This is a genomic window from Methylophilales bacterium (assembly GCA_019823025.1).
Classification (GTDB): domain Bacteria; phylum Pseudomonadota; class Gammaproteobacteria; order Burkholderiales; family Methylophilaceae; genus BACL14.
In genome coordinates this window covers 1038087-1268772 of sequence record CP081940.1, presented here as the reverse complement: position 1 = coordinate 1268772, position 230686 = coordinate 1038087, and the positions used below count along the sequence as shown (strand labels likewise).

230 protein-coding genes, 10 tRNA genes, 3 rRNA genes and 1 other RNA gene (2 of these 244 only partly in view) are annotated in these 230686 nt (G+C 34.7%); 122 read left to right on the top strand and 122 right to left on the bottom strand.

The annotated features are described in order from the left end of the window. The 7 genes from K6112_06745 to K6112_06715 all read right to left on the bottom strand — a co-directional run. Positions 1 to 227 carry the 5' end (the start) of a hypothetical protein gene (locus tag K6112_06745; protein QZP17707.1) on the bottom strand. 622 nt of this gene lie to the left of the window's left edge, so 227 of the gene's 849 nt are visible here — the first part of the coding sequence; its start codon is at positions 225 to 227; its stop codon lies off the left edge, out of view. Positions 228 to 459: 232 nt separating this feature from the next. Next, complete coding sequence (locus tag K6112_06740) at positions 460 to 1173, bottom strand: hypothetical protein (protein QZP17706.1); 714 nt, start codon at positions 1171 to 1173, stop codon at positions 460 to 462. Between the two features lie 88 nt (positions 1174 to 1261). Next, positions 1262 to 1405: a hypothetical protein gene (locus tag K6112_06735; GenBank protein ID QZP17705.1), complete on the bottom strand. Its 144-nt coding sequence runs from the start codon at positions 1403 to 1405 to the stop codon at positions 1262 to 1264. 10 nt (positions 1406 to 1415) lie between these two features. After that, a complete protein-coding gene (locus K6112_06730) occupies positions 1416 to 1883 on the bottom strand; it encodes a hypothetical protein (protein ID QZP17704.1) in 468 nt (155 codons plus the stop codon). 71 nt (positions 1884 to 1954) lie between these two features. After that, entirely contained in the window at positions 1955 to 2434 is a 480-nt protein-coding gene (locus K6112_06725) for a hypothetical protein (protein QZP17703.1), read from the bottom strand. 236 nt (positions 2435 to 2670) lie between these two features. Continuing rightward, a complete protein-coding gene (locus K6112_06720) occupies positions 2671 to 3669 on the bottom strand; it encodes a site-specific integrase (protein QZP17702.1) in 999 nt (332 codons plus the stop codon). A 125-nt stretch (positions 3670 to 3794) separates the two neighbouring features. Next, a tRNA-Arg gene (locus K6112_06715) sits at positions 3795 to 3870 on the bottom strand. 78 nt (positions 3871 to 3948) lie between these two features. On the opposite strand from K6112_06715, the gene K6112_06710 reads away from it, so the two are divergent. Continuing rightward, positions 3949 to 4488 (top strand): peroxiredoxin, encoded by a 540-nt coding sequence (locus K6112_06710; protein ID QZP17701.1) that lies wholly within the window; start codon positions 3949 to 3951, stop codon positions 4486 to 4488. 31 nt (positions 4489 to 4519) lie between these two features. Here K6112_06710 and K6112_06705 read toward each other — a convergent pair whose 3' ends face one another. The 3 genes from K6112_06705 to K6112_06695 are packed head-to-tail and all read right to left on the bottom strand — an operon-like array spanning position 4520 to position 6488. Further along, positions 4520 to 5725, bottom strand: a complete 1206-nt coding sequence (locus K6112_06705; protein QZP17700.1) for a SpoIIE family protein phosphatase — start codon at positions 5723 to 5725, stop codon at positions 4520 to 4522. Between the two features lie 5 nt (positions 5726 to 5730). After that, positions 5731 to 6144, bottom strand: coding sequence for an ATP-binding protein (locus K6112_06700; protein QZP17699.1), 414 nt, complete (start codon positions 6142 to 6144; stop codon positions 5731 to 5733). An 8-nt stretch (positions 6145 to 6152) separates the two neighbouring features. After that, positions 6153 to 6488: an STAS domain-containing protein gene (locus K6112_06695; GenBank protein ID QZP17698.1), complete on the bottom strand. Its 336-nt coding sequence runs from the start codon at positions 6486 to 6488 to the stop codon at positions 6153 to 6155. A gap of 125 nt (positions 6489 to 6613) precedes the next feature. Here K6112_06695 and K6112_06690 point away from each other — a divergent pair, with 125 nt between their 5' ends. From K6112_06690 to K6112_06675, 4 genes are read left to right on the top strand one after another with little or no spacing between them, the layout of a single operon-like run. After that, the gene (locus K6112_06690) at positions 6614 to 8344 is read left to right on the top strand and encodes a purine/pyrimidine permease (protein ID QZP17697.1); all 1731 of its coding nucleotides are present in this window, start codon (positions 6614 to 6616) and stop codon (positions 8342 to 8344) included. Positions 8345 to 8363: 19 nt separating this feature from the next. Beyond that, a complete protein-coding gene (budA, locus tag K6112_06685; GenBank protein QZP17696.1) occupies positions 8364 to 9080 on the top strand; it encodes an acetolactate decarboxylase in 717 nt (238 codons plus the stop codon). A gap of 16 nt (positions 9081 to 9096) precedes the next feature. Further along, positions 9097 to 9789 carry a hypothetical protein gene (locus K6112_06680; protein QZP17695.1) on the top strand — a complete coding sequence of 231 codons (693 nt, stop codon included), beginning with the start codon at positions 9097 to 9099 and terminating at the stop codon, positions 9787 to 9789. After that, positions 9790 to 11343: a Na/Pi symporter gene (locus K6112_06675; protein ID QZP17694.1), complete on the top strand. Its 1554-nt coding sequence runs from the start codon at positions 9790 to 9792 to the stop codon at positions 11341 to 11343. A gap of 4 nt (positions 11344 to 11347) precedes the next feature. Here the strand turns inward: K6112_06675 and K6112_06670 are convergent, their stop codons facing one another. Next, a complete protein-coding gene (locus K6112_06670) occupies positions 11348 to 12805 on the bottom strand; it encodes a leucyl aminopeptidase family protein (protein QZP17693.1) in 1458 nt (485 codons plus the stop codon). Positions 12806 to 13022: 217 nt separating this feature from the next. On the opposite strand from K6112_06670, the gene aceE reads away from it, so the two are divergent. Genes aceE through lpdA form a run of 3 tightly spaced genes read left to right on the top strand, consistent with a single transcriptional unit; the run spans position 13023 to position 18750 of the window. Then, positions 13023 to 15677 (top strand): pyruvate dehydrogenase (acetyl-transferring), homodimeric type, encoded by a 2655-nt coding sequence (gene aceE, locus K6112_06665; GenBank protein ID QZP17692.1) that lies wholly within the window; start codon positions 13023 to 13025, stop codon positions 15675 to 15677. A gap of 2 nt (positions 15678 to 15679) precedes the next feature. After that, a complete protein-coding gene (aceF, locus tag K6112_06660; GenBank protein QZP17691.1) occupies positions 15680 to 17002 on the top strand; it encodes a dihydrolipoyllysine-residue acetyltransferase in 1323 nt (440 codons plus the stop codon). Positions 17003 to 17007: 5 nt separating this feature from the next. After that, a complete protein-coding gene (gene lpdA, locus K6112_06655) occupies positions 17008 to 18750 on the top strand; it encodes a dihydrolipoyl dehydrogenase (GenBank protein QZP17690.1) in 1743 nt (580 codons plus the stop codon). 4 nt (positions 18751 to 18754) lie between these two features. Here lpdA and K6112_06650 read toward each other — a convergent pair whose 3' ends face one another. Continuing rightward, the gene (locus K6112_06650) at positions 18755 to 19474 is read right to left on the bottom strand and encodes a type III pantothenate kinase (protein ID QZP17689.1); all 720 of its coding nucleotides are present in this window, start codon (positions 19472 to 19474) and stop codon (positions 18755 to 18757) included. Then, positions 19474 to 20463 (bottom strand): biotin--[acetyl-CoA-carboxylase] ligase, encoded by a 990-nt coding sequence (locus K6112_06645; GenBank protein ID QZP17688.1) that lies wholly within the window; start codon positions 20461 to 20463, stop codon positions 19474 to 19476. Before K6112_06645 ends, K6112_06650 begins: the two co-directional genes overlap by 1 nt. A gap of 95 nt (positions 20464 to 20558) precedes the next feature. Between K6112_06645 and K6112_06640 the strand changes: the two genes are divergently transcribed. Beyond that, positions 20559 to 22319, top strand: a complete 1761-nt coding sequence (locus tag K6112_06640) for a glutamine--tRNA ligase/YqeY domain fusion protein (GenBank protein QZP17687.1) — start codon at positions 20559 to 20561, stop codon at positions 22317 to 22319. On the opposite strand, the gene K6112_06635 is transcribed toward K6112_06640, so the two are convergent. The 21 genes from K6112_06635 to rpoE all read right to left on the bottom strand — a co-directional run bounded on the left by K6112_06635 (position 22320) and on the right by rpoE (position 42217). Continuing rightward, positions 22320 to 23051, bottom strand: coding sequence for an energy transducer TonB (locus K6112_06635; GenBank protein QZP17686.1), 732 nt, complete (start codon positions 23049 to 23051; stop codon positions 22320 to 22322). A gap of 149 nt (positions 23052 to 23200) precedes the next feature. After that, positions 23201 to 24193 carry a glutaminase A gene (gene glsA / locus K6112_06630; protein ID QZP17685.1) on the bottom strand — a complete coding sequence of 331 codons (993 nt, stop codon included), beginning with the start codon at positions 24191 to 24193 and terminating at the stop codon, positions 23201 to 23203. Positions 24194 to 24317: 124 nt separating this feature from the next. Then, positions 24318 to 24432 (bottom strand): 5S ribosomal RNA (gene rrf / locus K6112_06625). A gap of 119 nt (positions 24433 to 24551) precedes the next feature. Next, positions 24552 to 27434: ribosomal RNA gene (locus tag K6112_06620) — 23S ribosomal RNA — on the bottom strand. 299 nt (positions 27435 to 27733) lie between these two features. Then, positions 27734 to 27809 (bottom strand) — tRNA-Ala (locus K6112_06615). A 25-nt stretch (positions 27810 to 27834) separates the two neighbouring features. After that, positions 27835 to 27911 (bottom strand) — tRNA-Ile (locus K6112_06610). 82 nt (positions 27912 to 27993) lie between these two features. Continuing rightward, a 16S ribosomal RNA gene (locus K6112_06605) occupies positions 27994 to 29535 on the bottom strand. Together the 16S, 23S and 5S rRNA genes with 3 tRNA genes alongside form the textbook arrangement of a ribosomal RNA operon. 252 nt (positions 29536 to 29787) lie before the next feature. After that, positions 29788 to 29864, bottom strand: a tRNA-Met gene (locus tag K6112_06600). Between the two features lie 112 nt (positions 29865 to 29976). After that, entirely contained in the window at positions 29977 to 31857 is a 1881-nt protein-coding gene (htpG, locus tag K6112_06595) for a molecular chaperone HtpG (GenBank protein QZP17684.1), read from the bottom strand. A gap of 90 nt (positions 31858 to 31947) precedes the next feature. After that, positions 31948 to 32694, bottom strand: a complete 747-nt coding sequence (locus K6112_06590) for a tRNA threonylcarbamoyladenosine dehydratase (GenBank protein QZP17683.1) — start codon at positions 32692 to 32694, stop codon at positions 31948 to 31950. Then, complete coding sequence (gene acpS, locus K6112_06585) at positions 32691 to 33071, bottom strand: holo-ACP synthase (GenBank protein ID QZP17682.1); 381 nt, start codon at positions 33069 to 33071, stop codon at positions 32691 to 32693. The genes K6112_06590 and acpS overlap by 4 nt, the downstream gene beginning before the upstream one ends. Next, a complete protein-coding gene (locus tag K6112_06580) occupies positions 33068 to 33790 on the bottom strand; it encodes a pyridoxine 5'-phosphate synthase (protein ID QZP17681.1) in 723 nt (240 codons plus the stop codon). The genes acpS and K6112_06580 overlap by 4 nt, the downstream gene beginning before the upstream one ends. A 10-nt stretch (positions 33791 to 33800) precedes the next feature. After that, the gene (gene recO / locus K6112_06575; protein ID QZP17680.1) at positions 33801 to 34511 is read right to left on the bottom strand and encodes a DNA repair protein RecO; all 711 of its coding nucleotides are present in this window, start codon (positions 34509 to 34511) and stop codon (positions 33801 to 33803) included. A 4-nt stretch (positions 34512 to 34515) separates the two neighbouring features. Then, the gene (era, locus tag K6112_06570) at positions 34516 to 35409 is read right to left on the bottom strand and encodes a GTPase Era (protein ID QZP17679.1); all 894 of its coding nucleotides are present in this window, start codon (positions 35407 to 35409) and stop codon (positions 34516 to 34518) included. Further along, a complete protein-coding gene (rnc, locus tag K6112_06565) occupies positions 35396 to 36091 on the bottom strand; it encodes a ribonuclease III (GenBank protein QZP17678.1) in 696 nt (231 codons plus the stop codon). The genes era and rnc overlap by 14 nt, the downstream gene beginning before the upstream one ends. Beyond that, a complete protein-coding gene (gene lepB, locus K6112_06560) occupies positions 36092 to 36835 on the bottom strand; it encodes a signal peptidase I (protein QZP17677.1) in 744 nt (247 codons plus the stop codon). Next, positions 36836 to 38629 (bottom strand): translation elongation factor 4, encoded by a 1794-nt coding sequence (gene lepA / locus K6112_06555; GenBank protein QZP18503.1) that lies wholly within the window; start codon positions 38627 to 38629, stop codon positions 36836 to 36838. A gap of 91 nt (positions 38630 to 38720) precedes the next feature. After that, complete coding sequence (locus K6112_06550; GenBank protein QZP17676.1) at positions 38721 to 40073, bottom strand: DegQ family serine endoprotease; 1353 nt, start codon at positions 40071 to 40073, stop codon at positions 38721 to 38723. 108 nt (positions 40074 to 40181) lie between these two features. Beyond that, a complete protein-coding gene (locus K6112_06545; GenBank protein ID QZP17675.1) occupies positions 40182 to 41126 on the bottom strand; it encodes a MucB/RseB C-terminal domain-containing protein in 945 nt (314 codons plus the stop codon). Continuing rightward, positions 41127 to 41585, bottom strand: coding sequence for a sigma-E factor negative regulatory protein (locus K6112_06540; GenBank protein QZP17674.1), 459 nt, complete (start codon positions 41583 to 41585; stop codon positions 41127 to 41129). It abuts the gene before it with no gap. 17 nt (positions 41586 to 41602) lie between these two features. Then, entirely contained in the window at positions 41603 to 42217 is a 615-nt protein-coding gene (rpoE, locus tag K6112_06535; GenBank protein ID QZP18502.1) for an RNA polymerase sigma factor RpoE, read from the bottom strand. Positions 42218 to 42371: 154 nt separating this feature from the next. Between rpoE and nadB the strand changes: the two genes are divergently transcribed. Continuing rightward, positions 42372 to 43970, top strand: a complete 1599-nt coding sequence (gene nadB, locus K6112_06530; GenBank protein ID QZP17673.1) for an L-aspartate oxidase — start codon at positions 42372 to 42374, stop codon at positions 43968 to 43970. 76 nt (positions 43971 to 44046) lie between these two features. Next, positions 44047 to 44526 (top strand): peptidylprolyl isomerase, encoded by a 480-nt coding sequence (locus tag K6112_06525; GenBank protein ID QZP17672.1) that lies wholly within the window; start codon positions 44047 to 44049, stop codon positions 44524 to 44526. Positions 44527 to 44542: 16 nt separating this feature from the next. Here the strand turns inward: K6112_06525 and K6112_06520 are convergent, their stop codons facing one another. Then, positions 44543 to 45349 carry an inositol monophosphatase gene (locus K6112_06520; protein QZP17671.1) on the bottom strand — a complete coding sequence of 269 codons (807 nt, stop codon included), beginning with the start codon at positions 45347 to 45349 and terminating at the stop codon, positions 44543 to 44545. Between the two features lie 68 nt (positions 45350 to 45417). Between K6112_06520 and K6112_06515 the strand changes: the two genes are divergently transcribed. The 10 genes from K6112_06515 to fdx all read left to right on the top strand — a co-directional run bounded on the left by K6112_06515 (position 45418) and on the right by fdx (position 53245). Beyond that, the gene (locus K6112_06515) at positions 45418 to 46161 is read left to right on the top strand and encodes an RNA methyltransferase (GenBank protein ID QZP17670.1); all 744 of its coding nucleotides are present in this window, start codon (positions 45418 to 45420) and stop codon (positions 46159 to 46161) included. A 55-nt stretch (positions 46162 to 46216) separates the two neighbouring features. After that, the gene (gene cysE / locus K6112_06510) at positions 46217 to 46897 is read left to right on the top strand and encodes a serine O-acetyltransferase (GenBank protein ID QZP17669.1); all 681 of its coding nucleotides are present in this window, start codon (positions 46217 to 46219) and stop codon (positions 46895 to 46897) included. A gap of 71 nt (positions 46898 to 46968) precedes the next feature. After that, entirely contained in the window at positions 46969 to 47448 is a 480-nt protein-coding gene (locus tag K6112_06505; protein QZP17668.1) for an Rrf2 family transcriptional regulator, read from the top strand. A 7-nt stretch (positions 47449 to 47455) separates the two neighbouring features. Next, positions 47456 to 48595, top strand: coding sequence for a cysteine desulfurase (locus K6112_06500; protein QZP17667.1), 1140 nt, complete (start codon positions 47456 to 47458; stop codon positions 48593 to 48595). 40 nt (positions 48596 to 48635) lie between these two features. Further along, on the top strand, positions 48636 to 49838 hold the full coding sequence (locus K6112_06495) for an IscS subfamily cysteine desulfurase (protein ID QZP18501.1): 1203 nt from the start codon (positions 48636 to 48638) through the stop codon (positions 49836 to 49838). Between the two features lie 24 nt (positions 49839 to 49862). Next, positions 49863 to 50243, top strand: coding sequence for a Fe-S cluster assembly scaffold IscU (gene iscU / locus K6112_06490; protein ID QZP17666.1), 381 nt, complete (start codon positions 49863 to 49865; stop codon positions 50241 to 50243). A gap of 1 nt (position 50244) precedes the next feature. Continuing rightward, positions 50245 to 50568 (top strand): iron-sulfur cluster assembly protein IscA, encoded by a 324-nt coding sequence (iscA, locus tag K6112_06485; protein QZP17665.1) that lies wholly within the window; start codon positions 50245 to 50247, stop codon positions 50566 to 50568. Beyond that, the gene (gene hscB / locus K6112_06480) at positions 50565 to 51056 is read left to right on the top strand and encodes a Fe-S protein assembly co-chaperone HscB (GenBank protein QZP17664.1); all 492 of its coding nucleotides are present in this window, start codon (positions 50565 to 50567) and stop codon (positions 51054 to 51056) included. The genes iscA and hscB overlap by 4 nt, the downstream gene beginning before the upstream one ends. A gap of 4 nt (positions 51057 to 51060) precedes the next feature. After that, the gene (gene hscA, locus K6112_06475; GenBank protein QZP17663.1) at positions 51061 to 52914 is read left to right on the top strand and encodes a Fe-S protein assembly chaperone HscA; all 1854 of its coding nucleotides are present in this window, start codon (positions 51061 to 51063) and stop codon (positions 52912 to 52914) included. 1 nt (position 52915) lies between these two features. Continuing rightward, positions 52916 to 53245, top strand: coding sequence for an ISC system 2Fe-2S type ferredoxin (gene fdx, locus K6112_06470; protein QZP17662.1), 330 nt, complete (start codon positions 52916 to 52918; stop codon positions 53243 to 53245). 55 nt (positions 53246 to 53300) lie between these two features. On the opposite strand, the gene K6112_06465 is transcribed toward fdx, so the two are convergent. From K6112_06465 to prfB, 4 genes are all read right to left on the bottom strand, one after another. Then, positions 53301 to 54692, bottom strand: coding sequence for a putative porin (locus tag K6112_06465; GenBank protein QZP17661.1), 1392 nt, complete (start codon positions 54690 to 54692; stop codon positions 53301 to 53303). Between the two features lie 161 nt (positions 54693 to 54853). Beyond that, the gene (locus K6112_06460) at positions 54854 to 55495 is read right to left on the bottom strand and encodes a carbonic anhydrase (protein QZP17660.1); all 642 of its coding nucleotides are present in this window, start codon (positions 55493 to 55495) and stop codon (positions 54854 to 54856) included. 4 nt (positions 55496 to 55499) lie between these two features. After that, a complete protein-coding gene (gene lysS / locus K6112_06455; GenBank protein ID QZP17659.1) occupies positions 55500 to 57023 on the bottom strand; it encodes a lysine--tRNA ligase in 1524 nt (507 codons plus the stop codon). Position 57024: 1 nt separating this feature from the next. Further along, positions 57025 to 58129, bottom strand: a protein-coding gene (prfB, locus tag K6112_06450) for a peptide chain release factor 2 (protein ID QZP17658.1) whose coding sequence is annotated in 2 segments (ribosomal slippage) — positions 57025 to 58047 and positions 58049 to 58129 — 1104 coding nt in all. Because the reading frame shifts where the segments join, the coding sequence is not laid out codon by codon here. Positions 58130 to 58286: 157 nt separating this feature from the next. Between prfB and K6112_06445 the strand changes: the two genes are divergently transcribed. The 4 genes from K6112_06445 (at position 58287) to pstB (ending at position 62101) form a co-directional block, all read left to right on the top strand. Further along, a complete protein-coding gene (locus K6112_06445) occupies positions 58287 to 59291 on the top strand; it encodes a PstS family phosphate ABC transporter substrate-binding protein (protein QZP17657.1) in 1005 nt (334 codons plus the stop codon). 149 nt (positions 59292 to 59440) lie between these two features. Then, complete coding sequence (pstC, locus tag K6112_06440; protein ID QZP17656.1) at positions 59441 to 60367, top strand: phosphate ABC transporter permease subunit PstC; 927 nt, start codon at positions 59441 to 59443, stop codon at positions 60365 to 60367. A 4-nt stretch (positions 60368 to 60371) separates the two neighbouring features. Beyond that, entirely contained in the window at positions 60372 to 61313 is a 942-nt protein-coding gene (pstA, locus tag K6112_06435) for a phosphate ABC transporter permease PstA (GenBank protein ID QZP17655.1), read from the top strand. Next, complete coding sequence (pstB, locus tag K6112_06430; protein ID QZP17654.1) at positions 61307 to 62101, top strand: phosphate ABC transporter ATP-binding protein PstB; 795 nt, start codon at positions 61307 to 61309, stop codon at positions 62099 to 62101. Before pstA ends, pstB begins: the two co-directional genes overlap by 7 nt. 3 nt (positions 62102 to 62104) lie before the next feature. On the opposite strand, the gene glmM is transcribed toward pstB, so the two are convergent. The 4 genes from glmM to K6112_06410 all read right to left on the bottom strand — a co-directional run bounded on the left by glmM (position 62105) and on the right by K6112_06410 (position 66894). Further along, entirely contained in the window at positions 62105 to 63448 is a 1344-nt protein-coding gene (glmM, locus tag K6112_06425) for a phosphoglucosamine mutase (protein QZP17653.1), read from the bottom strand. Between the two features lie 9 nt (positions 63449 to 63457). Beyond that, positions 63458 to 64273: a dihydropteroate synthase gene (gene folP, locus K6112_06420; GenBank protein ID QZP17652.1), complete on the bottom strand. Its 816-nt coding sequence runs from the start codon at positions 64271 to 64273 to the stop codon at positions 63458 to 63460. Positions 64274 to 64305: 32 nt separating this feature from the next. Continuing rightward, a complete protein-coding gene (gene ftsH, locus K6112_06415; protein ID QZP17651.1) occupies positions 64306 to 66198 on the bottom strand; it encodes an ATP-dependent zinc metalloprotease FtsH in 1893 nt (630 codons plus the stop codon). A 72-nt stretch (positions 66199 to 66270) separates the two neighbouring features. Beyond that, positions 66271 to 66894 (bottom strand): RlmE family RNA methyltransferase, encoded by a 624-nt coding sequence (locus K6112_06410; protein ID QZP17650.1) that lies wholly within the window; start codon positions 66892 to 66894, stop codon positions 66271 to 66273. Positions 66895 to 66937: 43 nt separating this feature from the next. Here K6112_06410 and K6112_06405 point away from each other — a divergent pair, with 43 nt between their 5' ends. Beyond that, positions 66938 to 67225: a YhbY family RNA-binding protein gene (locus K6112_06405; GenBank protein ID QZP17649.1), complete on the top strand. Its 288-nt coding sequence runs from the start codon at positions 66938 to 66940 to the stop codon at positions 67223 to 67225. Position 67226: 1 nt separating this feature from the next. Here K6112_06405 and K6112_06400 read toward each other — a convergent pair whose 3' ends face one another. The 6 genes from K6112_06400 to K6112_06375 all read right to left on the bottom strand — a co-directional run bounded on the left by K6112_06400 (position 67227) and on the right by K6112_06375 (position 74268). Continuing rightward, positions 67227 to 67673 (bottom strand): DUF4149 domain-containing protein, encoded by a 447-nt coding sequence (locus K6112_06400; protein QZP17648.1) that lies wholly within the window; start codon positions 67671 to 67673, stop codon positions 67227 to 67229. Between the two features lie 5 nt (positions 67674 to 67678). Continuing rightward, a complete protein-coding gene (gene greA, locus K6112_06395; protein QZP17647.1) occupies positions 67679 to 68155 on the bottom strand; it encodes a transcription elongation factor GreA in 477 nt (158 codons plus the stop codon). 56 nt (positions 68156 to 68211) lie between these two features. Further along, the gene (carB, locus tag K6112_06390; GenBank protein ID QZP17646.1) at positions 68212 to 71415 is read right to left on the bottom strand and encodes a carbamoyl-phosphate synthase large subunit; all 3204 of its coding nucleotides are present in this window, start codon (positions 71413 to 71415) and stop codon (positions 68212 to 68214) included. Next, positions 71408 to 72556, bottom strand: a complete 1149-nt coding sequence (gene carA / locus K6112_06385) for a glutamine-hydrolyzing carbamoyl-phosphate synthase small subunit (GenBank protein QZP17645.1) — start codon at positions 72554 to 72556, stop codon at positions 71408 to 71410. Before carA ends, carB begins: the two co-directional genes overlap by 8 nt. A 129-nt stretch (positions 72557 to 72685) precedes the next feature. Further along, positions 72686 to 73495, bottom strand: coding sequence for a 4-hydroxy-tetrahydrodipicolinate reductase (gene dapB, locus K6112_06380; protein ID QZP17644.1), 810 nt, complete (start codon positions 73493 to 73495; stop codon positions 72686 to 72688). Between the two features lie 5 nt (positions 73496 to 73500). Continuing rightward, entirely contained in the window at positions 73501 to 74268 is a 768-nt protein-coding gene (locus tag K6112_06375; GenBank protein QZP17643.1) for an outer membrane protein assembly factor BamE, read from the bottom strand. Between the two features lie 83 nt (positions 74269 to 74351). Between K6112_06375 and fur the strand changes: the two genes are divergently transcribed. Further along, complete coding sequence (fur, locus tag K6112_06370) at positions 74352 to 74777, top strand: ferric iron uptake transcriptional regulator (GenBank protein ID QZP17642.1); 426 nt, start codon at positions 74352 to 74354, stop codon at positions 74775 to 74777. Between the two features lies 1 nt (position 74778). On the opposite strand, the gene recN is transcribed toward fur, so the two are convergent. Beyond that, positions 74779 to 76434 (bottom strand): DNA repair protein RecN, encoded by a 1656-nt coding sequence (gene recN / locus K6112_06365; protein QZP17641.1) that lies wholly within the window; start codon positions 76432 to 76434, stop codon positions 74779 to 74781. A 7-nt stretch (positions 76435 to 76441) separates the two neighbouring features. Beyond that, positions 76442 to 77305, bottom strand: a complete 864-nt coding sequence (locus K6112_06360; GenBank protein ID QZP17640.1) for an NAD(+) kinase — start codon at positions 77303 to 77305, stop codon at positions 76442 to 76444. 104 nt (positions 77306 to 77409) lie between these two features. On the opposite strand from K6112_06360, the gene hrcA reads away from it, so the two are divergent. Genes hrcA through rfaE2 form a run of 4 tightly spaced genes read left to right on the top strand, consistent with a single transcriptional unit; the run spans position 77410 to position 81973 of the window. Beyond that, positions 77410 to 78420 (top strand): heat-inducible transcriptional repressor HrcA, encoded by a 1011-nt coding sequence (gene hrcA, locus K6112_06355; protein ID QZP17639.1) that lies wholly within the window; start codon positions 77410 to 77412, stop codon positions 78418 to 78420. A gap of 9 nt (positions 78421 to 78429) precedes the next feature. Beyond that, complete coding sequence (hemH, locus tag K6112_06350) at positions 78430 to 79539, top strand: ferrochelatase (GenBank protein QZP17638.1); 1110 nt, start codon at positions 78430 to 78432, stop codon at positions 79537 to 79539. Next, the gene (rfaD, locus tag K6112_06345; GenBank protein ID QZP17637.1) at positions 79536 to 80519 is read left to right on the top strand and encodes an ADP-glyceromanno-heptose 6-epimerase; all 984 of its coding nucleotides are present in this window, start codon (positions 79536 to 79538) and stop codon (positions 80517 to 80519) included. The genes hemH and rfaD overlap by 4 nt, the downstream gene beginning before the upstream one ends. Positions 80520 to 80521: 2 nt before the next feature. Then, entirely contained in the window at positions 80522 to 81973 is a 1452-nt protein-coding gene (rfaE2, locus tag K6112_06340; protein QZP17636.1) for a D-glycero-beta-D-manno-heptose 1-phosphate adenylyltransferase, read from the top strand. A gap of 6 nt (positions 81974 to 81979) precedes the next feature. Here the strand turns inward: rfaE2 and K6112_06335 are convergent, their stop codons facing one another. Genes K6112_06335 through edd form a run of 3 tightly spaced genes read right to left on the bottom strand, consistent with a single transcriptional unit; the run spans position 81980 to position 85102 of the window. Continuing rightward, positions 81980 to 82633 (bottom strand): HAD-IA family hydrolase, encoded by a 654-nt coding sequence (locus tag K6112_06335; protein ID QZP17635.1) that lies wholly within the window; start codon positions 82631 to 82633, stop codon positions 81980 to 81982. A gap of 11 nt (positions 82634 to 82644) precedes the next feature. Then, positions 82645 to 83262, bottom strand: coding sequence for a bifunctional 4-hydroxy-2-oxoglutarate aldolase/2-dehydro-3-deoxy-phosphogluconate aldolase (gene eda, locus K6112_06330; GenBank protein ID QZP17634.1), 618 nt, complete (start codon positions 83260 to 83262; stop codon positions 82645 to 82647). Positions 83263 to 83287: 25 nt separating this feature from the next. Next, the gene (gene edd, locus K6112_06325; GenBank protein QZP17633.1) at positions 83288 to 85102 is read right to left on the bottom strand and encodes a phosphogluconate dehydratase; all 1815 of its coding nucleotides are present in this window, start codon (positions 85100 to 85102) and stop codon (positions 83288 to 83290) included. A 167-nt stretch (positions 85103 to 85269) separates the two neighbouring features. Here edd and grpE point away from each other — a divergent pair, with 167 nt between their 5' ends. The 3 genes from grpE (at position 85270) to dnaJ (ending at position 89029) form a co-directional block, all read left to right on the top strand. Beyond that, complete coding sequence (grpE, locus tag K6112_06320; GenBank protein ID QZP17632.1) at positions 85270 to 85815, top strand: nucleotide exchange factor GrpE; 546 nt, start codon at positions 85270 to 85272, stop codon at positions 85813 to 85815. A 90-nt stretch (positions 85816 to 85905) separates the two neighbouring features. Continuing rightward, complete coding sequence (gene dnaK, locus K6112_06315; protein QZP17631.1) at positions 85906 to 87864, top strand: molecular chaperone DnaK; 1959 nt, start codon at positions 85906 to 85908, stop codon at positions 87862 to 87864. Positions 87865 to 87916: 52 nt separating this feature from the next. Further along, positions 87917 to 89029, top strand: a complete 1113-nt coding sequence (dnaJ, locus tag K6112_06310; protein QZP17630.1) for a molecular chaperone DnaJ — start codon at positions 87917 to 87919, stop codon at positions 89027 to 89029. A 4-nt stretch (positions 89030 to 89033) separates the two neighbouring features. On the opposite strand, the gene gloA is transcribed toward dnaJ, so the two are convergent. From gloA to K6112_06280, 6 genes are read right to left on the bottom strand one after another with little or no spacing between them, the layout of a single operon-like run. Next, positions 89034 to 89423, bottom strand: a complete 390-nt coding sequence (gene gloA, locus K6112_06305; GenBank protein ID QZP17629.1) for a lactoylglutathione lyase — start codon at positions 89421 to 89423, stop codon at positions 89034 to 89036. Between the two features lie 24 nt (positions 89424 to 89447). After that, positions 89448 to 89705: a YfhL family 4Fe-4S dicluster ferredoxin gene (locus K6112_06300; protein ID QZP17628.1), complete on the bottom strand. Its 258-nt coding sequence runs from the start codon at positions 89703 to 89705 to the stop codon at positions 89448 to 89450. Between the two features lie 3 nt (positions 89706 to 89708). Beyond that, positions 89709 to 90182, bottom strand: coding sequence for a pantetheine-phosphate adenylyltransferase (gene coaD / locus K6112_06295; protein QZP17627.1), 474 nt, complete (start codon positions 90180 to 90182; stop codon positions 89709 to 89711). A 15-nt stretch (positions 90183 to 90197) separates the two neighbouring features. Then, positions 90198 to 90728, bottom strand: coding sequence for a 16S rRNA (guanine(966)-N(2))-methyltransferase RsmD (gene rsmD / locus K6112_06290; GenBank protein ID QZP17626.1), 531 nt, complete (start codon positions 90726 to 90728; stop codon positions 90198 to 90200). After that, positions 90718 to 92013 (bottom strand): insulinase family protein, encoded by a 1296-nt coding sequence (locus K6112_06285; protein QZP17625.1) that lies wholly within the window; start codon positions 92011 to 92013, stop codon positions 90718 to 90720. Before K6112_06285 ends, rsmD begins: the two co-directional genes overlap by 11 nt. Continuing rightward, positions 92003 to 93364, bottom strand: a complete 1362-nt coding sequence (locus K6112_06280) for an insulinase family protein (protein ID QZP17624.1) — start codon at positions 93362 to 93364, stop codon at positions 92003 to 92005. The genes K6112_06285 and K6112_06280 overlap by 11 nt, the downstream gene beginning before the upstream one ends. Before the next feature lie 97 nt (positions 93365 to 93461). Here K6112_06280 and ftsY point away from each other — a divergent pair, with 97 nt between their 5' ends. From ftsY to ubiB, 8 genes are all read left to right on the top strand, one after another. Beyond that, positions 93462 to 94610, top strand: coding sequence for a signal recognition particle-docking protein FtsY (gene ftsY / locus K6112_06275; protein QZP17623.1), 1149 nt, complete (start codon positions 93462 to 93464; stop codon positions 94608 to 94610). Beyond that, positions 94607 to 95284 (top strand): cell division ATP-binding protein FtsE, encoded by a 678-nt coding sequence (gene ftsE, locus K6112_06270; protein ID QZP17622.1) that lies wholly within the window; start codon positions 94607 to 94609, stop codon positions 95282 to 95284. The genes ftsY and ftsE overlap by 4 nt, the downstream gene beginning before the upstream one ends. Then, positions 95265 to 96173, top strand: coding sequence for a permease-like cell division protein FtsX (locus K6112_06265; protein QZP17621.1), 909 nt, complete (start codon positions 95265 to 95267; stop codon positions 96171 to 96173). Before ftsE ends, K6112_06265 begins: the two co-directional genes overlap by 20 nt. Positions 96174 to 96241: 68 nt before the next feature. Then, positions 96242 to 97105, top strand: coding sequence for an RNA polymerase sigma factor RpoH (gene rpoH, locus K6112_06260; protein ID QZP17620.1), 864 nt, complete (start codon positions 96242 to 96244; stop codon positions 97103 to 97105). Positions 97106 to 97143: 38 nt separating this feature from the next. Next, on the top strand, positions 97144 to 97521 hold the full coding sequence (locus K6112_06255; GenBank protein QZP17619.1) for a DUF971 domain-containing protein: 378 nt from the start codon (positions 97144 to 97146) through the stop codon (positions 97519 to 97521). After that, positions 97505 to 98242: a class I SAM-dependent methyltransferase gene (locus K6112_06250; protein QZP17618.1), complete on the top strand. Its 738-nt coding sequence runs from the start codon at positions 97505 to 97507 to the stop codon at positions 98240 to 98242. Before K6112_06255 ends, K6112_06250 begins: the two co-directional genes overlap by 17 nt. Further along, positions 98242 to 98814: an SCP2 sterol-binding domain-containing protein gene (locus K6112_06245; GenBank protein QZP17617.1), complete on the top strand. Its 573-nt coding sequence runs from the start codon at positions 98242 to 98244 to the stop codon at positions 98812 to 98814. Before K6112_06250 ends, K6112_06245 begins: the two co-directional genes overlap by 1 nt. Then, positions 98811 to 100337, top strand: a complete 1527-nt coding sequence (gene ubiB, locus K6112_06240; GenBank protein ID QZP17616.1) for a ubiquinone biosynthesis regulatory protein kinase UbiB — start codon at positions 98811 to 98813, stop codon at positions 100335 to 100337. Before K6112_06245 ends, ubiB begins: the two co-directional genes overlap by 4 nt. Before the next feature lie 13 nt (positions 100338 to 100350). Here ubiB and mutM read toward each other — a convergent pair whose 3' ends face one another. Genes mutM through K6112_06215 form a run of 5 tightly spaced genes read right to left on the bottom strand, consistent with a single transcriptional unit; the run spans position 100351 to position 105146 of the window. After that, entirely contained in the window at positions 100351 to 101172 is an 822-nt protein-coding gene (mutM, locus tag K6112_06235) for a bifunctional DNA-formamidopyrimidine glycosylase/DNA-(apurinic or apyrimidinic site) lyase (protein ID QZP17615.1), read from the bottom strand. Next, positions 101172 to 102074, bottom strand: coding sequence for a DUF4340 domain-containing protein (locus K6112_06230; GenBank protein QZP17614.1), 903 nt, complete (start codon positions 102072 to 102074; stop codon positions 101172 to 101174). Before K6112_06230 ends, mutM begins: the two co-directional genes overlap by 1 nt. Before the next feature lies 1 nt (position 102075). Beyond that, the gene (locus K6112_06225; GenBank protein QZP17613.1) at positions 102076 to 103455 is read right to left on the bottom strand and encodes a GldG family protein; all 1380 of its coding nucleotides are present in this window, start codon (positions 103453 to 103455) and stop codon (positions 102076 to 102078) included. 5 nt (positions 103456 to 103460) lie between these two features. Continuing rightward, a complete protein-coding gene (locus K6112_06220) occupies positions 103461 to 104207 on the bottom strand; it encodes an ABC transporter permease (protein QZP17612.1) in 747 nt (248 codons plus the stop codon). 9 nt (positions 104208 to 104216) lie between these two features. Then, positions 104217 to 105146 (bottom strand): ABC transporter ATP-binding protein, encoded by a 930-nt coding sequence (locus K6112_06215; protein ID QZP17611.1) that lies wholly within the window; start codon positions 105144 to 105146, stop codon positions 104217 to 104219. Positions 105147 to 105358: 212 nt separating this feature from the next. Between K6112_06215 and K6112_06210 the strand changes: the two genes are divergently transcribed. From K6112_06210 to K6112_06150, 13 genes are all read left to right on the top strand, one after another. Further along, a complete protein-coding gene (locus K6112_06210; GenBank protein QZP18500.1) occupies positions 105359 to 107032 on the top strand; it encodes a hypothetical protein in 1674 nt (557 codons plus the stop codon). A 23-nt stretch (positions 107033 to 107055) separates the two neighbouring features. Beyond that, the gene (locus K6112_06205) at positions 107056 to 107613 is read left to right on the top strand and encodes a hypothetical protein (GenBank protein QZP17610.1); all 558 of its coding nucleotides are present in this window, start codon (positions 107056 to 107058) and stop codon (positions 107611 to 107613) included. Then, a complete protein-coding gene (gene ispE, locus K6112_06200; GenBank protein ID QZP17609.1) occupies positions 107614 to 108477 on the top strand; it encodes a 4-(cytidine 5'-diphospho)-2-C-methyl-D-erythritol kinase in 864 nt (287 codons plus the stop codon). A 1-nt stretch (position 108478) separates the two neighbouring features. After that, positions 108479 to 108555: transfer RNA gene (locus K6112_06195), tRNA-Gln, on the top strand. Continuing rightward, positions 108520 to 109530, top strand: coding sequence for a ribose-phosphate pyrophosphokinase (locus tag K6112_06190; GenBank protein ID QZP17608.1), 1011 nt, complete (start codon positions 108520 to 108522; stop codon positions 109528 to 109530). The genes K6112_06195 and K6112_06190 overlap by 36 nt, the downstream gene beginning before the upstream one ends. A gap of 87 nt (positions 109531 to 109617) precedes the next feature. Further along, the gene (locus K6112_06185) at positions 109618 to 110337 is read left to right on the top strand and encodes a 50S ribosomal protein L25/general stress protein Ctc (protein ID QZP17607.1); all 720 of its coding nucleotides are present in this window, start codon (positions 109618 to 109620) and stop codon (positions 110335 to 110337) included. Between the two features lie 47 nt (positions 110338 to 110384). After that, positions 110385 to 110957 (top strand): aminoacyl-tRNA hydrolase, encoded by a 573-nt coding sequence (pth, locus tag K6112_06180; GenBank protein ID QZP17606.1) that lies wholly within the window; start codon positions 110385 to 110387, stop codon positions 110955 to 110957. A gap of 19 nt (positions 110958 to 110976) precedes the next feature. After that, entirely contained in the window at positions 110977 to 112062 is a 1086-nt protein-coding gene (gene ychF, locus K6112_06175) for a redox-regulated ATPase YchF (GenBank protein ID QZP17605.1), read from the top strand. Positions 112063 to 112117: 55 nt separating this feature from the next. Beyond that, positions 112118 to 112194, top strand: a tRNA-Met gene (locus K6112_06170). A gap of 54 nt (positions 112195 to 112248) precedes the next feature. After that, positions 112249 to 112938, top strand: a complete 690-nt coding sequence (locus K6112_06165) for a class I SAM-dependent methyltransferase (GenBank protein ID QZP17604.1) — start codon at positions 112249 to 112251, stop codon at positions 112936 to 112938. A gap of 16 nt (positions 112939 to 112954) precedes the next feature. Continuing rightward, complete coding sequence (locus K6112_06160) at positions 112955 to 113608, top strand: FkbM family methyltransferase (GenBank protein ID QZP17603.1); 654 nt, start codon at positions 112955 to 112957, stop codon at positions 113606 to 113608. 9 nt (positions 113609 to 113617) lie between these two features. After that, positions 113618 to 114589, top strand: a complete 972-nt coding sequence (locus K6112_06155; protein QZP17602.1) for a hypothetical protein — start codon at positions 113618 to 113620, stop codon at positions 114587 to 114589. Continuing rightward, positions 114586 to 114777 (top strand): DUF2970 domain-containing protein, encoded by a 192-nt coding sequence (locus K6112_06150; protein ID QZP17601.1) that lies wholly within the window; start codon positions 114586 to 114588, stop codon positions 114775 to 114777. Before K6112_06155 ends, K6112_06150 begins: the two co-directional genes overlap by 4 nt. A gap of 6 nt (positions 114778 to 114783) precedes the next feature. Here the strand turns inward: K6112_06150 and K6112_06145 are convergent, their stop codons facing one another. Further along, positions 114784 to 115902: a GNAT family N-acetyltransferase gene (locus tag K6112_06145; protein ID QZP17600.1), complete on the bottom strand. Its 1119-nt coding sequence runs from the start codon at positions 115900 to 115902 to the stop codon at positions 114784 to 114786. A gap of 41 nt (positions 115903 to 115943) precedes the next feature. Further along, entirely contained in the window at positions 115944 to 116423 is a 480-nt protein-coding gene (locus tag K6112_06140; protein QZP17599.1) for a hypothetical protein, read from the bottom strand. A 166-nt stretch (positions 116424 to 116589) separates the two neighbouring features. Here K6112_06140 and K6112_06135 point away from each other — a divergent pair, with 166 nt between their 5' ends. Both K6112_06135 and K6112_06130 read left to right on the top strand, forming a co-directional pair. Then, positions 116590 to 117303 carry a response regulator gene (locus K6112_06135; protein QZP17598.1) on the top strand — a complete coding sequence of 238 codons (714 nt, stop codon included), beginning with the start codon at positions 116590 to 116592 and terminating at the stop codon, positions 117301 to 117303. After that, the gene (locus tag K6112_06130) at positions 117304 to 118635 is read left to right on the top strand and encodes a HAMP domain-containing protein (GenBank protein QZP17597.1); all 1332 of its coding nucleotides are present in this window, start codon (positions 117304 to 117306) and stop codon (positions 118633 to 118635) included. It begins immediately after the preceding gene. A 1-nt stretch (position 118636) separates the two neighbouring features. Here the strand turns inward: K6112_06130 and cysG are convergent, their stop codons facing one another. Then, complete coding sequence (gene cysG / locus K6112_06125) at positions 118637 to 120007, bottom strand: siroheme synthase CysG (GenBank protein ID QZP17596.1); 1371 nt, start codon at positions 120005 to 120007, stop codon at positions 118637 to 118639. Between the two features lie 95 nt (positions 120008 to 120102). On the opposite strand from cysG, the gene miaB reads away from it, so the two are divergent. The 11 genes from miaB to K6112_06070 are packed head-to-tail and all read left to right on the top strand — an operon-like array spanning position 120103 to position 130663. Beyond that, on the top strand, positions 120103 to 121425 hold the full coding sequence (gene miaB / locus K6112_06120) for a tRNA (N6-isopentenyl adenosine(37)-C2)-methylthiotransferase MiaB (protein ID QZP17595.1): 1323 nt from the start codon (positions 120103 to 120105) through the stop codon (positions 121423 to 121425). A 4-nt stretch (positions 121426 to 121429) separates the two neighbouring features. After that, positions 121430 to 122365, top strand: coding sequence for a PhoH family protein (locus K6112_06115; protein ID QZP17594.1), 936 nt, complete (start codon positions 121430 to 121432; stop codon positions 122363 to 122365). Positions 122366 to 122374: 9 nt separating this feature from the next. Continuing rightward, positions 122375 to 122818 carry an rRNA maturation RNase YbeY gene (gene ybeY / locus K6112_06110; protein QZP17593.1) on the top strand — a complete coding sequence of 148 codons (444 nt, stop codon included), beginning with the start codon at positions 122375 to 122377 and terminating at the stop codon, positions 122816 to 122818. 11 nt (positions 122819 to 122829) lie between these two features. Further along, the gene (locus K6112_06105; GenBank protein ID QZP17592.1) at positions 122830 to 123666 is read left to right on the top strand and encodes a CBS domain-containing protein; all 837 of its coding nucleotides are present in this window, start codon (positions 122830 to 122832) and stop codon (positions 123664 to 123666) included. Between the two features lie 40 nt (positions 123667 to 123706). Next, the gene (locus K6112_06100) at positions 123707 to 124108 is read left to right on the top strand and encodes a hypothetical protein (GenBank protein QZP17591.1); all 402 of its coding nucleotides are present in this window, start codon (positions 123707 to 123709) and stop codon (positions 124106 to 124108) included. A 58-nt stretch (positions 124109 to 124166) separates the two neighbouring features. Beyond that, positions 124167 to 125669 (top strand): apolipoprotein N-acyltransferase, encoded by a 1503-nt coding sequence (gene lnt, locus K6112_06095; protein ID QZP17590.1) that lies wholly within the window; start codon positions 124167 to 124169, stop codon positions 125667 to 125669. A gap of 21 nt (positions 125670 to 125690) precedes the next feature. Then, positions 125691 to 126617, top strand: coding sequence for a glycine--tRNA ligase subunit alpha (gene glyQ / locus K6112_06090; protein QZP17589.1), 927 nt, complete (start codon positions 125691 to 125693; stop codon positions 126615 to 126617). Continuing rightward, positions 126583 to 128697 (top strand): glycine--tRNA ligase subunit beta, encoded by a 2115-nt coding sequence (gene glyS / locus K6112_06085; protein ID QZP17588.1) that lies wholly within the window; start codon positions 126583 to 126585, stop codon positions 128695 to 128697. Before glyQ ends, glyS begins: the two co-directional genes overlap by 35 nt. A 1-nt stretch (position 128698) precedes the next feature. Next, the gene (gene gmhB / locus K6112_06080) at positions 128699 to 129238 is read left to right on the top strand and encodes a D-glycero-beta-D-manno-heptose 1,7-bisphosphate 7-phosphatase (protein QZP17587.1); all 540 of its coding nucleotides are present in this window, start codon (positions 128699 to 128701) and stop codon (positions 129236 to 129238) included. Between the two features lie 2 nt (positions 129239 to 129240). Beyond that, a complete protein-coding gene (locus K6112_06075) occupies positions 129241 to 129945 on the top strand; it encodes a 1-acyl-sn-glycerol-3-phosphate acyltransferase (GenBank protein QZP17586.1) in 705 nt (234 codons plus the stop codon). After that, positions 129938 to 130663, top strand: coding sequence for a M48 family metallopeptidase (locus K6112_06070; protein QZP17585.1), 726 nt, complete (start codon positions 129938 to 129940; stop codon positions 130661 to 130663). The genes K6112_06075 and K6112_06070 overlap by 8 nt, the downstream gene beginning before the upstream one ends. Here K6112_06070 and K6112_06065 read toward each other — a convergent pair. After that, entirely contained in the window at positions 130652 to 131218 is a 567-nt protein-coding gene (locus K6112_06065; GenBank protein ID QZP17584.1) for an SCO family protein, read from the bottom strand. The two genes, K6112_06070 and K6112_06065, sit on opposite strands and share 12 nt — an antisense overlap. A gap of 96 nt (positions 131219 to 131314) precedes the next feature. Between K6112_06065 and K6112_06060 the strand changes: the two genes are divergently transcribed. Both K6112_06060 and K6112_06055 read left to right on the top strand, forming a co-directional pair. Continuing rightward, positions 131315 to 132250, top strand: a complete 936-nt coding sequence (locus K6112_06060) for a branched-chain amino acid transaminase (GenBank protein QZP17583.1) — start codon at positions 131315 to 131317, stop codon at positions 132248 to 132250. Continuing rightward, complete coding sequence (locus K6112_06055) at positions 132240 to 132416, top strand: zinc-finger domain-containing protein (protein QZP17582.1); 177 nt, start codon at positions 132240 to 132242, stop codon at positions 132414 to 132416. Before K6112_06060 ends, K6112_06055 begins: the two co-directional genes overlap by 11 nt. Here K6112_06055 and murI read toward each other — a convergent pair. After that, on the bottom strand, positions 132413 to 133219 hold the full coding sequence (gene murI, locus K6112_06050) for a glutamate racemase (GenBank protein QZP17581.1): 807 nt from the start codon (positions 133217 to 133219) through the stop codon (positions 132413 to 132415). The genes K6112_06055 and murI overlap by 4 nt on opposite strands. A gap of 71 nt (positions 133220 to 133290) precedes the next feature. On the opposite strand from murI, the gene K6112_06045 reads away from it, so the two are divergent. The 11 genes from K6112_06045 to K6112_05995 all read left to right on the top strand — a co-directional run bounded on the left by K6112_06045 (position 133291) and on the right by K6112_05995 (position 141405). Beyond that, positions 133291 to 133830, top strand: a complete 540-nt coding sequence (locus K6112_06045) for a cob(I)yrinic acid a,c-diamide adenosyltransferase (protein ID QZP17580.1) — start codon at positions 133291 to 133293, stop codon at positions 133828 to 133830. Between the two features lie 10 nt (positions 133831 to 133840). Continuing rightward, positions 133841 to 135076 (top strand): polynucleotide adenylyltransferase PcnB, encoded by a 1236-nt coding sequence (pcnB, locus tag K6112_06040; GenBank protein ID QZP17579.1) that lies wholly within the window; start codon positions 133841 to 133843, stop codon positions 135074 to 135076. Continuing rightward, positions 135069 to 135545, top strand: a complete 477-nt coding sequence (gene folK, locus K6112_06035) for a 2-amino-4-hydroxy-6-hydroxymethyldihydropteridine diphosphokinase (GenBank protein ID QZP17578.1) — start codon at positions 135069 to 135071, stop codon at positions 135543 to 135545. Before pcnB ends, folK begins: the two co-directional genes overlap by 8 nt. 1 nt (position 135546) lies before the next feature. Continuing rightward, a complete protein-coding gene (locus K6112_06030) occupies positions 135547 to 136194 on the top strand; it encodes a deoxynucleoside kinase (protein QZP17577.1) in 648 nt (215 codons plus the stop codon). A 5-nt stretch (positions 136195 to 136199) separates the two neighbouring features. Beyond that, positions 136200 to 136928, top strand: a complete 729-nt coding sequence (locus tag K6112_06025; protein ID QZP17576.1) for a 3-methyl-2-oxobutanoate hydroxymethyltransferase — start codon at positions 136200 to 136202, stop codon at positions 136926 to 136928. Then, on the top strand, positions 136928 to 137767 hold the full coding sequence (gene panC, locus K6112_06020; protein ID QZP17575.1) for a pantoate--beta-alanine ligase: 840 nt from the start codon (positions 136928 to 136930) through the stop codon (positions 137765 to 137767). Before K6112_06025 ends, panC begins: the two co-directional genes overlap by 1 nt. Before the next feature lie 45 nt (positions 137768 to 137812). Then, a complete protein-coding gene (locus K6112_06015) occupies positions 137813 to 138193 on the top strand; it encodes an aspartate 1-decarboxylase (protein QZP17574.1) in 381 nt (126 codons plus the stop codon). 2 nt (positions 138194 to 138195) lie between these two features. After that, positions 138196 to 138519 carry a ribosome silencing factor gene (gene rsfS / locus K6112_06010; protein QZP17573.1) on the top strand — a complete coding sequence of 108 codons (324 nt, stop codon included), beginning with the start codon at positions 138196 to 138198 and terminating at the stop codon, positions 138517 to 138519. A gap of 21 nt (positions 138520 to 138540) precedes the next feature. Further along, positions 138541 to 139002 carry a 23S rRNA (pseudouridine(1915)-N(3))-methyltransferase RlmH gene (gene rlmH, locus K6112_06005; GenBank protein ID QZP17572.1) on the top strand — a complete coding sequence of 154 codons (462 nt, stop codon included), beginning with the start codon at positions 138541 to 138543 and terminating at the stop codon, positions 139000 to 139002. Position 139003: 1 nt separating this feature from the next. After that, complete coding sequence (locus K6112_06000; GenBank protein ID QZP17571.1) at positions 139004 to 140422, top strand: DNA photolyase family protein; 1419 nt, start codon at positions 139004 to 139006, stop codon at positions 140420 to 140422. A gap of 92 nt (positions 140423 to 140514) precedes the next feature. Next, positions 140515 to 141405 carry a VacJ family lipoprotein gene (locus K6112_05995; protein ID QZP17570.1) on the top strand — a complete coding sequence of 297 codons (891 nt, stop codon included), beginning with the start codon at positions 140515 to 140517 and terminating at the stop codon, positions 141403 to 141405. A gap of 2 nt (positions 141406 to 141407) precedes the next feature. Here K6112_05995 and pmbA read toward each other — a convergent pair whose 3' ends face one another. Further along, on the bottom strand, positions 141408 to 142748 hold the full coding sequence (gene pmbA, locus K6112_05990) for a metalloprotease PmbA (GenBank protein ID QZP17569.1): 1341 nt from the start codon (positions 142746 to 142748) through the stop codon (positions 141408 to 141410). 67 nt (positions 142749 to 142815) lie between these two features. On the opposite strand from pmbA, the gene K6112_05985 reads away from it, so the two are divergent. Next, positions 142816 to 143301: a DUF615 domain-containing protein gene (locus K6112_05985; GenBank protein ID QZP17568.1), complete on the top strand. Its 486-nt coding sequence runs from the start codon at positions 142816 to 142818 to the stop codon at positions 143299 to 143301. A 5-nt stretch (positions 143302 to 143306) separates the two neighbouring features. On the opposite strand, the gene K6112_05980 is transcribed toward K6112_05985, so the two are convergent. After that, the gene (locus tag K6112_05980) at positions 143307 to 144056 is read right to left on the bottom strand and encodes a PDZ domain-containing protein (GenBank protein QZP17567.1); all 750 of its coding nucleotides are present in this window, start codon (positions 144054 to 144056) and stop codon (positions 143307 to 143309) included. Between the two features lie 55 nt (positions 144057 to 144111). Here K6112_05980 and mog point away from each other — a divergent pair, with 55 nt between their 5' ends. The 12 genes from mog to K6112_05920 all read left to right on the top strand — a co-directional run bounded on the left by mog (position 144112) and on the right by K6112_05920 (position 155061). Continuing rightward, positions 144112 to 144687, top strand: coding sequence for a molybdopterin adenylyltransferase (gene mog / locus K6112_05975; GenBank protein ID QZP17566.1), 576 nt, complete (start codon positions 144112 to 144114; stop codon positions 144685 to 144687). 2 nt (positions 144688 to 144689) lie between these two features. Continuing rightward, the gene (thiL, locus tag K6112_05970) at positions 144690 to 145634 is read left to right on the top strand and encodes a thiamine-phosphate kinase (GenBank protein QZP17565.1); all 945 of its coding nucleotides are present in this window, start codon (positions 144690 to 144692) and stop codon (positions 145632 to 145634) included. Then, positions 145621 to 146094: a phosphatidylglycerophosphatase A gene (locus K6112_05965; protein QZP17564.1), complete on the top strand. Its 474-nt coding sequence runs from the start codon at positions 145621 to 145623 to the stop codon at positions 146092 to 146094. The genes thiL and K6112_05965 overlap by 14 nt, the downstream gene beginning before the upstream one ends. Next, positions 146084 to 146572, top strand: a complete 489-nt coding sequence (locus tag K6112_05960; GenBank protein ID QZP17563.1) for a CinA family protein — start codon at positions 146084 to 146086, stop codon at positions 146570 to 146572. Before K6112_05965 ends, K6112_05960 begins: the two co-directional genes overlap by 11 nt. 59 nt (positions 146573 to 146631) lie before the next feature. After that, a complete protein-coding gene (gene recA / locus K6112_05955; GenBank protein ID QZP17562.1) occupies positions 146632 to 147678 on the top strand; it encodes a recombinase RecA in 1047 nt (348 codons plus the stop codon). Further along, entirely contained in the window at positions 147656 to 148141 is a 486-nt protein-coding gene (locus tag K6112_05950; protein ID QZP17561.1) for a RecX family transcriptional regulator, read from the top strand. Before recA ends, K6112_05950 begins: the two co-directional genes overlap by 23 nt. Positions 148142 to 148148: 7 nt before the next feature. Then, positions 148149 to 150767, top strand: coding sequence for an alanine--tRNA ligase (gene alaS / locus K6112_05945; GenBank protein QZP18499.1), 2619 nt, complete (start codon positions 148149 to 148151; stop codon positions 150765 to 150767). Between the two features lie 13 nt (positions 150768 to 150780). Continuing rightward, positions 150781 to 152007, top strand: coding sequence for an aspartate kinase (locus K6112_05940; GenBank protein ID QZP17560.1), 1227 nt, complete (start codon positions 150781 to 150783; stop codon positions 152005 to 152007). A gap of 20 nt (positions 152008 to 152027) precedes the next feature. After that, positions 152028 to 152120 (top strand) — tRNA-Ser (locus tag K6112_05935). A 30-nt stretch (positions 152121 to 152150) separates the two neighbouring features. Further along, positions 152151 to 152765 (top strand): heme-binding protein, encoded by a 615-nt coding sequence (locus K6112_05930; GenBank protein QZP17559.1) that lies wholly within the window; start codon positions 152151 to 152153, stop codon positions 152763 to 152765. An 80-nt stretch (positions 152766 to 152845) separates the two neighbouring features. Beyond that, positions 152846 to 154360, top strand: coding sequence for a SulP family inorganic anion transporter (locus K6112_05925; GenBank protein ID QZP17558.1), 1515 nt, complete (start codon positions 152846 to 152848; stop codon positions 154358 to 154360). A 74-nt stretch (positions 154361 to 154434) separates the two neighbouring features. Next, on the top strand, positions 154435 to 155061 hold the full coding sequence (locus K6112_05920; GenBank protein ID QZP17557.1) for a hypothetical protein: 627 nt from the start codon (positions 154435 to 154437) through the stop codon (positions 155059 to 155061). Here K6112_05920 and K6112_05915 read toward each other — a convergent pair. Further along, on the bottom strand, positions 155058 to 155465 hold the full coding sequence (locus K6112_05915; GenBank protein QZP17556.1) for a DoxX family protein: 408 nt from the start codon (positions 155463 to 155465) through the stop codon (positions 155058 to 155060). The genes K6112_05920 and K6112_05915 overlap by 4 nt on opposite strands. Before the next feature lie 16 nt (positions 155466 to 155481). After that, positions 155482 to 155988 carry a DUF1993 domain-containing protein gene (locus K6112_05910; protein QZP17555.1) on the bottom strand — a complete coding sequence of 169 codons (507 nt, stop codon included), beginning with the start codon at positions 155986 to 155988 and terminating at the stop codon, positions 155482 to 155484. Positions 155989 to 156092: 104 nt separating this feature from the next. Between K6112_05910 and msrA the strand changes: the two genes are divergently transcribed. The 4 genes from msrA to K6112_05890 all read left to right on the top strand — a co-directional run bounded on the left by msrA (position 156093) and on the right by K6112_05890 (position 157966). Further along, complete coding sequence (gene msrA, locus K6112_05905) at positions 156093 to 156590, top strand: peptide-methionine (S)-S-oxide reductase MsrA (GenBank protein QZP17554.1); 498 nt, start codon at positions 156093 to 156095, stop codon at positions 156588 to 156590. A gap of 46 nt (positions 156591 to 156636) precedes the next feature. Beyond that, positions 156637 to 157746, top strand: a complete 1110-nt coding sequence (locus K6112_05900; GenBank protein QZP17553.1) for a hypothetical protein — start codon at positions 156637 to 156639, stop codon at positions 157744 to 157746. A gap of 37 nt (positions 157747 to 157783) precedes the next feature. Next, positions 157784 to 157860: transfer RNA gene (locus K6112_05895), tRNA-Arg, on the top strand. 29 nt (positions 157861 to 157889) lie between these two features. Next, positions 157890 to 157966, top strand: a tRNA-Arg gene (locus tag K6112_05890). A gap of 8 nt (positions 157967 to 157974) precedes the next feature. Here the strand turns inward: K6112_05890 and K6112_05885 are convergent. The 3 genes from K6112_05885 to ffh all read right to left on the bottom strand — a co-directional run bounded on the left by K6112_05885 (position 157975) and on the right by ffh (position 160625). Then, positions 157975 to 158979: a trypsin-like peptidase domain-containing protein gene (locus tag K6112_05885; protein QZP17552.1), complete on the bottom strand. Its 1005-nt coding sequence runs from the start codon at positions 158977 to 158979 to the stop codon at positions 157975 to 157977. 91 nt (positions 158980 to 159070) lie between these two features. Continuing rightward, positions 159071 to 159146 (bottom strand) — tRNA-Lys (locus K6112_05880). Positions 159147 to 159272: 126 nt separating this feature from the next. Beyond that, positions 159273 to 160625, bottom strand: a complete 1353-nt coding sequence (ffh, locus tag K6112_05875; GenBank protein ID QZP17551.1) for a signal recognition particle protein — start codon at positions 160623 to 160625, stop codon at positions 159273 to 159275. Between the two features lie 79 nt (positions 160626 to 160704). Between ffh and ccsA the strand changes: the two genes are divergently transcribed. Beyond that, a complete protein-coding gene (gene ccsA / locus K6112_05870) occupies positions 160705 to 161490 on the top strand; it encodes a cytochrome c biogenesis protein CcsA (protein QZP17550.1) in 786 nt (261 codons plus the stop codon). A gap of 3 nt (positions 161491 to 161493) precedes the next feature. Here the strand turns inward: ccsA and K6112_05865 are convergent, their stop codons facing one another. From K6112_05865 to pssA, 3 genes are read right to left on the bottom strand one after another with little or no spacing between them, the layout of a single operon-like run. After that, positions 161494 to 162156, bottom strand: coding sequence for an HAD-IB family hydrolase (locus K6112_05865; GenBank protein QZP17549.1), 663 nt, complete (start codon positions 162154 to 162156; stop codon positions 161494 to 161496). Positions 162157 to 162169: 13 nt separating this feature from the next. Further along, entirely contained in the window at positions 162170 to 163702 is a 1533-nt protein-coding gene (locus K6112_05860) for a 2-isopropylmalate synthase (protein ID QZP17548.1), read from the bottom strand. Positions 163703 to 163711: 9 nt separating this feature from the next. Beyond that, positions 163712 to 164485: a CDP-diacylglycerol--serine O-phosphatidyltransferase gene (gene pssA, locus K6112_05855; GenBank protein QZP17547.1), complete on the bottom strand. Its 774-nt coding sequence runs from the start codon at positions 164483 to 164485 to the stop codon at positions 163712 to 163714. 100 nt (positions 164486 to 164585) lie between these two features. On the opposite strand from pssA, the gene tgt reads away from it, so the two are divergent. From tgt to clpA, 7 genes are read left to right on the top strand one after another with little or no spacing between them, the layout of a single operon-like run. After that, positions 164586 to 165689, top strand: coding sequence for a tRNA guanosine(34) transglycosylase Tgt (gene tgt / locus K6112_05850; GenBank protein ID QZP17546.1), 1104 nt, complete (start codon positions 164586 to 164588; stop codon positions 165687 to 165689). A gap of 46 nt (positions 165690 to 165735) precedes the next feature. Beyond that, the gene (yajC, locus tag K6112_05845; GenBank protein ID QZP17545.1) at positions 165736 to 166017 is read left to right on the top strand and encodes a preprotein translocase subunit YajC; all 282 of its coding nucleotides are present in this window, start codon (positions 165736 to 165738) and stop codon (positions 166015 to 166017) included. 20 nt (positions 166018 to 166037) lie between these two features. Then, a complete protein-coding gene (secD, locus tag K6112_05840) occupies positions 166038 to 167936 on the top strand; it encodes a protein translocase subunit SecD (protein QZP17544.1) in 1899 nt (632 codons plus the stop codon). A 3-nt stretch (positions 167937 to 167939) separates the two neighbouring features. Continuing rightward, complete coding sequence (gene secF, locus K6112_05835; protein QZP17543.1) at positions 167940 to 168860, top strand: protein translocase subunit SecF; 921 nt, start codon at positions 167940 to 167942, stop codon at positions 168858 to 168860. Between the two features lie 12 nt (positions 168861 to 168872). Then, a complete protein-coding gene (locus tag K6112_05830; GenBank protein QZP17542.1) occupies positions 168873 to 170126 on the top strand; it encodes a CNNM domain-containing protein in 1254 nt (417 codons plus the stop codon). A 24-nt stretch (positions 170127 to 170150) separates the two neighbouring features. Continuing rightward, positions 170151 to 170459, top strand: coding sequence for an ATP-dependent Clp protease adapter ClpS (gene clpS / locus K6112_05825; protein QZP18498.1), 309 nt, complete (start codon positions 170151 to 170153; stop codon positions 170457 to 170459). A gap of 7 nt (positions 170460 to 170466) precedes the next feature. Continuing rightward, positions 170467 to 172722, top strand: a complete 2256-nt coding sequence (clpA, locus tag K6112_05820; protein QZP17541.1) for an ATP-dependent Clp protease ATP-binding subunit ClpA — start codon at positions 170467 to 170469, stop codon at positions 172720 to 172722. Here the strand turns inward: clpA and K6112_05815 are convergent. The 8 genes from K6112_05815 to K6112_05780 form a co-directional block, all read right to left on the bottom strand. After that, positions 172719 to 173357, bottom strand: a complete 639-nt coding sequence (locus K6112_05815) for a glutathione S-transferase (GenBank protein QZP17540.1) — start codon at positions 173355 to 173357, stop codon at positions 172719 to 172721. The two genes, clpA and K6112_05815, sit on opposite strands and share 4 nt — an antisense overlap. Further along, positions 173332 to 174336 (bottom strand): quinone-dependent dihydroorotate dehydrogenase, encoded by a 1005-nt coding sequence (locus tag K6112_05810; GenBank protein QZP17539.1) that lies wholly within the window; start codon positions 174334 to 174336, stop codon positions 173332 to 173334. The genes K6112_05815 and K6112_05810 overlap by 26 nt, the downstream gene beginning before the upstream one ends. A 14-nt stretch (positions 174337 to 174350) precedes the next feature. Continuing rightward, a complete protein-coding gene (locus tag K6112_05805; GenBank protein ID QZP17538.1) occupies positions 174351 to 175121 on the bottom strand; it encodes an MBL fold metallo-hydrolase in 771 nt (256 codons plus the stop codon). Continuing rightward, positions 175122 to 176540 carry an outer membrane protein assembly factor BamC gene (bamC, locus tag K6112_05800; GenBank protein ID QZP17537.1) on the bottom strand — a complete coding sequence of 473 codons (1419 nt, stop codon included), beginning with the start codon at positions 176538 to 176540 and terminating at the stop codon, positions 175122 to 175124. Then, complete coding sequence (gene dapA, locus K6112_05795) at positions 176537 to 177406, bottom strand: 4-hydroxy-tetrahydrodipicolinate synthase (protein QZP17536.1); 870 nt, start codon at positions 177404 to 177406, stop codon at positions 176537 to 176539. Before dapA ends, bamC begins: the two co-directional genes overlap by 4 nt. 122 nt (positions 177407 to 177528) lie before the next feature. Next, positions 177529 to 178314, bottom strand: a complete 786-nt coding sequence (locus tag K6112_05790; GenBank protein QZP17535.1) for a ferredoxin--NADP reductase — start codon at positions 178312 to 178314, stop codon at positions 177529 to 177531. 38 nt (positions 178315 to 178352) lie between these two features. Next, positions 178353 to 179291, bottom strand: a complete 939-nt coding sequence (locus K6112_05785; GenBank protein QZP18497.1) for an FAD-binding protein — start codon at positions 179289 to 179291, stop codon at positions 178353 to 178355. A gap of 8 nt (positions 179292 to 179299) precedes the next feature. Further along, positions 179300 to 180052, bottom strand: coding sequence for an electron transfer flavoprotein subunit beta/FixA family protein (locus K6112_05780; protein ID QZP17534.1), 753 nt, complete (start codon positions 180050 to 180052; stop codon positions 179300 to 179302). Positions 180053 to 180272: 220 nt separating this feature from the next. Between K6112_05780 and K6112_05775 the strand changes: the two genes are divergently transcribed. Next, positions 180273 to 181931, top strand: coding sequence for an electron transfer flavoprotein-ubiquinone oxidoreductase (locus tag K6112_05775; GenBank protein ID QZP17533.1), 1659 nt, complete (start codon positions 180273 to 180275; stop codon positions 181929 to 181931). An 8-nt stretch (positions 181932 to 181939) separates the two neighbouring features. Here the strand turns inward: K6112_05775 and K6112_05770 are convergent, their stop codons facing one another. After that, the gene (locus K6112_05770) at positions 181940 to 182683 is read right to left on the bottom strand and encodes a ferredoxin--NADP reductase (GenBank protein QZP17532.1); all 744 of its coding nucleotides are present in this window, start codon (positions 182681 to 182683) and stop codon (positions 181940 to 181942) included. Positions 182684 to 182796: 113 nt separating this feature from the next. Between K6112_05770 and rsxB the strand changes: the two genes are divergently transcribed. Further along, positions 182797 to 183378 (top strand): electron transport complex subunit RsxB, encoded by a 582-nt coding sequence (gene rsxB, locus K6112_05765; protein QZP17531.1) that lies wholly within the window; start codon positions 182797 to 182799, stop codon positions 183376 to 183378. A 34-nt stretch (positions 183379 to 183412) separates the two neighbouring features. After that, the gene (nth, locus tag K6112_05760; protein QZP17530.1) at positions 183413 to 184045 is read left to right on the top strand and encodes an endonuclease III; all 633 of its coding nucleotides are present in this window, start codon (positions 183413 to 183415) and stop codon (positions 184043 to 184045) included. On the opposite strand, the gene K6112_05755 is transcribed toward nth, so the two are convergent. From K6112_05755 to K6112_05745, 3 genes are read right to left on the bottom strand one after another with little or no spacing between them, the layout of a single operon-like run. Further along, complete coding sequence (locus tag K6112_05755) at positions 184042 to 184221, bottom strand: DUF1289 domain-containing protein (protein ID QZP17529.1); 180 nt, start codon at positions 184219 to 184221, stop codon at positions 184042 to 184044. The genes nth and K6112_05755 overlap by 4 nt on opposite strands. After that, on the bottom strand, positions 184221 to 186890 hold the full coding sequence (secA, locus tag K6112_05750) for a preprotein translocase subunit SecA (GenBank protein QZP17528.1): 2670 nt from the start codon (positions 186888 to 186890) through the stop codon (positions 184221 to 184223). Before secA ends, K6112_05755 begins: the two co-directional genes overlap by 1 nt. A 12-nt stretch (positions 186891 to 186902) precedes the next feature. Then, positions 186903 to 187784 carry a M23 family metallopeptidase gene (locus tag K6112_05745; GenBank protein QZP17527.1) on the bottom strand — a complete coding sequence of 294 codons (882 nt, stop codon included), beginning with the start codon at positions 187782 to 187784 and terminating at the stop codon, positions 186903 to 186905. Positions 187785 to 187831: 47 nt separating this feature from the next. Here K6112_05745 and K6112_05740 point away from each other — a divergent pair, with 47 nt between their 5' ends. The 4 genes from K6112_05740 to K6112_05725 all read left to right on the top strand — a co-directional run bounded on the left by K6112_05740 (position 187832) and on the right by K6112_05725 (position 193501). After that, the gene (locus K6112_05740) at positions 187832 to 188254 is read left to right on the top strand and encodes a DUF721 domain-containing protein (GenBank protein ID QZP17526.1); all 423 of its coding nucleotides are present in this window, start codon (positions 187832 to 187834) and stop codon (positions 188252 to 188254) included. 10 nt (positions 188255 to 188264) lie between these two features. Then, positions 188265 to 189056: a sulfite exporter TauE/SafE family protein gene (locus K6112_05735; GenBank protein QZP17525.1), complete on the top strand. Its 792-nt coding sequence runs from the start codon at positions 188265 to 188267 to the stop codon at positions 189054 to 189056. 135 nt (positions 189057 to 189191) lie between these two features. Continuing rightward, a complete protein-coding gene (locus tag K6112_05730) occupies positions 189192 to 191234 on the top strand; it encodes a sodium-translocating pyrophosphatase (protein ID QZP17524.1) in 2043 nt (680 codons plus the stop codon). 59 nt (positions 191235 to 191293) lie between these two features. Continuing rightward, positions 191294 to 193501: a hypothetical protein gene (locus tag K6112_05725; protein ID QZP17523.1), complete on the top strand. Its 2208-nt coding sequence runs from the start codon at positions 191294 to 191296 to the stop codon at positions 193499 to 193501. Here the strand turns inward: K6112_05725 and K6112_05720 are convergent. The 7 genes from K6112_05720 to K6112_05690 form a co-directional block, all read right to left on the bottom strand. After that, positions 193498 to 193962, bottom strand: a complete 465-nt coding sequence (locus K6112_05720) for a hypothetical protein (protein ID QZP17522.1) — start codon at positions 193960 to 193962, stop codon at positions 193498 to 193500. The two genes, K6112_05725 and K6112_05720, sit on opposite strands and share 4 nt — an antisense overlap. 3 nt (positions 193963 to 193965) lie before the next feature. Further along, positions 193966 to 194700: a glucosaminidase domain-containing protein gene (locus K6112_05715; GenBank protein ID QZP17521.1), complete on the bottom strand. Its 735-nt coding sequence runs from the start codon at positions 194698 to 194700 to the stop codon at positions 193966 to 193968. 14 nt (positions 194701 to 194714) lie between these two features. Further along, positions 194715 to 195605, bottom strand: coding sequence for a phosphoribosylaminoimidazolesuccinocarboxamide synthase (locus K6112_05710; protein ID QZP17520.1), 891 nt, complete (start codon positions 195603 to 195605; stop codon positions 194715 to 194717). Further along, positions 195598 to 196776, bottom strand: coding sequence for a phosphoglycerate kinase (locus K6112_05705; protein ID QZP17519.1), 1179 nt, complete (start codon positions 196774 to 196776; stop codon positions 195598 to 195600). The genes K6112_05710 and K6112_05705 overlap by 8 nt, the downstream gene beginning before the upstream one ends. Positions 196777 to 196786: 10 nt before the next feature. Further along, positions 196787 to 197803: a type I glyceraldehyde-3-phosphate dehydrogenase gene (gene gap, locus K6112_05700; protein ID QZP17518.1), complete on the bottom strand. Its 1017-nt coding sequence runs from the start codon at positions 197801 to 197803 to the stop codon at positions 196787 to 196789. A gap of 67 nt (positions 197804 to 197870) precedes the next feature. After that, positions 197871 to 199859 carry a transketolase gene (tkt, locus tag K6112_05695; protein QZP17517.1) on the bottom strand — a complete coding sequence of 663 codons (1989 nt, stop codon included), beginning with the start codon at positions 199857 to 199859 and terminating at the stop codon, positions 197871 to 197873. A gap of 126 nt (positions 199860 to 199985) precedes the next feature. Next, positions 199986 to 200549 (bottom strand): thioredoxin family protein, encoded by a 564-nt coding sequence (locus K6112_05690; GenBank protein QZP17516.1) that lies wholly within the window; start codon positions 200547 to 200549, stop codon positions 199986 to 199988. Between the two features lie 33 nt (positions 200550 to 200582). Here K6112_05690 and K6112_05685 point away from each other — a divergent pair, with 33 nt between their 5' ends. The 4 genes from K6112_05685 to K6112_05670 are packed head-to-tail and all read left to right on the top strand — an operon-like array spanning position 200583 to position 204443. After that, complete coding sequence (locus tag K6112_05685) at positions 200583 to 201317, top strand: 16S rRNA (uracil(1498)-N(3))-methyltransferase (protein ID QZP17515.1); 735 nt, start codon at positions 200583 to 200585, stop codon at positions 201315 to 201317. A gap of 54 nt (positions 201318 to 201371) precedes the next feature. Next, positions 201372 to 202913, top strand: a complete 1542-nt coding sequence (gene argA, locus K6112_05680) for an amino-acid N-acetyltransferase (GenBank protein QZP17514.1) — start codon at positions 201372 to 201374, stop codon at positions 202911 to 202913. A 39-nt stretch (positions 202914 to 202952) separates the two neighbouring features. Then, positions 202953 to 203825, top strand: a complete 873-nt coding sequence (gene argB, locus K6112_05675) for an acetylglutamate kinase (protein QZP17513.1) — start codon at positions 202953 to 202955, stop codon at positions 203823 to 203825. Continuing rightward, entirely contained in the window at positions 203826 to 204443 is a 618-nt protein-coding gene (locus K6112_05670; protein ID QZP17512.1) for a pyrimidine 5'-nucleotidase, read from the top strand. It abuts the gene before it with no gap. On the opposite strand, the gene cca is transcribed toward K6112_05670, so the two are convergent. From cca to rsmI, 23 genes are all read right to left on the bottom strand, one after another. After that, entirely contained in the window at positions 204432 to 205652 is a 1221-nt protein-coding gene (cca, locus tag K6112_05665; protein ID QZP17511.1) for a multifunctional CCA tRNA nucleotidyl transferase/2'3'-cyclic phosphodiesterase/2'nucleotidase/phosphatase, read from the bottom strand. The two genes, K6112_05670 and cca, sit on opposite strands and share 12 nt — an antisense overlap. 3 nt (positions 205653 to 205655) lie before the next feature. Further along, the gene (locus tag K6112_05660; protein ID QZP17510.1) at positions 205656 to 206540 is read right to left on the bottom strand and encodes a complex I NDUFA9 subunit family protein; all 885 of its coding nucleotides are present in this window, start codon (positions 206538 to 206540) and stop codon (positions 205656 to 205658) included. A 188-nt stretch (positions 206541 to 206728) separates the two neighbouring features. Then, a complete protein-coding gene (gene lpxC, locus K6112_05655) occupies positions 206729 to 207673 on the bottom strand; it encodes a UDP-3-O-acyl-N-acetylglucosamine deacetylase (GenBank protein ID QZP17509.1) in 945 nt (314 codons plus the stop codon). Continuing rightward, a complete protein-coding gene (gene ftsZ / locus K6112_05650) occupies positions 207651 to 208847 on the bottom strand; it encodes a cell division protein FtsZ (GenBank protein QZP17508.1) in 1197 nt (398 codons plus the stop codon). The genes lpxC and ftsZ overlap by 23 nt, the downstream gene beginning before the upstream one ends. Positions 208848 to 208874: 27 nt before the next feature. Continuing rightward, positions 208875 to 210113 (bottom strand): cell division protein FtsA, encoded by a 1239-nt coding sequence (ftsA, locus tag K6112_05645; GenBank protein QZP17507.1) that lies wholly within the window; start codon positions 210111 to 210113, stop codon positions 208875 to 208877. Continuing rightward, positions 210113 to 210763, bottom strand: a complete 651-nt coding sequence (locus K6112_05640) for an FtsQ-type POTRA domain-containing protein (protein QZP17506.1) — start codon at positions 210761 to 210763, stop codon at positions 210113 to 210115. The genes ftsA and K6112_05640 overlap by 1 nt, the downstream gene beginning before the upstream one ends. A gap of 70 nt (positions 210764 to 210833) precedes the next feature. Next, positions 210834 to 211742 carry a D-alanine--D-alanine ligase gene (locus K6112_05635; protein QZP17505.1) on the bottom strand — a complete coding sequence of 303 codons (909 nt, stop codon included), beginning with the start codon at positions 211740 to 211742 and terminating at the stop codon, positions 210834 to 210836. Beyond that, positions 211742 to 212614 (bottom strand): UDP-N-acetylmuramate dehydrogenase, encoded by an 873-nt coding sequence (gene murB / locus K6112_05630; protein QZP17504.1) that lies wholly within the window; start codon positions 212612 to 212614, stop codon positions 211742 to 211744. The genes K6112_05635 and murB overlap by 1 nt, the downstream gene beginning before the upstream one ends. A gap of 1 nt (position 212615) precedes the next feature. Continuing rightward, positions 212616 to 213992 (bottom strand): UDP-N-acetylmuramate--L-alanine ligase, encoded by a 1377-nt coding sequence (gene murC / locus K6112_05625; protein ID QZP17503.1) that lies wholly within the window; start codon positions 213990 to 213992, stop codon positions 212616 to 212618. Further along, entirely contained in the window at positions 213989 to 215089 is a 1101-nt protein-coding gene (gene murG, locus K6112_05620; GenBank protein QZP17502.1) for an undecaprenyldiphospho-muramoylpentapeptide beta-N-acetylglucosaminyltransferase, read from the bottom strand. The genes murC and murG overlap by 4 nt, the downstream gene beginning before the upstream one ends. Continuing rightward, the gene (gene ftsW, locus K6112_05615; GenBank protein QZP17501.1) at positions 215046 to 216206 is read right to left on the bottom strand and encodes a putative lipid II flippase FtsW; all 1161 of its coding nucleotides are present in this window, start codon (positions 216204 to 216206) and stop codon (positions 215046 to 215048) included. Before ftsW ends, murG begins: the two co-directional genes overlap by 44 nt. Next, a complete protein-coding gene (gene murD, locus K6112_05610) occupies positions 216203 to 217645 on the bottom strand; it encodes a UDP-N-acetylmuramoyl-L-alanine--D-glutamate ligase (protein ID QZP17500.1) in 1443 nt (480 codons plus the stop codon). Before murD ends, ftsW begins: the two co-directional genes overlap by 4 nt. After that, complete coding sequence (mraY, locus tag K6112_05605) at positions 217645 to 218748, bottom strand: phospho-N-acetylmuramoyl-pentapeptide-transferase (GenBank protein QZP17499.1); 1104 nt, start codon at positions 218746 to 218748, stop codon at positions 217645 to 217647. The genes murD and mraY overlap by 1 nt, the downstream gene beginning before the upstream one ends. Before the next feature lie 15 nt (positions 218749 to 218763). Beyond that, positions 218764 to 220107, bottom strand: coding sequence for a UDP-N-acetylmuramoyl-tripeptide--D-alanyl-D-alanine ligase (locus K6112_05600; GenBank protein ID QZP18496.1), 1344 nt, complete (start codon positions 220105 to 220107; stop codon positions 218764 to 218766). Continuing rightward, positions 220103 to 221545, bottom strand: a complete 1443-nt coding sequence (locus K6112_05595; GenBank protein ID QZP17498.1) for a UDP-N-acetylmuramoyl-L-alanyl-D-glutamate--2,6-diaminopimelate ligase — start codon at positions 221543 to 221545, stop codon at positions 220103 to 220105. The genes K6112_05600 and K6112_05595 overlap by 5 nt, the downstream gene beginning before the upstream one ends. Then, the gene (locus tag K6112_05590; GenBank protein QZP17497.1) at positions 221542 to 223272 is read right to left on the bottom strand and encodes a penicillin-binding protein 2; all 1731 of its coding nucleotides are present in this window, start codon (positions 223270 to 223272) and stop codon (positions 221542 to 221544) included. The genes K6112_05595 and K6112_05590 overlap by 4 nt, the downstream gene beginning before the upstream one ends. After that, the gene (gene ftsL / locus K6112_05585) at positions 223269 to 223523 is read right to left on the bottom strand and encodes a cell division protein FtsL (protein ID QZP17496.1); all 255 of its coding nucleotides are present in this window, start codon (positions 223521 to 223523) and stop codon (positions 223269 to 223271) included. Before ftsL ends, K6112_05590 begins: the two co-directional genes overlap by 4 nt. Next, positions 223520 to 224167, bottom strand: a complete 648-nt coding sequence (gene rsmH / locus K6112_05580) for a 16S rRNA (cytosine(1402)-N(4))-methyltransferase RsmH (GenBank protein QZP17495.1) — start codon at positions 224165 to 224167, stop codon at positions 223520 to 223522. Before rsmH ends, ftsL begins: the two co-directional genes overlap by 4 nt. Continuing rightward, positions 224158 to 224451: a 16S rRNA (cytosine(1402)-N(4))-methyltransferase gene (gene mraW / locus K6112_05575; protein QZP17494.1), complete on the bottom strand. Its 294-nt coding sequence runs from the start codon at positions 224449 to 224451 to the stop codon at positions 224158 to 224160. The genes rsmH and mraW overlap by 10 nt, the downstream gene beginning before the upstream one ends. Further along, positions 224448 to 224894, bottom strand: a complete 447-nt coding sequence (mraZ, locus tag K6112_05570; GenBank protein QZP17493.1) for a division/cell wall cluster transcriptional repressor MraZ — start codon at positions 224892 to 224894, stop codon at positions 224448 to 224450. Before mraZ ends, mraW begins: the two co-directional genes overlap by 4 nt. A 177-nt stretch (positions 224895 to 225071) precedes the next feature. After that, positions 225072 to 225357, bottom strand: an RNA gene (rnpB, locus tag K6112_05565) — RNase P RNA component class A. A gap of 24 nt (positions 225358 to 225381) precedes the next feature. Next, complete coding sequence (gene pyrC / locus K6112_05560; protein ID QZP17492.1) at positions 225382 to 226419, bottom strand: dihydroorotase; 1038 nt, start codon at positions 226417 to 226419, stop codon at positions 225382 to 225384. After that, complete coding sequence (gene rsmI, locus K6112_05555; GenBank protein QZP17491.1) at positions 226409 to 227254, bottom strand: 16S rRNA (cytidine(1402)-2'-O)-methyltransferase; 846 nt, start codon at positions 227252 to 227254, stop codon at positions 226409 to 226411. Before rsmI ends, pyrC begins: the two co-directional genes overlap by 11 nt. A 70-nt stretch (positions 227255 to 227324) precedes the next feature. On the opposite strand from rsmI, the gene K6112_05550 reads away from it, so the two are divergent. The 5 genes from K6112_05550 to K6112_05530 all read left to right on the top strand — a co-directional run. Further along, positions 227325 to 227954 carry a BON domain-containing protein gene (locus K6112_05550; protein QZP17490.1) on the top strand — a complete coding sequence of 210 codons (630 nt, stop codon included), beginning with the start codon at positions 227325 to 227327 and terminating at the stop codon, positions 227952 to 227954. 96 nt (positions 227955 to 228050) lie between these two features. After that, positions 228051 to 228374 carry a thioredoxin TrxA gene (gene trxA / locus K6112_05545; GenBank protein ID QZP17489.1) on the top strand — a complete coding sequence of 108 codons (324 nt, stop codon included), beginning with the start codon at positions 228051 to 228053 and terminating at the stop codon, positions 228372 to 228374. A gap of 6 nt (positions 228375 to 228380) precedes the next feature. Continuing rightward, positions 228381 to 229640, top strand: coding sequence for a transcription termination factor Rho (gene rho, locus K6112_05540; GenBank protein QZP17488.1), 1260 nt, complete (start codon positions 228381 to 228383; stop codon positions 229638 to 229640). A gap of 81 nt (positions 229641 to 229721) precedes the next feature. Next, positions 229722 to 229922, top strand: a complete 201-nt coding sequence (gene rpmE, locus K6112_05535; GenBank protein QZP17487.1) for a 50S ribosomal protein L31 — start codon at positions 229722 to 229724, stop codon at positions 229920 to 229922. Between the two features lie 66 nt (positions 229923 to 229988). Then, positions 229989 to 230686: the start of a hypothetical protein gene (locus K6112_05530; GenBank protein ID QZP17486.1), read on the top strand. 937 nt of this gene lie beyond the right edge of the window; the window shows 698 of its 1635 coding nt (coding positions 1–698); it begins with the start codon at positions 229989 to 229991; its stop codon lies off the right edge, out of view.

Below are 230686 nucleotides of genomic sequence, written 5' to 3'. Positions count from 1 at the left end.
TATTTTACTAAAGACCTTTTTTTTGACTTCCCTGAATTATCCTGGCTTACTAATCTTATTTTTGCATCATATACTTTATTTTTTATCTGGAGTTTTATAGGTTTTGTTCTATCAGAAACAGATAAGCCAAAATGCTTAATATATTCTTGATAAAAGGCTTTTTGAAGCGTGAAGCCATAATAAAAGAATGTATAACCAGGAACTACATACAAAGAGCTTAATGCCATGTCTCTGCCATCACCAAATTTGGTATTAACGACAAGATCAGTATTAGTTTTTTCATAATTTCCTTAAGTTCTATTAGTGGGAAAGCATTAAATTCATAAAATATTATAAATAATATAAACAAGTATAACTCCAGAAGTAAACCCAGATAAAGCAGCTAATTTAAGCTCATCATTATTTTTTAGTTCTCGAGATTTTTTATATATATGGTTAAGAAATTTTTTCATTTTTTTATTAATCTGAAAACCTATTACCTTTAGCAATATTTTCACCGCCCCACATTGGTTTCAAGTTTTCTAAGCCCCAACATTTTTTAAATTCTAAATTGCCTGTTGTTTTAAAATTAAACCAAGACTTAGGTGTTCTATGGTCAATATGCCATTTTCCATAATTATCCCAAGTCATACCTTCCTCAAATAAAGCCTCAAGATGCTTCATTAATTCATCAACTGTGAAACCCACTAAAATTTCCCAGTGTTGACCTTTTTTTCCATTTTTTAAAGATTGACGTATTTGAGAAGAGATATTGGTATGCACTCTAGTTTTTGGGTCATCATGATACTTAATGAGAAAATTTTTTGCCCTTTGCTTATTTAATTTTTCTTTAAATTTGGGATCTGAATGATACTGCTTCAGCTGATTTGCAGCCCTTTGCTTATTTAATTTTTCTTTAAATTTGGGATCTGAATGATACTGCTTCAGCTTATTTGCAGCCCTTTGTTTATTTAATTTTTCTTTATATTCAGGATCTGAGTGGTATTTTTCTCTTTTATTTTTTTTTGCTCTTTCACGGTAAGCAGCATCATTCTCATAACGTTTTTTAGCAGTAAATCTTCTTTTTTCAGCACATTCTTTACAGCAAAATTGGAGGCCATCATTTGTTCGATTACTTGGTTTAAACCATGAAAAATCAAGGTACCTATTACACCTGTTACAATTTTTTTTCATAATTATCCTTAAATAGAGATGAGATAGCTTTTCTTCTATTACTAAAGTGCCTTACCTGATCCTATTAGCCAATGAATCAACTCCTCAATTAAAAAATATATGACAACAAAAGAATAAAAGGGGAAGCCACTAAAAGCCAAAACATACCCCAAAAAATCAACCAAGAAAGTCCGGCAAACAAGACCCATGCTAAACCTACTATCATTCCAATAACTGATTTAATAGTTTCCATAATTACTCCCCTACTTTCTTGCTGAATTTTTTAACATTGATTTGTAAAAACTAAAGTTTTGCTTATCTCCACAAATCATAAAATCATCACCAAGCATTCCGTGAAAAAAATCATTGTATTTAATTGCATTTTCCTCTGCCATCAACTTGTAAGTATCCATCCAGTACTTATATAGTTTTGTATAGCCATCAGTTGAATAATCTATTTTTTGAGCCAGAGGGGCAGTAGAATACAAATACACATCACCAAAACCTTTATATTGGTCTGCTAGTGATTTAATATCACTCCTATTATCTGCTGATAGCCTCCAGACAGCTGCGTCCATGACAGCTGCACACCTTGTACCCACATGAACAATATTTGATGAATCTTGTTTCCAATCATAATTTTTTACCATAAATTCATGTAACGATTGATTCTCGCCAGCATGAACGCTCATTGAAGTAAATGCAGCTAGTGCTATTAGAAATTTTTTCATAATATAAACTCCTTTATTCTTAAGAATTATTGCTCCCTAACCCAAAAGTAGATTAATTACTAAAAAGGTTACTATTTAATATTGTCGTAAACAGTTTTTTTCCTAGGTTTAGAGCTTTTATAATCTTTCCTATCAGATTTTGATCCGATAGGATTATTTCTATGCCAGCCATAAGATCGAGATTCAATAAATTCACTATGATTCACTTGATTAATAAATCTTTGTTCCTCTAAAAATTTAAGATTATTTTTTAACTCATCTTCATCCAAAAGACCTCTAAATTGAAAGATCAATTCTTCAAAAAGAAGGTAGCCATCATCCTGTGATGCATGACACATTAGCAACATTAAAAATTTAAATATGTCTGGCTCTAGCATCACAAATCGTCGTTGTTGTAAAAGCTCTCTTGCATAGAATTTAAACCAAGGCATTTGCCTTACATACCGAAAAGATGTTTTATCATATTGTTGATATTTATCCCATTCAGTAACTCGATAGATTGGATGATTTGTATTCGTTATACTTAAATCAACGGTCAAATTTTTTTTCATAATCGTCTCCATATAATTAAAATAATCTGCTACATTTAAAAAGTAGATTTAAAATTTAGAAGGTTACTAACGCGTACATAATGCATGCATAATGCTTGCGTCATGTCAGAACAGAAATAGAAATAGAAAGAGAAAAAGAAAGAGAAAGAAGGAAAAAATACTTATTAGAACTAAAAACATTCGTTAGGAAGTATATATATAAAAAACAGTTACTTATAGTTATAAACAAAAGTAATTTATAGGTTTATATTTTCTAATTTACGAGCTAAATGACTAACTTTGATGTGTGTATAAGCCTTTAAAACCTGTAGTGTCTGGTGTCCTGAAATGGCTGCCACTTCCATCGGATTGAGTCCCTTTTCAAACAATCTAGAGATAGCTTCATGACGTAAATCATGGAACCTTAAATCTTGAATTTGTGTGCTTTTGATCATTCTTTGCCAAGTACTTTTAAAACTCGATGGTGAATTCCAACTCCAAAATATTTGGTTTTTTGAGATATGTTTAGGCAGATTTTCAATAGATTTTATTGCGATTTTAGATAGAGGAATTTGTCTTGATATTCCATTTTTTGTCTGTCTAATTGTGGCCACATTTTTATCAATATCGATCCAACTTAAATTAATAATTTCACCTAATCTGAGCCCTGTTTCAATCGCAAAAATAATGATATTTTTTAACATTACACTCTGACTTTTTTCAGCAGAATCTAGAAGAATCTTTTCCTCACATTCACTCAATCTTCGAATACGATTTCGATTCACTTTCGGTTTTCTAATAAATTTTGTGGGGTTCTCAATCGCGCCATATCCCCATTCTTTTTTTGCTATCTCACAGAGATGAGAAAGTGTATTGATGTCTTTGACGACAGTGGCACCTGATTTTCCTTCACTCAATCTTTTATCCCGATATTGAGAGACCACCTGAGGCGTTAAATTAATTAATGCATATTCGCCTAATGAGGTATTGATGATACTTAACCGACTCAATTCTCGGGTATAGGACCTTTTTTGAGGGCTAATTTCCTTGCCATAACGTTCAATCAGGTCAGATAACAAGGTTTTACTCACCAATGAATAGTTGAATTGATAACCTTGGTCAAAACTCACCTCCACTGACCTCACCCACTTCAAGGTATCTGATTTGAGCTTGAATACCCGTGACTGATGCGGAAATCCTTTCCTGCGGATAATGCCCTGCCAAGATTTGTTTTTGCGCTGCCTGATGGTTGCCATAGTCGTCCTTGTGAGACCAAAATGTGACCAAAAAATGAGTTAAGCTAGCCTTCGTAGGATACCGCGTTGTAGGTGAAAACCTTCTGAAACCCTTACAGCTACAACCGGTAGCCAGTCAGAGAGAATGGTGCCCTCGGCACGATTCGAACGTGCGACCCTCCCCTTAGGAGGGGGATGCTCTATCCCCTGAGCTACGAAGGCAAATGATTTATGAAATTATAGAACTTCGTTGATAAGATTACATCATATAATTTAATAAAATTAATATGGTCATCAATTATGTTAAAAGTTTTTCTCGTTTTAGCTATTGTTCTTTCTCTCGTTTTTATTTTTAAAAAATCAGCTTTTGGATCTGAAGATAAATTACTAGGAAAATCTGCTCCTGAATTTAAGCTTAAAAATTCTTATGGAGAATTAGTATCTCTTAAAGAATTCAAAGGTGAATGGTTACTAGTTTTTTTCTACCCTAAAGATGACACACCTGGATGTACGAAAGAGGCTTGTTCACTGAGGGACAACTTTACAGAAATTAAGAAATTAAATGCCAATGTTGTAGGAATAAGTATTGACTCAAGTGAGTCGCATAAAGAATTTAAAGAAAAGTATAACCTCCCCTTTATGTTGCTTTCTGACCCTGATGGAGAAACTGCAAAAAAATATGGTGCTTTAAATAATTTCTTTATTTTTAAATTAGCAAAAAGACAGAGCTTTATAATTGATCCTGATGGGGTTGTAAGAAGAGTTTATAGGGATGTATCTCCATCGAATCATGCACAAGAAATTAAAAATGACTTAGAGGCTTTTGAGAGAAATTCATAGAATTGAACGCTCTAATAGGAAATTTTCGATGTTAGCTATGATTAATTATAAGTTCAACAATTGAAAAGTCATCATCAAGAGGTCCATCATCTTTCTTTAAATTTTTTATTTCCTCATAAATTAAATCTGATTGAAGTTCATCAGTGTTGTTAAATTGTTTTTTAACAAGATTCGTGAAGTCTTCCAACGTCATTTCATTATTATTTTTATCAGTTATTTCGTAAACTCCATCACTAAATACATATAGTTTATTTTCTTTAGTTAATATAACTTTGCTCTCCTCATAATCTATATCTTCAAAACATCCAACTGCAACACCTTTAGTTGCCAGTTTTTTAATATTTGTTTGGTTTTTTGAGCTTTCATTATGAATCAAAATAGCATGAGGATGGCCGGCTGATGCATACTTTAATGTCTGTGTTGATGGGGAATACACTCCATACCATACTGTAAAAAATTTTAAATTTTGTTGCTCCATTGGGAAGGCTGCATTAAGCCCATTTAGAACTGAGGCAGGACTACGAAAATCAGTATCAACAAGAGATTGAGAGCGAATAGAATTAATTGCAGAAATACAGAGCATTGCCGATCCCACACCATGACCACAAACATCAATCAAAAAAATTGCCAAGTGATCATCGTCAATCCAATGATAACCAAATGCATCTCCCCCAAGAGCCGATGAAGGAATATGTTTCCATGAGGATTTAACTAAATTATCATCTAACGGTTTTGGTAAAAGGCTATGAATATAATTTGCCGCCTCGTTAATTTCATCGGATAAAGCTTTTTGACTTTTAATCACACTTTGGGCAGCTTCCTCTGCAATTTCTTTAGCTCGATGAGCTGCAGTAATATCATAAAACCATGCTAATACAACATCTTGATCTAGATAACGAAGGTGATGAAATGAACCCATCACTTGCAATGGTATGTCTGAGAGTGTTTTCATAGCTAGAACTTCATCAATAATATTTTCTTGTTTTTCTAATCTTTTACTTAATACTTCAAAGTCTTTTGTATGTCGATAAACCCTCATCGGAGTCAGGGTTTGAAGATCTTTATCTTTAACTTCAAACATATCCATGTAGCGTGGATTAGCAAATATAATATGTTTATCCGTTGTCCTCATTATCCTCAAAGCTACCGGACTATTTTTAAGAATATTTAAAGTGTCATCCTCAAAATCTTTAAGGATTTCAAAAATTATTTTTTGTGCTTGTTCGATACTAGGCATATAAGTTAGTTAATTTCTTTTTCTAAGATTAGTTGATTGATTTCATTAATACGTTGATAGCTCTGGTTGTCAGTCATATTTTTTATAAAATGAACACCCAGACCGCCAATAGCATGAACCTCTAAATCACTTTCAAGATCAGGTTGCTTTGCTTCGGTAAGAGGATTAAAGGCAATACCATTATCTTCATACTTTATCTTAAGTGTGTGCTCTTTCATTTCTAAAGTTACTTTAACCTCTAAATTTTTAGCCTTACCATAGTTAATAGAATTAGAATAAAGCTCTTCAATTATTAAATTGATCGGATTAACCAAAGCCATATGGCCTTTAAAGAAATCATTTAATTGTTCAGTGAGATAAGTTAAATCTTCAATTTTTTTGGAAAGTAAAATAACACTTACTTGATTTTCATTATCCATAACTAAAATCACATACTTTCTATGGCCTGAGCTTCGGTTTCGTAAACTCCTAGCATCTGGCCGAACCCACTAATATCTAAAACCTCCTTCACACCATCTCTTGGAGCACATAAAACTAACTTACCTCCAAGTGATTTAGTTTTTTTAGCGATAGTTAATATAGATCTAAGTCCTTCTGAGCTTATATAATCAAGTTTTTCAAGATTAAGTATAGCTTGATTGCTATCCTTTAAAATTTGCTTTTCGATATCCTCTAGAAACTGTTTTGATGACAAACCATCAAGGCGACCTATGGGTTCAATGACTAAAATTCCAGATTTATTTTCAATTTTTACTTCAAGCATATAATCGTCTCTCTTTTATTCAATTAAAATTTAAGTAATATCTTTATTATTACCGTTTAGTCTAAACTAAAGGTTTAATTCAATAAATACCTTTATATATTAAATTTTTTTAGGATTACATTGTTATGAGTAATGAAGAAATTGTTCGATTCGAACCTGACGACAAACCATCCCATATTTTATCTGCGGGTCTTGGTTTGCAAGTTACTGTAATGATTATTACCGGTATTATGCTTACTCCTCTGATTGTTGGCCGGGAGGCAGGTCTTCCTTTAGGTCAGATTAATTGGCTAGTATTTGCAGCATTATTGGCGTGTGGTATTTCTACTTGGTTACAAATTAATCGCATTGGAATTATTGGGGGTCGGTATTTATTATTTGTTGGCTCTAATGTTGCCTTTATAACAGTTGCTATTGCTGCCCTTGACAAAGGTGGACCTTCTTTATTGCTTACCTTGGTGTGTGCAGGTTCGCTAGCAACATTTATATTTACCTCAAGAATGGGTGCCTTACGTAAAATTCTCACTCCCGCAATCGGTGGAGTTGTGTTAATGCTAATGGCACTTAATGTTGCCCCGGTAATATGGTCAATGCTAAAGGATGTGCCTGAGAACTTTAAAAACCAACCCAGCATAGCCTTTGTTTTTTTATCTACCCTCTTACCAATTATTTTAACTACGATTTATGGGAAAAAAGTTCATCGACTTTGGGCACCATTAATAGGAATTTTTTGTGGATATTCTTACGCCTATTATATTGGTCTAGTCGATACTTCCCAATTTCAAAATAGCCCTTTACTTGGATTTCCAGAAATATATTGGCCTGGATTAAACTTCACAATAAATGCGGATTTTTGGGCTTTACTACCAGCATTTATTTTAATCACCTTTGTCGGTTGTATTGAAACATATGCAGATGGTATTGCTGTGCAAAAAAAATCATATAAAAAATCACGTTCCATCAATTTTAAATCTATACAAGGAGCCATAAATGCAGATGGAGTTGGTAGCTTCGTGGCGGGAATTTTGGGATCTGTCCCCAACACAGTTTATTCAATGAGTATTGGCGTAATGGAGATTACTCGAGTTGCTGCACTAAGGGTAGGTATTTGGGGAGGTCTATTTATAATTCTTTTTGGTTTATCTCCCAAATTAATTGCCTTGGTTTCGAGTATTCCTAATCCAGTTGCAGCTGCATATATATTAGTCATTATTGTAATGCTTTTTGGTCATGGACTTGAAATGGTTAATGAAACAAAGCTAGCATCGGAAGCAATGCTGGCTGTTTGTCTTGGTTTTTTTGCTGGGGTTGGGTTTCAGGGAGGTTTTTTATTTAATGATTTATTTCCTGAAAGTGTTCAGGTTTTCTTATCGAATGGAACAACTTCTGGGGGGCTGACAGCAGTACTAGTTATGCTATTGTTAATGATAAAAAAACGATCTAAATTTAATTTATCAATTCCATTGAGCATTGAAAGCTTAAAAAAAATTAATCAGTCTATTGAAAATTTTTCAAAGAAAAATAAGCTAAATGTTTCGACTCAAAATCGAGTTGTATTGGTAGCAGAGGAGGCTTTGACCTTTCTAATTGAACATCAAAGTAAAAGTAATAAAAAAAGTAAAAAAAATATTGTTTTTAAACTTTATCATCAAGCAGATATTACTGAGTTAGAATTTATTTCTAAGCCTATTGATGTAAATGCAGAGTCGGCAGCGATAGCACTCAAGGGCATAGGTGAAGTTGATTTTGAAAAGAAGCTTTCTCTAAAATTATTATATGGATTAACGCAAGAATTAAAACATTTGCAATACCAAGGCATTGATTATCTATATTTAAAAGTAGGCATGATCAAATAAAAAAATGAAAGATTAGGATATGAAAAATAAGTCAACAGAAAAAGTTTTATATATTACAGCTCCTGTTAATGCATTAGTTGAGGGGCTTTATAGAGAAAATACCTCTATTTCAGAAATCATTAAAAAAGGAAATTTTGGTTTAGGCACCTTTGATGATCTAGATGGCGAAATGGTAATTTTGGAAGGGAAGGCATATCAATTAAAATCTGATGGGCAAGCATATAAGGTTAGTCCATCTCAAATGACTCCTTTCGCTTGCATAACACAGTTTGAGCCCTACAGTTTTGAAGAAGTAGATACATCAATAAATTTAAAAGAATTATATGGATTTTTGGATAAAACTTTACCATCAAAAAATATGATTTATGCAATAAAAATTGAAGGCGAATTTAGTTACATTAAAACTCGATCAGTACCCAAACAAGAATCCTACAAACCCTTAGTTGAAGTTGCCCGGAATCAACCAGAATTTTCATATAAAAATATATCTGGCTCTATGGTGGGTTTTTGGACGCCCGATTTTATGGATAAAATAACAGTGCCCGGCTATCACCTACATTTTTTATCAAAAAATTTAGAACTTGGTGGGCATCTGCTAGATTGTCAAACTAAAAAAATAAAAATTAGTATCCAGCATGTTGCAAGAGTTGAACTTTCGCTCCCAATTACACTTGATTTTATGACAACTGACTTGAGTAGAGATATAACAAAAGATCTCAATGAAGCTGAAAATTAGATAAAGAAAATTAAATATGACCGTTCCAAAAAATCAAACTGCAAAAAAAGCAATTACTACCTTTGCTCTAAGATGGATATTCTTATTAATATTTATTGAAATTTTTTCATTGTTCTCCCTATGGTCAATAAACAAAATTGTAACTATAGAGAATCAAAAAACACAACAACTATCCTATCTATCTGAATCAATATGGAATGCAAACTCTTCCTTTAAGTCTCAAATTCAGTCATGGAAAAATATTTTAATTCGAGGAAAAAATAAAGATGATTTTAAAAAATATAATTTAGCTTTCAATAAAAACTACAAAGATGTGCAATCTATATTACAAACTGCAATTACAAATTGTAACTATGAGAAAGATTTATTTGATTGCTCCACTTTAGTTAACTTAAAAGATGAGCACTTTAAACTAAAGGATAAGTATTTAAATGCTTTAGCGACTGTCAAAAATTATAAAATAAATAATTTCATTGAGTTAGATAGGAAAGTTCGTGGTATTGACCGAGTGCTGCAAGAAAATTTTTTAAATACGGCTACAGAATTAAGAACTATTTTCCAAACTCAACAAAGTGTCTTCAATCTTTCAGTGTCTGAAAGATATTCAAATATAAAATTTTTTTTACTAACTTTATTACTTATAGCTTTATCTTATATTTTAATTAGTTTATATAAAATTTTAAAAATAGATTTAAACCCTCAAAAATAAATGAAAGAAATTATTTTTTCATTAGCTGGGCTTGGTTTATTTTTGTCTGGCCTTAATCTTCTTTCTAGTTCAATTAAGATTTTTACTGGGAAAAGATTTCATAAGCTTATAACATCGATTACCAATTCTACTGTTATGAAGGGTGCTGTTGGGTCATTAATTGGCTTGATTACACAAAGCACCAATGCAGGGACTTTTCTTATAATAGGTCTTGTTCAAGCAAATTTAATTCCTTTAAAGACTGCCTTAATTTTAATTGCTTGGACTGGAGTAGGTACTTCCTTTTTAGTTTTTGTAGCATCGATTGATATTCAATTTTTGGGCTACATTTTACTTAGTATCGTTAGTATTTTTTATCTTTTTAATTTAAAAAATAATGAAAATTTATTTAATGTATCTCCATTAATTTTTGCAATCGGACTAATTTTTTTAGGGTTAGGTATCATTAAATTAGGCACTAATAATATGCAAAGCTTTTTTTGGATAAATGAATTTTTTGTTTTTGCTTCAGAAACTATAGTAATCTCCATAATATTAGGATTGTTTTTTACACTAATTTCTCAATCTGCCTCTGTCATTACAATTTTAGTAATCACACTTGTTTCCAGTCAAGTAATTCCAATGGATTCAGCAATTTTTATGATAATTGGTAGCAACATTGGCTCAGGTTTAAGCCTTTTACTTTTTCACCCTCACCTTGAAGGTCAGCAAAAAAAAATAATTTTGTTCCAATTGAGTACAAAAATATTAGGCTCTTTTTTTATATTAGTAATTATATTAATTACGCCTCATATTTTCTTTGATTTCACACTATATAAGAATATAAATTTTTTAACCATCCAGTTGTCACTTTTATATTTATATCTTCAATTATCAGGTGCGCTGATAGCAACTATTTTAAATGGCAAAATTAATGCTTTATTAAATTATCGCATCCCAGATCAAGAGATAGATTTGATTTCTAAACCTAAATTTATCTATCAGGAAATACTTAATGATGAAGGAATTGCAATTAATTTAATAAATCAAGAACAACAACGTTTGCTTAGTTTTCTACCACAATATATGGATTATGTTCGACATGATAATAAAAGTGATTTATTGCTTCAGGAAAGGCATAAAGGCTATTCGTTACTTTATTTAGCAATTAAGGATTTTACTGATCAGGTAATTTCTAATAACCCCCAAAAAGGTATATCCGAATTGTTAATTTTGCAAAGTAAAAATGAATCGATCAAGTCACTTATGAACTCACTCAAAAGTTTTGCTTCGATAGCAAAAGAAAATAATTTAAAAAAATCAGACTTAAGCATTTCAATGGCTGAAAGTCTTCACATGCTTTTGACATTATTAAGCGAATGTGAAAAATCACAAGAGGACATTGGAATATTAATTAATTTAACTGCTGAACAAGGTAGCCTCATGGATGAAATACGCACCAAAGTTTCAAAATCAAATGGCACATCAGGTCATGAACAAAAGGCTTTATTCTTATTAACTAGATTGTTTGAAAGACTTGTTTGGCAAATACGTAAACACAATTCAATACAATAAAAAATTAAAGGGTATTTTTTTTCATCAACTTCTCAATCATGTTAATACCAAAACTCACGCCAAAACCGTTAACTTCACTTGCCACTGCACCTAAACCCCCTTTGCGATTGCTTGATGATAAGTCTACATGAAGCCATGGAACTTTATTTTCAACAAATCTACCCAAGAAGCGAGTCGCATGGATATGGTCTGGCCCACCCTCAAGAGTGCACTGCTTAATATCTGCAATTTGGCTCTTTAAATCTTCTTCATAATCTTCATCAGATGGAAAAGCCGTAACTCTCTCCCCTACATCAGAGCCTACGCCCACCGCCATGCAGCCTAGAGCTGAATGATTACTTAACACACCACTATATCGATCTCCCATAGCAACATGCATACAACCTGTTAGTGTGGCAAAATCTATAATTGCTTTTGGTTTCTTTCTAGAAGCCATAGTTAGCGTGTCAGCTAATACCATTCTTCCTTCTGCGTCAGTGTGAACAATTTCAATTGTCATTCCATTAAGCGCTTTAACTACATCATTTTGTTTATAAGCTTTTGGTCCAATATGATTTTGTGCGATTGCTAACCAACAATCTAATTTAACCTTAGTTTTCGCATCACTTATAGCTTTTAATATACCTAAAACAACTGCCGAGCCATTCATATCCTCGTGCATACCACTCATAAATTTTGCTGGCTTTAGATTGTGTCCACCTGTATCAAAACAAATACCTTTTCCAACCAAACTAATAGTCTCTTTTGCACCCTTTGGTGAGTAAGTAAGATGAACAATCGCCGCATCTTGTGGCTCAGAACCTTGTGCCACTGCATAAAAAGCGCCTGCACCTAATTTTTTTAATTTTGGCATAGCAAATTCTTCTAACTTCCAACCATTTTCTTTTGACAACTTCTTAATTTTTTGACGATAAATTGTTGGTGTTAATTGGTTGGGTGGTGTGATTGTCAACTCTCTTGTAAGGGTGTTTCCAGCAACTAAAGCCTCAATATCTTTAAAGTTAGTTTTTACCGAACCTCCAAAAGTATTAATTGATTTAAGATTTTTTTTCTTTGCACCTGATTTTAAATTTGGAAGGTCTTGAGAATTTACTGAAGCAACATAGACTGCTTGATTTAGCCACTTGTCATTATTTTTTGATTCATTGACAATTGCCAAAATTTTTGGATTTTCCGAGAGTATTTTATCAAGGGCTTTTCTCAATAATGTTTGTATTTGGAATGTATTTTTTTTCTCGGAAACCATTAACCAGGTCACTAAACTCCCATTATCTAATTCAGCTGATAAAGCTGTTTTTTTTAAGTCCGTAATTTTAATGCCTTGTCTTTTAATATTTGCATTAAGAGCACCGGCAAACAAAGGATTAGAATGTTTTTCATCGAATAAAATAAACGTATGCAAATTTTTCTTTAAATTTGATTCAGTAGGTAACTTATTATTATTTGTAACTTTAATATTCATTCAAAAATCCTTAAAATAATTAAAAATCAATCACTTAGAAAAAAAATACTATCTTAGTGAGGTCAAAAAAAGCTTGACCATTTAACCCAAAACCTTGAAAATCACATTAACAACATGCCACTAGACACTTATAATTTTATTTAATTCTATCTTATTAAATAATTTATTACGGTCAAAATATTAAAATTGAACAAATTTCATAGGATAAGTTAAGTATATGGATCTGAGTCTTGATAACGATGAATTAGAAACGCAAGAATGGAGACAAGCGCTCAACTCTGTAATTGATGCAGAAGGTTCTGAACGTGCCCATTTTTTAATTGAAATGATGATTGATCAAGCGCGTCGCTCAGGCTCGAACCTTCCCTATAACGCGACAACAGCCTATGTAAATACAATTCCCACACATCTTCAACAGAGGCACCCAGGTGATCCTGGTATGGAGAGAAGAATTCGTGCATTGATCCGATGGAATGCGATCATGGCCGTATTGAGAGCGAATACTAAATCGCCAGGTATTGGTGGACATATTGCAAGCTTTCAATCCGCAGCCACGCTTTATGACGTTGGATTTAATCACTTCTTTAGAGCTGAAAATGAATCATTTGGTGGAGACTTAGTTTATTTCCAAGGTCACTCCTCGCCTGGTATTTATGCACGCGCCTTCCTTGAAGGAAGGATGACTGAGGAACAATTAGATAATTTCAGGATGGAAACCAAGGGTAATGGCTTATCCAGCTATCCTCACCCATGGTTAATGCCAGAATTTTGGCAATTCCCAACAGTATCTATGGGCTTAGGTCCATTAATGGGAATTTATCAAGCGCGTTATTTAAAATACTTACATGATAGAGGTATTGCTGATACTTCAGATAGAAAGGTTTGGGTATTTTGTGGTGATGGAGAAATGGATGAGCCTGAATCACAAGGTGCCATTTCTCTTGCAGCTAGAGAAAAATTAGATAATTTAGTCTTTGTAGTGAACTGTAATTTGCAGCGATTGGATGGTCCCGTTAGAGGTAATGGTAAAATTATTCAGGAGTTAGAATCAAACTTTAGAGGCTCTGGATGGAATGTCCTTAAAGTTATTTGGGGTTCTTATTGGGATCCACTATTTGCCATGGACAAAGATGGCCTAATGAAAAAAAGAATGGAAGAGTGTGTTGACGGTGAATTTCAAAACTTCAAAGCCAAAGGTGGGGCCTTTACTCGTGAAGAATTCTTCGGCAAGTATCCAGAATTAAAAGAAAGAGTGGCCGCAATGTCCGATCAGGATATATGGAGGTTAAATAGAGGGGGTCATGATCCTCACAAAGTTTACGCTGCTTATGCAGCTGCCGTTGCTCATAAAGGTCAACCTTCTATCGTCCTTGCTAAAACAGTCAAAGGTTATGGTATGGGTGATGCTGGTGAAGGGCAAAATATAACCCATCAACAAAAGAGTATGGATATAGAGTCACTTAAAACATTTAGAACAAGATTCGATTTACCTATAAGTGATGAGGAAGTTGAAAATCTTGCTTACTATAAACCAGGTAAAGATTCACCTGAATTGAAATATATGATGGAGAGAAGAAATGCTTTGGGAGGTTTTTTACCGATTAGAAAAAAACAAGGGAATAAACTAAATGTTCCATCTATTGATGCTTTTTCAAAACAATTAGAGAGCTCGGGTGATAGAGAAATTTCTACCACAATGGCTTTTGTTCGAATCTTAACAACCCTGGTCAAAGATAAAGATATTGGGAAATTTATCGTACCGATTGTTCCTGATGAAGCAAGAACTTTTGGAATGGAGGGAATGTTTAGACAGTTAGGTATTTACTCATCTGTAGGTCAGCTATACGAGCCACAAGATTCCGATCAAGTGATGTTTTATAAAGAAAAAAAGGATGGTCAAATTTTAGAGGAAGGTATTAACGAAGCTGGCTCTTTCTCATCGTGGATTGCCGCCGCAACTTCGTATAGTAATTCAGGAATTCAAACCATTCCGTTTTATATTTTCTATTCTATGTTTGGCTTTCAAAGAATAGGCGATCTAGCTTGGGCAGCGGGTGACTCTCGATCTAGAGGATTTTTATTGGGTGCGACAGCCGGTAGAACCACTCTGAATGGAGAAGGTCTTCAACATGAAGATGGTCATAGCCATTTACTTTCTGCAACTATCCCAAATTGTATATCTTACGACCCATGCTTTTCTTATGAATTAGCCATAATTATTCAGAATGGTTTAGAACGAATGATCAAAAATCAGGAAGATGTATTCTATTACATCACCATAATGAATGAAAATTACACTCATCCAGAAATGCCAAAAAATATTAATGAAAACATAATTAAGGGAATTTATAAATATTCAGAAAATAAAGCTAAGGGGCCAAAAGTTCAACTAATGGGAAGTGGCGTAATATTAAGAGAGGTTATTGAAGCTGCAAGTATTTTAGAAAAAGACTTTAATGTTAGTTCAACTATCTTCAGTGTCACCAGCTTTACAGAAGTAAGGAGAAATGCACTTGATATCCAAAGATGGAATATGCTAAACCCTGATAAAACTGAAAAAAAATCTACCTTAGATGAAATAATTATAGATTTAGAATCTCCTATTATTACTGCCACGGATTATATGAAATCATTTGCTGAACAAATTTCTACATTTTTACCTAATAAATTTATCTCTTTAGGTACCGATGGATTTGGACGATCTGACAGTCGTGAAGCGCTTAGAGACTTTTTCGAGGTTGACCGCAATCATATTGTTATTGCAGCCTTAAAAGCGTTAACTGAAAAACAAGTAATAGAAAAATCAGTTTTATTAAGTGCGATCAAAAAATATAAAATAATGAACGACAAACCTAATCCGGTATCTTTATAAATATGAGTTCAGAACAAATTCTTATTCCAGATATAGGTGATTTTGATAGCGTCGATGTGATCGAAGTATTAGTAAATATCGGCGATAATATTGAGTATGATATGCCTCTGATCACCGTAGAATCTGATAAAGCCTCTATGGACATCCCAGCGCCTAAAGATGGGATCATAAAAGACATTAAAATTAAGGTAGGTGACAAAGTTAAAGAAGGTAGTCTGATTGGTATGATTGAGGTTACAGAGACTAAATCCGAAGTTAAATCTGAAATAAAATCCCCTGCAAAAAATGATAAAAAAGAAGATATAAAAAAAGTTACAAACACCCCGTCACGCCCTGCTCCTGAGCCACCACAGAAAAAAGTAGCTAAAGAAACTCCTGTTCCTATTGGTGAAAGTGTACATAATGATGAAAATAAAAAAGCACATGCAAGCCCATCAGTTAGAAAATTCGCGCGTAATTTAGGTGTAAATCTCTCCTTTGTAAATGGGAGTGGCAATAAAAATAGAATACTCATCGAGGATGTTGAAAGATTTGTTAAAGATGAATTAACAAAACCGAGAAGTGAAAATATGGGTGCAAGCTTTGCCCCGATTCCAATGCCAAATATTGATTTTTCTGAGTTTGGTAAGGTTGAAACAAAAGCACTATCCAAAATTAAAAAATTATCAGGTGCAAATCTTCATAGAAATTGGGTGACAGCACCACATGTTACGCAGTTTGATAATGCCGATATTACCGATTTAGAAATTTTTAGAAAATCTATGCAAAAAGAAGCTGAGAAACGTGGAGCAAAATTAACACTACTCGCCTTTTTAATAAAAGCGAGTGTCAATGCATTAAAGGCTTATCCAATGTTTAATAGTTCACTATCCCCCGATGGAGACAATTTAATCATAAAAAGTTATTACAATGTTGGCTTTGCCTGCGATACGCCCGATGGACTTGTTGTACCTGTAGTTAAGGACGTTCAAAAAAAGGATGTGATCGATATTGCTGAAGACCTTGGTAACCTCTCAGAGAAAGCAAGAGCAAGAAAATTAAAAATGGATGAAATGCAAGGCGGTTGTTTTACCATTTCAAGTTTAGGTGGAATTGGTGGTACAAAATTTACACCCATCATTAATTGTCCTGAGGTTGCAATACTTGGTGTATCTCGTGCTTCTATGCAACCTGTCTATAATAAGAGTAGTGAAGATTTTGAAGCTAGGCTCATGTTGCCGTTATCACTTTCGTATGACCATAGGGTGGTAGACGGTGCAGATGGTGCCCGGTTTACGAGTCATCTTTGTATGATGCTATCTGATGTAAGGCGGCTCTTACTCTAGATCATATGGCAGAATTAAAAAAAATACACATCCCAAATATTGGTGACTTTGACAGCGTTGAAGTGATTGAGATTATGGTTAAAGTGGGTGATAAAATTAATATCGAGGATTCATTAATTACCGTAGAGTCTGACAAGGCTTCCATGGATATCCCTTCACCAGCATCTGGATTAATTAAATCCTTAAACATTAAGGTAGGTGATGAAGTCAAAGAAGGTTCATTGATTCTGTCTATTGATTCAGAAATTGAAGACTCTTCTGAGGAAAAAGCGCCAGCAGAAGAAAAACAGGCTTCACAAGAGAAAGAAACTCAGCCCTCACCTCAAAATGAAAAAAGTGATGAAGAATATGATGTTGCTGTTTTAGGCTCTGGGCCAGGGGGCTATACTGCTGCCTTTAGGGCTGCTGACCTTGGTTTGAAGGTTGTTCTAATTGAAAGGTACACGACCATAGGCGGGGTATGTCTTAATGTGGGCTGTATTCCTTCAAAAGCACTTCTTCATACCGCTAAAGTAATCACTGATGCAGAGGACACAGCCAGCCATGGCGTTTCTTTTAGTCAACCTAAGATTGATCTAGACCAACTTAGAAATTGGAAATCCAACAAAGTAGTTAAAAAATTAACTATGGGCCTATCTCAAATGGCGAAACAAAGAGACGTTAAGGTAATCGAAGGAGAAGGTAAATTTGCCTCCCCAAATCAAATTACCGTTAATCATAATGATGGTGCTAAGAAAATAATTGGATTTAAATCAGCTATTATTGCAGCTGGATCACAATCATCAAAGATTCCAAACACACCAGATGATGAAAGAATAATGGATTCAACAGGTGCATTAGAATTAAAAGATATCCCAAAAAAATTACTCATTATTGGCGGTGGGATCATTGGTCTTGAGATGGGAACAGTCTATGAAGCCCTTGGAAGTGAAGTGTCAGTTGTAGAATTAAGCGATGGATTAATTCAGGGCTGTGATAGAGACATCGTGAAGCCTCTTCACCGAAGAATGGAAAAACGTTTTAAAAATATTTGGTTAAAAACAAAAGTAACAAATATTGAGACAATAAAGGAAGGCGTTGTTGTTTATTTTGAAGGAGATGATGTACCTGAAAAATTAACCTTTGATCGAGTTCTTGTTGCCGTCGGAAGGAAGCCTAATGGACATAAAATTGACGCGGAAAAAGCAGGTGTTAAAGTTGATGAACATGGCTTTATTGATGTTGATAAACAAATGAAAACTAATGTTGATCATATTTATGCTATTGGAGATATTGTTGGCCAACCCATGCTCGCTCATAAAGCGACTCATGAAGGCAAGGTAGCGGCTGAAGTCATTGCAGGCGAGAAAGTAGAGTTCCAGGCAATGACAATCCCTTCGGTTGCCTACACTGACCCTGAAATAGCATGGGCAGGAATAACTGAGGATGAAGCCAAATTAAAAGAGATTGAAATTGAAAAAGCAGTTTTTCCATGGGCCGCTAGTGGTCGTGCTATCTCAACTAATAGAACAGAGGGTATGACCAAGCTTATATTTGATAAAAAAACAAATAGAATTATCGGTGCAGGTATTGTAGGAACGAATGCAGGGGAGCTTATTGCTGAGACTGTGTTATCAATTGAAATGGGTGCTGATGCTCATGATATTGGATTATCAATTCATCCACACCCAACGCTTTCTGAGTCAGTCGCAATGGCATCTGAAATAAAAGAAGGTTCAATAACAGACTTGTATATAAAAAAAAGATAATTCTTTATACGTAGGACATCAGTCCCTCAAAAATTAAATCACTTTCTATCTTAATTCTTGATTTCCAATCATCTTCTGATTGAGAAAAAATTAGATCAGCATCACCCCCGGATAATAATATAGGTAAGTCTGAAGGTAACTTTTTACAAACCAAATTGACAGCACCTTGAATACTCGTCAATATCCCTGTTGTCACAGCATCTTTTGTATTTAAGCTAGGATATTGGCTCTGCCCTATTTCTGTATCGATTAAGTTAGTGCTGTTATTTAATATGCCCAAGCTAATAGCAATGCCAGGCAAAATCATTCCTCCTCTAAAATGCGCTTTTCTTTTTTGATCAATTTGAATTAGATCAATAGTGATCGCTGTTCCAGCATTTATTACAATTATATCTTCACCATATATTTTCCAGGCACCCATGGCTGCCAACCATCGATCAACACCAAGGGTTGATTGATCAGTGTAATCGTTAATTAACTCTTCATTCGATTCTGAACTTACTTCGATAATTGGACAATGAAAATGTATTAAATTTTCTTTCAATTTATCAAGAACTATAGAGTGATTTACATTAGAAACTATGACTTTTTTTAAGGACTTAATTTGTATTAAATCAATATCCATAAAATTTTCAACCAATACAGAGTCTGATGAAATAATATTTTTTTCATCACGTTGTTGCCATTTAACACGAGTGTTTCCAATATCTATTAGAAGGTACATTACGCTGCACTCCGAATAGATACCTCGCCAGATGCGAATGACTTAGCACCTTCATCTGTTCTCACAATCAATGCACCCGTATCACTGATGTCGATTGCTTTTCCAGTAATAGTTTGTGAGTTCCCTAGCATAATATCGATTAACTTATCTTGGAAAGCATGATAGCTCAACCATTCATCTTTAAATGGCTTAAACTGATCCGACTCAAAAGAAGCGAGTACCTGTGCAAGCTCTTTAATGATAATCGCCATAAAAAAATTACTATCAATATTTTCTGATACTAAATTATTAATATCAGTTGCAGGTTGATCAATTTTTTCTAGTTGTGTTTTTGAAAGATTCAAATTTAAACCAATTCCAATTATGGCAGCACTTTGTCCATCAGTATCGCCTTGTAACTCTATTAAAATTCCTGCTAGTTTTTTATAAACACCCTCTTCAAAGATTAAAATATCATTTGGCCATTTCAAAAGCGCCGTTGAGATATTAATTTTTTTTAATGCCCTAATTAATGCAACACCGACAGCCAGACTCAAGCCAGATAAACCTGCCGCGCCCTGCGTAAAGCGCCATAGAAAGGAAAAAGTTAAACTCTCCCCAAGGGCAGATTGCCATTGACGCCCTCTTCTTCCCTTTCCTTGTGTTTGAATATTTGCAGCAACTACTGAAGCGTGAGGGTGGCCAATAGCCGCAATCTTTGATAAATAATTATTTGTTGAGTCAATAGAATCAAGTACTTTGATATCAAACCAACTGCCTTCCTCACCCATGGCATTTTTTATTATTTTTTCATTTAATAAACTGATGGGGTGTTGTAACTTATAACCCTTTCCTCTTACAGAAAAAATTTTAATCCCTACATCTTCAGCTTTAGCAATCGCATTCCAAATTGAAACACGAGAAACATTAAAATGTTTAGCCATCATCTCACCCGAATGGAATTTTCCATCTGCAAGAAATGCAATAATTTCAAATAAAAGGTTTGCCAAAAGAATTACCTTACTTAAATAATTTTAAAATCATAACACGCCTTGATACGCCAGAATTCAACTAAAATTAATCACATTCAGTGTAAAATATACTAATGGCAACAAACTCACAGAATAAAATAGCAAGCTCGTCAAACTTCATTAGAGCAAAGATTGAAAAAGATATTTCCAATAATCTCTATAAAAATAAATTGTGGAATAAATCACCTGGAAATAGCAATCATCAACTAAAAGGTGAGTTAGATAAGGCTAAAATCAGAACTCGTTTTCCACCTGAGCCCAATGGTTATCTTCATATAGGTCATGCAAAAAGTATCTTTTTGAATTTTGGGTTAGCTCAAGATTTCTCTGGTGCCTGTCATCTAAGGTTCGATGATACAAATCCTGAAAAAGAGGATCAAGAATATGTTGATAGTATTATTGAAAATGTAAAGTGGTTAGGATTTGATTGGAATTTTAATAATGACGCTAACCTCTATTACGCTAGTAATTATTTTGATTTTATGTATGAGGCGGCTAGTCTTCTAATAAAATCAGGATTTGCTTATGTCGACCAACAAAATGCTGATGAAATAAGAGAAAACAGAGGAACTCTCACTTCTCCTGGCAAAGATTCACCATGGCGAAATCATCCCATTGAAGAACATCTTAAATTGTTTGAAGAGATGCGTAATGGTAAGCATACAGATGGCTCTATGGTACTCAGGGCAAAAATCAATATGGCCTCGCCAAATATCAACCTTCGTGACCCAGCTATCTACCGAATTAAAAATGTCTCTCACCATAAAACTGGTGATAAGTGGTCTATTTATCCGATGTATACCTTTGCTCATCCTATCGAGGATGCGCTTGAAGGCATTACTCACTCTATATGTACGCTTGAGTTTGAAGACCAAAGACCTTTTTATGATTGGTTATTAAAACGCCTAAAAGAAAATAATTTCTTTTCAGATCCACTCCCAAAACAATATGAATTTGCCAGGCTGAATTTAACTTACGTTGTCTTATCCAAAAGAAGATTGATTGAGCTAGTAGAAAATGAATATGTATCGGGTTGGGATGATCCAAGAATGCCGACACTTGTTGGATCAAAAAGAAGGGGATACACACCCAGTGGATTTAAATTATTTACTGACAGGATTGGTGTCTCTAAGGCAGATTCATGGATTGACTACACTATTTTAGAGGATTGTATGCGCGAGGTATTAAATCAATCTGCACATCGTCGAGTAGCTGTATTAGACCCTGTTAAACTAATTATTAATAATTTCGCTGATGATCAAGAAGAAGATTGTTTAGCACCAAATCATCCAAAAAATAAAGACCTAGGTAAGCGGACAATCAAACTTACAAAAGAATTATGGATTGATAGAGATGATTTTATGGAGGTCCCAGTTGCAAAATACTTCAGATTATCACCTGGTGCACAAGTAAGACTCAGGTACGGTTTTGTGATTGAATGTACTGGTTTTGAAAAAGATATAAATGGTAATGTAACCAAAATATTTTGTGATTATTTACCTGATACCAAATCAGGGACACCTGGTGCAGATGCGATTAAGGTTAAAGGTAATATTCATTGGTTATCATGCAAATATGCAGTAAATGCAAAGGTTAATTTGTATGATAGATTGTTTAAAGAAGCTCATCCTGGTGAAAATAATAATTACTTGGACGACCTAAATCCAAATTCCTTAACTTCAAAAGAAATTAAAATTGAAGAAAATTTAAAGACAATTTCACCTGGCGATCAATATCAATTTGAACGCCACGGTTATTTTATTGCTGATGACCTATCAAAATCTGAGGACATTATTTTAAATCGAACTACGACACTACGTGATAATTGGCAATAATTAAATTAGATTAAACGCAATCGGAACAACTACATTCGTCACGCTATTTTTTAATGTATCAGGCGGTACAGGAAAAGGTTTGCTTTTTTCCATCATATTCATCCCCTCTTTATCCAAGACTTTATGACCGCTACTTTTTTGAATATTTTTAGAGATTAAAGAACCGTCGCCGCCAATTTGAATTGCAATTACAACCTCACCTTGCATTTTTCTGCGCTGAGCAATTCTAGGATACTTTTTATGTTTAGCAATATGTGCTCTTAAAAGATTACTATAATTATTTACTACTTGCGGGCTTGGTGATGTTGGAACTTGCTCACTTATTTGAGTTACTTCATTGGTCTCAACTGACTCCGATAAAGGTTCAATAATGGGTTCAATTATTGGTTCAACGATAGGTTCTAATACTTGCTCTTCGACAGGTTCAGATATCGGTTCTGCAATTGGTTCAGGTATAGGTTTGGGTGTTGGTTTAGGTTTTTCTATGAGCTTTGGCTTGATAATGGGTTTGGGTTTAATTATAGGTTTTGGTATTGGTATTGGTTCAGGGACGACTTTGGGAGCTACTTGTTTAACTATTTCAGTATTAAAAATTATATCCACAACAGGTTTTGGTGTTAAATTGAAATTTGATATTTGCAATTTCATAACAAAAAGTGCATGAATGATTAGAGACAATATAATCGCATGCGTTAAATTTAACTCGTTAAAAAAATTGTTGCCTTTAGTCATATTTAATATTTTTTTTTAGAGTCCAATAGTATAAAGAATAACTCTATATAATTTATATGAACTTAATTTTCAGGAATTTTTCCCAACAGATTAAGCGGGTTGATATAAGTTAGCAGTATCGAACGTTCGCCGATCCAGAAAGCTATAATTTATTTCAGCATAGTTGTTAAAAAACTTGATCCCGCATTCATGCAATCAAAAGCATGAAGCCCAAGTTCTTGAGATAGTTTTTTGTAGGTTGAAATGCCACGACAACTATTACCTTTTTTATCTAACATAGGTGAATATGAAGCAATTCCCATTTGACGATTTACAACACCGACAATACCTCCAGAGACACCACTTTTAGAAGGGATACCAATCTCATTCATCCAGCGGCCTGTATTATCGTACATACCACAAATATTCATTACTGACATAATACTTCTCACCGCTTCAATATTAAAAACTTCTTTTTTAGTAATTGGATTTTCTCCCAAATTCGCAATTGTTGCAGCAATACAAGCTAAATCATGGCAATTAACAAGAATGGCGCATTGCGCAAAATAAATCTCTAAAATTTGGTCAATATAATCACTTATCATATTAAAATTAAGTAATAAGTATGCAATCGCACGATTTCGATTACCCGTCTCCAACTCTGACCAATAAACTTCTTTATCAATTTCAAGGGTTCGTCCTGCTGCTAAGCTAAATTTCTCAAGAATAAAGTCAATTGCATCTTTGCCATACTTGTCAAATAGCATGCCAGTTGCAGAAATTGCACCAGCATTAACCATTGGGTTATATGGCCTACTTGTTTCGGGCTGTAATTCAATCGAATTAAATGCCTCACCACTTGGCTCAACATCAATTTTCTTTTCCACCTCTGAAGCACCATAAATCTCTAGCGACATACCATAAGTTAATGGTTTAGATATTGATTGGATAGTAAATAGCTTATCAGTATCACCATATTCAAAGAATTGCCCATTTGTGCTTAGTATTGAGATTCCAAAGTGATTTGGATTGGCCTTAGTTAATTGCGGGATATAACTTGCTATCTCACCGTCCTGTTGATTAGCAAACTCCTTATGAGTTTCTTCTACTAATCTCTGTATTTCATGTTTTTCTGCCATATAACCACTTTTTTTTAATTTCAATGAAATGCATTTGAAAATAATGCTTTCAAAATCAAAGATTATATTATCAAGACCACACTTTTTTACAAAGCCATTTTTTTATAAAAAAAAACCCCACCCTAAGGTGAGGTTTTTTAAATTAGAAGCCTGGCAGTGTCCTACGTTCGCGTAGAAAAGACTACACTATCATCGGCGCAGAATCGTTTCACTGTCCTGTTCGGAATGGAAAGGAGTGGGTCCAATTCGCTATGTCCGCCAAGCAAACTTTTTTGAGTTATAAATAACTCATGTCTTTTTCAATATGTTAAGAAGTAAATTAATGTGTTTTGATTGCGTTTTGCTTTAGTGTCAACATAACCTTAATAAGTTTTAAGGTTATAGGATCAAGCCTCACGAGCAATTAGTATCAGTTAGCTTCATGCATTACTGCACTTCCACACCTGACCTATCAACGTCCTGGTCTTGAACGACTCTTTAGTGCACTTAAAGTGCAAGGGAAGTCTCATCTTAGGGCAAGTTTCACGCTTAGATGCTTTCAGCGTTTATCTTTTCCAGATTTAGCTACCCGGCTATGCTACTGGCGTAACAACCGGTCCACCAGAGATCTGTCCATTCCGGTCCTCTCGTACTAGGAACAGCCCCCTTCAAACTTCCAACGCCCACGGCAGATAGGGACCAAACTGTCTCACGACGTTTTAAACCCAGCTCACGTACCACTTTAAATGGCGAACAGCCATACCCTTGGGACCGACTACAGCCCCAGGATGTGATGAGCCGACATCGAGGTGCCAAACTCCCCCGTCGATATGAACTCTTGGGAGGAATCAGCCTGTTATCCCCAGAGTACCTTTTATCCGTTGAGCGATGGCCCTTCCATACAGAACCACCGGATCACTATGACCTACTTTCGTACCTGCTTGACATGTCCGTCTCGCAGTCAAGCAACCTTATGCCATTGCACTAACAGCACGATTTCCGACCGTGCCTAGGTTACCTTCGCACTCCTCCGTTACTCTTTGGGAGGAGACCGCCCCAGTCAAACTACCCACCATACACGGTCCCCGATCCCGATAAGGGACCTGGGTTAGAACCTCAACAACATCAGGGTGGTATTTCAAGGGTGACTCCACAAGATCTAGCGATCCTGCTTCAAAGTCTCCCACCTATCCTACACAGATGTTATCAAAGTCCAATGTAAAGCTATAGTAAAGGTTCATGGGGTCTTTCCGTCTAACCGCGGGTAGATTGCATCTTCACAACCATTTCAACTTCGCTGAGTCTCTAGAGGAGACAGTGTGGCCATCGTTACTCCATTCGTGCAGGTCGGAACTTACCCGACAAGGAATTTCGCTACCTTAGGACCGTTATAGTTACGGCCGCCGTTTACCGGGGCTTCTATCAAGAGCTTGCACCCCATCAATTAACCTTCCGGCACCGGGCAGGAGTCACACCGTATACGTCCACTTTCGTGTTTGCACAGTGCTGTGTTTTTAATAAACAGTCGCAGCCACCATTTCACTGCAACCCCATCGGCCTTCGCATGTAAAATGCTACAACCTACTGGGGCGTACCTTATCCCGAAGTTACGGTACAAATTTGCCGAGTTCCTTCTCCAGAGTTCTCTCAAGCGCCTTAGAATTCTCATCCTGCCCACCTGTGTCGGTTTGCGGTACGGTCTCAATCTAACTGAAGCTTAGTGGCTTTTCTTGGAAGCGTGGTGTCAATCACTTCATGAACAAAAGTTCACTCGTTAACACATCTTGATATTAACTCCCCGGATTTACCTAAGGAATCTATCTACATGCTTGAACCAGGATATCCAACACCTGGCTGACCTAACCTTCTCCGTCCCCACATCGCATTAAATTGAGGTACAGGAATATTAACCTGTTTCCCATCGGCTACGCATTTCTGCCTCACCTTAGGGGCCGACTCACCCTGCGCCGATGAACGTTGCGCAGGAAACCTTGGGCTTTCGGCGAGGGAGCCTTTCACTCCCTTTATCGCTACTCATGTCAGCATTCGCACTTCTGATATCTCCAGCATTCCTCACAGAACACCTTCACAGACTTACAGAACGCTCTCCTACCATGCATATAAATATGCATCCGCAGCTTCGGTTATATGCTTAGCCCCGTTACATCTTCCGCGCGAGACGACTCGACCAGTGAGCTATTACGCTTTCTTTAAAGGGTGGCTGCTTCTAAGCCAACCTCCTGGCTGTCTGGGCCTTCTCACTTCGTTTACCACTTAGCATATATTTGGGACCTTAGCTGGCGGTCTGGGTTGTTTCCCTCTTGACAACGGACGTTAGCACCCGCTGTCTGTCTCCCGTAATTGTACTTCTCGGTATTCGGAGTTTGCAATGGTTTGGTAAGTCCTTAAGGACCCCCTAGCCATAACAGTGCTCTACCCCCGAGAGTAAGATACGAGGTACTACCTAAATAGTTTTCGGAGAGAACCAGCTATCTCCAAGTTTGTTTAGCCTTTCACCCCTATCCACAGCTCATCCCCAAATTTTTCAACATTTGTGGGTTCGGACCTCCAGTACCTGTTACGGCACCTTCATCCTGGCCATGGATAGATCACTTGGTTTCGGGTCTACACCCAGTAACTAAGACGCCCTATTAGGACTCGCTTTCGCTACGCCTTCCCTATCGGTTAAGCTTGCTACTGAATGTAAGTCGCTGACCCATTATACAAAAGGTACGCAGTCACCCCGAAGGGCTCCTACTGTTTGTATGCATACGGTTTCAGAATCTATTTCACTCCCCTCCCGGGGTTCTTTTCACCTTTCCCTCACGGTACTAGTTCACTATCGGTCGATTACGAGTATTTAGCCTTGGAGGATGGTCCCCCCATATTCAGACAAGATTTCACGTGTCCCGTCCTACTTATCGTTACCCTAGTTCCACACACGGGCTTTCATATACGGGACTATCACCCTCTACGGCCGGACTTTCCATTCCGTTCTATTAACGCGTGTGCTAAAAATAACAGGCTGCTCCGGTTTCGCTCGCCACTACTGCCGGAATCTCGGTTGATTTCTTTTCCTCGAGTTACTAAGATGTTTCAGTTCACTCGGTTTGCTTCACATCTCCTATGAATTCAGAGATGGATACCCTTGCGGGTGGGTTTCCCCATTCGGACACTTCCGGATCAAAGCTTGTTTGCCAGCTCCCCGAAAAATTTCGCAGACTACCACGTCCTTCATCGCCTGTAATCGCCAAGGCATTCACCATATGCACTTATTCACTTGATCCTATAACTTTAAAACCTAAGCCCTTTTTTACTTACGTTTTCCCGCATGAGACGGTCATTATAGTTTCTTCTAAAGCTTACTTTAAAAACTCTTTTTATCTAAATATAAAATTTAGATGCAAAGTGTTGATTTAGTATTTGATTTTGCAATCATTACCCATTTGAAATCATAATCTCATCACAATCTTATGATTTCTAATTTACTTCTTCCATATTGTTAAAGAACATACTAGCTAAAAAGCTAGCCTTAAACATTTAATTTAATAAACGCTTAAGGCTTACCTTTTTTATACAAAGAATTGGTGGAGGATAACGGGATCGAACCGATGACCCCCTGCTTGCAAAGCAGGTGCTCTCCCAGCTGAGCTAATCCCCCATTTTAAGTTGAATATCAATAAAACTGGTGGGTCTGGTTGGGCTCGAACCAACGACCCCCGCGTTATCAACACGGTGCTCTAACCAGCTGAGCTACAGACCCTAAAACAGGGCCAATTTCTAAAATTCTTTGTGCTACCAACAACTGATAAGTGTGAATGCTTATAGAGAGATTTATTCTCTAGAAAGGAGGTGATCCAGCCGCACCTTCCGATACGGCTACCTTGTTACGACTTCACCCCAGTTGTAAATCCTACCGTGGTAATCGTCCCCCTTGCGGATAGACTAACTACTTCTGGTAAAACCCACTCCCATGGTGTGACGGGCGGTGTGTACAAGGCCCGGGAACGTATTCACCGCGACATGCTGATCCGCGATTACTAGCGATTCCGACTTCATGCTGTCGAGTTGCAGACAACAATCCGGACTACGACCGGCTTTCTGAGATTGGCTCCCCCTCGCGGGTTGGCTTCCCTCTGTACCGACCATTGTATTACGTGTGAAGCCCTGGCCATAAGGGCCATGAGGACTTGACGTCATCCCCACCTTCCTCCGGTTTGTCACCGGCAGTCCCATTAAAGTGCCCAACTAAATGATGGCAATTAATGGCAAGGGTTGCGCTCGTTGCGGGACTTAACCCAACATCTCACGACACGAGCTGACGACAGCCATGCAGCACCTGTGTTACCGTTCTCTTTCGAGCACTAAAGCATCTCTGCTAAATTCGGTACATGTCAAGGCCAGGTAAGGTTTTTCGCGTTGCATCGAATTAATCCACATAATCCACCGCTTGTGCGGGCCCCCGTCAATTCATTTGAGTTTTAATCTTGCGACCGTACTCCCCAGGCGGTCTACTTCACGCGTTAGCTGCGTTACTCATGGATTTTACTCCACCAACAACTAGTAGACATCGTTTAGGGCGTGGACTACCAGGGTATCTAATCCTGTTTGCTCCCCACGCTTTCGTGCATGAGCGTCAGTGTTATCCCAGGGGGCTGCCTTCGCCATTGGTATTCCTCCAAATCTCTACGCATTTCACTGCTACACTTGGAATTCTACCCCCCTCTGACACACTCTAGTCTTACAGTTTCAAACGCAGTTCCCAAGTTGAGCTCGGGGATTTCACATCTGACTTATAAAACTGCCTGCGCACGCTTTACGCCCAGTAATTCCGATTAACGCTTGCACCCTACGTATTACCGCGGCTGCTGGCACGTAGTTAGCCGGTGCTTCTTGTCAAGATACCGTCATGCTTACTATTTATTAGATAGCAAGTTTTCTTCTCTTGCGAAAGAGCTTTACAACCCGAAGGCCTTCTTCACTCACGCGGAATGGCTGGATCAGGGTTGCCCCCATTGTCCAAAATTCCCCACTGCTGCCTCCCGTAGGAGTCTGGACCGTGTCTCAGTTCCAGTGTGGCTGATCGTCCTCTCAGACCAGCTACTGATCGTCGCCTTGGTAGGCCATTACCCCACCAACAAGCTAATCAGATATCGGCCGCTCTAATAACGCAAGGTCCGAAGATCCCCTGCTTTCACCCGTAGGTCGTATGCGGCATTAGCTAACCTTTCAGCTAGTTATTCCCCATTACTAGGCACGTTCCGATATATTACTCACCCGTTCGCCACTCGCCATCAGAGAGCAAGCTCTCTATGCTGCCGTTCGACTTGCATGTGTAAAGCATTCCGCCAGCGTTCAATCTGAGCCATGATCAAACTCTTCAGTTTAATCTTAACTTATTACTATTGCTTTTCAATAAATTGAAAAACAATTTGTATCGCTTATGCTTTTTTCTCAAATTCATTTTCAAGGTTGACTGGTTATTACTAACCAGTGTGGTCTTGTCACAAATTTAAAGTGTAAGCACTTAATATGAGAATTAAAATTGTTTCTGTAAACAGAAAAATTTTAATTTTAATCTCAACTATAAGCACCCACACTTATCAGTTGTCAAATTGTTAAAGAGCTATTATCGATGTTGGTTGCGGGAACAGGATTTGAACCTGTGACCTTCGGGTTATGAGCCCGACGAGCTGCCAGACTGCTCCACCCCGCGATCGATAAATCAACGAGTCTTTTGTTGAACCCTACGTATATAACGTTAGGGAGCGCGAATTATAGCAGTGTAATTAAATCAATGTCAAACACTATCTGCCCTAAATTCACATTTATTTTACGAGTAATTCATTAATCCTTTTTACGAACCCAACTGGGTCTTCTAATTGCCCACCTTCTGAGATTAAAGCCTGGTCAAATACCACTGATGAATACTCATCAAAGGCCTTACCATCTTTCTCAGCGCTGAGTTTTTTAATTAGGGCATGCTCAGGATTGATTTCCAATACAGGCTTAATATCCGGTGTGTTTTGTCCTGCCGCCTTCAAAATCCTCTCTAAATTGCCTGAGATGTCATTTTCACCAACAACTAAACAAGCCGGTGAATCTGTTAAGCGGTGCGTTACCTTTACTTCCTTAATTTTATCCCCAAGTGATTTAGCTATTTTTTCGACCAAGGTTTTAGATTTTTCCTCAATATCTTTCTTAGCTACCTTCTCTGATTCATCTTCAAGTTTTCCTAAATCAAGATCACCCTTTGCAATAGACTGAAATTTTTTACCACTTACTTCCGGTAAATTAGACATCAACCACTCATCAACCCTATCTCCAAGAAGTAAAACTTCAATTTTTTTCTTTTTAAATATTTCAAGATGAGGGCTATTTTTAGCTGCTAAGAAGGAATCAGCCGTTATATAGTAAATAACCTCTTGTTCAGGCTTCATTCTGCTTATGTAATCTGCCAAGCTAACACTTTGTGCGTCAGATTCGTCAAAAGTACTCGCAAATCTAAGTAATCCCGCAATTTTTTCTCTATTTGCAAAATCTTCAGCAGGTCCCTCTTTTAATACAAGGCCGAATTCTGACCAAAACTTTTTAAAATCATCTGGTTTTTTCTTAGCCATATCCTCAAGCGCGGTGAGTGTTTTTTTAACCGTTCCCGATCGAATACTTTCAAGGGCTTTACTGTCTTGCAGAATTTCTCTTGATACGTTGAGTGGTAAGTCACTGCTATCAATAACGCCCTTCATAAATCTTAAATATTGAGGAATGAGTTTCTCATTTGCTTCCATAATGAAAATACGCTTTGCATAAAGTTTTACGCCTTGCGCTTTATCTCTATCGTAAAGATCAAAAGGTGCTTTACTTGGAATAAATAATAGAGAAATATACTCTTGATTACCTTCAACTCGGTTATGAAATATTGATAATGGCGGTTCTTGGTCATAAGTTAAATTTTTATAAAACTCTTCGTACTCTTTTGGTTTTATATCTTTTTTATTACGCGCCCAAATAGCAGAAGCATCGTTTACAACTTCATCTTCCTCTGTTCGAATTGATTTTCCATCCTTAAACTCAAATTTTTTCATTACAATCGGCAATGTGATGTGATCTGAGTATTTTTTTATAATTTCTTTAAGTCTATATTCGTCTAGAAACTCTTCAGCGTCTTTCTTAAGACTTAAAATCACAGATGTGCCTCTTGATTTTTTATCAATAGATTCTAGGCTAAACTCACCATCTCCTTTTGAAACCCATCTCGATCCAGTTTTAGCACCCGCTTTTCTTGATTCTAAGGTGACTTCCTCAGAAATAATAAAGGCTGAATAAAAACCGACACCAAACTGACCAATCAGATTCGCATCCTTAGCTTGATCGCCTGATAGTTTTTTTAAAAATTCCTTTGTGCCTGATTTAGCAATAGTCCCGATATTTTTTACAATATCGTCACGAGTCATACCGATACCATTATCTGAAATAGTGATCGTTTTTTTATCTTTATCAAAATCTACCCAAATTTTAAGCTCAGAGTCTTTTTCATAAAGATCATTTTTTTCTAATGCTTCAAATCTAAGCTTATCTGCTGCATCACTCGCATTAGAAATTAATTCACGTATTGCAATCTCTTTATTGCTATAAAGAGAGTGAATCATCAGTTGTAAAAGTTGTTTTACCTCAGCCTGGAAACTTAAAGTCTCTTTCTGTTTTGTCATTTTCTTGAAATCCCTAATTGAATTAAATTTAATTTAAATATTGCTATTATTAATGGGGGCAGTTTTATTTATTTCAACTTTTTTAACTGATTATATTTTTGAAAAGATATAAGCGACGACGTAAAATGCCATTGTGGCAGTTATATTTAAGCTTGAGCCATATCCATCACAACTCAAACCCCCTCCTGATTGATCAATTTCACATGCATCAGACTTGATAATAGGCTCATCAGAAAATATGGTAGGTATCTCGTATTTACTTTTTGATAGCTTATTTTTTTTATTAAAATGCTTTCGAATATTGCTTAATAATGGATCTCCGAAGGTTTTAGAAAGATCAGCTATTTTTATTCTCGCAGGATCGACTCTGCCCCCTGCACCACCCACCATTATCAGGGATAAATTCTTTGATTGGCAGTATTCAGCTAAACTTGTTTTTACACTCGATTGATCAATTGCATCAATAATAAAATCAAATTTACTCGATATATGACTTTCAATATTTGATTCTTCTAAAAAATCATCAACACAATCCACCACGCAGGTTGGATTGATATCTATGATTCGATCCTTCATAGCCTTTATTTTTGATTCGCCATCCGTGCTATCGAGAGCATGAATTTGGCGATTAATATTTGATTCAACAATATGATCCATATCTATTAGCGTTATTTTGCCAACACCGTGTCTTACCAAAGACTCGGCTACCCATGAACCTACACCGCCAATGCCTACTACACAAATATGACAATTCTGAATCAATCGAAATTTTTTTTCTCCATAAAGTCGTATAATGCCGCTAAACCTTCTCTCCAAATCGACTTCTACTTCCATCATTCGCTCTCAAGAACAACAAATGCTACTGCTATATTTTTTTCATCTGATATTGATAAATGACAAGATTTGATTTTCTTCTCTTTGAGCAAGCGTGCCACATTTTCATTTAGCTTAATGTCTGGACGCCCAAGTTCATTGTTAATTACAATAATGGATTTAACATTAACATCCCCTCTAAAACCTGTGCCTAATGCTTTTGCAAAGGCTTCTTTGGCAGCAAACCTTTTAGCTAAAAAATTTTCTTTTAAATTATTTTTTTGAAAAACTAAAAACTCTTCAGGGCTTAATATTTTTTTGGCAAAATCATCTCCAAATCTTTCTAAAGCTTTTGCTATCCTTGAAACCTCTACGACATCGGTACCAACCCCATAAATCATGACTGTGCATTCTCTTTAATAATTTTTTTCATTTCAACAACAGCATTCTCCCAACCAATAAATAACGCCCTAGCTACTATGGCATGTCCAATATTTAATTCATGGATACCATCAATTTTTGCAATATTTTGTACATTCTCATAATGAAGGCCATGACCTGCATTAACTAAAAGCCCAGATTTTTTTGCGTATTCTACTGCTTGTTGTATTTTTTTTAGCTCTTTATTTTTTAATTCACCTTTAAAGTCTGCGTAATTACCTGTGTGTAACTCAATGATTGGGACTTTCATCTCAATCGCTTTATCAATTTGATCGATCTCAGGCGCAATGAAAAGAGAAACCCGAACACCCGCTTTTGTTAAGTCATCGCTTATTTCTTTAATGTCATGGAATTTTTTTATCAAATCCAAGCCTCCCTCAGTAGTCCTCTCCTCTCTTCTCTCAGGCACCAAACATACATCCTCTGGGTGAACATCCAACGCAATTTTTAGCATTTCTGGGACGGGTGCTAATTCTAAATTCATTTTAGTTTTTAATAAGGGTTTTAATTCATAGAGATCTTTGTCCTGCATATGACGCCGGTCCTCTCTTAGATGCAACGTAATACTATCTGCACCCGCCTGTTCGGCTAAGGTGGCCGCATCGAGGACTGATGGGTAATTTGTTCCTCTCGCTTGTCTTATCGTTGCTATATGATCAATATTAACGCCTAGATCCATCTCAGTTTTCCTAAATATTTAAAAATAGTTGTTTGGAGTTTAATGGTTTATCTCCCAAATAATAATTGATTAAAAAACGCATTAAATTTTTACTTTGTAGCTCAGTAGTTGCAGAGTCAAAATTGTCATTTCCCATATCAATTAATGTTTGCCCGATGACTTTAATACTTTTTTCTGTTCTAAATTTTTCTAGCGCACCTTGTTCAGCTTCATAATAATACGTTTTATCTGCTTTAATTTCATTAGAGTTTGCATCCGCTTTTAAGACCACTTCATAGCCTAATTCTAAGAGTAGTTTTAATTCAAACCTTCTCAAAGTAACCCCTATGTTTAAGCCTTGAGACAGATTTTCCATGGTGGTGTGATAAAAATTAAACAAAGACTCATAATTGTCTTCCTTAGGTAACAACCTAAGCAATAATTCGTTTAAATAAAAACCACATATTAAAGAATTCCCTTCCATAGGAAGATATTGATCGCACCAGTCGATTCCATGCAGCGTTTTTAATTCTCCAATACCAGACCAAGAAGCTTCCAAGGCTTGAAATGCCTGCAACATCCCTCTTAATGCTGACTTTGGTCGCCTTGCTCCTTTTGCAACTAGCGAGACCCTTCCAAATTCTTTAGAAAAAATTTCAACGATGAGACTGGTTTCTTTAAATGGGTATGTATGTAAAACATAGACCTGTTGATTTTCTTTCAGGGAGGTTACTTTAGCCATTCCATTAGAGCCCTAGTGATTTCAGGGCTCTTACATCATCTGCCCAACCCGTTTTAACCTTAACCCAAGTTTCTAACCAAACCTTTCCACCAAAAAGCTTCTCCATATCTAAGCGCGCACTTTTAGAAATTTCTTTTAATCGCTCACCTTTATTACCAATAATCATTGGCTTTAAAGACTCATGGTCAACGATAATGACAGCAAAAATTCTTCTTAAATTTCCCTCTTGCTCAAATTTTTCTATCTCGACAGCAACTGAATATGGGACCTCTTGACCCGTTAGGCGAAATAATTTTTCCCGAACAATCTCTCCTGCCAAAAATCGCTCGCCTTTATCTGTTAACTCATCTTGATCATAGATAAAAGGTTGCTGAGGAAGGTATTTTTTAACACTCTCTAATAACTCTAATAAATTATTTTTTTTCTTAACGCTTGTCGGAACAATTTCTTCAAATTTATCTAACTTATCTGCCTGACTCATTAAGGCTAATATTTTAGATTTGTCTTTAATTAAATCTATTTTATTAATAATTAATAAAATTGGTGTTGAATTGGGGATCATTTGCAATATTTTTTTATCAGTTACGTCAAGCTCATTAGGCTCAGACAAAAATAAAATTAAATCCACGTCTTTAAGTGCTTGATTCACTGATTTATTCAAGCTCTTATTCATTTGATTTAGATGCTTTAATTGATAACCGGGTGTGTCAACAAAAATATATTGAGTATCTTTGTCTGTAAAGATGCCTACCAGCTGATAACGAGTGGTTTGTGCCTTTCTGGAGGTAATGCTTAATTTCGAACCTACAAAATAATTTAGAAGCGTTGATTTACCGACATTAGGTTGACCAACAATAGCAATAGTACCGCAGCGAGTGTTTTTTTTAGACAATGCCATAAAGGCTCTTCTCTATGGTAGCCATTGCCTCTTTTGCTGCCTCTTGCTCTGCAATTTTTCTACTTCTTCCCCCACCCTCTACCTTGACATCAAATTTAGAAACTACACATGTGACAGTAAATAATTGATTATGGGCTTCGCCTTCTACATTAATGACTTCATAGTTTGGTAAAGGGACTTTTTGTGCTTGTAAAAACTCTTGGAGTATCGTCTTAGGGTCCTTATAAATTTCTTTTGGGTTAATTTTTTCAATTAGCTCGACATATGAATCTTCAATGAATTTATAGGCAGATTTCATTCCACCATCAATAAATATCGCGCCAATTAATGCTTCAAAGGCATCAGCTAGGATAGATGGCCTTCTCCAACCTGAGCTTTTAAGCTCTCCAACCCCTAAATTTAAAAAATCTCCAATCTTCAATTCGTTTCCTAATTTAGAAAGTGGTTCCTCTTTTACTAACTGCGATCTTAAGCGGCTCAAATCACCCTCATCCAAATCATTAAATTTTTTAAATAAAAGATCTGCCACAACAAAATTTAGAATACTGTCTCCCAAAAACTCTAATCGCTCATTATTCTTCCCCGAATGGCTTCTATGCGTCATCGCAAGCGTTAAGAGATTGTCATCTTTAAATTTATATTTAATAGATTTTTCAAGAATTTTAAGTTCTTTTGTTTCCATTTACTTAATCGTATCCCCAATCCTTGATGGTTCTGATAAATTCAACCAAATAATAAAGGCTTTTCCTACCAATAAATCTTCAGAAACAAATCCCCAAACTCGGCTATCAGAGGAGTTATCTCGATTATCACCCATCACAAAATAATTACCTTCAGGGACAACAAAACTTCCTGACTCTCCCTCAACATTATGAATAAGAATCGAATGTTTCACTTCACCTAATGTCTCCGAAAATTCTTTAGCTGGAACCCTATAATTATCATTCATCATATACTCATAATTTTTCTCAAAAATATGAGGAACGAGTTTATCGTTGATAAATAACTGCTTATTTTCATATTTAATATTATCTCCGGGAAGCCCAACTACCCGCTTAATATAATCAATGGAAGTATCTCGTGGGTAATGAAATACCACCACATCTCCTCTCTCAGGCATATCATTAGGAATCAGCACAGTATTAATAACGGGAAAACGAACGCCATAACTAAACTTATTGACCGCAATAAAATCACCAGCAACCAATGTCGGCATCATTGACCCTGAAGGAATTTTAAAGGGCTCTACAATAAAAGATCGAATTACAAATACAGCCAAGAGCACAGGGAAAAAGCTTTTGGAATACTCAATGATGATTGATTCTTTCTGTCCCTTTATTCTTTTTTTTGCAAAATAGAGGACATCTAGAAGATAAATAAGACCTGTAAAGCCTGTGACTGTCATTAATATAAGTGCAAAAATCATTTAATCATCTACCTGTAAAATTGCTAAAAAAGCTTCCTGTGGTATCTCAACATTACCCACCTGCTTCATTCTTTTCTTACCTGCTTTTTGCTTCTCTAAGAGTTTTCTTTTTCTAGAAACATCACCACCATAACATTTTGCAATCACATTTTTTCTTAAGGCTTTAATTGTCTCTCTTGCTATTATGTTCGCTCCAATTGCAGATTGAATAGCTACATCAAACATTTGCCTTGGTATCAAGCTTCTCATTTTACTCGCCAACTCGCGACCTTTAGAAATGCTGTTTGATCGATGTACAATTAATGACAAGGCATCAACCCTATCGCCATTAACCATAATATCTAATTTTATCAGGTCAGCTGCCCGAAATTCCATAAACTCATAGTCCATCGATGCATAACCTCTTGAAACTGACTTTAATCTGTCAAAAAAATCAAGCACCACTTCATTTAAGGGAATTTCATATGTAATCATGACCTGTCGCCCCATATACTGCATGTTTTTTTGAATCCCTCTTTTTTCATTAACTAACTTCATGACCGGTCCTACGTAATCATGAGGCAACAAAATGTTAAGGTTAATAATGGGTTCCCTAATCTCTTCAATTGTTGATAAATCAGGCAGTCTGGATGGATTTTCAACTGAAATAACTTCATCATTTTTTAACAACAACTCATATACCACTGTTGGTGCTGTGGTAATTAGCTCCATTTCATATTCACGCTCTAATCTCTCTTGAATTATATCCATATGCAGTAAACCGAGAAAGCCGCATCTAAAGCCAAAACCAAGTGCCGTTGAATTTTCAGGCTCAAAATTTAAAGAAGCATCATTCAGTTTTAATTTCTCTAGTGCGGTTCTCAAAGCATCAAATTGATTTGATTCAATGGGATATAAACCAGCAAAAACTTGAGGTTGAATTTCTTTAAAACCAGGTAATGCCTCATCGGCTTTATTTTTTGACAAAGTGATGGTATCACCAACTTTTGTGCTCTCTAAATCTTTTATTCCAGCAATTACAAACCCGACTTCACCTGCGCTCAGTGAATCCTGCACGATAGATTTAGGAGTAAAAATGCCCACACTTTCACATGCATATTCATCCTTAGTGGCCATCAAGTGAATTTTATCTTTAGCTTTTATTTCTCCATCAATAATACGAACTAGCATCACGACACCAACATAATTATCAAACCATGCATCAATGATCAACGCTTTCAAAGGTTTTTTGATATCCCCAATAGGGGCAGGAACTTTATGAACGACAGTCTCTAAAACATCCTCAATACCTTGGCCGGTTTTTGCTGAGCATAAAATAGCGTCATCTGCCTCTATGCCAATAACATCTTCAATTTCTTTTTTTACTCGATCAGGCTCAGCTGAAGCCAAATCAATCTTATTTAGAACAGGAAAAACCTCCACATTTTGATCAAGCGCCGTATAACAATTTGCCACGGTTTGTGCCTCAACGCCTTGAGAAGCATCAACAACTAATACACCCCCTTCACATGCTGATAGCGAGCGACTGACCTCATAGGTAAAATCAACATGACCCGGTGTATCAATTAAATTAAAAACGTAGAGTTCACCATCCTTGGCTTTATATGAAAGGGTCACTGTCTGTGCTTTTATAGTAATCCCGCGCTCTCTTTCTAAATCCATTGAATCAAGGACTTGAGCTTCCATTTCTCTATCTGCAAGACCGCCACAATATTGGATAATCCTATCTGCTAATGTAGATTTGCCATGGTCAATGTGAGCAATGATTGAAAAGTTTCTGATATTTTTCATAATTTTTACTTAAAGCATAAAAAAATTAAAGGCGCATAGCGCCTTTAATTTAAGTAATTTTACCTGATTGTAAAACGAATAATAAATTTATTATTTAGTTTAAGACCTTTACCGGAACAAACAATGTATCTCCATTTCGATAAATAAGTAACGCTATCGTTTTACCTTTAGGTGTTTTATTTATTTCTCTATTAAATGCTCTCACTGAAGTTACGGGTGTGTTATTGAGTGCCAAAATAATATCTCCTTCCCTTATCTGTAATGAAACAGCAGGGCCAGAAGCTTTCGTTACAACCAGGCCATTCCTTCCATCAAGCATTTTTTTATCTTTAGCAGAGGCTTCTTTTAACACTAATCCTATTCTATTAGCGCTTTCTTTGATTGTCTTTTTATTTGAGGCCTGCATTCTATCATCAGGCATTTCACCAATCTTAACTCTAAGCGTTTTAATATTTCCTTTTCTCCAAATTTCAACAGGCACAACATTGTTAGGTTTGGTGAGCCTTACATATTTTGGGAGATCAGAGGATGTCTCAATCACCTTATTATTAAATTTAAGAATCACATCACCTGCTTCAATACCTGCTTTTCCTGCAGGAGCCCCTTTATTAACTGCTGCAACAAGTGCACCACTTTTATCTTTTAAGCCTAATGCCTCTGTTAGTTCATCTGTGACTTCTTGAATAGCAATCCCCAACCAACCACGAACTACCTTACCATTATTTTTCAATTGATCTGCGACATCCATTGCCACATCGATGGGAATAGCGAACGATAATCCCATGTAGCCTCCGGTACGACTATAAATTTGTGAGTTTATCCCAATAACTTCACCATTTGTATTGAATAAAGGGCCACCAGAGTTTCCAGGATTGATAGCAACATCAGTTTGTATAAAAGGGACGTAGTTTTCTTGTTGCGGTAGCGCTCTTCCTTTCGCACTCACGACACCAACAGTCATCGTATTTTCTAAACCAAATGGAGACCCAATAGCTGCTACCCATTCACCAACTTTTATATTTTTGGGGTTACCAAGTTTGACCGCCGGTAAATCTTTTGCATCAATTTTAAGTAAAGCAACGTCTGTTCTTCTATCAATCCCTAATAATTTTGCTTGAAACTCTCTTTTGTCAGCTAACTTGACGATAATAGAATCAGCCTCACCTACGACGTGGGCATTGGTAATAATATATCCATCTGATTCTAAAATAAATCCTGAACCCGTAGCACTCATTTGTTTTTGTTGTTGGTCATTTGGACCCATACCTGGTGGCATTGGTATACCAAAACGATTGAAAAATTCTTGCATATGTTCTTCTTGAGGAGATAGCTGCTGGTTTCCTCTGTTTACCGCATTCTTGATCGAGCTGATATTAACTACTTTGCTGCCTTGTTGCTCTGCAAGTACCGTAAAATCAGGCAGAGATACAGCATATGAAAAACTCATAAAAAATAAAAAAGTAGTAACCAGTTTGCTAAAAAAATTTATTTTCAAAATAGAATCCTTTTAATAGTTAATTAAAATTATTGGGTGCCCTTTTTTTTGCAATCACCCTTAGAATTCTAGTGCTCCACTAAAGGTGTTGACTGTTTCGGGGGGGACCACGCCGACCGACATAATTTGGTAACCATCTTGATACCTTGCACTGATATTAGTAGGCCCAATTTCGACTGTACCTTCTTTAGGTTCTGTCCCTCTTGTTATAGGTCTTATGAACAAAGAAACATAAGCTAATCCATCTGAAAATATTATTTGATAGTCAAGCAAATTTAAACCGTTGACTCTTCTAGAAATTAAATCGACTTCTTTGAAGCCTGAAGGTAGCTCCTTTAAATTCCAAAATTTATTCGATACATAATTCTCGACAAATTTATTCTTAGCTACATAAATCTTTGATAGATTGATATTTTTTTCAAAAATATCTTTATCAATGACTTTCCTGAATGCAATGGTTGTGAACGTAGATTGCTCAATCGTTTTATTTTTATTATTAGTCACAATAAGCTTCAACGGCAATAGGTTTTTATCATCAATCCAAATGTGATAATTAAATCTTAAATTATCTTTCGCTTTTAGCTCAATATGTTGCGCCATTCTATCTGCAACTCTTTTCTTTTCTCCAAAAGATAACAGATAGTTCTTTTTGAGGTGTTTAATATCTGATGGTAATACCGAGGGAAAAAGAAATTGATTTTTTCTCTTTTTAATTAACAATCCATCTTGGCTAGTTACATAAACCATATCACCAGAACAAAAAACTTCATTTGGAGCGCCATCAAGCATTTTAAGTAAGCAATATTCTTTATTATCAATATTTGCATGAATCACATGAGTAGAATTTGAATCTGAAGATGATTGACTATGAAATACACCCTCGTAGTTTAATTGTTGTGATGCTTTAGCTGATTTTTCAAGAATCAACCAGGGGTCTTCCATCGCGAAGGACAGAAGAGGGAAAACAAAGAAGAGTAAAGTAAGAAGTTTTTTAAAAAATGTCATCTACTTAGCAGAGTCACCAACTTGAATAAAGTAATTCATGTTGTTAGCTGTTGCTGCATGATGAGCGTTAATAATTTCTTGTGGTATGTCTTCTTTTGCTAGGAATTGATTGGTAGAAGTACTATTTACTTCAATATTAAATGCTGTTGAAGCGATAACAACTAGTACAGCAAGTGATGCTAACACAGGGAAGATTTCAAAGGACATGACTGCCGTACTTGATGAGTTAGCCTTAACTTGACCACCCATCTGAGTAGGTTCTTTATCGATAGCTGTCATAATTTTGTCAGTTAAGTTATTTTTTGGAAGGATTGTTTTTTTCTTTAAAACATCACTGATTAATTGATAATCAGACATCGAAGATCTCACTCCTGCCATTTTACTTTTCTTAGAGAGTAGCGTGTCTACTTCTTTATTATTGATTTCACTGTCAAACAGTGATGAAATTTTTTCGTTCATTTCTATAATTCCTTAGTTTACCAACGCTTGTTGGTTGTTTCGATTAATGGTTTAAGTTTTTCTGCAATTGTCTCACGAGCTCTAAATATTCTTGAACGAACGGTTCCAATTGGGCAGTCCATAAGTTCAGATATTTCTTCATAACATAATCCGTCGATTTCTCTCAAAGATATTGCTTCTCTTAATTCATCAGGTAAATTTTGAATTGCACCATTCACTGTGTCAGCAATTTGGTTTGACATCATCGTAGACTCTGGAGTTTCAGAAACTCTTAACTCAGACATTGACTCATAATTTTCCATTTCTTCAATTTCATTAGCGTCCATCGCCTTAGGTCTTTTACCTAGTGATACTAAATGATTTTTCGCTGTGTTAATTCCAATTCTGTAAAGCCATGTGTAAAAGGCACTGTCACCTCTAAAATTTCCGATTGCTCGGTAGGCCTTGATGAATGAATCTTGGACAATGTCTTCTATCTCAGATTGGTCTCGAACCATTCTTGAAATTAGGCGATATAATTTTAGTTGGTATTTCTCTACCAACAGACTAAAAGCTTGTTTGTCACCTTTTTGAGCCTTTTCAACCAATTTTTGGTCTAATGCTCTATCGGGATTTACAGGTTTGATTTCCATCTTCGAATTATCTAGTTTATTATTCGAGTTATTGTACACTGTAGAATTTTCAGAAACGACTTTTAGTGGTTGCATAATGAACTTCTTTCTTTTTTTTAAGAGACAATAAAATGACTAATAATATTATTAAAAGTTCCTAAATAATCAATAAAAAATGAAGAAAAAGAATTTTGATGTACTTATCATTGGAAGTGGTCTAGCTGGCCTATCCACCGCCTTAAAGTTAGCTGATCATAAGCGCATTGGTATTATTTGTAAAACAGAATTAACTGAAAGTTCAAGTCACTGGGCACAAGGTGGAGTTGCTGCAGCAATATCGCCCGAAGATCCTATTTCGTCACATGTAAATGATACTAAGAATGCTGGTGCTGGGCTATGTGATGAGGTTATCACTGAATTCGTAGCTAACAATAGTGAGAAGGCACTAGATTGGCTGATGAATCTTGGAGTTAATTTTACAAAAAATAAACAAAATAACGATTTACACCTCACTCGCGAGGGGGGGCACTCCCAGATGAGAATTGCACATGTTGCTGACACCACAGGCAAAGCAATTCAGGAACACTTAATTAAAAGGATTTTATCTCATCCTAATATTACTGTTCTAGAGCACCATATCGCCGTCGATATCATCACATCAGAAAAAATGAAGATTGATATGGAGAAAAATACTTGTCTCGGCGCTTATATTCTAAATAATAAAAATAATCATGTTGAAACATTCACATCAAACCATATTGTTTTAGCAACCGGTGGTGCAAGTAAAGTTTATCTCTACACCACGAATCCAGATGTCAGCACAGGTGATGGCATTGCCATGGGTTGGCGGGCAGGATGCAAAGTAGCCAACATGGAATTTGTTCAATTTCATCCTACCTGCTTGTTTGATGAAAAAGATAGATCTTTTCTTATCTCTGAAACCTTGCGGGGGGAGGGAGCTAAACTAGTGCTTCCAAGTGGCGAAACATTCATGGAAAAATATGATGATAGAGGTGATTTAGCCCCTCGAGATATTGTGGCCCAAGCGATTGATTATGAAATGAAACAAAAAGGATTAGTATGTGTGTATCTAGATATTAGTCATAAACCTGCGGACTTTATCAAAAAAAGGTTTCCAATGATTTTTGAACGTTGTCTAGACCGTGGGATTGATATAACAAAAGACCCTATACCAGTGGTGCCGGCGGCTCATTACACGTGTGGTGGACTCATGACTGATCGTGCAAGTAAAACAAATGTTAATCAGCTTTATGCCATCGGAGAAGTCTCTTTTACCGGGCTGCACGGTGCAAATCGTCTAGCAAGTAATTCCTTATTAGAATGTTTGGTGTTTTCTTCGACTGCCGCATCATCTATTTTAAATGATGACTTTACACATGATCATCAACTCCCAAAATGGGATGAGAGTCGAGTGACGGATGCTGATGAAGAAGTTTTGATTACGCACACTTGGAACGAATTGAGAAGGTTTATGTGGAATTATGTTGGGATTGTAAGAACTAATAAACGATTATCTAGAGCACTTCATCGCATTAATATGTTGAGGGATGAAGTTGGTGAGTTTTACAAGAATTTTAAGATCTCCTCAAACCTCATCGAATTAAGAAACTTATTGCAAGTCGCTGAATTAATAGTCCTTTCGTCAATAGAAAGGAAGGAAAGCCGAGGCTTGCACTACAGTAAAGATTTTCCGAAACCTGCTAAAATTGCAAAAAACACCATTCTAAACCCAGAAGATTACAGAAAATCATAGGGCTTATATTAGAGCCTAATAGCTTAAGTTTAAGAACTTTTTGATAGTTTTAAATATAAAAGAAAAGGTACAAGTAATGAAAATTTCTATGAATACAGTTGTTACGATGAACTACGAAATTCGTGATGTTGAAAACAATATACTTGAATCAAGCAAGGAACCCATTACCTATCTTCATGGAGGATATGACCAGATCTTTCCAAAAGTAGAAGAAGCGATTCATAATAAAAGCAAAGGAGATAAAATTGAAATTGCACTCGAACCTGCAGAAGCATTTGGTGAGTATGATCCAGGTTTAGTTCAATTAGAACTAACGAGCGCATTCCCTGAGTCACAACTTAAAGAAGGTATGGCTTTTGAGGGGGAGGATGAGAAGGGAGAAGTGATTATCTACTACGTCAAAAATATTGCTGATGGCAAGGTTGAGGTAGATGGAAACCATCCATGGGCAGGTCAAAAAATTAGCTTTCTTGCCACAATTGAGGATGTAAGATCTGCTAAAGACGAAGAGATCTCCCACAAACATGTTCATGGGCCTGGCGGGCATCAACATTAGAAATATTTATGTACGTCTATGTACGTCTAATTTTTAGATCTTCTGGTATGTGTTGCTGAATTATTTTAATTAATGGATCATAGATTTTTGGATTCGTTGCAACAATATTGCCAGTGAACAACCAATTGTTTTTTTCATCAAAATCACTCACGATTCCACCAGCTTCAGATACGATTAAACCACCTGCAGCCACATCCCATGTTGATAAATCAATTTCCCAAAATCCATCAAACCAGCCTGCAGCGACATAAGCTAAATCTAGTGCAGCAGATCCAGGGCGTCTAATGCCTGCCGTTTTTTTAACAATTTCCTCAAGGATGACAAGATATTGGGGGAGGTAGGTAAAGTCTCTGAAAGGAATGCCAGTTCCAATAATTGAATCTTGCAGTTTTGGGCTCTTAGAAACCCGTATTCTTCTATCATTTAAGTAAGCACCCTGCCCCTTTGATGCTGTAAAAAGATGATTTCTATTGGGGTCATACACAACTGCATGCGTAATTTCTTCCTTTTGCTTTAATGCAATAGATACACAGTATTGGGGTATATTATGCAAGAAATTCGTTGTTCCATCGAGTGGATCAATGATCCACATATTCTCTTTTTTTTCTGATAAACCACTTTCCTCAGCAATGAATCCATGGTCAGGGTAAGCTTGAGAAAGTACCCGTATAATTTCTTTCTCAGATGCTAAATCTACCTCACTTACAAAGTCATTCATATTTTTACTGGTAATGGTTAGCGAGCTAATATCTTCTGACGCACGAGTAATAATAGAGCCAGCTCTTCTGGCAGCTTTGATTGCGGTATTGAGTAACGGGTGCATAAGGACCTTATAAATTAAATGGTAAAATCACGGTTGTATATTTCGCAATCATTTTACAGAGAAATTCGATGTCATCCAAAATAAATTATGATCAGTTTAAGATTGTGCTCTGTCGAACCAGCCACCCCGGCAACATTGGTTCATCTGCACGCGCAATCAAAACCATGGGCTTTAGTCATCTAACACTGGTAAATCCAAAGCAATTTCCACATACTGAGGCCAATGCATTGGCGGCGGGGGCTGAAGATATCATCGCCAATGCAACTATTGTGAGTACGATTGAGGACGCAATAAAAGATAGTCACTTAATCATTGGTTTTACCGCAAGGCAAAGAGAGCTTTCCCAGGACCATAAAAACATAAGGGAGATCGCTAAAAGCCTTAAAAGTGAATCTCACAACAAAAAAATAGCCCTCCTATTTGGCAATGAAACTAATGGGTTATCGAATGATGAGGTTAAACATTGTCATATGCTCGGTTACATCAATTCAAACACAAATTACTCATCCCTTAACCTTGCGCAGGCTGTTCAAATTATCTGCTATGAAATTCGTATGCAATTAAGTGAAGAAACTGAAATAATTCAGCCGCCTAAAGAAAATGAATTGGTCACGCATGAAGTGCAAAATGGCTTTTATCTCCATCTAGAAGAATTACTAACAGAGATAGGTTTTTTAAAAAAAATACAAGGAGAACGTTTGATGCAAAGGCTTCGGTTGCTATTTAATCGAACCACCATGGAAAAAGATGAAGTGAATATATTAAGAGGCATACTGACCGATATACAAAAAAAAATTAAAGATAAAACTTAAATTTTTATGAGACAATATTTGTACTAAATTTTAAATTGAATATCAAAAAACTATTATGTTTAAAAAATTTAAAGAAGACCTCTCTATTGTTTTTGAAAGAGATCCTGCAGCCCGTTCCTACTTAGAAATATTGACCACTTACCCCGGAGTACATGCCATTTTAATTCATCGGCTTTCACATAAATTATGGTCCATTAAGCTTTTTTGGTTAGGTAGATTTTTATCACATATTGGTCGGTTTCTAACAGGAATTGAAATTCATCCAGGTGCACAAATTGGAAGGAGATGTTTTATTGATCATGGTATGGGTGTTGTAGTTGGTGAAACCTCAATTATTGGCGATGATTGCACCCTCTATCATGGTGTCACATTAGGTGGAACCTCATGGAAACAAGGCAAAAGACATCCAACCCTAGAAAATAAAGTGGTGATTGGTGCAGGAGCAAAGGTTTTAGGGCCTATTACGATTAAAGCTGGGGCTAGAATTGGATCAAATGCGGTTGTTGTAAGTGATGTCACAAAAGATGCAACGGTCGTCGGGATCCCTGCTCGCGCTGTCAAGGAAACTAAAAAAGGGACAAGCTTTAGGCCTTATGCCGTGGGTAAAGATGAAGATGATCCAATGGTGAAATCAATCCAAGCGCTTATTAATAAAGTCGCAAAACAAGAAAGAGAGATTGAGGCGCTCACTAAGAAAAAAGATAAGCCCAAAAAGGCATCTCCAAAGAGCACATAAACGAAGCTTTAATCTTGATTAATTTAGTCAAGTATTATAAAATCTAATTTTATTTGATACTTTAGACAATCATGAAATTAACCACTAAAGGTCGTTTTGCTGTTACAGCTATGCTTGATCTGGCTTTAAATGAAAAAGATATGCCCATTAAATTGTCTGAAATCAGTCAGAGGCAATCAATTTCATTGTCATACCTTGAACAACTTTTTGGAAAATTAAGAAAACAGGGTTTAGTTAAAAGCGTTCGCGGACCAGGCGGTGGCTACCTTGTAGCCAAAAATCATGACAATATTAGCATTAAAAATATTATCTCTTCAGTTGATGAGCAAATTGATGCAACCCAATGTGGCGGCAAAGAAAATTGTAACGAGGGGTATCAGTGCATCACCCATAATTTATGGACTACTTTGAATAGTAAGATTCTTGATTATTTAGAGTCAACCACACTAGATGAATTAGTTAAAACACAAAGAAATAAATCTGAGAATCAGTCTATTGAGTTTGCAACTAATAAAAATAATAGTGAGTCAAATAAAATGGGGGCTTTTTAATTTATAAATGATTTACCTAGATAACAATGCAACGACTGCCCTTCATCCTGAGGTCTTAAAGGTGATGTTACCTTTTTTAACTGCTCAACAAGGTAATCCTGCATCTAATCATACGTTTGGCAGAAGTGCCCATACAGCCATAGAAGAAGCGAGGGAAAAAGTTGCCGCTTCGGTGAATGCACATCCATCTCAAGTAATCTTTACTTCAAGTGGAACCGAATCAAACAACACGATTATAAATGGCATTGCAAAAGCTTATCCTGAGTCTCACTTTGGATTTAGCTCTATTGAACATCCTTGTATATCAGAGCCTATTAAATCATTAGCTAATCAGGGCTTCAAGGTTTCAGAAATTCCAGTTGATTCTAATGGCATCTTTAATATCTCTGATATCTCTGATGAAATGAAACAATCTTTAACTTTTCTTTCAGTCATGATGGCCAATAACGAAACAGGCGTCATACAAAATATTGCAGAAATTGCAGATTGGGCAAGAGATAATAAAATTCAGTTTCATACCGATGCAGTTCAAGCGTTGGGGAAAATTAAAGTTGATTTTGAAGCGCTTGATATTGATGCTATGACTATCTCTAGTCATAAAATTTATGGTCCTCAAGGTATTGCTGCGCTCATTATAAATAAAAAAATTGATCTATTTCCATATATGCAAGGAGGCGGTCAAGAAAAAGGTTTACGAAGTGGGACAGAAAATATTGCGGCTATTATTGGATTTGGGAAAGCTTGTGAACGTTCGAGTCAAAATAGAGTCATATTTGAACAAAATATTGACTTATTAAGGTCTACTCTTGAGAAAGCTTTAATAGATTTAGGAGCAATTATTTTTTGTGAAAAAAGTCATAGGTTGAGTAATACGACATTTTTCTCTTTTAAGAATATTGATGGGTCAACATTATTGACAGCCCTCGATAGAAAAGGATTTGCCGTCGCTAGCGGGTCAGCTTGTTCAAGTAAAAGCGATGAACCTAGTCATGTTCTTTTGTCGATGGGTGTTGATTTAGATTTAGCCCAGGGTGCTCTCAGAATTAGCCTGGGTGTGGAAAGTAATGAGAATGAAATTAATGACTTCATAGATACACTTAAAGATGAAGTAAATAGATTAAAACAATTGACTGCTGTGGCAGCCTAACAAAAATGATAAGGATATTATGAAAAACAAGTTATACGACATGCCAATTTATATGGATTACTCTGCAACTACACCGGTAGACCCTCGTGTTGCAGAAAAAATGATTCCCTACATTACGGAAGATTTTGGAAATCCAGCCTCAAGAAGCCATCCATATGGATGGACAGCTGAAAAAGCTGTTGAGGATGCTAGGAAAGAGATTGCACTATTGGTGAATGCCGATCCTAGAGAGATTGTTTGGACATCTGGTGCAACAGAATCCAACAATTTAGCAATTAAAGGAGCGAGTAACTTCTATTCTAAAAAAGGAAAACATATTATTACTCTGGCCACTGAACACAAGGCGGTGATTGATGCTGTGAGAGAATGTGAGCGAATCGGGTATGAGGCAACTTATATGGAGCCAGAACCTAATGGTCTGTTAGATATTGAAAAATTTAAATCAACGATACGACCAGATACCGTTTTAGTTTCAGTGATGTTAGTTAATAATGAAATCGGAGTAATCCAAGACATCACAGCCATTGGAAATATCTGTCGTGAAAATAATATCATTTTTCATGTGGATGCAGCTCAAGCGACCGGTAAAGTTAAGATTGATTTAGAGACACTACCAGTAGATTTGATGAGTTTTTCTGCTCATAAAACCTATGGCCCAAAAGGCGTGGGTGCCCTCTATGTTAGGCGTAAACCACGAATTCGAATAGAGCCACAAATGCACGGTGGTGGTCATGAAAGAGGTATGCGCTCTGGTACGTTAGCAACTCATCAAATTGTAGGTATGGGTGAAGCATTCAAAATTGCCAGAGAAGAAATGGATGAGGAAAATAACCGTATCAAAAACTTACAAGTAAAACTTCTCAAAGGCCTCACTGAAATTGAAGAAACTTATATAAACGGTGACTTGGAAAAAAGAGTACCTCATAATTTAAATATTAGTTTTAATTATGTCGAAGGTGAATCTTTAATCATGGCTATTAAAGGAATTGCAGTATCCAGTGGTTCAGCATGTACTTCAGCAAGTTTGGAACCGAGTTATGTTCTCAGAGCATTAGGTCGTTCGGATGAGCTTGCTCATAGTTCCATCCGTTTTTCTATCGGAAGATTTACCACTGAGTCCGATGTTGAGTTTACAATAGCGTTATTGAAAGAAAAGATCGATAAATTAAGAGAATTATCACCCTTATGGGAAATGTTTAAAGATGGTGTTGATTTAGAAAAAGTAGAATGGGCAGAGCATTAATTAATATTTATTTGGAGAACTAGCATGGCATATAGCGATAAAGTTTTAGATCATTATGAGAACCCAAGAAATGTTGGATCATTTAACAAAGAAGATTCAAATGTAGGTACGGGTATGGTTGGTGCACCTGCGTGTGGTGACGTAATGAAATTACAAATCAAGATGGGCAATGATGGAATTATTGAAGATGCAAAATTTAAAACCTATGGTTGTGGTTCTGCAATCGCTTCGAGTTCGTTAGTAACAGAATGGCTAAAGGGCAAATCATTGGACCAAGCATCAGAGATTAAAAATTCTGCCATCGCAGAAGAATTAGCTCTACCCCCAGTTAAAATTCATTGTTCTGTTTTAGCTGAAGATGCAATTAAAGCTGCCGTTGAAGATTTAAAATCTAAACAAAAATAAGATGTCAATCTCAATGACAGAAAAAGCTGCTAACAGAGCAAAAAGTTACCTAGACTCAAGAGGTAAGGGTGTTGGCTTGAAGCTTGGTGTAAAAACAACAGGCTGCTCTGGTATGGCATATGTATTAGAGTTTGTTGATGAAGTTAGCTCTGAAGACCAAATTTTTGAAAGCCATGGAATAAAAATTTTAGTTGATCCAAAAAGTCTTATTTATATCGATGGTACTGAATTAGATTTTGTAAGAGAAGGATTGAATGAAGGATTTCAATTTAACAATCCAAATGTGAAAGATAGTTGTGGTTGTGGAGAAAGCTTTACAGTTTGACCCAAAATTACTTTGAATTATTTAATCTTCCTGAAAAATTTCAAATAGATTTAGAGATGTTGCAAGAGAATTATCGCGCGATACAAAAAGAAATTCATCCAGATAGGTTTGCAACTTCATCAGAAAATGAGAAGGTTCAGTCGATGATTAAGTCCACACAGGCTAATGATGGTTATCAAACTTTGAAGTCTCCAATTAAAAGGGCAAAATATATTTTGTCGCTACATAAATCTGTTGAAAAAATTACACTTCCTCCTGATTTTTTAATGCAACAGATGGAATGGGAGGAACATTTTGAAGCCATTGAAAAAAATAGTAGTGAACTAACTGAGTTTAAATCGACTATCAATAAAAAATATGAGGAATATTCTTTATTGATTTCAACGCAAATTGATCATGATCATAATTGGAGTGATGCTGCCATCTCAATCGATAAACTTTATTTTATTGAAAAGCTTCTTCATAAAATTAATAATGCTCTTAGTTAAATAAATGGCACTCCTACAAATATCTGAACCTGGGAAAAGCACAATGCCTCATGAGCATAGGAGGGTTATTGGTATTGATCTTGGGACGACTAATTCCCTTGTGGCTTCGGTTGTTAGTGGCAGTCCAACTATTTTAAATATAAATGATAATTCAAACCTTCTACCTTCGATTGTTCATTACTCTAAAGACTCTGTTCTCGTTGGAAATGATGCAAAGAACCTTTTAAGTAAAGATCCAAAAAATACAATTTCATCAGCTAAAAGACTTATTGGTAAAACCATTAGTGATATCAATCAAGATCATTTTTCTCTTAACCTAGCTGATGGTGAAGGCGTTATAAATATAAAAACTTCAATTGGAATGAAAAACCCTATTGAAGTCTCTGCAGAAATTTTAAAGACACTTAAATCTGTTGCTGAAAAGAACTTAGGTGGTGAACTTATGGGTGCCGTCGTTACTGTTCCTGCTTATTTTGATGATGCCCAAAGACAGGCCACAAAGGATGCTTGTGAATTGGCAGGACTAAATGTTTTACGTTTGATTAATGAACCAACTGCTGCTGCAGTTGCTTATGGCTTAGATAAAAAATCGATGGGTCACTTTGTTGTTTTTGACTTAGGTGGTGGTACATTTGATGTTTCTATTTTGAACTTATCTAAAGGTTTATTTGAGGTTTTAGCTACTCATGGAGATGCCAATTTGGGAGGTGACGATTTTGATCAAGCAATTGTCAATTTTTTAAATGATAAATATAAATTAAAAGTAAAAGATATTGAAGTGCAGGCTCTTGTATCAATCCTTGCAAAAGAAATTAAAGAATCACTATCAACTAAAAACGAAGTGGTGATAGAGAAAAAAATTAGTGACATAGAAATTAAAGAAACTTTCACACAAGAACAATTTAAAACCTTAGTTCAAGACTTAATCCAACAAACACTTAAAGCAACTAAAAGTGCTTTAAGTGATGCACAACTAAATAATGACCAAATTGATGGCATTATCATGGTTGGAGGCTCAACACGCATGCCTTGTATTCAAGAGGCTGTGAAAAACTTATTTAAAAAAGAACTCCTTAATGATTTAAATCCAGATGAAGTAGTCGCGTTAGGGGCTGCTACCCAGGCAAATATTTTAGCGGGCAATGGAGAAGAAGATCTTCTGTTGTTAGATGTAACTCCGCTTTCCCTTGGTATTGAGACAATGGGAAGTATTGTGGGAAGAATTATTCCAAGAAATACAACGCTGCCTGTTGCGATGGCGCAAGAATTTACCACCTATAAAGACGGTCAAACTGCCATGATTATTCATGTTGTTCAAGGAGAGAGAGAATTAGTCGATGATTGTCGTTCTTTAGCCAAATTTACCTTAAAAAAAATCCCCCCTATGGTTGCAGGTGCGGCAAAAATTAAAGTTACCTTTCAGGTGGATACCGATGGTTTGTTATCGGTTTCTGCTGAAGAAACAACTACAAATGCGAAAGCATCTATAGAAGTAAAGCCTAGTTATGGTTTATCGGAGGATAAAATCAAAACAATGCTCCAATCTTCATTTGATTTAGCAGAAGAGGATAAGAATTCCAGAGTGCTTGCTGAAACTAAAATAGAGGCAATTCAATTAATTGAGCTAACACAAAAAGCCTTAGATACTGACAATGATTTGCTTTCAGAATCAGAATTCAATTCAATAAAAAAGGATCTGAGTGCCTTAATTGATTCCATCAAGTCATCAAATAACGATAAAATTAAAGAGGCGAATAAAAAATTAAATGCGCAAAGCGAGTCCTTTGCTGCAAAAAGAATGGATCGATCTATTCAAAAAGCCTTAACTGGAAAATCTATTAACAAACTGGAATTTTAAAATGCCCAAAATTATTGTTCTTCCTCATGACCTTTGCCCAGATGGTGATGTTTTAGAAGCTAAAGCTGGTGAATCAATATGTAGTGTTTTGTTGAAAAATCATATTGATATTGAGCATGCTTGTGACCAAGTTTGTGCCTGCACTACTTGCCATGTTGTCATTAAGGAAGGGTTTTCTTCACTTGATGAATCTGAAGAAGAAGAAGATGATATGTTAGATAAAGCATGGGGATTAGAGCCTACTTCAAGACTGTCTTGCCAGGCAAAAGTCAAAGATCAAGACATTACGGTTGAAATACCCAAATATACAATCAATTTAGCTTCAGAATAAAAAAAACCCACCGAAGTGGGTTTTTCTTGCCAAGGAGACGGGTCGTACTAATGACCTACCATTTATAGGTCACATCTAGTTGGAGCAAATCCATAGAGTCTATACACATTTTTGTATCGCCAGCAACACCTGGAGTACAGCCTACAGATTTATCGTTAATTTCACCATGAGCGTAGGCAATATTAAATTTAACATTGTCTTCAATCATGTATTGCCCTTTAAATGCAATTCCTTTTAAGTTAACTTTTGAATCAAAGATATCGGAATCAACATGATTAGGGTCAACTGAATAGGTCCCTACTTCTTGGTACCATAAGTTACCTTTCCAATCACCTTTTTTCTGCTTGCCTTTATCTAAAGCTTTAAAGTCTTTGTAAGAGCCAAAACCGATACCTAGCATATATGCTGAGCTATCATCAGATCCACCATTAATCCCATAAGCATCAATCGCTGCTTTTCTTCGGTCATCGCCATCTATGTTATAAGCGTAGTCACCAAATATCGTCATGCCTAAACCAGGTTTAACCATCATCTTATAATCAGCAGGTATTTCGATTAATGAAAGATCGTTTATAGAAGTTTGTGCGTCATTACCTTCAGCAGATGGATTAAAAACTTGTGCTGTATTACCATCTTTATCATACACGCCACCATCACTATTCGTATACATTGTATAAGTTAGGCCTGTTTTAAATGAGGGACCAGATTTTGCATCAAATTTATGCTTACCAAATACTTGAGCTGAAAGCTGATATTGTGAATTTTTATCAGTACTTTCTCTACTCTGCGTATCATCACCCTGCATTGTATTAACACCACCAGTCGTTGAAATAGTTGTTTGCTTACTCATTTTATATTTAGTTTTCCATGAAACACCATCCCATGTCAGATCCTTATCCCAAATCATTGGTTTTGTATATAAAGGATTTTTAATTCGACCTGCTTGCAATGTCAGCCAATCAGTCGGGTTCCAACCAAGCATCGCACGTTTAACAAATATTTCTTCTTTAGCTTCTGCATAACCACCACCACCTAAAGTTGCATTATCAGATCTACCTTTTGAACCCATCGCAAGGGCAAGATCTGTAAACCAATTTTCAGAAATTTTAGTTTTAAAGCCCAGAGTAACTTTGTAACGTTGCCTACTTCGATCAACAGAATCATTGCCACCATACTCATCCGCACTTCTCCATTCCTGTCTTACCCTAATATCACCGTAAAGTTTTCCTTCATCGAGGTATTTACTAATCGACAACTTACTTTTCACTTTTTGATCACGTGCTTTACTTTCACTTGCATTTTGCTTTGTAAGTAGGGCTGCTTCGTCTTCAGTTAAAATACCCTTAGTGACAAGCGCATTAACCAAATCTTCAGTAGTATCTGAAAATACAGGCACTGAAAAAGCTAATGCTGACATCACTAAACCTTTAATTAAATTTGTCTTCATTTAAATAATTCTCCGTTTCCTTGTTTTTTAATATTTCACAAATAAATATAAATATTTGCGACAAGAGAATTATTAAATTTTTTTATGACACTTCTATGACAAAAATTAAAACACTTAGGACTTTAGAAATTTATTTTTATGAAGGATGATTGATAAGATTATTAAAGAGAAGCATTTTGAAGATCAAATTCAACCTGACCTGAAGCAAAATTATAAACAGCACCAATGATGCCAATTTGTTTTTTATCAAGCAGATCTCTAAGAATATCACTTTGATTAATAATATTTTGTATCTGTTTTTTCACATTCAAAAAACAAACATTAGAAACAAACTCACTATTTTTAGCATTTCTATCTGGATCAGGTGTCGTTGTTTCTTCAGAAACTGCAGGTTGTAACAGCTTAATAATTTCAGTAATGTTACCCTCTTCGAAATTATCACATGCTGCTTTTACCGCGCCACAATTAGAATGACCCATCACCAAAATAATTTTTGAACCCAGATATTTACAGGAATACTCTAAGCTGCCAATTGCTTTTCTACAGGCAACATTTCCAGCTAGGCGCACACTAAATAGATCACCTAAAGTTTGGTCAAAAATAAGTTCAGGTGCAACTCTTGAATCACTACAACCAAGAATAGCTGCAAACGGTTGCTGATTATTTTTAAGTGCTTCACGTATTTCAGATAAATTTTTATCTTGCTGTTCGTTTTTAATAAATCTTTGATTTCCTTGCACAAGAAGATCTAATGCATCTTTGGGCAATAAATTAGTACGATTAATATTCTTTGCAGTACTCATATTTTTATTCCGCTCTCATATGTGGGAACAAAATTACATCTCTTATGCTTGGGCTATCGGTTAATAACATAACTAAACGATCAATACCCACCCCACATCCACCTGTAGGGGGAAGGCCATATTCTAAAGCTCTAATGAAATCAGCGTCATAATACATTGCTTCCTCGTCCCCAGCATCTTTTGCAGCAACTTGCATTTGAAAACGCTTAGCCTGATCTTCCGCATCATTTAACTCTGAAAAACCATTAGCAATCTCTCTACCCGCAATAAATAACTCAAATCTTTCAGTAATAGCATTATTAGTATCTGAAGCTCTTGCAAGTGGCGAAACCTCCGTAGGATAATCAATGATATATGTAGGGTCCCATAATTTTACTTCTGCTTCTAATTCAAACAAAGCTAATTGATATGCACCTAAACCTGAGCTATCTGATAAATTTTCACCATTTTTTGAAAGATGTGATTTAATAAAGTCGATGTCGTTAAGTTGTGTCTCACTAAATTGCGATGAATATTTCATAATCGCTTCAACCAATGTCAGTCTTTCAAATGGTTTTTCAAAATCAATTATTTTATCTTGATATTTTACTTTTAGTGTCCCCAATATTCGCTTTGTCACATCTCGAATACAATCCTCTGTAAAATTCATCAACCATTTGTATTCAGTATAAGCCGCGTAAAATTCCATCATCGTAAATTCAGGGTTGTGTCTTACGCTTAAACCCTCATTCCTAAAATTACGGTTAATTTCAAATACACGATCAAAACCACCCACAACCAATCTCTTAAGATACAACTCTGGCGCTATTCTCAAATACATATCCATATCAAGTGCATTATGATGAGTCTCAAACGGTCTTGCCGTTGCGCCACCTGGTATAGGATGAAGCATAGGTGTTTCAACCTCTAAAAATTCATGCTCTTCCATAAAGGCCCTAATGTTAGAGATAATTTTCGAACGATTTAAGAAAGTTTTTTTTGTGTCATCATTAACAATAAGATCAACATATCTTTGCCTATACTTTGTTTCCTGATCTGATAAACCATGAAATTTTTCCGGTAAGGGACGAATTGACTTGGTAAGCAATACAATTTCAGTTACTTCAATGGTTAATTCATTGGTTCTAGTTTTAAACAATTTTCCTTTAGCACCAACAATATCTCCCAAATCCCATTTTTTAAATTGCGCATAAAGTTCTGGATTGTCATCTGAGTTAATAAAATCTCTCGCCACATAAAGCTGAATTCTTCCATTATTATCTTGGATAGTTGCGAAACTCGCCTTACCCATAACACGCTTGAGCATCATCCTGCCTGAAACAGATACTTCAATGCCTTTTTTTTCGAGTGTTTCTTTATCATCCTCATCAAAGTTTTTATGAAGTTCTGATGATAAATTTTCTGGTTTAAATTGATTTGGAAAAGCAATCCCTAATTTTCTCAATTCATCAAGCTTACTTCTCCTCTCAGAAATAATTGAATTTTCATCCACTACAGGCTCATTATTTTGATTAGGTTCTTTACTCAACTTATACCCCTTGCTTTAAACTTTCACTTATAAATGGGTCTAGATCTCCATCTAATACCCCTTGTGTATTTCCAACTTCCACACCCGTTCTTAAATCTTTAATTCTCGATTGATCAAGAACATAACTTCGAATTTGATGCCCCCATCCAATATCACTTTTAGCATCTTCTACCGCTTGTTTTTCTTCATTTCTTTTATTTAATTCTATTGCATAAAGCTGGGCTTTTAGCATATTCATTGCCTCAGCCTTATTTCTGTGTTGTGAACGATCATTTTGACATTGAACAACTGTATTAGTTGGCACATGTGTAATTCTAACAGCAGAATCTGTTTTGTTAATATGCTGACCTCCTGCACCAGAGGCACGATAAGTATCAATCCGAAGGTCGGCAGGGTTTACATCAATTTCAATTGAATCGTCTATTTCAGGAAAAACATTAACTCCAGCAAATGAGGTATGTCTACGACTTCCTGAATCAAATGGAGATTTTCTAACGAGACGATGAATGCCTGACTCTGTTCTAAAGTATCCGTAAGCAAAATCACCTGAAATTTTAATGGACGCGCCCTTAATACCCGCTACCTCTCCGTCAGATAATTCTAAAACCTCAACCTTGAATGATTTTTGTTCTGCATACCTTATATACATCCTAAGCAACATATTTGCCCAGTCTTGAGCTTCTGTTCCTCCACTTCCTGACTGAAAATCAATAAAGCAATTATTCGGATCCATAGGATTTGAAAACATTCTTTTAAATTCAACATCCTCAACAAGCTTTGAAATTTTTTCTGTATCACTCTGAATGGTCTTTAGAGTTTCTTTGTCGCCCTCTTCCTTTGCTAGGTCAAATAATTCTTGATTATCCTTTATCTGATGCGTGAGTTCATCTGCCTGATTAACAATATTTTCCAAGCTACGTTTCTCCTTACCAATCTTTTCATTTAACGAACGATCGGACCAGGTTTTTGGATCTTGTTGAAGTTCTTCTAACTCAGCAATTCTTTTAGATTTTGCTCCTAGGTCAAAGATACCCCCGTAAGGTTTGGAATTTTGTATCTATTGCTTGAATTTGTTGCGCCAGAATTTGTAACTCGTCTTGTTCCATTATTTTTTATCTTTCTCTTTTTATTGCCATTATAATGACAAGTATTATAACTCTTTTTAACAAAAGTAATTTTGTCATAAAAGTGTCACTTAACTGGTCTAATCTAATCAAAGTTTCAAACCCATTTTAAAATTTAAAAATTAGGAGCTAAATATAAATGAAATCACTTAATCTTAAAAAACTGAGTGCTGCTGCTTTATTGAGTGCAGGCATACTTTCTATGCCAGCAACAGCTGCCGTCGATATTGTAAAAGTTGACGGCTCCAGCACGGTTTATCCAATTACTGAAGCAGTTGCTGAAGAGTTTCAAATTGCGACACGTATCAAGGTTACTGTAGGTGTATCAGGAACGGGTGGTGGTTTTAAAAAGTTTTGTCGAGGAGAGACTGTCGTCTCAAATGCTTCAAGACCAATTAAGGCAAAAGAAATAGAGAAGTGTAAAGAAGCTGGAATTTCATTCATCGAAATACCCGTAGCATACGATGCCTTAAGTGTTGTTATCAACAAAAAAAATGACTGGGCTAAAGATATGACAACTCAAGAATTAAAAAAAATGTGGGAGCCTGCAGCCCAAGGAAAAATAACAAAATGGAGCCAGATAAGAGAGGGTTGGCCTGAAACTCCCTTGAGACTTTATGGTCCAGGCGCAGATTCAGGAACTTTTGATTATTTTACAGAAGCAGTTATCGAAGAATCAAAGGCGATTAGAGGCGACTTTACTGCTTCAGAAGATGATAACGTATTAGTGAAAGGGGTATCTGGAGATAAGGGCGGAATTGCTTACTTTGGCCTAGCTTATTATGAGGAAAATAAAAATTTGCTCAAAGCAGTTGCAATTGCGAATGCAACAGGTGAGTTTGTGCTGCCAAGCCTTAAAACAGTTATGAACGGCTCTTATAACCCCTTATCAAGACCTCTATTCATATACCTAAATGCAACCAAAGCTGCCTTTGATCCGAACGTGAAAAAGTTTGTTGAATTTTATTTAAAGCATGTTGCAGAACTTTCAAAAGAGGTAGGCTATGTACCATTTAATGAGCAAGAATATGCAGCTATTTCTAATCACTATAAAACTCTACAAACAGGAACAGCTTACAAAAAACCTGAGATTGGTTTGTCTGTAAAGCAGATACTAGAATTGTCAGCCGCGAATAATGACTAGTAAATTTTTTGTCATAAAAAGGCAGCATCATGCTGCCTTTTTTATTGTTTAAAAATAATTAAAATTTACGTTAAATTGTTTTCATTTATTTATCAAAATTGAGTATCATTTGAATAAGCAAAAAAATTAGCGTTATCAAATTTCCAACTATGACAAAATTAGAAAAATCAGTGGTTAGCCCTCGTCTAGCTAAAAATTTACGTCGTAATATACTCGAGAGATTTATTGAGTTTGGTCTTCTTTGTTCTGGGATCTTTGCTATCTTTATCACGCTTGCTATTATTTATGTCTTAGTATCTGAAGCCATTCCATTCTTCCAGCATGTGAGTCTTTATGACTTTCTAACCGATACCGTTTGGACACCCAATTACTCCATTAAGCATTACGGAATTATGGCGCTTGTTTCAGGAACGCTAACAACTACTTTTATTGCTTTATTTGTCGCAGTCCCATTAGGCACAATCACGGCCATTTATTTATCCGAGTTCGCAACGCATAAAGTCAGGGAAACGATAAAGCCTGTTTTGGAGTTATTAGTTGGCGTGCCAACCGTTGTATTTGGCTATTTTGCACTCATGTTAGTCACTCCCCTTTTACAAAAAATATACCCCGACCTCACCACATTCAATATGTTGGGACCTGGAATTGTCATGGGAATAATGATCGTGCCTTACATTGCATCGGTTGCAGAAGATGCTATGAGAGCGGTGCCTATGGCCATGAGAGAGGGTGCTTACGCGATGGGAGCAACTAGATTTCAAACGGCTGTTAAGGTCATTACGCCAGCTGCAATTTCAGGCATTATTGCAGCCTATATTCTTGCGATTAGTAGAGCTGTGGGTGAAACAATGATTGTTGCTATTGCGGCGGGTCAACAACCTAACTTTACTTTCAACCCAGTTGAAAGTGCTGCAACCATTACCTCCTACATTGTATCGGTTGCATTGGGAGATTTAGAGCATGGAGGGATTGGTTTTCAAAGCATTTTTGCCGCAGGCCTAACATTACTGATTATGACGTTAATGTTTAACATTATTGGGCACGCCGTTCGTAAGAAATTTGCTGAGAGGTATTAATTAAATGGCTAATAATAAAGTTGAGATAGAAAATAATTTAACCCTGATTAGGTCATTAATTACCAAGCACAAAAGGCATGATCATATTTTTGCCGGTGTGGGTATGTTTATCATTATTTCCTTAACTATCACTTTATTAGTTTTATTTTTAGATCTTGTTTTTGATGGTTACCCTCGATTTAATTTAGATTTTTTAACAAACTTCCCTTCCAGACGCGCAACGGCTGCGGGTATTTTATCTGCTTGGGTAGGTTCGTCACTTGTACTAATTGTTACTTTTTTTGCTGCAGTACCACTTGGTATTGCTGCTGGTGTTTATCTTGAAGAATATGCAAAGAAAAATTGGTTTTCAGATTTAATTGAAATTAATGTCACAAATTTAGCAGGCGTTCCTTCAATTATCTATGGCCTTCTAGCCCTTGGTCTATTTGTCTATAGTTTTGGGTTAGGCCAAACAATTTTAACTGCGGGATTAACGTTAGCATTATTAATGTTACCTATTGTGATCGTAGCAACTCGAGAGGCTATAAGAGCCATTCCAATTCATATCAGAGAAGCCGCTTATGCAGTCGGTGCCACAAAATGGCAAGTCTCACTTCATCATGTTATTCAATATTCTTATGGTGGAATCCTTACCGGTGTCATTATTGGAATGGCGAGAGCTATAGGTGAAACTGCGCCCGTTATAACCATTGGTGCTTTAACTTTTATCGCTTTTCTCCCTCCAAGTCCTGTTGGATTAGAGCCACCATTTATCAATTTTGAATGGCTAGAAGCAGGCTTTACTGTGCTCCCTATTCAAATGTTTAATTGGATCTCAAGACCACAAATGGCATTTCATGTAAATGCTGCTGCGACTGGAGCAATTATAATTTTATTAACATTGTTAATGAATGGATTAGCAATTAAAATTCGATACAACATCAGGAAGAAAATTAAATGGTAGATAAAAAAAGAAAGCATCCCAAGGAAATTATTAAAGCAGAAGCTAATTCTCTTAATTTTTCTTATGCGGATGGAACTCAGGCACTTAAAAAAATAAGTCTGCCCGTTTATGAGAATAAGATAACTGCCTTAATTGGTCCTTCTGGGTGTGGTAAATCAACTTTCTTAAGATGTTTTAATCGTATGCATGATTTATACCCTGGGAATAAATATGATGGTGAAATCATTCTTCATCCAGATAATACAAATATCTTAGATAAGCGCGTAGATCCTATTGAAGTTAGAATGCGAATCAGCATGGTGTTTCAAAAACCAAATCCATTTCCTAAATCAATATATGAAAACGTTGCATACGGATTACGTGTTCGTGGTGAAAAAAATAAACGAGTGCTTGATGATAAAGTTGAAGAGGCTCTTAAAGGCGCTTCTTTATGGGATGAGGTGAAAAAAAGGCTTCACGATCTTGCATTCAACCTTTCAGGAGGGCAACAACAAAGATTGTGTATTGCTAGAGCTTTAGCGACTGATCCTGAAATCATGTTGTTTGATGAGCCAACCTCAGCTCTTGATCCGATAGCAACGATGAATATTGAAGAATTAATGGCTGGTTTAAAAGAAAAATTATCTATTTTAATTGTGACACACAATATGCAACAAGCAGCTAGAATTTCTGACTATACTGCCTATATGTACCTCGGAGAATTAGTAGAACACGATGAAACAGATAAGGTGTTTACCAACCCCAGTAAAAAGGAAACTGAAGATTACATTACCGGTAAGTTTGGATAACGTTTAAATAATTTCTTTAATTTTTTCTGTCAAAAACTTTGCCGCTTTTAAAACTTCTTTACGCAAAGGGCCCTCGGTCATCACTCTCACTAAAGGTTGAGTACCAGATGCGCGAATTAATATTCGGCCCTTACCCTTCATAATAATTTCTGATTCTTTGATAGCATTTTTAACAGTCTTTGATTTTAAATTAACTTTATTTTCAGTAGGTATATTGATTAGTATTTGAGGATAAAGCTGTATTTCAGTAAGTGCACTTTTTAAGCTTTTTTTATTTTTTACTAAATAGGATAAGACTTGTAGGGCTGAAATTATTCCATCTCCAGTTGAATGTAAATTTTTAACTAAGATATGTCCAGAGTTCTCGCCTCCTAAAATCCACTTCCTTCTATCTAACTCCTCAGATACATATCGATCTCCAACATTTGCCCTAGCAAAAGGAATTGATTGCGATTTGCACTTTTCTTCGAAAGCTAAATTAGTCATATGAGTTCCAACAACTCCACCAAATTCATAACCTTCTTTAATATAAAATTGCATTATCAAATAAAGTAACTGATCGCCATCGACTAGCGTTCCCTTTTCATCAACCATAATCACACGGTCACCATCCCCATCAAATGCAATTCCTATATCTGCATTATGTAAAGATACTGCTGCCTGTAAATTTTTTGGATATACAGAACCTGCCTTTTTATTAATGTTCAAACCGTCCGGTTCATCATTAACAGTAATAATATTTGCACCGAGATTAGAAAAAATAACAGGGGCTATATGATAGGTTGCACCATTAGCACAATCTAAAACAATGGTTAGCCCTTTTAAAGATAATTTTTTTGAGAAAGTATTTTCACAGAATTCAATATATTGCTTTACATAATTTTCTGCTCTTTGTGCCTTACCCAATTTGCTAGGTAAAACTTGCTCTATTTTTTGATCAATTAAAGATTCAATTTCACATTCGATTTCATCAGACAACTTTAAACCTTTTGAGGAGAAAAATTTGACTCCATTATCATCATAAGGATTATGAGATGCTGAGATAACAACACCAAAATCAGCTGTACCTGAGCGTGTTAGATACGCTATTGCTGGTGTAGGAATTGGTCCAGTAAGGAGAACGTTGACTCCCGCACTTGAAAATCCAGCCTCAAGTGCAGATTCAAGCATGTAACCTGAAATCCGAGTATCTTTTCCTATGATTACCGTGGGTTTTTTGCTGCGTTTATTTATTCGTGATAATACAATCCCAGCGGCGTATCCTAACTTGACAAAAAACTCTGCCGTAATCGGTGAATTTCCTACTTTTCCCCTAATACCATCGGTACCAAAATATTTTTTTTTCACACAGCTCCCTTATACAGCTTGAAGAACAGATATAGCATTAAATGTTTCTTTTACGTCATGGACGCGCAAAATTTTAGCACCATTTTGAGCTGCCAAACAAGCAAGTAATACACTTGCTTGAATGATATCATTTTCTATATTACCTACCATTTTTTTTACCATCGATTTTCTTGAAACACCAACTAAAAGTGGAAAAGATAATTTTGTAAATTGATTAATTTTTTTAAATAAATCAATATTATGCTCAAAGGCTTTTCCAAAACCAAAGCCAGGGTCAAGCATTATTCTTTCGTTTTTAATACCTGCCTTATTAAGCACAGCCGTACGATCTTTAAAGAATGACTCAACCTCTAATATTATATTTTTATAATGAGGTGAGTTTTGCATATTTTTTGGAGAATTTTGCATGTGCATCAAACACACAAGAACATTTGAATTTGATATAACTTCAATTGTTCCAGATTTTTGTAAAGCATAGATATCATTAATCATATCAATACCATAATCAATTGTGAGCTTCATAATTTCTGGTTTATAAGTATCAATTGAAATTGGGACATCAAAAACTTTTTTAATTTCTTTTAAAGTGGGCTCTAATCTTTCTCTCTCATCATCAACAGAAATAATTTCAGCACCTGGGCGTGAGGACTCTGCCCCGATATCAATAATATCTGCGCCAGATTCAATCATATATTCAACACGTTTCAAAGCTAGATCTATCTCATTATATTTTCCTCCATCAGAAAAGGAGTCAGGAGTTAAATTTAACACCCCCATAATCAGTGGTCTTGTATTTGATTTAAGAAGTTGCGAGATTTTATTCATAAAAAAATAAGGAGGCTTTCGCCCCCTTTTTTTTATCTAGATTTAGTTGCGGGTTGTGGCTTGATGCTGCTTGTGGGTGCCTTACCAGAAGGAGGCATTTTTTTATCACTAGATGACTTAGAAGTCTTAGGGGCTCTCACTTTTTTCCCTGCCATCACGTCATCAATTTGATCACTATCAATGGTTTCATATTCAAGTAAAGCTTTTGTCATGGCCTCAATTTTCTTTTTATTTTTTTCAATCAGTTTTCTGGCAATTGAATACTGCTTATCTAAAATAGATTTGATTTCAGCATCGACTAACTGTTGTGTCGCTTGTGATATTGCCTTGGGTGCACCAAAGAATGACTCTTGATTTTCATCTGCATAAACCATCGTTCCGAGCTTATCTGACATGCCATATTTGGTCACCATATCTCTTGCAAGCTTTGTTGCTCTTTCAAAATCATTTCCAGCACCTGTAGACATCTGTTTCATGAATACCTCTTCAGCAATACGACCGCCAAATAGTATGGATATCTCTTCGAGCATCTTTGTTTTAAAGTTGCTAAACCTATCAAATTCTGGAAGCTGCCATGTTAAACCTAATGCATAACCTCTAGGCATAATCGTTACTTTATGAACTGGGTCAGCATTTGGCAATAATTTAGCAACTACCGCATGACCAGATTCATGGTAAGCAGTATTCATGCGCTCTTCTTCACGCATTACCAGTGACTTTCTTTCAGGGCCCATATAGATTTTATCTTTTGCTTGTTCGAAGTCTTCCATATCTACGATGGATTTATTACTTCTTGCTGCAAAAAGAGCCGCTTCGTTAACTAAATTAGCTAAATCAGCACCTGAAAATCCAGGAGTTCCCCTTGCCAAAATATCTGCTTTCACATCATTATCAGTTGGAATTTTTCTCATGTGTACATGAAGAATCTCTTCCCTGCCTTTAATGTCTGGTAATCCAACCATTATTTGTCGATCAAATCTGCCTGGTCTAAGTAAAGCTTTATCTAAAACGTCTGCACGGTTTGTCGCAGCAACTACAATCACACCTGAACTTGGCTCAAAACCATCAAGCTCAACAAGTAACTGGTTTAATGTTTGTTCTCTTTCGTCATTTCCACCACCCGTACCAGCTCCTCTACTTCTTCCCACTGCATCAATCTCATCGATAAAAATAATGCAAGGGGAGCTTTTCTTAGCTTGTTCAAACATATCTCTCACTCTCGCTGCACCTACACCTACAAACATTTCTACAAAATCTGACCCAGATATAGTAAAGAATGGGACTTTCGCTTCACCAGCAACTGCACGTGCAAGCAAAGTCTTACCAGTGCCTGGAGGGCCTACAAGCAGAACACCTCTAGGAATTCTACCGCCTAGTTTATGAAATTTAGCCGGATCTTTTAAGAAGTCGACCATTTCAGTTACCTCTTCCTTAGCTTCATCACAACCAGCAACATCTTTAAAAGTAGTTTTGTTTGAAGTTTGATCTAATTGCCTTGCTTTACTTTTGCCAAAGGAGAATGGACCTCCACCTTTTCCGCCACCCTGCATTTGTTTCATGAAGAAAATCCATACACCAATCAAAAGTATCATTGGGAACCAAGATATGAATATGCTTGCCAAGAATGATTGCTTTTCAGCAGGTTGAGCTTCAACCACCACACCGTTTTTTAATAAATCTGAAACAAGCCATGGGTCTGTAGGGGCGAAAGTTGAGAATTTTTTACCGTTGTTAGTTGTGCCTGTTATGTTTTGACCGTCGATTCTCACCTTTTCTATATTTCCAGATTTCACCTGATCCATGAATTGAGAATAAACAAGTTTGTTTTCAAGTCTTGATGAAGAGGAAAATTGGTTAAATATGGTCATCATTATGATGCCTATTGCAATCCAAATACCGATACTCTTGAGTAAATTTTTATTCAATGTTTAGTCCTTAAAAAATAGATAATTGCTTATTGTCTTAATTATAACTAATAAAAAATTAAAACAGTTAATTTAACTGCTACAAAACTCATAGCCTAATAAAAATATTTCTGCACTTCTGCTTCTCGATGAATCTGGCTTAATTTTATAAACTTTTTTAAAGCAAGATCTCAAATTTTTAACAAACTCTTCAAAATCTTTACCAACAAATGACTTGACCAGAAAATGACCATTTTGTTTCAAATGTTTTGTAGCAAAATCAAAGGCCAATTCATTCAAATAATTAGCTTTTTGTTGGTCAACCATCTTTACACCACTAATATTGGGGGCCATATCTGAAATTACAAGGTCTACGGGCTTATTTTCTAGCTTATCAACCATTTCATTCAATATCTCTTCTTGCATAAAATCACCTTGAATAAAATTTATGCCTTTAATGGGCGATACTTCTAACAAATCTATACCGACGACCTTTCCCTTAAAGCCTATTTTTTTTGATAAAACTTGAGACCACCCTCCGGGAGCAGCCCCTAAATCTACTGCGGTAATACCTGATTTAATAATTTTATACTTTTTATCAATTTCGATTAATTTATATGCGGCCCGCGAGCGATATCCATCTTTTTGTGCCTGAATGACAAACGGGTCTTTTACATGACCTTTTATCCAGTTTTTACTATTGTTGGCTTTACTCATCTGATACACTAGGCCTAAAATTTAAATAACTATCTTCTTATATATGTTAAGTTCAAAACAAGTGGCTCACCTCAAGGCTCTTTCTCATAAGCTTAATCCCGTGGTAAAGATTGGACACAAAGGACTGACTGATTCCGTAATTAATGAAATTATAGTCAGTTTGAAAGCCCACGAACTCATTAAAATAAAGCTCCAAGAAAAAGAAAAAGCTAAAAGAAAACTTTTACTTGATGAGGTTTGTAAAAAAACTAATGGGCAAGCAATCAATCAGATTGGCATGCAAATAGTAATTTTTAAAGCCAATGAGCCATCAAAAATAATACTACCCTAGACTACCTGCTCTTTAATAGTAAAAATATTCCTAAAATACACTGAATTAAATAGGCAATGCTTGCGATCCCATGCCATGCTGAAAACCTATCCGCAAAAACACTTTCCATGACTTCTTTTGGAAAGGCTTCTACTTTTAAAGCCTCTAAAATGGGATTGATTCCGAAAAAACTAATGCAAACGATTACTAAAATAAAAAGTACTAGCCACGCTTGAATTTTTTTAAAAAACCTAATAGATTCGATATGGAATCCATATATCAACGCTAAAACAAGGGTAACCATTCCAAAGATATTAATATAAGTAAATAAATTAGAAACAATCACACCAGCAATATAAGAGCTAGGAATAATGTTAAAAATTACATAAGTCACCATAAGCATTGCCCATAGACCTCCAACCCAAATGCTTGTAAAAATGAAACTTAATTTGTTTAAAAAAGGATTCATGGTTTTTATAAGTATTTTACTTTTAAAATTTCATAGGTCTTCAATCCACCGGGTGACTCAAATTCGACAATATCTTCGTTTTCTTTTCCAATAAGTGCTTTTGCCAATGGCGAGCTGATTGAGATCTTCTTTTCCTTAATATCTGCCTCGTCATCTCCAACAATTTGGTATTCAGCCTCATCCTCAGAATCTAGATCCTGAATAACAACAGTCGTTCCAAATACACATCGCCCATCTTTTTGAAGTTCTGCCGGGTCAATAATGATGCAGTTAGATAACTTTGCTTCAATATCAGCGATTCTTCCCTCAATAAACCCTTGCTTTTCTTTAGCAGCATCGTATTCAGCATTTTCAGAGAGATCTCCTTGAGCTCTGGCTTCAGCAATAGCAGCAATAACTTCAGGCCTTTCCACACTTTTTAAGATCTTTAACTCCTCTTTAAGCTTTTCTGAACCATTGATTGTAATGGGTGTTTTGTCCAAAATTTTTTCCTAATTATTTTATTTTATTGAAAGCGTTATATAGAAATGAGTGTATTTTAAGAGAGGTTTTTATGCAAGTTTTGAAGCGATGAAACCGTAATTTCATCTGAATAGTTCATGCCAACGCAGGCTGCTTTAGCCCCTGCAAAAGTAGTGTAGTAAGTCACCTTATTCTGTAAGGCATTTCTCCTAATTTCATAAGAATCTTTAATTGCCTGTTTATCTTCGGTAATATTCACAATAAAATCAATTTCATCATTTTTTATCATATCAACAATATGTGGTCTCCCCTCAGCAACTTTATTCACATACTGAACTTCGAGATTGTTTTCAGTTAAAACTTTTGCAGTACCTTTTGTTGCAGCTAGAGAAAACCCCAGTTTTTTTAGTGCATGTGCAACTTCAACTATTTTTTTATGATCCTCTTTTCTAACACTTATAAATGCTGTTCCCTTTGTCGGCAGATTCATTGATGCGCCCATTTGTGACTTGATAAATGCCTCAGCAAATGATGACCCCACTCCCATCACCTCTCCTGTAGATTTCATTTCGGGCCCAAGAATTACATCAACACCAGGAAATTTAATAAATGGAAATACAGCCTCTTTCACTGAAAAAAATTTTGGCTTAACTTCAGTGGTCAATTTCTGAGAAGCTAATGATTCACCCGCCATACATCTAGCAGCAATTTTTGCTAGCGGTTTCCCAATTGCTTTCGAAACAAATGGGACTGTTCTAGATGCTCTTGGGTTTACCTCTAATACATAGATGTCGTCTCCCTGAAGAGCAAATTGAACATTCATTAACCCTAAAACATTAAGTTTCGATGCCATTTTCTTCGTTTGAGATATCAATTCATTCTGTTTTTTTTCATCAATACTATACGGGGGAAGTGAGCATGCTGAATCTCCTGAATGTACCCCAGCTTGTTCTATATGCTCCATGATACCGCCGATTACTACAGACTTTCCGTCAGAAATAGCATCAATATCAATTTCAATTGCATCATTTAAAAAGCGATCCAAAAGCACCGGCGAATCATGGGATACTTTTACAGCTTCCCTCATATATCGCTCTAAGTCTTCTTGCTCATGAACAATTTCCATAGCCCTTCCTCCAAGAACATAACTTGGGCGAACGACTAAAGGATATCCAATTTCTTGAGCAAGCTTAATTGCCTCCTCCGGCGTTCTGGCAGTTCTATTGGGTGGTTGTTTTAAATTTAAATCTTTTAAGATTCTTTGGAATCTTTCTCTATCCTCAGCGGCATCGATATCATCAGGCAATGTTCCAATAATAGGTACCCCGGCGTCAGCTAATGCTTTGGAAAGTTTGAGCGGTGTTTGTCCTCCATACTGGACAATCACACCAAAGGGATTTTCCTTATACACAATTTCTAAAACATCTTCTAAGGTGACTGATTCAAAATACAACCTATCAGAAATATCATAATCTGTTGAAACTGTTTCAGGATTGCAATTAACCATGATAGTTTCAAAGCCAGCCTCTTTTAATGCTAGTGAGGCATGTACACAACAGTAATCAAATTCTATGCCTTGTCCAATTCTATTCGGGCCACCACCCAGTATCATTATTTTTTTATTTGATGTTGGGCGTGATTCACATTCTTGCTCATAAGTGGAGTATAAGTAAGCGGTATCTGTATGAAATTCAGCTGCACAAGTATCCACTCTTTTGTAAACTGGGTGAATATGGTTTTTAGCTCTTAAATCTCTTATACTTTTCTCTTTTGCACCCAAAAGATATCCAATACGATGATCTGAGAATCCCTTTTGCTTTAGTTCAAATAAATAAGTCTTATCAATATCATCAAGCTTATAAGCTTTTAGTTTTGTTTCGTTTTTTATTAGGTCTTCAATCTGATATAGAAACCAAGGGTCAATTTTAGTAAAATTAAATATTTCTTCTATCGACAAACCCAACCTCATTGCATCACCTAGATACCTTATTCTATCCGCACCGGGTTCTTTTAACTCCTTAATAATGCGGGTCTTATCTGATGAAATTTCATTTAAACCATCGTATCCAAGTTCAAGACCTCTTAATGCTTTTTGAAAAGATTCTTGGAAATTTCTACCAATTGCCATTACTTCTCCAACTGATTTCATTTGTGTCGTAAGAAGTGCATCTGCATTTGGGAATTTTTCAAAAGCAAAACGTGGAATTTTAGTCACAACGTAATCAATAGTAGGTTCAAATGATGCGGGAGTTAAGCCACCTGTAATCTCATTACTTAATTCATCAAGAGAATATCCAACTGCTAATTTAGCGGCAATCTTTGCAATTGGAAAGCCTGTAGCTTTAGAGGCAAGAGCTGATGATCTTGATACTCTCGGGTTCATTTCAATTACGACCATTCGTCCATCATCCGGGTTTATTGCAAACTGGACGTTTGAGCCACCAGTATCCACGCCTATTTCCCTTAAAACATCTATCGAGGCGTTCCTCATGATTTGATATTCTTTATCCGTTAGTGTTTGCGCTGGTGCGATAGTAATTGAATCTCCAGTATGAACACCCATAGGATCTAGATTTTCTATTGAACATATGATGATGCAATTATCGTTTGAGTCACGAACAACCTCCATCTCAAACTCTTTCCAACCCAATAAGGATTCCTCAATAAGTAACTCTTTCGTTGGAGAAGCATCTAATCCTCTTTCACATATTGTTATAAATTCCTCTTTGTTATAAGCAATTCCACCTCCACTCCCTCCCATGGTAAAAGATGGTCTGATGATTGCTGGATAACCAATACCCGCTTGCACTTGCATCGCCTCTTCAAGGCTATGGGCAATCGCTGATCTTGCTGATGCCAATCCTATCTTACTCATTGCCTGTTTAAATAACTGCCTATCCTCAGCTTTATCAATTGCTTCTTTTGAGGCACCTATTAACTCGACCTTAAAGGTTTTTAAAACACCATATTTATCAAGGTCAAGTGCACAATTAAGTGCGGTTTGACCACCCATAGTAGGAAGGAGTGCATCAGGCTTTTCAATCTCTATTATCTTTTTCACTACCTCCCATTTAATTGGTTCTATGTAGGTAGCATCCGCAATATTTGGATCGGTCATAATTGTTGCCGGATTTGAGTTGACCAATATAACGCGATAACCTTCTTCTTTCAAAGCTTTACATGCCTGGGCACCAGAGTAATCAAATTCACAGGCCTGTCCAATAATAATTGGTCCTGCACCTATAATTAGGATTGATTTAATGTCCGTTCTTTTACTCATTTTTTTGCCCTTGCATTTTTTTGATCATTGCAATAAATTTATCAAATAGATAGGACATTTCTGTCGGCCCTGGGCTAGCTTCTGGATGCCCTTGAAATCCAAATGCTGGAACATCTGATCTTTCAATACCTTGAATACTTTCATCAAATAATGATAGATGCGTAATTTTTAAACTTTTGGATAAAGATTTTGGATCTACGGAAAATCCATGATTTTGGCTTGTGATATAAACCTTTCCAGACTCTATGTCACGAACGGGATGGTTAGCGCCATGATGTCCGAATTTCATTTTCTCTGTTTCTGCCCCGCTTGCTAATGCTAAAAGTTGGTGTCCTAAACAAATACCAAAAATAGGTATCTTTCTTTTTAACAAAGCCTTGATGTTATTAATTGCATATTCACATGGCTCTGGATCGCCTGGACCATTTGATAAAAAAACACCATCTGGTTTAAGAGCTATTACATCATCTGAGGTTGTTTTTGCAGGTATCACGGTAACATTGCAGCCTCTAGATACAAGCATTCTCAATATATTTTTTTTAATTCCGAAATCATAAGCTACAACATTTATGTCTTTGTTGATTTTTTTCTCAAAACCCTTACCCAGAGACCATTCCCCCTCATTGAAATTATAGGAAGTTTTTGTAGTAACTTTTTGGGCCAGATCTAATCCTAACAAACCAGAAAATTCTTGAGCAAATTTAAGCGCTTGAGTTTCATCAATATCTTTGTCAGCAAAAATACATCCAGATTGAGCACCGTGCTCTCTTAAATGCCTTGTTAAACTTCTCGTATCAATGCCTGCAATACCAACAATATTTTTTTTAATTAGAAATTCTGAAAGTGAGCAATTAGATCTAAAGTTTGAATGCTGGAAAGGTAAGTCATGAATAATAATACCTTTTGAATATATTCGTTCTGATTCAAAATCCTCCTCATTGATACCGACATTACCAATATGAGGGTAAGTAAAAGAAATTATTTGTTCAGCATAAGATGGGTCTGAAATTATTTCTTGATAGCCGGTCATTGAAGTATTGAAAACAACTTCACCAACAGTGTGCCCTGAAGCACCAATTGAAAAACCTCGAAACTTTGTTCCGTCCGCAAGCACTAGTATGGCCGGCAACTTAGACGCCAAAAAAACTCCCAAGATTTATAATATTTTTGAAAAAATTGAGCGGCCAAACTTCATTGCTGCCGATCTAGAGTAGTATAATTTAAACTGTGACTTTCATCAATTAATTCTTATTTAAAAAACTTAAATTTCTTATTTTTTTAAATTTAAAACATCAAACATATCAAATAATCCATTAGTTTGATTGTTTATATATTTTGCCGCTTTTGTAGCTCCCTTGGAGAATGTTGTTCTGCTACTCGCTTTGTGGGTCAATTCAATCCTCTCCCCATCGCCTGCATACAAAACTGTATGATCTCCAACAATATCTCCTCCTCGTACAACTGAGAATCCTATCTCTTTCTTTTGACGTTCTTTTTGAATGCCTTCGCGACTAAAAACAGCATTTTCATTGAGACTTCTATTTGATGCCTTTGCTACTTCCTCACCTAGCCTAATAGCAGTCCCAGAAGGTGAATCCACCTTATACTTATGATGTGATTCCATAATTTCAATATCAAAATCATCATGAAGGGATTGGGTAGCTTTCTCTACAAGTGAAATCAGCACATTAACGCCAATACTCATATTTGGTGCAAAGCATATTGGTATTTTTTTAGCTGCTTGCGTTATTAATTTTTTTTCGTTATCTGAAAACCCTGTAGTTCCCAGAACATAACCTAAATTATTTTTTTCACAAAAATCTAAATAATTCATACTCGCTTCTGGTCTGGTAAAGTCTATTAAAATATCAGCCTGCACCTTATCCATAAGCAAGTCAGAACTTATTTTAATATTACTTTCAAACCCAAACAACTCTCCAGCATCCTTACCAATTCTTGGTGAGGTTTTTATATCTATTGCCTTCGCAAGATTTAATTCAGAATCATCAAGAGTCTCTTTAATAATAGCCTGACCCATTTTTCCTGAGGCACCTACAACAATTATATTAATTTTTTTCATTTTTTTTAAAACCCAATATTTTCCAAAAGAAGTTCAAAATACCCCGGATCTTCCTTATCAGGTAAAGAAGTATTTAAATCTTTCTTAACACTTTGAGAAACACTCCCTGATTCTTCAACTGCATTTTTTTTAACTGGTTCATTCGCACTTTGAGAAACACTCCCTGATTCTTCAACTGCTTTCCCTTTAGCAGGCTCTTCAACTGATTGTATTTGTTCATTATCAATAGAACCATTACTTTTTTCAAGTGTTTCTTTTTTATCCTCAATATCACCGAATTTTTTTTGTTCTTCTGCTAATGATTCCTCATCCCACTCTTTTACATTTTGAAATTCCATATTCTTAACATCTTTATTTCGATCAATAAGATCGCCCGTTAGGTTAACAAGTTTATCCTTTTTAAAAGTTAAGATGAGGTGTCTAGATTCAATGAATTTACCCTTCTGTCTGACTACGTAAATATAATCCCAACGATTCTTATGAAATGAGTCTTGAATTAAAGGGGTACCTAAAACAAACCTTACCTGTGATTTATTCATATCTGGCTTTATCTCTAATAACATCTCAGGAGTTATTTCATTACCTTGAGAAATATCTTGTCGATATGTTTCAGGAAGGTATTTGGTTATGATATTTATTAACGGGATGACAGATATATCAGTGTCGTCATCCTCTTGCCCGACTGGAATATTGTCTTCATCAGATGGATTAGAATCCAACCAAGAACACGCCGGCACCATCAAAAAAATGAAGATAATACAAATTAAACGCATTTTATAAGACTTTATTTTCAAAGGTTGATAATATAACATTTTGAATGATGGTTATGTTTTAAATTACATTTGGAGTATGAGCGATGGATGAGCATGACGGCTTAAAAAAAACTGGATTAAAAGTAACGCTTCCAAGATTAAAAGTCTTAAGCATTTTTGAGAATAGTAAAGAAAAACATTTATCAGCTGAGGACATTTACAAAGAAATGATAGGTGGCGGTGAAGAGGTTGGGCTTGCAACAATTTATCGTGTTTTGACCCAATTTGAGCAAGCAGGGTTATTAATTCGACATCACTTTGAAAGTGGTAAAGCTGTTTTTGAGCTAAATGAAAAGAGTCATCACGATCATATCGTATGCCTCCAATGTGGTCATGTTACAGAGTTTGTGAATGAGGATATTGAAAAGTTACAAACACAAGTAGCAAATGAGCATGGATTTAAGATTATTGAACACTCTCTTTACATCTACGGTGATTGCACAAAAAAACCTTGTGAGTACAAAAAGTAATTTAACTTAATATTTCCTTGGCATGATCAATTGCCTTATCAGTCACCTTAATACCCCCCAACATTCTCGCTATTTCATCAATACGCTCAGATTCATTTAAAAGGTGTATTTTGCTTGTTATAGAATCACCTGCTTGATTTTTACTAACTTTATAATGATTATTTGCCTTTGCAGCGACCTGAGGAAGGTGAGTTATTACAAGTGCCTGCGTATTTGTTTTATCTCCTAAATCTTTTAATAAATTACCAACTACTTCTGCAACACCTCCCCCAATACCTACATCCACTTCATCAAATATCATAGTTGGAACATCTATATTCGCGATTGATGCGACCCTAATTGCTAAACTTATTCTTGATAGCTCACCACCTGATAAAACTTTTTGAATTGGTTGGAGATCGCCTCCTTTAAAAGTTGAAACTAAAAATTGTATGCTTTCATTACCATGGATTGTAGGTTCAGATGGTATTAGATCAACCCTAAAAGTCGCATCATTGAAAGATAGTTGATTCAGCTTCTCTGTGATGAGATTACTTAAAGATGTGGCAGCGGTTTTTCTTTGATTAGTGACATTTATAGCAACATTATCATATGACACTTTCGCTTCCTTAACTATGGCGGATATATCCTTCTCACCCAACATACCTTTTAACTCCTCTAATCTTTGAAGCCACGTTTCACTCTCTGATTCCAAATTTTCAGGCTTAACATTATATTTTCTACAAAAATTAAATATAGACTGAATTTTTTCTTCAACCCTTTGCTGTAAATTTTCATCAATATCAACATTTTGTAAGTAATTTGATAATTCACGAGCGAGCTCTAACGATTCTGCCTGAATTGAGCTCATAATATTGTTGGCATTTTCAAGTCTTGTATCAAGTGTATGAAGATTTTTTAACTCTACTTGCGCCTCTCTTGAAAGTGAATTTAATGAAATATCGCCCTCATCAATTATTGAGATACATTTATTAACGCCTCCAATTAACTCCTTACCATTTGCTAAAAATTTTTGGTCAATTTGAAGTTGATTCCATTCTTCATAAGAAAAATTTAATCCTGAAAACTCATTATATTTTTCTTCAGTTTCATTGAGTTCATTTAAGAAACTTTCTTTATTCTTCAAGAATTTATCCTGTTCCACAGATAATCTTTGCCATTCACTGTAAAGTTTTTTTAATTGTTGAATCTCTTCTTTTGAATCTAAAAAGCTGTCCAATATCTCTCTTTGAGCTGTTTTTTTCAATAAAGAATGGTGTGTATTTTGACTATAAATATCAACCAAACTTTCACCGATAGCTTTCAGCTGACTGATGGTTGAAGGAATGCCATTAATAAATGCTTTTGACTTACCGTCTTTGTTGATGACCCTTCTTAATAGTAATTGATTGTCTGATTCTTCAAATTCGTTTAGTGATAACCAGGCTTGCGCTGCATCATTTCCTTTAAGATTAAATGTTGCAGTGATATCCGCCTTCTCATTCCCCTTTTTTACAACACCACTTTCACTTCTGGCGCCAAGGGCTAGTGATAAAGCATCAATGAGGATAGATTTGCCTGCACCGGTTTCTCCTGTGAGTGACGAAAATCCCAACAAAAAATTTAGGTCAAGCTCCTCAACAATGACATAATTTTTTATCAGTAAATTTTCAAGCATAGCCTGCCTAACCCCAATGAAGTTTATTTCTTAACATTTCAAAGTAACAATAATCTTTTGGGTGCAATATTGAGATAGTTTTTTTAGCTTTTGTAATCTGAATCTCATCTCTTTTATCAAGGGGAAATTTAATTTGTCCATCGATACTCAATGAAGCTTCCTCCATTTGCACAATTTTAATATCTATTTCACTTGTTGCATCAATAGCAATCGGGCGATTACTTAAAGTATGTGGGTTAATCGGAACAATCGAGAGTGCTTCTAGTTGTGGATGTAAAATTGGTCCTCCTGCAGATAAAGCATACGCTGTTGTGCCAGTGGGTGTGGAGACAATAATGCCATCAGATCTTTGGGTATGCACAAATTTATCATTAATGGATACTTCTAGCTCAATCAATCTAACACCACTTTTTATAACAACATCGTTTAATGCAAATGATTCATAAATCACCTTCTTGTCACGATATACTTTCGATTCAATTAATAAGCGTTTATCTTCGTCATAATTAGCATTTAAGACTTGATCTATACTGGCAAACATATTTTTTGTATTGAGGTCTGCTAAAAAACCAAAACGACCACTATTCACCCCAATCATTGGTATACCCTCATCTAATAGACTTCTTGCTACGCCTAGCATTGTGCCATCACCACCAATAATAATTGCTATGTCAGCCTCAGCTCCAATGCTCTGCAAGGGTGTTGATTGAAAACCCGTAATTTTTATTTTTTTTTGTGTCTTTTCTTCAATAATTAATTCATAATCTTTTTTTGATAAATATTCAATTAAATCAATAAGTTGTGAATTCATCTCGCTTGATTCTATGACGGCTGGATATTTACCTATGATGGCTATTTTTTTAAATTTCATCTCAATCTCTTTAAGTTCTAGCTATATATTAAATGAGTCAGTAAAATAAATCATATGATTATTTTAAAGCAATAACAAAATTTAATTAATTAATCTTAAATAAAATGGAAATTGATACAAGAACTCAGCATCTCCTAAAAACATTAATAAATCATCACATTGCTGATGGTCAACCAGTCGGTTCAAAAACCTTAACCGCTTCTTCAGGCCTAGATCTAAGTTCTGCATCAATCAGAAATATTATGAAGGATCTAGAAGATGCAGGCTTCATCTCAAGCCCACATACCTCTGCAGGTAGAATACCAACGCATAAAGGGTATCGTTTTTTTGTCGATAGCTTGGTTACGATGAAGTCGCCTAATAAAGCAGATTTAGATATATTGCAGAGCTCTTTACAAACCTCCAACTCAAAAGATTTAGTTAATATCACGGCTGACACATTATCTAGTATGACTAACTTTGCTGGTGTTGTAATGCTACCTAAGGCTAAAAAAATTAGCTTTAAGCATATAGAATTCTTAAACTTATCAAAAAAAAGAATCCTCGTTATTATTGTGACGAGTGATGGAAGCGTTCAAAATCGTGTGCTTGATACTCAAGAGGAATATGATCAAAGTACCTTAATTGAGGCTTCTAATTTCTTTAATGAGCATTATAGGGATTTGGATATAAGCAAAATAAAAGAAAAGATTATCGACGAGCTTTCGACAATGAAAAAAAATATGACAAATCTTATGAGTGCAGCGGTAGATCTTTCGATTAGTCCTAAACTTGACGAAAATTTAATTCTGACTGGACAAGGGAAGTTATTAGATACAGTCGATTTGTCACAAAATGTAAAAAGTATAAAAAAAATTATTGAGCTTTTTGAGAAAAAAACAGCCCTACTTCAACTACTCGAAAAAAGTCACCAATCATCTGGTATGCAAATATTTATTGGTGAAGAATCTGGATACCAAGCTCTTGACGAATGTAGTATCGTCACAGCGCCATACCAATCGGATGGGGAGGTCATAGGGATACTTGGTGTAATAGGACCAACAAGGATGGCGTACGAAAGAGTCATCCCAATTGTAGATATCACTGCTAAAATGCTAAGCAAATCAATTAAATAAAAAGATACTATGAGTTACTTTAATCCTGAACCACCATATAAACATGGTGATCCACCAAAAATTGGCATTATTCTCGCAAACTTAGGCACACCTGATGCAGCCGATGCCCCATCACTAAGGAAATATTTAGGTCAATTTTTAATGGATAGAAGAGTCGTAGAGATTCCAAGATTCATTTGGTGTTGGATTTTACATTTTATTATTTTAGTTTTTCGACCCAATGCTTCTGCAAAAAAATACGCGCAAGTATGGACTTCTAAAGGCTCCCCTCTTCTTGTAAACGCTCGCTCACAAGAAAAATTACTCAAGACTGTTTTGAAAAAAAAATATTCTCAGCCTCTTGAAGTTGCGCTTGGTATGTCTTACGGCAATCCTTCTATGCAATCGGCACTTGATGAATTACGAAAAAAGAATTGTACAAAAATCTTGTTATTTCCACTCTACCCCCAATATGCAGCGTCTTCTTCAGGATCTGCTATGGACGCTCTATGGAAAATTTTAATACGGACGCGTAACGTACCTGAGATTCGAACAATACGTCATTATCATGATAATCCGGCTTATATTAATGCATTAAAAATATCCGTACTAAATTTCTGGAAAAAGAATAAAAAACCAAAAAAATTAATCATGAGTTTTCATGGGGTTCCAAAAAAATCTCTAATACAAGGGGACCCATATCACTGTGAGTGCCATAAAACAGGAAGGCTGCTTGCCGAAGCTTTAAAACTCAAAGATCATGAATATCAAGTCTGCTTCCAATCAAGATTTGGTAAAGCTGAATGGCTTAAACCTTACTTTACTGACGTAATAGCGCAAGAGGCAGAAAAAAAAGATGCCAGTATCCATGTCATTTGCCCTGGCTTTTCAAGTGACTGCCTAGAAACACTCGAAGAAATTAATATGGAAGGAAAATCTTTATTTTTAGAAGGTGGTGGCATAAGTTTTAACTATATCCCAGCTTTAAATAAAGATGACGAGTGGATTAAATCTATGGAGGAAATAATCAGACCTCATCTAGCAGGATGGATAGATCCTAAATGGACACAGAAAAAAGAGAATAGCGCTTCGGACAAAACAAAGATAATGTATGACAAAGTTAAGGCTGCTTCAAAATGATAATTCTCACAGGTGGGGGTGGGATGATTGGAAGTATGATTGCTTGGCATTTAAATACCCAGATGAATTTTGATGACTTTGTGATTGTTGATGACCTAATCAATGAACAACAAGAAAATAATTTCAACAAGCGTAAGTTCATTGCATATATTGCAAAAGACGATTTAAAAAAATATTTAAATGATAAAAAAAATGTTTCCGCAGTAATTCATATGGGAGCTATAAGCGCGACAACAGAATCTAACTTTAATCGGCTGCTTCAATCAAACATAAGATTTAGCCAAGCTCTTTGGCATTGGTGTGCTGAAAATAAAGTGCCTTTCATTTATGCAAGCTCGGCGGCAACCTATGGTGATGGTTCTGTTGGTTATGATGACAATGAATCAGAACTCGATAAACTGAGTCCGTTAAATGCATATGGCTACTCAAAACATTTTTTTGACCGCTGGGTTCAGCTTGAATTATCAAAAAATCAACCAACCCCACCGCAATGGTGCGGTCTAAAGTTTTTTAATGTTTACGGGCCTAACGAATATCATAAAGGAAGAATGGCAAGTGTTGTTTTTCATTCCTTTAATCAATTTAAAGAGTCTAATCAGATTAAGCTATTTAAAAGTGAGCACCCGTCCTATGCAGACGGGATGCAAGTTCGAGACTTTATTTATGTTAAAGATGCCGTAAAGATTATAATTTTTTTCCTCAATAATAATAATTTCTCAGGCCTATATAACGCCGGTACCGGAAATGCTGAGACATTTAAAGCTCTAGCAGAAGCTGTATTGATAAATATAAAAGGGCAACCTGATGATATTAAATATATAGAGATGCCAAATGACTTAAAGGGAAAATATCAGTACTATACTCAAGCAACAATGAATAAATTAAATTCTATCGGCTTTAATGATAATTTTATGAATCTGCAAGAAGGTGTTACGGATTATTTAGAGAATTACCTCCTTACATTAGATAGGTATGCATAACTATGTCAGACCAACTTATTAACATAGTCAAAAATCAATTTCTCGGATCTAAAAAATTGTGCCTTGTTATCGGCGATTTGATGTTAGATCAATATATTTTTGGAGATGTAGACCGTATATCTCCAGAGGCGCCTGTTCCTGTTATAAAAAAGAATAGGCACCATAATCGCATTGGTGGTGCAGGAAATGTAGTGCTCAACCTTCAAGGCTTAGGAATGAAGCCTTTACTGGTTGGTAATATTGGTAATGACGGCAATGGAAAAATACTCTCCAGTCTCGTTAAAGAACATAGTTTATCAATAAAGGGGCTCATTAAGGAAAGTGGTCCTACGACGACAAAGACAAGAATAATGGCCGGTCATCATCAAATTGCGAGGGTTGATGAGGAGCAAGAAAGTCATGGGCCAAGTGCAGCAAATATTAAAAAAGTTATGCAGCATATAAGTTCAGATCTCTCGTGCATTGTCATTTCTGACTATAACAAAGGTTTTCTTTCAGCGCCTTTTTTAAAAAAAATTATTCAACAAGCTAATAGAAAAAAAATACCTGTATTAATTGATCCTAAAGGAAAAGATGTAGCCAAATATGCAGGGGCAACGCTTATTACTCCCAATAAAAAAGAGGCGATGGAGCTTGCTGGCCTTACAAATTTTGATAAGGATTTACTCAATACGACCTTAAGAAAAATAAGCAAAAATTTTAATATTAACTCTATCGTAATGACACAAGGCGAAGATGGGATAAGTCATATTACGTCAAACAAAATTAATACTTACCCAACCTCAATATCAAAGCAAGTTTATGATGTCTCTGGAGCGGGTGATACTGTGATAGCCGCTTTAGCTTGTGGTATTTCAACAAAACTTGATTTGTCAGATAGCTTTAAATTAGCTAACTTGGCTGCAGGCATTGTTATATCAAAATTAGGTACTGTTCCTATCAAGGGTGAGGAATTATTGGAGGAGATAGAAAGTAATTTTAACGGCCAAAAAAATAAAATATTTTCTTTGCGAGAATTATTACCAAAAATTTCTGACTTAAGAGCAAAGGGACAAACGATAGGCTTCACTAATGGTTGCTTTGATATATTACATTCTGGTCATGTCACTTATCTTGAGAAGGCAAAATCTCAGGTTGACTATTTGATATTAGGTCTAAATTCAGACTCCTCAATCAAAACTATTAAAGGAAAAAATAGGCCCATTGTAAGTGAGGCCGATAGGGCTCGAGTTCTATGTGCCCTTGAATCAATTGATGCAGTCATCATTTTTAAAGAATCTACTCCCATAAAACTTATCAAAGAAATTAAGCCTGATGTGCTGATTAAAGGTAATGACTACACACCTAAAAGTGTAGTGGGTGCAAATGAAATAAAAAAATGGAAAGGTAAACTCTATCTCGTACCACTCGTAGAAGGAAAGAGCAGTTCCAAAATAATTAGTAAGATGAAGTGAGTTTGATTAAATAAGATCGTTAATTCGCTCAATAGTCCTGATTTCATTATCAGCACATATATGTTCCCAGCCAGATAAGTCTGTCCAACCAGAAACAAAGATAAAATCTAAATTATATTTTTGAGCAGTTTGAATATCGTATAGAGAATCTCCCAAGAAAAGTGCTGGAGAAAAGTTAATTTTTTTTTGCTTTAATTCTATTATTTCATGCTTTGATGCTGGGCTTCCAAAAATGCCTTCATCAAAAAAGTGGTCTATTTTTTTTTCCTTGAATAAATGATTGAGCTCCTTTTCATCACCACCGGAAGCAACCATCCATTTGCTACTTTTTGTCCTTTCTCGCAATTTAGAGAGTCCTTTTGCTATTTCGCATTCATTTAGTAATTTTAATACTTGTGTATTTAAAGCTCCCAAGAGTTCATTCATTGCTTCTTCAGAAACTTCTCGATGCATTATCTCGGATAAGAAATATTTAAATTTTATGTGTCTCGAAATGCCTGTTAATTCTATATGATGGTCAACTAACGCTTGTGCTTGTTGTACACTTGCACCAAATTCAATAGCTGCATTTCTGTATGCTTCAATTTTTTGAAAATTTGAATTAAGAATGACGCCATCACAATCAAAAATAATAGTCTCGTATTTTTTTAACTCAATCATATCGTTAAAATTTAGATTGATGAGGCCTCTTTAGCAAGCTTTGTAATTTCACCCCATTGTTTGTTTTGAATTAGATCTTTTGGAGTAAGCCATGTCCCGCCGCATACAGGCACATTAGGCAAGGCTAGGAAATCTTTTGCTGTTTTTATAGTAATGCCTCCGGTTGGGCAGAATGAAATATCGGCAAATGGACCTGCAAACCCTTTTAACAAATTAATTCCGCCTACAGCAACAGCTGGGAATAATTTTAGGAAATCAAAACCATCAGCATTCGCTTTCATTACTTCACTACCAGTTGAAACACCTGGTAGCAATGGGAGATCAACATCCTTACATGTTTGGCCAATATCAAAAGTGTACCCCGGACTAACAGCAAACTGGCTTCCAGCTAACTTTGCATTAGTAACGTCTGCTTGCGTCCTAATTGTCCCAGCACCAATAACAGCCTCGGGTACTTTTGTTGCGATCTCTTCAATAACTTGTAATGCACATTGTGATCTTAAAGTAACCTCTAACACTTTTACACCACCTTCAATCAAGCTTGATGCCACTGGAACCGCATCCTCAACACGATCGATGACAATAACTGGAATGACAGGGCCAAATTTAGCTAATTCGATTGTTTTCATTTAATTTTTTCTTCTTTTAATTTATTTAACTTACCCATGTGATGGCACCCTCTTCTGCTGACAATACGTTATTTCGCATACTAGCAAAAAGCTCCCGTCCTATCCCGTGACCATTATTAATTTTTTGAGAGTCGGTCATCTTCTGTATTTCTCTTTCAAGCCACTCTTCCTCATCTACTAAAACATTTAAAGATCCAACAGTCGCGTTAAGTCTTATCATGTCTCCCTCTCTAATTTTGCTTATAGCACCACCTGCTGCACCCTCAGGACTTAAATGAATTGCTGCTGGTATTTTTCCTGATGCGCCACTCATACGACCATCAGTCACTATGCCCACCGTAAATCCCATATTTTGTATTACAGATAAAGGTGGAGTAAGTTTATGCAATTCAGGCATTCCGTTTGCTTTTGGTCCTTGAAAACGAACTACTGCTATAAAATCTTTTTCTAATTTTCCTTCATCAAAGGCTTTGAGTAAATCTTCTTGTCCATTAAACACCATAGCAGGTGCTTCAATTATATGTTTTTCTTCAGGTACCGCAGAAATTTTAATGACGGACCTTCCTAAATTGCCTTTTAGAAGTCTTAGGCCGCCTGATTCATTGAAAGGTTTATCAGCTTTTCTTACTATAGATTCATCAACACTCTTAGATGATAGCTCAGTCCAAACTAATTTATCCTTCTTAATTTCTGGTTGCTTCGCATATTCACCGAGCCCACCCTTAGATATGGTAGCAACATCTGGATACATGCATCCAGCCTCAATTAGTTCTCTAATAATAAATGCTGGTCCACCTGCCGCTTGAAATTCATTTACATCAGCTTTACCATTTGGATAAACACTTGCAAGTAAGGGTACCGATTTCGCTAAATTATGAAAATCTGTCCAATCGATAATAATGCCAGCTGCTCTTGCTATCGCTACCCAGTGGATTAAGTGGTTTGTAGACCCACCTGTAGCCAGTAGGGCCGCCATAGCATTAATAATCACCTTTTCATCGACCAATTCTCCAACAGGAATGGTGTCTTTCTTGATGTTTTGAACAAGGAGTTTAACGGCTTCGTCTGTTAAAAGAGATCTAATACCATCATGAGGATGAACAAATGCTGCACCGGGTACATGAAGGCCCATTGCCTCCATCAACATTTGATTGCTATTTGCAGTGCCATAAAACGTACATGTTCCTTCACCATGATATGCTGCAGACTCTGATGCTAATAACTCCTCTCTCCCTACTAAGCCTTGCGCATATTTCTCTCTGACTTTTGATTTTGTTGTATTGTCTATACCTGTTGACATTGGACCTGCTGGAACAAATACCGTTGGTAAGTGGCCAAAATGTAATGCAGAAATTAAAAGTCCTGGCACAATTTTATCGCAAATTCCAAGCATTAAAACACCATCAAAAACGTCATGAGACAAACCAATCGAGGAGGACATTGCTATCGTATCTCTTGAAAAAAGACTGAGCTCCATTCCAGGTTCACCTTGTGTGACGCCGTCACACATAGCAGGAACTCCGGATGCAACTTGTGCTGTCGCTCCATAATTTGCTGCAACATTCCTTATTATTTTAGGATAGTCTTCATAGGGCTTGTGCGCAGACAACATATCGTTATAAGCAGTCACAATTCCTAAATTAGGTTTTTTTTCTTCAACAATTTTTAATTTATCATTTTTAGGTAAGGCGGCGATGGCATGAGCAACATTTGCACAACCCATTCTGTCGGCCCCCCGAGTTCTGTTTTGCATATCTTTCACACGTTGCAAATAAGAGGATCTAGTCGGTTTACTCTTTTCTATGATTCGCTCTGTGATTTCAATAATTGATTGTTTCATTTTTTAACTTATTAGTTGTTAGCCGACCATTATCAAGTAAACAATATAGTTAAGTCAAATGACATTTAAAAAAAAATAAATTATGTTATTTTCATCTTGAATTTTTAAAAACTGTCCCAATATAAATCTAGTTATTAATTAAATTAAATGAAATCAAAAAATATTTTATGAGTAAATCACAAAAAAAAACTACAACTAAACAAAACAAAGAAGACAAACAAAAAGATATTGAGACACCAGAAGTATCAAATGAAAATGATCAAACAGAATCCCTAGATGATTTAAAAGCAAAAATTACTGAACTTGAAGGGGCTGTTTTATACGCGAAGGCTGAAACTGAAAATTTTCGCAAAAGATCAATTGATGAGATGGATAAGACCAGAAAATACGCCATTGAAAATTTTGCCTCTGAAATTTTACTTGTGAAAGACAGTTTGGATGCTTCGTTAATGGTGGATGAATCATCATTAGAAAATTATAAAGAGGGTATGGAGCTCACTTCAAAACAATTAACTAGCGTTTTTGAAAAACTTAACATCAAAGAGATTGACCCAAAGGGAGAAGTTTTTGATCCAAACTTTCATGAAGCGATGACAATGGTTGAGTCAGATCAAGATGCAAATACTGTTATTTCAGTAATGCAAAAGGGATACACCCTTAACGAGAGAGTACTCAGACCAGCCCTTGTTACGGTCGCAAAAGAAAAGAATTAACTTGGAGAGTTGAAATTAATACAAATGACCCAATATATTAAATTATAAAGCGTCAACTTAAACTAATAAAAAAATAGGAAAAATAAGAATATGGGAAAAATAATTGGAATTGACTTAGGAACAACAAACTCTTGTGTTTCAGTAATGGAGGGTGGAAAACCTAAGGTTATAGAAAACTCAGAAGGAACAAGAACAACGCCTTCAGTTGTTGGTTATCAAGATAATGGTGAATCTCTGGTTGGAGCCCCTGCAAAACGTCAAGCGGTGACCAATCCAAAAGATACAGTCTATGCTGTAAAGAGATTGATTGGAAGAAAGTTCGAGGAAGATGAGGTACAAAAGGATATTAAATTAATGCCCTATACCATTTCAAAAGCAGATAGTGGTGATGCGTGGGTAGAAATTAAAGGCGATAAAAAAGCACCGCCTCAAATATCAGCTGAAATTTTGCGAAAAATGAAACAAACGGCCGAAGATTATCTTGGTGAGACTGTAACTGAAGCAGTCATTACAGTTCCTGCCTACTTTAACGATAGCCAAAGGCAGGCAACAAAAGATGCAGGAAAAATTGCTGGCTTAGATGTAAAACGTATTATTAATGAACCTACAGCAGCAGCACTAGCATTCGGTATGGATAAAAAAGAAGGGGACAGAAAGATAGCTGTTTACGATTTAGGTGGTGGTACTTTTGACGTCTCTATTATTGAAATTTCAAGTGTTGACGGTGAACATCAATTTGAAGTGTTATCTACCAATGGAGATACTTTTCTGGGTGGAGAGGACTTTGATAATCGAATTATCGAGCACTTAGCTGAAATTTTTGAAAAAGAAAATGGCGTAGACTTAACTAAGGATATGCTTGCTAAACAAAGACTAAAGGAAGCTGCTGAAAAATCAAAAATTGAGCTATCAAGTAGCACTCAAACTGAAGTTAATCTTCCATACATAACTGCCGATGCATCAGGGCCTAAGCATTTAGTTGTAAAATTAACTCGCGCAAAACTTGAATCTCTTGTCGCAGATTTGATTGATAGGACAGTTGAGCCTTGCCAAACTGCAATGAAGGATGCAGGAGTAAGTAATGGTGATATTTCGGATGTAATTCTTGTTGGTGGCCAAACAAGAATGCCAAAGGTTCAAGATAAGGTTAAAGAAATCTTCGGAGTAGAAGCTCGAAAAGATGTAAACCCAGATGAGGCTGTTGCGGTGGGTGCATCTATTCAAGCAGGCGTGATGCAAGGTGATGTTAAGGATGTGTTATTACTTGATGTGACTCCGCTTAGCTTAGGAATTGAGACTCTAGGGTCTGTTTCAACTAAACTAATTAAGAAAAACACAACAATCCCAACAAAGGCATCTCAAGTTTTTTCTACAGCTGAAGATAACCAAAGCGCTGTCACCATTCATGTACTTCAAGGTGAGCGTGAAATGGCGTCTGGAAACAAAAGTCTTGGTCAGTTTAATTTAACAGATATACCTTCTGCGCCAAGAGGCACCCCACAAATTGAGGTTACATTTGATATTGACGCAAACGGTATCCTGCATGTGAATGCTAAAGACAAAGCTACTGGCAAAGAAAATAAAATAACGATTAAAGCTAACGGTGGGCTATCTGAAGAAGAAATTAAAAAAATGGAAGAGGATGCTGAAAAGCATGCTGAAGAAGATCAAAAATTACGTGAACTAGTTGATGTAAAAAATGCGGCAGAAGCAATGATTCATTCCGTTCAAAAAACGATGACTGACCATAAAGATAAAGTCACTGATGATGAAAAGTCAAAAATTGAATCTGCTATCAAAGATCTTGAGGAGGCAGTTAAAACAGATAATAAGGAAGAAATTGAAGCGAAAAATAAAGTTTTAGCTGAGGCATCACAAAAACTCGGGGAAAAGGTGTATGCTGACCAACAAGCCCAACAAGGTCAACCGCAAGGAAATGAAGCACAAGGCGGAGCAGAAGAGAAAACCGTCGATGCTGAAGTTGTTGATGCTGAGTTTGAAGAAGTTAAAGCTGAAGACAATAAAGAAGATAAGAAAGAAGAGAAATAAATTAAACTCAAATAGGACAATACTTTAAAAAAGTATTGTCCTTTACTATTTTATGGCTAAAAAAGATTACTACGAAGTTCTTGGGTTAAGTCGTCAAGCATCTGATGAAGAAATAAAAAAATCATTTAAAAAGCTTGCAATGAAATACCATCCAGACCGAAACCCTGATAACCCCAAAGCAGAAGATAGCTTCAAAGAAGCGAAAGAGGCTTATGAGGTCCTATCTGATTCTAATAAAAGATCGGCTTATGACCAATTTGGTCATGCAGGTGTTGACCAGTCTGTTGGTGGAGGTGGTGCTCAAGGCTTTGGTGACTTTGGTGATGCTTTTGGAGATATTTTCGGAGATATTTTTGGGGGCAAACAAAGCCAAAGATCAAACGTATATCGTGGCGCAGATCTTAGATACAACATGGAAATTTCATTAGAAAATGCCGCAAAAGGAACCGAGACAAAAATACGTGTTCCAGTATTATCAACCTGTAAATCATGTAACGGATCAGGCGCTAAAAAAGGAACAGAGCCAACAACATGTCAAAGATGTCAGGGGCATGGACAAGTTCGAATGCAGCAGGGTTTCTTTTCTGTCCAACAGACATGTCAAGATTGTAATGGTACCGGCAAAACAATAAAGGACCCATGTCAAGATTGTAATGGCACTGGTCGTGTAAAAGAATCGAAAACGTTATCTGTCAAAATTCCTGCAGGTGTCGATGAAGGAGATAGAATTCGACTAAGCGGTGAGGGTGAGGCAGGTGTTAATGGTGGCCCATCAGGTGACCTATATGTAGTTATTAGTCTTAAGGAACATACTATTTTCCAACGAGATGGTGGTAATCTTCATTGTGAAATGCCCATTAGTTTCTCAACAGCAGCACTGGGGGGGGAAATAAAAATACCAACCTTGGATGGCACTGCCAAAATTAAAATCTCTCCAGAAACCCAAACAGGCTCTGTCTTTCGTTTACGTGGAAAAGGTATAAAGCCAGTCAGACAAAGTCAATATGGAGATTTACATTGCCACGTCGTAGTAGAAACGCCTGTGAAATTGAATGATGACCAGAAGAAACTACTAGAAGAACTTGAAGCAATAAACCAAAAAGATAGTGATAAACATAGCCCAAGATCAAAAACTTGGCTGGATAAAGTTAAGGATTTTTTCTAGGACTCTAGAATGTTCCTTTTTCTATAAGCTCTATTTTGTAACCATTTGGGTCTTCAATAAATGCTAAAAGTAATCTTGACCCCATCATAGGGCCGGGATCTCTTATTACTTTTACTCCCTTATTCTTTATCTCCTCACAAACTTTATATATATCATCAACCTCAATAGCAATATGGCCAAATGCATTTCCGTGCTCATAATCATTTGTATCCCAATTATAAGTGAGTTCAATAACGGTGTTTTTAGTTTCGTTTCCATAACCTAAAAAAGCTAAGGAAAATTTTGCTTCTGGATATTTTTTTTCTCGAAGAAGTTTCATGCCTAAAACTTCAGTATAAAATTTAATTGATTCTTCTAAATCATTAACGCGAATCATTGAGTGCAAAATTCTCATGAAAAACTCCTTAAAAAACTAAATTTATGTCTCGACATTTTTTGTTAATTTTTTATATTTAATAAAAAGATCTGCTTTTGTTTCCTCATTATTAGGATCTTTTGGTATACAGCTTACAGGGCAAATTTCAACACATTGTGGAACATCAAAATGCCCAACACATTCTGTACATAATTTAGGACGAATATGAAATATTTCTGGCCCCTGATAAATAGCTTCATTAGGACATTCTGACTCACAAACATCACAGTTAATGCAATCATCTGTAATCATTAAAGCCATAGATTATGTTTTTAATGAATTAATATAAGAAATGATGTCAGTCGACATAAAATTACTTACATCGCCAGCAAGCGATAGAATTTGTCTCACATTGGTCGATGAGATTTCTCTGACATTTTTAGATGAAATCAAAAATATGGTTTCTATTGAATTGTCCAAAGTTTTATTCATCAATGCATTTTGAGCTTCGTTATCAAAATCTGATGAATCTCTCAGGCCTCTTAAAATAAAATTTGATGCATTAGCTTTAGCAAAATCTACTGTTAATCCTTTGAATGAGGAAGCTGAAACATTGGTATATTTTTTAGCTACGATTTCTGCCATCTTGAGTCTTTCATTCACAGAAAATATTGACGACTTTGCATTATCCTCGGAGACAGCAATCATCAACTTATCAAAAGACGAAGCTGCTCTTTTTATAATATCTTCGTGACCGAGTGTAAGCGGATCAAAAGAACCTGGATAAATTACAAACATAATAAATTTTAGAATTTAATGCACTAAATGGAAGTATACCTTCCCTACCCTTGAGGTTTTTATTATTTCTAAAAAATTTTCAGGTAGTTTTATATTTGTTTCGAAATAAATTACGCCATTGGGCTTTAAAAATTTTCTAATGAACTCTATTAATTGGATAGAGTTGTCTAATACAAATGGTGGGTCAAAAAATATGATATCAAAAAGCTCTTCATTATTTTTTATAAAAAAATCTGCATGTATTTTTTTTATAATGGCATTATCTGCCTTGAAATTTTCTTTATTTTCAATAAGTTTTTGGAAAGTGCTTGGGTTATTCTCAACAAATATGCATGACTCAGCATTTCTAGATAGCGCTTCAAAACCCAAAGCACCCGTGCCTGCGAACAAGTCTAAACACTTTTTATTATTTAAATCTTGCCCAAGCCAATTGAAAAGTGTTTCTCTAACTCTACCTAAGGTGGGTCTTAATCCCTTCGCTTCATTAAATGAAATATTCTTCCTCTTCCATTTTCCACCAATAATTTTTACATTATTATCTTTCATCAACTCCTACAATGACGGTTGAAAATTCATTTAAGTCTACTCTCTTTTTGAAGGCAGTTTTAATTTGATCAACCGTAACTGCATTAACTTTATCTATATATGTTTTTAGATAGTCTAAGGGATAATTATAAAAAGCCATCATCGAAACATAATTCATTATTTTTTGATTGCTGCCAAATCTGAGTGCAAATCCACCTGTAATATTATCTTTAGAGGCCTGAAGTTCAGATTCGCTTGGTCCATTATCAATGAAATCCTGGATAGTGGTTTCAATTAATCCCATAGCTTCATCAACTTGGTCCTTAGAAGTTTGTAATGCAACTTCGAAAGGACCTTTTTTAGAAAGTGGCATGAAGTAGCTATAGACACTATAAACAAGTCCTTTTTTCTCCCTGATTTCATATGTTAAGCGAGAACCAAAGCCACTCCCCCCTAAAACATGATTACCAACGTATAGAGGGAAAAAATCAGGATCATTTCTTTTCATAATTGGAACACCATAATATAAGTGAGCTTGTTTTGCAGGATGGCTAATTCTTGTTTCTTGTTTCTTAACCTGTTTAACATCCGGGATTGCCTTAATATTATTATTTACAGGCAGTCCACTTGAAATATCTTTTGCAATTGATTCTGCTTCAGCTTGTGTTAAGTCACCGACAATGACAATGTCTGCTTGATTTGCCACATAATACTCTTTATAGAATTTTTTAAGATGCGATACCTTAATTCTGTTTATTGAGTCAATTGTTCCTGAACTTGGGAGTCCGTAGGGGTGTTCACCATAGATTGATTTCATGAATTTTTTAGTGGCAATTGCCTCGGGCATCGTCTGTGCTTGCGCAATGTTGGCAACATATCTCTTCGCCTCTCTATCAAGGATTTCTTTATCGAAGTTTGGTTTTTGCAAAACTATCTTAAACAACTCAATGGCTTTAGACTTTTCCTCAGAAAGTGTTCGCAATGAAAAACTGCTTTGATCTCGATTGAAATTGCTACCAATTTGGGCGCCAATGTCTGCGAAACTATTCATCAACTCTTGTTCACTCATGCCTGCTGATCCAGAAAACATAAGATGGTTTGTCATAGATGCTACGCCATTAGTCTCTTTCGAATCTCTGACGCTTCCCGCACTAAACATAACATTAACGTCAACGACAGGTAGACTATGGTTTTCAACAAAATAAACTTGTGAGCCATTAGGAGTTTTCCAATTTTGTATATTTAAATCTGCATATGCATATGATGAAAAAAATAAAATTAATAAAACTAATCTATTAGTGAACATGTGGCTTCCCTTTTTTTGGTTTACTTGTATCTAATGGCTGAGGATCAATTGTCACAACGGTCAAAGTGTCATCTGTAAAGTATTTGGTTGCTGCATTTTGTATATCGTTTGACGTCACTTTTTTTATATTTTTAATATAGTCGTCCAATATCTCATATGAATAACCTTGCGTTTCAAGTTGACCAATCTGCATTGCCGCATTAAAAACTGAATCTTTTTGATAAACATCGTCTGCAATCACAATAGTCTTTACTCGCTTTAATTCTTCTTCAGTTACACCATCACGCTTTATCTTGTTAAGCTCTTCTTTTAATGCTTCAATTAATTCACTCGAAGAAGTTGTTTCACTTGGTGTCGCGTAAAGCTCAAATGAGCTTTCATTCCCTCTATTGACCATTGAATAACCTGCCCCTACATTTAAGGCTATTCTTGAATCTCTAACTAAATTTTGTGTGAGTCTCGCTGAGCTTGATTGAGAAAGAATTCCTACTAAGACCTCAAGAGCAAATTGATCTTTACTAATTTCTTGCGAATTTTTATTTAGGGTTGGCGCTCTATAACCCATTTGCACATATGATAATTTACTTGGAGCTTTTAGGATTGAAGTTCTTGTCCCATTTTGTTTTGGTTCTTGTTGCGGCTTTCTTTCAGGCAAAACAATTGGTGGTATTTGCCCAAAATATTTTTCTGCCATTTTAAATACTTCGTTAGCTTTAACATCACCAGCAACAACTAGTATGGCATTATTTGGGCCATACCAATTTTTATACCATTCTTCAGCGTCACTGTGTGTCATATTTTCTAGATCATTCATCCATCCAACAATTGGTTTGCCATATGGGTGAGCATGAAACATGAGTGTGTTAAATAGCTCATTTGCTTGTGCTTTTGGGTTGTCATCTGTGCGCCATAACCTTTCTTCCATAACAACCTTAATCTCTTTTGCGAATTCCTCTTCAGATACGACTAAGTTTTGCATTCTATCGGCTTCCATTTTCAAAGAAATTGGTAATTGACTTTTTTCAAGTTGCTGAAAATAGCATGTATAGTCTGCTCCAGTAAAAGCATTCTCTCTTCCACCTGCTGCGGCTATTATTTTAGAAAATTCACCAGGCTTAGTTGTTTTAGTTCCTTTAAACATCATGTGCTCTAACAGATGAGCCACTCCTGTTTTACCATTCACTTCGTCTAAGCTCCCCGCCCGATACCATACTTGTGAAACAACAATAGGTGCTCTATTGTCTTCTTTAACAAATATTTTTAAGCCATTTTCAAGAGAGTGTTTGTAAACAGTGGTGTAACCTGTAATTGGAATAAAAAACAGTAAAAATAAGATTTTAAATAACTTCACATTAAGTCCTTATATAGTTAAACATCGTTGATTATAATTAAGTATAATCGACTAATACTACTCGAATAAGTTCGTATAATTACTTAAGAATAAGAAGATGTTTGATTTTTTAAAAAAAATAATTAAAAAAAAAGATAAACCTCCTCAGAAACCTAAAAAAGTTCAGCCTAAAGAAAAGAAACCTGCTCCTCAGAAACCTAAAAAAGTTCAGCCTAAAGAAAAGAAACCTGCTCCTCAGAAACCTAAAAAAGTTCAGCCTAAAGAAAAGAAACCTGCTCCTCAGAAACCTAAAAAAGTTCAGCCTAAAGAAAAGAAACCTGCTCCTCAGAAATCAAGCTTTTTTGGATTAGGTGAAAAACTTAAGGAGGGTCTCACAAAAACAAGAGAGACTTTGAATGCTCAATTCACTGATTTATTTTCAAGCAACAAAATTGATGATTCGTTTTATGATGAGTTAGAAATGATTCTTCTGACTGCAGATGTTGGTATATCTGCCACTACAATGCTTATTGAAGAAACAAAGGAAAAGGTAAAAAAAGATAAAGTTACTGATCCATTGGAATTAAAAAAAATTCTTAAAGACTGTCTCGTTGAATTATTAAAAAAAATCGAACAGCCATTAAATATAGATAACGCAGGTCCATTCGTTATGATGATTGTCGGCGTTAATGGTGCAGGAAAAACAACTACCATTGGTAAATTAACAAAAATATTTCAATCACAAAATAAGAAGGTTTTAATTGCTGCAGGAGACACTTTTAGAGCAGCTGCAGTTGAGCAATTATCAGTATGGGGGGAGAGAAATAATACTCAGGTAATCGCTCAGCAGAATGGAGATCCAAGTGCTGTAATATTTGATGCTGTAAATTCAGCAAAATCAAAAAATATTGATGTTGTTTTAGCGGATACGGCAGGGAGATTGCCGACTCAAAAAAATCTAATTGATGAGATAACAAAAATAAAAAGAGTCATAACAAAGTGTCATTCTGTTGCGCCTCAAGAAGTAATGTTAGTCATTGATGCAAATACTGGTCAAAATGCGATCAATCAGCTCAAAATATTTAATGACGCTTTGAACGTAACTGGTTTGATTATAACCAAGTTAGATGGCACAGCGAAGGGTGGAATTGTTGCGGCTATTGCAAAAGATCAACCAACACCATTGAGATATGTTGGTGTAGGAGAAAAAATCGATGATTTAAAGGTTTTTAATGCAGAGGACTATGTTGAGGGGATGATTGAATGATAACCTTTGAAAAAGTATGTAAGAGTTATCCAAATAGCCCTGAAATACTACAAAATATTAATTTAGAAATATCTTCAGGTGAGCTTGTATTTGTTACTGGTCCATCAGGCGCAGGGAAAACGACACTTCTTAAACTTATATCGGCCATAGAAAAACCAAGCTCAGGATCAATTATTTTTGAAAGTCAAAATCTTTCAAGCATTAAAGATAAAGAAATACCTATCCTGAGAAGGCGTTTTGGAATGATATTTCAAGACCATAAACTGCTTTACGATAGAAATTGTTTTGAAAACGTTGCCCTGCCATTGGAAATTAATAACATGACAAAAGCAGATATAAATCGAAGGGTAAGAGCTGCACTTGATAAAGTAGATTTGCTCAAAAAAGAAAAAATGATGCCCGTTACACTCTCGGGAGGAGAGCAACAAAGATTGGCAATTGCCAGAGCGATTGTATCAAGACCTTCAATTCTTATTGCAGATGAGCCTACAGCAAATCTTGATAAAGAGTATGCAGAGGAAATAATGAATATTTTTTATAGTTTCCAACAAGTTGGTGTAACTGTCATTATTTCAACACATGAAATACCATCAACTAAAATTAATTTTAAAAGATTCCAACTCAATGGAGGATCAATTCAAAATTTAATAAGCCATGTTCAAATACCTTCATAATCACTATCAGGCTTTTTTAAATGGATTTTCAAGATTCATTAACAATATTGGTGCATCCATTATGATGATCATTGTCATTGGCATAACCCTTTGCTTACCAAGTGCAGGTTTGTTGCTTATTGAAAATGCGAGCCAAATTTCACAAAATATAGAACACGAAGCGGAAATTAGTATTTTTCTTGATAAAACCGTCTCAAAAGACCAAATTGACTTCATTCAATTAAGCCTCAAAAAAAATAGTTTAGTAAAAAAAATTCATTTTGAACCCAAACTGATTGCCTGGGAAAAACTTCAAATTAAACTTGATGTAGCAGTAAGCTCAAGTGTTTCTGCCAACCCACTTCCTGATGCTTTTTTTATATCATTAAATACACTTGATGAAATTAAAATTCAAAAACTCATAGACAGTCTTGATGGGATTGATGGGATTGATAGTGTCATACTAGACGGAAATTGGATTAAAAAGCTTAGAATTGGTCTATCGCTAGGAAAACTAAGTATATTTTTTATAGCTTCACTTTTAATAATTGTCCTTCTGGTTGTAATTGGAAATACAATTCGCCTCCAAACGCTTACATATAAAGATGAAATTGAAGTCAGCAAATTAATTGGTGCAACAAATGCTTTTATTCAAAGACCTTTCATGTATACAGGCATATTATATGGGCTAGGGGGAGGGATTCTTACCATTTCTATATTAAAACTATCCGTCTTTGGTTTAAATGCCACATTAAATAAGTTAGTTTCAATATTTGGTACAGATTTCATTTTTAATGATTTGCCACAAAATTATTACATGTACATTATAGTTCTAGCGATGCTTATTGGCCTAGTTTCATCATATATCTCAGCAAGAAATTCGATCCAAAGACTAAAAATTTATAAATAAAATATTGTTTTAATTGAACTTTATACAGAAAACTAGCACTCATGTATAAAGAGTGCTAAAATATTACTATGACAAATACATTTTCATTATCAAGATATAACGTAACTGACAGTTTTGATTTATATCAAAGAGAAATTAGAGCTTTTCCTTCACTTACCGCTGAAGAAGAGCATGAGCTTGGTACAAAATTAAAACTTAACAATGACCTAGAAGCAGCAAAAAAACTAATTTTGTCGCATTTAAAATTAGTTATCAAAATTGCTAGGTCTTACAGTGGGTATGGCCTTCCAGTATCTGACCTTGTTCAAGAGGGTAATGTTGGCCTAATGAAAGCTGTTAAAAAATTTGATGTAGATAAGGGCGTTCGTTTGGTATCTTATGCCATTTTCTGGATAAAAGCAGAAATACAAGAATATGTTGTCAAAAACTGGCGTTTGGTTAAAAACGCAACTACAAAAGCTCAAAGAAAACTCTTCTTTAATTTAAGAAGCATGAAGAAAACTTTAAAGCCATTAAGTGTTGATGAAATACGATCGATTGCTAATGATTTGAATGTAAAAGAATCTGATGTAAAGGAAATGGAATACAGAATGAACGGTCAAGAATTAACAATAGACTATTCAGATGATGATTCTGATGAAGATTCATTTAGACCTATCTCCTACCTCGAAGATAAATCATTAAACCCACATGACGCACTTCACGAAAGCCAGGCTGAATCAAATAATTTAGAATTACTTAAAAATGCCATGGCAACCTTGGATGAAAGAAGCGAGTCGATTATTAAAGCTCGATGGTTGGGTGAAGATAAAGCAAAAACGTTGAACCATCTTGCAAATAAATTTAATGTCTCAGCAGAGCGTATCAGGCAAATTGAAAAAATTGCTATGGATAAACTGAAAGTAGCAATGAGTAAAGAAAGATTAGATTAATTCTTTCTGATAAAATTAGCCATTTTTAAAGATTAACTATGGCTTCCTCACCGACACCTATTGCAATAAACCTCCAACAAAAGTCAAAGTTACTTCATATTGTTTTTAATGATCAAACAGAATGTAAGTTATCATGCGAATTCTTAAGGGTATACTCCCCTTCTGCAGAAGTTCAAGGTCATCACCCTTCTCAAGCAGTTCTTCAAATAGGTAAGGAAAATGTCAACATTCTTAAAATTTCTCCTGTAGGACAGTATGCAATAAAATTACACTTTTCTGATGGTCATGACACCGGCTTATATAGTTGGGCATATCTTTATAAATTAGCAAAAAATTATGATCAACTTTGGATGGAGTATATTATGAAGTTAGATGAATCAGGCGTTAAAAGAAAGGTTGATGATAGTGAACAATAAAACACATTTCGGATTTGAGTCAGTAAATAAAAATATAAAGGCAAAAAAAGTAAAAGATGTCTTTGAGTCAGTTGCTACTAAATATGATCTTATGAATTCTTTAATGTCAGGGGGGTTGCATAAGACATGGAAAAAATATTTCACCCAGATTTTATCATTAAAAAATAACTCAAAAATCCTTGATTTAGCAAGTGGTACAGGTGATGTCTGTATTGAGCTATCAAACCAAAATAAAAACTTCCAGATCTTTCACACCGATATAAATATCAAAATGCTAGAACAAGGAAAAATAAAATTAATTGATCATGGCAAAATAATCCCAAGCATAGTTTGTGATGCTGAAAAAATCCCCTTTCCATCAAATTATTTTGATTGTATAACAATAGCCTTTGGGTTAAGAAATGTTACAAACAAAGAAGAGGCTTTGTCAGAAATGTATAGAGTTTTATCTCCTGGTGGAAAATTAGTTATCTTAGAATTCTCAAAAATTTGGGGACCACTCTCAAAAATTTACGATGGCTTTTCCTTTAATATACTGCCTAAGCTAGGTAAAATTTTTGCGAAAGATGAAAGTAGCTATCAATATCTCGTTGAATCAATAAGAATGCATCCAGATCAAAAAACATTACAATCAATGATGCAAAATCAAGGATTTGATAATACAAGCTTTCAAAACCTATCTGGGGGTATTGTTGCAATTCATCAGGGATATAAATTTTAGTGGAAAAATTAAGAAAAATTATTCTGAATCATGTTTTATTTCAAAACGATTGGATGAGCACAAGATTAAATAAATTTCATAACAAAACTATCCTCATCAAAATCTCAGAGCTATCTATGTACTTTAGTGTTAACAAAAAGGGTTTGTTAGAATATATTGGTCAGGTAAAAAATCCTGATGCTTCAATTTCTATGCCTATCAAAAGCCTAATTAATCAAATACTTCATAAAGAAAATAAAGATATCACCATCAAAGGTGATATTGATTTGGCAAGGGAAGTATCTGAAATATTGAAAAAAATTAAATGGGATGTAGAGGAAGATTTAAGTAAAATTATTGGTGATGTAGCAGCAAACAGAGTAGGAATTTTGGGAGAAAGAGTCTTCAATGAAAGTAAAAAAATTACAATAAGTATAGCTGAGGCATTCAAAGAATATTGGGAAGAAGAAAAGCCCTTAATTGCAAAAAAAAATAGGGTACATCAATTTTTAGCTGAAATAGACAACATCAGTGAGGATGTAGAGCGTATTGAAGCTAAGATTAATAGCTTAGCGCTAAAAATTTCAAAATGATTATTTTTAGAATAATCTTTATTATTTTCATCGTGCTCAAATTTCGACTTGATGAGTTTTTTAAATTACGTAAAAACTCTCTTTTATCTATTTTGCTCTACCCCCTTAGCCTTATCAAATCCAAAAAAAATAATCGAGCAATTCGGCTCAGGCTTGCTCTCGAAAGTTTAGGCCCAATATTTATAAAATTTGGACAAATGCTTTCTACAAGGAAAGACTTATTACCTAATGATATTGCAATTGAACTCACTAAGCTTCAGGACAAAGTACCACCCTTTGAGTTTAAGAAAGTTAAACAAACAATAGAAAATGCTTATTCAAAAAAAATTTCATCCGTATTTAAAGAATTTAATGAGAAACCTGTAGCAAGTGCATCAGTGGCGCAAGTTCACTTTGCCATACTCCACAACGGAGAGAAAGTAGCTGTCAAAATTCTTCGCCCAAACATAGAAAGTGAAGTTAAAAAAGATATTAAATTACTTCATTTAATTGCAAATATTTTATACAAAATTTGGTCAGACGGTAAGAGATTAAAACCAGATGAAGTCGTCTCTGAATTTGAGAGACATACGCAATCAGAACTAAATCTATTACTTGAGGCTGGTCATTGTAGTCATCTCGGCGAAAACTTTAAAGATAAAAAATTATTAGTTGTTCCAAGTGTTTTTTGGGACTACTGTCACGAAAAAGTTATGGTGATGGAAAGAATGGATGGAATTCCTATAAGTAATATTGATGCCATCAAGAAGAATAAAATTAATTTATCCGAATTAGCAAAGAATGGAGTTGAAATATTTTTTACACAAGTCTTTCGAGATGGTTTTTTCCACGCAGATATGCATCCTGGGAATATTCAGGTTGCAAAAAGTGGAAAATATATTGCAATGGATTTTGGAATAATGGGTACGCTTAATGACCAGGATAAACTTTATTTAGCCAAAAATTTTGCTGCATTTTTCAAAAGAGATTATCGTGAAGTTGCAAGGGTTCATATTGAATCAGGGTGGGTCCCGGCTGAAACCTCTATTGATGAATTTGAAAATGCAATTCGTTCGGTATGTGAACCAATCTTCAATAAACCCCTTAAAGATATTTCATTTGGAAAGCTACTCATTAGGTTATTTCAAACTTCTAAAAAGTTTAATATGGAAATACAACCTCAATTAACCATGTTACAAAAAACGCTTCTTAACGTTGAGGGTTTAGGTCGTGAACTAGATCCAAATTTAGATCTATGGGTAACAGCAAGGCCCTTTTTAGAAAATTGGTTAAAGGAGCAAATTGGCCCCAAGAACTTAATAAATAGAATAAAAAAGGAATTTCCTAATTGGGTGGACATTGCTCCTCAATTACCTACACTTCTTCATGCTTATTTGAATAATCATAATAAAGATTCATACACAATCATTGAAAAAGATATCCGAAAATCAATTGAAGGAATAAAGCTTAGGCAAGATAGAATTATATTGGTAATGATTATTTTATTTATGGTTATAACGTTTGCAGTCCTCACATTTATATAAAATTTAAGTAACTTTAAACTTGACAATTTTTACAATAAAAACTTGACCTCTGCGCAATTCTTAATTGATATATCCTTCCCTCGCACTTATTGCAACTTTCATTTTCTCTTCCATAGACATTGTGCTCATTTTGAAAATACCCGCTTTGCCCATTAACGCTAAAAAAGTCATTAAGTGTACTTCCCCCTCTTTCAATTGCCTTTTGGATAACCATTTTTATAGAATCAACTAATATACCAATTTCCTTTTTTTTGATCTTTTGAGATCGGCGTTGAGGTCTAATGGAAGCAAGAAAAAGGGATTCGCTAGCATAAATATTACCAACGCCGACCACAGAGTGGCTATCCATTATTGTGCTTTTGATTGGCTGTTTTTTTCTTTTAACTATCTCGTATAAGTAGTCAGCATTGAATTCATCCGATAAAGGCTCGGGGCCAAGGGTTGCTATAAGTTTATGATTAGACGGGTTGTCATCTGTCCATATCATCGCCCCAAACCTTCTTGTATCGTTATATCTTAATATTTTTTTATTGCCATTTACATTGAAACATATATCGATATGATCATGTTTTAAGAGACTTTTTTTTTCGTTAACGATTGATATCCTTCCAGACATTCCAAGGTGGATAATTAGGTATCCATTTGAAAATTGAGCAAGAAGATACTTTCCTCTTCGTAAAAGCGAAATTAATTTTTGTGAATTAAGTATTTTTTTTAGATTAGGGTTTACTGGCCACCTTAGCGAATGGTTTCTGACATCAACACTAGAAACTATGCCATTTATGAGAGGTAATAAGCCAAGTCTTGTTACTTCAACCTCAGGTAGTTCAGGCATTATTCTTTTTCTTTTACCTTTACATGGGGATTTAGCATTGTGAATCCTAGATCTCCCGGGAATCGATACATTAGCCCTTCATCTTTTCGATACAAATGAAGTTGAGGGGATTCTTGAATTTTATAAAATGTTACTTTTTTATTATCATTAACTATGACATCAAAGCTTTTATACCCAAGCCTTGAGTCCATCTTAAAACTTTCAACTGAGAGGGCTTGCAAGCCATCCCAAGAAACACTCAGCCATTCAACAATGTCTTCCTGGGTAGTTGAGACATTTATGCCTTTCGTAGACCACCTACCATTTTTTTCAACAAGCTTTAATTGGTTTTTTTGCCATTGCTCTAATCTTGAAAAATTAAAACCTTGAATCATTTCATAGGGCGCAATAGGTCTCTTATCAATGAACTCAATTGGAACATAGGATGCAGTTTCGGAAAATAGGCCATTCACAATAAATACATCATCTTTATATTTTATATACTGATTTTCTGAAATTGGATTATAAGTCCCAAATACAAACTCTTCTTTCAACGACTTTTCATTATTTAGGAATGTTAATTTTAACTGAGGCTGGTCAAGACCATATTTTTCTAAGTCATCACTTTTAAGTTTTTCAGGGCTCCTTGAGGCTAGGATTGATAGAAGTTGATATACATAACGCTCATTTGCTCTACCTTTAACTGGTGATAAAATTTTCCAGTGATCTTCAATTATTTTAAAATGTACTTTTGCTTTTGATGGAAAATTTAACTCTATTTCGTCAAAATCAGAAAGCTTAAGGTTGGTTACTTCAAGACCTTTTATAATTTCAGGTTCTTCCTTTAAAGACTGGAAGGCTACTAAACTTGCACCAATTAATACAACTAGTAATATTAAATTAGTAACCCATTTATTAGTCATATCAGGCTTTTCTTCTTCTGAACCAAACAACAAAACCTAAAATGAACAAACCGATTGGAATAAAATATTGAAATGAATGAAATATGCTCCATGCAATAAATACTGACTTACTATCGTTCGGGATGCTTACATTTATATCTTTAAGTGGCATTGGCTGAATGGTAATTAACTGATCATCACCAGCAAGCCAATTAATAATATTGATACCTAAATCTAAATTACCACCAGAAGTGATGAAGGTATTTGATAAGAATGCCGCATTGCCAACCACGACAACTCTTTGCCCAATTTCTCCAAACTTCCTTTTAAGTGCAATTCCAATGTTAATAGGTCCCTCTTTATCCTCACCCTTTACAAAATTAAATTTATCATCGCCATTTTTTTTGCTTAAGGGGAGCCATCCACCTGTAGCAACTTCTATCAACTCACTCACTTCCCATCCATTCTCATAGGAGTCTTGAGCATTCACTTCGTGGGCATTAGAATATATAGTCCTCAACATAAAATTTCTTGTAATCGGATGATCTCCATAAATAGTTGAAAAAGTTATATTTTCATCACCCCCATATTCTTCAGCAAGTGGATCAATAACTGAAATATCGGATACATTCAAAGCTAAATAATTTGCAAGACTATCAAGCCCTTTAAAATTATTATCATCCAATAGCCATAGAAGATTTCCACCCTGCTCTACATAATTTAATATTTTTTTTGCCTCTACTTTTCCAATATTTACTTGGGGGCTTGCAATAATTAACATTGCCCCTTCCTTAGGGACCTCGCTTAGAGCTGTTAAATCTGGATTTGCAAGCTTGAGTCCTTTGTTTCTTAATTGATCACCAAAGCCACCTAAGTCATTTGTTTTTTTACCGATTAAGTTTTTTTCACCATGACCATCGAGATATAAGATTGGTTTTTGATTTGTTCTGGAAAGCCTAACGAGAAGGTTTGTAAATTCTTGTTCAGCAAATGGTGGTGATATATGTTCTGTTCTTTTATTATATTCAACAACAACTTCTCCATCACTTCTTATGCCTAGCTCCTGTAAAAGCTTTGGTTCTTCAATTGGGTTAATAAATGTTATGTTTATATCTGACTTAGCTCTCTGGTACTTAGCAAAAAAATCTACGATACTTTTCCTAAAGTTTTCGCTACCATCATCATTCGATGCAAAAATTGTAAGCTGTATAGGATCTTTCATACTCTCAACGACCTCAATACTGCCTTTAGTAAGTACGCTCCTATTGGCTTGGGTCATGTCTTTAACATAGACAAACTGTTTGGCCAAAAAGCCAATAACAAATACCAAAGATAAAAATAAAATAAGAAATAAACTATTTTGTAGAGAATATTGTAATTTAAATTTTTTATTCGCTTTCACAGCAGTTATCCCCTGAGCCTATCTGAATCAAGCCTTCTAACAGTTAACGTTAAAAAGGTAACAATAAAAAGCAAATAATAAACAATATCTGCGCTATCAAAAACTCCCCTTGTAAATGATTGATAATGTTTTGTCATTGAGATGTAATTAAACCAGTGGCTTGGATCGCTCGCAAAATAACTTCCTAATCCGACCATCGAAACAAGTGCAATAAATGTTGTGATTGCAGCAATAATCGGCTGGTTCGTTAGGCTAGAGAAAAAAATTCCTAGTGCTGTAAAACTTGCAATTAATAAAATGAATCCAAAAGAGTTACCAATTAGGTATCCAAAATCTATATCAGCCCATATATTAAGTGTTGAAAGCATGGCAAAAATATAGATAACAAGAATGCTTAAGAATATAACCAAACCTAAGAATTTACCTACCACTATTTCGGTGAGTGATATTGGGGCGCTTAACAAAAATGGCATCGTTTGACTCTTTCTTTCTTCACTAATCAACCTCATAGTAAGCATGGGGGTCGTTACAGAAAGCAAAAAAAGTGCGGTACTGTAAATTTGAGACCCAACATAGATTGTGACGCCAACTCTTTCAGCGGGTCGAACGGCCCCAGACATAACTTCAAAATAACTATTAACCCCTTGCAAATATAATGTTCCAAACCCAAACATCAAAATTGACAGTATTATCCACCCCATCGGTGATGCAAATAAACTTTTTAATTCTTTTCTGGCAACGTTAATAATCATAAATTCTCTTTAACTAGTTTGCGTTAAATTGACAAAGGTCTCTTCTAAGCTCGTTACGTCCATATTTATGTGATATAAACCCCAGCCCTCTTTCACCGAAAGATTGACAATTTCTTCAGCGGGTAGGTATTTATCTTTGAAGTGGAATCTAAACATTCCATTTTCAGCATCCTCGACTCTATCAACCCCTTTAATTTTTTTTAATTTGCTTATCGCCGGAGCTTTTGAAAAACCAACTAGCAACTTATTTCCTCTTCTTTGTGCCTTTAGATCATCTATAGAACCGTGAAAAACGAGTTTTCCATTATCAATAATTTGCACACGATCACAAACCATTTCTACTTCGGGAAGAATATGAGTGGATATAATCACACTGTGTTGCTTGCCAATATCTCTAATTAATTTACGTATTTCTCTTATTTGGATTGGGTCTAAACCAACCGTAGGCTCATCAAGAATAACAATTTCAGGATTGTGGATGATAGCTTGCGCTATCCCAACTCTTTGTTGGTAACCATTAGATAAGTTTTCAATTAATCTTTTACTCATATGAGACAAACCACATCTGTCTTTTGCTTCTTCAAGAGCTTTTTTAATTTTTGGTGAAGGTACTTTATGAAATCTAGCGGCAATAGTTAAATACTCATTTACTGTAAATTCTTTGTAAAGTGGTCTCATCTCAGGCAAATAACCTATCAGTGCCTTAGCTTTCTTTGGCTCTGAAATAATATCAATCCCACATATTCTTACATCTCCGTTTGTGGGCGCAAGATTGCCCGTAAGCATCCTCATGGTAGTTGATTTACCTGCTCCATTGGGTCCTAAAAAACCGAGAACTTCGCCTTTTTTAAGCTGAAAAGAAACATCGTTGACCGCAACGTTTTTCCCAAAACTTTTAGTAAGATTTGATGCCTCTATTGTATTTTCAAACGTAGTCACGTAAATCTAATTTCCAAACAATTTATTAATAATTTATTAGGAGTGTATATTAAAAAAAAAGTTTAAAGAAGTAAAAAAAAGTTTAAAGATAAATGAATTATCTTTTAAAATCTAAGTCATTAAGCGAGTTATAATTGATTTAAATAATTCTACTTTACATAAAAGATCTTAGAATGAGAAAAAACATAATATTTAATAAAACACTTTTCGTAATAATTAGCACCTATTTTTTTATCGTAATTTCTTTTAATTCTTCATTCGCTAATCAACAAGATAATTTTAATCCTAATCTTCCACCAAAAATTACTGATGCGAATGCAGAATTTGTTTATAAGTTTCTTCTAGCAGAAATAGCTACTCAAAGAGGTGATTTTAATTCTGCCGGTCATCTTTACCTTGATTTAGCAAAGCAAACTCACAGTATTCCTTTAGCTGAGAGAGCTACAAGGGTTGCGGGAAGTTCAAGAAATGGTCGCGTCGCTCTTGACTCGGCAAAAGTGTGGAGTAGTTTAGATCCCAAATCTGTCCAAGCCCAGCAAATTTTAGCTGAACTATATATTACAAGCGGAAACTTAAGTAAGGCTAAACCGATTGTAAAAAAATTACTTGAGCAAGATACATACCGAGGAGAAGGTTTCTTATATTTAAATTCTATACTTGCGAAGGTAGAGAATAAAAAAAATGCTCTTAGATTTATTGTCGATATTGCTGAACCTTATCCCAATAGTAAGGAGGCACATTTTGCAATTGCACATGCCGCTTATTTCGCCAACAATAAAAAATTGACTAGCTCTGAACTTGCTAAAGTAAAAAAAATTGATCCTAAGTGGCAAACGGCAGTTTTATTTGAGGGTTATATCATAGGACTAGAATCACAAGAAAAAGCGTCAAATTTTTATGTTAACTATCTGAAGCAATATCCTGATGCGAGTGAAGTAAGACTGGAGTATGCAAAGCTACTTACAAGCCAAAAAAAATATAATTTAGCAAAAGATGAATTTCTTAAAATAGTAAATAGTTCACTTGCGTCTGCAGAAATAAGTTTTACTGTTTCATTACTTGCTATCGAGCTAGGAGATTATGACTTAGCAGAGAAATTTCTGATGCAAAGCCTTGAAAGAGGGTATCCACAACCCGAACAAATTTACATCTACCTTGCACGTATTGAAGACACAAGAGGTAATTATAATGAAGCTCTCGCTTGGTTAAACAAGATTAATTCTGGCCCATCTTTTATTGAATCTAAAATATTAACCGCAGAGTTAATAGCTAAGTATGAAGGGAATGATCAAGCATTAGAGAGCCTAGATCAATATATCAACTTAACTCCAGAGGCCAAGTTGGAATTATTCAGAGCAAAAATATCAATTTTATATAGCGACAATAAAGAAACAGAAGCATATGATTTGATGAAAAAAGAAGAGGAAAATTTTAAAAACTCTGCAGAGTTCAAATATGATTACGCCATGCTTGCAGAGAGGATGGGGAATACAGTCCTTATGGAGCAGCTTTTAAGAGAGGCAATAAAAATTAAGCCTGACTATGCAGTTGCATACAATGCATTAGGTTACTCATTTGCCGACAGAAACATAAAGCTTGATGAAGCAAAGATAAATATTGAAATAGCCTTATCTCTAGAACCTAGGAACCACTACATTATGGACAGTATGGGTTGGGTACAATATAGACTAGGCAATATCGATGTAGCCCTTGATTTTTTAAGAAAGGCTTACGAAATTAAAAAAGATCCCGAAATTTCGGCTCACCTAGGTGAAGTTCTTTGGCACGCAAATAAAATTGATGAGGCTCAAAAAATATGGGACGAATCATTGCAACAATATCCTGATAATAAGATATTATTAAAGACTGTTAAGAAATACCGATAACTTTTTTTTAAAGTAGGCAAATAATGAAATTTATTTGTATTTTAATATCTTTTTTCCTGGTTAGTTGCGCTTCAATTGATAAAACTCAACCAGAAATAGTTTCCTACAAAGATTATTCCAACCAAACCAATGTAAATGATTTTGTTAACCTAGCTTTTTCAGCCAAAATTACTCTTTTTGTTGAAAAAAAAGGGTTTACCGGAAAGCTTATTTGGAATACAAAAAACGGTAAAAGTAGTATTACCATTCTAAACCCCTTCAATTCAGTTATTTCTAAAGTTTATTTAGATAAATCAAATAACTCATTAAAAATTAGTAACTTATCAAAGAATAAAAAAGAAATCGAAGATATCATTAGGCAAATCTTTGGTAATAAACAAAATGTTTTTATTCTAGAGAAGTTAATTATGACCCCACCAACTCAACTCACTAGCAAAAAAAATGTCTCGCTATCTTATGCAGATTGGAAGGTAGATTATGAGGGGGTAATAGAGAAAGAAAACAAAATTTTCCCGAAGTACATCGAATTAAACAAAAATAAAATTACACTTAAAATATATATTATTAAATGGAAATCTTGATTGAATAAAAAAGACTATAAGCAAGAAGGTTATGAGGAGTTTAAAGCGCCTGCAAAAATTAATTTATTTTTAAAAATAATAGGTAAAAGAGATGATGGCTTCCATAAGCTACAAAGTGTTTTTCAACTTATAGATTTATATGACTATATTTATATAAGGATCAGAAGTGACACTCAAATAAATTTTATCAATGAATCGATTGAGATCGATAATCAAGATGACCTTGGGCTTAAAGCGGCAAGATTAATTCTTAATGATAAAAATATTGGTGTCGATATTTATATCAAAAAAAATATCCCACTTGGAGCAGGTTTGGGTGGGGGAAGTTCCGATGCAGCAACTATACTCATGGGAATCAATAAATTAGCCAATATAAATCTATCAAAAAAAGAATTAATGACGCTTGGCCTAGGGCTAGGTGCCGATGTTCCATTCTTTATATTTGGGGAAAACGCATGGGTAGAAGGAGTTGGCGAGAAACTAAGTAAATTTAACATTCCTAATTTCATTTATTATTTGTGTTACCCCAACTTTTCTATCTCTACAGAGTCAATATTTAAATCATTTAAATTGACAAAAGTCCCAATTACATTGAAAATGTCGACCTGTTTTAGTGAAAAAATTGACCAAGAATGTAATGACTTGGAATCTACGATAACTAAAAAATATATAAAGATGAAAAAATTATTGAGTTGGATGAATAATTTTGGATTTGCTAAAATCTCAGGAACAGGCTCAAGTGTTTTTGTAAAAATAGCAGATGTAAAAGAAACTCAATTTGTTGATGAGAAAAAACCAATAGATTTTAAAAGTTTTATTGTAAAAGGACTATCTAAACATCCTTTTTATGATGTTTTAAGTTAAATGGGGAGTCGCCAAGCTGGTTAAGGCACATGGTTTTGATCCATGCATGCGAAGGTTCGAATCCTTCCTCCCCAGCCAATTTTTTTAAATGCGGAGGTATTTGTGAAAAACGAAAATCTAATGGTTTTTACTGGCAATGCCAATAAAGATCTTGCAAAAAAAGTTGCCTCTAATTTAGGTCTAAAACTCGGTGAAGCGACTGTTGGTAATTTTAGCGATGGAGAAACCATGCTAGAACTTCTTGAAAATGTTCGAGGAAAGGATGTTTTCATTTTACAGTCAACTAGTTTTCCTACTAACGATAATCTAATGGAAATCATGGTGATGGTCGATGCACTCAGAAGGTCTTCTGCTGCAAGAATAACGGCTGCAATACCATATCTAGGCTATTCAAGACAAGATAGAAGGCCAAGGTCAGCAAGAGTAGCTATTACTGCAAAGGTAGTTGCCAATATGCTTACTGGAGTTGGGGTAGATAGACTTCTGACGATGGACCTTCATTCAGATCAGATACAAGGTTTTTTTGAAATTCCAGTTGATAACATATACGCAACACCTGTTTTGCTTGAAGATTTAAAAAAACAAAGCTATGAGGATGCTGTAATAGTTTCCCCAGATGTCGGAGGGGTTGTCAGAGCAAGAGCGATGGCAAAGATTCTTGGTAGTGATTTAGCGATTATAGACAAAAGGCGTCCAAAACCGAATGTGTCAGAGGTGATGAACATTATTGGTGATGTCAATGGTCGTACATGCATCATAGTCGATGATATTGTTGACACAGCGAATACACTTTGTGAGGCAGCGTTAGCTTTAAAAAAGAAGGGTGCGGAAAAAGTTGTTGCGTATGCCACACATCCAATTTTTTCAGGGAAAGCCATTGAATCAATTCAATCCTCTGAGCTTGATGAAATTGTAATTACTGATACAATTACGCTTGAAAAAAATGCTCTAGGCTGCGAAAAAATAAGGCAACTGTCAGTCGCTAAAATTTTAGCTGAGACAATAAAAAGAATTAGCCATGAAGATTCTGTAAGCTCTTTATTTATTGATTAAAAAATAAAAGCTTTTTTTGAATGATGAGTAATTTAAAAACATAAATAGACCTGGTCGCGGGTCTATTTAAATTTTAGGAGTTCTATAATGAAAATTGAAATAAATGCAGTATTAAGAGATGCGAAAGGTACGGGTGCGAGCCGCCGTCTTCGTCATGAAGGAAAGGTTCCAGGTGTTCTTTATGGTGGAAATGGTGATGCAAAAAGTATTGAATTGAATGCTAAGGACTTATATATGCAATTCAAACATGAAGCATTTCATGCCTCTATCCTTACTCTAAATTTAGATGGTAAGAAAGAGTCTGTTCTACTTAGAGACTATCAAATGCACCCTGTTAGGAACAATATTCAACATATTGATCTTCAACGAATTGATGAAAATAAGAAGCTAAGTGTGAAAATTCCATTCCACTTCTTGAATGAAGATGTTGCGCCTGGAGTAAAACTCGAAGGTGGAGTTGTTTCGCACATCATGGTCGATGTTGATATCTCATGTCTTCCTAAAGATCTACCAACCTATATAGAAGTTGATTTAGTAAATTTATCTATTGGTGATTCGATTCATCTGTCAGAAATAAAGGCGCCAGAGGGTGTAGAGTTAACTGCCTTGTCTGAAGAAAATGATCCTATTATTACTTCTATATCTAAACCTAAGGTTGTTGTCGAAGAAACACCAGTGGCTGCTGAAGGTGAAGAAGGTGAAGAAGGTGAAGAAGGTGAAGAAGGTGAAGAAGGTGGTGAAGCTGCTGAAGGTGGCGACGAAAAAGCTGCTGAAGGTGGCGACGAAAAATCAGATAAAAAGGATTAGTAGGTTTTTATAGCGCACTTAATTACAAGTGCGCTATCCTATCACTAATGAACAAAATAAAGCTCTTTGCTGGATTAGGTAATCCTGGAGAAAAGTATCAAAATACACGCCATAATTGTGGTTTTTGGTGGATCGATTTTGTAACCAACAATCACCGACTCAATTTAAAATACAATGCAAAATTTAATGGCGATATTGCTAAATATACCGAGGACGGTAATTGTTTTTTCCTTAAACCCACAACGTTTGTGAACGAAAGTGGAAAATCCCTTGCAGCTGTAGCTAATTTCTACAAAATCCAACCTGAAGAAATTCTTGTTATTCATGATGAATTAGATATTGAGCCTGGAAAGATTAAACTAAAACTTGGTGGCGGTGATGGTGGGCATAATGGCCTTAAAAGTATTACTGACTCAATAAAAAGTAAAAATTTCTGGAGAATTCGTATTGGTATTGGTCATCCTGGAAATAAGAATCTAGTAAGTAATTTTGTATTAAAACCTCCTTTAAAAAAAGAAAATGAGTTAATTGAAGATTCAATACTTAATAGTTATAAAATTTTTTCTCTACTTAAAAGCGGTCAGTTTGAAAAAGCAATGTTAAATCTTCATTCAGTTTAAATATTATGGAATTTATTATATGAAATGTGGAATTGTAGGACTCCCAAATGTAGGTAAATCGACGCTTTTTAACGCTATCACTAAGGCAGGCATTGATGCTGAAAACTATCCTTTTTGTACAATTGAACCAAATATTGGCATCGTAGAAGTTCCTGATCAACGAATTTCAAAACTCGAAAACATAGTCTCTCCAGAAAAAACTCAACCCGCCACGGTTGAACTAGTAGATATTGCTGGTTTGGTGTCAGGCGCTTCTAAAGGTGAGGGTTTAGGCAATAAATTTTTAGCTAATATTAGAGAGACTGATGCAATAATGCATGTAGTTCGATGTTTTGATGATGAAAATATTATTCATGTTTCAGGACACATCAACCCTATATCTGATATTGAAACTATTAATACTGAATTAATTTTATCTGATATTGAGACACTTGATAAAGCTATCCAAAAAGAGTCAAAAAAATCAAAATCAGGTGATAAAGATTCCCAAAAGTTATTAGAATTGTACAAAAAAATTCAGATAGTTTTTAATGAAGGTAACCTTGCATCAACATTAGAAATGACGGCAGAAGAGATTGTATTGATTAAACCACTTTGCCTAATCACAATTAAACCAATAATGTTTGTCGCTAATGTAGATGAAAATGGCTTTGAAAATAATTCTTCATTAGATGAATTAAGCACTTATGCAAAAAAGCTTGATATTCCTGTTGTAACAGTTTGTGCAAAAATAGAATCAGATATCGCTGACCTAGAAGATGAAGAAAAAGAAATTTTTCTTACAGAGTTGGGATTGGAAGAACCAGGTCTAAATAGATTAATCAGGGCCTCCTATTCACTCTTAGGTCTACAAACATACTTTACAGCTGGGGTTAAAGAGGTTCGTGCATGGACCGTTAAAATTGGCGCAACAGCTCCTGAGGGAGCAGGTGTGATTCATACAGATTTTGAGAAAGGCTTTATAAAAGCAGAAGTTATTTCATATCAAGACTATATTGATTTTTTTGGTGAACAAAAAGCAAAAGAAGCTGGTAAGCTCCGCCTTGAAGGAAAGGATTATATTCTTAAAGACGGTGATATTGTTCATTTTAGATTTAACGTTTAGTAACACTTTGACTTTAACAAGTTATGAAAATATAATCTCACGCTTATTGTTTATTGGTGATGTAGCTCAGGTGGTTAGAGCGCAGGATTCATAATCCTGAGGTCGAGAGTTCAAGTCTCTCCATCACCACCATTATTTTTATTAAAATAAAATTCAAAATATACTTTAAGGGTGTAATATTTTTAAATGAAAAAATATTCTGACATTTGGAGCCAATCTAGAAAATTAAAATCTGACAAATGGGAACATTACTTTGAAATTTATGATCATTGTCTCTCAAAATTTTACGAGAAAAAAATAAGCTTTTTAGAAATTGGTATTCAAAATGGTGGGTCCTTAGAAGTTGCACAGAAATTATTCTCTCCTAAATCTTTAATATCGGGATTAGATATAGATAAGCAATGCGCAAACCTATCCAACATCCTCAGTAATGTAAATATTTTTATTGGGTCACAATCTGACGAAAAAATATTAAACAAAATTGTTTCTGAGCATAATAAAAAATTTGACGTAATCATTGATGACGGCTCTCATCTTCAATCGGATATGATATTTACTTTTACAAGATTATTTCAATTTTTAAATGATGGAGGGGTATATCTAATAGAGGATACTCATACCAATTACTCTCCATTACATCAAGAATCTTTTTTTGGTATTGGTTTATATGATTATTTCAAAGGCATATCAGAAAGATTAAATCTTGACTATATGGACCCACAATCACGCCAAAGATTTAAAATTCCGAGAGAGCAGAGGGAGAGTAAGAATTATTATTATGATATTAGCCATTTTATTTATTCAGTAGAATTTTTTGATTCAGTGATAGCTATTCGAAAAAAACAAAAATTAGAACCTTTAAGAATACAAAAATAATATTAAAAACTGTAATATGAATAAAAAATTTTTATACGGTTGGTGGCTACCCAAAGAAGATGAGCATTTTGAAGGTTACTTTGCTAAATCAATTAAAGCTGGTGATAAACTACTTTACCAACCTCATCATATAGATAGGTGTTTTTATCATATTAAAAATAGAAAAAATGTAGCTATTGATATTGGTGCTCATTGTGGTTTTTGGAGTTTTTACTTAGGGGGAAACTTTAAAAAAGTTTATGCTTTTGAGCCTGTTGAAATTTTTAGAGATTGTTTTAAAAAAAATATCCCTCATGCAAATGTTGAGGTAATTCCAGTTGCTCTAGGAAATGAGAATGGTTTTGTAAGCATGAATGTAGAACTTAAAAATACTGGCGCTACCCATGTTTCAAATAAACTAAATGAAGCAGATAAAGTAACAATGAAAAAACTTGATGATTATGATTTAAATAATATTGATTTTATAAAAATTGATGTAGAAGGATATGAGAATCAAGTTGTCCTTGGTGCAAAAGAGACTCTAATAAGAAATAAACCAATTGTTATAGTTGAACAAAAAGGTTTTTCAAATGAATTCAATGATGGTCAATTCAAAGCAATTGAAACATTAGAATCATACGGGGCGAAAGTTATTGATAAAGTAGTAAAAGATTATATTTTATCTTGGTAAAAATTAATTATGAAGAATATTCATTGGTTAGTTCCGCAAAAAGTAAAAGATCCAGATGATATATCGCATAGTAATCTTGCCTCCGTGAGGTTAAGAGCTGGACTTTTTAATCAATCTGTTTTTAAAAATTATAAAGTAAACTTTAATGAGTCGATTTCTAATTTTAAAGAAATCGATATTTTATTTGTTGGTAAATTTTCGGCAAACAGAGAGGATTTATTTGATAAATGGCTTGATTACATTGAAAAACTTAGGAAATTGGGTAAAAAAATTTACTTTGATTACACTGATAACCACCTGGATTTCGCTACTTTGCCAAGTAAGTTTTATAATGAAGCTATAAAAAAAGATGACTCAATAATTACTTCAAGTAAAAAATTAAAAACACACCTTACTCATAAATTTAAAAACGTAACTGTGATTGAGGATCCAATTGAAATTGAAATACAAAAGATAAAAAAAAATAATAGTAATCGTTTTTTATTTTTTGGGCATCCAACAAATTTAAAGTATTTATTTGAGCTAATCCCTTTTTGGGATCAATCAAAGAGTTATGATCTTATAATTCAAACATCTGATGATGGTTTAAATTTTATTCAAGAACATTCTAAGTTCATACAAAAACCTTCAAACCTTCAAATTCACCTTCAACGTTGGAGTATTGCAAATATGATACGAGAATCTGACTTATCCTCTGGAGTAATTATTCCTGGAGATATAAATGATAAGAGAAAAAATGGAGTGAGTCACAATCGCTTAATAACCGCATTCTCTTTAGGTCTTCCAGTGTCTGCTACTAAATATGATTCCTACCTAGAATTTGATAATCAGTTTGCCGATATTGACAATAAAAAAGAATTTATAAACTTTCTTAAGAATCCAAGCTTATTTCGTAGCAGAGTGATGATGGCACAAAAAAAAGTAAAAAATTTTACTAAAGAGAATTTAGCTGGCAAATGGTTAAGATTAATTACAAATTGAAAAATCTTATTTTTATAATCAAGAGCGTATTGGCTTCTTTTTGCGGAATTCAATCAAATAAAAAGTTTGATCAAGATGATAGCTTTATCCAAAAAAATGGTGTCTCAAGTTTTATTTTAATTGGTTTTGGTCTTGTCTTTATACTTGGTTTGGTTCTCTATTTTATAGTTGACTTGATTCTAAGCTAATAAATTTTATTTGCCCTTATATGGCGACCTCTCTTCTAGTTCATTCGAATAAATATCCATATATTTTTTTTCTTTACTCAAGAAGCTCTCAATTGCAACTTTAAACTCAGAATTTGCAATAAAGTGATTTGAGTAAGTCTTAAAGGCATCGAACCCACGAGCCAATTTATGTTCTCCTTGTGCACCGCCTTCAAAGTACTTTAATTTATTTTGAATACAAAACTCTTGTCCTGCGTAGTAACAAAGTTCGAAGTGTAGGCTAGGAATATATTCTAGTGCGCCCCAATATCGACCATATAGGCTCTGCTCGCTAATAATATTAAGCGCACTTGCTATTCTCCTTCCCTCTTTCTCCGCAAATATAAACACAAGCTTGTTAGGCATATTATTATTCAATTGATAAAAGAATTCTTTTGTTAAATAAGGGGACGAATTATGCAGCATGTAAGTATTGCAATAACACGCGTAAAAAAATTCAATATCTTCATCAGTGACTAAGTTGCCCTGCTTGGTAATAACTTCAATATTCGAATTATTGATTTTCTTTCTTTCTTGTTTGATTTTTTTTCTCTTGTTATGAGAGAGGTTTGATAAAAATTGCTCAAAATTATCATAATCTTTATTTTCCCACCTAAATTGAACGCCCTCACGTTGTAACCAACCCATATCATTAAATAAGATGGCATCTTGTTCATTCGGAAATAATATGTGGCAAGAAGAAATTTTATGATCGAGTAAAATTTTTTCTAAAGCTTTCACCATCATCTTCTTAATATCGTTACTTTCAGCGATGATTCTCCTACCAGTAATTGGACTAAATGGGATGGCCGAAATCATTTTGGGATAATAATTTAATCCACTTTTATGAAAAGCTTCTGCCCATGACCAATCAAATACATATTCCCCATAGGAATGCTCCTTAAGATATATAGGCATAAAACCAATTATCTTTCCTTCTGATTTCGCCACAATTGGGTAGGGTATCCAGCCAGAGTTTTTTCCAACAGATCCTGAAGTTTCTAGTGCACTATGAAAACCATAAGACAAGAATGTTGAATTTATCTTTAGCTCAGAGAGCTCATTTTTTAAAGTTAAAAAACTGTTTGCTGAAGTAATCTCAATCATTAACTATTGAGTCTTCTAATAAGGATAAAGTTTAAAGAGAATTAATTGATTTTTTTGGTTTTAGTTTTGTTCTTTTGGGCTGTTGCGGGTGATGTTTTTTTGTTACTTTTGACTATTTGCGAACTTTCATCTTGATTGACATTCACTTTATCTTGATAGGCTTTTGCTAATATTGCCATTTCATCAAAACTAATTAAAAAATCATTATTAGTGTCTACCCTTCTAAACTGCCTTGCAATTTGTGGAAGGCATACTGTAGTTTCATAAACATCTAACTGCTCATTATTGTCAGAATCACATAAAATAAATCTCCTTTCAACACTTTCGAGCATCTCTCTTCTTCGCTCTTCGTATATGATGTTTACTTTGTCTTCTGACCTTGAGAAGTCTGATAAAGCATTATGTATTTCTTCTAATTCAATAGATTGATTGGAATTTGTGATTCTAACCTTTTGCAAGTCAACCTCAGCATTGGCATGCCAAGTCACAAATAATAATGGTAAAAGAATTAGTTTATTCAAATTTAAATTAACGCCTTTTTCTTTAAACGGTCAATCATTTTGCTACTACAATGTTAACCTAATATTACAATTAACTGTGAAATTGTAACAGAACTGTAACGATTTAAATATGCTCATTTAGCTTTTATAGCATATTATATATAGTAATTATAATCATATAGACACTATGGCAGAGAACAAACCAAACATTGCACTTGTTGATGATGACCCAAAAATACTTGAGCTCACTGCAAAATATCTTACTGACCAAAATTTAAACGTTTTTACAGCTGATAGTGGCTCTTCCCTTGATAAGATTGTTGATACTAACGATATTGATTTAATTGTTCTTGATTTAATGATGCCTGAAGAATCAGGTCTAAATCTGTGCCAAAGATATAGGGCAAAGAATATCAATGTGCCGATCATCATGCTTACCGCCAAAGGGGATGAGGTTGATCGGATTGTTGGGCTTGAAATGGGAGCAGATGATTATCTTCCAAAACCTTTTAGTCCTCGAGAACTTTTAGCGCGTATTAATGCAATCATCAGAAGACAAACAACACTGGGGGCTCCATCTCCAAAACAAGTAGTTCGTTTCGGTTCATTCGAATTTGATACAGAAAACCGAAATCTTTCTCATGAAGGTAAAAATATTTCTATTACAGCCGGTGAGTTTGATTTATTAAAAGTTTTCACTGATCATGCAAAACAACCTTTGTCCAGAGATAGAATAATGCAATTAGCTAAGGGAAAAGAGTTGGATGTTTTTGATAGAAGTATTGATGTACAAATTTCACGTATTAGAAGATTAATTGAAGACAATCCTAATAAACCAAAATACCTCCAAACTAAATGGGGGTATGGCTATATCTTTGATCCTGATGGAGAAGTTCAGTAATTGAAATACTTACCAAAGAGTCTTCTTACCAGGATTTCTTTAATAATTGCATTATTATTGATCACCACACAGCTCGTATCACTTAAAATTTTTGATATCTATGAAAGAGAGCCGCGTGCAGAGGCTCTTGCTTTAGAAATATCTACCATAGTCAACTTTACCAAAGCATCAATGGCAGCATCTGCGACGGACAAAAGAGTTCAACTCTTGAACGAGCTTTCAACTATGGGAAACGTCAGGATATATCCCGCTCACTTCTTTGAGCAAATTGAGCCAATACCAGATGACCCATTTCTTCAGCTTGTTATCAAAAAAGTTACCCAAAGACTGCCTCTTGGAACGCTTATTGCTATTAATCATTTTTCAATTGAAGGAATATGGGTCAGTTTTGAGTTAAATAGCGAGTTATTTTGGGTTGTGATCCCCCGCACAATTGTAGATAGACCCTTTCCGTGGCACTGGATAGGTTGGGGAACTATTATCGCCTTAATCGCACTTGTTGCCGCCTATATGACAACTGAAAGAATCAATAGGCGCTTGAACAGACTAATTGAAGCAGCAGAAAGTGTTCGAAAGGACTTGTCTCCTGAAAAACTTCCTCATGATAATTTGGTTGAATTTAGCGATTTAAATGTAGCTTTTAATGAAATGTTAGCTAACTTAAAAAAAGCAAGCCAAGAGAGAAAGTTTTTGCTTGCAAGCGTATCTCACGATATTAGAACACCCTTAACTCGCCTAAGAATCGCATCTGAGATGCTTCCAGAAAAGTCAGATGATTTAAAGAAGAGTATGGAAGAGGATATTCTAGAAATAAACAACATTCTTAACCAATTTCTTGATTTTGCTCGAGGCTTCGAAGATGAGCCTAAAATTCCAGTTAATTTAGGTAAATTTTTAAATAACATACAAGTAAAGCATCTAAGAATGGGTCAGAAATTTATATTAAGAAAGAAGAATATAAAAACTGATATACCAAAAAAACTCTTTATTGACTTGAGACCATTGGCATTGCAAAGGTGTTTAGATAATTTAATTAATAATGCTTTCTTTTATGCAAAAGGAAAAGTTGTTCTTATTGCTACCCTCGAGGAAGAATCTTTTACCATAAGTGTGGTTGACGATGGTCCCGGGATCCCTGATAAAGAGCTAGAAAGACTATTAAAGCCATTTGAACGCCTCGATGAAGCTAGAGGTAATGAAGGCGGATGTGGCTTAGGTTTATCGATTGCCGATAGAATTGCAAAAGCTCATGATGGTAAATTAGAGTTAATCTCAAATAAAAAAGATAAAGGGCTCGAAGCGAAAATTACAATTCCAATAATCAGAGCGTAGATTACTTAAACCATTTAAGCTGATCTCTTAATTTTACTACCTCGCCAATAATAACCAATGCAGGTGATTTTATCTTTGAACGAACCACCTTACCTTTTATATTTCCAATATTACCTACAATTACTCTTTGTGCACTTGTTGTCCCACTTTGAATTACGGCAACCGGCATTGTTTTATTTTGGCCATGTCCAACAAGCTCTTTTATAAAGTCAGGCAGACTGAGAAGCCCCATATAAATGACAAGAGTTTGTTTTTCTGTTACTAATTTTGGCCAATCAAAATCAATTTTGCCATCCTTAAAGTGACCTGTTAAAAATAAACAGCTTTGGGCATAGTCTCTATGCGTCAGAGGAATTCCTGCATAAGCAGCAACTCCATTGGCAGCTGAAATACCGGGGACAACTTGAAAATTTATCTTATGTGACATAAGCGACTCAATTTCCTCGCCACCCCTGCCAAAAATGAATGGGTCGCCTCCTTTAAGCCTTAAAACTTTTTTACCTTTTTTAGCATATTTCACTAGTAGATCATTGATTTTTTCTTGGCTAAATGTATGTTGATCTCTTTTTTTACCAGCAAAAATCATATCGGCATCTCGCCGAACTAATTCAATCACTTGGTCAGAGACTAAATTGTCAAAAATACAAACATCACATTTTTGCATTAAATGCAGAGCCCTTATTGTTAATAAATCTCTCTCTCCAGGCCCCGCACCAACTAAATAAACCTCCCCTGTATTATTTTTCATGCTACGAAGTAATGAATTAAATTTTTTAGTTAAGGTTTTATTTTGATTTAAAAAAGATTGAATATTTTCAACATCAAAGAACTTCTCCCAAAAGATTCTTCTTTTGTTATTTATTTTGATAGATTTTTTAACCTTATCTCTTAAGCTCCCTGCTAAATCTACTAGATCCTTATAAGCATCAGGAATCATCATCTCAATTTTTTCTCTTAATTGCCTTACTAATACTGGCGCTTTTCCACTGCTAGAAATAGAAACAACTAGTGATCCTCTTTCAACAATTGAACCCATTGTAAAAGTACATAATGCAGGTTGATCAACGACATTGACTGGGATTTTTTTCTTCCCCCCGATTTGTGCAATTTGTTTATTAAGTAATTTATTATTTGTCGCAGCAATAATAATTATTGGAAATTCGATATCATTGGGATGAAAATCTTTTTGGATAATATCTATCGAATACCTATCTTTAAGGTCTAAAATTTCTTCACAAAAATTCTTTGCCACTACCTTTAAATTAGGTTTTGACTTAATCAATAATTTGATTTTTCTTAAAGCAATATCTCCCCCACCAATTACTAAAACTGGTTTATTTTTAATTTCTAAAAATATCGGGAAGTTGTCCATAGCAAAATGTTACTCTATTAAAGGTGTTATATACATAGGTCTTGTATGCAAAAAAAGTTATAATCCAAAGTCTTAAAATTATATTTTAATAAAACATGTCAAAAAAAGTATTTGTAAAGTCTTTTGGTTGTCAGATGAATGAGTATGATTCTGAAAAAATTGAAGATATCTTAGGTTCAAAAAAGCATTTATCACAAACAGATTCACCAGAGGATGCAGATTTAATTGTTCTAAATACTTGCTCCGTTAGGGAAAAGGCAGAGGTTAAGCTTTTCAGCGATTTGGGAAGATATAGAAAACTAAAAGAAACAAAGCCGCATATACAAATTGCTGTAGGGGGTTGTGTTGCGAGCCAAGAAGGTGAGGAAATAATTAAACGTGCACCCTATGTAGATGCTGTATTTGGGCCACAAACTCTACACAGATTACCTGAGCTTATTAATTTAAGAGAAGTAACAGGTAAGCCACAAATAGATATCTCATTCCCAGAAATAGAAAAGTTTGATAACTTGCCTACATCCAAAAGTAAAAATCCTTCTGCAATGGTTTCAATCATGGAGGGTTGTAGTAAGTACTGCTCTTTTTGTGTCGTTCCTTATACAAGAGGAGAGGAGATTTCAAGGCCATTAGACGATATCATCACCGAAATCATCCAACTTACCCTGCAAGGAGCATCTGAAATTATACTTTTAGGCCAAAATGTGAATGGTTATAGAGGGCTGATGAGTAACGGAAAAATTGCAAACTTTGCATCCCTGATTGAATACATATCAGAAATTGAAGAAGTAAAAAGAATACGGTTTACAACCAGCCATCCAAATGAAATGAATGATCACCTAATTGACTGTTTTGGGAACATCAAAAAATTAGCCAATCACCTTCACCTACCCATTCAATCTGGTTCAGACAAAGTGTTGATGGCAATGAAGAGGAACTACACAACTTTGGAATATAAGTCGATTATAAAAAAACTTAGAAAAAAAATACCTAATGTTTCATTAACTACAGATCTAATTATCGGCTTTCCTACTGAGACAACAAATGATTTTAATTTAACTAAAAAATTATTTACTGAGCTTGATTTTGATTACTCATTCAGCTTTATTTATAGCAAAAGACCTGGTACACCTGCAGCGTATCTTAAAGATGAAACGACAAATGAAGAAAAACTTGAGCGCTTACATGAAATTCAGGCAATAAATATTTCTCAGGGTGAGTGTTACACAAAGAAAATGATCGGGACCACTCAAAGAGTTCTAATTGATCATTTTTCAAAAAAGAAACCAGGGGTCTTATTGGGGAAAACTGATAACAACAGAATTATTGAATTCAAAGAGTCAAAAGATTTATTGAACAAGTTTGTCAACGTAAAAGTGATGAAAATTTTAGGTAAATCTCTTGTTGGAGAATTAGTTTAGGCAAATGAAAACAGAATTAAATCTTTCACCTCAAGACAACAAAAAACTCGCGAACTTATGTGGTCCACTTGATGAAAATATTTCACAAATAAGTGTTGGGTTAGATGTAAAGATAAATAGAAAAAATTCTTTATTTGTTCTTAATGGAGATGAGAAAAAAGTTTTACTTGCATCTCAATTGCTTGAAAGTATCTACTTAAGAGCAACAAGGGCTATCTTGCCTGAAGATATTCAATTAAGCCTTGTGGAGCTAAATCAAAAAGTAAACGGTAATACGCAAGGCTCACCCCAACTTCATACCTTAAAAGCTGACTTACAAGGTCGTACACCCATGCAAGTTAGCTATCTTAATAATATACAATCAAATGATATCAATTTTGGTATTGGGCCTGCCGGAACAGGAAAAACATATCTTGCGGTTGCCTCTGCTGTTGATGCACTTAATAAAGAAAAGGTTAAAAGAATAGTTTTAGTCAGACCGGCAGTTGAGGCCGGAGAAAATCTAGGATTTCTTCCGGGTGACCTTGCACAAAAAGTGGACCCTTACCTAAGGCCCTTATATGATGCATTATACGATTTGGCTGGTTACGATAACGTGACTAAAATGTTTGATAAAGGCATATTAGAGGTCGCTCCTTTAGCTTATATGAGAGGAAGGACACTCAACCAAAGCTTTATTATTCTTGATGAAGCACAAAATACAACGCCGGAACAAATGAAGATGTTTTTAACCCGTATAGGCTTTGGGACAAAGGCTGTAATAACTGGTGATGTCACTCAAATTGACCTTGCAAAATCTCAAAAGAGTGGTCTGATAGAAATACAAAGAATTTTAAAATCTGTGAAAGGTATCGAATTCAATTTCTTTACTTCTGTGGATGTTGTTCGTCACCCATTAGTGCAAAAAATTATTAATGCTTATGAGAAATTTAAACTCTAAAATTTTAAAATGAAGTTTAAAAATTTATTTTCTGTATTCATTCAGGATACAGTTCACAAAAGAAAACAATTAACAAAAAAGCAATGCGAGGAATGGTTAGACCTTGTAGCAAAAAAACAAAGTAAAATTACGCTCAGAATTGTTAGTGAAAATGAATCAAAAAAATTAAACAATCAATTTAGAAATAAAGATGTGCCTACAAATGTCTTATCTTTTCTTATGCAGGAAGATCCAATTGAAGGAGATTTGATATTATGTCATCCTGTTATAAAGAAGGAGGCAAAAGCCCAAAATAAAAAAATCCAAGATCATTACGCACATCTTATTATCCATGGATATCTGCATCTTTTAGGATATGATCACCAGAATAATGTAGATGCTGATAAAATGGAAAAGATGGAAAGAAAAATACTAAGTAAATTCAATATCAATGACCCATATAAAGACTATTAATAGTTGAATTCATGAAAAGAAAAAGAATAAAAATTGGATCTCAATTAAGAAACCTTTTATTAAAACCAAGAGATAAAAAACAACTTGGAGAACTTTTAAAGTCCGCTTTTGATAAAAATATGATTGATGCAGATGCATTAATGATGATCGAAGGTGTGCTAAATGTATCAGATATGCAGGTCAGAGATATTATGCGACCTAGATCACAAATTGATGCTATCGATGTATCGAATAAGCCTGAAGAATTCATTCCATTTGTAATAGAAACTGCGCATACGAGATTTCCTGTTTTTGAAGAAAGCATCAATAACATAATTGGCATTCTTCTCGCTAAAGATCTACTTAAGCTCACATCTAAACATGAATTTGAAACTCGAGATATTTTAAGGCCTCCCATATTTATTCCTGAGTCTAAAAGATTAAATGTTTTACTGAAGGAATTTAGAACGAAACGAAACCACATCGCAATTGTTGTAGACGAACACGGTGGTGTAGCTGGCATGGTTACAATTGAAGATGTGCTTGAGCAAATTGTAGGTGATATCGAAGACGAGTTTGATTACGATGAAACTGAAGGTAATATAGTCGAAGAGAATCAGAGGCAATTTCGAGTTAAAGCAACCACAGAAATTTCAGATTTTAATAGTTTCTTTGCCACCTCCTATGAAGATAATGATTTTTCGACGATTGGTGGCTTGGTGACACATAAATTTGGTTATCTACCGGAAAATGATGAAAAAATTTCATTTGATGGCCTTGATATAACTATCATACGTTCAGATAGCAGGCAAATCCACTCTATTCAGATCAATATTGCTGAAGCAAAAAGAAATGTGGAACTTAAATAAATACCTAGCACTCTACCTATTTTAAAATGGATATCATCCTATGAAAATTATTATCGCTTTACTCTCAATTTTTTTTATCTCTTTTTCAAATGCCGACGAACAACAAGCTGATATCGAAAACCCAATCATAGAAGAAATGCCCACTGATTATTTGGAGTTTGCCAATGTCATTGGACTTTTAAAACCAGAAGAAATTATTGGCCTTATTGGGGAGCCTGCTAAAAAATTAGACTTAAAGATGAAATCATCCAATGAAGTCATAGCAAGCTCATGGTATTACCACAACCTTAATACTGATGGTAGTGGTAACTACTTTCCTACCACGGAACTAGATATAATCGACGGATACGTTGAATCAGTTGTATTTTTAAATGACGTAGATGAAAATTCAAATTTTGAAGGCAAAAAGTTCGATACCAAGAAACCTGATAGTTTGTTTTAATTTTTACAAGATTAATAACTAGGTTAAAGTACTATTTTACTAATTGAAATAGTACGCTTTGACCTTTTTATTCAAACAAGCCTTTGATACATCTTTTCTCATTCTTGGAAGTTTCCTTGTTTTAAGTTTTTCCCCGTTTAATTTTTATCTCATCCCCCCGCTTGTATTTACCATTTTTTTTTGGTTAATCCATAAAAATAATCTGCCCCTCAAAGAATGTCTTCTTTTTGGATTAGGTTTATTTATTTTTGGAATTTATTGGATATATATCTGCCTCCAAAGATTTGGGGGCATGCCAGAAAGTTTAGCAATACTCTCAACCTTGAGTTTATGTTTATTTCTATCCCTTTTTTTTCTGTCCCTTTCAGTTTTTCCAAAATTTAAAAATCAACCTCTCTTAGTCCCAGCAATTTTCACACTAGTTGAATGGGTTCGCTCTTGGATCTTTACAGGTTTTCCATGGTTAACTCTTGGTTATTCTCAAGTTGAGGGAAGCCCTTTGGCTGGCTATATTCCTATTATAGGTATCTATGGTGTTAGCTTCCTTCTAATATTAACCTCGCATCTCTTATTTCTTTTGTTACTAAAAGCTAATCTACGTTTATGGATTATTTTTTTAATCATTATTATTTGGGGTGGAGGTCATTTTCTAAAAAAGATTGAATGGACAGAGCCAAATGGAAGCTCTATTGAAGTTACATTATTACAGGGCAATGTAAAGCAAGATGAAAAGTGGGATCAAACTAAAATTAAAAAAATATTAAATAAGTATGAAAGTTTAATTTTAAAAAGTAATTCTCCCCTGACTGTTTTACCAGAAACCGCAATACCACTTTTACTTGAATATATCCCATCAAGTTATTTAAATAAAATTAAAGGACATATGAACAAAATTGACGGAAATCTAATTTTAGGTGTCATCGAAAGGGAAGATGTTGGCGTTTATAACTCTGCAGTTTCTTATGGCGAAGATGAATCACAGAAATATAGAAAATATCATTTAGTCCCTTTTGGAGAATATGTACCACTAAGAAATATTTTTGGTTTCATTTATGAAGATTTACTAAACATGCCATTTAATGATTTATCAAGAGGTGAGAGAAAACAGCTTCCAATGAAGTTTGATCAACAAAAAATAGCAATAAATATTTGCTATGAAGATGTATTTGGGAATGAAATTATTCGTCAATTACCTAACGCAAATATTTTGTTAAATATGAGTAATGATGCATGGTATGGACATTCAATTGCTGCCGAACAACATTTACAAATTTCACAAGCAAGAGCCATTGAAACGGGAAGGATGATGCTTCGAGCGACAAATACTGGCGTCACTGCTTTTATCAATGAAAAAGGTAAGGTCATGAATAAACTTCCCCAATTTCAAAGTGGGTCACTTACTCAGAATGTACAGGGTTTTAATGGAAGTACGCCATTTATAAAATATGGTCATTTTCCAATTTTAATTCTATGTTTTTTAATTACCTCAATTACCTTGTTGCGAGAAAAATTAATTAGTAAGTTTCTTGCTGTGATTAAGAAACAACGTAAAATACGTTGATAATTAATTAAAATTAAAAAAATGCTTAACTTCCAAGAAATTATTTTTAAGCTTCAGGAATATTGGAGTAATCAAGGATGCGCCATCATTCAGCCCTATGATATGGAAGTTGGTGCCGGAACCTCACATACCGCCACATTTTTAAAGTCGATTGGGCCTGAGCCATGGAAAGCTGCCTATGTACAGCCAAGTAGAAGGCCAAAAGATGGACGTTATGGTGAAAATCCAAATCGTCTGCAGCACTATTATCAATTTCAAGTTGCGTTAAAACCTGCACCAGAAAATATTGTGGATCTTTATATGTCATCTATTCAGAGCCTTGGTATTGATCTTAATAAAAATGATATCCGCCTAGTAGAAGATAACTGGGAAAATCCAACACTAGGAGCCTGGGGCTTAGGGTGGGAGGTTTGGTTAAATGGAATGGAGATCACTCAATTTACTTATTTCCAGCAGGTAGGTGGGATTACATGTAAGCCAATCACGGGTGAAATTACTTATGGATTAGAAAGGCTCGCTATGTATATTCAAAATGTAGATAGTGTTTACGATATTCAATGGACAGATGGAATTAGCTATGGTGATGTTTTCTTACAAAATGAAAAAGAACAGAGTAGTTACAACTTTAAATTCAGTGATAGTGAATTTCTATTAAAGGCTTTTGCCTCCCACTCTAAACAAGCAAATAAACTTGTAGAAGAAAACCTTGCATTACCTGCCTACGAGCAAGTTTTAAAATCAGCGCATACATTTAATTTATTAGATGCTCGAGGGGTCATAAGCGTTACAGAAAGAGCTGACTATATTGGAAAAATAAGAGATATTTCTAGAAATGTTGCTAGCGCATACTTATTGAGCAGAAAAAAATTAGGCTTTCCCATGGCAGATAAAAGCCATGCTAAAGAAGCGATAAGTGAACTTGATAAAAAAAGTGATTCAAGTGGTTAAAGATAATTTACTAATAGAACTTTTCACAGAGGAGTTACCGCCTGATTCGCTCGAATCTTTTAGTCAACAGTTCGGTGAAGCCATAGCATCAGAACTTATCTCAAGTAATTTAGTAACTAGGAGTGATTTTCAAACATTTGCTACGCCAAGAAGAATTGCTGTAAAAATTAAATCAGTAAAAGATGAAGCAGAGGACGAAGAAAAGCTGATTAAACTAATGCCCTACTCTGTAGGCTTTGATGAAAATAATAAACCAACACAACCATTAATAAAAAAAATAAGTTCTATCGATGAAGCAATTAAAACTGAAGATCTTGAAATTAAAGAAGATAAAGGTCAAAAATTTATTTATGTTACAAAAAAATTAAAAGGTTTAAAGCTTGAAGACTCTTTGAACGATATTATCAATAATTCAATTCAAAAATTAGCAATAAAAAAAGTGATGAGTTATCAACTTAAAGACGGATGGACATCAGTCAACTTTGCTAGACCAATGAGGAGTTTAATTGTACTTCATGGAAAAAAAGTATTAAATGCAAGTGTTCTTGGCTGCAAGTCATCAAATACAACACGAGGCCATAGGTTTGAATCCAATAAAGAAACTATCATAATCAAGCATGCTGATGATTATGAAAAAACTTTAGAGTCAGATGGTAACGTAATTGCATGCTTTAATAATCGTAAAACTAAGATTAAAAAGGATATAAAAGATACTCTCACTAAACTTGGTAAAGATTTTTTTATTACTGAAGATGAAGCTTTAATTGATGAGGTGACATCTCTTGTCGAAATGCCAAATATTTTAATTGGTAACTTTGAAGATAAATATCTTTCTATCCCAGAAGAATGTCTCACATTAACGATGAAGACAAACCAAAAATACTTCCCTATTTTCAATAAAAATGATGGCCTAACAAATAGTTTTATTATTATTTCAAATATCTCACCAAAAAATTCAAATCAAGTTATCCATGGTAATGAAAAAGTTATCAGGCCGCGTTTAGCGGATGCTGAATTCTTTTATGATGAAGATAAGAAGCTGGGTTTAACAAATTTTTGTGAAAAACTTAAAAACGTTATCTACCATCACAAGCTAGGATCACAAAAAGATCGGACAGAGAGGGTTAATCAAAAACTACAGTACTTAACCAAAAATTTAAATTTAGAATTTAATATTGATCTAATGGAGTTAAGTCTTTTTTCTAAAGCAGACCTTTTAAGCCTTATGGTAGGTGAATTCCCAAAACTACAAGGAATAATGGGGCGCTACTATGCACTTAACGAAAATAAAAATGAAAGTTTTGCCAATGCGATTGAAGATCACTATAAACCAAGATTCTCTAATGATTCACTACCAAGAGATGAGTTAGGTTTTATGCTTGCAATTGCTGATAAATTTACAACCCTGATTGATTTATTTTCTATAAATGAAATTCCCACAGGCGAAAAAGATCCCTTTGGCTTAAGGAGAAACGCTATAGGCGTGATAAGAATAATTATAGAAAAAAAATTGCCAGTTAATCTAAATAAATTAATCGATGACTTCATAGATAAAAATGATTCTGCTAGGATAAGTTTGACTAATTTTCTCTATGAGAGACTTTTCAACTACCTTAAAGACCTTGGTTATTCCAATGAGATAGTTGATGCACTCATATCTTCAAGACCAGAAAAAATTTATGATATTTTAGAACGCTTAGAGGCAATCTCTGAATTTGTAAAACTCAAGGAATCTGAGACACTCTCATCAGCAAATAAACGGGTATCTAATATCCTCAAAAAAGCAGACAAAATTTCCATTAACCCTATTGATGAAAATCTCCTCATAGAAAATGAAGAAATTATGCTTCATAAAGTTTTGTTAGATCTTGAGCCAAAAATTAATCAATGTTTAATTAAGAATGATTTTATAAGTGCATTAAAAAATTTAGTCATTTTAAATACGCCAATAAATAATTTCTTTGAAAAAGTGATGGTAAATGCTGATAATTCCAAAATCAAAAATAATCGATATAGCCTGCTGTTCAATTTAAGACAAAATTTAAACTGTGTTGCTGATATTTCTAAATTAGCCTCTTGAGATGAAATTAGTGATATTGGATAGAGACGGCGTTATCAATAAAGACAGCATTCATTCCATAAAAACTCCTGAGGAGTGGATCCCCATAGAAGGAAGCCTTGAAGCAATTAGTTTATTGAATAAAAATGGATATACTGTGGTTGTGGCAACAAATCAAAGTGCTGTTGGTAAAAAATTAATTAGTAATGTTACCTTAGATAATATTCATAAAAAAATGCAAGATTTGCTAAATAAAAAAAGGAGCAAGATTGATAAAATTTTTTATTGCCCTCATGTTGAAGAAGATGACTGCGCATGCAGAAAACCAAAAACTGGATTAATGCAAAAAATAAAAGAACACTACAGTATTAATTTAGAAAAAATACCTGCTATTGGCGATTCAACAAGAGACTTAGAGGCTTATTCAAAATCTGAGGCCCAACCTATTCTTGTCAGAACAGGTAATGGAAAGGATGTTGAAAAAAAGAAATCCTTCCCACGCAATACCTTAATTTTTGATAATCTTCTAGAGGCTGCCAAATTTATTATTAAAATGGAATAGTAATGTTATTAAGATCGATATTATTTCAGTTGGGTATGTGGATTTTTACAATTCCATTTACATTGCTTTCAATACTCACCTTCCCAGCTTCGCCGATGCATCGCTATAAATTTATTTCTTTATGGGCCAAAACAATGTTGGTTTGGTTGAAATGGACATGCAACATCACATTTAGGATAAAAGGCCAAGAAAATATTCCTAAAAATCCCTGCATAATTTTATCTAAACATCAATCAGCCTGGGAAACGTTAGCATTTCAAAAAATTTTTCCACCTCAGGTGTGGGTGATGAAACGTGAATTATTATTTGTCCCTTTTTTTGGATGGGGTTTAGCGATGACTTCACCCATTGCCATTGACCGATCGTTAGGTAAAAAATCATTAAATCAAATGCTAGAACAAGGTCTTGATCGAATTAGAAAAGGATTCTGTATTGTTATCTTCCCTGAAGGCACAAGGATCAAACCTAAAGAAATTGGCAAGTATCATATCGGCGGTGCCTGGTTAGCATCGCAAACTAAAATACCTATCCTCCCTGTCGCACATAATGCAGGTTTTTTCTGGCCAAAAAATTCTATTATTAAAAAATCAGGAGTCATTACTGTTTCGATAGGAAAAGTAATTTCAAGTGATACAGCAAAGGCTGACAAAATAAATCAAGAAACAAAAGACTGGATAGAAAAAGAAATGTTAAAGATAAATGTTTAACTTTAATTCAAAAAAAATTGTTGAATTTCCATTATCAAACGATAAATCATTAAAATATCAGTTAATTAAAAAATCTAAAAAAACATTAAGTTTAAAAATTACCGAAAATGGCTTGATCGTAAGCGCACCCTTTTACATGACAGAAAGAAAAATTAATCAGCTCATATCATTAAAAATAAATTGGATTAAAAAAAAATTAGCACTTATAGAGCCTCAAAAGAAAAAACTCATTATTGAAAATGGCACTAAATTTAATCTACTTGGAAAAAAGATTCGACTTTCCCTATTCCAAGGTAAAAATAAAATAGAATGGCGCGACACAGAGAGCTTAAATATTTACTTCAAAGACCCTTCTGACCAAGAAAAAATTAAAACTTTTTTTATAAAGTGGTTAAAAGAGACAGCGCTAGACTATTTTTCACAAAGAGCCTACGAAATTTCAAAAATTAACTCAATCCCCTCAAATTCAATACTACTTTCGAATGCAAAAACTAGGTGGGGAACATGTAACAGTAAGACTGAGGTCAGAATAAATTGGCGGCTTATTCAAGCAGATCCTTATGTCATAGACTATGTTATCTGTCATGAGTTTGCCCATTTAACTCACATGGACCATTCAAGAAATTTTTGGAATTTAGTAAAAAAAATTAACCCAGATTATAAATTAGCTGAAAATTTTTTAAAGAATAAAGGTTTTAGCCTTTATTCACTCGATTAGCTTCTTTATATCCTCAACAATACCTTCAATTTTGAATCCATAGGGATAGCGAATCCTAACATCGCCCTCTTTATCAACCATATATATTGCTGAGGAATGGTCAATGGTATAGCTATCTTCTTCCCCAACTTTCAACCTAAAGATTTTATATTGCCGGGCGGTTTTTTCTATATCATCTATACTACCGGTTAACCCGATAAAAGACTTATTAAACGATGCTAAATAATCTTTTAGTACTGCTTGGGTATCTCTATCTGGATCCAATGTCACAAATAATACTTTAAAATTTTTATCATTAATTCTTTTATCGATTTCTTTTAATTCAACTAAAGTAGTTGGGCAGATATCTGGACAATTGGCAAAGCCAAAAAATATTGCAACAACTTCCCCCCTAAAGTCAGCTAATGTTTTATTTTTACCGTATTGATCGGTCAGGTTAAAATTCCCATTAATTTTTGCTTTTGTTATATCAGAACCATTAAAGTTATTTTTTTTATCTCCGGAACAAGAACATAATAAGCATGCCAAAAGGATCAAATATAAAAATTTATTCATAGAAAGTTTCTCAAAAATGACTTTTCATTTTATCATGCTAATCTAATTGCAAATTTTATAATAAATTTGAATTAAATTATTTAAAAAAGGGTTTTTATGGCAATACCGCAATCAATGGAAAATAAAGATGGGTTTATCTGGTATGACGATAAATTTGTAGACTGGCGTGAGGCAAAGACACATGTTTTGACGCACACGCTTCACTATGGGCTTGGTGTTTTTGAGGGGGTGAGAGCTTATAAAACAAAAAATGGGCCGGCGATATTCAGATTGAATGAACATACGGATAGATTATTTAATTCTGCCCATATTATGAATATGAAAATTCCTTTTTCAAAGTCGCAAGTTATTGATGCGCAAAAAAACTCTGTCTCTAAAAACAATTTAAAATCTGCTTATATCAGACCGATGGCTTTCTATGGCGCAGAGGAAATGGGCATATCAGCAGATAAGCTATCTACTCATTTAATCGTTGCCGCATGGGAGTGGGGTGCTTATATGGGTCAGGAGGCTATTGATAATGGCATACAGGTTAAGACTTCCTCTTACTCAAGGCACCATGTAAACGTTACTATGTGTAAAGCAAAAGCTAATGGTAACTATATGAATTCAATATTAGCCCACCACGAAGCTAAAACTGATGGTTACGATGAGGCGCTATTGCTTGACACGCAAGGGTTTGTTACTGAGGGAACTGGAGAAAATTTCTTCTTAATTAAAAATGGTAAGTTAGTTACACCAAGTTTAAATAGTGCACTCGAGGGTATTACGAGAGATACAATAATAATCATCGCCAAAGATTTAGGTATAGAGGTAATTGAAAAAAATATCACTCGTGATGAGGTGTATACTGCGGACGAAGCGTTTTTTACTGGAACAGCTGCTGAAGTCACCCCCATTCGAGAACTAGATAAAAGAAAGATAGGTTCTGGTACTAAAGGCAAACTTACTCATGAGCTTCAATCTTTATATTTTGATATCGTAAAAGGTTGTAACAAAAAATATAGTGATTGGTTAACCTATGTTGAGTAAAAAAATTAGAGAATTAACATTTGTCATAAAAAAAGATTTTCCAATTTATTGCCCACCCAATAATGCTGATTCATTTTCGATGCATCCTAGAGTCTATATAAATATGGATAAGAAAAAAGACGCTGCTTGCCCTTATTGCGGAAAAGTTTTTAGGCTAAGAACCTAATGCCAGCTTCGTTCTAATTTAAAACTTAAATTACTTCCAGATAGAAATTGATCAATTACTTGAAGGATATTTTTATGTTTAGTCAATATGAGCTTCATTTTTTCATCTGGCTCACTTGAATTTGCCCTCAAATTGAATTCATCTAATTTGACTCTCAATTGTCTTGCTACTGCTTCGCTCGTATCTACAATCTTAATATTTGCCCCCATAATTTTTTTTACTAAATGCTTTATATAAACAAAATGAGTGCAGCCTAAGACAATAGTATCAACACTATTTTTTTTAAAGTTAGCTAGATATTTCTCCAGTAACCCAAATAATTCTGCATCATCAAAACTTCCTCTTTCTATAGCATTTACAAGTCCTGGGCATGGTTGAACAAAAAATTTTACGTCTCCTGAGTACATTTCTAAAAGAGCAGAAAATTTTGCACTTTTTGATGTACCACTTGTAGCCAGAACGCCTACCATCTTATTTAATGTAACCTTAAGGGCGGGCTTAACTGCTGGCTCCATTCCAATTATTGGGATATTAAATCTATCACGAAGTACATTCACGGAAAATGCCGTAGCTGTGTTACAAGCAATAACAATTGCTTTTGATTTTTTTTTATTAACAAGAAAATCTGATATTAAGAGAGCTCTTTTTATTATGTCGGATTCCTTCATGTCTCCATAGGGAGAAAAAGCAGAATCTGCAATGTATATTAGGTCTTCTTGAGGTAAAAGCTTATGAATACTTTTTGCTACTGACAATCCTCCAAAACCTGAATCAAAAATACCTAAAGGGAGTTTTTTTTGCATAAATTAAAATTTAGTTTACAAAAGATAACACAAAATAATTAATTGAATAATGTAGAATACAGTTTAAAATTATGGTGAATAGATTAACACAAATTTATACTAAAACAGGCGATAAAGGTAAAACTGGACTCGGTGATGGAACTCGTGTTGAGAAATTTAGCACTCGAATTGAATGCTTAGGAAATGTTGATGAACTTAATTCAATTATAGGTTTAATTCTTACAGAAAATGTTTCGCAAACAAATATCTTAAAAAAAATTCAGCACGATCTTTTTGATATTGGAGGAGAGTTATCTATCCCAAACTATAAAAAAATTGATTTAAAAAAAGTCAACTTTCTTGAACAAGAGCTCGACCGAATGAATAATATACTCCCCCCCCTAAAAGACTTTATATTGCCGGGTGGCTCCAAAGCGGCTTCTTATTGTCATTTAGGCCGGACAGTATGCAGAAGGGTTGAAAGAAGCCTATTCCTTTTAAATGATAAGGAAGAGGTAAATAAAAACGCACTAAAATATATTAATCGTTTATCTGATTTCCTTTTTGTATTGGCTAGGTATATCAATAAAGAAAATAATGTTGATGATATTTTGTGGCAAAAAGATATCTAGTATCTAACAAATGAACTTAGCAGCTTTTCCTCAATTTTTCAAAAAAATTAATCAACTAATTAGTCCCACGAAGATAAATCATCACTTAATTAGTGATGCTGCAATTGATATCGTACTTAAGCTTCAAGAAAATGATTTTGAAGCCTATATTGTTGGTGGTGCGATAAGAGATATTTTATTAGATCACCCCCCAAAAGATTTTGATATTGCAACTAATGCAAAACCTGAAGATATAAGAAAAATCTTTAAATATTCAAGGATCATTGGGAGACGATTTAAACTAGTTCATGTTATTTATAATAGAGAAACCATCGAAGTCTCAACTTTCCGAACAGCTCCCACAGAAAAAATTCATATGAAAAATGGTATTTTAAAAGACAATGAATATGGTTCAATGTCTGAAGATATCAAACGACGTGATTTTACGATTAACGCACTTTATTACGATCCTATCAATAAAAAATTAATTGATACCTTGGATGGTAAAGGTGATATTAAAAAGAAAATAGTAAGGTTAATTGGAGATCCTCAGAAAAGGTTTGCTGAGGACCCTATAAGAGTTCTTCGAGCATTAAGGTTTACAGCTAAACTTCATATGGGTATTCATAATGATACATTGAAGCATATTAAGCCCTCAATGAATCTTCTTGAAACTATACCTCACTCAAGATTATTCGATGAAATCTTAAAGTTTTTTCTCACTGGTCATGCAAAAAAAAGTTTAATAATTTTTAGAGAATATAATCTCACAAAAAAATACTTACCCGCTATGGACTCTCTTAATCCTAGTTTCGAAAGATTTGTTTTCAAGGCTCTTGATAATTGCGACCAGCGAATAGCAAATAATAAACATATCAGCCCCGGTTTTATTTTTTCTGTATTTTTATGGCAAGATGTCTTTGAGTTATGGAAAAAAAATGAAGCAAATTACTCTCATAGTTCGCTTGCTTTAAATGATGCTATTGATAAGGTAATTATTAAACAAAATAAAATTTTCCCTATTCAAAAAAGGTTTCTTGTTGCTATGTCAGAGATATGGAGGCTTCAAATACGGTTTGAAAATTTAACACAAAAAAAAGTGTATCGTCTTTTTACACACCCCAGATTCAGAGCTGCATATGACTTTATGTTAATTCGTTCAGAAAGTGATCAATTTGACAAAAATTTAAGCCATTGGTGGGAGAAATTTGTCACCTCTGATGAAAATACAAGAAAAAAATTAATTAAAAATAAAATTTATGTCTAAAATTTATATTGCCCTTGGGAGTAATCTCGATGATCCTAGCGAACAAATTTACAAGGCTATCAATTCAATTGATGCCATTGATGATCTTTCAGTAACACATATATCCTCTCTATATAAAACTAAACCTATCGGTAAGATTGATCAACCTGATTTTATAAATGCTGCTATTGAGATAGAGGGAGATATTTCTCCTGAAAATTTGCATGCTGCATTACAAGATATAGAAACACGAGCTGGTAGAATAAGGATGGAGTTAAATGAACCACGTACGCTAGATCTTGATATTTTGTTGATTGATAACTTAATTATGAAAACAAAAAAATTAACTGTTCCACACCCACGAATGCATCAAAGGCAATTCGTTATTATTCCTCTCTTTGAAATCAATCAAAAATTAAACATCCCTGGTATTGGCCCTATAAATAAAATCTTAAAATCCCTTTCGAACCAAGGGGTCGTTAAAATCTAAAATGAATATATTTGATAAATATCCTTATATTGTTATTGAAGGTCCCATTGGATGTGGTAAATCAACACTTGCGGGTCTTTTAGCGAATCAAAACCGAGCTGCTATTTTTAATGAAAAGGCAGAAAGAAATCCTTTTTTGCCTAAATTTTATGAGGACATGAAACACTATTCATTACCTACTCAACTTTTTTTTCTCTTCCAAAGAGCTAACCAATTAGAAGAACTAAAACAAAAAGATTTTTTTAGAAATGGTGTGGTTGCTGATTTTTTCTTACAAAAAGATCCAATTTTTGCAAGACTAAATTTAGATGATGAAGAATTTAAGTTATATCAACAAATATATAAACATCTTCAACTCAAAGCTCCCGTTCCAGACTTGGTTATTTATCTCCAAACGCCTGTAGATCTTCTCAGAAAAAGAGTGGAAAAAAGAAATATTAATTACGAACAAAAAATTTCAACTGAATATCTTGAAAAAATCGCAGCTTCTTATAGTAACTACTTTCATAATCAACATAAATCTAATGTCTTGATTGTTAATAATGAAAATATTGACCTACTAGAGGATAGCTCAGCTTTGAATATGATGGTTGATAGAATTATGGGTATCACAAGTATAAGAGAATATTTTAATCCGCAGTTCATTTGACGATTATGAATAAATTAGAAAATCTTATTAAAAAAGAAAATTTAGCAATCATCTCTTGCTACGATGCCACATTCGCATCCATGCTTGCTAATACTGAGGTAGATGCCTTACTTGTTGGAGACTCATTGGGAACAAGAGTTAAAGGAGGAAGGGATACTTTAAATGTCACAATGAACGAAATTTTATACCACACACGTGCTGTCAAGAATGGAGCAAATAGCTTGCCAATTATTTCTGATATGCCAATACATTCTTATGGCACAAAATCGGCTGCATTAATTAATGCTAAAAAAATAATCGAGGCTGGAGCTGATGGTGTCAAGATGGAGGGCGGAAAGGAAATTGAAGATATCGTGAGACACCTTAACAAAGAGGAAATATTTACTTGTGGGCATATTGGTTTTACCCCGCAAACGAAAAATATTTCAGAGTTTAAATTTAAATTAGATGATTTATTAGAAGACGCAAAAATACTACAAAACGCAGGTATCTCTATGATTGTTTTGTCAATGCTTAATATTGAAGTTAGCCAAGCTATTACAACTGAGCTGGAGATACCGACTATTTCATATAAGTCCTCCAATGAATGCGCAGGAAGGGTTGAAATTTTGTATGATTTACTTGGTTTAAAGATTTCAAATACTTTGAATCCACCAAAAAAAAATACTGATAATTATATAAATTTTAATTTTAAATCTATTCAAGATTTTATAAAAAAAACTCATCTGCTTTAATGATCATTTTAAAAAATCCAAGTGAAGTAAAGTCGAATTTAGCGAATAAAAAAAATTTAGCATTAATTCCAACAATGGGTAATTTGCATGCTGGACATATTTCATTGATTAAGAAAGCCAAACATTATGCAAGTACCATTATCGTCAGTATTTTTGTAAATCCTATACAATTTACCTCTCAAAATGATTTGAGAAATTACCCAAGGACACTAACAAAAGATATCGATATTCTGAATAAACTAGAAGTAGATATTCTTTTTAATCCATCAGAAAAAGATATTTACCCATCTAATCCAACGCTTTCATATACATTGCCGCCACTAGCCAAGCAACTCTGTGGAGCATCAAGACCAGGGCACTTTGATGGTGTGATCACGATTATAGAAAAACTTTTTAGCCTCTTTAAACCAGATCATGTTTTTTTTGGAAAGAAGGATTACCAGCAACTCATGCTAATTAAACAATTTATCTCAGATAAAAATTATAAAATTAACTTTCATTCAGTTGAAACAGTCAGAGAACAAAATTCACTCGCCTTGAGCTCTAGAAATAGTCTATTAAAGTCAGAGGCAAAAAAAATAGCCTCAACACTCTTCGAAACCTTAAAAGAGTCAATAGTCGAATTAAAAAAAATTAATGATATAAATCAAGCCGAATCTTTTGCCGTAAAGAAATTAACCAGCTTAGGCTGGGCTGTTGACTATGTAGAAATAAGACGACAAACTGATTTATCAAAACCTTCAAAGAATGATAAAAATTTGGTAATTTTAGGTGCAGCAAATTACGATGATGTGAGATTAATTGATAATATAGAATTTTGCACAGATGACACTATATGACTATAATGTCACGATTTAAACCATAAAAGATATATTGAGACACTTATGCAAAGAACCATGCTCAAATCAAAACTTCATAGAGCAACTGTAACCCACTCTGAATTAGAATATGAAGGATCATGTGCTATTGATTCATCTCTTCTAAGGTCTGCTGATATCAAAGAATATGAACAAATATCGATTTATAACATTACAAATGGAGAAAGGTTCATAACTTACGCAATTAGAGCTAAAAAAGACTCAGGAATAATCTCAATTAATGGAGCAGCTGCACACAAGGCAAGTCCTGGGGACAAGCTAATTATTGCCACCTATGCAGATTACAACGAATCAGAGTTAGAAACCTATCACCCTACCTTAGTTTATTTAGATGAATCAAATAAAATGACTATCACAAAAAATTCGATTGCAATTCAAGCAGCATAAATTTGGCTTCAACATTAAGTATAAAAAAATATGTTATTTCCGCTTTAGAGGACATAAAAGCTTTTGATATAGTGTCTCTGGATGTTAAAAAATTGACATCTATTAGTGATTTTATGATTATTGCAAGTGCATCTTCAACAAGACAAACAAAAGCCCTAGCAAGAAATATTAAAGATAAAATGAGTACTTTTGGGGTTGAGGTTATGGGGATTGAGGGAGAAACTGAGGGTGATTGGGTATTAGTTGACCTCGGAGACATTATTGTCCATATCATGACACCAACAACCCGAGCTTATTTTAACCTTGAAGAGTTATGGTCAAATTAAAATATTGGATCTATTTTAAGCTTGAAAATTAAAATTATCAGCATTGGCAATAAACTTGATAGTTGGCTTCAAGAAGGAATTAAAAACTACATAAATAAATTTCCTAAGTATACAAAGATTGAATGGGTGGAAATAAAACCTGAAAAGAAATTTAGCTCTATTGGGAATAAAAAAAAGGAGGAGGCAGTTAGAATTAAAACTCATATTAAAGAGGCCCCATATATTTGCTTAGATGAAGGCGGAGTCTCTTTAACATCGGTAAATTTTTCTTCAAAGTTAAACAATTGGTTACAGAATTTTCCTACGATAATATTTGTGATTGGGGGCGCGGATGGCATCGATAAAAATTTATTACATGGAAGTTTGGAAAACATATCGCTATCTAAAATGACACTTCCTCATCAAACCGTTAAATTAATTTTAATTGAGCAACTATTCAGAGCTTTTGCAATCTTAAGTAATCATCCTTATCATCGAGAATAAAATGAATCAGAACGCTATCATTTGGTTTAGAAGAGATTTAAGGCTTTACGATAATGCTGCACTTTTTCATGCATTAAAAGATTCTGATCAGGTTTTTCCTGTATTTATTTTCGATATACAAATATTAAGTAAACTTAAAAATAAAAAAGATCGAAGAATTGAATTCATTTTGCGATCTCTTGCTGAGATCAAAAAAACTTTAAATGGAAATGGTTCGGACCTAATCGTAGAAATCGGTGACCCAGAATTTCTTATTCCAAAATTGATTTCAGAATATAAATGTAACTCATTATATATAAACAGGGATTATGAAAAATATGCACAAAATCGAGATCAAACAATCTCAAAAATTTTATTAAATAAAAAGGTCACAACCTTCACATTTAAAGATCAAGTTTTATTTGAAAATGATGAAATTTTAACGCAATCAAATAACCCGTATACAGTTTTTACACCCTATAAAAATAACCATTTAAAAAAATTAAATGAGCAAGGTATTAAACTATACAACTGTGAAAATCATAAAGACAAGTTTGCGAAATATACTTCTAAAGCATTACCGACATTAGGGGAGATTGGTTTTGAAAAAACTAATTTAGAAGATCTCGACTTACCAACTGGGACTAGCGGAGGCAAGAGCCTTCTTGAGAAATTTTATAAAAATATAAAAAATTATTCTCTAAACCGAAATTTTCCTTCCATTAGAGGAGTATCCTATCTATCCGTGCACAATCGCTTCGGAACTTTATCGATTAGGCATCTCACAAAATTATCTATTGAAGCAGATAATGACGGGGCCTCAGCGTGGTTAAGTGAGTTAATCTGGAGAGATTTTTATTTTCAAATAATTGCAAATTTCCCCCAAGTATCAGAAAAAAAATCATTTAAAATTCAGTTCGAAAACTTAGAATTTGAAAATGATGAAAAAAAATTTGAAGCATGGAGGAATGGTTTAACTGGTTTCCCAATCATTGATGCTGCAATGAAACAAATAAACCAAACTGGTTATATGCACAACCGCTTAAGGATGATTGTTTCCTCGTTCTTGGTTAAGGATTTACTCATTGATTGGAGATGGGGAGAAAAATATTTCGAAGATAACCTGATTGATTTTGATTTTTCAGCAAACAATGGTGGTTGGCAATGGGCAGCTTCGACAGGGTGTGACTCACAACCCTATTTTAGAATATTTAACCCAGTGCTTCAGTCAGAAAAATTTGATAAAGATGGTTCATTTATAAAAAAATATATTCCACAATTAGCTCCGCTATCCAGTAAAGAAATTCATCAACCATGGATATATTTTGAAAAAAATAGAGATGCATTTCCTGTTAAGCTTGGTATCGACTACCCATTTCCTATCGTTGACCATAAGAAACAAAGGGATATGGCATTGTCAATGTATAAAGCATGCAAATAGTTGTTGTTTATTAACAACATATCTGTCTATACCTTATTTTAATCTTATTTAAATGTCCCTTAATAGCAACAAACATGTCATAATCATAGGATATGCGGAATAAATTAAATTCAAAATTAATAGCACTATCCTTCATTCTTTTTTCATGCTTTATAAGCGCGGAAGAGAACCCAAAAGACCCTTATGAAGGCTTTAATCGAGGTGTTTACACATTTAATGATACGATTGATGGAGCAATTCTCAAGCCTATCGCAATGGGTTATAACTACATCACACCAGATGTGGCTAAAAAAGGGATTAACAATTTCTATAACAACATCACAGATTTCATAACTGCTGTAAATAGTTTCTTACAATTAGATTTTGAACAAGGAGTTACTGATACTGGGAGAGTTATAGTAAATACAACCATCGGCATGCTCGGCTTCATTGACGTATCTTCAACTAATGTGAATAACTATACAGATCGTAACAAACAAGATTTTGGTACAACACTTGCACGTTATGGATGGCGTGACAGTGCATACTTAGTGCTACCACTTTTTGGTCCCTCTACTTTCAGAGATGGAACTGGTTTAGCAGTTGATGGACTTTTCATTGATCCTATTGGTTATATTAATAATGTGCGATTAAGAAATACACTTTATGTTGGTAAAATTATTAACACAAGAGCTCAGCTTTTAGATGCAACAAACCTGATGGATGATGCATCAATCGACCCATATGCATTCCAAAGAGATTCATGGTTACAGATGAGAAATGCTCAGATCAATGGTAAAGACCAGATCGATTACGATAAATATTTAGACTATTTATCTGAGGATGATACATTTGATTATCTTACAGATGATGCCGTTGATACATCAAAGAATCAAAATCAAACTGAAAGCGATTCATTGTCGCACTTTGAGAATTTAAATTTTATTAAAGAAAATAAGACTAGTCAACGCCCTCTAGCATCTCACCTAGTTTCCTCCCTCTAGATTTATTTACCAGAAGCAATAGTCATTTCATCTATTAATACAGATCCAATGTACTGAGAGCTATTTTTATATGTATCATTTCCAATATTTGAAATATTTAGCAACATATCCCTCATATTTCCAGCAATTGTAATCTCTTCAACAGGATGAACGATAGCGCCCTCTTCAACCCAAAAACCAGCAACACCCCTTGAATAATGACCAGTCACTATGTTCAAACCTTGTCCCATTAATTCGGTTACCACCAAACCCCTACCCATCTTTTTTATTAACTCATCAAGGCTAAGGTTTGACGAATTCGCTATTAAGTTATGTGCCCCTCCAGCATTACCCGTTGTTTCCATTTTTAATCTTCTTGCACTATATGAAGACAGGAAGTAACCCTTTAAAAAACCTTTATCAACAACAACTCTTGGCTTAACGTAAACTCCTTCTCCATCAAAATATGTTGTTGCGTTTCCATGCTTTAAAAATGGGTCCTCATTAATCGTGAGATGTTCTGAGGCAATTTTCTTGTCAAGTGAATTTAACAAAAAAGAGGTTTTACGGTATTGATTTGTCCCTGAGGATGCAGAAACAATTGACGATATGAGAGAGGTTGCAACCTGAGATTCAAAAATTACAGGATAACGGCCTGTCTTGATTGGCTTAGGCATAAGACGATTTATTGCTCTTTGAGCTGAAGATTCGCCAATCTCATCTAAAGATTGTAAATTGGAAATTTTGCGTGCATTGCTATAGCTAAAGTCTCTTTGCATTCCAGAATTATCTTTTGCAATAACAGAACAGCTTATCGTATGCCGCGAAGATGGGAAGCCCCCAATAAATCCATTTGAGTTTGCCTGAACAAATAAATTATTAGATGTACTAAAATTTGCACCTTCAGAATTATTTATTCTTTTATCAAATGATAATGCGGCTTTTTCAGCAACTAAAGCCTTGGCAATCATAGCATCTTGTGAATCCCCAAAAGGATGATATAGATCAAGCTCAATTTCTTCTTTTGGAAATAATTTTGGGCTTGCTAGCCCAAAGGCTTCATCTTCACCGGTGAATTTAGCAATATCACATGCTGCTGCCAAGCATGATTCAATAGCCTCTTTACTAAAATCTGAAGTTGTTGCAACGCCTCTTTTTTTTCCAAAATATACTGTAATCGATAAACTTTTATCATTATTTAAAGAGATTGATTCAAGCTCTTTTAATCTCACTGAGACTGAAGTTCCAGCATCCACATCAATTTCAACGTCTGACTCAGAAGCCCCTTTAGCTTTAGCCTGCTTATTAACATACCTCGCTAACTCATATAAATCATCTTGCGAATAATTAAGTATTTTTATCATTCAATTTTTGAAAATTATTAAAGTGATATGATACATAATCAAATTCAAGATTTGGTATTAAATTTCTATGACTGACATAACAGATGACTTTAAAAGCAAAACTGTTTTAAAAAATGAAGCTAAAGACATTCATGCATTTGGAAAAATTTTAGTAGGGTTAACTGATAAACAAATAAGCCAGATTGAATTACCTGAAAACGTTCATGAGGCTATAAAAGAGCTTAAAAAATTAAAAAAAAATTCGGCCCAAAAAAGACAAAGCCTATATTTGTCTAAATTACTGAGAGCTATAGACTTGACAGATGCTCAACGATTCGTTGATCAGTTAAAGTTTGAATCCCAAACCGAGATTAAAAAATTTCATAAGGTAGAGGATTGGAGAGATAAACTATTGGGTGATATCTCAAATCTCACAGATTTTGTTAATTTATTCCCTGGTATTGATATACAAAAACTGAGAAAGCTTATCCTCAATACTCAGAGAGAAGTAAAAAAAGGAAGTTCTAAAAAATTTCAAAAAGAGCTTTTTCAGTTTATTAAAGAAACCTTGTAAGTAATTTATATACTGGCCACAGTTACTGAAGATTTACCATTTCTAATATAGCCTACATCAATATCAGAGCCCTTGTTTTTTCTTATTAACGAAATAAGTTCATCAGGTGTTGTAACTTTTTGACCATTGATAGAGGTAATACTGTCATTCCTAAGTATTCCTGCTTTGGCTGCAGCTGAGCCTTTGATGACAGCAATGACCTGAACTCCTTCAGCATTTTCCCTATTCTCACCTTTACCAAGCTCAATAAAATGCGTTCCAAAGGTTGGTTTGGGTAATTTAACCCAGTAAGAAGCATAAAAATCATACATTACATTTGGATCAACTAAATCTTCTTCTGTAATTTCTATTTCAGTTACCTTGCCAAAATCTTTAACTCTTTTTTCTTCTATCGCCTTTCTTCTAGCCTTTTTAAATTGTGATGCTCTATCACCCTCATTAATTTGTCTGTCATAAATTAAAATTAAATCTGCTTTTATTTTTTTCCCATGTTCAAGAGCAACGCTTGGAGGAATGTTAGTACTAACAAACCCTGAGAATCCCATAAAATCATAACCATTCTCAAGCATCATCACATTATCAGTATCTTTATCCCAACCTCTCATTATTTTGGTGTCTGGCGACTGCTCAAATGACTTAAAGCCTTCAGGACTCTGTAAAACATAGTTTTTCTCAAATAAGTTTTCTTCAGCAATAAGATTGGTAGAGAAAAAGAAAACTGCTGCAATAAAAGTGTTTAAGTATGATTTGTACATGAGGCTCCCTTGAAAATGATAATATTATAATTTATTTAACCAAATTGACACATTCATGCTACAAAAATTCATTAAAATTGGCTTAATATCAATTAGTGATCGAGCGTCATCAGGTGTTTATGAAGATAAAGGCATTCCAGAGCTAGAGGCTTGGTTAAAAAAAACAATAAAAAATGATTACCAAACTGAATCATTAGTCATCCCAGATGAGTTCTCTAAAATTAAAGATACATTAATTGATTATTGTGATCACAAAGAGTGTGCACTAATATTAACAACAGGTGGGACGGGTCCAGCTGAAAGGGATATTACACCAGAGGTGACTTTGTCTATCGCCGACAAAGAAATGTCAGGGTTTGGTGAACAAATGCGTCAGATTAGTTTAAATTTTGTTCCTACTGCAATCTTATCAAGGCAGGTAGCTGTGATTAGAAAAAAAACACTTATTGTAAATCTCCCCGGGCAACCTAAGGCGATAGTTGAAACTCTTGAGGGGGTAAAAGATAAAGAAAATAACATAAAAACACATGGTATCTTTGCTGCAATTCCCTATTGTTTAGATTTAATTGGTGGTCCATATATTGAAACAAATGAGGAATTTGTAAAATCTTTTCGACCAAAAAAGAAGTAAAGATGCAAACAGAATTTGAAATTATTAATAAATTCTTTTTTAAAAAAAATATCAAAGCATACAAAGGTATTGGCGATGATGCTGCATTATTTAAAAAAGATGATGATAATTTATGGGCTATCTCAACGGATACGCTGAATAAAGATATTCACTTCATGGCAGCTACCGATCCATATAAAATTGGATGGAAGGTGATGGCAGTTAATGTTTCTGATATTTTAGCTATGGGGGCATCTCCGATGTTTGCATTGCTTGCTATAGCGATGCCAAAAGCAAACAGTGATTGGTTAAAACAATTTTCAAAAGGCTTCTTTGAGTGTTGCAAAGAATTTAATGTAGAGCTTATCGGTGGAGATACCACAAGGGGTCCCTTATCAATCAATGTAACCGTCTTGGGTGATGTAAACAAAAATAGTGTCCTACTAAGGTCGAATGCAAAAATTGAGGATGATATATGGGTCACAGGAGATCTTGGTCTTCCCGCATTAGGTTTAAAAATTATTAAGAAGAAAATAGAAGCCCCCAAAGGGATTGCAAAAAATTCCATAAAGGCATTAGAAAAACCAATGCTTAACAAATTTACTATCGACAAAATTAAACCTTTTTGTAACTCGGCCATAGATATTTCAGATGGTTTTGTAGCTGACCTAAATCATATTTTAAGGGCATCAAAGGTGGGGGCAGAGATCAATTTAAAAGAGATGCCTATTAATAAATGGATAAAAAAAACAGGGCGAGAGGATTTAGCCCTCTATGGTGGTGACGACTACCAAACAATATTAACCGCCTCAAAAGATATGAGATTAAAAATTGAAAAGTTGGTCATAAAAAATAATTTAAGCCTCTCAAGGGTGGGTACTATTATTAAAGATAAAAAACTCCGTATAAGTGATAATGGTATAGAGATCAAACTAAAAAAAGGCTTTGCACACTTTGAAAAAGGATAATTTACTCTTTAAAAACGAATCTACATTTATTGCATTAGGCTTTGGGTCGGGCTTAGCAAAATTTGCACCCGGAACATTTGGAACGTTAATAGCGATACCATTATTTTATTTTTCTCAACTCCTTCCTCAATATTATGATTACTTTTTTGTGATCACTCTTTTTTTTATTGGTATTTACGTATCAAACAAAACCTGCCTCATCATGAAAATGAAAGACCCCTCTTGTATCGTTATTGATGAAATTGTTGCCTTTCTCGCACTATTAATTTATTTGCAACCTGATGTGGTTACATTATTTTTTTGTTTTTTACTATTTAGATTTTTCGATATCTTAAAACCATTTCCCATCAATATTCTTGAAAAAAAATTTGAGGATGGCTTTGGAATAATGATTGATGATATTGCAGCAGCAATATATTCTGCATTAATAATAATTTTATTTAACCTATATGTTTTCTAGAAAACATATAAATCTCGTTCAAAAATTAGCACACCAGTGTTTAGATAGAGATATATTGTTAGTGACTGCCGAGTCTTGTACGGGGGGTCTTCTATCTTCATTATTAACTCAAGAAGCTGGAAGCTCAAAATGGTTTGATAGGGGGTTTGTCACTTATAGTAATAATTCAAAAATTAACTCTTTGGGAGTGCAAGGAGAGACTCTGGAAAATTTTGGAGCTGTGAGTCAAGAAGTTGCCAATGAAATGTCTATGGGGGCTCTGAAAAATAGTGAGGCATCTCTTGGTATTAGTATCACAGGCATTGCGGGTCCTGATGGAGGGTCATTAGCTAAACCTGTTGGAACTGTTTATTTTTCAATCGCAAACCAAAAAAAGGTAATTTTAGAACATAAGTCAGATTTTACAGGTTCAAGAGTGACAATTAGAAAAGAATCGGTTCTTTTCGTATTAAATAAACTGTTGAACCTTACGTTATAACAACAAGTATGAAATAATAAAAACTAATTTAGAAAACACTAACCAAAGGTAAATATTCAATGGATGACAATAAAAGAAAAGCCCTGGATGCAGCTCTCGCGCAAATAGATAAACAATACGGTAAAGGATCGGTAATGCGAATGGATGATACTTCAGTTGTTGAGGACATCCAATCTATATCTACCGGGTCTTTGGGGCTCGATATAGCCTTAGGAATTGGTGGTTTACCTCGAGGGCGAGTCATCGAAATATATGGTCCAGAATCATCTGGAAAGACATCGTTAACGCTTTCAGTAATCGCTCAAATGCAAAAAGTAGGAGGAACAGCAGCATTTATAGATGCCGAGCATGCACTTGATATCCAATATGCAGCAAAGCTTGGCGTTAATATTGAAGAATTATTAGTCTCACAACCAGATACCGGTGAACAAGCACTTGAAATAGCGGATATGCTTGTCAGAAGTGGCTCAGTTGATATTGTGGTTGTCGATTCAGTTGCAGCATTAACTCCACGCGCTGAAATCGAGGGTGATATGGGTGATTCACATATGGGATTACAAGCTAGGTTAATGTCACAGGCATTAAGAAAATTAACAAGCAACATCAAAAAAACAAACACCATGGTAATTTTTATTAACCAATTAAGAATGAAAATTGGTGTTATGTTCGGAAACCCAGAAACCACAACAGGTGGTAATGCACTTAAGTTTTATGCATCTGTAAGGCTTGATATCAGAAGAATTGGTGCAATAAAAAAAGATGATGAAATTATCGGTGCTGAAACTAGAGTCAAGGTAGTTAAAAATAAAGTGGCTCCTCCATTTAGGAAAGCCGAATTTGATATGCTGTATGGTGAGGGAATTTCTCTAGAGGGTGAGATTATTGACCAAGCTGTTAAATTAAATATTATAGAAAAATCTGGTTCATGGTATAGCTATAATGGTGAGAAAATTGGTCAGGGCAAAGATAACGTGCGAGAATTTCTCAAAGGCAACCTCGAAACATCAAAAGATATTGAAAACCAAGTAAGAGATAAATCTAGTATATCTGCTGAAATTGAAATCGAGGATGCAGTGCCTGAGGATGATGCAGAATCTGAAAAATAGTACCGAAAAAAATATTATCTTACTTAAAAAAAGAGCTTTATATTATTTGGGTAAAAGAGAATACTCCCGCTTAGAGTTACAAAAAAAAATAAATACCTTCGCGCAAGAGCTTGAGCTTGAGACACAAACTGTAAAAAATATACTTAACGAGCTTGAGAGCAAAGATTGGTTGTCAGATCAAAGATTTACGGAGCAATTTATTTTTTCAAAAAAGAACAAATATGGGTTAGAAAAAATTAGGTATGAACTAAAAATGCGAGGTGTGGACGAGACTATTATTAATGGTGAACTAGTCAAAATTAAATCAGAGAATTATTCGCTTGCAAAAAAAATCTGGTCAAAAAAATTTGATGCTATTCCCCATTCACAAGAGGAAAGAAATAAACAAATTAGGTTTCTCCAGGGAAGAGGTATAAACATAGAAATAATACATAAGATTCTATCTGGGAAGAATTTTGAATAACAAAAATATTTTATCCGAAAAAGAAATCAGGAAACAATTTTTAGATTTCTTTGCTGCTAAGGGACATGAAGTTGTCTCTTCATCAAGCTTGGTCCCTCAAGATGACCCTACCCTTCTTTTCACCAATGCAGGTATGAATCAATTCAAAGAGATTTTTCTAGGTATTGATAAAAAAAGTTATCAAAGAGCAACCTCTAGTCAACGCTGTGTTCGAGCAGGTGGAAAACATAATGATTTAGAAAATGTTGGTTATACAGCAAGGCATTTAACTTTTTTTGAAATGCTTGGTAACTTCAGCTTTGGGGATTACTTTAAAAAAGAAGCAATCTCATACGCATGGGAGCTTTTGACAGAGGTCTATAAAATTCCAAAAGAAAAATTATTGGTCACCGTTTATGAAGAAGATAGAGAGGCGCTAGAAATCTGGTCAAAAGAAATAGGCTTACCTAAAGAAAAAATCATTTTAATTGGAGATAACAACGGAGGTAAGTATGCCTCAGATAATTTTTGGATGATGGGCGACACTGGTCCTTGTGGTCCGTGTAGTGAAATTTTTTATGACCATGGAAAAGATTACTTTGGTGGTCCTCCAGGCTCAAAAGATGAAAATGGAGATCGCTTCATTGAGATTTGGAATTTAGTTTTCATGCAGTACAATCGCGATGAACAAGGTAAAATGCATCTTCTTCCGAAGCCATCTGTAGATACTGGGATGGGCTTAGAGAGAATCTCTGCAATACTCCAAAATGTCCACTCAAACTATGAAATTGATTTATTTAAAGCGCTTATCGCTGAAATTGGCAAAATTACAAACACAAAAGATCTTGAGAATAACTCACTTAAAGTAATTGCTGATCATATAAGAACAGCTACTTATCTTATTAAAGATGGGGTGTTGCCTGCAAATGAGGGAAGAGGTTACGTTCTAAGAAGAATTATCCGAAGAGCCATTAGGCATGGTTATAAGCTTGGCTGTAATAAGCCATTCTTTCATAAACTCGTACCACTTATCTTAAAGCTAATGGATGATGATAAAGATATATCTCTCGATAAAAGAAAATTAATTTCAAATGAAATCTTATTAGAGGAAGAGCGTTTCTTCATCACAATTGAAAAAGGGATGTCTATTCTTGATCAGGCAATAAGTGATACTAAGAAAAAAGATGTATCGATACTAAGTGGTGAGGTTGCTTTTAAGTTGCATGATACCTATGGATTTCCACTTGATCTTACTGCCGATATTTGTAGAGAAAATAAAATTGAAATTGATACTGAGGCTTTTGAGGTATCCATGAAATCTCAAAAAACAATGGCACGTGAATCTGGTAAGTTTAATACAACTAAAACGTTACCTTACACAGGCACAGATACAGAATTTTTAGGTTATATCGATACCTATTCTTCTTCAAAAATTGTAGCAATGTTTAAAGACAGTAACGAACTTAAAGAACTAAAAGAAGGTGATGAAGCAATCCTTATTTTAGATAAATCTCCCTTTTATGCTGAATCAGGAGGACAGGTTGGTGATAGTGGCTGCATTAAAACTAAAAAGGGGAAATTTTATGTGCAAGATACAATAAAAATAAAAAAAAACGTATTTGGTCATATTGGAGTTCTTGAATCTGGCTCCTTGAAATGTAATGAACAAGTTGAGGCATTGATAGATGAACATAGGAGAAATGATATAAAGCGAAATCATTCTGTCACCCATCTGCTTCATAAGGCATTAAAAATTGTTTTGGGTGACCATGTTGAACAAAAAGGTTCTCTCGTAGATAACCTTAAAACACGCTTTGATTTTTCTCATACAAAGCCTATTTCAAAAGATGAAATTCAAGAAATAGAATCTATTGTTAATAATGAAATTTTGACTAATAAAGTGACCACTACAGAAATGATGTCAATTGATAAGGCAAAAGAATCAGGCGCATTAATGCTTTTTGGGGAAAAATATGATCTAGAAGTTCGCGTATTAAATATTGGAAATAGTATCGAGCTATGTGGGGGAACTCACGTAAGTAATACAGGCGATATTGGCCTTTTTAAAATCTATTCTGAAACAGGCGTTGCTTCGGGCGTTAGAAGAATTGAAGGAGTTACTGGACTTAATCTCATTAAATTTTTAAATGATCAAGAAGAAATATTAACCAAAGTCTCCAAAGACCTGAACACTAAACCATCAGAAATACCGACAAAGGTATCTTCACTACTTTCACAACTTAAAGAGAACGAAAAAAAACAAAACCAACTAAAATCAGAATTAGCATTGAATCAAACTGATGAGATGCTTTCAAAAACATCAAAAATAAATAATTTTGAATACTTAAGCCAAGTAATTGATAATCAAGGGCCTAATGAATTGAGAAATATGATTGATAAATTGAAGCTAAAACTTAAAACAGCAGTTATAATATTAGCCTCAGTGAAGGATTCTAATGTAATTTTTGCTGTGGGCGTTACGGATAACCTAACAGATAAAATTGATGCAGGATCCATTGCTAAAACACTTGGTGAAAAAGTGGGAGGCAAAGGCGGGGGTAGGAAAAATATGGCAATGGCAGGTGGAACAAATACAAAACTAGTCCAAGAAGCGTTCAAACTCGTTCAAACAAACCTTAGCAGTTAAAGAGTCTATATAAATGAGCATCATCGTACAAAAATTTGGTGGTACATCAGTTGCTAACCCTGAAAGGATTAAGGCGGCAGCTAATATTGCTATTAAAACTTTCAACCAGGGCCATCAAGTCGTCATTGTTGTTTCTGCAATGTCGGGAGAAACAAATAAATTAATAAAACTATGTGAGGAAATGATGCCAAGTCCTGAGTTGAGGGAATATGACTCTATTGTTTCAACTGGTGAACAAGTAACGAGTGGTCTTATGTCTTTATCATTGATTAATTTGGGATTTAAAGCAAAAAGTTACTCTGGCCACCAAGTAAAAATTGAAACAGATAACGCGCATAGCAAGGCTAGGATTGTAAATATTGAAGATACAAATCTTAAGAAAGATTTAAAAAATGGTTTTATTGCGGTGGTAGCAGGCTTCCAAGGTGTAGATAAAGAAGGCAATATCACCACTTTAGGTCGTGGTGGCTCTGATACGACTGCTGTCGCACTTGCGGCAGCTCTTAAAGCTGAAGAATGTCAGATATACACGGATGTAGATGGTATTTATACCACTGACCCTAGAGTGGTTCCTGAGGCAAAAAAAATTAAATCAATAAACTTCGAAGAGATGTTAGAAATGGCTAGCCTAGGCTCAAAAGTTCTACAAACAAGGTCAGTTGAATTTGCAGGTAAATATAAAGTTAAGCTAAGAGTTTTATCAAGCTTTTCACCAAACAATGAAGGTACAGAAATTAATTTTGAGGAAAAAAAGAATATGGAAGATCCAATTATTTCAGGTATTGCTTTTAATAGAGATGAGGCTGAAGTTAATATTCTCGGCGTACCAGATATGCCAGGTATCGCATATCAAATTCTAGGGCCAATTGCAGAGGCAAAAATTGATGTGGATGTAATCATTCAGAACCTTGGTCAAGATGGACTTACTGATTTTACTTTCACTGTTCAAAAAAATGATTTAAAGAGGACCTTAAAAATTTTAAATGAAAAAGTAAAAGATCATATAAAAGCACGAGAGGTTAAGGGAGACGATAAAATTGCTAAACTCTCAATAATTGGAGTTGGTATGAGATCTCATGTGGGTGTAGCAAGTAAAATGTTTAGAACGCTTGCTGAAGAAGGTGTAAATATTAGTACTATCTCGACAAGTGAAATAAAGATATCAGTTATCCTTGAAGAAAAATCATTGGATAAGGCTGTAAATGCTCTTCATAAAGCTTTTGATTTAGATAAAATATAAGAGTATTGTTACGAAAATTAGGAGAGCTGGCTGAGTGGTCGAAAGCACTTCCCTGCTAAGGAAGCATACGGGGTAAACCTGTATCGAGGGTTCGAATCCCTCGCTCTCCGCCACTATTCACTGAAAAATCAATCATATACAAAATGAAATTTTCATACCTTTTATATATTTTTATACTTATGTCAAATTCAATTATGGCAACTGATGAACCAGAATTTAAGCTTATCCTAAAAGAAGATAAATTTGAGATTAGAGAATATTCTCCCAAAATTATTGCGCAAGTAGAAGTTTTTGGTGATTTTGATGATGCATCATCAAAAGGCTTTAAGATCCTAGCCGACTATATATTTGGTAATAATACCAGTACCGATGGGAACTCAAGAATTGAAATGACCGCCCCTGTTGAGATGGAGCCATTACCTCAAAAAATTAATATGACTAAGCCTGTTTTGAATGAGGGGAGCGACAATAACTGGATCGTATCTTTTATTATGCCGAATGAATTCACATTGGAAACACTGCCTAAGCCAAATAATAAAAGCATAAAAATTCTTAGCTTACCAAAAGAGAAATATGCTGTAATTGTTTTTTCTGGTCTTGTTAGAGAATCTAGTTACCTAGAGAAAGAAAAATTACTTAATCAATTTATTAAAGAAAAAAAACTTAAGACCTCAGGTGAGATAAAAATTGCCAGGTATAACCCTCCATGGACATTGCCGTTTTTTAGACGAAATGAATTAATGATCAAAGTTAATTAGATATCTTGAATAGAGAGAATTGTGTTAGATTGACTACCTTTTAATTTACCCGAACACTAATTCACCAAAAGTCTCTGTCTATGCAAAATTTACCTGAAGTAAAAACTAACTTATTAAGTGGTCTCACTGTTGCTTTGGCAATGGTTCCAGAAGCAATTGCATTTGCACTGATTGCGCAAGTTTCACCACTTACCGGATTATATGCAGCTATCCTAGTTTGTTTCATTACTTCAGTATTTGGTGGACGGCCTGGTATGGTTTCGGGTGCAACAGGAGCCTTAGCAGTTGTAATGGTTTCATTAGTTGTCCAGCATGGACCAGAGTATCTATTTCTTACAGTAATTTTAATGGGCTTATTACAAATTATATTTGCCTTATTTAAATTGGGTAAATTTATTCGTATGGTGCCCTACCCAGTTATGCTTGGTTTTGTAAACGGACTAGCTGTTGTCATCTTTCTTGCACAATTTAATCACTTTAAAATTCTTAATGATGAAGGCTTGTCTGTATGGATGAGTGGCGCTACCCTTTATGCTATGGCTGGGCTTATTTTTTTAACCGTGGCAATTATTTATCTTTTTCCTAAACTCACAAAAATTATTCCATCCACTCTCGCTGCTATAATCTTCATTACGGGTACCGTTTATTTCTTTTCAATAGATACTAAGACAGTTGGGGACTTAGGATCAATTGCAGGTGGAATTCCAGAATTTAATTTTCCGTTAGTGCCTTTGACTCTTGAGACCATCACTATCACACTGCCATATGCGTTGCTTTTAGCAGCAATTGGTTTAATTGAAACACTTCTTACGCTCAATTTAATTGACGATATGACAGATACAAGAGGAAGGCCAAATAAGGAATCCTTAGCACAAGGGTTTGCTAATATTGTGACTGGTTTTTTTGGGGGTATGGGAGGTTGTGCAATGATTGGGCAAAGCATGATTAATATCAATAATGGAGCTGTAAAACGTTTATCAGGAATTGCAACAGCGATATTTTTAGCTTCTTTTGTTTTATTTCTTTCCCAGTGGATTGAAATGATTCCCCTTGCAGCTTTAATAGGCGTTATGTTTGTTGTAGCAGAGAAAACTTTTGAATGGGGAAGTTTACGACTGTTTGGAAAAGTCCCTAAGAAAGATATATTTGTCGGCCTGCTTGTTGGCGCAGTCACTATCATTGCAGATTTAGCAATTGCTGTAATTTTAGGTGTCATAGTCTCAGCTTTGGTTTTTGCATGGGAGCATGCAAAAATTATAGAGGTAGCTACCTCTAAAAATAAAATAGGTTGGAAAATTTATGAGTTAAAGGGCACACTCTTTTTTGCTTCTGTGAAAAGTTTTAATGATTTGTTTAAAATTAAAGATGATCCAAATGAAGTGATTATCGATTTTAAACAATCAAAGGTCGCAGATCATAGTGCAATCATGGCTATTGATGCATTAGCTAATAAATATAAATCTATGGGGAAAAAATTACATTTAGTACACCTGAGCCCTGATTGTATGGAAGTTCTTGACAGCGCTAAAAGCATGGTGGAGTTAAATGTGCTTGAGGACCCCAAGTATCATATTGCTGATGACAAATTAAGTTGAGATTTCTTAGACCTACACATAACCCTCCGACTTTGATTCTTACCTTATATGCATATTTAAGCTAAAATTAGCTCATGAAATTTGCCAATCATTATCTTTTAGCATCAATTATTTTAGTTTTTTTTATAGGTCCTGTTGCCTTCGATTATGGATTGCTTTCAATAGTTAATCTTGAAATACTTTTTTTAATCATCCTAATTTTCAGTGTTTTTCTTCATCAACATGACTCCAAATTATTTAAGGTCACAGTCGCTTCGTTAATCATTATATTGATTAATATTTTATTTTTTGATAACAACCAGAGCGTATCTCAGTATTTTTTAAAAATCTTAATTGTGAGCATCACGATAGTTGAATTGTTTAGAGAGATATTTAAAACAAAAATAATAGATTCCCACATAATTAGTTCGGCTATATCAATTTACGTTCTAGTTGGAATTTTTTGGTATTTACTCTTTATGTTTTTATTAATGATTGACCCTGACTCATTTGATATTAGAAATTTCAATCCAGAAATGGTGTCTATTGATATGATTTATTTTAGTTTTACAACTTTAACTACATTAGGATATGGAGATATTACGCCCGTTTCATATACTGCGAAAATGTGGTCAATCACTGAGGCAATGATGGGTGTTATGTTTCTCGCAGTAATGATAAGCAGAGTAGTGTCACTTTTTGGATCTAAGAAAAAAAATTAATTATTCCCTTTTATAAAAAAATATAGGCCTATAATCATCAAAAATATCTGTTCACTCATAAATAATTTAGGTGTAATAAACCAATCACTATGAGCCAATGTAAATGCAAATGTCATGACAATGACAATGACCCCAGCAGCAAATCGAGTTACTAAATTACCAACATGGCCTTTTAAAAAACCACCGAGGATTAATAAAATGCCAGCCCCCAACTCAGAAATGGCAACAAAAGAAGCAAGTTCGGCTGAGAAGCCAAAATAGTCAATCAACTTTTGTGGGGGTAGGGGAAATTTGCTTAGTCCATGAAATATAAAGGAGGTGCCTAGTCCCAGTCGGAGGAGCCATGGTGCTAGGTGGTAAAAATTACTCATAATTGCATTCAAAATATTATCAATTGATTTCATTATTTTTATTCCCTAACTAAAATTTTATGTAGTCTCTTTTACCTAGATTAACACCATTTGATCTTAAAATATCGTAGGCGGTCGTGACATGAAAGAAGAAGTGAGGGATCATCCATTTGGTTAAGTAGTCTTTACCTGATTTAAATTTAAATTCATTACTTCTGATTGCAAAATTTATCTCCATATTTTCAGAGCCTTCCATCTTTTTTGGATTAATTTTCTTTAAAAAATTAATCGTCTTACTAATTCTCTTGATTAAATCAGTAAATGTTTTTTCGTTATCTTTATATGAGGGAGCTTTAACTTTTGCCAATCTACCCAATCCCAACCGAATCATATCTGTTCCAATTTGAATTTGACTCGTTAGTGGCCTCATATCTGCAATCAAGCGCGCATTAATAAATATCTCTTTATCAATTTTTCTTTTTTCGGCATGTCGCTCTGCTTTTTTTAAAATTGAAGATAGGTTTTCAAGCATATTAATAAACATGGGGACTGATATTTCATGCATAGATACAGACATTCTTATATTCCTTTTTTTTAAAATAATTTATTTAATATTACAATATAAAGTAAATTAAATTAACACAAGGTTGTCTGTAAATTTTATATTAAGGATTAAATAAAGTGAATCTAGAAACATCATACATTGCGGGGGGTTGCTATTGGGGACTTGAAAACCTAATTGGTCAAATCAAAGGCATACAAGAAACAGTTGTAGGGTTTTCTGGAGGTCATGTTGATGATGTTACTTATAACGAAGTATCTTCAGGTAATACCGGACATGCAGAGACTATCATGATTAAGTTTGATCAAGATCAACTCTCTTTCGAAAGCTTACTTCTAGAATTTTTCAAGCTTCACAATCCGACAACACCTAATCAACAAGGAAATGATATTGGAACACAGTATCGATCATCCATCTTTTATACCTCAGACAGCCAAAAGGCTACAGCTGAAAATGTAATTAAAAAAGTTGATGCGTCAAAGCATTGGGATCGAAAAGTTATGACTGAAATAGTTGCTTTTGATAAATTTTATCCTGCTGAGGAATCTCATCAAAAATACCTTAGCAAAAACCCTAACGGCTACTCATGTCACTTCAAAAGAAACTTCAATTATTAACAAAAATAATTTATCATTATGTTCTTTTAAAAATAAAAGTTTCTAAGTGCATAAAAAATTAATCACGCAAATACTCCCATTAATATTAACTCTCCTTTTAGGTGGATGTTCTGTTTTCGATGAGTTCATTCAAATCGGGCCAGATAGCGTTCAAGATTCACGTGGAGAATTTAACCAAGTTATTTCCGATACTAACGACTCGCAATCATTACTCAACCTAGTTAAGAGAAGATATGGTGATTCGATATCTGTTTTAGAGGTAAGTAGTGTGTCAACATCAATTGAATGGCAACGGGGTGGTAGCCTCGCTTTAACAATTTTTGATGGCGGACCTGATGCAAATAACGCAGGTATCGGCGGTGCAGCAAGGTACACAGAGAAACCAACCATTACCTACCTACCTTTGAAAGGTGGAGATTTTATTAAGAAAGTCCTAAGCCCGGTAGATGTTGATATGTTAATGCTTTTATCTAGATCGGGCTGGAGAATGGATCGTATATTAAACTTAACGGTCAATAACATAAATGGTATTGATAATGCCCACACAGCCTCAGGTCCAACACCAGCTATTGCGCCTAATTTTAAAAAGTTCGATGAATTTTTAGCGGCAATGGTTGCCATAGAGAGATCTGACTTGCAGTTTGGATACATTATGGACGAGAATAAAGATAGGCAACTAGCTCTATACTTTAAAAAAGCTTCTTTGCAAAATGCTAACGTTCAAAATTTAATAAAGTTAATGAATCTTGATGGTCAATCGAACATTTATCCTATCTATGCAGAGTTAGAAACTGAAGAAAATCTCTCTGAAATCCAGATTGACTTTAGGTCTCTTGCTGGAATTCAGTTTTTCTTAAGTCATGGCATTAACATCCCCGAAGAACATTTAGATGAAGGATTAGTTCAAATAACCAAGAATGCTGATGGAACTGAATTTGATTGGACTGAAATTACAGGTGAATTAATAACAATACATTCATCAAGAAATGAACCAAAGCAGGGTTCGGCGAAGGTATTCTATCGTGATTACTGGTTCTATATTGAAGATTCTGACATCACATCAAAATATACTTTTATGCTCTTAAATCAAATTGAATCACTGCAATCTGGTGAGATTAAAGAATCAGGGCCCACATTAACGCTACCCGTTAATTAACTTCCGGTTATTTTATTTGAGATATAATGTTACGTGTGCGCCCGTAGCTCAGCTGGATAGAGTACTTGGCTACGAACCAAGGGGTCAGGAGTTCGAATCTTCTCGGGCGCGCCAATTATTTTTAAGAATTTCAATTATCAAATGCGCCCGTAGCTCAGCTGGATAGAGTACTTGGCTTCGAACCAAGGGGTCAGGAGTTCGAATCTTCTCGGGCGCGCCAATTACTCTTTAAGATTTTTTTACTATATATTCCGCTCTTTCTGGATTTATTGCTTTTATTAATTCTAGTATCCTCAGTGATTCATTTATATCTGATTGGATTACAGATATATCATATAACTCAACCAGAGATTCTAAATGCCGGTCATTCAGTTTATAAGCTTGATTTAAAAATAGCTTCGCATAATCCAGACTGCCCAACTTTGCCTTTGCATAACCTAAATAATACCAAGCATCTGCGCTATCTTCATCCGCTTGTGTCCACCTTTTGGCAATATCCAACATTTTCTGCCATTTCTTCTTCTCCATCGGCATTATAATTTGCATAAAAAATGGTTTTTCTTCGTCGGGTAAGCTCCAAAATGGCCTTCCTGTGCTAACTAAGTCTATTTGCGGCTCCTCTTGAAGTAATTTTTCGACCCAATCCGCTGGGATACAATAAAAATTTCCAAATCTTCTACCAGGACTTTTGAATGTCGTAATCCCTATTAGGTTAAAATCTAAATCAAATAAACCACCTCCACTTGAACCAAGTGTGAATGAAGCAGATGTTCGAATAACATTACCTCCCTTAAAGGGATAGAGGGCCTTAACATGCCCATAGGAAGGCAATGGGACCGGATTATCATTAGGGAAAGTGAGGGCAAAAACTTTATCTTCATAATTGAGGTTTTCAGAATTTCCAAGTTTAACCGGAGACAAGGGTAAGTCGTCAAATTTTAAAATACATAAATCATTTTCCCAATCTGCATATATCGCAATCGGTACATAGGTTTTGAAATACTTTACTGCATTAACACCACGAGAATCTGCTAAGACATGACAATTTGTTGCAACATGATTCTTTTTTACAACAATACCTGAACCTGTTCCAGTAACACCATCTTTAAATGTTACCCAAATATGAGTCATTGACTCACTCAATCCAAATAATTCAGATTGTGGTGGATAGGCAAATAAATGTGATGGGAATAAGAAAAGAAGGGTAAGAATTAATTTTTTTACACCATACATATTAATAGGATGTCATAACGCTTACATAATTCAATATATATAAATAAATATGTATTACAAAAAAGTGAGGTAAATTCTTGAGTCAAAAAAATGGTAGGGAGTACGCGGATCGAACGCGTGACCAACGGATTAAAAGTCCGGTGCTCTACCAGCTGAGCTAACTCCCCAAAACGAAGCATGAATTATCCAACATTAACAATGTTGGGTCAATAAAATTAAACAGATTATTAACTAACTAGTTCAATGACAGAACATTAAAAAAAAAATTCAGTATTGATAACAAAAGAGGTTTACTAATTCATCCCTGGAATTTTACCGGCAAGGCCTCTCATCATTTTACCGATTCCACCTTTAGAGAACATTTTCATCATTTTTTGCATTTCTTCAAATTGCTTAAGGAGGCGATTAACATCCTGGACCTTAACTCCAGAACCGTTTGCAATCCTTATCTTTCTTTTTGCTTTGATGATTTCAGGCTTTGTTTTCTCTAATTTTGTCATGGAATTTATAATTGCTTCAATTTGCATCATCGACTTGTCTCCTTGTTCAGGATCTATTTTCGATGCACTACCTGCTAATTGGGATGGAAGCTTATCCATCATTGCTCCAACACCTCCCATCTTTTTCATCTGTTCAATTTGATTCTTAAAATCATCCAAATCGAAATTTTTACCAGACTTAACTTTATCTGCTATCTTCTCAGCTTCTTTAATGTCTACATTTTTTTGGGCCTCTTCAACAAGACCGACAATATCGCCCATCCCAAGGATTCGAGAAGATATGCGATCTGGGTAAAAAACTTCTAGGCCTGATACTTTTTCACTCACACCAATATATTTAATTGGCTTCCCTGTCACATGTCTAACCGATAAGGCTGCCCCGCCTCTTGAATCTCCATCTAATTTTGTCAACACAATCCCTGTCAGAGGTAATGTGTCTCCAAAAGCTTTCGCTGTATTAACAGCGTCTTGTCCCTGCATTGCATCAACAACAAAAAGTGTTTCAACTGGATTAAGTATTTTGTGAAGTTCTTTAATTTCCTTCATCATTAATTCGTCAATTCCCAAACGACCGGCAGTATCAAAAATAATCACATCAAAATAATGTTTTTTTGCATAACTCAGAACAGCAGAAGCAATATTTTTTGGCTTATCCTTAGCTGTCGAATCAAAACATTCTATTTCCAATGATTCCGCTAATGTTTTAAGTTGCTCAATCGCGGCAGGTCGATAAACGTCTGCACTAACTAACAAGACCTTCTTCTTTTCCTCTTTAAGAATTTTGGCTAGCTTGGCTGCTGTGGTTGTTTTTCCAGATCCCTGAAGGCCGGCCATCAAAATAATAGCGGGTGGTTTTGTAGCAATATTTAACTCAGCATTATCACTGCCCATTAAGCTTGTCAGCTCATCTTGCACTATCTTAATAATTGCCTGGCCTGGTGAGACACTTTTTAAAACTTCAGCCCCTAACGCCTTCTCTTTTACCTTATCTATAAAATATTTAACAACAGGTATTGCGACGTCTGCTTCGATTAATGCTATACGTACCTCCCTCATTGCATCACTGATATTTTCTTCTGTGAAGCGGGCTTGGCCTCGAATTGTCTTTACTACCGATTGAAGTTTGTCTGTTAAATTTTCAAGCATAAAGTTTATTAATTTGTTAATTGTTGAATAGTTGTTATTTCCATTATAATTGTCTTTATTAATTAATTAAAATATAAACATGAATGAAACCCTTTATTTAGTTACATTGATTTTATATTTGATCCCATGCCTCTCTTCACTCTCAAATATTAAAATCATAAAAAATTATAACGTTCTTGTTGCTGCAGGCTTAATCTCGCATGCATTGCTGATTTATAATCACATCTTTAATCAAGGCGTTGACTTAAGTTTTGCTAACTCCACATTACTATTGAGCTGGATAATCGTTTTGATATACCTTTTATTGAACAGCAAATCTAAATACCGAGGATTGGAAATATTTACCTTAATTCCTGCATTAATAATAGTGCTCGTATTTCCTTTAATTCAACCCGATCATCAGACCGTTCACTACTATTCATTTTCTGCAAGCATTCATATTATTATTGCTATGCTTGGCTATGGATTGCTTGCCTTTGGTTCTATTTTTTCTTTATTTTTACTATTATTTGAAAAAAGCTTACATGCCGAAACTAAAAGTTCATCAATGATCTCAAGCAGTGAACCATTGCTTGATGTAGAAAGTAAATTATTTCAGATTTATTGGGTAGGCTTTATATTCTTGACCTTTACTCTATTTTCAAGCTTATTTTTTTCATATTTTCTTTTTGGTCAATCACTTGATTGGAATCATAAAACCATTTTTACTATTCTTGCCTGGCTTTCATATGCGCTAGTTTTATTTGGGAGGGTTCAATTTGGGTGGCGAGGAAAAAAATCAATAATCATTTCCTTACTTGCTTTTGCTTTCTTGATTCTTGCCTATCTTGGGACAAAGTTTGTCGTAGAAGTAGTTTTAGTTTAAAAATTATTTTAAACGTAGTGTAGGCCAGTTTTTTTCTTGTGCTTTTTCTAGGAGAATTTTATCTCCATTAACGACTACTGGATTAGTTACAACCTCGAGTAAGGCAAGATCATTATGAGAATCACTGTAGAAAAAAGTTTTTTCAAAATCTGCTAATTTTAAATTTTTCTCATCCAGCCAATCAAATAATCGAGTCACCTTGCCTTCTTTAAAGGAAGGAGTGCCTTTAACTTTACCTGTAAATTCACCTTCATTTTCCTCAGGGTCTGTGCCTATAAGCTCATCAATTCCAAAAAGTTCTCCAATCGGTTTTGTAATAAAGCTATTGGTTGCTGTAATTATGAGCAATCTATCCCCAGCCTCTTTGTGTTGATTTACTAAATCAACTGCTTTTTTTAAGATCATTGGCTTAATGATTTCATTGATATAATCAGACCGGACATTATTAAGAAATTTTCTTGTGTTATTTTTTAAAAACCGGAATTGAAATTCAGCAAACGCAAAAATATCTAATTTACCCACTTGATATTCTTCGAAAAACTTTTGATTCTGCTCTTTATATTCGCCTTCATCGAGGTAACCTTTTTTTACCAGGTATAAACCCCAGTTATAATCAGAATCTCCATCTAGGAGCGTATTATCAAGGTCGAATATTGCAAGATTCATAAAAAATTTTGTTCTAGACTTGAGGGTGAGCTCGTTCTGCCTTAGAAACGAGTTTGTTTAGAGCGTTGAGATAGGCCATCGAGGAAGCAATAACGATATCGGTATCAGAACCTAACCCATTTACTACCCTCCCCCCTTTGGCGAGCCTCACAGTGACCTGCCCTTTTGAATCTGTACCTGAAGTAATATTGTTCACCGAGTACAATAAAAGCTCAGTATTTGATTTCGCAATTAGTTCGATTGCTTTGAATGTTGCATCCACAGGACCGCCGCCCTCTGCCTTTGCATTTTTTAACTCTCCATCTACCGAAATTTCAATTTCTGCAAAAGGTTTTTTTTGAGTATCTGTAATAGACTTTAATGAAATAAGTTTAAATCGATCAACAGCACCAGATACAAACTCTTCAGTAACGAGCGCATGAATATCCTCATCGTAAATTTCAGATTTTTTATCTGCAAGCGCCTTAAATCTATCGAATGTAGAATTTAAAACTTCGTCAGAATCCAACTCAATACCAAGCTCAACCAATCTATTTTTAAATGCATTCCGTCCAGATAACTTACCTAACGAAATTTTGTTAGCGCCCCAACCCACATCTTGAGCTCTCATAATTTCATACGTTTCTCGATGTTTTAGAACACCATCTTGATGAATACCTGATTCATGGGCAAATGCATTCGCCCCTACAATCGCCTTATTAGGCTGTACAGGGTAGCCTGTAATATTTGAGACTAACTTAGAGGTTGTTACAATCTGCTCAGTATTAATTTTAGTTTCGAGGTTAAAGATATCTTTTCTTGTTTTGACAGACATCACTATTTCCTCAAGGCTTGCATTTCCCGCTCTTTCCCCTAATCCATTAATGGTACATTCCACTTGTCTTGCTCCATTTTGTACAGCAGATAAAGAATTTGCGACAGCCATGCCTAAGTCATTATGACAATGTGTAGACCATATAACATCTTGTGAATTGGGTACTTTTGAAATTAATTCATTCATAAGGTTTCCCCAGCTCTTAGGAATTGAGTACCCTACTGTGTCTGGTACATTGATTGTTTTAGCACCTGCCTTAATTACCGCATCAAAAATTTCAATCAAAAAATTGACATCCGATCTCACTGCATCTTCAGCTGAAAATTCAACGTCATCTGTATACTCTAATGCCCATTTAACAGCCTCAACCCCCCTATTTAAAACCTGTTCAGGGCTCATTCTTAGTTTATTTTCCATATGAATCTTACTTGTTGCGATAAAGGTATGGATTCTTTTGTGCTTAGCTGGCTCAATCGCTTGACCAGCTTTTTTAATGTCACTTTCAAGCGCCCTTGCTAATGAGCAGACAGTTGATTTATCAATAATTTTTGAAATAGCATTAATAGAGCTAAAATCACCAGGACTAGCTGCAGCAAATCCGGCTTCTATGACATTCACACCTAATTTTTCTAGTTGCTTTGCAATTCTCAACTTTTCTTCCTGAGTCATTGAGGCTCCAGGGCTTTGTTCACCATCACGAAGCGTTGTATCAAAAATGATTAATTCATTCATATTCGTTATTTAAAAGTTAATATAATTTGAAAGTTTCTTAGACTGCAAATAGCTATAAGGGCCAGATAATGCATATAGAAGAGCAATTAAAAATACTATTTCAGCTGGATTATGAGAAATCACACCAAAAATGATCACAATAATCAAAATAGCGATAAATGGCTGACTTTTTCTAAAATTAAGATTTTTACCGCTGTAATATTTTAAGTCAGACGCCATAGCTAAAGCAGAAAAAAAAGTTAAAACTGCAGCAAACCATTGCATCTGGAAGAAACCTAAAAAGATATCATCACCATTAATCCCATTATCAAAGGATATCCAAATGAAACTTGCAAGTAATGTTGCTGCTGCTGGGGATGGCAAACCAGAAAAATATTTCTTATTTTCAATGTCTAATTTTACATTAAAGCGAGCTAACCTGAATGCGGCACAGGCACAATATATAAAGGCAATAATCCAACCAAACTTTCCTAAAGGATTTAATGCCCACACATAGATCACCAATGCTGGCGCGGCGCCAAAAGACACCATATCAGACAGACTATCGTATTCAGCACCAAAATCACTTTCAGTATTGGTTAACCTAGCAACCCTGCCATCAAGCCCATCCAAAATAAGCGCAATAAAGATTGCAATAGCCGAATGATCAAATGCCCCATTCATTGCCTGCACTATGGCATAAAAACCTGCGAACAAGGATGCCGTGGTAAAAATATTTGGAAGCAGATAGAACCCCTTCTTCCCCAACATATCTTTTTTGTTATTTTTTATTTTAATTTTCATTTATTACCAGATTTTATCCTACAATCAACGAATAATCATCGTTTAAGACTTATTAATATTTTATACTACTAGATTCTATATTTAGAACTCCAAACGGCTTATGAAATTTGAATTACAAAATCAAGATGGTCATGCACGGGCAGGTCTTTTAAAAACTCAGCATGGTGAAATCTCCACCCCCGTTTTTATGCCCGTTGGGACTTATGGTGTAGTTAAGTCTGTTGCTCCAAAAGAATTAGGGGAAACGAATTTTGAAATTATTTTAGGGAACACCTTCCATCTTTGGTTACGTCCAGGTCTTGATGTAATAAAAAAACATAAGGGACTTCATGAGTTTATCAGCTGGAACAACCCAATATTAACTGACTCAGGTGGGTTTCAGGTATGGAGTCTAGGAAAAATGAGAAAAATTTCAGAGGCAGGGGTAACTTTTAGATCACCGATAAATGGGGATGAAAAATTTATGGGTCCAGAAGAGTCTATGAAAATTCAAAAGATTCTCAATTCAGATATTGCGATGATTTTTGATGAATGTACACCCTTTCCAGCCACTCATGATGAAGCAAAAAAATCAATGCTACTTAGCAACGATTGGGCTTACAGAAGTAAAGATACGTTTGAGGGAAGTAAAAATGCATTATTTGGCATTATTCAAGGAGGTATGTTTGAAGATCTCAGGGAAGACTCCTTGAAAGAGCTGACTAAAATTGGTTTTGACGGATATGCTATAGGAGGATTGTCGGTGGGTGAACCCAAAGACGAGATGGCTAAAATTACCAGCTTCATTGCTCCTAAAATGCCAAAAGAAAAGCCCCGTTACTTGATGGGGGTTGGAACACCTGAAGATATATTAAATGCAATAGAAAACGGAGTAGATATGTTTGATTGTGTAATGCCCACCAGAAATGCAAGGAATGGCATGCTTTTTACGAGTCATGGCGATGTAAAACTAAAGAACTCTAAATACAAAGATGACCTAAGCCCGATTGATTCTAACTGCCAGTGTTATACCTGCCAAAATTTTACAAAATCTTATCTACATCATCTTTATAAAATTGGTGAGATGCTTGTATCCCGACTTAATACTATTCATAACTTACATTTTTATAAAAATATGATGAATGAAGCCCGCCAGGCCATCAAAAATCAAGAATTTAAATCATTTAAAACCGCATTTATAAAAAAGAGGAAGGTTGATGAATAGAGCTCCTTCTTATGATAAAATCATGTTTTTTTAAGGAAATTACAACGTGAACGAAGCATTGTCAGGGTTTTTACCATTTATTATTATTTTTGTACTTTTTTACTTTATGCTTATTAGACCTCAAATGGCACAAGCAAAAAAAGTAAAAGCGATGTTAGCTGCGCTAAAAGTAGGAGACGAAGTCTCAACAAGTGGCGGCATCTTAGGGAAAATAACTAAATTAAATGATCAATTTGCAATTTTAGAAGTGAATGCCAATTCACAAATTAAAATTCAAAAGCAAACAGTTCAAGCCGTCCTTCCCAAGGGAACAATTAAATCAATATAAAATTGTTTAAGTTTATTTAAATGAATCAGTACTCTAGTTGGAAATATATTTTAATCCTTTTAACTATTGGGTTAAGTCTCCTGTATGTCACACCAAATTTTTATGGGGAGTCCTTTGCTGTCCAAGTGATGCCCGTGAAAGCAGGTGAAACCATTGACAGATCCACGCTTAAGTTGGTTGAATCGTCCCTTGATAAAGCAAAAATCCAAAATATTGGAATTGCCTTTGAAGATACTGATATAAAAATTAAGTTTAAAGAAGCAAATGATCAATTAAATGCCAAGCAAGTTATTGAAAAAAGCTTAGGTAATAAATTTGTTGTAGCGCTTAACCTTATTTCAAACTCACCTGATTGGTTATCCAATCTTGGTGCACTTCCCATGTATCTTGGTCTTGATCTTAGAGGTGGAGTTCATTTTCTAATGCAACTTGATTTATCAAAACTTTCGGAAAAAAAGAATGACGGTTTTTTAGTAAATGTTAGAAAAGAATTGCAAAAAGAAAATGTTAAATACTATGACTCAAAAGTCATCAATAATTATGTACAATTAAAGTTCAAATCAGAGGACGCATTAAATCAAGCAAAAAATATCATAAGGGCTCAAGGTTCGGGTCGTTCAATTTTTGGAGGTAAGGGACCTGCAAAGGAGACTGAAGCATTTAATTTTTCACAAATTAAAAGTAATAATGAATTCATCTTAAAAATTAAAAATAATCAATATACAGATGAAGAGAATGTTAACTTTGCCCTAAAACAAAACCTTGAAACCTTACATAATAGAGTTAATGAGTTGGGTGTTGCTGAACCAATAATCCAACAACAAGGTAAAGATAGAATTGTTGTCCAACTTCCTGGCGTTCAAGATACAGCAAAAGCGAAAGAGATTATTGGAAGAACCGCCATTTTAGAAATGAGAATGGTGGATGAAGAAAGATCAGATCCAGCTACCATAGAGAAAGCTGAAAATGGGCAGCTACCCCCTGGTACTGAACTCTATTATGATCGCTCTGAGAATCCTCTCTTAGTAAAAAAAGAGGTGATTTTAACTGGGGAAAGGTTAGAGGACGCTTCACCTGGCGTTGATCAAATGACAGGCCAATCTGTTGTATATCTTGATTTAGATTCTGTAGGTACCAATATTTTTAAAGAAGTAACCCGAAAAAATATAGGCAAAAGAATCGCATTGTTGCTTATTGAAAAAAATTATACTGAAGTAATTACAGCGCCCAAAATTAAGAGTGAGATTGGTGGGGGCAATGTGATGATTACTGGTATGGAAAATGCCCAAGAATCAACTGATATCTCTTTGCTTTTGCGAGCAGGGTCACTCTCTGTCCCAATGGAAATAGTAGAAGAAAGGACGGTTGGGCCAAGCATGGGTAAAGAAAATATTGCCCGCGGTGTTAATTCGACGATGTGGGGTTTTGCAGCTATTGTTGTCTTAATAGTCGCCTACTACATGTTCTTTGGAGTTGTTTCAGTTATTGGCTTATCGGTAAATTTATTATTTTTAACTGCATTATTATCTGCCCTTCAAGCTACATTAACATTGCCTGGGCTTGCTGCGATTGCTATCACAATTGGTATGGCGATTGATGCTAACGTGCTTATAAACGAACGTATAAGAGATGAGATTAGAAATGGCATGCCCCCTCAAAGAAGTATAAGTCAAGGCTACGATAAAGCATGGGGGACAATCCTTGACTCAAATATTACGACCATGATTGCCGGCCTTGCCTTATTTATGTTTGGCTCTGGCCCTATTAAAGGGTTTGCTGTAGTTCTTGTACTTGGTATCTTAACCTCTGTATATAGCGCTATATTTGTCTCAAGAGGGATTGTAAATTATATTTATGGGAACAAAAGAACAATTAAAAAAATCTCTATCGGAGAGATTTTCAAAGTAGAAAATAATTAAATTATGGAAATTTTTAGAGTAAAAACAGATATTCCTTTCATGAAATTTAGAAAAATTTCTGCAATTATTTCTACATCGATATTCATTGCTTCAATTTTATTCTTAGTCACTCGAGGATTAAACTTAGGTGTCGATTTTACTGGTGGCACACTAATGGAAGTGAGTTATCCGCAAGCAGCAAACCTTGAAGAAATTCGTTCGACACTAAAAAAAATTGATCTGCCAGAGGCACAAGTACAAAATTTTGGAACGAGTAGTGATGTTTTAATCAGACTTCCAGTAGTAGAAAATTTATCACTTGCTGACCTGTCAGAAAAAATTGCTCTTACATTAAAGGAATCAGACCCAGCATTAAAAATTGAGAGGGTCGAGTCGGTTGGCTCCCAAGTTGGTGATGAGCTCTATGAAGACGGGGCCTTAGCGATACTATTTGTTGGTATAGGGATCATGCTCTATCTGTGGCTTCGATTTGAGTGGAGATTTGCTGTTGCTGCAATCGTCGCTAATATGCATGATGTTGTGATAATACTTGGCTTCTTTGCATTTTTTCAATGGGAATTTAATCTCACGGTTCTAGCAGCTGTGCTAGCAGTTTTAGGATACTCGGTTAATGAGTCTGTTGTAGTCTTCGATCGAGTTAGGGAGAATTTTCGCATCATGCGAAAGTCTTCAGTTATTGAAGTTGTTAACAACGCAATTACACGAACAATGTCACGAACCATAATGACACACCTGTCTACTCAAACAGTTGTTGTATGTATGTTAATTTTTGGTGGCGAAATCTTACATAACTTTTCAATTGCATTAACAATCGGGATTTTATTTGGTATCTATTCTTCAATTATGGTGGGTTGCCCCTTAGCAATCTGGCTCGGAACTAATCAATCTAATCTTGCAGTTGTCGATGTTAAAGCAGAAAAATAAACAAATTTTCGTATGGATTTTAATTTAAATTTTCAGCTTGTTCTATTAGCTGTTCTTTTGGTGCTATCTGCATTCTTTGCTATTTCTGAAACTAGCTTAATGTCAGTCAATAGATATAGACTTAAACATCTCAGCAAACAAGGTAATGTTGGAGCAAAGCTGGCCATAAAACTTCTTAACGAAACAGATAAGTTACTTAGTGTAATTTTACTCTGTAATAACTTTGCAAATGCAGCAGCAGCGGCACTTGTTACATTGATAGTTGTTGAATTTTTTGGTACACAAGAAAGTATAATCTTTATTGGAACAATCATTACTACATTTATGATTGTCATTTTTAGTGAAATTTCTCCAAAGGTAATAGGAGCAGCCCACCCGGAAAAGTTAGCACCTTATTGTAGTTTCATTCTCTATCCGCTCCTAAAAGTTTTTTATCCCATCGTTTTATTTTTGAACTTTTTTGTTCTTGGGTTTTTAAAGCTTGTAAACATCAAAACAAATTTTAATCAAAAAGACTTGATTAATATGGATGAACTAAAAAGTATCATTAGTGAGTCTGGTACATTTATTCCTCAAAAAAATAAATCAATTTTCTTAAATTTAATAGATTTAAATAAAGTAACAATTGATGAGGTAATGATGCCTCATACAAACGTAGAATCTGTTTATCTAAAACAACCTATAGATGAAATACTTGGAAAAGTTATTAATTCAAATTATCGTCAGATGGTAGTCAAAGAAAATGATGAAATTATTGGTGTAATTGATTCGAAAAAATTACTAAAGCTGATAGTTAAAGAACAAAATAATGAAATCACACATAAATCCTTAAAGGAATTAATAGAGCCCCCTTATTTTATTCCCTCTGGAACTACTATTTATAAGCAAATACAATATTTTCAGGATAACCAAGAGAAAAAAGGATTTATAGTGAATGAGTACGGTGATTTCTTAGGCTTGGTCTCTTTAGAAGATTTACTTGAGGAAATTATTGGAGAATTTAATAAAGATATACCTTCCAAACTCTCAAAAATTGTAAGTGAAGATGATGGATGGATTGTTGATGGTGCAATCTCAATTAGGGATCTTAATAAAAAACTGAACCTAAAGCTGCCTACTAGTGGTCCCATAACATTAAGCGGACTTATTATAGAGTTTCTGGAAAATATTCCAGAAATCAATACAAGCTTTAAAATGCATGAAACAAAGTTTGAGATCATTAATATATATGAGCAGACTATTAAAAAAATTAAGATTTATAAATAACGATTAAAAAAAAATTGTATGAATATGAAACCAGACCAGCTTGAAGATACCATAGTAAAAGAATCTCAAGTTAAGCCGAAACTTCCTAAGAATTATAAAGTCATATTATTAAATGACGATTACACCCCTATGGAATTCGTAGTCGATGTCATTCAAAAGGTTTTTAAAAAGTCACATGATGAAGCAACAAAAATAATGCTTCAAATACATACTGAAGGTATAGGTATATGTGGTGTTTTTCCATTAGAAATTGCAGAGACTAAAATGAATCAAGTACTAAATTTATCAAAAGAGTCCCAGCACCCCTTGCAATGTATTATAGAAAAGATATAGTTAAATTATGATTGCACAAGAATTAGAAGTTAGTTTACACATGGCATTTATGGATGCTCGACAGAAACGTCATGAATTAATTACTGTCGAACATTTGTTACTGGCTATGCTAGATAATCCATCTGCCTCAGAGGTGCTTAATTCCTGTGGTGCCAATTTAGACAAACTCAGAGAGGATGTTGTTGGTCATATTGAAGAACATACACCAAAGGTTGGTGGAAGGGATGACGTAGATACTCAACCAACTTTGGGTTTTCAAAGAGTAATTCAAAGAGCAATGTTGCATGTTCAATCATCAGGAAAAAAAGAGGTGACAGGTGCAAACGTTTTAGTTGCTATCTTTGGTGAAAAAGACTCACACGCAGTTTACTTTCTTCACCAACAAGGTATCGCTAGATTGGATGTTGTTAATTTTATCGCTCATGGCATTGCCAAGACGACTGAAAATAATCAAAAAGAACAGGCTCAAGAAACAACTGGAGCTGATACCAAAACAAATAAAGGCCTAGAAACTTATGCAGTAAATTTAAACAAGCTTGTCAGTGAAGGTAAAATTGATCCATTAATTGGTAGAGAAACCGAAGTAGAAAGAGTTGTTCAAATTCTTTGCAGAAGAAGAAAAAATAATCCCCTTCTTGTTGGTGAAGCGGGTGTAGGTAAGACTGCAATTGCAGAGGGTTTAGCTAAAAAAATTGTAGATAAGAATATTCCAACGGTTTTAGAAAATATGACTATATATTCACTTGATCTTGGTGCACTTATTGCTGGCACCAAATATCGAGGAGATTTTGAGCAAAGACTTAAAACTGTTATAAAACAGCTTGGAGAGCAAAAAAATTCTATCTTATTCATTGACGAAATCCATACAATTATTGGTGCAGGATCTGCAAGTGGTGGAACACTAGATGCATCAAATATTTTAAAACCTGCTTTAGCAAGAGGAAATGTTAAATGCATAGGTGCAACAACTTATCAAGAATTTAGATCGGTATTTGAAAAAGATCATGCATTAACGAGAAGATTCCAAAAAATTGATGTTGAAGAGCCGACGGTAAAAAATACTATAGAAATTCTTAAAGGTTTAAAAAATCATTTTGAGAGTCATCATAATGTTAAGTTTACTAATAATGCATTGATAAGTGCAGCTGAATTATCTGCAAAATTTTTAAATGATAGACGCTTGCCTGACAAAGCAATTGATATTATTGATGAGGCAGGTGCTGCGCAGAGAATTTTACCTAAGTCAAAACAAAAAAAGAATATTGGTTCAAAAGAAATTGAAGATGTAATCGCTAAAATTGCTCGAATACCAGCTAAAAATATAAATAAAGACGATCGAAGTTCCCTAAAAAATCTTGAGAGAGATTTGAAAGCTGTGATATTTGGCCAAAACAAAGCTATTGAAAAACTATCTAATGCAATAAAAATGTCACGAAGTGGGATTGGTCCAATAGATAGGCCGATTGGAAGCTTTCTCTTTAGTGGTCCAACCGGCGTTGGTAAGACTGAAGTTGCACGTCAGCTGGCATACACACTTGGTATAGAACTTATACGGATTGATATGAGTGAATATATGGAACGTCATTCTGTTTCCAAATTGATTGGAGCGCCTCCAGGGTATGTTGGTTACGATCAAGGTGGTATCCTAACAGAACAGATTAATAAAAATCCTTACTCTGTTTTGCTATTAGATGAGATTGAGAAAGCGAACCCTGATATTTTTAATATTCTTCTTCAAGTGATGGATAACGGTATTTTAACTGATAGTAATGGTCGTAAGACGGACTTCAGGAATGTTACTGTTATTATGACTACAAATGCAGGTGCAGAAGCTTTATCCAAATCAAATTTTGGCTTTACACAAACAAAAGGAAGTGGAGATGAGAATGGTGAGATTAAAAAAGTCTTCTCCCCAGAATTCAGAAATAGATTGGATGCAACAGTCTCATTTTCTTCCTTGGATAATGAAATTATTTTGAAAGTTGTGGATAAGTTTTTAATTCAATTAGAGACACAATTACATGATAAAAAAGTTGATGCCTCATTCACAAAAGATTTAAAAAATTATCTCGCAAAATCCGGTTTTGATGAGCAAATGGGTGCAAGGCCTATGGCTAGACTTATTCAAGATACTATTAGAAAGGCACTTGCTGACGAACTTTTATTTGGTAAATTAGTTAACGGTGGTGAAGTTGAAATTGATATTGATGCAAAGGAAGAAATTGTTCTAAATATTAAAGAGAATGAAAAAGCTTCTGTTTAGATTGTCGGCTTCTTCATTATCTGAATAAATAAATCTGAGATACTTATTCTCTCTAACCATTTTTTTAAATTAATATAAGAAGATTCCTCAAACCATTTTAGGTCTACGTTAAAAAACTGCCTAATAAATGGAAAAATAGCCATATCTAAATAACCGAACTTATTTGATAATAAATATTCTTGCTTTTCAAGTCTTTCATCGATATTTTTAATATAAACTTCGCATTCTTTTCTATACTTTGCCTTCAAGGAAGTTTCCTTATTGCTTGTATATTTATATAGGTCTAATTTTTTTTTAAATTCTCCATCATTAATTTTTATCATGCTTTTAATTATTACCAAATCATGAGGATTTATTTTTATGGAGTTATTATTTTTTTGTTCCGTTGCCCAATTCATAATATCTATACTTTCATCTAGAACTAAATCCTTGTAAACAAAAACTGGGACCGTTCCCTTTGGGCTAATTTCAATCATTTTTTTTGGCTTATCTTTAAGGGATATTTCAAATATATCAAAGTCAACTCCACATGATAATAATCCCATGCGAGCTCTCATGGCATATGGACATCTTCGATACGAAAATAATAAGGGTTTTCCCTGTCTTACTTTATCTAATTGCCTTACGTAATTCATTGACAAGTTCATGTCCTCTGAAAATAAGTCCTGTATAAATTTGAATTAATGATGCTCCATTTTTTATTTTTTCAATGCCATCATTCGCAGTAATTATTCCACCTACTCCAATAATTGGTATTTTTCCATTTAAACATTTATTAAGATATTTAATCACATTTGTAGATTTTTTATTTAATGGAGCTCCTGATAACCCTCCTTCTTCCATCGAATATTTTGAGTTCAAGATATCTTTTCTATCAATTGTTGTATTGGTTGCAATAACTCCGTCCACTCTATATTTTAGAAGCAACTTTGCTATCGAATCTAATTGTTTAGTAGAATTATCTGGGGAAACCTTAACAACAAAAGGAACTAATTTTTTAAACTTTTTATGAAGTATTTTTTGCTCATTCTTTAATGATTTTAATAACATCTCAAGATATTTTTCACTTTGCAAGTTACGTAAATTTTTAGTATTGGGTGATGACACATTTATCGCAATATACCCTGCATAGCGATATGCCTTCCTAAAACATATTAAATAATCCTCAACTGCATTGACTATAGGTGTATCGAAATTTTTCCCAATGTTTACACCTAAAACTCCACTAAACTTCGCTTTTTTAATATTTAGAATAAATTGATCGATGCCAACATTATTAAAACCAAATCTATTAATAATGCCTTCTTCTTTAATCAATCTAAATGATCGTGGCCTTCTATTTCCTGGCTGACTTCTGGGTGTGACAGTTCCCACTTCAATAAATCCAAATCCTAATTTTGAAAGAGGAGTTATATACTCTGCATTTTTATCGAGCCCTGCTGCAAGCCCAACTCTATTTGGAAATTTTAATCCCATTATCATGATTGGTTTGGAGGTTATATTTTTATTTCTTATCAATCCAAAAAAACAAGCAAACTTCAAACTTTTCATTGATACATGATGGGCTACTTCTGGGTTTAATAAAAACAAAAGGGATCTAAAAAATCTATACATATTTTTTTAATTTTTTATGTTGAAATCCATTCTAATCCTAAATCTTGGTCAATTACACCAACATTTGAATTATGTTTACTAACTATTTCAAATATCATTTTTTTTACCGACTCTACTTTATTATTTTTTTCACTTAGATGAGCGGCTATAACCCAGCTTAGATCTGAATGACTTATAGATGACAAAAGTTTCAATGATTCCTTATTTTCAAGATGCCCATACTCTCCATTAATTCTTTTTTTTAATGAGGTTGGGTAATCGGAATCCTTAAGCATCTCATCGTCATGATTAAATTCAAGTACGAGAAGGTTTATCCTTGATAATTTTTGTACGATATGTTTAGTAATCTTTCCTAAATCAGTCATGATTGCAATGCTTTTATCCATACAATCAAATCTATATTGAAGTGGTTCTCTTGCGTCATGAGGGACTGGCATGGGAGAAACTGAAATATCATCAATCATGAATGAATCAAAATTATTTATTAATTCAAATTTTATTTTGTATCCATCATTAATTTTTTTATGGCTCATTTGAAAAGTACCAAAGCTAAGATAAATTGGTATTTGAAACTTGTTAGCCAGGCTAAATGCACCCTTGATATGGTCTTCATGCTCATGTGTTAGCAATATCGCAGTGATTTGTCTTGGGTTTATTTGATATTTTTTTAATCTATCAATTGTTTCTTTCAATCCGAACCCGCAATCAACCATCAAAATAGTTTGATTTTTTTTAACAATAAAGGAATTTCCTGAACTTCCACTACCTAATGAACAAAACTCCATTTATTTTAAATAATCATAAAGAATATTTAAGATTGAATCTGCCGTTGGTGAATTGTTTTTTGTACCATCTGGATTCTCGATTGTGACGTATGTCTCACTGTCTCTTTCAGTTAACTTAATTAGATAACTTCTAGCCTCTGGTTCTTTGTCACATTCATCACTAAACATGCAATCTAAATCAAATTTATATCCAGGACCTTCATTTTGATTTGCACCACCTTTATTTAAAACTCTTGCGCTATCCACATCTAGTGCCTCTTCCTCTTTTTCTTTCTTAGCTCTTCGGCCTTTTTTCCTTATATCTCCATCTTTAGCACCTGTTTCTTCCTCAGCCATTTCTTCAGCTTCAGCTTCATCATCACTCCAAAAATCAATTGAATCTAACCACCCTTCCTCCTCTTTTGCTTTTTTATCTGCTTCATCAATATCTAAATCCGTATAGGTAACATAATAAAGCCCTTTACTTCGATCTCTATCCTCTGTTAAAAATCCTATCATATCTAATGCAATAGAAACTCTCCTCCAAGAACGATCAAAGGGCTCAAAAATCTCAATGGCTTTTCCATTATCATTTACTAGTTTTGCTTTCACAATAACTTGTGGTTTGTCAATTCTCTCCTTAGCATCTAAATCTTGCATCCCCAAGAAGACTAACAATCTGCGCATAATCTCTGCATTAATCTGCATATCAACCTCAGTTAACTCTATATCTCCAGATGGGACAGGCTCCTTTGGATCATCATCTGATTTATATTCCGGAATACTGTATACGGTACTAGGATCGTATGTACCTTGTCTCGCACGTGCAATTGCTTCCATGGCTTCAGTATTAACCCCATCTCTTTTACGGTGAGATATGTATATTTCGGTCGAATTAGCCTGAGAACCTTTTTCTAGCCTTGTCCTAAACTTCGTTTTTTCATCGTCCCCCGAAAGTGAGTCAAGCCATGAATCAAATGTATCAGCAACACCTAACTCTTCTTCGATGTTTTCAGGTGAGGTCCACTCTGTTTCCATAATTCCTAATCTGCGATTGGTCTTTTTCATGTTAAAACCTTGCTCGTACCAAAAATCTTCCAAGTGAGGCCAAATCTTATCAGGACTTTTATTCACAATGAGCCATCTAAAGTTTCCAGATTTGACTAACTTAATACCATCAGGATCTTTTAAGAGCTCAACTTTTTCTATTTTTCTATTTTTTTGATTTTCAAAATCTGTATAGGAAGTCGCTGCTCCTGGAACATTGTATATGTCAGAAGTTTCATATTCTGATAAGTCGGGTGGTAATTGAAGTTTTTCTGCTTTTGATGAATTTACGTAATCTGGCGCTGTTACCTCGTTAAACTTATCTGTGAGGGGCTTAAAAGAACATGAGCATAAAATTAAAGCTAAAATTGGCAAGCCAATAAGCCTCATCATAAAGATGCCTCGTAAGCTGTGATTAGTTTTTGATGGTATTTTTCATCAAGACAAACTAATGGAAGTCTAATTTTTGAATTTATCTTTCCTAAATAACTTAGTAACCACTTAACGGGAATGGGGTTCGATTCAACAAACATGGCATCATGTAACAGCTCTAATTTTTTGTTAATTTTTTTTGCATCCTCGTACTTTTGGTTGAGCATGTTTTTACAAACATCATGCATTAAATCAGGTCGGACATTTGCTGTAACCGATATTGTTCCCTTACCTCCATGCCTCATGTATTCTAGAAAAGTCGTGTCATCTCCACTAAGAAATAAGAATTCTTTGGCTACATTTTTTTTCAGGTCATCAATCCTATTTATCTCTCCAGTTGCATCTTTAATTCCAATAATATTCTTAAGAAGACTCAATTCTATGACTGTTTTATTATCGATATCTACACCCGTGCGACATGGCACGTTATATAAAATTTGTGGGATATCAACACTGTCATTAATGGTCTTAAAGTGCTCGTACATCCCTCTTTGATTTGGTTTATTGTAATATGGCGTGATGAGTAAGCAAGCATCTGCCCCTAATTCTTTAGATTTTTTTGTTAAAAATATTGCTTCTCTTGTTGAATTTGCACCTGAACCGGCTATAACCGGAATTCTCCCATCGATATGCTTGACAGCTTCTTTGATAAGATATGTATGTTCATCAACATCCATAGTGGGAGCTTCGCCACTTGTCCCTACAACAACAACGCCATCACTTTTACATTCTATATGATAGTCTAAAAGCCTTTTAAAACTTTTCATATCCAATGAACCATCAGAGTTCATCGGTGTAACAATCGCTACCATACTTCCTTGAAACATAATTTTCCTAAATAAAGTTTATAAAGTTTTGTAATAAAACTAAAATAAACGTATTCAATGCATCCAAAAAATTACCCTTGATGCAATTATAGTCACTTTGGCTCTTAAATTACAGTTGAAAATTATTTTTCAACGAAAGCGTGTTCAATTACGTAATCACCTGGCTCCCCAATGCGTGGAGATACTTTAAAATTCATTGAGTCTAAGAGGTCTTGCGTGTCTTTTAACATTTCTGGACTACCGCATATCATCGCTCTATCATCTGCTGGATTCATTTTTTCTAATCCGATATCTTTGAATAATTTACCTGATTTAATTAGGTCAGTTAATCTGCCCTCGTTTTTAAATGCCTCCCGGGTAACCGTTGGGTAATAAATTAATTTATTTTTAATTTCGTCACCAAAGTACTCATTTTTGGGTAATTCATTTTCTATAAAATCTTTATAGGCTAAATCATCAACTTTTCTCACCCCATGGACCAAGATAACTTTTTCAAATCTGTCATAAACCTCAATGTCCTGAATCAAACTCATATAGGGAGCAAGGCCTGTACCTGTTGAAAATAAATAAAGATTTTTTGCGGGCTTAAGGTCATGAATAACAAGTGTTCCCGTAGGTTTTCTGCTAACAAGAAGCTCATCACCTACTTTGATATGCTGTAGCCTTGAGGTAAGTGGCCCATCTTGTACCTTTATACTTAAAAACTCAAGATGTTCGTCATAATTTGGGCTAGCGACACTATAAGCACGTGCCAAAGGCCTTCCATCTACCTCTAGACCGATCATTACAAATTGTCCATTTTCAAATCTCAACCCATCTTGACGGGTTGTTTTAAAGCTGAATAAAGTATCGTTCCAATGATTAACACTTAAAACTTTTTCTGTTGAATATTTACTGTTATTACTCATTTATTAATTATCTTTCATTAAATTTATTATTTAATTAATTATTCTTTAATTAATTTATTAATTTCTGGAATTGCATCAAATAAATCAGCAACTAAGCCATAGTCTGCAAATTGAAAAATAGTTGCATCAGGGTCATTATTAATCGCGACGACGACCCTACTGTCTTTCATTCCATAAATATGTTGATTTGCTCCAGAGACTCCAACAGCCATATATAATTCAGGAGATACAACTACTCCAGTTTGTCCAACTTGAATCTCATTAGGGGCGTATCCGGCATCGACGGCAGCTCTTGTTGCACCAAGTGCAGCTCCCAGCTCATCCACCAAGGGTGATAAAACTTTATCGAAATTTTCTTCACTTCCGAGAGACCTACCCCCTGATATCACAATTTTAGCATCGATCAATGCTGGCCTATCTGATTTATTTATTTTCTCCGACTTCCAACTTGTCAAATTCATTGCTGGTGGTGTATCTTTTTTAATTATCTCGGCATTTCCTCCATCTCTAGCGCATGCTTCAAAAAGGCTTGTGTGGATAGTAAGTAATTGGATAGGGTCTTTGCTTTGTATTTTTGCATGGACATTACCTGCATATATTGGCCTGGTATAAACATTATTATTCTCAATTTTTAGAACATCCGTTATCAATGATACGTTTAAAACTGCAGCCACCCTCGGCAAGAAATTTCTACTAAACCAGGAATGGGCAGCTAGTATCACCTGGTAATTGTTACTTAACATTTCTACAATTTTTGCAGCATCTTCTGCAAGGAGGTGTTCTAGGTGGATTCCATCAAGCCTTATAACACTTTTTATATCTTTAATTTTTGAAGCTTTTTGTGCAACATGCACAGTATTTTTACCCATGACTAACAAATCAACTTCACCGTTCCACGATTTTGCTGCCGAAATAACTTTAAATACTGATTCATTGAGTTCGGACTCATTATGCTCTGCGATGACTAAAATTTTTATTTGGGTATCTATAGCTGTATTCCCTCGTTATCTTTTAATTTTTCTAGTAATTCTTTTACGCTACTTACCTTGATACCTGCCTTTCGAGACGGTGGTACTAAAACCTCAAGTAATTCAAGTTTTGTTGATGTGTCACTAGCGAGTGCGCTCGCCTTAATTTTCTCAATTGTTTTTTTTCTGGCCATCATAAGATTAGGTAACTTTACGAAGCGTGGTTCGTTTAATCTTAAATCTGCAGTTAGCACTGCTGGCATGTCCATTTCTAAAATATTGGTACCTCCATCTATTTCCCGAGTCACAATAAGCTTGTTATTATCAATTTCAATTTTAGAAACAAAGGTTCCTTGAGGATAATTAAGCAACCCAGCGAGCATTTGCCCAGTTTGTCCAGCATCACTATCAAGAGCCAATTTCCCAAGTAAAATTAAATCAGGCTTCTCTTTTTCTACCAAGCCCTTTAAAACCTTTGCAACACCAAGTGGTTGAAGCGATTCTTCACTTTCGATTAATATAGCTCTGTTGGCACCCATTGCAAGACCATGCCTTAAGACATCCTCGTTTTTTGAATCTCCAATTGAAACGACTGTGATTTCGGTTGCCAGCTCTTGTTCCCTTAAACGAAGAGCTTCCTCTAAAGCATTTTCATCAAAGGGATTAATACCCATCTTTATCCCATCTATATCGACATCAGAACCGTCACTTTTTGGCCTAACTTTTACGTTGTAATCTTGGACTCTTTTGATTGCAACTAATATTTTCATTTAATTTTGGCTTTTAAAATTTTTCAAAGACCAAATTATACATCTTGAAATAGTTTTATCCTATTGATTGAATGTATAATATTTGTATTTTCCTATTGCTCAAAATATCTAAATCTACTCAACTTAATTAGGTGTATCTTAAAAAAATGAACTGAAATGAGAAATGGAATACAAATACTTACTTATTATTAATCTTGTTTAACTAAATATAACAAAGCTTATGAATGATAGAGATGTAATGGAATATGATGTTTTAATTGTTGGTGGGGGTCCTTCTGGTCTCTCTGCTGCAATCAAAATTAAACAACTCGCCAAAAGTGAGAAAAAAGACATTTCAGTTTGTCTTGTTGAAAAAGGCGTTGAAGTTGGATCTCATATTTTATCAGGTGCTGTCATTGACCCAATCGCCTTGAATGAGCTCATTCCTGACTGGAAAGAGAAAGGGGCTCCATTGAATACAAAGGTAAGCGAGGATAACTTTAGCTTATTTAGCGAAAAAAATAATCTTTCAATTCCTCAAATCCTCATGCCTCCCTTGATGAGCAATAAGAATAATTACATTATTAGCTTAGGTGATTTGAGTAATTGGCTCTCAAAAGAGGCTGAAAGCTTAGGTGTTGAGATTTATCCAGGTTTCTCAGCACAAGAACCATTATTTAATGATCAGAATGAATTGATTGGTATCTTAACTGGGGATATGGGACGAGATGCCAGTGAAAATGAAACAAATAATTTTGTTCCCGGCATTGAAATCCATGCAAAATATTCATTAATTGCTGAGGGAGCCAGGGGCTCTATTACAAAATTAATTGAACAAAAATTATCTTTAAGAAAAAATAGCGACCCACAAAAATATGGATTGGGCTTTAAAGAGATATGGCGCTTAAAAAAAGAGAAGCATAAACCTGGATTAGTAGAACATAGTCTGGGATGGCCATTAAAAGATGATACAGGAGGTGGCTCTTTTACATACCACTATGGCGAAGATTTAGTTTCTTTGGGGTTTGTTGTGCATCTTGATTATTCAAACCCTTACCTATCTCCATTTGATGAGTTTCAAAAGTTTAAAACACACCCTAAAATAAAAAAATTGTTAACTGGCGCTGAAAGAATAAGTTATGGAGCTAGGGCTCTAAATGAGGGTGGCATTCAGTCTTGGGCAAGCCTTGTCTTTCCAGGTGGGATATTTTTAGGCTGCAGTGCTGGTATGGTAAATGTGCCAAGAATCAAAGGAACGCATAATGCGATGAAGTCAGGGATATTAGCAGCTGAAGCAACCGTTGATGCCATCATCAATCCTACAAAAATACAGAATAGAAAGTTGATAGCATACAACGAAAAAATAAAAAACTCTTGGATTTGGACTGATTTATATGCAGTTAGAAATATTAAACCTCTAATAACAAAGTTTGGTACTCGATTAGGTATGCTTTTTGGAGGTACTGAGATGTGGCTCGCCTCTTTTAAATTAAATCTTCCGTGGACACTTCATCATAAGAAGGCTGATCATGAAACATTAATGGATATAAATAAAGCAAAACCCATTCAGTACCCTAAACCAGATGGCATATATACCTTTGATAAGTTAAATTCGATCAGTTTGAGCAATATTGGTCATGATGCCAATCAGCCGTGTCATCTTAAACTTAATAACCAAGAAATACCAATTAGTTATAACTATCCTAAATATAATTCACCAGAACAAAGATATTGCCCAGCTGGGGTCTATGAGATTGTCAAGGAAGGTGACGCAATAAAACTTCAAATTAATAGCCAAAATTGTATTCACTGTAAAACTTGTGACATCAAAGATCCCAAACAAAATATAAACTGGGTCCCACCAGAGGGTGGAAGTGGTCCTATTTATTCAAAGATGTAACGAGCAGCTTATACCCAGTATCTTTCTACAGTAATATTTCCTGGCTTTGCTCTTCTATTTTTATTGAGCCCGAAACTTTTTAATACTTCTGTTGTTTCCTTTATCATTGCAGGGTTACCGCAAATCATGAATTGTGAGTCTTCGTTAATTTCTATACGCGTCGATTCTTGAAATTTTTTAGATGAAAGTCCTTCGGGTATTCTAAAATTAAAGGAGCCCTTAACCTTACTTCTAGTTACTGAATTTAGGTATATGAATTGATCTGGGTAGCGTTGTTTTATTTCTGCTATTAGCTCTTGATAAATTAATTCTTCTGCATATCTCACACTATGAATCAGGATAATTTTTTTAAACCTTTTCCATGGGAGTGATGTTTTTAATATTGCTAGAAATACCCCTAAAGCAGTTCCGGTAGCTAACATCCATAAATTTTCTCCATCGGGTATTTCATCTAACGTGAAATAACCGATAGCTTGTTGCATAACAGATACCTTATCGCCAATTTCAAGGTTATGAAGGATAGGAGATAGTTTACCGTCAGGAATATTGACATAAATAATCTCGAGTAATTCATCTTTTGGGGCACTTGCATATGAATAGGAACGGGTTATAAAATCATCATTTACTTTTAGACCAATCCTCGTAAACTGACCTGCTTGGTGATTATTTATTTTTGCCTTGATTTTTAGTGAAGCTAAATTTTTTGTCCACTTTATATTTTTTACAACTTCCCCTTCTAGCCACTCTTCCATATATTTCTAGCCAATACCAAATTAAACTAATTTCGAAATTTATCATCATTATACTTTAAATATAAATCACCTTCTTCAATGCATTTATCCTTGAAACCTATTATTATTTCAACATGCTTGATGATATGACCGAAAAAATAAATTCTATCCTTCCACAAACTCAATGCGGTAAGTGTGATTTTTCTGGATGTAAGCCCTATGCCAAAGCAATTGTAGAGGGTAAAGCAGATATCAATCAATGCCCTCCAGGTGGTAAGTCAGGCATATTAAAGATTGCTCAACTATTAATGGTAGATTACAAACCATTAAATGAGAGGCATGGGGTTAGCAAACCAAGAGAAATAGCAATTATTGAAGAAGATAAATGTATTGGTTGCACACTCTGCATTTTAGCTTGTCCAGTTGATGCAATATTGGGTGCCAGTAAAAGTATGCATACAGTCATTTCTGAAGAATGTACCGGGTGTGAATTATGTATTGAGCCCTGCCCCGTTGATTGTATAAAAATGGAGACTCCCGATAGTGAAGACAGTGAATCAATTAAACATAAAAGGTCTTCTATAGCCAGATCTCGATATGAATTTAAACAACAACGTATTTTGAGAGAAAAAAATGAAGCAAAAGCTAATCGTGCCACCAATGCTGAAAAAAAACAGGCGATTGCAGATGCTATGGCTAGATTAAAAATGAAGTAAATACGTAAATAAATCGTCACTTACATACAAAACTATGAACACAGAAAAAAGAAGGGCAATATTTACCCTCTTAAAAGAAAATACACCTAACGCAACTACTGAGTTAGTTTATCACTCACCATTTGAACTCCTAATTTCAGTCATTCTTTCTGCGCAGACAACTGATATTGCGGTCAATAAAGTGACAAAAAAATTATTCTGTATTGCAAATACCCCTTTATCTTTGAGTAATTTAAAAGTTAACAAAATTGAAAAGTTAATTAACTCTATTGGCCTCTATAAAAATAAGGCAAAAAATATACAAGCGACAAGTTTAAAGCTTCTAAATGAATTCAATAGCACAGTGCCTGCTAATCGAAAAGATCTGGAAAGCCTTCCTGGAGTGGGGCGTAAAACAGCAAATGTAATATTAAATACATTATTTAATGAGCCAGTTATTGCAGTTGATACCCACCTCTTTAGACTTGCTAATAGAATTAATATCGCACCTGCTAAAACGCCTTTAGCTGTTGAAAAAAGATTAACGAAATTAATACCGAATGAATTTTTGAGCGATGCACATCACCTCTTAATTCTCCATGGAAGGTATGTCTGTAAATCTATTGCCCCTCAATGTGGTGAATGTGTGATTGAAAACTTATGTGAATATAAAAAAAAGGTGCTTTAAAACAAGGATTCGGCTCTTTCATCTAGTTGCTTCATAATTTTTTTTCTTTCCTCTTCTGTCATTAAAGCCCAATTTGAAATCTCATCAAGTGTCCGAAAACAACCCCTGCAGATGTCTTCGTTATCATACTGACAGACGCCTATACAGGGCGTCGAAAATTCACTATCATCACTCATTACTTCAATGCTCCACAACAATGTTTGTATTTTTTTCCGCTGCCACATGGGCATGGTTCATTTCTTCCAACTTTTTTAAATTGTTGGTCATTAGTTTGCTCTTTTTCTTGCGCATTTTTAACTTGCTCAGAATTCTTTTTGTCGATCGCAGACGCATCCTTTTCATTTTTAACCTGAACAAGCATTAACACTCGCGTACTTTCATATTTAATTGATTCAAGAAGTGCTTCAAATAACGCAAATGCTTCTTTTTTAAATTCTTGCTTTGGATCCTTTTGCCCGTAGGCTCTTAAACCAATACCCTGCCTGAGTTGATCTAAGCTGGATAGATGTGATCTCCATTGATGATCAATAATTTGAAGCATCGCCGATCTCTCAAAGTGATGAAGGGCTTCGGCACCTGCTAACTTTTCTTTTTCAGCATAAATTTCATTGGCTGTTTCATTAGTTCTTTTTACGACCTCCTCTATCGCAAGATTAGGTTCCTTTTTAAACCAACCTTTTATATCGACTTTTAAGTTGTATTCACCCTGTAATTTACTTTCTAAAGCAGGTAGGTCCCACTGTTCTTCAATACTCTCTGGTGGCATGTAGTCATATATTGTCTGGGTAATGACATCCTCTCTGATTCTTGAAACTGTATCCTTCATACTAGTGCTGTCTAGAATGTCATTTCTTTGCTCGTAGATGACTTTTCTTTGGTTGCTTGGCACATCATCAAACTCTAATAACTGTTTGCGAATATCGAAATTTCTTGCTTCGACTTTTCTTTGCGCACCCTCGATTGATTTATTTACCCATGGATGCTCAATGGCCTCACCTTTTGGCATTTTTAATTTTTCCATGATTGATGAAACTCTGTCTGATGCAAATATTCTTAAGAGTGAGTCCTCAAGTGATAGATAGAAAGAACTAGAGCCCGGATCGCCTTGCCTACCTGACCTTCCCCTTAATTGATTATCTACCCTTCTTGATTCATGACGCTCTGTACCAATAATGTGTAACCCCCCCGCATCTAAAACTTTTTTATGAAGGTCATCCCATTTTGCTTTTATTTCTTTAATCTTTTTATCTTGCTGTGCCTGATTTAGCTTGCCGTTATTTTTTACTGCCTGAATTTCGGGCTCGACATTACCACCTAAAACAATGTCCGTTCCCCTTCCAGCCATATTTGTTGCAATGGTAATCATGCTTGGTTGGCCAGCCTGAACAATAATATTTGCCTCTTTTTCATGTTGCTTAGCATTCAAGACTTGATGATTTAATTTTGCCTTATTCAAAAGCTTTGATATCAATTCTGAATTTTCAATTGATGTTGTCCCCACCAAAACAGGTTGAGATTTTTTCGCACAATCTTTAATATCTTCCAAGACGGCCAAGTACCTCTCTTCGGAGGTACGATAAATTTTATCAATTTTATCTTTTCTAACAGTAGGCAGGTGCGGCGGAATCACAACGGTTTCAAGTCCATAGATAGAATTAAATTCTTCAGCTTCGGTGTCAGCTGTTCCTGTCATTCCACAGAGCTTTTCATACATCCTAAAATAATTTTGAAAGGTAATGCCGGCTAAGGTTTGATTCTCTTTTTGGATAGCAACGTTTTCTTTCGCCTCTATAGCTTGATGAAGGCCATCTCCCCAACGCCTGCCAGGCATCATTCTGCCGGTAAATTCATCAACAATCGTGACTGCTCCATCCGCGACGACATAATCCTTATCTTTAATGAACAAATAATGAGCTCTTAAGGAAGAATTGATGTGATGAAGTAAATTTATATTCGCCGCATCATACAAATTAGAGTCTTTTTCTAATATGTTCGCCTTAACAAGTATCTTTTCAATATTAACGTGACCATCATCTGACAACACCGCTTGATTTGATTTTTCATCAAGCCAAAAATCACCTTTACTATCTGGTTTATCTTGCTTTTTTAATTGAGGGATAATCGAATCGATTTTTTTGTATAGATCAATATTATCTTCAGCTTGACCTGAAATAATCAAAGGCGTTCTCGCCTCATCAATTAATATTGAATCGACCTCATCAACAACAGCAAAATTTAACGGTTTTTGTACACGTTCAGATGCAGCGTACACCATATTGTCACGCAAATAATCAAAGCCAAATTCATTGTTGGTGCCGTAGGTAATATCTGATTCGTAGGCTTTTTTCTTCTCTTCCGGTGCAATTCTTGAAAGGTTGATACCCACGGTTAAGCCAAGAAAGTTGTAAAGCTTACCCATCCACTCTGCATCACGCCTTGCTAAATAATCATTCACTGTAACGACGTGTACTCCCTTTCCTGATAGGGCATTAAGGTAGACGGGAAGTGTAGCAACCAGCGTCTTTCCCTCACCTGTTCGCATCTCAGAAATTTTGTTGTCGTTTAAGACCATGCCGCCAATTAATTGCTCATCAAAATGGCGCATACCGAGTGACCTTACTCCGGCCTCCCTTACATGAGCAAAGACCTCAACCAGCATGCTCTCGAGAGATTCACCTTTCTTAATTCGCTCTTTAAATTCTTCTGTCTTATTTTTGAAGTCAGCATCTTTTAATTTTTTTACCTTGTCTTCAAGCGCATTAATTTGGGTAACTAATTTTTTATAGTTAGAAATTAATCGGTCGTTCCGTGTTCCAAAAATACTTCCTAATAAATTTTTTAGCATAATTGTCTTATATTATTTTTTTAAATATTGCCTTGGGTCTAACGCTCTACCATTTAACCTAATTTCGTAATGCAAATGTGGTCCAGTTGATCGTCCTGTATTACCAACTAACGCTATTACTTGGTTTCTTTCGACGATATCGCCCTTCTTAACTAAAATTTTTGAGCAGTGTGCGTACCTTGTTTCTAAACCATCGCCATGCTTAATCTTCAAAACATTTCCATAATTCTTTTCTTTTGCAACCATTGTGACTATGCCGGCACCGGTCGCCATAATTTCCTCACCATGGGCCGCACTAAAGTCTAATCCTGAATGGAAAGCTCGGATACCCAGAAATGGGTCTCTTCTCCAGCCAAAACTTGATGAGGTATAGGGGACTTCAACCGGATAAAGTGTTGGCAATGTTTCTTTTAGAACCGAGTGCTTCAATAAAAGTGCTTCTTTTTTATTATAAAAAATTTCTCTTTTTTCAACCTTTCCTAGTAGATGAGTTAATACTTTGTGAATATCCCCTGATGTTAAGTTCTCATTTACAAAGGGGCCACCCGAACTTTTATTTTTTTTTTCTTTTAGCTTGGGGAGTTTATCTTTGCCCAAGATTTGGCTTTTCATTATTTCTTGTATTCTTTCCGACTGCACATCGAGCTGCATTATACGTGCATTCAGCTCTCCTATCTGATTAATATATAAATCTATTTCCTGTTTAGAAAGATTTACTTCACTTCCAATAGACAATAATTGTTTATCAAGAGTTTCCTCTTTATGTGCTTTATTGAAGATGGTGAATGCAAACCCAAAACCGATCGTAAAAATTATCAAAATTAATAAACATAACGAGTAAAAACTGATACTTTTAGGTTTCTTAGCATTCTTATTTAAAAATAATATTTTCATCTATAAAGTTGTTTTTTTCTATTATTAAAATAAGGTAGCATTATAGTATGGAACCCATAAAAAAGTTGTTAGATGGTCAAAAATTTTCTGAATTTAATGCAAAGAAAAAAGAGCACGATTCGCTACAAAAAATCCTTCTAGACTGCTTAGATAAAAAATTTAAGGGAAAAGTACTCGCAAAAAATATGCTTAATGATGTGTTTATCATTGAAGCAATGAATAGTGCCGTCGCATCTCAATTAAAAATGGCAAGTGCATCGCTCATAGAACAAATCAACAACTCGAAAAAAATTGAAACAAAAATAAAAAAAATTAAAATTAACTTAGCTATTCACCATCCAAAAAATCCAAAAAGAAATATCAAAAATATACCCGCTTCAGCCAACCAATCTCTTAGAGACATGAAAGCGGAGATGAGCAACTCTCCTTTAAAAAGTATATTGAATGGTTTATTTAAAACCAAAAAGTAAATAATCTCTCATGGTTGAAATCATCATCTTCATTTTTTCTGGTGTCTTTATTGGTATCGCAGCAGGGTTATTTGGATTAGGCGGTGGCCTGATGATAGTGCCAGTCGTCACCTATTGTCTAGTTTATTTTTCCAACACCCCGTTTGATCAAGCCATCATTATTGGCGTGAGTACATCGTTAGCCTCGATGGTCATTACAGGTGCAATGGCAGCCTATGCTCACAGCAAAAATAATAATGTCGATCATGCGATAGTAAAAAGATTTATCCCAGGCTTAATAATTGGATCTTTAGTAATAGGATTTTTTATTAAAAGTATTCCTGGTGACCTCTTAAAATATTTCTTTATTTTTTATGCTTTCACGATTGCCTATAAATTGTTTAAACATCAAGAAGAATTAAAGAAAAGTACCTTGCCTAATCGATTGCTCTCAAATGTGATTAGTTTTGTTTTTTCGATTATTTCAGGCGTCGTTGGTATCGGCGGGGCTACCTTATTTGTCCCCTTTTTAATTAAAAATAACATCCCTCCCAAGCTCGCCATTGGAACATCCAGTGTATTAGGTTTTTTCATCGGACTGAGTGCATCAATTGCCATATATGTGGGTTACCTTTATTCTGGACTGAATAACCAAGAGACATTTGGTTTTATCTATACTCCCGCAATCCTATATTTGACCTTGCCTAGTCTTATTTTTATCAAATTGTCTGCGGGATGGCTTTTAAAATTAGATGATCTTCTGATCAAAAGGTTATTCAGCTTATTGTTGGTCATAATTGGAATTATGATGCTCTTAAATTAAGCAGGTTTACATTTTCTAACTGTCTATTTTTAATTCATATTTTGATTGAACCTTATCTCAAAACAGTTATAATTACGCATTATTTTTTTCAAGTCTTATATATTAGATTTGAATTTTAAAACTCACGGAGGAAATATGTCACTAGTCGATTACCCAGTAATTAATATAGCTATAGGTGCAGCCATCTTAGCTGTTATTTATGGTTTGGTTATGTCCAAATGGATCATTAATCTACCTGCAGGCAATGCAAAGATGAAAGCGATTGCCGGCGCTATTCAAGATGGAGCAGCCGCTTACCTAACAAGACAATATAAAACGATTGGAATTGTTGGAATTATTTTAGCAGCACTTATTTATTACTTTATTGATTGTAATACTGCGATTGGTTTTGTGATTGGAGCTGTGTTATCAGGCTTATGTGGCTTTATCGGTATGAATGTTTCTGTGCGTGCCAACGTAAGAACGGCACAAGCTGCTACAAAAGGTTTACCTCAAGCATTTGATGTAGCCTTTAAAGGTGGTGCTATCACAGGTATGTTAGTCGTAGGTTTAGGTCTATTAGGTGTCGCAGGTTTTTACCTCTACCTAGGTGGTGAAACACTTACAACAACAGAAGCATTAAATCCTCTTATTGGACTAGCTTTCGGTTCATCACTCATTTCTATTTTCGCTCGTTTAGGTGGCGGTATCTTCACAAAGGGTGCTGATGTCGGTGCTGACTTAGTAGGTAAGGTAGAAGCAGGGATTCCTGAAGACGATCCAAGAAATCCAGCAGTGATTGCAGATAACGTGGGTGATAACGTCGGTGATTGTGCTGGGATGGCAGCTGACTTGTTTGAGACTTATGCAGTCACAATTATTGCAACAATGGTGTTAGGTTCTCTCATGGTATCTAATATTAACGGTGTTCTCTATCCATTAATGCTAGGTGCGGTTTCAATTGTTGCATCCATCATAGGTTGTATTTTTGTTAAAGCTAATAAGAAAATGACTAATGTGATGCCAGCACTTTATCGTGGTTTAGCCGTTGCTGGAATTCTTTCAGCGATTGCATTTTATTATGTCAGCCTTCAAATGTTCCCAGAAGGTATTCAAATTAATGATCAAACTTTTTCACCTACAGCTTTATTTGGATCAGCGGTGGTGGGTTTGGTATTAACTGCCTTACTGGTATTTATTACTGAATACTACACAGGGACAGAATATAAGCCTGTTCAGCACGTAGCTAAAGCATCTGAAACAGGTCACGCAACAAACATTATTGCCGGTATAGGTATCTCAATGAAATCAACGGCATTGCCAGTGCTTTCAGTTTGTGCAGCAATTTATACTTCCTTCGATTTCGCTGGGCTTTATGGGGTTGCGATTGCGGCAACATCGATGTTGAGTATGGCGGGAATAATCGTGGCACTCGATGCTTACGGTCCTATTACAGATAACGCAGGTGGTATTGCTGAAATGGCAGGTCTTCCACAAAAAGTGCGTGATATTACTGATCCATTAGATGCGGTGGGTAATACAACGAAAGCGGTTACAAAAGGTTATGCGATTGGTTCAGCAGGCCTTGCTGCTTTAGTTCTGTTTGCTGATTACACATACAAACTTGAAACCTACAATATCATGACAAACTTTGACTTAAGTGAGCCGATGGTGATTATAGGTTTATTCATTGGTGGTTTGATTCCTTTCTTATTTGCAGCGATGGCGATGGAAGCTGTTGGGCGAGCAGCCGCATCTGTGGTTGAAGAAGTGAGACGTCAATTTAAAACAATCAAAGGCATTATGACGGGTAAAGGAAAACCAGATTATGCGAAAGCCGTTGATCTATTAACAGCCTCAGCAATTAAAGAGATGGTTATTCCTTCAATTCTTCCGGTTGCTGTTCCAGTTGTCGTAGGTATTTATTTAGGGCCACAAGCGCTAGGTGGCTTACTCATGGGAACCATTGTGACTGGTTTATTTGTTGCAATTTCAATGTGTACAGGTGGCGGTGCTTGGGATAACGCTAAGAAACACATCGAAGATGGTAATCATGGTGGTAAAGGATCTGAGGCACACAAGGCTTCAGTGACTGGTGATACTGTGGGTGATCCATATAAGGATACAGCAGGTCCAGCGATTAACCCATTGATTAAAATCATCAATATCGTCGCTTTACTTATCGTTCCAATACTGTAATATAAATTTCAATTTCAAGGCCTGCCCTTTGGGGCAGGCTTTTTTTATGCAAAGAATATATGAATAATTTGAAAAAATTAAAACTACTCGTCGCATCCGCACTTTTATCCTCCACTACTGTTTATGCTGATGATTGTACAGACCCCTCAGCAAGGAATTGTGGTATTACCATCTCAGGCAATCAAACCATCGATATTGATTCTTCTATTAGCACCACAGATGAAAAAGGAATTTATATCTCTAACGGATCAAACACACTCACTATTGACGGTAACATTACGACAACCAGTAGTGTTGATCGTGCTCCGGGCATCAATATTCATAGTGTCAATGCCACTAATAACGTCATCAACATGACCGGTGGTATTACAACCATCTCTGTTGATGGTGCTGAGAGATCGAAAGGGATCCTATTATCGGGCGGGGCAAATAATAATACGGTTAATGTCACAGGTCCTCTTTCCACTTCAGGTAACTACGGAACAGGTATCGCTATTAATACTGGGACTAGTAATAATAATGTCACACTCACCGGTGATATGAATATAACCGGCTCTACGGATTCTTATGGGGTCAGTATATTTGGTCAGGTTGGTGATTTATCAAGCGATAATGTGATAACTGTAAATGGTAATATTAATACTGTCTCTATTAGTATTTTTGCCGGGGACTATGTAACAGATAACAATATCGTGGTGAATGGCAATGTGCAATCCTCAGGTCGATCAGCTATCCGAGTCAGTGGTGCAGGATCTACTAACAATGTGGTTGTGGTGAATGGCAATCTGACAACAACAGCGACTTCAGAATCACCCACCATTCAAATTTTTAATCAAACTACAGATAACCTCATTATTATCGATGGCAACGTAACACAACTCGCTAATCAGGCGGCTGTTAATTTTGGTTCAGCGGGCGGCACCACATCCAATGACAATACCATCTCTATTACTGGGCAAATTACTTCAGCACAAGACGGAATTGTCTTTTCACGAAGTGACCACAATGAAGTATTTGTGAGTGGAGGAATTGATGCTGTTCGGAATGCCATCTCTGCAGATAGTAACTCTGATAACAATATCGTTTATCTAGATCGAAATGCGAGAATTGAGGGTGCGATTGTCAATAACGGAACAAATAATACTTTGATTTTTACTGGTTGGCAGCCAATTGATGGGGATGGTAATACAGATATTGATGGCGATGTCGATTTCGAGGAGGTGGTATCCAGCCAATCTCAATATGGCTTAGCAACCAGTTCCAACTATACCGTCTCAGGATCTACCCCTTGGGTAGTGAGAGCAAATGTAGCGCAACCGGTATTAGTCAGTAATACCTATATCAAAACCATGGGTGTGGCCAATATTGATGATGAGGGAAACCGCTTATATCTGAGAACCACGAAAATTAACCAAAACTTAACAGAAAGAACACGTGCTTACGCACGTAACGAAGTTGAGCCTTATTGGATGAATGTTTACACCACCAAGTCAGAACGTGATGAAGACTTTAAAGAGATTCATCAAAATGCACGCGGGGTGACCATCGGCGGTCAATTAAGTCAATTCAATAAACCAATTGATTTGATTTTTAATTTAGAAAACAGCGATGCCAGTTATGGCTTATCCACGCAGCATATTGAAAGTAATTCAGTTATGGCCGGTGCCCTGATCCCACAAATAGCTAACCTATTTGATGGAGATCTCTCAGCTAAAGTCTTAGTTGGGATGTCAGATAATGACACAAGACGTACCGTGCTAAATAACTTAGTTGATGGCGGTACTGAAAAAGTCACTGGAGATTATGATTCGACTTATTTGGTGGTCGGTGCTGAGTGGTTAAAAACCGTCTTAACCAAAGGTAATACTAATAATGATATGGTGCTTGGCTTAGACTTCAGCCAAGAATATATCGATTCCTACAGTGAGTCTAAATACTACCACCTAGATTCCAGAGATATTTCACAAGTGACAGCCAGAGCAGAATACGGCATGACCTATCATGAAAAGAACAGCCCATTTACGGCCAATACAAGATTTGGTGTGGCCCATCGTCAAATAGTATCGGGTGAGAAACAAGATTATCAAATTGATGGGATCTCCACCTCATTTAAAGGGGATGAAGAAAATACTTACTTCAATATGGGAGTCGGATTAGATTATCAACTCACTAATGGGATTAAAGCTTATGTAGCGGGTAACTTCATGGACAGTTCAGATGAGATTCATTCCGTATCGGGTTCTGTCGGTGTGATGGGGAGTTTTTAGGAATAAACTCTAAACATTAAGAAGGTAACAAAGACAACCCAAATCGGTATCAAAATTACAACGAATGATTGCGTTTTAAATGATACCCACATAAGTCCCCCAACAAAACTCCCATAAAAAATTGTCACCAAATTTCCTAAGATCATGCTGCTGAGTGATGAAAAACCTATTGTATAAAAAGGGTAAGTGACACAGATAAGGAATAAAAAGATGAGATGTTTCGCAATCGATTCATTTTGTTTAGCCACAACAGAAAAGCTATAAGATAAACCTGCAATTAATAACATCCACACCGTACCAATGACTTTGGATGATGGAAAAAAAATATCAGTCTGTTCTGACTTGACATTTGAGAGTCCAGAAATATCAAAGTAAGCAATTGCAATATTAATAAGCCCTGTAATAAGAAAAGCTAAAACGATGAGCTGCAATGCATTTAGTTTTGCGAGTTTTTTTAGCATCGTTTAATCATCATATTGTTGAAGCTTATTAAACGTAATTACTTCATTGAGTCTTTTTGCGTAATCACCATTACCTAGTGTGGAGTAATCAGATAAACCTTCAGTTAATTTAAGTGGATCCATTTTATTAAGCTTAGAAAATTCTTCAGAGCGGAGCCTTCTTAATTTCTTATAAGCATCACCAGAATTTAAGTTTCGATAATAAGATTGAATGCTATCAAACACCGAAGCAAATTTAGCTACCTCTACTTTTTTATCTCCGCGGGCACTAATACCACAAGACTTTGAAAAACAATGCTGACCAAAAAAATTATTTCCCTCGACTGCAAACCTAGACGTTCCCCAAGCAGACTCTAGGCTTGCTTGCGCTAAAATCAAACTGTCAGGAAAAATATTGATCTTCTCTTTTAGGTCAACTAATTTTTGAGTCAATGTTAATTCTTCTTTTATTTTGTAGTAGTCAACCAACTTTAATAGTTTTTTCTTTTCCGAATCACTGACTTTTTTACTTTTTTTTGTACTGTTATGAAGATTTAATATAAATTTTCTATCACTCTTGATACTCGCATTTGCTTTATCAATTAAGGGGATCACATAATTGATAAAAACTTTTTTTCTCTCAGGGCCAGCCGCATATTTTTTAAAATCAGGCTTTGTCTCCGCGTAAGCACTTGAAAAAGAAATCTTTAACAAAAGTAAAATCGTTGACCAAAAAATACTTACTCTCAGTTGATGCATTACTACTCCTTTATTTATGAAATTATTGCGCCTGTTAACTTTTCAAATATATCTAAATATTTTTGGCTCGTTTTTTGGATAATGTTATCGGGAAGTTTTGGTGGGGGTGGTGTCTTGTCCCAATCCTGACTTTCTAGCCAGTCTCTTATGAATTGTTTATCGAAGCTATGGGGTGATGTGCCCACCTGGTAGTTATCTTTTGACCAAAATCTTGATGAATCAGGAGTCAGGACCTCATCCATAATGAATAATTTTCCACTACTATCTGTTCCAAATTCAAATTTTGTATCCGCGATCATGATCCCCTTTTCAAGTGCCGCTTCATAGGCAACCTTATAAATTTTAAGGCTGATGTTTGAAATTTGATCTGTTAAATCCTGTCCGATTAATTCAATACAGCTTGCCATTGAAATATTCTCATCATGATCACCCACCGCAGCTTTATTAGATGGTGTAAAAATGGTTTCTGGAAGTTGGCTAGCAAGTTTAAGTCCAGATGGGAGATTAATCTGGCATATTGATTGATCTTTTTGGTACTCCTTCCATCCACTGCCAACTAGATAGCCACGAACGATGGCTTCAATTGGGATAGGTGTTAATTTCTTTACCACCACTGCTCGATTTTTTACCCTTAACGCTTCATCTTCTGTAACAAATTGGCTGACCTCTTCATGAGTCAAATGATTGGGAACAATACCCTCAATCTTTTTAAACCAGAAACTTGCCATTTGGTTTAGCACCTGCCCTTTTTGTGGAATCGTCTCATTCATAATCACATCAAATGCAGATATCCTATCCGTCGTGACAATCAACATTTTATCTTGATTGATATCGTAAATATCCCTGACCTTACCTTGGTGGAGTAATGGTAAGGATTGAATGTCTAGTTGAGATCTATTATCCAATTGTGGATCGCTTCTCTAAAATTTCAATGGCGGGTAATTTTTTTCCTTCAACAAATTCTAAAAATGCCCCGCCTGCTGTGGAGATATAAGATATATTTTTTATCATTCCAAATTTTTCTAGGGCAGCAATGGTGTCGCCACCCCCGGCAAGAGAGAATCCGATCGAATTTGCAATGGCATGCGCAAGTGTCTCGGTGCCTTTAGAAAATTGGTCAAATTCAAAGACGCCTATCGGCCCATTCCATAAAATGGTTTTCGACTGTTTTAGATTTTGTGTAATACCCTTCATGGTTTCAGGACCTAAATCAAAAATCATATCGGTTGACTCTAGGTCGTTGATATTCTTTTTAACAGCGATCTCATTTTCATTAAATTCTTTACCACAAATGACATCCGTCACTAAAGGGAGGGATGCCCCTCGTGATTCAAGTTTTTGAATAATCTTTTTAGCAGAATCAATAAAATCATTTTCATGAAGTGAATTCCCAATATTAAATCCTTGGGCCTTAAGGAAGGTATTCGCAATTCCTCCCCCTAGGATTAATTGGTCAACCTTATCAGCCAAGCTATCTAAAACAGAAAGCTTTGTAGAAACTTTACTTCCACCCACAATAGCGACCATAGGTGATTTTGGGTTTGTCATCACTTTCTCGAGCGCAGCCAGCTCACTATAAAAAAGTTGTCCTGCACAAACTTTTGGACAAAATTGGGCAATTCCGTATGTCGAGGCCTGTTTCCTGTGAGACGTTCCAAAGGCATCCATCACGAAAATGTCTGTGAGAGCGGCATATTTTTTTGCTAAGTTTTCATTATTACCAGACTCGCCCACATTAAAGCGACAATTCTCTAATACAACAATCTCTCCAGCATCCACATCAAAAGACTGCGCTGTCCAATCCTTGATCAAATTAATTTTTTTATTTAAATGATTTTCTAGAAACTCAACAACAGGTTCTAGTGAAAATTCAGGATTATATTCACCTTCTTTTGGTCGCCCAAGGTGGGATGTCGCCATAACTTTTGCACCTGCCTTGAGACAATAATTGATAGTCGCCAATGAGGATTCAATTCTTTGAGAAGATGTTATTTTTCCTGACTTAATTGGTACATTGAGATCGGCACGAATAAAAACTTTTTTATTTTTTAAATCAAAATCTTGAAGTTGATTCATTTTAGAAAAATTAATTGGCATTCATCATTGCGACAGCGGTATCTAACATCCGACAACTAAAACCCCACTCATTGTCATACCAACCAAAGACTTTAACGAGATCTCCATCAGCGCTCACTTTAGTCAACGTTGAATCAAAATAACAAGATGCGGGTGTGTGGTTAAAATCAACCGAAACTAGAGGTTCTTCGTTATAGACTAAAATCCCCTTTAAATTATCTTCAGAGGCTTTTTTCATTATCTTATTCACAGCATCTTTTGAGGTTTGCTTTTCTGTGACTATGGTGAGATCAACTAACGATACATTGTTGGTGGGCACACGCACTGCAATTCCATCTAGCTTACCTTTCACTTCCGGAATGACCAAGCCGACCGCTGAGGCTGCACCTGTTTTTGTTGGAATCATAGAGCCTGATGCTGCCCTGGCGCGTCTAATGTCTTTATGCATGTTATCTAATAATGATTGATCATTAGTGTATGAATGAATCGTATTCATCAGTCCAGATTTAATACCGAGTTCATCTTGAATAACCTTTACTAGTGGCGCTAATCCGTTTGTCGTACACGATGCATTGGAAACAAATATATCGCTTGATTTAAGTATTTCATGATTCACGCCGTAAACGACTGTGGCATCTATATCAGATTCTCCAGGTGCAGAAATTAAAACTTTTCTTGCCCCTTGCTCAATATGAAACTCGTTCGTTTTTTTACCTCTAAAAGCACCCGTACACTCCAATACAACATCGACATCCAAATCTTTCCATGGAAGCATCTTTGGGTCTCTGGTGTTGAGGTACTTAATTTTATGCCCGTTGACAACAAAGAAGTCATCTTGCGTCTGAATTTCAGCATCAAATTTACCGTGGGCCGTATCGTACTTTAATAGATGGGCGTGACTTTGAATATCACCCCGGCTGCAATTAACCGCAACCACATTAATATCTTTTCTGTTGTGTTCAAAAATGGCTCTTAAAACAAGTCTGCCGATCCTTCCAAATCCAGAAATAGCTACATTTACTGACACATCATTCCCCTATTCTAAAAATAAATAAGGGTAGCCGCAAAGCTACCCTTATAAATATTAATTTGAATTACAGAACTGATTTTGCTGTTTTAACAACATTATCCACCGTGAAACCAAAGTGTTCGAATACAACTTTACCTGGCGCTGATTCGCCATAAGTGTCTATACCAACACAGGCACCATCAAGACCGACATACTTTCTCCAATAGTCTGTCACACCTGCTTCAACTGAAATTCTTTTTACACCTGGTGTTAACACGCTATCTTTATATGCTTGATCTTGTCTATCAAAAGCTTGAGTACAAGCCATTGATACGACTCTTGCATGAATACCCTCTTCTTTTAAGCTTGCTTGAGCGCCTACTGCTAAATCAACTTCTGATCCTGTTGCGATAATAATGACTTGAGCATCACCGTCACAATCAGAAAGTACATAGCCACCTTTTTTAATATTGGCGATTTGCTCAGGCGTTCTTGAATGGAAACCCATTCCCTGTCTACTCAATACTAAACTGGTTGGGTTTTCACCATTTTCAACAGCCGCAACCCAAGCAGTCGCAGTTTCTGTTGCATCACAAGGACGCCAAACTTCCATTCTTGGAATAAATCTCAGTCCAGAAGTTGTCTCGATTGGTTGGTGTGTTGGTCCGTCTTCACCTTGGCCAATAGAGTCATGCGTTAGAACATAAACGACACGCTGCTTCATGAGCGCTGACATTCTCATGCCGTTTCTCATATAGTCAGTGAACATATGGAAGGTTCCACCGAAAGGCAGAAGGCCACCATGTAATGCTATCCCATTCATGATTGCAGCCATACCAAACTCTCTGACACCGTATGAAATATAATTACCTGGTTTTTTACCATTTACATGCTCAAAACTTGGGCAGCTTGTTAAATTAGAACCTGTTAGATCGGCAGAGCCGCCAACAAACTCAGGTAAAATTGGTGCAAGCGCTGTGATGACATTTTGTGATGCTTTTCTTGTCGCCACTTTCTCGGCTGCTTTGTTTGCCTCATTAATTAGGGCGTTTGATTGTTTCTCCCAATCAGCTGGAAGCTCATTAGACATTCTTCGTTTGAATTCAGCTGCCATTTCTGGGAACTCTTTTGCGTACGCATTAAACTTAGCGTTCCATTCTTGTTCACGGGCATCGCCTTTATCTTTTTGGTTCCATCCATCGTATACATCTTGTGGGATTACGAAGGGTGCGTGTTCCCAACCGATTTCTTTTCGAACTAGGGCAACTTCATCATCACCCAAAGCGGCACCGTGACAGTCATGAGAACCAGATTTATTCGGTGAACCTTTACCAATAATTGTTTTACAACAAATAAGCGTTGGTTTATCCGTTACTTTTTTTGCTTCTTGGATTGCCTTATCAATGGCTTCTGGATCATGACCATCCACATCTCTGATAGCATGCCATCCATATGACTCAAAGCGTCCGGCTGTATCATCTGTATACCAACCTTCTATATGACCATCAATTGAAATTCCGTTGTCATCCCAAAAAGCAATTAGCTTTCCAAGACCCCACGTTCCTGCAAGCGCGCATGTTTCGTGAGATACACCTTCCATTAAACAACCATCACCTAGGAATGCATAAGTATGATGATCTACAATTTCGTGACCCGGCTTGTTAAACTGATTCGCCATCAGTTTTTCAGCCATTGCAAAACCAACCGCATTACTGATACCTTGCCCTAATGGGCCAGTTGTCGTCTCAACGCCAGGTGCATAGCCATATTCAGGGTGACCTGCACAAGCTGAGTGAAGCTGTCTAAAATTTTCAATATCCTTCATCGGAAGGTCATAGCCTGTTAAATGAAGAAGTGAATAAATCAACATTGAGCCATGGCCGTTAGATAAAATAAAGCGATCACGGTTTGCCCAATCTGGGTTGTTAGGGTTATGACTGAGATGATGATTCCACAAAACCTCTCCTATTTCTGCCATCCCCATTGGCGCGCCAGGATGTCCTGAGCTTGCCTTTTGAACCGCGTCCATTGATAAAGCGCGAATAGCGTTAGCTAAATCTTGTCTCGTTGCCATACTTCCTCCCAAAATTAAATTGATTGCATTGTTATTTAACTAATGCATTTTTTGATTTTATATTTTTGATACCGTTTAACACTAAATTATTAACTAAACTAAGGCCACAATCAAGTTATCTATGCGTTAAATATGCTTCTCTTTCCATTTAATTGAACAACCAATACTTGCGTGTTGTATTTCTGGTCCCTTTTGTGTCTCAGCGACCAACTTCATTGCCTCAAATAATTCTCTTTTATTATTTGGTTGTGCCTCTCCTCTACCGGTGGAATCAAATCGTCCTCGATATTGCAACTCTAATTTTGAATTAAAACCAAAAAAATCAGGCGTGCAAATAGCATCATATGCTTTTGCTATTTCTTGTGTTTCATCAAATGCATAAGGAAATTCAAAATCATTTTCTTCAGCCAATAATTTCATGTTCTCGAACGAATCTTCTGGGTAATTAACGACATCATTGCTAGAAATTGCAATTGTATTAATACCAAAATTTTTTAACCCATTAACATCCCTCACAAGCCGAGACATAATTGCTTTTACATAGGGGCAATGATTGCAAATGAACATTACTACCAACCCATTCACACCTTTAATGCTTTCTATATTCCAATGTTTATTATCAACCCCCGGCAATTGAAAATCTTTTGCACTCCATCCAAAATCACAAATTGGTGTTGTTAGGCTAACCAAAACTCTTCTCCGTTATGTATGATATAGAAATATATGTATAGATTTTACCATTCAAATCCTCTTGATTTAAATCAGATTATTATTCTTGATGAATTCGCGAGCCACCATGCTATCCGTGTAATGCGAGTTAAAGTTGATGATTTTCTCATCTTATTTAATGGTGATGGTTTTGATTATAAAGGTCGGGTGAATGATATTAATAAAAAAACTATCAATATTGAAATTTTATCTAAAGAAAAAAACAATAATGAATCACCTATAAATATTAATTTATTTCAATCAATATCCTCAAATGAAAAAATGGATATGGTTATTCAAAAGGCAACAGAATTAGGTGTAAGTAGTATTCAACCTATTTTCACATCAAGAAGTACTATCAAACTTAGCTTAGATAGAGCAAAGAAAAGGTTAATCCATTGGAGGCAAGTCTCAATATCAGCCTGTGAACAATCAGGTAGGTCAAAAATACCCACCATCAAATCTCCTATTGAGTTTGATCAGATTGCAGGAGGTATCAAAACAACAAATTCACTTAATTTATTGCTTCACCCTGATAACTCAGAAGAATCAAGTAATCTCCCAAATGAATATTCTGGCGATATTAATATTTTTATTGGCCCTGAAGGTGGCTTCAGTCAAGATGAAGTGTTACTTCTTAAAAAGCAAAATTGTATCAATATTCAATTAGGCACAAGAATCTTGAGAACAGAAACAGCTCCTTTAGCAATAATTGCAATATTACAATATAAATTTGGTGATTTTGCATAATTATTAGATTTTTTTGGTATAATATGCGAGTATTAATAAATTTATTTGCAAAAAATGCAAAATAATTCCGGTATCATCATAAGGCAAAAACGCAAGGAAAGAGGATTAACATTAAATGCGTTAGCCAACAAACTAAATATCAGCGTAAGTAATCTATCAAGAATAGAGACCGGCGCGTTGAAGGTATCAACAAATCTTATAAATCAATTAGTTGAGATTTTTAAGGTTTCTCCTCAATATTTTTTCCATCAATCACATGCTAGCGCTTCAAGTATTTCAACCCAAAGTTCTTTCGTACAAAATTTTAGGTTATCCGCAAAATATATTAATCAATTTAATCAAAATACCTTTGTAATTGCGATAAGTGGATATATTTTTGATGAGGGTCAATTTGAAAAAATTGCTCAAGACATTAATCTTTTACATTCTCTAAATATAAAGGTCATTTTAGTTTATGGAGCAAGACCACAGGTTGAGAGCATATTAATAAGAAATAAGATCCCTATTAAGTTGGTACAAAATATGCGCGTTACAAGTAATGCTGCACTTAAGCATGTTGTCGAGGTAAATGGTGCGATACGAATTAAAATCGAAGCGATATTATCAACCATTAAATCTGCGTCGGAGGGAATGCATCTTTCAAGTGGTAACTTTCTGACAGCGATGCCAGTAGGTGTTGTTGATGGTATTGATATGGAAGCAACTGGAAGAGTAAGAAGAGTCGACGTGGAAGCCATAAAGAATAAATTAAATCATCATGAAATTGTCATAGTCTCGCCTATAGGCTATTCATCCATTGGGCAGATCTTTAACCTTCCTTATGAGCAGACTGCTGCAAATATAGCGGCTGCTATTGATGCGGATAAGCTAATTTATTATGTCGATGGCAGTGGCATTCAAAACGAAAGAGGGGATCTCATTACTGAACTAACTTCAGAGAAGGCTAACAAATTAATTTCTCATATCGAGGAGAAGCCTTCACCAGAAAGCGCACAGAATTTATCCTATGATGATTTCAATATTCTAAAAAGTAGTGTGTTTGCTATCAAAAATAAAATAAAAAAAGTCCACTTAATCAACAGACATATTGATGGGTCGTTAATTGAAGAACTTTTTACTGAGAAAGGTTCAGGCACTATTTTGACAGAATTTGCCTTAGAGAACTTTAGAAAGGCAACAGAAGGTGACATAAAAGATATTTACAGACTCTTATTTCCGCTTGAGAAAAGAAAAATTCTCATTGAGAGAGATTTAACTCAAATTAAAGAAATGATTAATCAGTTTTATGTTCTTGAGCATGATAAAAAATTTGTTGGCTGTGTTTCTCTCAATTCCTTTAAAGATTCATTAGAGCTAGCCAGCTTCTCTATTGAACCAAAATATCAAAAACTGGGCTTTGGTGAAAAACTCCTAAAATTTTGTGAGCAGGAAGCCAAAAAACTTAAATATGATGAAATTTTTATTCTTACAACTCAATCAGAGCATTGGTTTGCTGAAAAAGGATTTAAAGAGAAATCAAAAGAATTAATGCCGACATTAAAAAAGAAATCTTATCAATCTGAACGAAATTCTAAATACTTAACTAAAAAGCTATAAAATAATGACTAAACAAAATAAATTAATTAAGAATTTCAAATGACACCCAACGAAAAAGCAAAAATACTAAGTGAGGCCCTGCCTTACATAAAAAAGTTTACCAAAAAAATTATGGTGATTAAGTATGGGGGTAATGCCATGATTGATGATAAGTTAAAACACTCCTTCGCTAAAGATGTAGTGCTTTTAAAATTGGTTGGGATGCATCCTATTATTGTCCATGGGGGCGGTCCTCAGATTAATAAAAGTTTAGATCTAATTGGTAAAAAAGGTCAATTTCATAATGGCATGAGAGTTACAGATAAGGAAACAATGGATGTCGTTTACGATGTTTTAAACTCAATTAATTTAGAAATTGTAGAGTTAATTAATAAAATTGGAGGTGATGCTTCCAGCCTTTCAAAAAAAGAATCGCTCGGTTTTATTAAGTCTAAAAAATTATTACCAGGCGATAATAATTTGAAAAAAGATAACGTTGATTTAGGTTACGTTGGAGATATAGAGAGTATTGATAAAAAATTCATAAATGAATTTATTTCGAATAAATCAATTCCAGTTATTGCGCCCATTGGTTTTGGAATTGATAATCAGATTTATAATATAAATGCTGATGTGGTTGCAGGAAAAATTGCTGAAGTAATGAGCAGTGAAAAATTAGTACTTATGACCAATACAAAAGGTGTTCTAGATAAAAATAAAAAATTAATTACGGGTTTGGCAGCTTCTGAGGTCGATGGTCTTATCAAGTCAGGCACCCTATCTGGTGGTATGCTTCCTAAAATTCAATCTGCCATACATGCTGCCAAAAGCAATGTGAACAGTGTGCATATTATTGATGGGAGAGTTGAGCATGCCTTACTTCTTGAAATTTTAACTGATCAAGGTGTGGGCACACTAATTACCTCACATTAGATGGCAACTACTTGGATTTTCGATCTTGATAACACCCTTCATGATGCTGAATCAAAGATTTTTCCCCTTGTAAACACAAGGATGAATGAATACATATCTTCTTACTTAGATATAAGTGTTGAGGATGCAAACAAATTAAGACAAAGTTATTGGGATACATATGGCGCCACACTTAAGGGGCTAATAAAACATCACAATATTGATCCGATCGATTTTTTGTCGACTACTCATGACTTAAAAAATTTCAATGATCTTGTCGTGCCAGAAGTTAACTTAAAGGAAACAATATCGAACATTAAGGGCAGAAAAATTATATATACAAATGCACCTAAGAGTTACACAGATAGAATACTTAAAATTTCAAATATTTATGAAATGTTCGATGTGGTATTTACTATTGAAGATTCAGATTTTACGCCTAAACCTAATCAGGAGAGCATGGCGAATTTTTTAAAAAAATATAATATAAAGGAGGGTGTTTTTATTGATGATATAAAAGAAAACCTCAAAACAGCAAAAAACTTTGGGCTTTCAACGATTTGGATTACTAATGAGATAAGTCATCATTCATTCATTGATAGGAAAATAGAAAAAATTAGCGATTTATTAACTTTCTAATCTTTCTAATATCATTAGCCTTTCATTGTAAATCTGCATTTTTATCTGATCACCATCCATAGTTGAGTCGAATAATTGCTTTTTCTTAGCTGATAGGTCAATGATTGTATTTAACAAATCTGTCATTTTTTTTAATAATATTGATTGTTTTTTTACAAAATTGTCTTGTTGTTTTAAGTCATCGTTGCTTGATAAATCAGACTGAAGTGATTTGTTTTTTATCGTATTTAGAATTATCAACATTTTTAAAATGGCAAAGGTAATTTCAGGTCTTCTAAAAAAATCTAAGCGATTCAAACAATCAAGCTTATATTTAGGTGGTAAGCTATAAAAATTATCAATATTTTCTTTTTCAGATTTTAAACTTTCATATAATTTCTTCTGTGATTTCGAAAGCCCTAAATGTTCTAATAAATTTTTTTCTTGATTTTCTGAATAGTTAATTTTATTTGTTGAGAAATTTTTAGAGAAAAATGGAATAAGTAATATCAATAAAAACTTATTATCAAGAGTGATATTTACAATATTTTTTTCAATCAATAGGCCGAGTTCAACATAATCTGAATTTGTTTTTTTATTGGGATTTATACCTGGAAGAATTTGATTTAATGCGCCACATTCGCACAGACAGCGAAACATCTGGCTTGGTTTTTTTCCTTCTAGACCTTTTTTTATTTCTACTACCACTCTCTCGATTGCTAATGATTTCAACTCTTCATTCAAAATCATTTTTTTAAGTAGGTTAAGTGTATCCTTATGAATTACAAATTTTTCATCTAACGTAGAAAACCTAGCGACCCTTAAAACCCTAAGAGGGTCTTCTATAAATGCATCACTTACATGCCGTAGAATTCTTTTTTCAATATCAATTTGCCCGTTATATGGATCATAAATATTTCCATCCTCATCCTGAGCAATTGCATTTATTGTCAAATCTCTTCTTTTTAAGTCCTCATCAAGTTTTACCTTTGGTGACGCATAAAACTTAAATCCATGATAACCAACACCAATTTTCTTCTCCGTTCTTGCGAGCGCATATTCATCTTTTGTATCAGGATGAATAAAAACAGGAAAATCTTTACCGATTGGCTTAAACCCTTTTTTTTCCATTTCTTCAGGAGTGCTTCCAACAACCACATAATCTTTATCTTTGATTGGAATATTTAAAAATTTATCTCTTAATGCACCTCCAACTAAATAAATTTTCATAAGTTAATCACTATATTTTTTTAAGTAGGATGATAATTGCCTTAAACTTGATTTATATTGATACGAATCATTTATTTGAGCAGTGTTGTCAATTTCCATAGATTTCAAATTATCCCTTGTCACTAACTTTACTGGAGATAACTCAAGAATACGTACAAAAAATAATGTTAATTTTTTGTTTAACGGAATAATAATATTTTTTTTATTAAGGCTATTTTTAATTTCCTTAATAATTTCAAGAAATGTGAATATTTTAGGACCTGCTATGTTTAGGGCTTTTTGATAGGATTTTTTACTATCAATTACTTTTATCAAAATGTCTACGAAATCATCAACGTTAATGGGTTGAAACTTAGCTTTTGGTGAAATTAGAAAAATTACCGGAATAAACTTGATAAGCTTTATAAATAAGTTTAAAAATTTATCTTTTGACCCATAAACAATGGAGGGCCGTAGGATTGTCCATGCTTTGTTTTTAAATATTGTGGTCACTGCTTTCTCACCACGAAATTTTGATTGTAAATATTTACTTTCCCCTGGTGTGTCACATTTGAGTGCGCTGACATGGATCAATCTTGATACGTTAGCTTTTTTTGCCCCTCTAAGTATTTTTTTTATTAAACCTTCATGAATATTTATGAACTGATTTTTTTTTGCCTCATGCAAAATACCAATTAAATTAATTAATACATCAGTTCCTACTAGCAATTGATTGAAATTAGAATTCTCAGAGTATGAAACTAACTTTACATTAGGAAATACTTTTAAATGATTTGCTTTTGTTTTGTTTCTAGTAAAAACATTTATTTTATGATTTTTTTTTGCTAATTGGCCGATCAGCTCTGTTCCTATAAAACCTGAACTACCAAAAATTGATATTGTGTGCATTACTTACGTATGAATAATTCTAAATAGAAAGTATATTAATAAAATAATAACGCTGGCATAAATCACATAATTTAAAACTAAACGAATGAGTTGAAGATACTTTTTATTTTTTGTAACAACATAAAAAATTGCCAAAACAATAATTCCAATTAATATAAGAATCCCTGCTAATCTTAAAAAAATCATGATTAAGTAATATAGTCCGGTGATTCATACTCAGATTTTGAATCAAGATACTGCTGAGCTAAGTTTGCTGTTTCATCACTTTCTAGATCTAATGTTGCAATTTCCCATGTATCTGTGTTTTCGGCTAATTTTCTAATTAATTTATTATTAAGATCATGGCCTGATTTAAATGCTGTAAATTTACCGAGCAACGGCTTACCTAGCATAAACAAATCGCCCATCGCATCAAGTATTTTATGCCTTACAAATTCATCCTTGTACCTTAGGCCATCTTTATTAATGACTTTATATTCATCTACAACAATAGCATTATCAAGTGACCCCCCTCTTGCTAAGCCATTAGACCTCAGTGCCTCAACCTCCTGCATAAAACCAAATGTTCTAGCTCTGCTTATATCTTGCACATAGGAGTCTTGAAAAAAATTAATATTCATATGGCTATCTTCCGTTTTAAAAACTGGATGCGGGAAGTCTATCGTAAAGTCTATTACAAAGCCTTGGTGAGGCTCAAAAATTGCAAATTTATCTTCTTGCCTTGCCTCAATGGTTTTCTTAATTCGAATAAATTCTTTAGGTGCTTGTTGGTCTACTATTCCAGCTGATTTAATTAAATGAATGAATGTAATAGCGCTACCATCCATTATGGGTATTTCAGAGCCTGACACTTCAATTGTTATATTATCAATTCCCGATGCGCATAGTGCTGACATTAAATGTTCAACAGTTGCTATTTGGAAATCTTTGTTGCCAATCGTTGAACATAGTCTCGTATCAAGAACTATCGTAGGATCAACCTTGACCTGAGTTTCTTTTTTTTGGTCCATTTTTTTAAAAATAATACCCTGTCCTACTATCCCAGGCTTAAGTGTTAACTTAACTTTTTCTCCTGAATGCAGGCCAACCCCTACCTCACTTATTTCATTTCTAATCGTTTTTTGAAAAATCATTCTTCTCTTTATCCCTTGATCTTAAAAATGATGGCGTATCATATTCACTGTCATCTACTACACCTGATAAATCAACTCCTGCCTCCTGATTTTCTTCAAATACATTCAACCCATCACCACTCTCAGGTGAAAAGTTTATTTCTTCAATAACATTTGTATCCTCATTATTGAAATTTGATGTCTCTGATTCTTCATTATGGTGTGGTTCAATTGAATTAATTGGAGTCGATAAACCCGTTGCGACCATTGTAACTCTCAAATGATTATTTAATGAATCGTCAATAACGCTCCCAACAATAATTGAAGCATTTTCAGCTGCGTATTTTTTTATATGATCCATGACTTCAAAATATTCTCGCATTTTGAAATCCTTACTCGCAGAAATATTTACTAATATACCTTTTGCATTATTCAAGTTAACCTCTTCCAATAATGGACATGAAACAGCTTCTTTTGCTGCCGATATTGCCCTATCTGGTCCCTCAGAAAATCCTGATCCAATTACTGCTACACCCATTTCACTCATAACAGTTTTAACATCTGAAAAATCGACATTGATCAAGCCTGGGTTATTAATAATTTCTGCAATACCCTCCACTGCACTATTTAAAACATTATTGGCAGCTCCAAATGCATCTACAAAAGTAACTTCTTCACCCAACACTCCCATTAACTTTTCGTTTGGAATCACTATCAATGAATCTACAAAATTAACTAGTTCGCTGATTCCTTCTTTTGCAATTTGAGTTCTTCGACCTTCAAAGTCAAAGGGTTTTGTAACAACTGCGACTGTCAAAATACCCAATTCTTTTGCTGCTTGGGCAATGATTGGAGTTGCTCCTGTTCCTGTACCTCCCCCCATACCTGCAGTAATAAAAAGCATATCAGCACCCTGAATAGCTTGGACTATCTTTTCTTTGTCATCTATTGCCGCTTGTTTACCCGTATCTGGACGTGAGCCGGCGCCTAAACCTCTTGTTAAATTATCTCCAATTTGAATTATGGTACTGGCCTGACTTTTCTTTAATGCTTGAAGGTCAGTATTGATACATATAAATTCAACACCTTGAACATTTTTTTCAATCATAAAGTCAACAGCGTTTCCACCACACCCTCCAACACCAATCACTTTTATCAATGCTTTTTGGCCCTTGTCATCTACCATTTCAAACATAAATTACCCTTATTTTTCTTGAAAGTATCAAAAATTTCCTTGAAACCATAACTTCATCTTTTTAAGTATATTAGTTATTGTATTCCCATCCAAATGCAAATTAGTATCTTTGTCTTTATCCTCTTTACCCATTTTAAGAAGACCAACACCTGTCGCATACCTTGGATTTTCAATAACCTCCAGCAAACCATCAATATCTCTTGGTAAACCTAAACGAACTGGGGCATCAAAAATTGACTCTGCCAATTCAACTGCACCATTTAACATTGACGAACCCCCTGTAATAACAATTCCAGATGAAATTACATCCATCGTTTTACTTCTAATCAATTCATTTTTTATCAAATTAAAAAGTTCTTCCATTCTCGGTTGAATAACTTGAGCTAGGGAAAGTGTTGTTATCTTTTTTGGATCTCTGCCATCAACCAAAGGAATTTCAATAATTTCATTAGCAGAAGCCATGTTAGTCATCGCTGATCCGTGGTTAATTTTGATATCCTCTGCTGATTGATTTGGCGTTCTAAATGCAACTGATATGTCGTTAGTAACTTGATCACCTGCTATAGGAATCACAACCGTATGTTGAATCTGTCCATTTTTAATAACTGCAATATCTGTTGTACCACCACCAATATCAACAAGACATACGCCCAGATCTCGCTCATCCTTTGTAAGAACTGCTTCAGCAGAAGCTAGAGGTTGTAAAACTAGCTCCGTCACATCTAAACCACAGCGCTTAATACATTTAATAATATTTTGTGCTGCAGCAACTGCTCCGGTAATAATATGTACCTTTACTTCTAACTTCATTCCACTCATTCCAATTGGCTCAATTATATCGTGTTGTTGATCGACGACATATTCTTGAGTAAGGATATGTAAAACTTGTTGGTCAGGTGGTAATGTTATCGCTTGAGCTGTTTCAATGACTCTATCAATATCCATTTGAGAAACTTCTGAATCTTTTATTTTTACCATGCCATGGGAATTTAGGCTTTTAATATGACTACCAGCTATGCCCGTATAGACATCCTTAATTTTACAATCAGCCATTAATTCAGCTTCTTCAACAGCCCTCTGTATTGCTTGCATTGTACTTTCTATGTTAACAACAACGCCTTTTTTCAAACCTTTGGAGACATGTTGCCCTAGGCCAATAATTTTTAGAACACCATCTGGAAGTAACTCAGCTACTATAACGACAATCTTCGATGTGCCAACATCAAGGGCAACAATAAGGTTATTTTCGTCTTTATTTTTAATCATTAGATTGTGTTATTCAATGTTTTGTCTTTATTTTTCTTTTTTGTTTTTCTAACAGAGAATCCATCTCTGTAACGCATATCAACATAATCGATCTCGCTTTTTAATTCTGCTAATACAAATTGATAGTTTTTAATAAAAATTTTAACTCTAGAGGATACATTTTTCTTTCCTAAAACTACCCTTATAAAGTTATTTGTTTTAATTTCCCATGAAAGTCTTTCAGAAAGTTTAATTATACTGATATGTATTAATTCTTTAGCTAAAATTTTATTAATTTCTCTAAATTTAATCGTCATCTCCTTTACAAAATTCTCTGGCCCCACAAAAATGGGTAAATTTTCCTCTGTAGAAGCAATAAATATTTCGCCTTTATCGTTAACCAATCCAGTCCCCTCCCACCTAGCAATGGGTTTATGTTCTTCGATAGTTATCTCTAATTGATCTGGCCATTTTCTTCTCAAATCAACATCCCTTACCCAAGGTAGCTGCTTAAAAGCTGATCTAGCCTCATATAAATTCACATTAAAAAAATTTCCTTGGACGTATTCTTCTGTAATTAAATTGATTTGTTCTCTATCAATATGTTGATATTGCCCTTTTATTAAAATTTCATTAATAGGAAGATTTGCGTGGTTAAAGATATGATTCACTAAAAAAATAACGCATACAAAAATTAATACAAAAACCAAATACGTTACTCTTTTTATAATTGAAAGAGAATTAATCACATGTTTCACCCAATATATCAAGCACTAAATCATCAAAATTTTTTCCTATGACTTTTGCAGACATCGGCATCAAGCTATGGTCAGTGAATCCAGGTATGGTATTAACTTCAATAAAAAATAATTCTTTCTTATCGTCAATCATAAAATCCACTCTGCCGTAACCAGTGCACCCTAATGAAAAAAAAGCATCAAGTGATTTTTCATTAATTCTTTCAACAAATTCATTCGATAAGTTAGCGGGGCAAATAAACTCTGTATCTTGACGGTTATATTTTGCATCAAAATTATAAAAGTTTGTTTTAGGTTTAATTTCTATAATGGGTAGTGCTGTATTATTTAAAATTGGAATAGCATATTCATTTCCACTTACATAAGTTTCAGCAATTATGGTTGAATCTATTTTAGATGCGTTATCAAAAGCTTCCATATACTCATTATTATTTTTTACTATACTGACGCCTAAACTCGATCCTGATGAAGCAGGTTTCAAAATAAATTCATTACCAAAATATTTTCTTAGAATTGTGTAATCATCTGGCGAATTTGCCAACATAAATAGTGGGGTTGAGACATTGTCTTTTGCCCATTGTTTTTTTGCTAAATATTTGTTCATACAAAGTGAAGAAGCCGCTGCACCATTTCCTGTATATGGAATTTTCAAACTATCTAAATACTTTTGTATTTTTCCATCCTCACCATCTTTTCCGTGAAGACAAATAAAAATTCGATCGAATAATTTTAATTGTTCTACATTATCAGTTTTAGGATCAATCCCAGTCGCATCAATACCATTTCGCTTAAGAGCTTTTAGAACAGATTTCCCGCTATTAATTGAAATTTCTCTTTCATTTGAGGTGCCTCCCAAAAGAACAGCAACCTTACCGAAAGTGTCTTTATTCATTAAACATCTCCAATGATTTCTACTTCCGGAATCAATTTAATTTTTGTCTCTTTAAAAACAATCTTTTTTATGTGTTTAATTAGATCTTCTATATCCTTCGCTCTTGCTGCACCCAAGTTGATAATAAAATTTGCATGTTTTTCCGAAATTTTAGCATCACCAATTTTAAATCCCTTTAAACCACAATCCTCAATAAGTTTGGCCGCATGATTATTATCAGGATTTTTGAAAGTCGATCCAGCTGAGGGCCAGCTTAGTGGTTGTGTACTTTTTCTATGAGACAATAATTTCCTTATACTCTCCTCAGCTTCTAATTTTTTTCCTTTTGAAAAAGAGAACCAAGCGCCAACAAAATTCTCTGCTTCGTTCTTCTTTTGAATTTTCCGATACCCTACTTTAAACTCATTTGGATTCCGCTCAATTAAATCTCCATCAGCATTTATCATCTTTACTTTTTTAACAAAACTCCATATTTCAGATCCATAACACCCTGCATTCATTGCTAATGCTCCTCCAATTGTTCCTGGAATGCCTGATAGAAAAGCTGAACCGCTGTGCCCTTCTTTAGCTATCAATTTTGAAAATTTAGAGCAACTTAACCCAGCTTCAGAATAAAATAACCCCTCCTCTTTAAAAAAGTTATTCAAGCCTTTATGCATTACGATAGTTGTCCCTTTGACTCCACTATCTCTAACAAGAATATTTGATCCTAACCCAATAAATTTTATCGGCCTTTGCACCTTTTTATTCTTAATTAATTGGCACAAGAAGCTAATATCAGAGCAAATTACAAAATTTTCTGCTTTACCGCCCACCTTCCAGCTATTAAATTTTGTAAGACTCACATTCTTATATACCTTATTCGGTTCCATCTTAATCCTCTACAAAGGACTTAACGAATTCAGAAATATTTCCCGCCCCCATAATAAGGACTATTGAATTTGTATTAATTTTTTTTAAAATTGCCTTTTCTGCCTCAGCAAAATTATTCAGGTATGTTCCTTTTTTTTGTTTTATTTTTTTTATTATATTTTGAGATGAGATTTGGTTTATTTCTGACTCTCCTGCAGAATAAATATCAAATAAAAAAGTTTTATTAGGCAGCTGAAGGACTCTAGCTAATTCATCAAAACAATCTCTTGTCCGGGTATATCGATGTGGTTGGAAAACTAAATTTATTTCGCGTCTAGGAAATGCTTTTTTTGTTGCCTTAATTACCGCTTCAATTTCAGTGGGGTGGTGCCCATAGTCATCTATAACAGTAAGATTTTTTTTGTTCTTACAAATATTTTTATATACATCATATCTTCTTCCTACGCCATTAAATTTGCTTAAGGCATTTTTTATATCTTTTATGGATACTTGATACTCAAGCGCTACAGCAATTGCAGCAAGCGTATTTCTAACAAAATGTTCTCCAGGAAAATTTATTGAGACCGTAAATCTTTTTTTTGTGTATTTATTATCAATTACTTTAAATTTTACTTTTCTGCCTTCATGAGTGATATCTATTGCTCTAATTTGTGCCTCTTTGGATGTGCCGTAGGTCACTATAGGTCTTAAAATTTTAGGTATTAGCGATTTTAAAATTTTATCGTCAATACATAAAAAAATATTTTCATAAAATGGTGCTTGGTGAATAAAATCTATATATGTTTGTTTTAGCGTTTCAAAATCACCATGATAGTTTTCAAGGTGATCTTTATCTATGTTTGTGACGACGCTGTTAATTGGGTTTAGGTGAAGAAATGATGCATCTGATTCATCAGCTTCAACAATGATTACATCACTCTTACCAAGCTTTGCATTCTTTAGCATGGAATTTAATCTTCCACCAATAACGTAAGTAGGGTCAATTTTTGCTTCGGTTAATATCGAGGCTATTAAACTTGTGGTGGTTGTTTTTCCATGCGTTCCTGCAACTGCAATTCCCCTTTTAAACCGCATCAATTCAGATAACATTTCAGCCCTTGAGATCATTGGTACTTTATTTTTTTTCGCTTCTATTAATTCAGGGTTATTTCTTGAAATTGCATTTGAAAATACGATCGTATCAACTTTTTTTATATTTGCTTTATTATGTTCGGAGTAAACTTTGATGCCTAATTTCTTAAGTGATTTTATTGTATCTGAAATTGCCAGGTCAGATCCAGTTACAGTGAAGCCTAGTGTTTGCATCACCTCCGCGATACCACTCATGCCGGATCCACCAATTCCTATAAAGTGTATTCTTTTTATTTTGTTTTTCATTTAAGTAATGTATTACATACCTTTCGAACCTCGGCACATGCATCATATCTGTGCAATTCTTTTGCTTTTAGTGCCATATTTTCACATTTTTTTCTGTTTAACTTTGCCAAATTAAATACTAATTTTTCTTCTAGGTCTTTTTCTCTTATAATTTCTGCGGCACCTGCATCCTTGAGAATTTTTGCATTAAAAAATTGGTGGTCATCAACAGCAAATGGATAGGGAATTAATATACTGGCAGATCCAGAAGTAATCAACTCTGAAACTGTTAATGCGCCTGACCTTGCAATCACAATGTCTGCCCAATTATACTTTTTTTCCATATCAAAAATATACTTTCTGGTTTCAACTTTGAAGTCTGCGCCCTTATAGCTTTCTTTTAATAATTCAAACATTTTTTCGCCAGATTGATGAATAATTGATAGTTTATTATTTTCATTTATTTTTTTAAAAATAAATGGTAAGAGCTGATTGAATGATTTTGACCCCAGGCTACCTCCAAAAATAAGGATCCTCAAAGGGCCTTTTCTATTAAAAAATCTTTTTTTTGGATTTCTTACCTGTTCTATCTCTTTCCTTATAGGGTTACCTATTATTTTTGATTTTCTTAAACTATTCGGAAAGGCTGAAAAGTTTTGATTAGAGATGAAAGATAAAATTTTGTTTGTTAATCCAGGTATTGAGTTTTGTTCGTGCACAATAAGTTTTATGTTTAAAATTTTAGCCGCCAATGCTGCTGGCAAGGAAACATAACCCCCCATAACAATCAATAATTTTGTCTTTGTAATTTTAAGTGCCTTTACAGCCTGAATTGTCGAAATTGTCAAAATAAAGGGTAACTGTATTAGTTTTAATAATCCTTTATTCCGTATACCGGAAATTGATAATGCAAAAAATTGAAATTTATTTTTGTCTATTAACTTATTTTCCATTCCCTTTGGGGTTCCAAGCCATGAAATATTATATCCATCCATTTGAAGATTATCTGCAATAGCGATACCAGGGTTTATATGCCCCCCAGTTCCTGCTGCCGCAATTGTAATATTTACTTTTTTAATAAAATTGCCCTCGCATATTTCTTCTATTCTCGTAATCAATTTTAAGTACAATCGCAATAGCAATCATGTTTATCAAAATACCTGTTCCTCCATATGACAAAAGCGGAAGTGTGAGCCCCTTTGTAGGGAAAAGTCCTAAATTTACTCCCATATTTATTATGCCCTGTATCCCAAACCATAACCCAATACCTTGTGCCATTAATGCAGAAAATGGCTTCTTATTTTGGATGGATTCTTTAGCAATTCCAAACATCCTAACAACTAGAAATGCGAATAAAATTATTATTATAGAGACTCCCAACAAACCAAATTCTTCGCCTATGACTGCCAGTATAAAGTCAGTGTGTGCCTCTGGTAAATATTGTAATTTTTCTACACTTGCTCCTAGTCCTGAGCCAAAAAATTCACCTCTACCAAACGCCATTAATGAATGCGTCAATTGGTAACTTTTACCTAGTGGGTCGTCCCATGGATCCAAAAATCCAATAATTCTATCGAGCCTATATGGTTGCAATGTAATAAGGTAGTAGATACTTATTGGTGCAAAAAACAATAAACTAAAAAATATTTTATATGTAAGGCCCCCTAAGAAAAGAAGCCCCATCGCTATTACTGTAATTACAGTAAATGCTCCAAAATCAGGCTCTAAGAGAAGAAGGAATCCTGTAAGAACAATTATTCCCAACATAGGTAAAAAACCTTTCACTATGGTCCTCATTTGTTTAGATTTTCTTAAGACATAATCTGAGGCGTACATTACAGTAAAAAGCTTCACAAGCTCTGAAGGTTGAAAATTAATTATAATCAATGATATCCATCTTCTACTCCCATTCACCTCTTTACCAACCCCAGGGACCAAAACTAATACCAATAAAATCAATCCAAATATAAATAAAATGGGAGCAATTTTCTGCCAAAAATATAGAGGAATCAAGAATGCAATATATCCAAAGATAAAACCTAATAATATATATATGGACTGCCTTATTAAGTAATGGTAACTATTAAAGTTTAGTGCTTTACTACTTGCTGCTATGTCCACTGAAGAGGAATAAACCATTACAAGTCCAGCGCCTAAAAGAAGAAGTGAGGCCCATATCAGATGATAATCATAAATTGGTAAATTATAATTAGTTTGTGCTGAAAATATTTTCAATTTTTTAATGAGCGTACTATTTTGTTAAAGTGCTCACCCCGCTCAACATAATTTTGGTACATATCGTGACTTGAGCAAGATGGGGATAGCAGAATAATATCTCCTACAGTAGCATGATCAAATGCTTCAGATACAGCAACGGTCAGATCTTTACATATAAAAATTTTTAGATTATTTAGTTTTACAAATATTTTCTTAATTACTAAAGCATCTTTACCAACTAAAAATAGATGGGATACATTTTTATTTAAATATTTTTTTAATGGTTCTATAGATAATCGTTTGCTATCACCTCCAGCAATTAAAAAAATATTTTCGCCCTTAAAAAATTGTAATGCTGCAATAGTTGATGCCACGTTCGTAGCTTTAGAATCATTATAGAATTTAATGCCATTTACATCCCTTATCCATTCGATACGGTGGGGAGCGCCATTAAAGCTCTTTATAACATCTTGATAATTTGAAAAAGATATATCTAGACACCTAAATGCTGCAAATGCTGCAGCAATATTTAATTCATTATGATTACCTAATAATTTGGATTCTTTAATACACACCTTAAAATTATTATTATTATTAATAATAAATTTACTATCTTCAATAGAACAAATTACATATTTTTCTTGTGATATTTTTTCTGAAAACTCATTCTTTATATTACCTCCATCAATATGCATGAATGTTATATCTTTGAACCGCTTAGGTAGTTTTTTCATTAAATCCTCATTAATAACGTGCCTTTTGCTTGATTTTAATAAAGCTAATTTTGATTGTAGGTAATCATCTATACTGACATGCATATCTAAATGATCTTCAGTAAAATTAAGAAAAACTCCTACATCAATTTTCTTACCTGGAAATCCATTTTTTTTGAAGGGGTTTAATTGAAAACTTGAAATTTCAAGAACTACAACCTCAAGACTTTCTAACTTGCTAATTAAATCTAAAGGCGAATTGCCAATATTTCCAGATGACTTAGCCTTATAACCAGCCTTTATTAATAAATGCTCGAGGAATAAACAGGTGGTTGTCTTTCCATTTGTTCCTGTGATACCAATGACTTTCAAATTATTTGAATTATCTGACAAATGTTCTAGAAATAAAGAGATATCATTGATGATGCTAAATTTTTGATTAAATTTATTTACTTCTGCCAGGCTGACTCCTGGACTTAAAAATACATGAGACTTTTTATCTAAAAATTCAAATTTTATATCACCCGAATAAACTTCTATAATGTCTAGATCTTTTAACAGACTCCGTTGTTCTTTTACTGTTTTATTTTTGTCATAGACACTAATTTTAAATAATTTTTTTTTGAATTTTATTTGCTTTGTTAAATAATCGATACAGGATAAGCCTGACTTTCCCAAACCGACAACTAAAATATGCTTAATTTCTTCGAGTGCTGAAACTTCTGATTTTTTTTTTATTTCCATTAACGAATTTTAAGGCTTGCAAGACCAATAAGAACAAGCATCATTGTTATGATCCAAAATCTAACAACAACTTGCGTTTCTTTCCACCCTTTTTTTTCAAAGTGGTGATGCAATGGTGCCATTAAAAAAATTCTTCTTCCTTTGCCATATTTTTTCTTTGAATATCTAAAGTAAGAAACTTGTAGCATGACGGAAATTGTCTCTACTACAAAAATACCTGCCATAATTAGCAAGACAATTTCTTGTCGTACAATAACTGCAATCGTCCCCATTGCAGCACCAATAGACAGAGAACCAAGATCTCCCATAAATACCTCTGCAGGGTATGCATTAAACCAAAGAAAACCGAGACCAGCACCCGCAAGGGCTGCACAATAGATAACTAGCTCACCGGCACCTTTAATATAGGGTATATCTAAATAATCCGAGAAAATAACATTACCCCCTAAATAAGCAAAAATACCTAGGGCACTAATGATCATTACAGCTGGCATGATTGCTAACCCATCTAACCCATCTGTTAGGTTAACGGCATTACTACTGCCCACTACAACCAAATAAGTCAAAGCTATAAATCCAATAAAGCCTAACGGTATACTCAAATCTTTAATAAATGGAACCAGCAGAGAAGTCTCTTGCGAGGTATTTGCATTTAAGAAAAGGTACAAGGCGACAACGATAGCAACAATTGACTGTAAAAAGTATTTGGTTAGTGCCGACATTCCGTCAGAATTTTTATGTTTTATTTTACTGTAGTCATCAACTAGGCCAATCGCACCAAACGATGTTGTTACGAAAATCATAAGCCATATATAAGTATTCGAAAGATCTGCCCATAATAATGTTGATACTAAAATTGATATTAAAATTAATCCGCCTCCCATCGTGGGTGTGCCCATTTTCTCAATATGTGTAGTGGGGCCATTCGCTCGAACATATTGTCCAAAACTATAGTCACCTAATTTTTTTATATACCAGCCCCCAAATATAAATGAAATTGTTAGCGCCGTAATTACGGATAAAACTGCACGTAAGGATAGATAGTTGAATATATTCAACATCGTGTAATCATTTGATAGCCATTTTAGAAATTCGTATAACATAATTTACTTTCTCAACTACTTTATTAATTTTTCTACAATCTCTTCCATCTTCATTGACCTTGATCCCTTTACAAGAATAGTTGAATCTTTCATACAAGAATATAAATACTTAACTAATCCGTCCTTACTATTGAACCAAGTATTTTTTCCATCAAGTAATGTTATTACTTCTTTGACGTATTTTCCTACACCTAATGTAATATCTATTTTAGTCTCTTTAATCAATCTGGAAAGCTCTTGATGATATATTCTTGAATTTTCCCCTAGTTCAGCCATATCTCCAATGACTAAAATTTTTTTTCCTTGAAATCCATCAAGAACTTCTATGGCTGATTGAAATGCTGATGGGTTTGCATTATATGTATCATCTATTATTGCTGTTCCTTGTTTCCCCACCTTTAACTCTAATCGACCAGGGATGGGCCTTACATTTTCAATACCTTGCTTAATTTTTATCGGGTTTATTTTTAACTGATAAGCACATGCTACGGCGGCTAAAATATTTGAAATATTATTATGCCCTAATAATTTAGGCTTTATCTCAAGGTCATATTTAGGAGTTTTGATAAGAATTTTTTTACTATTTAAAAATTTACAAGTGATATCAGCATCCTTTTCAATACCGAAAGATAATACTTTTATATTTTTCAAATCCTTTGCTAAAAAATTAAAAAATTCACTTTCTTTGGGCAATATTGCTACTCCATTAGCTTGAAGATTTCGCAAAATATCTTTTTTTTCGCTTGCTATCGCTTCTCTATTTTTAAAATTTTCAATATGAGCTTCGCCAATATTTGTAATCACAGCTAAATTTGGAGGAGCAATATTAGCTAAATAACTAATTTCATTGGCGTGACTCATACCCATTTCAAGCACTATATGGTTATGAGATGAATTTAGATTAAAGATAGTAAGCGGAAGTCCAATATCATTATTATAATTTCCATGCGTGGCTAGGATTTTATTTTGACCATAATTTGAATCTAATATGGATTTAATTATTTCCTTCGTAGTTGTCTTGCCATTGCTTCCAGTTATTCCAATTATAAATGGATTAAATTTCTTTAAAATAAAAGAGGCAATGTCTGCTAATGATTTCTTTGTATCGTTTACTAATATTGTATTACTAGAAACTTTTTTTTCATTTGAAATTATTGCCGCTATTGCTCCATTTTTAAAAGCTTCATTGACATAGTCATGCCCGTCATAATTCAGGCCTTTTATCGCAACAAATATGTCATTTTTTTTTATTTTTTTTGAATTAATGCTAATTGAATGAAATTTCTTTTTGAGAAATTCTATAGACTTAGGATTTTTACCTAAAACTGCTTCATAAATATCTTGAATAGATATATTAATTTTTTGATTTCCTTTCTTTTAAAAATTTTTCAACCACTTCTCTGTCAGAAAAATATTTTTTTTGACTGCCTATTTCTTGAAATTCCTCATTTCCCTTTCCCGCAATGACTACAAGGTCTTCCTTACTAGCTATTTCAATTGACTTACATATAGCTTCTTTTCTATCAATAATTTCTATCGGCTTTTTATTAAAGTGACTACTAATATCTTTAATGATGTCCATTGGGTTTTCATTTCTTGGGTTATCGGTTGTAATGATGCATCGATCAGCGAACTTCTCAGCAATTCTAGCCATTGCTTTCCTCTTACCTTTATCCCTTCCTCCACCAGCGCCAAAAACTAATAGTATTTTTCTGAATTGATTATTTTTCACACTTTTTAAAATATTTTCTAATGCATCATCTGTATGAGCATAATCAATCATTACTGACGGAAGACCATCATTACTTATTATATATTCGGATCTCCCTGGAACTACTTTTATACACTTAAGGCTATCAATTATTTGTTTTATTTCATACCCTCTTGCACTTAAACAACCAACGACACCTAATACGTTATAGACATTAAAATAGCCACTTAATTTAAATGTAATGGGGAAGTTTTCTCCGTAATAGCTAAGATTAAATTTTAAATTATTATTATTTTGACTTATATCAGTTGCTTGAATCTTTGACTTCTTATGAATTGAGAAACTTATTTTCTGTTTACTTGGTAAGGTAGATTTTTTAAAAATTGACTCCCCAACTTTGTCATCAATATTAACTATGATGCTCGCATTGTTACCATCCAACATAAATTTTCTTTTTACATCTGCGTAGGCTTTCATTGTCTTATGGTAATCCAGATGATCTCTAGTGAGATTTGTAAATAATCTTTCATTGAAATCAATATTATTTATTCTATTCTCATTTATTCCATGAGATGAGACTTCCATTGCAATATTTTTATATTTTTTCTTGTATAAATCTTTTATTACATACTGAAGATCTATTGCACTTGGAGTAGTATTCTGTGTTTTTTTAAAATCCTCTGCATCTCCGTATCCAAGGGTCCCTATAAATGCTGTTTTGCTCCCTAGATGATTTAAACATTGCGTTAACCAATAAGCAGATGTTGTTTTACCATTAGTCCCCGTAATTCCAATAATTGATAATTTTTTTGATGGATAGTCATAAAATTTGTCTGCAATTGAAGAAAGTTTATTTTTAAGACCTTTGATCGCGATTGAAGGGACACTTAGATTTAATTTTTTTTTATAATTTTCGGATTCAAATACAATTCCATTTGCACCATTATTTACCGCCTGTTCAATAAAGTCTCTTCCATCAAATTTCATACCAGGGTAAGCAATAAAAACTGTATTTTTAGAAATTTGTCTTGAATCTAGAGTCAACTTATCAAATTGCTCTAAAAAAATCTCTAATTCATTTTTCATATCTCTTTTTTTTCATTATCGATCTCATCTTTTATTTCTATTTCATCTTGAGGAATTGAGTATATTTTTAGTGCCTCTGAAACTACTCTTCTGAAAATAGGCCCTGCTACAACTCCACCATAATTAGAACCTTTTGATGGGTCTTCAATTGTAATAGCCATTATAAACTTCGGATTAGAGGCAGGTGCGAGCCCAACAAACGAAGCATTATATTTTCTTTCTCCTGGCTTTCCATAACCCACTCCCTTAACAAACTGTCTAGCAGTTCCTGTTTTTCCTGCAACTCGATAGCCTGGGATTGATGCTTGAATTGCAGTCCCTCCCTCTTCCGTAACAGATTCCATAATTTTTAAAACAGCCTCTGAGGTTCTTACAGACAAAACACGCTGTCCAATTTTTATTGGATCATTTTTAAATAGCCTTAAGTTCTTTATCTCCCCTTTATTAGCAAAAGGCGTATAAGCTCTAGCAAGTTGAGCAACTGTTGTACTCACTGAATACCCATAACTTGCACTAAAATGATCTCGTGCCTTCCATGAGCTATAGTTACGCATTACGCCTTTCGATTCCCCTGGGAGGCTAGCCCCTGTTAAATTACCAATACCAAAATTAGAGTATGTTTGCCATAAATATTTTTTGCTTAATTTTTCCGCAATTTTAGTAACGCCAATATTTGATGATGTTTGAAGTATTTCTTTAACAGATATAACGCCATGTGGCTTTGTATCAGTTATCTGCGTTCGTCCAACTTTATAAAACCCGTTGCCTGTATCTATTTTTGTATTAACGTTTACTACCCTTTTTTCTAAAGCAGCTGCAATACTAATTGGTTTCATTGTTGAACCTGGTTCAAAAGCATCAGTAATGACTCTATTCTTTACAAAAGGACTCCTCGTCCTCATTCTTTCATTTGGGTTAAATGATGGATAATTTACCATTGTTAAAATTTCGCCTGTTTTAGAATCAATAAGAATGGCAGAACCAGAAATTGCTTCAGAATCACTAATTGTTTTTTTAAGGGATTGAAAGGCTATGTGTTGAAGCCGTTTATCAATAGTTAAATGTACATCTTTCCCATCAACTGGAACACTTACTTCACTTAGATTATCAACCACCCTTCTCCTTGCATCAATTAAAATCTTTTTATACCCATGTGTACCCGATAAAAAATCATTTTTCTTATATTCAACCCCCTCCAGACCATTCCCATCATTTCCAGAAAATCCAACTACATGTGCAGATATTTCTTGGTCTGGGTAAGTTCGTCTATAGTCTTTTTCGGTACTAATTCCTGGAATTTTTAAGGCTAAAATTTTAGAAGCAATTTTTGGATCGACCTTTCTTTTTAGGTAGATATGATTTCGCTTACTCTTTAATTTTTTATTTAAGAACTTTATTTTTACTCCCAAGAGGTTAGCTAATTTATTTTTATCTCCCTTCTTAAATTGAACCCTATTTGGCTCCATAGTAATACTTCTTACTGTTTCACTCGCAGCTAGTATCTGATTATTTCTGTCATAAATTTTTCCTCTATAGGCATATAGCTCAATATTACGATTACTTCTTTCAAAACCCTCTTGTTGTAAAAAGTCTTTTTGCATCCCTTGAAGAAAAAAGGCACGAGAAAATAATATACAAAATAGAGTCAGAAGAACAAGAAGCATGAAACGCCTTCTGAATTTTGAGAGCTCAAAAAATTCATGATTCTTTTTCATTTTTGATCTCATTTAATTATTCTTTTCTGTTTTTTTTCTGGCGGATTCATTTTTAATTTACTTTTTGCATATTCTGAGATTCTTCCGTTACCAGATTTTGAAGATTCCTGAATTAATAGCTGATTCTGCTCGTCCTTTAAATCAATCGTTTTTCGTTTCTCTATTTCTAGGGCATGGTGATTAACGCGATATAGATGATGGGCATTTATTTTCACTAATGCGAATATTATTAATAAAGAGAAAAGTATTAGGTTCAACTTCACCCTTCCTCCGAAATTTTTTCTATCACACGTAACTTTGAACTTCTTGCTCTCTTATTTTTTAATACTTCACCATCTGAGGGTGTTTGGAGTTTTTGAATAACCTTTATAGGGGCTGATTTAATTTGTTTTTGAAAAATTGGAACTTTCTTAGGCACTGTGTCCGTATTCAATTTATTTTTAATAAAATTTTTAATAATTCTATCTTCAAGTGAATGAAAACTAATAACTGCCAGCCTCCCATTTTTTTCTAGAGCTTCGAATGCTATAGGTAAAACCTGCTCGATCTCTGAAAGCTCTTCATTTACCTTTATTCTTATCGCTTGGAATGTTTTTGTTGCTGGATTTTTTTTTGAATCGAATTTTGGGATAGCTTTTTTTACTATGTCTGCTAATTCAGTTGTTCTTGATATTTTTCCTTCTTCCTCTCTATATTTAACAATTTCCCTAACAATTTTTTTTGCAAATTTTTCCTCACCATACTCGTATAAAATCCTTACTAATTCATCATAATCAAAATGATTGATAATTTCTGAAGCGGTTAATTTTTGACTTTGATTCATCCTCATATCGAGCTTTGAATCTAAATTAAAACTAAAGCCGCGTTCTGCTTCGTCAATTTGAGGTGATGAGATTCCTAAATCCATAAGAATTCCATTAGGTTTTTGGAAATTTTTTTTTTTAGAATATTATTTAGGTCTTTGAAAGATGCGTGTACTATCTCAAAACGCTTGTCTTTAATAGTTTCCCCTTCTTTAACGGCTTCTAAATCTTTATCTAGTGCTAACAATCTTCCGTCATCATTTAATTTCTTTAGTATTTCTTTTGAATGACCACCTCTTCCGAAGGTGCAATCTATATAAAAACCATTTGGAATAATGTTTAATGCTATTATCGACTCATGAAGCATGACAGGAATATGTTTACTCATAATGAAAAGCCCTTAAGTTCGTCCGGAAAATCATTTTCTTCAGTGATGTTTATTTGGGCTAAGTGTTCATAGTAATGATCGCAATTCCAAATTTCAAAATGACTTCCCTGACCAATGAAAATTGCATTTTTATCTATTTCAGCATAATTTTTTAATTCGGCGGGAATCAGCATTCTATTTGCTTTATCAAGAGTGATATCCTCTGCAAATCCGACTAATAGTCTCTGAAGCCCACTAGATTTTTTTTCAAAGCTTGATAGATTCATTATTTTTTCTTGAATCGGCTCCCATGCAAACTGGGGATATAAGAGTAAACATTTGTAAATATGTGCGGTTAGGACTAGTAGGCCTGATGACTCAATAAGAATTTTTTCACGATACTTTGTAGGGATCGCAATCCTATTTTTTCCATCTAAGTTTATTCGTGTTGCGCCTCTATACATAAGTAGCACCTCTTTACCTGAGAAAAAGGTGAGAAATTACTTAATACCCTTAGCCTTACTAAGCAATTTCCCACAAATTACCACTTTTTCCCTAACAAAGACACTATAGGTAAAAAAAAAGCGCAATGCAAGCGCTTTTTAATTTTAAATCTATATATAACAATGATTTATAAGAAGAAGGTAAGTTGACCTATAAGCCGGGTTCTGTCTTGGACAGTCATTCATCTAGGCATATAATTGCTTATATGCTCAAGCAGCCTACCCGATGACAACACGAGCCGTGCTAATGTCATCCTATTTGGCCTTGCTCCGGGTGGAGGTTACCGCGTTTCACCGTAACTAAATACGCTCGTCTCTGTGGCCCTATTCCTCATCTCACGATGTATGGCTGTTAGCCATCACCCTGCTCTAGGAGCCCGGACTTTCCTCTACACAAAAGTGTAGTGACTGTCAGGTCAACTTAATAATATTTTATCACCGAAATTTATTAAATATTAGAACAATTCCAACCAATTTCTTGACCTGCCAACAAGGGAACAACATCGCCATTATCAATTTTAATAATGGTTGGAACTTTATTCTTAGATCTAGTTAATTTTAATTTCTCTTTACTTTGATTGAGCTTATAAAAGTCAGCTCCAAATTTACTACAAAAATTTTCTAATTTCTCAATAGCATTATTCTGATCAAATATTTCAGCGTAAATCTCCATTGCATTTAATGCAGAATATATTCCTGCACACCCACAACTACTTTCTTTTTCAGTTCTTTTATGAGGGGCACTATCTGTACCAAGAAAGAATTTTGGGTTACCAGATATCGCTGCATTTAGAACTGCAACTCTATGTTCCTCTCTTTTTAAAACTGGTAAACAAAATGCATGTGGTCTTAACCCACCTAAAAATAATTCATTTCGATTATAAAGAAGGTGTTGGGGGGTAATGGTAGCTGCAATTTTATTACTTGAGTCTTTTACAAACTCAGTAGAATCTTTTGTTGAAATATGCTCTAACACTATTCTAAGCTCTGGAAATTCTTTATGGATTCTTGATAAATGCTTTTCAATGAATATTCTTTCTCGATCAAATATATCTACACTTTTGTCATTTACCTCCCCATGAATAAGCAGAGGAATGTCCAACACCTCCATCATTTCAAAAATTTTATATCCTGACTCGAAAGAGTCTATGCCCTCACTTGAATTTGTCGTAACACCTTTAGGATAAAGCTTAATACCAATGATTTTTGAAGATGCTTTGATTTCTTTTAATTCTTTCAAAGTCAGTCCTTCATTGAAATAAATAGTCATTAAAGGTTCAAATTGATAAGTTTTAGTATGTTTTTTAATCTCATCATAATATATGTGTGCTAACTCAGTATTTATAATCGGGTTTTTTAGGTTAGGCATAATAATAGCTCTTCCAAACTGGCTTGCTGAATGTTGACTTACTACCTTTAACATTTTTCCTTCCCTGAGGTGAAGGTGCATATCATCAGGTCTTGGAATAATTAACTCATTTATCATTATTTTTTATTCCTAAAGCTAAGTTATATATTTCATTTTTCTTAATTTTAAAAATCTGTGAAACTAGTTTTACAGACTGGTTCAAACTTAATTCATTAAGCATTATTCTAAGAGCATTTTCTGCCTCAATGTTGCTTGAGTTTTTTTGTTCCTGCTCTACCCCCTCTATAATAATCACAAACTCGCCCTTAAGGTTATGTTTTTCCTTTCTGAATTTTATTAATAAATCATTCAAATTTTCTTTATAAATAGTTTCGTATATCTTTGTTAATTCACGACCAATAAAAACCTCCTGCGCCGAATCATAAATTTCTTCTAGTAGCTCTAAGGTTTTAAGAATCCTATGCGGCGAAACAAAAAAAACTGAGGTAAATTGACTATCTTGAAATTGTTTAATAACTTTTCTACTTTTGGTATCAGTATTTGGTAAAAATCCATAGAAATTAAATTGAGTTGCAACTATTCCAGCAGCTGAAAATGCTGTAGTAATTGATGAGGCTCCTGGTATTGGAACTACTTTAATTTTTGATTCTAAGGCCTTTTTTACTAAATAAGCTCCTGGATCACTAATGCCTGGTGTACCTGCATCGGAAATATAGGCTATTGCTTTACCACACTCTATTTCTTTGATCAACAAACTGGTCTTCTTTTCTTCATTATGCTGATGTAAAGAGAGGAGTTTCTTCTTTATAGAGTATTTAGATAGCAAATTTTTGGAATGCCTTGTATCTTCGCAGGCAATTATATCAACGCTCTTTAAAATCTTTAGGGCTCTTGATGAGATATCTTCTAGGTTTCCTATTGGTGTTCCGACAATATAAAGGGTTGAGCTCATTTAAATGATTTAATTATAATTTTTAATCAATTTAATATAAAATTTATCCTTTAAGTATATAATTTATTTTATGTATTCCAAATCAAATTATTTTTTAATATCCTTAATTCTGTCAGTTACATTTCTTTTGTCTGGTTGCGCCGCTGGAATTCTTGGCGGACCAACATCATATTCAGATAGGAGAACCACTGAGTCCCAAATTACTGATGAAAAACTTGAATGGCAGACAGTAATAAAGACACAAGATGTCGAAGGTGAATTTAGGGTAAATTTTGTTAGTTACAATCAGGTTATTCTTATTACTGGACAATCACCAAATCAAGAAATTATAGATAAAATATTTAGTATCGTTACTAATATGGAAAATGTAAAAAAAGTTAAAAACTATATGACAGTAGGGCCTGAGAATACAGTGAAAGGAATTGCAAACGATATCGCCATCACAAGTAATGTTATATCTAGAGTATTTGCTGAAGACGAAAAGAATCAAACGCCACTCTCAATATTGCACTTGAAAGTATTCACTGAGGAAAGGGCAGTATACTTAATGGGTATTTTAAACCAACAAGAAGTAGATAAAGCTGTATCAATCGCACAATCATCAAGGGGTGTTAAAAAAGTTGTCCCTTTATTTGAAATTGATAATTCTTACAAATCAAACGTCGTAAATAAAAACAATGATGGTAAGGAAATAAATTAGTTATTGATAAACCTTATAGTTTCAATTATCATTACAATATTCTGAGAGTAACCCTTAACAATTAAAATCAAGCCTTAGTAACAAAATTCAATATATATGAGCAATATTATTCACGTTACAGATGACCAATTTGAAGAAAAAGTTCTTCAAGCAAAACTACCTGTTTTAGTCGATTTTTGGGCTGAGTGGTGTGGTCCTTGTAAAGCAATTGCACCTATATTAGATGATATTTCTAAGGACTATGATGGCAAGGTAATTGTTGCAAAAATAAATATAGACGAAAATCAAAAGATTGCTGCCCAGTTCGCAGTTCGAGCAATACCTACTCTAATCATCTTTAAAGATGGTAACTTTGAGGCTGATAAAAAAGGTGCTTTATCTAAATCACAACTAACAGCTTTTATTGACAGTACAATCTAAAAAAATATGCATTTATCTGATCTTAAACACCTTCCTGTAACAGAACTAGTTGATTTAGCAAACTCTGACAAAATTGAAAATGCTGGAAGAATGCGTAAGCAAGACTTAATTTTTGCGATACTAAAGAATAAAGCTAAAAATGGTGATAAGTTAATTGGTGATGGCACTCTAGAGGTGCTGCAAGATGGATTTGGGTTTTTAAGATCTTCCGATTCTTCATACCTAGCAGGTCCAGCAGATATATACGTTTCACCTTCACAAATTCGAAGATTTAATCTACATACTGGAGATACGATTGCTGGTGAAATTAGAACTCCAAAGGATAGCGAACGTTACTTTGCCCTAGTCAAGGTTGATAAAGTAAATAATGACGCACCTGAAAATACAAAAAATAAGATTCTGTTTGAAAACCTTACCCCTATTCATCCAACAAAACCTCTAACTTTAGAAAGAGATTCTAATGTTGAGGAGAATAATACAAGTCGAGTGATTGATATGGTTGCACCTATCGGAAAAGGCCAAAGGGGTTTAATAGTAGCAAGTCCTAAAAGTGGTAAAACAGTTATGTTACAGAATATTGCTCATGCAATAACAGCTAATCATTCCGACGTTTCCCTTATTGTCTTACTAATAGATGAAAGGCCAGAAGAAGTTACAGAAATGTCAAGATCTGTAAAGGGTGAGGTAGTAGCCTCTACTTTTGACGAGCCAGCCACGAGACATGTTCAAGTGGCAGATATGGTTCTAGAAAAAGCTAAAAGATTGGTTGAGCATAAAAAAGATGTTGTTATTCTTTTAGACTCAATTACAAGGCTTGCAAGAGCTTATAACACTGTTATTCCATCATCTGGAAAAGTTTTAACTGGTGGTGTTGATGCAAATGCACTTCAAAGACCAAAGCGTTTTTTTGGTGCAGCAAGAAACGTTGAGGAAGGTGGCTCACTTACAATTCTTGCCACTGCTCTTGTTGAGACTGGGTCAAGAATGGATGATGTGATTTATGAAGAATTTAAAGGCACGGGCAATATGGAAATCCATCTTGAAAGAAAGATGGCTGAAAAAAGAATTTATCCTGCGATCAATGTGAATAAGTCAAGTACCCGAAGAGAAGAGCTGCTTATTCCCTCTGACGTTCTGCAAAAAATATGGGTTTTAAGAAAATTGCTTTACCCTATGGATGACCTAGAAGCGATGGAATTTCTCCTAGATAAAGTTCGATCAACAAAAAATAACTCGGATTTTTTTGACAGCATGCGAAGAAGTTGATGAATCAATTAAATATTGATTTTTATAAAACTTTCTATAAAATACGATGATTATTAAAGATAAAACGCAATAAACAAAATTATGAAAAAAGATTTACATCCAAATTATCCGGAAATAACCGTAACTTGTAGTTGTGGTAATTCATTCAAAACCAAATCAACCATGGCAAAAGATACAAATATCGAAGTTTGCTCTAAATGCCATCCTTTTTATACTGGTAAGCAAAAGATTTTAGATACTGCTGGACGTGTAGAAAAATTCAAACAAAAATATGGAATGTAATGCTTTTAATATGATTTAAATAAAAGGCAGTTATCTGCCTTTTTTTTTATGTCATAATTTGTAAATATGAAATTTGAATTAAATCATGACTGGCAGGGAAATATGTCATCACCGCGCTCTACGCTTGGTGATAAAACAAAAATTCATTTATTCTTAGTGCTTGCAATTATATGGATTTTTACTGGTCTTGTTGGCAATTCTCCTTGGATTCCTGCAGAATCTGAAAATGTAAGTATGGTAATGGATATTGTTTCAAGTAATTCTATAATAGCTCCCTTAGCTGCTAGTCAAGATTCAATTAATAATCCACCCTTATATCCTTTCATTGGCGCAACTTTTGTTAAAATTTTTTCATCAATACTTGCACCTCATGATGCACTCAGGTTATCAAATTTTATATGGATAAGTTTAACTCTTGTATGTATAGGTCTAATGACAAGAGAGTTATGGGGAACTGGTTTTGGTAGACAAGCAGGTTTAATATTTATTGCTTCAATTGGACTTATTTTCAATGTTCATAGTATTCGCCCAGAAGTTGCAGCTCTACTAGGTTTCGCTTTGGCACTTTATGGTTTTGCGCTTTACCATAGAAGGCCTTTTAGGGCTAGCTTAGTGCTAGGTTTTGGTATATCAATAATCTTCTTGTCGAATGGAGTTTTATCCCTTCTAAGTATTTTTTTAACTGCGCTAAGTATGTTATTTATAAAACAATGGAGAAATAAGCGTTACTATCTGTTTTGTTTTATTTCATCATTGATAGCTTT

Excerpts from the sequence above, each read along its gene's own strand:
- murD (QZP17500.1), bottom strand. The coding sequence starts at position 217,645 with ATGGAAATAAAAAAAAAATCAGAAGTTTCAGCACTCGAAGAAATTAAG.
- gmhB (QZP17587.1), top strand. The coding sequence starts at position 128,699 with ATGAAATTAGTGATATTGGATAGAGACGGCGTTATCAATAAAGACAGC.
- K6112_06360 (QZP17640.1), bottom strand. The coding sequence starts at position 77,305 with ATGAAATTTAAAAAAATAGCCATCATAGGTAAATATCCAGCCGTCATA.
- K6112_06550 (QZP17676.1), bottom strand. The coding sequence starts at position 40,073 with ATGAGTTTTTCATATGCTGTATCTCTGCCTGATTTTACGGTACTTGCA.
- K6112_05780 (QZP17534.1), bottom strand. The coding sequence starts at position 180,052 with ATGAAAATATTAGTTGCAATCAAAAGAGTCCAAGATTACAACGTAAAA.
- htpG (QZP17684.1), bottom strand. The coding sequence starts at position 31,857 with ATGACAAAACAGAAAGAGACTTTAAGTTTCCAGGCTGAGGTAAAACAA.
- nadB (QZP17673.1), top strand. The coding sequence starts at position 42,372 with ATGAAGAAAAAGAATTTTGATGTACTTATCATTGGAAGTGGTCTAGCT.
- K6112_05910 (QZP17555.1), bottom strand. The coding sequence starts at position 155,988 with ATGTCTGTATCTATGCATGAAATATCAGTCCCCATGTTTATTAATATG.
- secA (QZP17528.1), bottom strand. The coding sequence starts at position 186,890 with ATGCTAAAAAATTTATTAGGAAGTATTTTTGGAACACGGAACGACCGA.
- lpxC (QZP17509.1), bottom strand. The coding sequence starts at position 207,673 with ATGATTTTTCAAAAAACGATTAGAAATGAAATAAGTGAGGTAGGGGTT.
- K6112_05715 (QZP17521.1), bottom strand. The coding sequence starts at position 194,700 with ATGCATCAACTGAGAGTAAGTATTTTTTGGTCAACGATTTTACTTTTG.
- K6112_06670 (QZP17693.1), bottom strand. The coding sequence starts at position 12,805 with ATGAATATTAAAGTTACAAATAATAATAAGTTACCTACTGAATCAAAT.
- rpmE (QZP17487.1), top strand. The coding sequence starts at position 229,722 with ATGAAAAAAGATTTACATCCAAATTATCCGGAAATAACCGTAACTTGT.
- K6112_06520 (QZP17671.1), bottom strand. The coding sequence starts at position 45,349 with ATGCACCCGTTACTCAATACCGCAATCAAAGCTGCCAGAAGAGCTGGC.
- mraZ (QZP17493.1), bottom strand. The coding sequence starts at position 224,894 with ATGTATAGAGGCGCAACACGAATAAACTTAGATGGAAAAAATAGGATT.
- K6112_05775 (QZP17533.1), top strand. The coding sequence starts at position 180,273 with ATGAATGATAGAGATGTAATGGAATATGATGTTTTAATTGTTGGTGGG.
- K6112_05980 (QZP17567.1), bottom strand. The coding sequence starts at position 144,056 with ATGTACAAATCATACTTAAACACTTTTATTGCAGCAGTTTTCTTTTTC.
- K6112_06045 (QZP17580.1), top strand. The coding sequence starts at position 133,291 with ATGGTGAATAGATTAACACAAATTTATACTAAAACAGGCGATAAAGGT.
- budA (QZP17696.1), top strand. The coding sequence starts at position 8,364 with ATGAAAAATAAGTCAACAGAAAAAGTTTTATATATTACAGCTCCTGTT.
- K6112_06075 (QZP17586.1), top strand. The coding sequence starts at position 129,241 with ATGTTATTAAGATCGATATTATTTCAGTTGGGTATGTGGATTTTTACA.
- K6112_06445 (QZP17657.1), top strand. The coding sequence starts at position 58,287 with ATGAAATCACTTAATCTTAAAAAACTGAGTGCTGCTGCTTTATTGAGT.
- K6112_05730 (QZP17524.1), top strand. The coding sequence starts at position 189,192 with ATGTCACTAGTCGATTACCCAGTAATTAATATAGCTATAGGTGCAGCC.
- ubiB (QZP17616.1), top strand. The coding sequence starts at position 98,811 with ATGATTATTTTTAGAATAATCTTTATTATTTTCATCGTGCTCAAATTT.
- era (QZP17679.1), bottom strand. The coding sequence starts at position 35,409 with ATGGCATTGTCTAAAAAAAACACTCGCTGCGGTACTATTGCTATTGTT.
- K6112_06135 (QZP17598.1), top strand. The coding sequence starts at position 116,590 with ATGGCAGAGAACAAACCAAACATTGCACTTGTTGATGATGACCCAAAA.
- K6112_06635 (QZP17686.1), bottom strand. The coding sequence starts at position 23,051 with ATGACTAAAGGCAACAATTTTTTTAACGAGTTAAATTTAACGCATGCG.
- bamC (QZP17537.1), bottom strand. The coding sequence starts at position 176,540 with ATGATGAGGCTTATTGGCTTGCCAATTTTAGCTTTAATTTTATGCTCA.
- ffh (QZP17551.1), bottom strand. The coding sequence starts at position 160,625 with ATGCTTGAAAATTTAACAGACAAACTTCAATCGGTAGTAAAGACAATT.
- ccsA (QZP17550.1), top strand. The coding sequence starts at position 160,705 with ATGAATGAAACCCTTTATTTAGTTACATTGATTTTATATTTGATCCCA.
- K6112_06705 (QZP17700.1), bottom strand. The coding sequence starts at position 5,725 with ATGCCTAGTATCGAACAAGCACAAAAAATAATTTTTGAAATCCTTAAA.
- dapB (QZP17644.1), bottom strand. The coding sequence starts at position 73,495 with ATGAAAAAAATTAATATAATTGTTGTAGGTGCCTCAGGAAAAATGGGT.
- hrcA (QZP17639.1), top strand. The coding sequence starts at position 77,410 with ATGGAAATTGATACAAGAACTCAGCATCTCCTAAAAACATTAATAAAT.
- K6112_06675 (QZP17694.1), top strand. The coding sequence starts at position 9,790 with ATGAAAGAAATTATTTTTTCATTAGCTGGGCTTGGTTTATTTTTGTCT.
- rsmH (QZP17495.1), bottom strand. The coding sequence starts at position 224,167 with ATGGATTTAGGAATCTCATCACCTCAAATTGACGAAGCAGAACGCGGC.
- ftsY (QZP17623.1), top strand. The coding sequence starts at position 93,462 with ATGTTTGATTTTTTAAAAAAAATAATTAAAAAAAAAGATAAACCTCCT.
- K6112_05925 (QZP17558.1), top strand. The coding sequence starts at position 152,846 with ATGCAAAATTTACCTGAAGTAAAAACTAACTTATTAAGTGGTCTCACT.
- K6112_05590 (QZP17497.1), bottom strand. The coding sequence starts at position 223,272 with ATGAGATCAAAAATGAAAAAGAATCATGAATTTTTTGAGCTCTCAAAA.
- ftsA (QZP17507.1), bottom strand. The coding sequence starts at position 210,113 with ATGATTAAAAATAAAGACGAAAATAACCTTATTGTTGCCCTTGATGTT.
- K6112_05960 (QZP17563.1), top strand. The coding sequence starts at position 146,084 with ATGTTTTCTAGAAAACATATAAATCTCGTTCAAAAATTAGCACACCAG.
- rfaE2 (QZP17636.1), top strand. The coding sequence starts at position 80,522 with ATGTCAGACCAACTTATTAACATAGTCAAAAATCAATTTCTCGGATCT.
- recN (QZP17641.1), bottom strand. The coding sequence starts at position 76,434 with ATGCTTGAAAATTTACTGATAAAAAATTATGTCATTGTTGAGGAGCTT.
- miaB (QZP17595.1), top strand. The coding sequence starts at position 120,103 with ATGTCAAAAAAAGTATTTGTAAAGTCTTTTGGTTGTCAGATGAATGAG.
- lpdA (QZP17690.1), top strand. The coding sequence starts at position 17,008 with ATGGCAGAATTAAAAAAAATACACATCCCAAATATTGGTGACTTTGAC.
- K6112_06190 (QZP17608.1), top strand. The coding sequence starts at position 108,520 with ATGCATGCGAAGGTTCGAATCCTTCCTCCCCAGCCAATTTTTTTAAAT.
- gloA (QZP17629.1), bottom strand. The coding sequence starts at position 89,423 with ATGAGAATTTTGCACTCAATGATTCGCGTTAATGATTTAGAAGAATCA.
- mutM (QZP17615.1), bottom strand. The coding sequence starts at position 101,172 with ATGCCTGAACTACCTGAGGTTGAAGTAACAAGACTTGGCTTATTACCT.
- K6112_06400 (QZP17648.1), bottom strand. The coding sequence starts at position 67,673 with ATGAATCCTTTTTTAAACAAATTAAGTTTCATTTTTACAAGCATTTGG.
- K6112_06145 (QZP17600.1), bottom strand. The coding sequence starts at position 115,902 with ATGATTGAGATTACTTCAGCAAACAGTTTTTTAACTTTAAAAAATGAG.
- fur (QZP17642.1), top strand. The coding sequence starts at position 74,352 with ATGGATGAGCATGACGGCTTAAAAAAAACTGGATTAAAAGTAACGCTT.
- K6112_05920 (QZP17557.1), top strand. The coding sequence starts at position 154,435 with ATGAAATTTGCCAATCATTATCTTTTAGCATCAATTATTTTAGTTTTT.
- K6112_06065 (QZP17584.1), bottom strand. The coding sequence starts at position 131,218 with ATGAATAAATTTTTATATTTGATCCTTTTGGCATGCTTATTATGTTCT.
- ftsZ (QZP17508.1), bottom strand. The coding sequence starts at position 208,847 with ATGTTTGAAATGGTAGATGACAAGGGCCAAAAAGCATTGATAAAAGTG.
- dnaK (QZP17631.1), top strand. The coding sequence starts at position 85,906 with ATGGGAAAAATAATTGGAATTGACTTAGGAACAACAAACTCTTGTGTT.
- K6112_05915 (QZP17556.1), bottom strand. The coding sequence starts at position 155,465 with ATGAAATCAATTGATAATATTTTGAATGCAATTATGAGTAATTTTTAC.
- K6112_06650 (QZP17689.1), bottom strand. The coding sequence starts at position 19,474 with ATGTACCTTCTAATAGATATTGGAAACACTCGTGTTAAATGGCAACAA.
- K6112_06185 (QZP17607.1), top strand. The coding sequence starts at position 109,618 with ATGAAAATTGAAATAAATGCAGTATTAAGAGATGCGAAAGGTACGGGT.
- secD (QZP17544.1), top strand. The coding sequence starts at position 166,038 with ATGAATCAGTACTCTAGTTGGAAATATATTTTAATCCTTTTAACTATT.
- K6112_06540 (QZP17674.1), bottom strand. The coding sequence starts at position 41,585 with ATGAACGAAAAAATTTCATCACTGTTTGACAGTGAAATCAATAATAAA.
- dnaJ (QZP17630.1), top strand. The coding sequence starts at position 87,917 with ATGGCTAAAAAAGATTACTACGAAGTTCTTGGGTTAAGTCGTCAAGCA.
- carB (QZP17646.1), bottom strand. The coding sequence starts at position 71,415 with ATGAGTAAAAGAACGGACATTAAATCAATCCTAATTATAGGTGCAGGA.
- K6112_06515 (QZP17670.1), top strand. The coding sequence starts at position 45,418 with ATGTCATCCAAAATAAATTATGATCAGTTTAAGATTGTGCTCTGTCGA.
- ybeY (QZP17593.1), top strand. The coding sequence starts at position 122,375 with ATGAAGTTTAAAAATTTATTTTCTGTATTCATTCAGGATACAGTTCAC.
- pcnB (QZP17579.1), top strand. The coding sequence starts at position 133,841 with ATGAACTTAGCAGCTTTTCCTCAATTTTTCAAAAAAATTAATCAACTA.
- K6112_06025 (QZP17576.1), top strand. The coding sequence starts at position 136,200 with ATGAATAAATTAGAAAATCTTATTAAAAAAGAAAATTTAGCAATCATC.
- murC (QZP17503.1), bottom strand. The coding sequence starts at position 213,992 with ATGAAAAACAAAATAAAAAGAATACACTTTATAGGAATTGGTGGATCC.
- K6112_05660 (QZP17510.1), bottom strand. The coding sequence starts at position 206,540 with ATGCACACAATATCAATTTTTGGTAGTTCAGGTTTTATAGGAACAGAG.
- grpE (QZP17632.1), top strand. The coding sequence starts at position 85,270 with ATGAGTAAATCACAAAAAAAAACTACAACTAAACAAAACAAAGAAGAC.
- K6112_06100 (QZP17591.1), top strand. The coding sequence starts at position 123,707 with ATGAAAATTATTATCGCTTTACTCTCAATTTTTTTTATCTCTTTTTCA.
- K6112_06375 (QZP17643.1), bottom strand. The coding sequence starts at position 74,268 with ATGCGTTTAATTTGTATTATCTTCATTTTTTTGATGGTGCCGGCGTGT.
- K6112_05815 (QZP17540.1), bottom strand. The coding sequence starts at position 173,357 with ATGAATTACGTAAGGCAATTAGATAAAGTAAGACAGGGAAAACCCTTA.
- K6112_05735 (QZP17525.1), top strand. The coding sequence starts at position 188,265 with ATGGTTGAAATCATCATCTTCATTTTTTCTGGTGTCTTTATTGGTATC.
- thiL (QZP17565.1), top strand. The coding sequence starts at position 144,690 with ATGCAAACAGAATTTGAAATTATTAATAAATTCTTTTTTAAAAAAAAT.
- folK (QZP17578.1), top strand. The coding sequence starts at position 135,069 with ATGTCTAAAATTTATATTGCCCTTGGGAGTAATCTCGATGATCCTAGC.
- K6112_05995 (QZP17570.1), top strand. The coding sequence starts at position 140,515 with ATGCGGAATAAATTAAATTCAAAATTAATAGCACTATCCTTCATTCTT.
- mraW (QZP17494.1), bottom strand. The coding sequence starts at position 224,451 with ATGAGTAAACATATTCCTGTCATGCTTCATGAGTCGATAATAGCATTA.
- recO (QZP17680.1), bottom strand. The coding sequence starts at position 34,511 with ATGGCTAAAGTAACCTCCCTGAAAGAAAATCAACAGGTCTATGTTTTA.
- eda (QZP17634.1), bottom strand. The coding sequence starts at position 83,262 with ATGAAAACAATCGAATTAGCTAAATTTGGCCCTGTCATTCCAGTTATT.
- lepB (QZP17677.1), bottom strand. The coding sequence starts at position 36,835 with ATGATTTTTGCACTTATATTAATGACAGTCACAGGCTTTACAGGTCTT.
- rsxB (QZP17531.1), top strand. The coding sequence starts at position 182,797 with ATGCTTGATGATATGACCGAAAAAATAAATTCTATCCTTCCACAAACT.
- murI (QZP17581.1), bottom strand. The coding sequence starts at position 133,219 with ATGCAAAAAAAACTCCCTTTAGGTATTTTTGATTCAGGTTTTGGAGGA.
- pyrC (QZP17492.1), bottom strand. The coding sequence starts at position 226,419 with ATGATAAATGAGTTAATTATTCCAAGACCTGATGATATGCACCTTCAC.
- argA (QZP17514.1), top strand. The coding sequence starts at position 201,372 with ATGCAAAATAATTCCGGTATCATCATAAGGCAAAAACGCAAGGAAAGA.
- hscA (QZP17663.1), top strand. The coding sequence starts at position 51,061 with ATGGCACTCCTACAAATATCTGAACCTGGGAAAAGCACAATGCCTCAT.
- K6112_06165 (QZP17604.1), top strand. The coding sequence starts at position 112,249 with ATGAAAAAATATTCTGACATTTGGAGCCAATCTAGAAAATTAAAATCT.
- K6112_06725 (QZP17703.1), bottom strand. The coding sequence starts at position 2,434 with ATGAAAAAAAATTTGACCGTTGATTTAAGTATAACGAATACAAATCAT.
- K6112_05705 (QZP17519.1), bottom strand. The coding sequence starts at position 196,776 with ATGAATCAACTTCAAGATTTTGATTTAAAAAATAAAAAAGTTTTTATT.
- pstB (QZP17654.1), top strand. The coding sequence starts at position 61,307 with ATGGTAGATAAAAAAAGAAAGCATCCCAAGGAAATTATTAAAGCAGAA.
- mraY (QZP17499.1), bottom strand. The coding sequence starts at position 218,748 with ATGTTATACGAATTTCTAAAATGGCTATCAAATGATTACACGATGTTG.
- K6112_06505 (QZP17668.1), top strand. The coding sequence starts at position 46,969 with ATGAAATTAACCACTAAAGGTCGTTTTGCTGTTACAGCTATGCTTGAT.
- K6112_06155 (QZP17602.1), top strand. The coding sequence starts at position 113,618 with ATGAAGAATATTCATTGGTTAGTTCCGCAAAAAGTAAAAGATCCAGAT.
- rsmI (QZP17491.1), bottom strand. The coding sequence starts at position 227,254 with ATGAGCTCAACCCTTTATATTGTCGGAACACCAATAGGAAACCTAGAA.
- K6112_06500 (QZP17667.1), top strand. The coding sequence starts at position 47,456 with ATGATTTACCTAGATAACAATGCAACGACTGCCCTTCATCCTGAGGTC.
- K6112_06000 (QZP17571.1), top strand. The coding sequence starts at position 139,004 with ATGAATCAGAACGCTATCATTTGGTTTAGAAGAGATTTAAGGCTTTAC.
- tgt (QZP17546.1), top strand. The coding sequence starts at position 164,586 with ATGAAATTTGAATTACAAAATCAAGATGGTCATGCACGGGCAGGTCTT.
- rpoE (QZP18502.1), bottom strand. The coding sequence starts at position 42,217 with ATGGAAATCAAACCTGTAAATCCCGATAGAGCATTAGACCAAAAATTG.
- dapA (QZP17536.1), bottom strand. The coding sequence starts at position 177,406 with ATGTTTCAAGGAAGTATGGTAGCGATTGTTACACCGATGAACTCTGAT.
- clpS (QZP18498.1), top strand. The coding sequence starts at position 170,151 with ATGAAACCAGACCAGCTTGAAGATACCATAGTAAAAGAATCTCAAGTT.
- mog (QZP17566.1), top strand. The coding sequence starts at position 144,112 with ATGCTACAAAAATTCATTAAAATTGGCTTAATATCAATTAGTGATCGA.
- iscA (QZP17665.1), top strand. The coding sequence starts at position 50,245 with ATGTCAATCTCAATGACAGAAAAAGCTGCTAACAGAGCAAAAAGTTAC.
- K6112_06690 (QZP17697.1), top strand. The coding sequence starts at position 6,614 with ATGAGTAATGAAGAAATTGTTCGATTCGAACCTGACGACAAACCATCC.
- K6112_05985 (QZP17568.1), top strand. The coding sequence starts at position 142,816 with ATGACTGACATAACAGATGACTTTAAAAGCAAAACTGTTTTAAAAAAT.
- K6112_06710 (QZP17701.1), top strand. The coding sequence starts at position 3,949 with ATGTTAAAAGTTTTTCTCGTTTTAGCTATTGTTCTTTCTCTCGTTTTT.
- K6112_05940 (QZP17560.1), top strand. The coding sequence starts at position 150,781 with ATGAGCATCATCGTACAAAAATTTGGTGGTACATCAGTTGCTAACCCT.
- aceF (QZP17691.1), top strand. The coding sequence starts at position 15,680 with ATGAGTTCAGAACAAATTCTTATTCCAGATATAGGTGATTTTGATAGC.
- K6112_06580 (QZP17681.1), bottom strand. The coding sequence starts at position 33,790 with ATGGATCTAGGCGTTAATATTGATCATATAGCAACGATAAGACAAGCG.
- coaD (QZP17627.1), bottom strand. The coding sequence starts at position 90,182 with ATGTTTGTAATTTATCCAGGTTCTTTTGATCCGCTTACACTCGGTCAC.
- K6112_05770 (QZP17532.1), bottom strand. The coding sequence starts at position 182,683 with ATGGAAGAGTGGCTAGAAGGGGAAGTTGTAAAAAATATAAAGTGGACA.
- K6112_06700 (QZP17699.1), bottom strand. The coding sequence starts at position 6,144 with ATGGATAATGAAAATCAAGTAAGTGTTATTTTACTTTCCAAAAAAATT.
- K6112_06265 (QZP17621.1), top strand. The coding sequence starts at position 95,265 with ATGTTCAAATACCTTCATAATCACTATCAGGCTTTTTTAAATGGATTT.
- K6112_05635 (QZP17505.1), bottom strand. The coding sequence starts at position 211,742 with ATGAATAAAGACACTTTCGGTAAGGTTGCTGTTCTTTTGGGAGGCACC.
- pmbA (QZP17569.1), bottom strand. The coding sequence starts at position 142,748 with ATGATAAAAATACTTAATTATTCGCAAGATGATTTATATGAGTTAGCG.
- folP (QZP17652.1), bottom strand. The coding sequence starts at position 64,273 with ATGAATAAAATCTCGCAACTTCTTAAATCAAATACAAGACCACTGATT.
- clpA (QZP17541.1), top strand. The coding sequence starts at position 170,467 with ATGATTGCACAAGAATTAGAAGTTAGTTTACACATGGCATTTATGGAT.
- secF (QZP17543.1), top strand. The coding sequence starts at position 167,940 with ATGGAAATTTTTAGAGTAAAAACAGATATTCCTTTCATGAAATTTAGA.
- K6112_06250 (QZP17618.1), top strand. The coding sequence starts at position 97,505 with ATGATAGTGAACAATAAAACACATTTCGGATTTGAGTCAGTAAATAAA.
- ftsE (QZP17622.1), top strand. The coding sequence starts at position 94,607 with ATGATAACCTTTGAAAAAGTATGTAAGAGTTATCCAAATAGCCCTGAA.
- K6112_05670 (QZP17512.1), top strand. The coding sequence starts at position 203,826 with ATGGCAACTACTTGGATTTTCGATCTTGATAACACCCTTCATGATGCT.
- glyQ (QZP17589.1), top strand. The coding sequence starts at position 125,691 with ATGCTTAACTTCCAAGAAATTATTTTTAAGCTTCAGGAATATTGGAGT.
- hemH (QZP17638.1), top strand. The coding sequence starts at position 78,430 with ATGAGTTACTTTAATCCTGAACCACCATATAAACATGGTGATCCACCA.
- K6112_06255 (QZP17619.1), top strand. The coding sequence starts at position 97,144 with ATGGCTTCCTCACCGACACCTATTGCAATAAACCTCCAACAAAAGTCA.
- panC (QZP17575.1), top strand. The coding sequence starts at position 136,928 with ATGATCATTTTAAAAAATCCAAGTGAAGTAAAGTCGAATTTAGCGAAT.
- K6112_05745 (QZP17527.1), bottom strand. The coding sequence starts at position 187,784 with ATGAAAATATTATTTTTAAATAAGAATGCTAAGAAACCTAAAAGTATC.
- fdx (QZP17662.1), top strand. The coding sequence starts at position 52,916 with ATGCCCAAAATTATTGTTCTTCCTCATGACCTTTGCCCAGATGGTGAT.
- K6112_05860 (QZP17548.1), bottom strand. The coding sequence starts at position 163,702 with ATGAATGAATTAATCATTTTTGATACAACGCTTCGTGATGGTGAACAA.
- K6112_05720 (QZP17522.1), bottom strand. The coding sequence starts at position 193,962 with ATGCTAAAAAAACTCGCAAAACTAAATGCATTGCAGCTCATCGTTTTA.
- K6112_05755 (QZP17529.1), bottom strand. The coding sequence starts at position 184,221 with ATGAGTGATGATAGTGAATTTTCGACGCCCTGTATAGGCGTCTGTCAG.
- K6112_06525 (QZP17672.1), top strand. The coding sequence starts at position 44,047 with ATGAAAATTTCTATGAATACAGTTGTTACGATGAACTACGAAATTCGT.
- ychF (QZP17605.1), top strand. The coding sequence starts at position 110,977 with ATGAAATGTGGAATTGTAGGACTCCCAAATGTAGGTAAATCGACGCTT.
- rfaD (QZP17637.1), top strand. The coding sequence starts at position 79,536 with ATGATAATTCTCACAGGTGGGGGTGGGATGATTGGAAGTATGATTGCT.
- K6112_06735 (QZP17705.1), bottom strand. The coding sequence starts at position 1,405 with ATGGAAACTATTAAATCAGTTATTGGAATGATAGTAGGTTTAGCATGG.
- K6112_06030 (QZP17577.1), top strand. The coding sequence starts at position 135,547 with ATGAATATATTTGATAAATATCCTTATATTGTTATTGAAGGTCCCATT.
- rsmD (QZP17626.1), bottom strand. The coding sequence starts at position 90,728 with ATGAAAGATAATAATGTAAAAATTATTGGTGGAAAATGGAAGAGGAAG.
- K6112_05885 (QZP17552.1), bottom strand. The coding sequence starts at position 158,979 with ATGTATGGTGTAAAAAAATTAATTCTTACCCTTCTTTTCTTATTCCCA.
- K6112_06465 (QZP17661.1), bottom strand. The coding sequence starts at position 54,692 with ATGAAGACAAATTTAATTAAAGGTTTAGTGATGTCAGCATTAGCTTTT.
- K6112_05805 (QZP17538.1), bottom strand. The coding sequence starts at position 175,121 with ATGGAGTTTTGTTCATTAGGTAGTGGAAGTTCAGGAAATTCCTTTATT.
- K6112_05685 (QZP17515.1), top strand. The coding sequence starts at position 200,583 with ATGTATAGATTTTACCATTCAAATCCTCTTGATTTAAATCAGATTATT.
- K6112_06495 (QZP18501.1), top strand. The coding sequence starts at position 48,636 with ATGCCAATTTATATGGATTACTCTGCAACTACACCGGTAGACCCTCGT.
- argB (QZP17513.1), top strand. The coding sequence starts at position 202,953 with ATGACACCCAACGAAAAAGCAAAAATACTAAGTGAGGCCCTGCCTTAC.
- K6112_06060 (QZP17583.1), top strand. The coding sequence starts at position 131,315 with ATGGCAATACCGCAATCAATGGAAAATAAAGATGGGTTTATCTGGTAT.
- K6112_06410 (QZP17650.1), bottom strand. The coding sequence starts at position 66,894 with ATGAGTAAAGCCAACAATAGTAAAAACTGGATAAAAGGTCATGTAAAA.
- acpS (QZP17682.1), bottom strand. The coding sequence starts at position 33,071 with ATGATTTATGGGGTTGGTACCGATGTCGTAGAGGTTTCAAGGATAGCA.
- K6112_06105 (QZP17592.1), top strand. The coding sequence starts at position 122,830 with ATGAAAAGAAAAAGAATAAAAATTGGATCTCAATTAAGAAACCTTTTA.
- nth (QZP17530.1), top strand. The coding sequence starts at position 183,413 with ATGAACACAGAAAAAAGAAGGGCAATATTTACCCTCTTAAAAGAAAAT.
- tkt (QZP17517.1), bottom strand. The coding sequence starts at position 199,859 with ATGGCAACGAGACAAGATTTAGCTAACGCTATTCGCGCTTTATCAATG.
- K6112_06545 (QZP17675.1), bottom strand. The coding sequence starts at position 41,126 with ATGACATTTTTTAAAAAACTTCTTACTTTACTCTTCTTTGTTTTCCCT.
- K6112_05740 (QZP17526.1), top strand. The coding sequence starts at position 187,832 with ATGGAACCCATAAAAAAGTTGTTAGATGGTCAAAAATTTTCTGAATTT.
- cysG (QZP17596.1), bottom strand. The coding sequence starts at position 120,007 with ATGGACAACTTCCCGATATTTTTAGAAATTAAAAATAAACCAGTTTTA.
- aceE (QZP17692.1), top strand. The coding sequence starts at position 13,023 with ATGGATCTGAGTCTTGATAACGATGAATTAGAAACGCAAGAATGGAGA.
- K6112_06680 (QZP17695.1), top strand. The coding sequence starts at position 9,097 with ATGACCGTTCCAAAAAATCAAACTGCAAAAAAAGCAATTACTACCTTT.
- rpoH (QZP17620.1), top strand. The coding sequence starts at position 96,242 with ATGACAAATACATTTTCATTATCAAGATATAACGTAACTGACAGTTTT.
- K6112_06740 (QZP17706.1), bottom strand. The coding sequence starts at position 1,173 with ATGAAAAAAAATTGTAACAGGTGTAATAGGTACCTTGATTTTTCATGG.
- pssA (QZP17547.1), bottom strand. The coding sequence starts at position 164,485 with ATGAAAATTAAAATAAAAAATAACAAAAAAGATATGTTGGGGAAGAAG.
- K6112_05950 (QZP17561.1), top strand. The coding sequence starts at position 147,656 with ATGATGCAGAATCTGAAAAATAGTACCGAAAAAAATATTATCTTACTT.
- iscU (QZP17666.1), top strand. The coding sequence starts at position 49,863 with ATGGCATATAGCGATAAAGTTTTAGATCATTATGAGAACCCAAGAAAT.
- K6112_06220 (QZP17612.1), bottom strand. The coding sequence starts at position 104,207 with ATGATTATTAACGTTGCCAGAAAAGAATTAAAAAGTTTATTTGCATCA.
- K6112_06695 (QZP17698.1), bottom strand. The coding sequence starts at position 6,488 with ATGCTTGAAGTAAAAATTGAAAATAAATCTGGAATTTTAGTCATTGAA.
- K6112_06285 (QZP17625.1), bottom strand. The coding sequence starts at position 92,013 with ATGTTCACTAATAGATTAGTTTTATTAATTTTATTTTTTTCATCATAT.
- K6112_06720 (QZP17702.1), bottom strand. The coding sequence starts at position 3,669 with ATGGCAACCATCAGGCAGCGCAAAAACAAATCTTGGCAGGGCATTATC.
- K6112_06335 (QZP17635.1), bottom strand. The coding sequence starts at position 82,633 with ATGATTGAGTTAAAAAAATACGAGACTATTATTTTTGATTGTGATGGC.
- cysE (QZP17669.1), top strand. The coding sequence starts at position 46,217 with ATGTTTAAAAAATTTAAAGAAGACCTCTCTATTGTTTTTGAAAGAGAT.
- pth (QZP17606.1), top strand. The coding sequence starts at position 110,385 with ATGAACAAAATAAAGCTCTTTGCTGGATTAGGTAATCCTGGAGAAAAG.
- edd (QZP17633.1), bottom strand. The coding sequence starts at position 85,102 with ATGAAACAATCAATTATTGAAATCACAGAGCGAATCATAGAAAAGAGT.
- K6112_05930 (QZP17559.1), top strand. The coding sequence starts at position 152,151 with ATGAAATTTTCATACCTTTTATATATTTTTATACTTATGTCAAATTCA.
- K6112_05830 (QZP17542.1), top strand. The coding sequence starts at position 168,873 with ATGGATTTTAATTTAAATTTTCAGCTTGTTCTATTAGCTGTTCTTTTG.
- pstA (QZP17655.1), top strand. The coding sequence starts at position 60,372 with ATGGCTAATAATAAAGTTGAGATAGAAAATAATTTAACCCTGATTAGG.
- K6112_05550 (QZP17490.1), top strand. The coding sequence starts at position 227,325 with ATGTATTCCAAATCAAATTATTTTTTAATATCCTTAATTCTGTCAGTT.
- trxA (QZP17489.1), top strand. The coding sequence starts at position 228,051 with ATGAGCAATATTATTCACGTTACAGATGACCAATTTGAAGAAAAAGTT.
- K6112_05725 (QZP17523.1), top strand. The coding sequence starts at position 191,294 with ATGAATAATTTGAAAAAATTAAAACTACTCGTCGCATCCGCACTTTTA.
- K6112_06070 (QZP17585.1), top strand. The coding sequence starts at position 129,938 with ATGTTTAACTTTAATTCAAAAAAAATTGTTGAATTTCCATTATCAAAC.
- pstC (QZP17656.1), top strand. The coding sequence starts at position 59,441 with ATGACAAAATTAGAAAAATCAGTGGTTAGCCCTCGTCTAGCTAAAAAT.
- K6112_06460 (QZP17660.1), bottom strand. The coding sequence starts at position 55,495 with ATGAGTACTGCAAAGAATATTAATCGTACTAATTTATTGCCCAAAGAT.
- K6112_06730 (QZP17704.1), bottom strand. The coding sequence starts at position 1,883 with ATGAAAAAATTTCTAATAGCACTAGCTGCATTTACTTCAATGAGCGTT.
- K6112_06230 (QZP17614.1), bottom strand. The coding sequence starts at position 102,074 with ATGACTAATAAATGGGTTACTAATTTAATATTACTAGTTGTATTAATT.
- K6112_06055 (QZP17582.1), top strand. The coding sequence starts at position 132,240 with ATGTTGAGTAAAAAAATTAGAGAATTAACATTTGTCATAAAAAAAGAT.
- K6112_06590 (QZP17683.1), bottom strand. The coding sequence starts at position 32,694 with ATGATGGAAGTAGAAGTCGATTTGGAGAGAAGGTTTAGCGGCATTATA.
- rho (QZP17488.1), top strand. The coding sequence starts at position 228,381 with ATGCATTTATCTGATCTTAAACACCTTCCTGTAACAGAACTAGTTGAT.
- K6112_06405 (QZP17649.1), top strand. The coding sequence starts at position 66,938 with ATGTTAAGTTCAAAACAAGTGGCTCACCTCAAGGCTCTTTCTCATAAG.
- rnc (QZP17678.1), bottom strand. The coding sequence starts at position 36,091 with ATGGAAACAAAAGAACTTAAAATTCTTGAAAAATCTATTAAATATAAA.
- recA (QZP17562.1), top strand. The coding sequence starts at position 146,632 with ATGGATGACAATAAAAGAAAAGCCCTGGATGCAGCTCTCGCGCAAATA.
- K6112_05595 (QZP17498.1), bottom strand. The coding sequence starts at position 221,545 with ATGAAAAATGAATTAGAGATTTTTTTAGAGCAATTTGATAAGTTGACT.
- K6112_06015 (QZP17574.1), top strand. The coding sequence starts at position 137,813 with ATGCAAAGAACCATGCTCAAATCAAAACTTCATAGAGCAACTGTAACC.
- K6112_06160 (QZP17603.1), top strand. The coding sequence starts at position 112,955 with ATGAATAAAAAATTTTTATACGGTTGGTGGCTACCCAAAGAAGATGAG.
- K6112_06205 (QZP17610.1), top strand. The coding sequence starts at position 107,056 with ATGAAATTTATTTGTATTTTAATATCTTTTTTCCTGGTTAGTTGCGCT.
- K6112_06115 (QZP17594.1), top strand. The coding sequence starts at position 121,430 with ATGAAAACAGAATTAAATCTTTCACCTCAAGACAACAAAAAACTCGCG.
- K6112_06300 (QZP17628.1), bottom strand. The coding sequence starts at position 89,705 with ATGGCTTTAATGATTACAGATGATTGCATTAACTGTGATGTTTGTGAG.
- K6112_05810 (QZP17539.1), bottom strand. The coding sequence starts at position 174,336 with ATGTATAGATTTTTTAGATCCCTTTTGTTTTTATTAAACCCAGAAGTA.
- cca (QZP17511.1), bottom strand. The coding sequence starts at position 205,652 with ATGAAAATTTATTTAGTTGGAGGTGCATTAAGAGATAAATTTTTAAAT.
- murB (QZP17504.1), bottom strand. The coding sequence starts at position 212,614 with ATGGAACCGAATAAGGTATATAAGAATGTGAGTCTTACAAAATTTAAT.
- K6112_05790 (QZP17535.1), bottom strand. The coding sequence starts at position 178,314 with ATGAGTAATAACAGTAAATATTCAACAGAAAAAGTTTTAAGTGTTAAT.
- K6112_06640 (QZP17687.1), top strand. The coding sequence starts at position 20,559 with ATGGCAACAAACTCACAGAATAAAATAGCAAGCTCGTCAAACTTCATT.
- K6112_05865 (QZP17549.1), bottom strand. The coding sequence starts at position 162,156 with ATGAATCTTGCAATATTCGACCTTGATAATACGCTCCTAGATGGAGAT.